The organism is Tatumella sp. UCD-D_suzukii (genome assembly GCF_000611875.2).
In the GTDB taxonomy this organism is placed as follows: domain Bacteria; phylum Pseudomonadota; class Gammaproteobacteria; order Enterobacterales; family Enterobacteriaceae; genus Tatumella; species Tatumella ptyseos.
This window is the reverse complement of the sequence record NZ_JFJX01000049.1, coordinates 1-230,686: the sequence shown is the minus strand read 5'-3', so window position 1 is coordinate 230,686 and position 230,686 is coordinate 1. Positions and strand designations below refer to the sequence as shown.

Sequence of the window (230,686 nt, the reverse complement as noted above, 5' to 3'; positions counted from 1 at the left end):
ACGTCTTTCCTTGCGCCAGCAGACTGATCATCGCCTTTTCGCCTCCGGTTTCATCCGGCTCACCGAATGCGACCCGTTGCGGATCCTGTGGGATCTGATGGTCATTCAGTGCCCGGTAGTAACCTTCCAGCCGGTCACCGGCATCTGAAATCGCATGGTCCGAGCAGATAAACGCAATATTTTGGTGCCCCTGTTGGATCAGATGGCGGGTTGCCAGCCAGCTACCGTAGTTATCATCCAGCGCGATACAGCGTGATTCAAAGCCGGGCAGGGTGCGGTTGATCAGAACAATGCCGGGGATTTGGCGCATTAACCCGGCCAGCTCATCATCCGGTATCTTTTTGACATGTAAGACCAGTGCTTCACACTGATGGCGGATCAGTTGCTGTATCGCGAGCCTTTCCTGCTGCTCATTATGATAACCGTTGCCGATCAGCAGAAAGTTGCCGGTCTGACTGGCGACCTCATCGACCGCTTTCACCATGGCACCAAAAAACGGATCAGCCACATCCGCGACGATCAGGCCAATCGTTGCGGTGGTCTGTTGTGCCAGAGCCCGTGCATTGGCATTGGGCTGATAATGCAGTTGCTGCATCGCCGCATGGACGGCCTGACGTGAGGCTTCACTGGCTTTCGGAGAATGGTTTAAAACACGGGAAACAGTCGCGACTGAAACACCGGCAAGTCTGGCAACATCCTTTATGGTAGCCATTCAGTTGTGTCCGGGGGGAGAGTGACATATCCGGGGAGTGTTACGGAAAACGTCGCGAACTGCAAGCCGCAGAGCGGTCTGCGGGCCGATATCGCCCAAATTGCTTCCGTCAGTGGCTTTTCAGGCCGTCGGGCGGGGGGGACGTTCAGAGCGCCGTGGCATTTCGGCAGGTTAAATTTTAAATAGCTGCTTACATTTTGCGGAGAATAGTTGCGTTTATAGGGTGGTGGCTTGAGGCGCTTACCTGGTAAATTAACTGTCCCAGAGGTATTGATGGGTGAACATCAAAGTTTTTGATTACACCAGCCTGCGCGGAAGCGCAGGTTTTTTTTTGCACGAATGCTTTTTTTTTACCGCACATCCCCATTTTTCCCGACCGCCTGATATGCTATCACTGTTCTGTGATAACGGACTATTACCAACTGATACACACTTTAGCTGTGATCCTGCGGGTAAATTCATTATAAAACATCGTCAGATCGACTTATTTTATTAATTCAGCGGATTGTTATGCCCCGGATAAAAAAGATGCTGGGTAAAGACCAGATCAACAAAACCTTTAACCCTTTCCGATTTCGCCTGGTGTGCCTTGGTGTCGTGAGTTGTCTGGCTTTTCTGCTGTTGCGGGTCGGTGATCTACAGCTGCTTGACCATCCTATGCTGGAGCGTGAAGCTGACCAGCGTTCATTACGTACCGTGATCCTGCCGACGAACCGCGGAACCCTGCTCGACCGCAATGGCGATGCGCTGGCGCTGAGTGTGCCGTCACGTGACATTATTGCCGATCCTCTGAAAGTCCTTGAAGCAAACCCTGATTTCTATGGTGCGAAGTGGAACTATCTGGCGTCTGCGCTGGACATGCGTCCGGAAGAACTGGCGGCCGAAATCACCGCCAACCCGAAAAAACGTTTTCTCTATCTGGGGCGTAAAGTTGAACTGGGCATCGCCAAGGATATTTCGCAGTTACATCTGGCGGGGATTTCCTCGGTGTACGATGACAGTCGCTTCTATCCGATGGGGGATGCCGCGGCACCGCTGATTGGTATTGTCGGGGCCGATAACAGCGGTCTTAACGGTATAGAAAGGAGCTTCGATAAGATCCTGCAAGGGGAGCCGGGTAAAGAGAAATACCGCCAGGATCGCCACGGTAATATCATTTCGATGATCAGTTACCAGCCCCCCTCTCAGCCACCGAACGTGCAGTTGAGTATTGATAAATTTATCCAGTACACCATGTACAGCAAGCTGCGCGAAGGGGTCTTACTGAATAAAGCCGACTCCGGCGCCGCCGTCATGGTCAGAGTCGATACCGGCGAAGTGCTGGGTATGGCCTCTTATCCGTCGTATAACCCGAACAACTACGATGATGCCACCCCGGTACAGATGCGTAACGTGGCGATTAACGATAGCTTTGAGCCCGGCTCCACGGTGAAACCGCTGGTGGTGATGGAAGGGTTACAACGCCATCTGGTACGTCCGGATTCGGTGATTGATACCACGCCCTATGTGGTTAACGGCCACCTGATCCGCGATGTCGGTCACTGGCCACGTCTGACCATGACCGGGATCCTGCAGAAGTCCAGTGATATCGGCGTGTCGCACATTGCCCTGGCGATGCCTGCTGACGTGTTGGTGAATACTTACCGCTCCTTCGGTCTGGGCCGGCCGACCGACCTGGGACTGACCGGCGAAAGTACCGGGTATTTTCCGCTGCATCGTCAGCGCTGGGCAGATATCGAACGTGCCACCTTTGCTTTCGGCTATGGTCTGCGTGTGACGCCGTTACAGATGGCGCGTGAATATGCGACCCTCGGCTCCTTCGGCATCTATCGTCCGTTATCTATCACCAAAGTCACCCCGCCGGTGGAAGGCACCCGGGTCGCGGATGACGATGTGGTACGCAGTGTCGTCCATATGATGGAAAGTGATGCGCTGCCCGGAGGGTCCGGTGTCCGTGCGGCCGTTCCCGGATACCGTCTGGCCATAAAAACCGGTACGGCGGAGAAAATGGGGTCCAACGGTAAATATGACGGCGGGTATATTAACTATACGGCCGGTGTCGCGCCGGCCAGTCATCCGGTTGTGGCACTGGTGATTATGGTTAACCATCCGACAGCGGGTGCTCACTTTGGCGGGTCGGTGGCAGCTCCGGTTTTCGGGAATATTATGGGGCCGGTGCTTAAATATCTGAACGTTCCGCCGGATGCATTGTACACCACCAATACCTCTCAAACGACACCCTGACTCTTCGCGCAGCCCCTCTGCACCGCCCCTGGTGCAGAGAGGGGCCGTCACCCGACACGTCGAAAATTTATCTTTTTTATCACCGTCACTCCCCGGTGACGGGCGGCTTCCGACACTTTTTAACACAAACCTTACGCTTTGACGGTAGAAATATATCGTCACTGTTGTCAATAATAGGGCAAGTAACATCAATGCCGCTGCACAAAGAGACCACTCTTTGCAGTGCCCCATTTCTCTGATAACCACAAAATCTGATGACAAATAACACTGAAAAAAACGTTCGAAATCACTGGCTGAGATGGCTTCTGGCAGGTGTTTTCTGTTTGATTATTGCCGGGGTTATCTGGCGGGTCTGGTTCTCCGGAAGCAGCGGCGGTATGCCCGGGCCGGGAGGTCATCGCATGGGAATGCATGGCGGGGGCAGTGCCACGCTGGTTCATGCCGGTACCGCGACGCAGGCGAATGTGCCTGTTTACCTGAGTTCACCGGGAACCGCGGTGCCGAATGCCAGTGTTACCGTCACCAGCCGTGTCGACGGCCAGCTGGATAAAGTCTATTTCACCGAAGGTCAGAAAGTGACGGCAGGGCAGTTACTGGCACAAATTGATGACCGTACTTATCAGGCGACTCTGCAGCAATATGAGGGGGCGCTGACCCAAAATAAAGCCCTGCTGACCAGCGCCAGGCTGACACTCGCTCGCTACCGTAAGCTATATGCTGAGGATTCCCTGTCACGGCAGGATCTGGAAAGCCAGATGGCGACGGTCGGGCAGTACACCGGGGCGATTCAGGAAGATGAAGCACAGATTAATAGTGCAAAAATTAATATCAGCTATTCACGTATTACTGCGCCGGTCAGTGGTCGTGTCGGCCTGCGTCTGGTCGACCCCGGCAATATGGTGACGGCATCCAGTACTGCACTGGTCACCATTACGCAGATGCAGCCTGCCGCCGTCACCTTCAGCGTACCGCAAAGTAATATTCCGCAACTGGTCAAAACGCTGCATCACGGCGAAGCGTTGCCTGCGACCGCCTTCGATCAGAACTACAGCACCGTACTTGCACAGGGTGAAGTACGGTTTATGAGTAACGAAATTGATACCAGTACGGGTAGCGTGGAGCTGAAAGCGATGTTCCCGAATACGGATGAAGCGCTGTTTGCTAACCAGTTTGTTAACCTGCGTCTGCAGACCGAAGTGCTGAACAATGCGACGGTGATCCCGGCCGAGGCCTTACAGATCAGCAGTGATGGCAGCTTTGTCTTTGTGATCAACGCCGACGATACGGTGACCCGCCGTAGTGTGACCCCCGGCCCGGCCTATGGCAGTGATCAGCAGGCCATCCTGAGCGGAGTGACACCCGGGGAGCGGCTGGTCACCGAAGGTATCGACAGACTGACCACCGGTGCCAAAGTCTCGGTCGTGGATAGCAGTGAAGCCCGGGCGGCTGCCGGGGCTCCTTCAGACAAAGAGCGTTCACAGGCGAAGAATTAATGAATCCCTCCCGGCTATTTATACAACGACCGGTCGCCACCATATTACTGATGGTTGGCATACTGCTTTCCGGTATTTTTGCTTACCGGTTTTTGTCAGTGTCTGCGTTGCCACAGGTCGATTATCCTACCATTCAGGTGACTACACTCTATCCGGGGGCAAGCCCGGATGTCATGTCCACGTCCATCACCGCGCCGCTGGAACGTAATTTAGGTGAGATGAGTGGCCTGAGTCAGATGACCTCCGAAAGCTCCGGAGGCTCTTCGGTGATCACTCTGCGTTTCGGGCTGGATATTTCACTGGATGTGGCGGAGCAGGAAGTGCAGGCCGCTATTAATACGGCAAACAGCCTGTTACCGGGGGATTTGCCTAATCCGCCGACCTATAAAAAAGTGAACCCGGCCGATACGGCGGTGATCACTCTGTCGGCAACCTCAGACACGATGCCACTGACCCGGGTTCAGGATCTGGTTAATACCCGTGTTGCTCTGAAACTGTCACAAATCAGCGGGGTAGGGCTGGTGACGCTGGCCGGAGGGAATCAGCCCGCCATCCGTATCCAGCTGAACCCGCAGGCCCTGGCGGCACATAATCTGACGTTTTCGGATGTGGATACCCTGATCAATAACAGCAACGTCAATGGCTCAAAAGGAGGCTTTGACGGCAAGTATCACTCGGTGACCATCGATGCCAATGATCAGCTGAAAACGCCGCAGGAATACGGCAATCTCATCCTGACCTGGCAAAACGGTGCGGCATTGCGCCTGAAAGATATCGCGACTATCACGCAGGGGGCAGAAAACCGCTTTCAGTCGGCCTGGGCGGATCGTCAGCCGGCAATTATCCTCAGCGTGCAGCGCCAGCCCGGCGCGAATGTGATTCAGGTGGTCGACAGTATTAAAGCCCAACTCCCGGCGCTGCAGGCAGCCCTGCCGGATGGCGTTAAACTGAACGTTATTTCTGACCGTACCCAGACTATCCGTGCTTCTATCAGTGATGTTCAGTTTGAGCTGATGTTGTCGATAGCCCTGGTGGTGATGGTGACCTTTCTGTTCCTGCGTAATCTGTCTGCGACGCTGATCCCGAGTGTGGCGGTGCCGTTGTCACTGGTCGGAACCTTCGGTGTGATGTACCTGCTGGACTTCAGCCTGAACAATCTGTCACTGATGGCACTCACCATTGCGACCGGTTTTGTGATTGATGATGCCATCGTGATGGTCGAGAATATTTCCAGGCGCCTGGAAGAGGGGGAATCACCGTTAGAAGCTGCCCTGAAAGGCGCTCAGCAGATCGGCTTTACCCTTATCTCGCTGACGTTTTCTCTGATTGCGGTATTGATCCCGCTGCTGTTTATGGGGGATGTGGTCGGGCGCTTATTCAGGGAGTTCGCCATTACCCTGGCGGTCTCTATTCTGGTGTCGCTGGTGGTTTCTCTGACCCTGACACCGATGTTATGTGCGTATTTACTTCGTCATGTCCCGGAAGAGAAACAGTCCCGCTTCTCCCGTAAAGTGGGGGCCGGTTTTGACCGTATTATCCGCGGTTATGACCGTCTGCTGAATGTGGTACTCAACCACCAGAAAATTACGTTATGGGTTGCGGTGGCGACATTCGCACTGACGGCCCTGCTCTATGTACTGGTGCCTAAAGGGTTTTTCCCGCCGCAGGACACCGGGCTGATTGAAGGTACCACTATTGCTTCGCAGGATGTCTCTTTCCAGGAAATGGCGCGGCGTCAGCAGGCACTGGCGGCGATAGTGCTGAAAAACCCGTCTGTGGAGTCGCTGAGCTCTACTATCGGTATTGACGGGACGAATACCAGCCTGAACAGTGGTCGTCTGCAAATTAACCTGAAACCTTTCTCAGAACGTAGCGACAGTGGCGATGAGATTGTCAAACAGTTGCAACAGGCAGCTCATCAGGTGCCCGGTATCAGTCTGTATATGCAACAGGCGCAGGATCTGACCGTCAATGATCAGGTCACACCCAGTCAGTATCAGTTTACGCTGGCCTCACTGGACAGCGAACAGTTGGTGAAATGGACACCGCAACTGATTGCCGCGATGGCAAAACGTCCGGAATTTAACAGTGTGGTCAGTAACCTGCAGGATCAGGGCCGTATTGCGTACGTTGACCTTGACCGGGATAAAGCGTCACGGCTGGGGATCACCGCTGCGGATGTCGACACTGCACTGTACAGCGCCTTTGGTCAGCGTCTGGTGTCGACCATCTTTACTCAGGCGAACCAGTACCGTGTTGTGCTGGAAGTCGCGCCGGATTATCAGGTCAGTCCGCAATCGCTGGACGATATTTATCTGAAGTCTTCGGTAACTGATACCAGTGATCCTGCCAGCAGTGCTGCTTCCGCCGGCAGCAGCTCAGACACCACCACCACCCGCAGCGGAATGGTGAAGCTGACATCTATTGCCACTATCCATCAGCGGCTCGGGTCCCTGATGAATATGCGTCTGAATCAGTACCCGGCCGTCATGGTCTCCTTTAACCTGAACCAGGGGTACTCGATAGAACAGGGGCAAGAGGCCATTAGTGACATTGTTCAGCAGTTAAACCTGCCGTCATCCATCAATCTGCAGTATCAGGGGGAGGCATCGGCGTTTAAGAGCGCGACGGCCAATACTCTGTGGTTGATCCTGGCCGCACTGCTGACCATGTACCTGGTGCTCGGCATTCTCTATGAGAGCTTTATCCACCCGGTCACTATCCTGTCGACGCTGCCTTCGGCCGCGATCGGTGCACTGCTGGCATTGCTGCTGACCGGAACGGAGTTCAGTCTGATAGCCCTTATCGGTGTCATCCTGCTGATTGGTATCGTGAAAAAGAATGCCATTATGATGATCGACTTTGCACTCGAAGCCGAAAATAAACAGCATTTGTCCCCGCGGGAGGCGATACATCAGGCCTGTCTGCTGCGTTTCCGCCCGATACTGATGACGACCATGGCCGCATTACTCGGGGCGTTACCTCTGATGCTGGCATCGGGCTCCGGAGCGGAATTACGTCAGCCGATGGGGCTTGTGATCGTGGGTGGTCTGATTGTCAGCCAGGTACTGACGCTGTTCTCCACCCCGGTGATTTATCTCTGGTTTGACGGATTATCACAGCGTGGCAAACGCTTTATCAAACGTCGCCGTGATGCCGCACGGAGGGAGTCATGAGTATTACCCGGCTGTTTATCTTCCGGCCGGTTGCAACCGTTTTGCTGACGCTGGCAATTCTGTTGCTGGGGGCGCTGGGGTACCGGCTTTTGCCGGTCGCTCCGCTACCCCAGGTCGACTTTCCGACCATTATGGTCAGTGCCAGCCTGCCTGGTGCCAGCCCTGAAACGATGGCGGCGACCGTCGCCACCCCGCTGGAACGTGCGCTGGGGGAAATCGCCGATATAACCGAAATGACGTCCAGGAGCTCTCAGGGCTCCACAACGATCATTCTGCAGTTTTCTCTGGACAGGAATATCAACGGTGCTGCGCGGGATGTGCAGGCGGCCATTAACGCGGCCCGTAGTTTACTGCCGAGCAGTATGCCCTCAATGCCGACTTACCGGAAAGCTAACCCGTCAGATGCGCCGATAGTGATGATGGCCCTGACCTCTTCCACGCGTCCGCCCGGAGAGTTATATGACCTCGCCGAAAGTAAGATAGAGCAGGTGGTATCGCAGGTGCAGGGAGTAGGTGAGGTTTCCCTGATGGGGAGTGCATTACCGGCGGTCCGTATTGATCTGCAACCGGAAAAGCTGACGCAGTACGGGATCTCGCTGGACACTGTCAGAACGGCGGTGGCCAACAGCACCACAAATCTGCCGAAAGGGATACTGGAAGGGAAAAACTTCTCCTGGTCTATCGACAGTAACGGTCAGCTGGAGAGTGCCGACCGCTACCGTAACCTGATCATTCTCTACCGGAATGGCAAAGCCGTACGCTTACATGATGTCGCCACCGTCTACGATGGTGTGCAGGATAAGTACAGCGCCGGTTTTCTGAACGGTAAACCGGCGGTAATGATTGGTGTGACCCGCCAGGCCGGTGCCAATATGCTGAAGACTATCGATGCCATTAAGGCACAGCTACCGGCAATGCGGGCCTCAATTCCGGCAGACACCAGTCTGCAGTTGGTGGTTGACCGGGCCCCGCTGGTGCGGGCTTCTCTGTACGATACCGAAGAGACTCTGTTGACGGCCGTATTGCTGGTGATTGCGGTGGTCTTTGTTTTCCTGCGTAACTGGCGGGCGGTCGTTATACCGGCACTGGCATTACCGGTCTCGTTGATCGGGACCTGCATGGTGATGTACCTGCTCGGATACAGCCTGGATAACCTTTCCCTGATGGCGCTGATTATCGCCACCGGGTTCGTGGTGGATGATGCGATAGTGGTGCTGGAAAACATTATGCGCCATATCGAATCGGGGCTGGGGCCGGTACGGGCTGCTGTCCGCGGGGCACAGGAGGTCAGCTTTACTGTTTTATCGATGACCATCTCGCTGATTGCGGTCTTTATTCCTATTCTGCTGATGGGCAGTATTGTCGGTCGTCTGTTCCGTGAATTTGCGGTAACCCTCAGTATCTCGCTGGTCATTTCGATGTTTGTCTCGCTCAGCCTGACGCCAATGCTGTGCGCCCGTTTGCTTAAGCGTCATCCTCCGGAGACACAGCCGCCACATCCGGTATTTCGCTGGATAGAAAAACAGCTTAACCGGCTGTCTGCCGCTTACGGCCGCGGGCTGACCTGGGTGATGGCACACCAGAAACTGACCATGATCAGTTTGTTGCTGACGGTACTGCTGAATCTGTTTCTTTATTCGGTGGTTCAGAAAGGCTTCTTCCCGAACCAGGACACCGGGTTACTGATGGGCATGGCGCGTGCTGACCAGAATATCTCTTTCCAGGCGATGAAACCGAAAGTTGCCGAGTTTACCCGGATTATCCGCTCAGACCCGGCGGTAGAAAGTGTGATGTCCTCAATGGGCGGCGGTATGTTCGGGTCACGTAATACAGCGAATTTCTTTGTCCGGCTGAAGGATTTCGACAAACGGAAAGGGAACGCCACCGAAATCGCCAACCGGCTGAGTATGAAAGCCAGTCATGTGGCCGGAGCTCAGTTATTCCTGATGGCGGCCCAGGACTTACATATTGGCGGACGCAGTGCAAATGCGACCTATCAATACAGTCTGCAGGCCGATAACCTGGACCTGTTACGCACCTGGACACCGAAAGTGGCGGCTGCATTACGGGCTATCCCGCAGTTAACCGACGTGGATTCGGACTCCCAAACCGGTGGCCAGGAAGTGATGATCGATATCGACCGTGATCGGGCCAGCCGCTTAGGCGTAAATGTAAATATGCTGGATACGTTGCTGAATAATGCGTTCGCCCAGCGCCAGATAGCGACCATTTACAAAACGCTGAACCAGTATCATGTGGTGATGATGCTGCAAAGTGATCAAACCAGTGACCCGGAGGAGCTGCAAAAACTGTTCGTCATTAACAACAGTGGTGACCGCGTCCCCCTGTCAGCCTTTGCCAGTTTCCGTGGCGGCAACGCGCCGCTAACGGTCAACCATCAGGGGCAGTCGGCCACCAGTACACTGGCCTTTAACCTGGCGGACGGGGCCTCACTGGAAGAAGCCCGGGCCGCGATTAATCAGGCGATGGCGAAAATCGGTCTGCCGGATACGATCCAGGCCGGTTTCCAGGGGACGGCTGCGGCATTTACCCAATTGACGGCCACCATGCCGTGGCTGATTGCTGCAGCGCTGGCTGCCGTGTATATCGTGCTGGGTATGCTCTATGAAAGTTATATTCATCCGCTGACTATTCTCTCGACCCTGCCCTCGGCGGGCGTAGGGGCCTTGCTGCTGCTGATCCTCACCAATACCCAGCTAACGGTGATTTCACTGATCGGTATTGTGCTGCTGATTGGTATCGTAAAGAAAAATGCCATTATGATGATCGACTTTGCGCTGGATGCAGAACGTAAACAGGGGCTTAGCCCGCAGGATGCCATCACGGAGGCCTGTGTTAAACGTTTCCGCCCTATCATGATGACCACGCTGGCGGCTTTCTTCGGTGCACTTCCTCTGGCGCTTGGCAGCGGCGGGGATGCGGATCTGCGCAGTCCGCTGGGCATGGCGATTGCCGGCGGTCTGGCGCTTAGCCAGTTGCTGACCCTTTTTACCACCCCGGTGGTCTATCTGTGGCTGGACCGGCTGAGCCGCGCCACAAAACGACAATGGCACCGCCTGCGGGCCTCAGGATCCTGATAGATGAAAACAGTAAAAAAACTTACCCCGATCTGCCTGGTATTGCTGCTCAGTGGCTGTATGGTCGGCCCGGACTATCATCGTCCGTCGGCAGATGTGCCGATACATTTTAAAGAAGCCAAAGGCTGGCAGCAGGCAACGCCACAGGATGCCGAACCGAAAGGGGAGTGGTGGCGGAGTTTTAACGACCCGGTGCTGAATCAGTTGATGCCGCAGGTGGCGATTTCCAACCAGAATATCGCCATGTATGCCGCACAGTATCGTGAAGCCCGCGCACTGTCCGCAGCATCGAAAGCGGCGCTGTTCCCATCGCTGAGTGTCGATGGCAGCTCGACGCGCGCGGCCAGTCATACGAATGGCAGTTCCCCGGTGCAGAGTATTGCTGACAGTCATTCCGCACGGCTGACCGCCAGCTGGGAAGTGGATCTCTGGGGCAGTCTGCGTCGCCAGCGGGAAGAAGACCGGGCCAATGCCTCGGCGAGTGCGGCGGAGCTTGCCAATGCCACGCTCAGCGCACAGTCTGAACTGGCACAGGATTATTTCCAGTTGCGGATTATGGATGAAAGGATTGCCCTCTATAAGCAGAGTATTGCCGCGTATGAAGGCTACCTGCGGGTGATTAATAATAAATACCTGGCGGGCACTGAGGATCGCGGTACGCTGGCACAGGCACAGATGCAGCTGGCCAGTACCCGTTCAACGGCGCTGGATTATCAGTGGCAGCGTGCGCAGCTGGAACATGCGATTGCCTTGCTGATCGGTAAAACACCGTCGCAGTTCTCGCTGCCGGCGGCCCCGTTTACCGCGACATTACCGGCCATCCCGGTCAGTCTGCCGGGGAGCCTGTTACAACGACGTCCGGATATCGCCTATGCTGAGCGTAATGTGGCCGCGGCTAACGCAGCGGTCGGAGTGGCGATTGCCGGTTATTATCCGGACCTGACGTTGTCTGCCAGCGGCGGCTTTACGTCCAGCGTATTGCATAATCTGTTCTCGCTGCCTGAACGGGTCTGGTCGCTGGGACCGGAACTGAGCGGGACGGTACTGGACTTCGGGGCGACCTCAGCGAAAGTTGAACAGGCCCGTGCCTCTTATGATGCCAGTGTGGCCACCTATCGCCAGACCGTACTGACGGCGATACAGGATGTGGAAAATAACCTGGTCGAGCTGAATACCCTGAACGACGAAATTGCGGCTCAGAAAGCTGCCAGTGATGCGGCGGCTGAGTCTGCCAGAGTGACCCGCAATCAGTATAATGCCGGGATGATTGACTACCTTGACGTGGCGACCACCGAAAACAGCAGCCTCAGTGCCCGCCAGAGTTTACTGGGGCTACAGAGCACCCAATGGGCGACCAGTGTGGCACTGATTGCTGCCCTCGGCGGGGGCTGGAGCACCTCTGAATTACCGGATGCCCCGGCCGGCAACAGCCAGTAATTTCCCTTCTTCACTCTTCTCTTTTTTGCTCCGGTCAGAAAACCATCGGACTGTGACCGGAGTAAAAAAAATAGCGACATTTTGTGCTGATTAATTGTGTCCTGCGACACAAACGTGTTTAATCCGGGTACGACTGTTTGAATATTAAGGAGAGTGGATGTTTAGTCTGTTGCGTGGACTCTGCCGTCTTTTCTGGCGGGTGCGGGTGCACGGCGATTTGTCACCCTTTCAGCATGACAAATTACTGATTACTCCTAACCATACCTCTTTTCTTGATGGCATATTACTGAGCCTGTTCTTACCGGTTAAACCGGTCTTTGCAGTCTGGTCGGGCCTTTCTGACTGCTGGTATATGAAAATTGTGCGGGCGCTGGTCGAGGTTGTCCCGCTGGACCCGTTAAAACCGGTCTCTGTGAAGCAGCTTATTCGTCTGATCAATCAGGGACGCCCGGTGGTGGTTTTCCCTGAAGGGCGCATCAGTATCACCGGTTCACTGATGAAAATTTACAGCGGAGCCGGCTTTCTGGCCGCCAAAACCGGTGCTACCGTTGTGCCGATACGTATCGAAGGGGCAGAATACAGCTGGTTTGCCCGTCAGAGCGGTGAAATTCCGCGTCGCCCCTTCCCGCAGATTGACCTGCATATTCTGCCCGGCACCCGTATACCGATGCCTGCAGCACCTGCCGCCCGTCAGCGTCGCGCTCAGGCCGGTGAACATCTGCATCACATTATGATGGAAGCCCGGATGGCGGCCCGCCCGCGGCAGACGCTGTTTGAGGCATTTCTTAGTGCCGCCCGGCGATACGGACCGGGACGTACCTGTATCTCGGATGTGTTATCCCCGCCTGACAGTTACCGGAAACTGCTGAAAAAGATGCTTGGCGTGGCCCGGCTACTCGATAAATACTGCCCGCCCGCGCAGACACCCGGACTGTTACTGCCCAATACGTCCATTACCCCGGCGGTGATTTTCGGGGCGATTTTGCGGGGACGTGTTCCTGCCATGCTTAACTACTCTGCCGGAGTGCGCGGATTGCAGGTGGCGGTCGATGCAGCAAAAATCACCACCATTTTTACCTCACGACAGTTCCTCGATAAAGGCAAACTCTGGCACCTGACCGAAGGGCTGGAGGGGGTGAACTGGGTTTATCTGGAAGACCTGAAAGGGGCACTGACGTTCCGCGATAAGTTGTGGATCCTCCGTCATCTGCTGCAACCGGAACGGGCGCAGGCCCCGCAGTCCCCCGAGGATGCGGCGGTGATCCTGTTTACTTCCGGGTCAGAGGGGGATCCGAAAGGTGTCGTGCACAGCCATAAGAGTTTGCTGGCTAACGTCGAACAAATCCGCACAGTGGCCGATTTCCGGCCGGGCGACCGTTTCATGTCTTCATTGCCGCTGTTCCATGCCTTTGGTCTGACAGTCGGCCTGTTTACACCACTTTTTACCGGTGCAGAGGCCTTACTTTACCCCAGCCCTTTGCATTACCGCATTATTCCCGAGCTGGTCTACGACCGGAACTGCAACGTGTTATTCGGTACCCCGGCTTTCCTGGCGCAGTATGCCCGTTTTGCTGACCCTTATGATTTTGCGCGTATTCGTTATGTGGTCGCCGGTGCTGACCGGCTACCGGCATCCACCCGCGATCTCTATCTGGAAAAGTTTGGTTTACGCATCCTGGAAGGTTACGGCGCGACAGAATGCGCGCCGGTATTGTCGATTAACGTGCCGATGGCGGCCCGCTTTAATACGGTCGGTCGTATTCTTCCGGCGATGGACTTTCGGCTGCTCGCGGTGCCCGGCATTGAAGACGGGGGACGGCTCCAGGTGCGGGGACCTAACCTGATGAAAGGCTACCTGCGGGCGACGGCCCCCGGGGTGATTGAACCGCCTTCCGCCGATAACGGTGAAGGCGTCATGGAACCCGGCTGGTATGACACCGGCGACCTGGTCAGTTTTGATAGCGACGGCTTCTGCCGTATTCAGGGCAGGGTGAAACGTTTTGCCAAACTGGCGGGAGAAATGGTCTCTCTGGAGATCCCGGAGACCCTGGCCCTGAAGGTGTCGGCGGAACATCAGCATGCCTCTGTCGCCAGACCCGATGCAACGCGCGGCGAGGCACTGGTGCTGTTTACTACGGATAACATGCTGACGCGTGACACGCTGTTACAGGCCAGCCGTGAGCTGGGCTATAGCGAACTGAGTGTGCCGCGTGATATTCGCTGGCTGTCACAGATGCCCCTGCTGGGCAGTGGCAAACCGGATTATCAGCAGCTTAAAACGATGGCGACAACAGAGTCCACAGTGGTAAGGGATCATGGGTAATATCATTATAGCGCCGCCGGCCGGCAGAGAGGGGCTGCGGCCTGTCCTGATTGCACAGTTTTTCTCGGCTTTCGGCGATAACGCGCTGTTATTTGCCACTCTGGCATTGATGAAAAAATATGCCTATCCGGACTGGACGCAACCTGTATTGCAGATGGTTTTCGTGGTGGCATACATTCTGCTGGCACCTTTTGTCGGACAGTTTGCGGATAGCTTTCCCAAAGGGCGGGTGATGATGGTCGCTAACGGCCTGAAATTTATCGGTGCTGTGCTGATTGGCATTAACTTTAACCCTTTTATCGGCTACGGGCTGGTGGGAATGGGGGCTGCGGCCTACTCCCCCGCGAAATATGGCATTCTGGGGGAGCTGGTGTCTGAGGACGACCTGATTCGGGGTAACGGATTAATGGAAAGTTCAACCATTGCCGCTATTCTGCTGGGGTCCCTGTCCGGAGGGATGCTTGCCGACTGGCATGTTTCCACGGCCCTGCTGATGTGTGCGGTGATCTACGCACTGGCGGTGCTGGCGAATACCATGATCCCGGGGCTGCCGGCAGCCCGACCGGCGCAATCCCTGAATCTGCGGGTCATGCTGCAGGAATTTATTGCAGCCTGTCGCATCCTCTGGCAGGACTACGAAACCCGGTTCTCGCTGATCGGTACCAGCCTGTTCTGGGGAGCCGGGGTAACTTTACGTTTCCTGCTGGTGCTGTGGGTGCCGGTGGCATTAGGGGTCACGGATAATACGATGCCGACTCTGCTGAATGCGCTGGTCGCGATAGGTATTGTCGGCGGAGCATTGCTGGCCGGCAAGCTGATTACCCTGAAGAATACCCGGCGTTGCTTCCCGGCCGGTATTTTGCTGGGCGGAGTGGTGATTATTTTTACGCTGATGCACCACCTCTATAGTGCCGGTTTCTGGCTGATCATTGCCGGTGTCTGTGGCGGGGTATTTGTCGTGCCGCTGAATGCGCTGTTGCAGGTACGTGGCAGGGCGTCTGTCGGGGCCGGATATGCGATTGCAGTGCAGAATCTGGGGGAAAATGTGGCCATGCTGGGGATGCTGACAGTCTATGCGCTGGCGGTCAAACTGGGCGCACCTCCGCTGGTACTGGGTTGTGCCTTTGGCAGCTTATTCGCGCTGGGGATCACTGTACTCTGGGGCTGGCAGTGGCTGAAACCGCGCCGTGCCTGAGGATTTCTGCACCGCCCGGCGGTGCAGAGAAGGCAAGTCAGGGAGCAGGGTAGGTAAAGCGCCGATGGATAGCCTCCAGCTCAGCGATGACTTCTGCACTCAGTGTGAGGTTAAAACTATCGATATTAGTTTTCAGCTGTTCGAGAGTCGTGGCTCCCAGCAGGGTGCTGGCGACAAAAGGTTGCTGACGGACAAACGCCAGTGCCATCTGTGAAGGGTCCAGCCCGTGCCGCTGTGCCAGAGTCACGTAAGCTTCAATCGCCAGCGCAGACTGCTCACCGGAATATCGGGTAAAACGACTGAACAGAGTATTTCTCGCCCCGGCAGGTTGCCGGCCGTTCAGGTATTTTCCGCTCAGCGTACCAAAAGCCAGCGACGAATATGCCAGTAACTCCACCCCTTCATATTGGCTGATTTCTGCCAGACCGACTTCAAAACTACGATTCAGCAGACTATACGGGTTCTGAATGGTGACGATACGTGGCAGGTCATGCTTTTCTGCCAGTTGCAGGTAGCGCATGACACCCCATGCCGTTTCGTTAGAAACACCGATATAACGGATCTTCCCGGCACGGACCTGCTCAGTTAAAGCCTCCAGGGTTTCCAGCAGGGTGACCGGCACGTTCTCGTCGGTATATTCATATCCCAGACGCCCGAAAAAGTTCGCCGGTCGCTGTGGCCAGTGTAACTGGTAGAGGTCGAGGTAATCGGTATTCAGTCGTTGCAGGCTGGCATCCAGGGCGGCCCGGATATTTTTGCGGTCCAGTGCCTGGCCAGGCCGGATAGACGCATCATTACCACGGATCGGGCCAGCCACTTTGCTTGCCAGGACAATTTTGTCGCGGTTACCGGTTTTTTTCAGCCAGCTGCCGATATATTTCTCCGTCAGGCCCTGAGTTTCCGGGCGTGGCGGAACGGGATACATCTCGGCAGTATCAATCAGGTTAATTCCCTGGCTCAGGGCAAAATCGAGCTGCGCGTGGGCATCGGCTTCACTGTTCTGTTCGCCAAAGGTCATGGTACCCAGTCCCAGCTGACTGACTTCCAGCGAACTATGGGGAATGCGGTGATAGTGCATTGCTGGCTTCCTTCTGTGGTTACGGGTAAAAAAGGCCTTCCCGGACTATAACCGGCGAAGGGATAGCGCGAAAGGAAAATGTACCCGCGACTACCGCCGGAACAGCAGCAGGCTGAAATCAGCGTTCGATAATGCCGGAAATTTCATCCCCGTTGATCTGCACCTGATCCCCGGACTCGTCGGTATACCGGACGAGCCCTGTATCTTTATCGATTTCCGGTTTTCCGTGGGTCATAATCATACGGCCATCTTTCGTGGCCATTACATAATGGCTGCTGCAGCCGCCAAGTAGTATTGCGCTAAGCATAATGCCGCCGGCTGCAATGATACGTAATCCGTTCATGGCTCTCCTCTGTGCTGTTGTCAGTTTATTAGATGATATAGTAATAAATGATTTATCTGCTGCAGACAAACAGGAGCGTTCTGAAACCGATGATAACACGCAAAAAAACGCGAAAAGAAAGGATAAGACGGGACTCCGGCGGAAAGCGTCCGGGAAAGGGAGACTTTCCGCCGGAAGAGGATTAATGTGATTTCTTCTTAGTGCGTAACAGGTTAAGCAACTCTACCCCCATCGAGAAAAACATGGCGAAATAGATGTAGCCTTTCGGCACGTGTATCGACACACTTTCCAGCAGCAGGGTAAAGCCCACCAGGATCAGAAACGCCAGCGCCAGCATCTTTATCGTCGGGTGCCGCTCGACAAATTCTCCGATAGCCTTTGCTGCAAACATCATCATGACCACGGCAACCACGACCGCAGCCATCATAATAAACAGATGATCAGACAATCCGACGGCGGTGATGACAGAATCCAGGCTAAAGATGATGTCGAGCAGCATGATCTGGATAATCGCTCCGGCAAAGGAATGCACACGACTTTCGTGCACTTCTTCGCCGCCCTCGATAGTTTCATGGATCTCTTTTGCCGATTTCCAGATAAGAAACAGCCCGCCCGCCATCAGGATAAGATCCCGCAGAGAGAGAGCATGACCAAAAGCGGTAAACAGCGGATGAGTCAGTCGCACTACCCAGGCGATAGACGCCAGCAGTGCCAGCCGCATCAGCATTGCCGCCATCAGCCCCAGCCTTCTGGCTTTATCCTGTTGTTTTTCCGGTAATTTAGCCACTACCAGCGACAGGAATATTATATTGTCGATACCCAGAACCACTTCCAGCACTATCAGTGTCCCGAGCGCCAGCCAGGCATTGGGATCAGCAATCCACTCAAACATATTCACATCAATCCTAAACGAAATCTAAACAGAGAGTATAACCGCTCAGGATCCATCGGGGACAGAAAAAATTCACAGCAGAAAATGACGGGCCAGTAGCGGGCCGGTAAATGTTTTCTTCAGATAAAAACCGCGGGGCAGGGTCATGACAGGCTGGCCCTGCGCGCCAATGCCTTCCGTGAGGGCTTTACGGTTAGCCGCTTTCGGACGGATTTGCAGATACTGACCGTGGCGGGCGGTAATTTTATCCACGTCACCCAGTACAATCATCTCCATCAGTTCTTCCCAGTCTGCGCGCAACTGTTCTTCCTCTTCCGGGGAAGGGCTCCACAATAAAGGGGACCCTATCCGTCGTTGTTTCAGAGGAAGGGCGCGTTCACCTTCCACAGGTACCCATAACACGCGTGATAGCTTATGACGCAGGTGGCAGTTCTGCCATCTGACGCCGGTATTACCGGTTAGCGGTGCAACACAGACAAAGGTCGTTTCCAGTGGCTGGCCCCGGCTATCCACAGGGATAGTTTTTAGTTCGATTCCCAGGTGGGCAAAGTCCTGTTCCGCTTTACTTCCCGCTGTCGCGCCGAGATGCCATTCGATCAATGTCCCTATCCAGCCCTTATCCCGGCGCAGATCGGCCGGCACCGGCAGAGAGAATGCGGCAGCCAGTTCCTCCAGGGTTTGTCCGGCGAGCGCATAGGCTCGCTGCAGTAATACCTGTTCATTTTCCGGGGCGGCCAGAGGTGCCGGGGAGTCAGACATAATCCCTCGCTTTTTGATTAAAAAATAACCTGCCAGGAGGGCGGGTTTATTCGCGCGCCTGAATGCAGTGAGTAAATCCAATAATAGCATGATTCTGCGTACTTTTTTATGGGGCAGACGGTACCTCAGAGCATGGAGGGCCGGGCTTATACCTGTTTTTCATCGATAATAAACAGGATTATACGCAGAGTTATCCACAGAAAAATGGGATAACTGTATCTGGTACGGACTACTGGTTCTATTTACAGCCTTGACTTTGGCGGTCCGTACAATTTTTTTTGCGATGGTGGGTAACATATCACCATAATCTGTGGATAAAAATAGCGATGGTTACTTTTTGTTCGGTTGGTTAAGTTATTTGTGGCACACCCCGTAAAACCCTGCTTTTTACCCCATGTTTCATGGTTTAATTTCATGAAATATAAGGTTTTATTTTTGTTTTCTTTGCAAGGGGATTTGTCGGAGGTAGTGTGATTATTCAGGGAAATCCCGTGTTCTGCACAAAGCTATCCACAGAAAAGGTGCATAAAATTGTACTCTTTGATGGTCCTCTGTTTATAACTCTAAGGTTTTTTGTGGGTTATCCCTGATTTATTCTGTTGAATCCCTGCCAGCCAATGGTTTACCGCCTGTGAGTAGTATGAAACAATCAGGCTATCTGAAGATAGCTTTGAGGTAGTCTGGTGATCGATGATGATGGCTACCGCCCGAATGTTGGGATTGTAATCTGTAACAGACAAGGACAGGTTCTGTGGGCCAGACGTTTCGGACAACACTCCTGGCAGTTTCCTCAGGGGGGCATCAATCCCGGAGAAACTCCGGAACAGGCGATGTATCGGGAATTGTTTGAAGAAGTCGGGTTACATCGTAAAGATGTACGGATTATCGCCTCAACCCGTAACTGGTTGCGTTACAAATTGCCAAAACGTTTGGTGCGTTGGGATACCCGGCCGGTATGTATCGGCCAGAAACAAAAATGGTTTCTGTTGCAACTGCAATGCCATGAGAATGCCATTAATGTCCAGGGAAGCAGTACCCCTGAATTTGATGGCTGGCGCTGGGTAAGTTTCTGGTACCCGGTGAGACAGGTCGTTTCTTTCAAACGTGATGTTTATCGTCGTGTAATGAAGGAGTTTGCGACAGTGGTGATGTCTGCAACAGAGAATTCACTGCCACGCAGTCAACAGCCCGGCCGAAGAAAAAGAGGATAGAGCATGGCGCTGATGCTCACCCGGTTACGCGATATTGTAGAAAAGGTAGCCAGTGCTTCCAGACTCAATGAAGCACTTGAAATACTGGTGAATGAGATCTGTCAGGCGATGGATACCGAAGTCTGTTCGGTTTACCTGGCGGATCAGGAGCGTCAGTGCTATTACCTGATGGCAACCCGCGGTCTGAAAAAACCGCGCGGTCGCACCATTACTCTGGCTCTGGATGAAGGAATTGTCGGACTGGTCGGTCGCCTGGCCGAACCCATTAACCTGGCCGATGCTCAGAGCCATCCCAGCTTCAAATTTATCCCCTCGGTAAAAGAAGAGCATTATCGCTCGTTCCTTGGCGCGCCTATCATTAACCGCCGTCAGGTGCTCGGTGTTCTGGTGGTGCAGCAGCGGGAACTGCGCTCGTTTGACGAGTCCGAAGAGTCTTTTCTGGTCACCCTGGCGACCCAGGTCGGAACACTGCTTTCTCAGTCGCAGATAGGGCAGTTATTCGGGGTATTCCGTCAGAGTCGTATCCGCGCCATTGCCGCCTCACCGGGTGTTGCGGTTGCCCCGGGCTGGGTTGACCATATTCAGCCTACCCTCGAACAGGTCACCCAGGCCTCGACGCTGGATACCGTGCAGGAACGGGAACGTCTGTTACGCGCGATGAATGAAGCCGGCGACGAATTCCGTCGCTACAGTAAGCGCTTCTCCAGCAGTGTTCAGAAAGAGAGTGCGGCCATTTTTGACCTTTACTCTCACCTGCTGAGTGAGCCCCGGCTGAAGAAAGATCTGCTCAGCGAGATAGATCAGGGAGCCGTGGCCGAATGGGCCGTTAAAATCGTTATTGAGCGATATGCCGGGCAGTTTGCTGAGCTGAAAGATGCGTATCTGCGGGAACGCAGCGGAGACATTCGTGAACTCGGGCAGCGTTTACTGTTCCACCTTGACGACAGCCTGCACGGCACCAATGCCTGGCCGGAACGTTTTGTGCTGGTGGCGGATGAACTGACTGCGACGGCGTTGGCCGAAGTCCCTCCGGAACGTTTGATCGGGGTGGTCGTCCGCGACGGTGCGGCGAATTCTCATGCCGCTATCCTGACCCGTGCCATGGGGATCCCGGCGGTGATGGGGGCGGATATCCGTCCCGAACAGTTGCATAAACATCTGCTGATTGTTGACGGTTATCGGGGGGAATTACTGATAGACCCGGAACCGATACTGATTAAAGAATATCAGCGTCTGATCCGCGAAGAGAATGCGCTCAGCGAAACCGCTGAAACTGTCGCCGGGCAGCCGGGCACAATGAAACACGGCGAAGCCGTCACTATCCTGCTGAATGCCGGGCTGAGTGCCGAACTTGAGCAGACGATGGGCGACCGCGTCGATGGTGTCGGCCTGTATCGTACGGAAGTGCCCTTTATGTTACAGAGCGGCTTTCCTTCTGAAGAAGAGCAGGTCGCGCAATATCAGGGCATGCTGCAGGTCTTTAATAATAAGCCAGTGACCCTGCGGACATTGGATATCGGTGCCGATAAACAACTGCCGTATATGCCCATCAGTGAAGAAAACCCCAGCCTGGGCTGGCGGGGAATACGTCTCACCCTGGACCAGCCGGAAATCTTTCTGGTACAGGTCAGGGCGATGCTGCGTGCTAATGCCGCCTCCGGTAACCTTAAAATCCTGTTACCGATGATCACCAGCATTGATGAGATCGATGAGGCCCGCAAACTGATTGAACGGGCAGGGCATGAAGTGGAGGAGATGCTGGGCTACGAGATCCCGCGTCCTCAGGTCGGTGTCATGATAGAAGTGCCGTCGATGATTTTTCTGATACCGCAGGTGGCCCGTACGGTTGATTTTATTTCGGTCGGAACCAACGACCTGACGCAGTATTTGCTGGCGGTCGACCGGAATAATACCCGGGTAGCAAACCTGTACGATCCTCTGCATCCGTCGGTTCTGAAGGCGATGTATCAGATTAACTTAGAGGCCCGACGCCACAACCTGCCGGTCAGTGTGTGTGGTGAAATGGCCGGTGACCCGATGAGTGTTCCGCTTCTGACCGGGATGGGTTACCGCCATTTAAGTATGAACGGTAAAAACGTACCGCGGGTAAAATACCTGCTGCGTCACCTGGATAGTAACGAGACTGAACAACTGGTCGCTCAGGTTTTACAAGCCAGTACCGCGAGTGAAGTCCGCTATCAGGTGGCCGTCTTTATGGAGCGGCGCGGGCTAGGAGGGTTGATCCGCGGCGGACGTTAGCGGCTCATTCCCGTTTACATTTAGCCGCCCCGGGCCACGGGTGCCTGTGCTATCATGCGCAACTCTTCGCGGTCTTCACCGGTAAAATGGCTTTTCCGGTGACAGGCTTTCAGATAGAAAGAATAATGGTGAAAGATGACTAACGGCTATCTTGCTTTTCCAAAATTTGACCCGGTGATTTTTTCTATCGGTCCGGTATCGCTGCACTGGTACGGATTGATGTATTTGATCGGCTTTATTTTCGCTATGTGGCTGGCCGGACGCCGTGCCGATAAACCCGGCAGTGGCTGGACCCGCAATGAAGTAGAGAATCTTCTCTATGCCGGGTTCCTCGGGGTCTTCCTGGGCGGAAGGATCGGTTATGTGCTGTTTTATAACCTGCCGCTGTTTTTACAAAATCCGTTGTATCTGTTCAAAGTCTGGGATGGCGGAATGTCATTCCACGGCGGCCTGATAGGTGTCATCGTGGTGATGCTGGTGTTTGCGCGTCGTACCGGCCGCAACTTTTTCCAGGTCTCTGACTTTATTGCACCGCTGATCCCGTTCGGGCTGGGTGCCGGACGTCTGGGTAACTTTATCAATGGGGAATTATGGGGCCGCGTCGACCCTAACTGCCCATGGGCGATGTTATTCCCGGGGTCCAGGGATGAGGATCTGGCGCTGGTGGCTACACATCCGCAGTGGCAGTCATTACTGAACACCTACGGTGTTCTGCCGCGTCATCCGTCACAGCTCTATGAACTGCTGCTGGAAGGGGTGATCCTGTTTATCATCCTGAATGTATTTATTCGCAAACCGCGCCCGCTGGGAAGTGTGTCAGGTCTGTTCCTGATTGGTTACGGCGCTTTCCGTATCATTGTTGAATTCTTCCGCCAACCGGATGCCCAGTTGGGTCTGTTTGACGGTGTGATCAGTATGGGACAAATCCTGTCGATTCCGATGATTCTGGCCGGTGTGATTATGATGATTTGGGCTTACCGTAGAGGCTCACTGAAACAACCGGGTGAAGTAAAATGAAACAGTATCTGGAACTGATGCAGAAAGTCTTAAACGAAGGTGCATCAAAAGATGACCGTACAGGTACCGGCACGTTGTCGATATTCGGTCACCAGATGCGCTTTGATCTGCAGCAGGGCTTTCCGCTGGTCACGACCAAAAAGTGCCATATCCGCTCCATTATTCATGAGTTGCTTTGGTTCCTGAAAGGGGAAACCAACATTGCTTATCTGAAGGAGAATAAGGTCACTATCTGGGATGAGTGGGCTGATGAACAGGGGGATCTGGGGCCGGTTTATGGTCGTCAGTGGCGTAGCTGGCCTTCGGCAGACGGTCGCCATATCGACCAGATCAGTGAGGTTATCCGTCAGCTGAAACAGGACCCGGATTCACGGCGTATTATTGTTTCTGCATGGAACGTCGGTGAACTGGATAAAATGGCGCTGGCACCTTGTCATGCGTTCTTCCAGTTCTATGTCGCTGACGGGCGTCTGAGCTGTCAGTTGTACCAGCGCTCGTGTGATGTGTTCCTCGGCCTGCCGTTTAATATCGCCAGCTATGCCTTACTGGTGCATATGGTTGCGCAGCAATGCGATTTGCAGGTCGGTGATTTTGTCTGGACCGGCGGGGATACTCACCTGTACAACAATCACCTTGAGCAGGCTCATCTGCAACTGACCCGGGATCCACGTCCCTTGCCGGTGCTGAAAATTAAGCGTAAGCCTGATTCTATTTTCGATTACACCTTCGATGACTTCGAAATTGAAGGTTATGACCCTCATCCGGCGATTAAGGCTCCGGTCGCCGTCTGAGTTCATCCGCGTAGTCAACGTATCACGGCGGTAGTGCATTGGCACTGCCGCCGTTTTTTTTGCCTCTCCTCGCAAACCTCGCTGAAATTCTGTGCCTGCTTGTCCTTTCCTGCGTACCTGTCCCGACGCTGTCACATTGCCGGGCGACCGGGGATGTTTTCTGCCACATAGTGCGGGAATGAAAAACGACACACACTTTTTACCCTGTGGATTCACGTTGCCGGAGCTGGCACTGGTCCTGTTAATTATCGCGTTGCTGGCGGGGGGCGGCAGCCTGGTTTGGCAGGGCTGGCGTGAGCAACAACAGCTTGCAGAAACGGCCACCGGATTGCAGTTGTTTCTTGCCGGTGTCCGCGAGTATGCGAACCGCACCAACCATAATCTGCCCCTGGCCATTTATCCTAGCGGCGATATCTGGTGCGTGGACACCCGCCCTCCGGCAGAGCGCAACGGGTGCCCTAAGACGGCCCGTTTTGTCTGGCGGGCCCCTTATCCGCAGGTACAGTTACTGAGGGTGGTCGGGGAGCCAGGCTTCTACGGGCGTCGTAATGTTGCCCGGGCGGGTAGCCTGGAGTTTGGTACGTCAGCCCGACGCGCGCGGGTGATTATTTCGTCGCGGGCGAGGATCAGGCTCTGTCTGCCGGAGGCAGGAGGATGTGAATGATGGAGAAAGAAAGGGTACCCCCCGGAAAACGTCACGGGTTTACCCTGGGTGAGATGTTGCTGGCCCTGCTGATCAGCAGTGGGATCTTTCTGGGGGCAGCGCGATTTTTTCCGCATCTGGTCCGCAATAACTGGCGACTGCAACAGCAAACCCTGCTGGCACAGGAAGTCCATGAACTGTTACTGATGCTGGAAAAAAACTTCCGCCGCGCGGGATACTGCGAAAGGCCGCCCTGCGCCCGTCCGCCGGTGATACTGAGTGCCGATGGTCACTGCCTGATAGTGCAGTTACAGTCGCGGCGCTATATTCCCGGAGACGTTTCCGGCAGCCTGAAAAACGACAGTTACGGTTTTCGCTGGCGGGATAAACGGCTGGAGACCCAACGGGGCGTCACAGGCTGTGACGGAGCCGGATGGGAAGGGCTGAATGATCCGTCATCGCTGCAGATTACGCGATTACGTTTTCTGCGTGAGACCTCACGGCTGGCTGTGGAGCTGACCGCCAGCGCCGGCCCCGGAGTGACCCTGGCGCAACAGCACTGGGTGCTGGCGGAAAACCTGTGAAACAGCGGGGCAGTTCACCGCTGCTGATCGTTGTTTTACTGTTGCTGACGGGGAGTCTGTTACTGCAGGCCAGTGAACGGATTTTACGGGCCGGGATGCCGGGAGGGATCGATGAATATCACTATTTACAGGATTTCTATCAGGCTTCTTCGTCTCTGGCCTGGGGGTTACAGCAGCGATGGGCAGACCGTGAAGGCTGGCAATGCCTTCAGTCTCCGGAAGAGGGCTGGCGTAGCTGCCTGTTATGGCAGACACGCGAACGCGGAGTATTACGCGGGCAATCGGCAAACGGCGAGACCCTGCTCTGGCGATGGGTTCAGCCACACGATGCGGAACGTTCGGCCCTCGTGGCCATTCCCGCGGGCTGGAGTGACCTTTGTCCGTTACCCGATGAACGGGAATGCCGGCAGGGGCTTTAGCCTGGCAGAATGCCTTATTGCCTTACTGATCCTCTCACTCAGTGTGTTATTGCTCAGCCAGTATCATCAGCAACTGGTTAACAGTTATCAGCGGCAGTGGGCACAACGCGAAGCCGTGCGGGCCGCGGCTCAGGTACTGGCCGGGAAAACCCCTGCGGGCTGGCGTAGTGATATCCGTCGCCAGCCTGCCGCGAATGGCTGTTTGCGGGTGACTGTACATACAGAGGGGCCGCTTCGCCGGGAGGCCACCCTGCAACAACTGTTTTGTCCGCCTTTTGGCGATCGCTTACCGTAATAAGTGTCCCGCGGGGCTTGCAACCGGAAGATGAGCAGGTAGAGTGACGTGGCAGAGACGGCAGGCGTCGCAGGAGGCAATATGTTCAGGGTCTATCATTCAAATCAGTTGGATATTTTAAAAGATCTGACGGCACACCTGATTAACAGGGAGCCATTAGCGGATCCTTTCAGTAAAGAGGTCATACTGGTTCAGAGCCCCGGTATGGCTCAGTGGCTGCAAATGGCACTGGCGGAAGAATTTTCGGTGGCCGCAAATATAGAGTTTCCGCTACCGGCCAGTTTTATCTGGCAGATGTTTGTCTGCGTCCTGCCTGGCATTCCGAAACAAAGTGCCTTTAATAAAAGCGCCATGAGCTGGAAGCTGATGAAGTTGCTGCCCGGGCTGCTGTCAGAGGACACCTTTCTGCCGCTCCGCCATTATCTGAACGATGATGAGGATAAACGTAAGCTTTTTCAGTTAAGCAGCCGGATTGCTGACCTGTTTGACCAGTATCTGGTCTATCGCCCGGACTGGCTGAATCTGTGGGAACAGCAGCAAATGGCCGACGGCCCGGGGGAGGCTCAGCAGTGGCAGGCGCCTTTGTGGCGGGCGCTGGTCGCGTACACCGCTGAGCTGGAACAGCCTGAATGGCACCGTGCCAATCTCTATTCCCGTTTTATCGAAGCCCTGGAAAATTGCGATACCTGCCCGGAAGGCCTCCCGCCACGGGTTTTTATCTGTGGTATCTCGGCACTGCCGCCAGTATACCTGCAGGCCCTGCAGGCGCTGGGCCGTCATATTGATATTCATCTGTTATTTACTAACCCGTGTCGCGATTACTGGGGGGATATCCGTGACCCCGCCTTCCTTGCGAAGCTGCAAAGTCGTCAGCGCAAGCTGCACCAGTCGCAACAGCAACGTCCGCTGTTCCGTGACCCGGCACAGGCCTCATCGCTGTTTGGTCCGGACGGTGAACAACAGTTGACGCAACCTCTGCTGGCATCCTGGGGGAAACTGGGGCGGGATAACCTCTATTTACTGGCGCAGATGGATGCACTGGATAATGAAATCGATGCCTTTGTTGAACCGGGGCACGACACGTTATTGCATTCTCTGCAGCAGGATATTCTGACGCTGGAAGACCACTCCGTCATCGGCATTACGACCGAAGAATTTAACAATAGCAGTGCCCGGCGGTTACTGGACCCGAAGGATGACTCTTTTACCCTCCGGGCGTGCCACAGCCCGCAGCGTGAAGTGGAAGTGGTACAGGATTACCTGCTGGGGCTGATGGATGCCGATCCGACATTAAAACCCCGCGATATTATCGTGATGGTATCAGACATCGACAGCTATTCGCCGTTCATTCAGTCTGTATTTACCGATGTCAGTCGTGAACGGTATCTGCCTTTTGCCATTTCTGACCGCAGAGCAAGCCAGGCGCATCCGGTGATCCAGGCCTTTCTGCAATTACTGTCCTTACCGGACAGCCGGTTTACCTCAGAAGATATTCTGGCTCTGCTGGAGGTCCCGGCACTTGCGGAACGTTTTGCGATTGATGAACAGGGGTTGCGGACGCTACGCCACTGGGTCGATGAGTCCGGGGTGCGCTGGGGGCTGGATGACAGCAGCGTCAGTGATCTTTCACTGCCCGTGACCGGGCAGCATACCTGGCAGTTTGGTCTGCAACGGATGCTGTTGGGGTATGCACTGGAAAGTGAACAGGGCGACTGGCAGGGGATCCTGCCCTATGATGAATCTGCCGGATTACAGGCCGAACTGGCCGGACAACTGGCGGAATTACTCAGTTGTCTGGCCGACTGGCGGCAGCGTCTGCGGCAGTCACTGATTCTGGAACAGTGGCAGCCGTGTTGCCGTGAATTAATCGATACCTTTTTCGCCGGTGACACGGATAGTGAAACCGCACTGGCGCTGATTGATGAACAGTGGCGGCAACTCCTCGAACAGGGGCTGGAATCCCGTTATCCGGGCGAGGTCCCGGTGACGGTGCTGCGCGATGAACTGCGTAGCCGCCTGGAGCAGGAGCGGATCAGCCAGCGGTTCCTGGCAGGCCAGGTAAACTTCTGTACCCTGATGCCGATGCGTTCTATCCCGTTTAAAGTCGTCTGTCTGCTGGGGATGAATGACGGCGTTTATCCGCGCACCCTGACCCCCTCCGGATTTGATTTAATGCAGCAGTCACCGAGGAAAGGAGACCGCAGCCGACGCGATGATGACCGTTATCTCTTTCTTGAAGCCTTGCTCTCGGCCAGAGATCGGCTCTACATCAGCTATATCGGGCGCAGTATCCGTGACAATGCTGAACGGCTACCGTCGGTACTGGTCAGTGAACTCTGTGAGTATGTCACCCGCAGTTTCCGTCTGCCTGGCAGTGAGTCACTGAATGTGGATGAGAGCGCACAGCAGGTAATGCAGCACCTGTTATATCAGCATAGCCGTACTCCGTTTGCTCCGGAGAACTTTATCGCTGAGCATGAACGACAAAGTTTTGCCAGTGAGTGGCTGCCGGCGGCCAGCGGCCAGGGGCTGCCGGTCCCGGCGTTTGTAACCCCGCTGGAACCGTTCAGCCCTGAGGAAGTCTCGCTCGATGAATTGCTACGCTTCTGGCGTCACCCGGTACGGGCCTGGTTTACCCGTCGTCTGGGGATCAGTTTCCTGGCCCAGGAAGATGAATTGCCGGATACAGAACCTTTTGAGCTGGATAATCTGCAGCGCTACCAGATCAACACCCAATTACTGAATACCCTGGTCACCCGGCATGACAGCGACCAGTTTTTCCGACGACAGCGGATGGCCGGTCATCTGCCTTACGGGGCCTTCGGTAATATTTTTCGGGACAAACAACTCAGTGAAATGCAGGACATCGCCGCCAGAGTCAGCGACCAGTTGACGGAAAGTCGTAGTGTGGAAGTTGACCTGGCTCTCTCATTACGTCTGACCGGCTGGCTGACGGGAGTGCAGGACGACGGCATATTGCGCTGGCGTCCGGGGGAACTGAATCTCAGCGATGGTTTGCTGCTATGGATAGAACATGTGGTCAGTTGTGCACTGGGCGTTCCGGGGATCAGCCGCATGTATGGCCGCCATGACAGCTGCTGGCGGTTTATGCCGCTGGGCCAGACAGAGGCGATACAACAACTGGAAAAACTGCTGGCAGGCTACCTGCAGGGGATGAATAGCCCGTTAATGTTGCTTAACCGGAGCGGAGGGAGCTGGTTGCTCAGCCGCCTGAATAAAGAACAGCAGCTTGCCGATGACGAAGAGACCGTACGCAAAGCCCTGCAGAAACTGACCGAGGGCTGGCAGGGAACCGTGCTTATCCCGGGGGAAGGGGAAGACCCTTATCTGCAGCGTCTGTGCCGTGAACTGAATGATGATACCGTGAATGCTATTTGTCAGGCGGCTGAAACGTGGTATCTGCCGGTGATCCGTGCCCATACGCCGGAATCACTGTGACATTAACGGTTATTATCCTGAACTGACTAACGAGTGAATACGAATGAATTCTCAGCAGGCTGAAGCGCTTGACCCGTTAATTCTGCCATTACAGGGAGAGAGGCTGATAGAAGCCTCCGCGGGCACCGGTAAAACATTTACCATCGGTATTCTCTACCTGCGCCTGTTACTGGGGCTGGGCGGGGAGAGAGCATTTCATCGGCCATTAAGCGTCGAAGAGATCCTGGTGGTGACGTTTACTGAGGCCGCAACCGCCGAATTACGCGGACGTATCCGTAACAATATCCATGAACTGCGTATTGCCTGTCTTCGCTATGCGGATGATCCGCAACAGGTGTCGGCACAGTGGCGACCACTGATTGAACAAATTGAGGATATCACTGCGGCAACGGAGCTTCTGCTGGCGGCAGAGCGTCAGATGGATGCCTCCTCCGTCTTTACCATTCATGGCTTTTGCCAGCGTATGCTGAATATGAATGCGTTTGAATCCGGGATGTTATTTGAACAGCAACTGGTGGAAAACGAACAGCAACTGCTCAGTCAGGCTGCCGCCGATTTCTGGCGTCGTTATTGTTACCCGCTGGAAGAAGAGGTGGCCCGTGAGGTCCTGAAAACCTTTACCGGTCCGGAGCATCTGCTGGCTTCGCTGCAACCCTGGCTGCAGGGAGAAATGCCGGTCATTTCCCCGGCACCGTCAAACGATGAAACCCTGACTGAACGGCACAGAAAAAATATTGCCCGCATTCAGGCGATTAAACAGGCCTGGCGCGAGGCGGCGGCGGATTTGCTGCCGCTGATCCAGGATTCCGGTGTTGATAAGCGTAGTTACAGTAGTAAACACTTACCTTCATGGATAGAGAAACTGACCGCCTGGGCCGCAGAAGAGACCTGTGATTATCTGATACCGAAGGAACTGGAACGTTTTCAGCAGTCGGTACTGGCGGAAAAAACGAAAAAGGGGGCCGTCCCGGAACACCCTCTGTTCACTCAGGCTGAACGTTTTCTGCAGAAAAAAGTGACCTTGTATGATTGTCTGGTGGGGCATGCGCTGCGTGAGATCCGTCAGTCGGTGTATCAGCAGAAACGTCAGCAGGCATTGCTCAGTTTCGATGACTTACTGAGTCGTTTCGACCATGCTCTGGGCCAGGCCGCCGGAGCCAGCCTGGCAGAATCTGTCCGTCAGCGGTATCCGGTCGCGATGATCGACGAATTCCAGGACACGGACCCGCTGCAGTACCGGATTTTCCAGGCTATCTATGGCGGACAGCCGGATAATGCGATGTTATTGATTGGCGATCCGAAACAGGCGATTTACGCATTTCGTGGCGCGGACATTTTTACTTATATCTCGGCAAGGAAAAAAGTTAGTGCTCACTATACGCTGGGAACTAACTGGCGCTCTTCTCCCGGGATGGTGAGCAGTGTTAACCGGTTATTTTCTCAGAGCGATAACCCCTTTGTTTTTAACGACATTCCGTTTTTACCGGTGGCGGCCGCCGAGAAAAATCATCCGCTCCGTCTGCACTATGACGGGGAATGTCAGCCGGCCATGCGTTTCTGGGTGCCGCCCGCAGAAGCGATGGGGGTAAGTGAGTACCAGCATTATATGGCGCAACTGGCTGCGGCGGACATTGCGCGCTGGCTGATTGCCGGTCAGCAGGGACGAGCCTGTTTCATTGATGCCGCGCAGCAAAAAATTCCGGTCAGTGCAGCGGATATTACCGTGCTGGTACGCAGTCGTCAGGAAGCCTCCCTGATGCGTAAGGCATTACAGAACAAAGGCATCAACTCCGTTTACCTGTCGGGGCGCGATAGCGTTTATCAGACGGCGGAAGCCCGTGAGTTGTTATGGCTGCTACAGGCGATACTGGCCCCTGAGCAGGAACGCATCCTGCGGACCGCTCTGGCAACTTCCCTGATGGGGCTGAGTGCGGTACAGATTGAGGAAATCAGTCAGGATAGCCGTCAGTGGGATCAGATGACTGATCGCTTTGCCGGCTGGCAGCAACTGTGGCGTAAATCGGGCATTTTGCCTATGCTGCGCCATCTGATGATACAGCAGCAGTTACCGGAAAATCTGCTGGCCAGTGACGGCGGTGAACGCAGACTGACCGATATCATGCACCTCGGGGAACTGTTGCAGGAGGCCGCGGTGCAGCTCGATAGCCCGCATGCGCTGGTGCGTTATCTGTCACGGCAGATCCTGCGTCCCGATATAAACGGCAGTAATCAGCAACTGCGCCTGGAGAGCGATCGGCACCTCGTGCAGATTGTGACCATCCATAAATCCAAAGGCCTAGAATATCCGCTGGTCTGGCTGCCGTTTATTGCGGCTTACCGGCCCGCAGCCTCCGCGCTTTACCATGACCGGCAGAGTTATAAAGCCGTGCTTGACCTGGAAAAAGAGGAGGCAAGTCTGGAACTGGCGGAGCAGGAACGACTGGCAGAAGACCTGCGTCTGCTGTATGTGGCGGTGACCCGCTCCGTATGGCATTGCAGCCTCGGGATAGCCCCGTTGTTCCGCGGCAACCGTAAACAGCAGGGGGAGACCGATTTGCATCACAGTGCAATCGGATACCTGATACAGCAGGGCCAGGCGCTCAGTGCTGAAGGCCTGCGCGAACGGTTAGCTGCACTGGCCAACGAACAGATGGTGGTGACAGAACCGTATTCCGAAGAGATCCCTGCGTTTACAGACCTCCCTGAGGCTGATCGGCAACTGGCCAGCCGTCGTCTGCACCGTTCGCTGAACGACCCCTGGCGAGTGACCAGTTACTCCGGTCTGCAACATCACCGCGGTAGCAGGTTACTGGATATTATGCCCGGCTTTGATATTGATGCGGCGGGAGAACAGCAGGAAGACAATGAACAACAGCTGACCGCACATCACTTTCCGCGTGGCGCCGGGCCTGGAACGTTCCTGCACAGCCTTTTTGAACAACTGGATTTCACTCAGCCGGCCCCCGAAGCCTGGCTGGGGGAACAGGTAGCTGCCCACGGCTATCCGCCGCACTGGGTGCCGGTGCTGCAGCAATGGCTGGATACTCTGTTGCAGACACCGTTGGCGGACGATGAATTGTCGCTTGCCTGTCTGCAGCCAAAAGATCTGCTGGTGGAAATGGAATTCTATCTTCCCATCAGGGCGCTGCTGCGTCCTGAGCGGCTGGATGCGCTGATGCGCCGTTATGATCCGCTTTCACAGCAGGCGGCGGCCGTCGATTTTCAGCAGGTAAAAGGTATGCTGAAAGGGTTTATCGACCTGGTGTTTCGCTGGAAGGGAAAATATTATCTGCTGGATTATAAATCTAACTGGCTGGGAGCAGACAGTTCTGCCTATACACCGCAGGCGATGGCGCAGGCGATGATCGACCATCGTTACGATATGCAGTATCAGCTTTATTCGCTGGCGCTGCATCGCTATCTGGGGCACCGGATAGCGGATTATGACTATCGCCAGCACTTCGGGGGCGTATTTTATCTCTTCCTTCGCGGAATGGGGGGCGAACAGCCGGAAAATGGTGTGTTTTTCACCCGTCCAGAGGAAGACTTTATTCATCAGCTGGATGCACTGTTTGCCGGGCAGGAGGACACCGATGTCTGAATTTGAGCAATTGCTGAAGCAGGCGCAGGAACTACAAATGTTCCGGCCTCTGGATCTGCGGTTCGCTGCCTTAACTGAGGGCAGCGGATCACCCGCCCGACGTCTGGCAGCGGCCTGCCTGAGTGCCGGCACCGGAGAAGGGCATGTCTGTTTGCCGCTATCCCTGCTTTCGCCAGCCTCTCTGTTTTCCGGGCGACAACTGGCAGTGGCTGAAGCACTCTGGCAGGCCGCCGTCGCCCCGGTGAATGAGGATGACTGGTTGCCAGTGCTGGAGGGCTGGGATGCGGTAAGTGATGGCTCACAATCAACGCCGCTGGTACTGGCTCACCGCAAGCTTTACCTGCACCGGATGTGGCTTTACGAAAAGCAGGTTGCCCGTTTTTTCTCTGCCGGGTTGACGAGTGCTCCGGTGGAGCCCGGGCAGGTCCGCCCGGTACTGGACGAGCTGTTCGGGGACGAAGGCAATAACTGGCAGAAGGTGGCGGCCGCTGTCGCGCTGACACGTCAGTATTCGGTGATCTCCGGCGGACCGGGGACCGGCAAAACGACGACAGTGGCCCGTCTGCTGGCCGCATTACTGACCCTGACGCCTGGCCGGTTACGTATTCGTATGGCTGCGCCAACGGGTAAAGCTGCGGCCAGGCTGACCGAATCACTGGGTAAAGCCTTACAGGCGCTGCCGGTCAGCGACACACTGAAAGCCCGCTTTCCGCAGGAGGCCACCACCCTGCACCGGCTGCTGGGGGCGCAGCCGGCCACACGACGCTTACGCTATCATGCCGGTAACCCTCTGCATCTGGATGTACTGGTGGTAGATGAAGCCTCAATGGTGGATCTTTCGATGATGGCATCCCTGATCAGTGCGCTACCACCTGAGGCCAGGGTGATTTTTCTGGGCGACCGTGACCAGCTGGCTTCGGTTGAGGCCGGTGCTGTACTGGGTGATCTTTGCCGTAGCGCGGAATTTGGCTACAGTCCGGCCCGTGCTGCAGAGCTGGGCGCGCTGACCGGTGCAGACATTGCCGGGACAGAGGTTGCTCAGGCACCGGCAGTGCGTGACAGCCTGTGCCTGTTACAACAGAGTTACCGGTTCTCGGCCAGTTCGGGTATAGGGCAACTGGCCGCTGCCGTCAATTGCGGTGATCTGTCGCGACTGGCGGCTATCCGGCGGCATCAGGATTTCCGTGATATCCGGTTATGCCCGCTGGATTCTACGGAACAATGGCAGTCGATGCTGAATGACATCAGTCAGGGATATGCCGAAGTGATTGAAAAGGTGAATAATCATGTTTCCCCGGCGGAGGTGTTACATACCTTCAGCCGCTACCAGTTGCTTTGCGCACTGCGGGAAGGACCGTTTGGCGTCAGCGGTCTGAACCAGCGTATCGAGCAGCGTCTGAGGCAACAGCAGCGTCTGCCGTCGGCTACCGGAAGCGGTAATCTTTATGCCGGACGTCCGGTCATGATCACCCGTAACGACAATGCACTGGGACTGTTTAACGGGGATATTGGCATCATGATGTACGATGAAACGCAACAGCTAAAGGTGCACTTCCTGCTACCGGATGGCAGTATAAAAGCGGTTCATCCCAGTCGTTTGCCACCGCATGATACGGCCTGGGCAATGACGGTTCATAAATCGCAAGGCTCGGAGTTTGATCACACGGCCCTGGTGCTGCCGGCACAGTACAGCCCGGTCCTGAGCCGGGAGCTGGTGTACACCGCCATTACCCGGGCGCGGACACAACTGACCATCTACAGTGATGAAGCCGTATTTACGCGGGCGATACAGTCCCGTACCCGAAGACGCAGTGGATTAAGTGACCAGCTGGTGAGTGAACCGTTGCGGCCTCACTGACGGTATAAGACGACGGCATCCTCCCGTCAGGGAAGATGCCGTGGCAGGATCAGTCCAGACTCAGCATTAAGACTTTGGAACGGCGCTGATAGTTATACATTTTCTTCTTAGTTTCAGGTAAGGATTCGATATCGACCGGCACAAATCCCCGTTCCTGAAACCAGTGGATGCTGCGGGTGGTCAGGACAAATATTTTATTCAGGCCCATTGTGCTGGCCTGATGACAGATATGCTGTAACAGCAACTCGCCGCGTGAAGAACTACGGTATTCGGGATGAACTGCCACGCAGGCCATTTCCCCGATCTGTTCTTCAGGGAAAGGATACAGGGCCGCACAGGCAATGGTCAGATTATCCCGCACCACGACGGTGAATTTATTGATTTCCATTTCCAGCTGTTCACGGGAGCGGCGAACCAGGATCCCCTGTTCCTCAAGCGGACGGATCAGTTCAAGGATCCCCCCGATATCATCGATGGTCGCTTTACGGATTTTTTCGGCCGATTCCATCACCACCTGTGTACCGATACCGTCGCGTGAGAAAAGCTCCTGTAACAAGGTACCGTCTTCCAGATAACTGATCAGGTGGCTGCGGGGAACGCCGCTGCGGCAAGCCTGCACTGCACCACGCAGAAAGCGTACGGTACCCGACAGGTAATTACCCTGTTGCTCAAGGCTGTCGATACGCTGCTGAGCCTGGTCAGGGAACATTTCAGAAATAACATTACCGTCGTCATCGCTGACACCCTGTTCGGAACAGAAACCAATCATCTTTTCAGCTTTCAGTTTGATGGCAACCTGAGTTGCAATCTCTTCTGAGGTAAGGTTAAAGCTTTCACCGGTAACTGATACCGCAACCGGCCCCAGCAGCACGATGGCACCGCTGTCCAGCTGGCGATGGATAGCGGCATGGTCAATACGGCGGATACGGCCGGAATGGCAGTAGTCTACGCCGTCATCCACACCCAGTGGCTGAGCGATAATAAAGTTGCCGCTCACCACGTTAATATGCGCGCCCTGCAAGGGAGTATTGTTAAGGCTCATTGACAGGCGGGCAGTAATATCCAGCTGCAAACGACCGGCAGCCTGTTTCACCAGCTCAAGAGAGGCGGCATCCGTGACACGGGTAAATTTGTGATAGTTAGGCGTCAGCTGGTGGTCGGCAAGATTAGCATCTATCTGAGGTCGCGCCCCATAGACCAGCACCAGGCGGATGCCCAGGCTATGCAGCAGACCGATATCATTGACAATCCCGGAGAAGTTAGCATGCTCGATCGCTTCACCGCCCAGCATGATGACAAACGTTTTGCCGCGATGGGCATTAATATAGGGGACGGTATGGCGAAACCCCTGAACTAATTCGGTACTACGTTCCTTCACGGCGATCTCCGGGTGAATGTTTATTCGTTTTTTCTGTATTTTTATTCCTTTATGGTCCTGAATGCAAGTATTGTGTTTCAGGGACATGTGCATTGATAGCGGGTTTTACCGGACTTATCCACATTACTATCAGTAAGTTACTTTTATCTGCGGCGGGGGAGAGGATTAAAATTTTTCGGAGAGCGAACGATGTTCGGGTGTTTTTTGTTCAGCTATCAGCTATCAGCCATCAGAGATAACGGACAACGAATAAAGGATTGCCGGAAACATCAACTGTCAGGATCAGTGCCTTCTCAGATCCGATCCGACAGATCAGTGCGGCAGGTCATCTCTTTCTGACAATCGGATAACGTTGGATCCGGTAAAAATACGCACCATTACTCTGCTCTCAGCTCACTCTTTCGCTCTGTAATTATTAAGGTGATCCTTTACCGGTATCAGGAATAAAAAATAAGCTCTCAGAAGGTTTTCAGAGAGTTTGTTTATTTATTTTTTATGGGATAAATGACATGACGAAAGTCAAAAAATAATGGGTTTGTGAATATTTGGCGGGATAAATATAACCGAAAGTGCTATTTCTGTAGTAGCCAGAAATATACCTGTTTTATTTTACAGGTACCAGGGAGGGAGCATGACTAATATGATTAAAAATATTAAATCTTTAGAACTCGATAAAGTCTTCCAGCAATTATTAAGGGACGAACGTTTTGGCTCTCAGGCTGAATTTGTCGATTATCTTACCCGTCACGGGTTCAGGCATATCAACCAGTCTAAAGTTTCTCGCATGCTTGCCCGCTATGGTGCGGTACGCACACGTAATGCCAGAATGGAAATGGTCTATTGCCTGCCGGTTGAGCGGGGGATCCCGACGGCCAGAACTATGCTAAAAAGTTCAGTGCTGAGTATTGAAACCAATGACTGGATGGTTGTTACCCATACGGTTCCCGGCGCGGCACCCTTAATTGCACGTCTGCTTGATTCTTGTGGAAAATCAGAAGGAATATTAGGAACAGTTGCAGGGGATGATACCATTTTTATTGTTCCGGTAAAGGGGGTTAATTCTTCTCAGCTACAGCAGTCCGTCGTCAGTATCCTTAATTCTGATAGTTAATTGATCAACAAGGATGCTTTATTCCGTGGCACAGAAGGGGGGATAATGATCTCGCGGGTAAGGGAAATTTATAGATATACACAATACGGGCTCATCAGATTCAGATGACGTTGACAGATATTCACCTTATCACGGAAAAATAGGTTACGGTTCTTTCTTCCGTACGTCCTGAATTTGTCGATGGACAGTCGCAGGCCCGTGCGGAGGTGGCTGGCACCGGGGAGGGGCATGCCGGAAATTATATCAGGGGGCGGAGAATATGCAGGCAGTCAGCAGGTTGCTGAATTCAGAGCAAAAAAAAACTTATCAAAATTAATTTGATAAGTTTTCTTCGGTTGGTTGCGGGGGCCGGATTTGAACCGACGACCTTCGGGTTATGAGCCCGACGAGCTACCAGGCTGCTCCACCCCGCGTCCGTGCTGTTGCTGTACTGCTTCATAGTATTGGTTGCGGGGGCCGGATTTGAACCGACGACCTTCGGGTTATGAGCCCGACGAGCTACCAGGCTGCTCCACCCCGCGTCCGTACTACTACTGTTACTGCTTCACATTGTATTGGTTGCGGGGGCCGGATTTGAACCGACGACCTTCGGGTTATGAGCCCGACGAGCTACCAGGCTGCTCCACCCCGCGTCCGCGATACTACTGGTTACTGCCACTACATAATGTGAATTGGTTGCGGGGGCCGGATTTGAACCGACGACCTTCGGGTTATGAGCCCGACGAGCTACCAGGCTGCTCCACCCCGCGTCCGTGGATGCGCACTATACTCTCCACAGCCTTTGATGCAACCCATTTATGATAAAAAACGTAAAAAAAACCGTCATCTGCTGAATTTTACGGCACTTTTCTTTTTTTATGTAAATCACAAGGGCTGTTAATGCGGAAGATTTTATTATCACCCTGCCTCTGCTATCTTCGCTTCAGATAATTCAGCGAAGGCAGCGTAATGAAAGGAAAATGGGTAAAGCTTGCACTGACCGGGGCATTTCTGGCGTTACTGGCCGGATGTTCTTCCCGGCCTACCGACCGCGGTCAGCAATATAAAGACGGAAAACTGGATCAGCCCTTTGCGCTGGTTAACCAGCCGAATGCGAAAGGGAGCCCGGTAAACGCACGAGACTTTGCCGAACAGGTCCGGCAGATCCAGGGGGCTTCCGGCGCACTCTTTAATCGTAACAGCAGTACCTATACTGCCATTGAAAGCTGGCTGGTCGCCGGGGGGAATACCCGCGAGCTGCGTCAGTTTGGCCTCAATGCCTGGCAGATGGAGGGGACCGATGATTATGGGAACGTCCAGTTCACCGGCTACTACACCCCGGTGATCCAGGCCCGCTATACCCGTCAGGGGGAGTTTCAGTACCCTATTTATCGTATGCCACCACACCGCCGCGGGCATAAATTGCCGAGCCGCGCAGAAATTTATAACGGTGCACTAAGCTCCCGGTATGTGATTGCCTGGAGTAACTCATTAATTGACAACTTTATGATGGATGTCCAGGGCAGCGGTTATGTGGATTACGGTGATGGCCGGCCGTTGACCTTCTTTGGTTACGGAGGCAAGAATGGCTGGGCGTACCACAGCATCGGTAAAGAGCTTATCGATCGCGGGGAAGTGAAGCGGGAAGATATGTCAATGCAGGCCATTCGTGAGTGGGCAAATAACCACTCTTATGCAGAGGTCCGGGCCTTGCTGGAAACAAACCCTTCCTTTGTCTTCTTCCATCCGGAATCCTACACTCCGGTCCGTGGGGCCAGTGCCGTGCCGCTGGTGGCTAAAGCCTCCGTTGCTGCCGACCGCTCGCTGATCCCGCCCGGAACCGTATTGCTGGCCGAAGTGCCACAACTGGATGAGAAAGGGAAGTTTAATGGCACGTACCGGATGAGGCTGATGGTCGCTTTGGATGTCGGCGGGGCAATTAAGGGACAACATTTCGATATTTATCAGGGGATTGGCCCTGAAGCGGCCCATCTGGCCGGTTTTTATAATCACTACGGACGCGTCTGGGTGTTAAAATCCGCGCCGGGAACAGGATTACTGACCCGCTAAGCATCCGGCGGAAGAGGGCAAACATAGCCACTCTTCCGCCTGCGGTAATAAAGAATGCGGTAATAAAGAATAATGAAAAGAAAGAGGATCTATGCCGGAAGTGACTGATACCTGGCGCCAGCGTTTTGGCGGTACAGGTCGTTTATATGGTCAGCAGGCTCTGCACTGGTTTGCAGATGCACGCTTTTGTGTGGTTGGCATTGGCGGCGTTGGCTCCTGGGCCGCAGAAGCATTGGCCAGAACCGGCATCGGCCATATCACGTTAATTGATATGGATGATGTCTGCATCACCAATACTAACCGGCAGATCCATGCACTTCGCGGTAACGTGGGGCAGGCAAAAACCGAAGTCATGGCTGAACGCCTGCGGCAGATTAACCCGGAATGTGATGTTGTCTGTATTGATGATTTTGTGACGCCGGATAATGTGGCTACCCTGCTGGATAACCGGTTTGATTACGTCATCGATGCCATCGACAGTGTCAGACCCAAAGCGGCCTTGCTGGCTTACTGTCGCCGTAACAAGATCCCGTTGATCACTACCGGCGGCGCGGGCGGGCAAATCGATCCGACGCAGATTGCGGTGACGGATCTGGCGAAAACGATTCAGGATCCACTGGCGGCAAAATTGCGTGAGCGACTGAAATCCGATTTTTCTATCGTTAAAAACAGTAAAGGCAAACTGGGCATCGACTGTGTGTTCTCTACCGAAGCCCTGGTCTATCCGCAACCGGACGGTACTGTCTGTGCTTCCCGCAGTACGGCTGAAGGCCCGAAGCGTATGGATTGTGCCGCAGGATTCGGTGCAGCCACGATGGTCACGGCCAGTTTCGGATTTATTGCCGTTTCTCACGCGCTGAAAAAGTTTATCGCCAGAAAAGAACGTCAGGCGGCTGATGCCACCTGATGCTCTGCGGTTCAGGCGCTGCGGGCAATACGATGAATGGCTGCGGCCAGAGCTTCCAGACCACTACTGCGACTGGCACTGAGCTGTTCTTTTAACCCCAGTCTGTCAAAAATGGCCAGCGGATCGACACCGGATAATTCGCTGGCTGTTTTCCCTTCACATACCGTCAGCATCACTGCCAGTAACCCTTTAACGATGCGTCCTTCGCTGTCACCGTAAAAATGGAAAGTGCCATCATCCAGCCGCTGACTTCCCAGCCAGACACGGTTTTCGCATCCGCTGATTTCATTCTCCGGTGTTTTCAGTGTTTCCGGCAGGGCCGGTAATTTCCGGCTCAGCAGGATCAACTGGCGGTAACGTTCCTCCCAGTGGCGGAACTGGCCGAACTGCTCAGTTAACCCGGCATCGGTGATGTCGTGACCAAACGGATGTGGTGCGATTAAAGACGTCATAACATTACTCACTTAACAGATCATGGGCCATCCGGACTGCCCGGACAAAAGCGTCAACATCCTGTTGATTATTATAAGGGGCAAATGACGCGCGCAGGCAGCCCTGAATGTCCAGCGCCTTCATCAGCGGCTGGGCACAATGTTGTCCCGCACGTATCGCTATATTTTGTTCTGCCAGCAGGGTCACCATATCGGACGGATGGATGCCCCCGATACTGAAAGATAACAGCGGGGCATTATGCTGCCGGAAACTGCGAAAACCGGGCAGTTCAGCCAGTTGCTGTTCTGCGTCAGTGGCCAGAGATTCACTCCACAGTGCTGCAGCCCGGTGGTCCACGGTGGCTAAAAAGTCCAGAGTGGCGCCAAAGGCACAGACGCCGGCAATATTCGGTGTACCGGCTTCCAGACCATGGGGGGGGGCCATTGCACTGAACCCATCGAAACTGACCTGGTCGACCATTTTTCCGCCTCCCATCCAGGGTTTCATCTCCGCCAGACATTCGGTACTGGCATAGAGTACCCCGACACCGGTCGGGCCGTAGAGTTTATGGCCGGAAAAAGCATAAAAGTCAGCCTGAAGGGCGGTGACATCGGCGGGCTGATGAACGATCCCCTGGGCACCGTCGACCAGTACTCTGACGCCTGCGGCATGCGCTGTAGCAATAATGTCGGACAATGCCGGGAGTGCCCCGGTCACGTTTGACATCTGGCTTATCGCCAGCAAACGGGTTTTACCGGTCAATAGCTGCGGCAGCAGATCGTTGCGCGGCAGCCCTTCAGCGGTCACCGGCCATTTCACCACGCGGGCCCCTTTTTCGGCAGCAATCATCAGCCAGGGGATCAGGTTAGCGTGATGCTCCATCTCACTGACCAGGATTTCATCACCCGCTTGTAACTGATGTGACAGCCAGCTGTGTGCGACCAGATTGATGGATTCGGTCGTGCCCCGGGTCCAGATTATCTGTGACGCGCTCTGCGCGTTGAGTAACTCAGCGACCTGCTGGCGGGTATGCTCATAAGCAGCGGTCAGTTTTCTCGCCTGCGAGTGCTGACTGCGGTGCACCGTTCCCGCCGCGCGGTAACATGCTGTGCTGGCATCAATCATCGCCTGAGGTTTCAGGGCGGTGGCCGCACTGTCCAGATAGATGTCATCCCCGCTAAGTGCAGGAAACTGCTGGCGAAAACGGGCGGCATCAAAACCATTCATAACGTACTCGTGTCCGGTAAATTTAAGATAAGACTGAAAAAACCTCACCCACTGGTAAAGTTGTAAATATGTCATATGATTTATTAGCAGACTGTAAGCATATTTATTGCTTAATGTTAGTTATCCGTCGCTACGGACGAAAACATGGACTGCATATTGACAGAATCGCTGACAGTTTAAGGTATTCTTATCTGTAAGGAGATAATAAATGAAAAAGCAACTCGCAGCAGTATTCGCGGTATCCGCGCTCGTCTTCACCCTGGCTGGTTGTTCGTCTAACTATGTCATGCATACCAACGATGGCCGTACCATCGTAGCACAAGGTAAACCCAGCGTTGATGACGATACCGGTATGATCGTCTATAAAGACAGCAGTGGTATTAAGCAGCAAATCAACCGTTCTGATGTGAAAGAAATGACTCAGCTCGGTCAGTAAGGGTATCGTATTGATTGCAGTCGCCGGTGGCGGCTGCTTTATCTTCTCTCCTTCCCCCCCCCCCCCCCCGGCCCCTGCCATTTTTTTACTGAAATGATTAATTATGCCGTTCTTCTGTCAGGTTTATGCATAATCCGGATTTATGCAAATATCTGCGCAAACGTTTAGCTTTTCGCATAAGCTGAGTTATTGCGGCTTGCAGCGTTTTTACGGGGGGAGATGGCATCATCGGCGGGATTGAATACGAAAGACAAAAAAAAACACCGCATAAAGCGGTGCTGTAAAAATATAAACTATGGACAGACAGGGTATATCACAGGAAATAAATCAGGTCTGAAAAACAGACCAAATGCAAACACAACATCACCACCTAAAGCCAAAAGAGTCTGAAATGACTGGTTCAGAAAACTTTTCGTTCCGGCTCAGGAAGTGCGTGAACTATAGGTATTTGCTGGTGCTTCCTCAAGGGACAATTTATAATGCTTCGGATAAAAAAAACTAATGCCTGAGTGCGTTCCGGCTCCGGCATCCTATTAGCCCTGAATCTGAAGACTGTTATGTCAAAACGACTGCCTCCTCTTAATGCCCTGAAAGTCTTCGATGCGGCCGCACGGCACCTGAGTTTTACCCGGGCGGCCGAAGAACTGTTTGTGACCCAGGCCGCTGTCAGCCACCAGATTAAATCGCTGGAAGACTTCCTCGGCCTGAAACTGTTCCGCCGTCGTAATCGCTCGCTGTTACTGACCGAAGAAGGTCAAAGCTATTCGCTGGATATTAAAGAAATATTTTCCGCACTGAATGATGCTACCCGTAAACTGCAGGCCCGGAGTGCGAAAGGTGCACTGACGGTCAGTCTGTTACCCAGTTTTGCGATCCAGTGGCTGGTCCCGAGGCTATCCAGCTTCAACCAGGACTGTCCGGGCATCGATGTCCGTATCCAGGCGGTTGACCGTGAAGAGGATAAACTCTCTGACGATGTGGACGTGGCTATCTTCTATGGCCGGGGGAACTGGCCGGGCTTGCGGGTGGAAAAACTGTATGCTGAATATCTGCTGCCGGTTTGTTCACCGGCGCTGCTGACCGGTGAGTTTTCACTGAAGAGCCCGGCCGACCTGGCTCATTTCACCTTATTGCATGACGCATCGCGCCGTGACTGGCAAAGCTATACCCGGCAACTGGGACTGAACCATGTCAATGTCCAGCAGGGGCCCATCTTCAGCCACACCGCAATGGTATTACAGGCCGCCATCCACGGGCAGGGGATTGCACTGGCGAATAACGTGATGGTGCAAAGTGAACTGGAAAGTGGCCGTCTGGTGTGTCCGTTTAACGATGTTTTGGCCAGTCAGAACGCTTTTTATCTGGTTTGTCATGACAGTCAGGCAGATCTGGGTAAAATAGCGGCTTTCCGGCAATGGATTCTGGCGCGTGCCGCCAGTGAACAGGAAAAGTTTCGTTTTCGCTATGATTAGCAAAACAGGACGCAGCCAACGTACCCGATGAGGAACAGGACATGTCCAGCCGCACGATGTTTATTTTTGCCGCCATCAGCGGTTTTTTACTGGTGGCTTTCGGTGCTTTCGGCGCCCATGTGTTAAGTAAAACCCTGAGCAGCAATGAGATGGCCTGGATCCATACCGGCCTTGAATATCAGGCGTACCATACGCTGGCTATTCTTGGCCTGGCATCGGCAATGCTGCGCAGGGCGAATATCTGGTTTTACTGGAGTGCAGCACTCCTTGCGTTAGGGACAGTTCTCTTCAGCGGCAGTCTTTACTGCCTGGCACTGTCTCATCTGATGTTTTTAGTTTTTGTGACGCCGGTCGGAGGCCTTTGCTTCCTGGCCGGATGGTTTTTGATGTTGATTGGCGCTCTGCGTCTGAAACGAAAGGCAGGCAGCCATGAATAAGGTTTTACTCTATTGTCGTTCCGGGTTTGAAAAAGAATGTGCGGCAGAAATCACCGCCCGTGCCACAGCACTGGAAGTGTTTGGTTTTGCGCGGGTGAAGGATAATTCGGGCTACGTGATTTTTGAATGTTATCAGTATGAAGATGCCGATAAATTGATCCGTCAGATCCCGTTTGCATCACTGATCTTTGCCCGACAGATGATAGTGGTCGGTGAATTATTACGGGATTTACCGCCGGACGATCGTATCACTCCGGTGTGTGGCATGCTGACGGGGGCCGTTGAAAAGGGGGGAGAACTGCGTGTTGAAGTCCCCGATACTAATGAAGCCAAAGAACTGCTTAAATTCTGCCGAAAATTCACGGTGCCACTACGGGCTGCATTACGTCAGAACGGTATTCTGCTGAATTATGAATCGGCAAAGCGTCCGGTCGTGCATGTTTTCTTTATTGCCTCCGGTACCTGCTATGTCGGTTACTCTTACCCGGAAAACAACTCTCCGTTGTTTATGGGGATCCCGCGGCTGAAGTTTCCGTCCGATGCCCCGAGCCGTTCAACGTTAAAACTGGAAGAAGCATTCCATGTTTTTGTGCCGGCAGATGAATGGGACGAGCGTCTGGGGAGCGGAATGTATGCGGTGGATCTGGGAGCCTGTCCGGGCGGCTGGACGTATCAGCTGGTGAAACGCAGTATGATGGTGTATGCGGTCGATAACGGACCAATGGCCCCTGCGCTGATGGATACCGGACAGGTGATCCATTGCCGCGAGGATGGCTTTAAATTCCGTCCGGCAAAATCGAATGTGACCTGGCTTGTCTGCGATATGGTGGAAAAACCGGTCAGAGTCGCGGCACTGATGACAGAATGGCTGATCAATGGCTGGTGCAGGGAAGCCATTTTTAACCTGAAACTGCCGATGAAAAAACGCTATGAAGAAGTCACTCAGAACCTGCAAATGATCGCGGAATCGCTGCAGGCCGGGGGGATCAATGCACAGATCCAGGCGCGTCACCTCTACCACGATCGCGAAGAGATCACCGTCCATGTTCGTCGTATCTGGGGAGCCGCGCCAGGACGTCGTGACGAACGCGAATAAACTGCGTTACCTGCCCGTCGCGGGCAGATAACGCAGGCTTTTCAGGTTTCCCTGTAAATCCAGACAGGTTGCCAGTCGGGCAACCTGTCTGGAGATCAGCGCAATTTCCTGCGCGCCCTGTAATTTCTTACGCCACTTTTCTTCTACCTGATCCAGTTGCTGAAAAAGCGTCTCCAGATTATCAAAACGGCGGATAAGCTCTGCCGCACTCTTTGGCCCTATCCCAGCCACACCGGGAATTTTGCTCCCTGCGATACCGCAAAGCCCCCAGTAATCCGGCAATTGTCCGGGGGAGACACCGTATTGCTGCCGGATAAAAGGCACATCCAGCCAGCGTTTCTGAAAGTAGTCACGTAAGCGAATTTCGGGCACCAGCAACTGGCAGTAACCTTTGTCTGTCGACACAATGGTGGTTTGCTGGCCAGCCTGCGCCATTTTACAGGCCAGGGTAGCGGCCAGGTCATCGGCCTCATCGTCGGTGGCATGCCAGCAATGAATACCGCTTTCAGCAAATACCTGATGCAGGGCAGGCATCAGCAGGCGCAACTCTTCCGGCATCTCCGGACGACCGGCTTTATATTCACTCAGTACCTGGTGTCGCCAGCCTTCACGCTGATGCGGGTTATCAAATACGCCGACCACATGGGTGGGCTGGGTGTGTTGCAGTAACTGGCGCAGGGCGGCACGGGTGCCGGTCAGACACTGATTACCCTGAACCGCATGGATTCGGCGAATGAGGTTCAGTGCATCGATGATCAGTAGATGATAAGTCATAATTGCCGGAGAATATAAACGCTGAAAACTGCGTAAAGTAAAAACAGAAGCTGCTTACCGGCGGCTGGCCGGTAAACAGAGAGGCTACCTGATGATTTCGTAGCAAGGGACATACGCACTGCCCGGAAGTTTCATCCGGTGTTGAGCGACGAACCCCTGTAACATTTCATCCATGCGGTGCATGATATCGGCATCACCATGAATTTTAAACGGTCCGTGGGCCCGGATTTCGCGGATCCCGATGTCTTTCACATTTCCTGCCACGATCCCTGAGAACATCCGGCGCAAATCTGCGGCCAGTTTCTCTTTCGGCTGATCCTGGTTCAGGTTAAGGGCTGACATATTGGCATGGGTCGGCTGGAACGGCAGTTGCAGTTCCGGTTCGATACGCAGTGACCAGTTAAAACTGTACGCATCGCCGGTCTGACGGCGGTACTCTTTCACGGCGGGCATCGCCTGCTTCATGGTTTTTGCCACCGCATGGGCATCATCAATAATAATCCGGTAATGACGGGTGGCCGCCTCGCCCAGGGTATTGATAATAAAATCATCCAGCACACGGAAATAGTCTTCACTTTCTTTCGGCCCGGTCAGTATCAGCGGCAGAACCTGCTGCTGGTTGTGCGGATGCATCATAATGCCCAGCAGATAGAGTAGTTCTTCGGCCGTCCCGACGCCTCCCGGGAAGATAATGATCCCGTGCGCGATACGGACGAAGGCTTCCAGCCGTTTTTCGATATCCGGCATGATAATCAGTTCATTAACCAGCGGGTTCGGTGGTTCAGCAGCGATAATCGACGGTTCGGTCATGCCGATAAAACGTCCTTCACGGTAGCGCTGCTGTGCGTGGCCGACAGCGGCTCCTTTCATCGGCGCTTCCATCACGCCCGGGCCACAGCCGGTACAAATATTAAGTTCACGCAGACCTAACTGCGTTCCGACATCCCGGCAATACTGGTATTCCACAGGGTTTACTGAATGCCCTCCCCAGCACACCACCGTATTCGGTAACTCACCCACATGCAGAGCACGGGCATTACGCAAAATTGAAAACACCATATTGGTGATGTAGGCCGAATCTTTCGGGTTAGGTTCACGAAAACGTGCCGAATGATTCAGCTGACCGGTGACGAACAGGATATCCCGTAACACGGCAAATAAGTTCGCCTGCAGGGAGCGGATGATCTGACCGTCGACAAAGGCATTTTCCGGCGGATTAATCAGCTCCAGCTTTACGCCGCGCTCGCGACGCAAGACGTTAATATCGAAGTCTGCAAACTGTGACAGCAGTTGCTGACTATTATCCGTCAGGCTGCCGGAATTGAGCACCGCCAGTGAGCAGTTGCGGAATAACTGATACAGGTCACTGCTGGCGGTTCTTTTCAGCATATCTACTTCCAGTTGTGAAAGCAGATCCATAGCCCCAAGAGGGCTGATATGTGTAATCAAGAGAACTCCTTACTCCCCGCGGGGAACTGCTGCATCACACAGCGGCTGTAAAATCATTTACCGTGACGCCGGCTCCCTGTCCGGCCCTGTTTTTATCTGGCCGGTGCTTCAGAGTATCGCTGGCGTACGGATTTTCACAAGTGATAAGTAGTTATTTCCTGTGATGATTACGGGGGGTTACGGAGTTTACTGACGGGCCAGCCGGGCGACAGGGGCTTCGAATGCCACGTTACTGCGCCACGGATTAATGTCCAGGCCACCTCTGCGTGTGTAACGGGCATAGACGGTCAGTTGTTCCGGCTGGCAAAACTGCATCAGGTCATTGAAAATGCGCTCAACACACTGTTCGTGGAATTCATTATGCTGGCGGAAAGAGAGCAGGTAACGTAGCAGTGCTTCACGCTCTATCCGTGGACCGCGATAGCGGATCATCACAGAGCCCCAGTCAGGCTGTTGAGTGATCAGACAGTTGGATTTCAGAAGATGGCTGACCAGCGTCTCTTCGACGATGTCGGACGTGGTGGCGTCTTGCAGCAGATTATTATCAAAGCTGTAATTATCGACAGTGATCGGCAGGTCGTCGATGCACTCTCCGGCGAAATGGCCGACCGGCTGTCCTTCCGCCTCACTGAGGCTGGAGAGTGTCACTGTGACTTTTCCGCCGGCACAAGCGCTGAGATCTTTTTCAAGCGTGGCTCTGACGGTTTCAGTATCTGCAAATTTTGTCTGATTGAAACTATTCAGATAGAGTTTAAAACTTTTCGATTCAATCAGATTACGGCTGGTGGCGCAGAGAGCCACGTAGCCGATAGCAACGCGCGGAACGCCCTGGTCATTCAGCCAGGAGAGTTCGTACAATGTCCAGAGGTCTTCGCCATGAAAGGGCAGGTTACCTTCCTGTAAACCCAACCCGTCACGGTTGAGGCTTCGCGGGACCGGTTGTAATAACTCCGGAGCATAGTGTTCAGTGTAGGAAGTTTTTTTCCCCAGGGTCAGACCTTCCAGGGCCTGATGTTGGTCATAATGAGTCATGAAAGTACCACGGATAAAGTAAACGTTGTGCTCAGTGTACCCGATCAGAAGTGAGAAAATGAATGATGCAGCAAACCTTAGATGCTTTACACGCCTTTACCCGCCGCTATTGTGAGAACTGGCAGCAGCAAACCGGCCATTTTCCGCTGAGTGAAGCACTCGCGGGAATCGATTCTCCCTGTGTTGAGTACAGTGACGAGCAGGGAGTGTTCTGGCAACCCCGGCCGTTTACGTTACCGGCGACGCTGGAAGCGGTAGAGCGTGCGCTGGATATTGTGATCCAGCCTGCCGTTGTCGCCTGGTATACCGCTCAGTTCGCGGCGGATATGCAGGCCGTTTGGCAGGGGCGTGTGATGACGTTATTACAGGTCTGGAATGAAGAGGATTTTAGTCGGGTGCAGGAGAATTTAATCGGACACCTGGTGATGAAACGTCGGCTGAAGCAGAGTCCGACGCTGTTTATTGCCGCTACCGATCACGACACCGAAATTATTTCGGTCTGTAACCTGAGCGGTGAAGTTATCCTGGAATCACTTGGAACCAAAAAACGTGAAACACTGGCACCGTCACTGGCTGATTTTATTAATAAATCCGAAGGTATTGTTACGAAATAACCGGTAATCCTGATATTTGTGTAATAGAAGGCAATTGTTAACTTGATTCAGATCAATAAATAGTGTTTTTAACCTGGTATGACTCTTTATATAAAGCCTTCCTATTTCATAAGGTTACTTTAAAGGATATTGAATTATAACGCTAATTAAGATTTTTACTGTAAAAATCTCGTTGCGGAAAATGGTGACTCTGACAGAATGGCACCTACTGGCAGGAGGCCGGGGAAGTTACTTGTTTTCAGGATGAAAGCAACCCAGGGATGGTGGTATCTGTTATGGATGTCAGATACCGTAAGGTTGTTTCAGGATGAAGTAACCTGCTCTGCCTGAGCTAAACCCCCCTCCGCAGGAGGGAAGTTACTGTCGGGGATAGACAGTGACGCATTGAGCCAGAAAGTCCGGTCAGGATGACCAGGCGGATACTGATAAAGCTCAATGAACGCAGGGAGCACGATTGTAGCCGGATTGCTGCGAACAGACTGGGAGTACTGTATTTTTACAGTACTCCCTTTTTTATGCTCATCACTTTTCCCCTGTGTAATGATATGCTGGCGCGGTTTTTATCAGGAATAGGAGAATACCGGTGGCTGAGCAATATATTGTCCTGCAGCGACTGTCGCAACTTGAACAGATCTTACGGGACCATGAGCTATGGCAGGAAACGGCGCCAGCAGAGAGCGCGTTGCAAAGCGACCAGCCCTTCAGCCTGGATACCCTGCATCCTCTGGAATGGTTACAGTGGATTTTCATTCCCCGTATGACGGCGATTATCGATGCCGGAGCCGGGTTACCTGAAAAACTGGCCATCGCCCCTTATTTTGAAATGGCGCTGGAGCCTCAGCTCAGCGTACGTCCGGTATTGTTACTGACCTTAAGGCAACTTGATGGTCTTTTTGAACAAGAAACACCTTAATGCTTGAAATTATTTATCAGGATCAGTGGCTGGTTGCCGTCAACAAGCCCGCAGGTATGCTTGTCCACCGCAGCTGGCTGGATCGGCATGAAACCACTTTCGTCATGCAGACATTGCGCGACCAGATAGGCCAGCATGTTTTTACTGTCCATCGTCTCGACCGCCCGACGTCCGGGGTGTTGATCTTCGCATTATCTTCCGAGGTTGCACGGCTGTTATCACAACAGTTCGAACAGCATCAGCTGGAAAAAACCTATCATGCCATCGTGCGTGGCTGGCTGACAGAGGCAGGGGTACTGGACTATCCGTTGATGGAAGAGCGGGATAAGATTGCAGATAAACATTCTGCCGCACCTACCGAACCTCAGTCTGCTCTGACTCGTTATCAGCCACTGGCACAGGTTGAAATGCCGGTGCCTATCGGGCGCTATTCCACCTGTCGTTACACTCTGGTGGAACTCACTCCGCAAACCGGTCGTAAGCACCAATTGCGTCGCCATATGTCGCACCTGCGGCATCCTATTATCGGTGATACTAATCACGGGGATTTACGTCAGAATCGCGGTGCCGCCGAACATTTCGGATGTCAGCGACTGATGTTACACGCCTCCCGGCTGATGCTAACGCACCCGGTGACCGGGGAGCCATTACGCCTGCATGCAAGTCTGGATACGGTCTGGCAAACGGCCTTTGAGCATTTTGACTGGCAGGCGCAGTTACCGGACTTACCCCGGTCCGCCCTGTTGACAGACCCGCCAGCGACGGAGGAGCAGTAATGGCCAGTATCGGAATTTTTATCGGCACCGTGTATGGCAATTCACAGCTTATAGCCGAAGAAGCTCTGCCATTGCTGGAAGCCGCCGGACACCAGGTTCACCTGTATGAAGAACCTGAACTCAGTCAGTGGCTGGATGAAAGCCTGCAAATCCGGTTAATTATTACCTCCACGACCGGGCAGGGCGATTTTCCGGACACTATCGCCAGGCTCTATAGCGATATGAAAGACCAGTGCGGTTACCAGCCAACAGTACGTTACGGGCTGATTGCATTGGGGGACAGCAGTTATCAGGAGTATTGCGGGGCCGGTCAGGCTTTTGAACAGTTGTTGCAGGAGCACCAGGCACAGCGTATTGGTGAGATCCTGCTGATTGATGCGCAGGAGCACCCGGTACCCGAAGAGGTGGCATTACCCTGGGTAGAACACTGGATAACCTTATTGTAGTCTGCATAAACGCGGGCAGGAGAGCCTTTCCTGCCCGCGTTTATGCGCCCGACCTCCCGCAAGGCAGAAAGAGCTCTTTTCTGCCACTCTTTCCGGTGACGACGCTGTTTCTGTCAGCCACCGATGCATTTCAGGCAATCTGCCATGCCGGCGGTTTCAGAGACCGGCAATACTCAGCTTTTCATGATTATCCCTGGTAATATGACCTTTTCCCGGCAGGCAGGGCTGACGACAAGTGGAAAGATTTGTTAATGTATTTGTCTTTTTTACGCTACATTTCGCCTGTTTTTCCGTATCATTATCTGCAGAATTTTACGGAACGGGTAAAATACATTCTGTTGCCGGGATCCCCGGCATGCCTCTGATAATCTGCCATATTAAGAGAACACATTACTGATGGTGCAATTTTATTCCGCTGCCAGGCGCGCGAAGCCCCGCAAAGAACTCACGGTAACGATTGATGAGCTTGACCCGTTTGGTCAGGGCGTGGCGCGTTATCAGGGAAAAGCCCTGTTTGTCAGCGGTGCACTGCCCGGAGAAAAAGTGCAGGTGATAGTGCAGGAAGATAAACGTCACTATTCCCGCGGTAAAGCAACCCGACTCCTCACGCAAAGTCCTGACCGGGTGGTTGCACGTTGTCCTCATTATGGTGAATGTGGGGGCTGCCAGCAGCAGCACGTCAGTGAGGCACTCCAGCAGCAAAGTAAAAAGAATGCACTGGAAAGAATGCTGAATCACAACAGTTCGCAACCGTTGAACGTGGAACAGGTGATCCGCGGAGACAGCTGGCATTACCGGCGACGTGCCCGGCTGAGCCTGCGCTGGGATAATAAACAGCAGCGGCTGGAGATGGGGTTTCGTAAAAGTGGCAGCAGCGAGATTGTGAATATCCGTCAATGCCCTGTTATGGTGCAACCCCTTGAGCGTTTGCTGCCCGAACTGAGACAGTGTTTAAGCGGATTACAGGGTGCGCGGGATCTCGGACATGCCGAGCTGGTACAGGCAGATAATGGTGTGGTGCTGGTTTTACGCCATCTGAAACCCTTTTCTGTGGCAGATAAAGAAAAACTGGAACGATTTTCGCAAAGCCATCAGTTAATGTTGTTCCTTGCACCGGACAACAACACACTGCAACACATTTGCGGAGAAATGCCTTATTATCAGTCGCATAACCTGAAGCTTTCTTTCAGTCCGCAGGATTTCATCCAGGTCAATGACAAGGTGAATCAGCAAATGGTGACTACGGCCATCGACTGGCTGGCATTGCAGCCCGGCGACCGGGTGCTGGACCTGTTTTGCGGAATGGGGAACTTCACCCTGCCTGTCGGGCAGTATGTTGAGAATGTTGTCGGTGTTGAAGGGGTAGCAACATTAGTTCAGCAGGCTGCGTATAATGCGCAGGATAATGATTTACATAATGTCACGTTCTACCGGCACGATCTGGAACAGGATGTGACAGGACAACCCTGGGCATCGCAGGGGTTCACCAAAGTTTTGCTCGATCCGGCAAGGGCCGGTGCCGCCGGAATAATGGCGCATATCATTGCGCTGGCACCACAACGTATAGTGTATGTGTCCTGTAATCCCGCCACTCTGGCTCGTGACAGTGAGCCGTTGATGGCAGCAGGCTATATTGCGGAACGGGTGACGATGCTGGATATGTTCCCTCATACCAGTCATCTGGAATCCATGGTGCTGTTCAGCAGAACCTAAACGGCCAGGCAGGCCGTCATGCAGGAGAAGTTATGGTTGCGGTAAGAAGTGCGCATATGAATACGGCAGGGGAATTTGCCCTCGAACAGTGGATTGCCAGTCTGGGGATCGCCAATGAGCAATCCTGTCAGCGACTGGCGGACTGCTGGCGTTATTGCGAAACCGGGACCCGTCACCATCCTCTTCAGCCGATGTTACTGTGGCGTGGTATCGAGATGGTCGAAATACTGACCGAACTCAGTATGGACAACGATACACTGCGCGCTGCGTTGCTGTTCCCGCTGGCTAACGAAGAGGTGGTCACCGAAGAGCAACTGGAAGAGCGGTTTGGCAGGGAAATTGTTTCGCTGGTGCATGGTGTCCGGGATATGGATGCCATCCGCCAGTTGAAAGCGACCCATAACGATTCAATGGCCTCTGAGCAGGTGGATAATGTCCGCCGCATGTTGCTGGCGATGGTTGAAGACTTCCGTTGTGTGGTGATCAAGCTGGCAGAGCGGGTCGCCCATCTGCGCGAAATGAAAGATGCGCCGGAAGATGAACGAGTTCTGGCGGCGAAAGAGAGCACCAATATCTATGCGCCGCTGGCAAACCGCCTGGGGATCGGTCAGTTAAAATGGGAACTGGAAGATTACTGTTTCCGCTATCTGCACCCGGAAGAATATAAGCGTATCGCTAAATTGCTGCATGAGCGGCGGGTCGATCGCGAACAATATATCGAAAATTTCGTCGATAATCTGCGTCAGGAAATGGCCCGGGAAGGCGTCAGGGCTGAAGTCTATGGGCGGCCGAAACATATCTATAGCATCTGGCGCAAGATGCAAAAGAAAGCCCTGTCTTTTGATGAGTTGTTTGATGTACGTGCCGTGCGGATAGTGGCTGACCGCCTGCAGGACTGTTATGGCGCATTGGGTATCGTGCATACTCTTTACCGGCACCTGCCCAGTGAGTTTGACGACTATGTCGCCAACCCTAAACCTAACGGCTACCAGTCTATCCACACCGTGGTCCTGGGGCCTCGCGGGCAAACGGTCGAAATACAAATCCGTACCCGGCAGATGCATGAAGATGCTGAACTGGGGGTCGCTGCGCATTGGAAATATAAAGAAGGTCCGGGCATCAGCAATACCCGTGGTGCGGCGGGTCACGAAGAGCGTATTGCCTGGTTGCGTAAACTGATCGCCTGGCAGGAAGAAATGGCTGACAGCGGTGAAATGCTCGAGGAAGTCCGCAGTCAGGTGTTTGACGACCGGGTGTATGTGTTTACGCCGAAAGGGGATGTCATCGACCTGCCTGCCGGCTCGACACCGCTGGACTTTGCCTACCATATCCACAGTGATATCGGACATCGCTGTATCGGTGCCAAAATCAGCGGACGGATTGTGCCTTTCACCTATCAGTTACAGATGGGTGATCAGGTTGAAGTGATTACCCAGAAACAGCCGAACCCAAGCAGGGACTGGCTGAATCCGAACCTCGGGTATATTACTACCAGCCGTGGTCGTGCCAAAGTGCATGCCTGGTTCCGTAAACAGGATCGCGATAAAAATATCCTGGCCGGACGGCAGATTCTGGACAGTGAACTGAGCCATCTGGATATCAGCCTGAAAGAGGCGGAAAAGTTGCTGTTGCCGCGTTACAACATGACCTCTATGGATGAAATCCTGGCGGCCATTGGTGGCGGTGACATCCGGCTTAACCAGATGGTGAACTATCTGCAGGGCAAGCTGAATAAACCGACAGCCGAGGAAGAAGACAGGGAAGCCCTACGTCAGTTGACTCAGAAATCACACAGTAATCACAATGCCGGAAAAGAGAGTGGCCGCGTGGTGGTCGAGGGCGTCGGTAATCTGATGCACCATATTGCCCGTTGCTGTCAGCCTATCCCGGGGGACGATATCGTCGGCTTCATTACCCAGGGGCGGGGGATCTCTATCCACCGGGCCGATTGTGATCAGCTGGCGGAGCTGACGAATCATGCGCCGGAACGTATTGTCGATGCCGTCTGGGGTGAGAGCTATTCCAGCGGATATTCACTGGTGGTGAGGGTCATTGCCAATGATCGCAGCGGTCTGCTGCGTGATATTACGACCATTCTGGCCAATGAAAAGGTGAATGTACTGGGGGTTTCCAGCCACAGCGATACGAAAAAACAGCTCGCCACCATCGACATGGATATCGAAATTTATAATCAGCAGGTATTGGGCCGTATTATTGCCCGTCTGAATCAGGTGCCTGACATTATCGATGCCAAACGCCGTCATTAACCGGCCTCCGATCCCCGGTCAGCCTCTGGCTGACCGGGGATGGTTTTGCCCTCCTTCGTTGAGAATGCCATGAACACATCAGAATCCTCATTACAGCATTTGCTGAGCCTTATGCAGCAATTACGTGACCCGCAACACGGTTGTCCGTGGGATAAACAGCAGACGTTTGCCTCCATTGCCCCGTATACCTTAGAAGAAACGTATGAAGTGATTGATGCGATTCAGCGTGGGGACTTCACTGAACTGCGGGAAGAACTGGGCGATTTGCTGTTCCAGGTCGTGTTCTATGCACAAATAGCTCAGGAACAGAATCTGTTTGATTTCAGCGATATCTGTCAGAGCATCAGCAGTAAACTGGAACGCAGGCACCCGCATATCTTTGCCTCACCGCAGGATAAACAGGTGAAAGATATCAATCAGCACTGGGAAGCGCTGAAACAGCAGGAGCGACAGGATAAGTCGCAGCATTCCGCGCTGGATGATATTCCCCGGGCAATGCCAGCCCTGATGCGGGCCTATAAAATCCAGAAACGTTGCAGCAATGTCGGTTTTGACTGGAATGAAACCGGGCCGGTACTGGACAAAGTGCATGAAGAAATTGCTGAGGTGATGGAAGAGGCCAGCCGCGATGAGATTAACCCGCAGCGGCTGGAGGAGGAAATAGGGGACCTGCTGTTCGCCACGGTTAACCTTTCCCGTCATCTTGGCAGTAAAGCCGAGACGGCGTTACAAAAAGCGAATGATAAATTCGAAAAACGGTTTCGTCAGGTCGAAAGCATTATTGCAGCACAAGGACTGACGATGCCGGGGGCAACCCTGGAGCAGATGGAAGCGGCCTGGCAGCAGGTAAAACAGCAGGAAAAATCCTGAGACTATTTAACAGGCAACCCTCTGCACAACGCCTCTGATTTTCCCGGCTGACTTTTCCGTGGCCAGAAGATGCGCTATCCGGTGAGCGGGCTTTCTGTGATCCCGGCGGCCGGCCCGGTTCCGCGTGGATAACCTTCCGGCAGAGCGGTTGCTTCAGCCTGCGGTGTTAAGTCGCGCAGTTTTTACTCCGTCCGTCATCAATCCGCCATCAGAAAGTGATAAATAACTTTTATTCAGCAGGCTAACTCGTTTCAGCTTTTTGCGAAAAACCCACAAAATTGTGATGAAAATCAAGTATAGCGGCGAGAGTTTGCCGTAAAGTGTCGGTTACGCAGAGTGAAGAGTCAATGAATCATCAATTGTGGCGGATGCGGCTTTCGGGTATACTGTTTTCCCGTCCTGGTGATTCCACCGTCTTTAAACCTTAACTCTCAGGTTCAGCATGACAACGAACTATATTTTTGTGACCGGCGGGGTCGTATCCTCTCTGGGTAAAGGCATTGCTGCAGCCTCCCTGGCAGCTATTCTTGAAGCTCGTGGTCTGAAAGTGACCATTATGAAGCTCGACCCTTATATTAACGTCGATCCAGGCACCATGAGCCCGACTCAGCATGGTGAAGTATTTGTCACTGATGATGGTGCAGAAACGGATCTTGACTTAGGGCATTACGAGCGTTTTATCCGTACCCGTATGTCACGCCGTAATAACTTTACTACCGGACGTATTTACTCTGAAGTTCTGCGTAAAGAACGTCGCGGTGACTACCTGGGGGCGACCATTCAGGTGATCCCGCACATCACTAATGCCATCAAAGAGCGCATTATTGAAGGCGGCGAAGGCCATGATGTGGTACTGGTTGAAATCGGCGGAACCGTCGGTGATATTGAATCACTGCCATTCCTGGAAGCCATTCGTCAGATGGCGGTCGATGTGGGTCGTGAACATACCCTGTACATGCACCTGACGCTGGTTCCTTATATGGCGGCGGCCGGTGAAGTGAAAACCAAACCGACTCAGCACTCCGTAAAAGAACTGCTGTCGATTGGTATTCAGCCGGACGTACTGATTTGTCGTTCAGATCGTGCCGTCCCAGCCAACGAACGCGCTAAGATTGCGCTGTTCTGTAACGTGGCAGAGAAAGCGGTTATCTCACTGAAAGATGTCGATTCTATTTATAAAATCCCGGGACTGCTGAAGTCTCAGGGCCTGGACGACTTTATCTGTAAGCGTTTTAATCTGAATGCACCGCAGGCTGACCTTTCCGAATGGGAACAGGTCATTTATGAAGAAGCCAATCCGGGTGGCGAAGTCACTATCGGTATGGTCGGTAAATATGTAGAACTGCCGGATGCTTACAAATCAGTGATTGAAGCATTGAAACACGCGGGTCTGAAAAACCGCGTCACAGTGAATATCAAACTGATTGATTCTCAGGATATCGAAACCCGTGGTGTTGAGTTACTCAACGGACTGGATGCTATCCTGATCCCTGGCGGTTTTGGTACCCGGGGTATCGAAGGCAAAATTCTTGCAGCTCAGTATGCCCGTGAGAATAAAATCCCTTATCTGGGGATTTGCCTCGGTATGCAGATTGCGTTAATTGAGTTTGCGCGTAATGTTGCCGGTATGACCGGGGCAAGCTCAACGGAATTTGACCCGAACTGTAAATCGCCGGTGGTTGCATTGATCACTGAATGGCGCGATGAAGAAGGTCGTGTTGAAGTGCGTGATGAAAAGAGCGATCTTGGCGGCACCATGCGTCTGGGAAGCCAGGCCTGCCAGTTGTCTGATGACAGTCTGGTGCGTCAGATGTATGGGACATCAACGATTGTTGAACGTCATCGTCATCGCTATGAAGTGAATAATCTGTTACTGAAGCCTATCGAGGCGGCAGGTTTGCGGATTGCGGGTCGTTCCGGAGATGACCAGCTGGTAGAAATTATTGAAAACCCTAACCATCCGTGGTTTGTGGCCTGCCAGTTCCATCCTGAATTTACCTCGACCCCGCGTGATGGTCACCCGTTGTTCTCAGGATTTGTCAAAGCATCGGTTGAGCATCAGAAAAGTCTGGCGAAGTAAGCTTATCACTGCAACGCGCGAACTTTTCGCGCGTTGCTTGTCTTAGGATTAAGAAGTTTTAGCTTAACTTGTACTGAGGAAAAACGAATGTCCAAAATCGTAAAAGTCATCGGTCGCGAAATTATCGACTCACGTGGTAACCCGACTGTTGAAGCAGAAGTACATCTGGAAGGTGGTTTCGTTGGACTGGCAGCTGCACCGTCAGGCGCTTCTACGGGGTCCCGTGAAGCACTGGAACTGCGTGATGGCGATAAATCTCGTTTCCTGGGCAAAGGTGTCACGAAAGCAGTTGCGGCTGTTAACGGACCCATTGCTGAAGCAGTCACAGGTAAAGATGCGAAAGACCAGGCCAATATCGATAAAATCATGATCGATCTGGACGGTACCGAAAATAAATCTAAATTCGGTGCTAACGCGATTCTGGCCGTTTCTCTGGCAGCGGCAAAAGCGGCTGCAGCGTCTAAAGGCCTGCCTCTTTACGCTCACATTGCTGAACTGAACGGTACTGCCGGCAAGTTTTCTATGCCACTGCCTATGATGAACATCATCAACGGTGGTGAGCACGCGGACAATAACGTCGATATTCAGGAATTCATGATCCAGCCGGTAGGCGCTTCCAGCATCAAAGAAGCTATCCGCATCGGTTCTGAAGTTTTCCATCACCTGGCGAAAGTACTCAAGGCGAAAGGCCTGAATACTGCAGTCGGTGACGAAGGCGGTTATGCCCCTAACCTGGCATCCAATGCTGAAGCGCTGGCGGTTATCGCTGAAGCGGTTAAAGCGGCAGGTTATGAGTTAGGTAAAGACGTCACTCTGGCGATGGACTGTGCGGCTTCTGAGTTTTATAACAAAGAAACCGGTAACTATGAACTGAAAGGCGAAGGTAAAACCTTTACCTCTCAGGAATTCACCCATTACCTGGAAGAACTGACTCAGCAGTATCCTATCGTTTCCATCGAAGATGGTCTGAACGAATCTGACTGGGATGGTTTTGCTTACCAGACTAAAGTTCTGGGCGATAAGCTGCAACTGGTGGGTGATGACCTGTTCGTGACCAACACCAAAATCCTGAAGGAAGGTATCGAAAAAGGTATCGCTAACTCCATCCTGATTAAATTCAACCAGATTGGTTCACTGACCGAAACGCTGGCTGCCATTAAGATGGCAAAAGATGCCGGCTACACCGCGGTCATTTCACACCGTTCCGGTGAAACTGAAGATGCGACTATTGCTGACCTGGCGGTAGGGACTGCGGCTGGTCAAATCAAAACCGGTTCAATGAGCCGTTCTGACCGTGTTGCGAAATACAACCAGCTGATCCGTATCGAAGAAGCTCTGGGCCATAAAGCGCAGTTTAACGGCCGTAAAGAGATCAAAGGTCAGGCATAAGCCTTTTCCTTATCTTCGTTGAATAGCCCCTCCGGCAGACCGGAGGGGCTTTTTTTATACCTGCAAACAGGGAATGCCTCGTTATCCGGCAGTGACTGAACGTTGCTGCGACAGGCGTAGCTGATAATTGATTTTTTCTATTTCATTACAGCTCAGTAAACCAAACGGATAAACCAGAGTGTTATTGCTGTACATACCTGCTCTTGACGGATGACGGAACAGATTCACCGGAAAAAAATAGCGATCGAGAAGTCCTTCAGGCAGTTCATTGATATCAGCGTGAAAGGTGTAGAAACTGGCATTTTCCTGTCCGTGACAGCAAGGTTCCGGCAGATACTGTAACCCGCCCAGAGCCAGCGCAGCCTTCTGGCGGCGGGACTGCATACTACTGGTCAGATATTTCATAAAACGGCTGGATTCCAGAAATGCGCTGAGTAACGACCGGGTCAGAGGATGGATATCACTGACCAGCAATGGAGCCAGCGTCCGGAGGGGCTGCATCAATGGCTGAGGGGCAACAATACAGCTGACATTCATTCCGCTGCCGGTCAGTTCCGAAAGCTGGGTAAGATAAATAATCCGCGGATTCGGATAACGATGACTGAGTGTCGGGATCACTGACTGACCGAACCCCAGCATGGCAAAACTGTCATTTTCGATGATCAGAGAGTCATGACGGGAGGCCCATTCATTGAGCATTTTACGTCGGGACTCACCCAAAGGGATAGCCATCGGAAACTGGTGTGCCGGTGAGGTAAAGATAAGATCAGCGCCGCTATCCGGAAAGTCTTCCACCCGAATGCCCTCACTATCGACGCCAATGGGAATGACGGTGAAATCTAAACACTCGAATAATTCACGAATATTTGGCGGGCAGGGGTCTTCAATCAGCAGTACCGGTTGCTGGCGAATTACCGCGATACTTTTCGCTATCAGTAACAAGGCTTCCTGTAGCCCCGGTAGCAGAAAAAGATGCTCCGGCTGCAGGGTGACTCCGCGGGAAATTCGTATAAACCGGCAGAGATTTTTTTTCAGCGACTGATCATTTTTATCTGACAATTCACCGTTCGTGGGGTGTGAAAGCGTCCCGCTCTCTTCAAACCAGCGACGGATAAAGTGTTTGGGTAACTGCACGCGGTTGCTGCATCCCAACCACTGAGAAAATTCCAGTGTCTTTTTTTTTTCTTCCGGATATTTTTCCGTAGCTACTGAGGGAGTTCTGACCGGCTTAGACTCTGAAGCCGCAGGCAGGAACCCGCCAGTCACCAGATAGCCGCTGCGTTCATGCCCCTGGATATAGCCCAGAGATTCCAGCGTCTTATAGACCAGTAATACAGTGCCTCGCGAAACTTTGTACCGGGTGCCCATGGTACGAATAGAAGGCAGGAAATCTCCTTTTTTTAATGTGCCAATAATTATCATCTGACTGATGTCATCAATCATCTGTTGTTTTATTGTCTGTTTAGTCAGCATCGATACATGTTCCCTATGAATGGTACTGAATTAAGAGATTAATTCTGACATTCATAGCATAACATTATAAATTGTCGCAACATAAATTAAACGTGATGAGATGCTTTCGGACTCTTTATTGTTGCTTTGTTAAATATATTGGTGAATATCTAAAGGAATAATTATCACTTCATGTAAAGATAACAGCTAAAACATTTACATTGGTATCGTTTCTGAACGGGGTAAATAAGAAAAATACACGACATGAAATGGGTGTTTTTGTCGGTCAGGCCTGAAAATCAGGCTGTGTGTCAGTTTGCAGATAATATCGGTACACTGTCATTTTTATTAATACTCCCTGTCGCTTGAATATTATTTTTGTCAACGTATTATCATCGTACAGTGCTGAAAACCGCATTGTCATATCGACAATAAATGTTAATTGTTTTTTATATTTCAAAGTTAAGGATGATGACTAATGACTGAACAACTGACTTCATTATCTCTGAAAGTCCAGATGGCCCTCAGTGAGGGCGGACGTCGTATCTGCCAGGCGATGCGTAAAGAGAACGGCGTAACAGCCATAGAATATGCTGTCATCGCCGTTGCAGTAAGTGCGATGTTATTGACTGTTTTCGGAAGTGACGATGGTTCTTTCGTCAAGGCGATAACCGATAAATTTAATACGCTATCCAATAATATTAATGGCACTATCAAGTAACGACTGAATTTTAATTATAAGGAGGGAAGGTCTGCCCTCCTTATCCTGTGAATAAAACAGATGATAAATACTCTGTGTCTGACCATGATACTGCTGTTACTGATCAGTGTCTGTTATACCGATATTATGTTCAGGGAAATAAAAAACAGGACAGTCATTATTATTGCACTGTTGTCTTTTATTTCGACATTAACGCATCCTGAACCGGTTAATCTGATCTGGACATTAATGATATTCGTCACAGGTGTATTACTGGTACTGGCAAATATTATCGGGGCCGGTGATATTAAACTGATTGCCGCACTGAGCCTGTCTTTACCCGGTGCAGACATCCCGGCATTCATTTTTCTCATCACACTGTCGGGTTTGCCGTTGATCCTGGTAACAGTATTGCTCCATAAGATGACAGGGAGTCGTCATAAAATAACATTACCCTATGGGGTTGCAATTAGTTGCGGATATTTATTTCACCTTTTGGGATAAACAGGATGAACAGTGAATCAAAGACTGTTAGTTATTATCGCGGTTCTGTTACTTGTGGTTGGCGTCAGTGGTTTGCTTATGAGCGGAGACAGCTCACCGTCGGCTGACACTGAGGAAACACAGAAACAGGTAACGTATTTCGTTACCACCCGGGCGCTGAGTGCCGGTAGTCGTCTGACAGACGATGATATTACCCGTCATAAAAGCCCGCCGGCAGAGGCTGGCATAACGGCAGAGGCAGGCCAGACAGAGATGCCGGACTCGCCAGTAGGATATTTTCTGCAGGTGGATAAAGCGGCAGGTGAACGTCTTTCTGCCGGGGAAATTACCCTGATCGACCCGATAAATCAGCAGCCCGGAAAACATATGATCCGCTACAGCGCGCTGATCTACGAGCGCTATACCGGCGCTATCCAGCATCTCCGGCCTGGAGACAGGGTGGATGTGTATCTCCGTTTTGATGCTCAGCGTCCGGGAAGTCAGCGTACTCACCGTCAGTCGCTGCTCAACGGTGAGTCCGGGCTGAATATGTTTCGTATTTTTAAAGCACGACGGGTGATCAGCCGGCCTGAAAAAGCCAGTGCTTCTTTGCTGGCCCGTCAGTCGCTGATTGAGGTTGATGATAAATCGACGGGGAAAGGCTCACTGAGTGTCGATCTCGAACTCAGCCAGGCTGATCTGAAACGGTTATTTCTGGTTACGAATAATTATGAGCTGGTGCTGTTCCCGGTTGTTAAGGAAGAGCAACCCAAGGTCACCCCCGGTAAAATGCAAGGAAAAGCACAATGAAACGCCCCGACAGCAGATTTTCCGCAGGTATTGCCGGAAAAGTGTGGTTGAAATGCTTACTGATGTTTTGCCTGTTATTTCCGCTCAGTGTCACTGCGGAAACTCTTTATCTTTCAAAAGGCGGAGCCAGGACGCTGAAAGTGAATACAGTGATAGACACGGTATTTACCACCGACCCGGAAGTCGTGGACTACAACCTGATAAGCGATCGTGAAGTCGTGATTTACGGTATCCAGAATGGTGTCGGTGAGATCCTGTTAGTCCAGAATGATGCCACCCGTAAGATCAAAGTGGTGGTTGATCCTTTAGTCGGTAAACTCGCCTCACAGATCCAGGATCAGTTCCCGGGATCCACGATAGAACTCCGTAAAGTCGGCGAAAGCTACGTATTGTCAGGCGTGGCTGTGGATGAAGAAAGCCGCGACGCTATTTATCAGATAGTCGGTGAGGCCCTGGGTATGGAAAGTGACACCGGCACCACACAGATGAGTACGGACAGCCTGGGGAGTGTCAATGTCGCACTACTTAATCGTGTCAGCTACAAGAAATTGCAGAACCGGATGCGTCTGCCTCAGGCCAATCAGGTGAATGTCAAAATATCCGTGGTCGAACTCAATAAAAGTTACAGTGATAGCCTCGGCATTGAGTGGGGGCAAGCCAGCAGTGTCGGAAATTTTGTACTCAATAAGCTGAAATTTAATGCCTCTGAACTGACGTCTATGATCCATGCACTGGGTAATGAATCGGTCGCCAGGGTACTGGCCGAACCTAATTTGTCGGTGCTGTCAGGAGAGACGGCAGATTTTCTGGTCGGCGGTGAAATTCCTGTGGTGACCAGTTCTTCAAATGGCAGCAGTGTCGAATATAAAGAAATTGGTGTTCGCATGACGCTGGGCGCGAAGGTGGAAAACAGTCAGAAAGTCCGGTTGATGATTTATCAGGAAGTCAGCAATGTTGACAGCCAGAATACTACAACCTCTGAATCCTACTATTTGCCCACACTGAAATCCCGTAAGGCCAGAACCACCATTGAACTGGCGGATGGTGAGAGTTTTGTACTGGCTGGCCTGCTGAGTGAATCCGAACAGGAAGTGCTGAAAAAGGTACCTTTTATCGGCGACATTCCGGTGCTGGGAGCATTTTTCCGTTCGACTTCGGCACATCGCGAAAAAACAGAATTAGTGGTGGTGGCCACGGTCAATCTGGTACGTCCGGTGTCTTCCTCTCAGGTGACCTTACCGGCATGGCAACGCAGTACCTTACTGGAGCGGTATTTCAATATTCATAGTTTTTCCGGTGACAATGGCGGCAAAAATGTTGTCAGTTTCCTTGAACAGGGTGGTTTTATTTACTAGTGAGGCAGTTATGCGGCAAGGGATCCTGCTGTTAATCGCGTTATGGAGTTGCGGGGTAATGGCGAGCGAGGGATATCGCTTTACGTTACAGGGCCGCAGTGATATTGACCAGGAAATACTGGTCTCAGAAGTCGTCTCATTTCATCGTTACGTGTCGGGTACGATTTCTCTGCAATGGTATCTGAACGATGCCGACGATATTGTCGGCCAGCTGAAACAACGTCTTATCACGGCCGGCGTGCCGGAAAACAGTATACGGTCAGAGAAAATACCTGCCCGTGAAAACAGAACCACTCCGGGGATAGTGACCGTACTTCTCCGCCCGGGGGAGCGTGATACGCTGTGTCAGTTGCAGGAAAGTAATTTTCGTTTCGACAGTGACTCCCGCATGGGCTGTGCGGTTGAAAATAATCGCCGTATCTCTGAAATAAATTCAGCAGGTAGTCACTGAGCGACAGGGAGGTCTGATGTTGTTATTTTCGGATACAGAAAAGCAGGCAGCTCAGTCTGCTGATCGGGTACTGGTGATAGCCGACCATGCGGAGGTGATGGATAGCGTCTGCGAGCAATTGGCTATCCGTAATACCGGAGAGGTACGACAGTTCACCGGGACGGTTTCACAACTTGAGAAATATACAGAATCCGGCAACGTGGATGTGGTGATTTTTGAAGTCAGTGAACAGGATGATGTCGAAGTGATCGCCGGTTTGCTGGAACTGCATATTTCCCGTAGTGCGATTCAGATTGCTATTGGTAAACAGGACTCCCTGACCCGGGCCGACAGCTTTATGCAGCATGGGATCAGTTATTGCCATTATCCGTCTCAACTTAATGCGATAGGTACATTACTGGCCTCCGGTAAACAGCCATTTCGCGATCAAAACAGCGCTATTCGTTTCTCCATCCTCGGCTGTAAAGGGGGGATTGGTACCTCGCGGCTGAGCTATCATATTGCAGAGAATATCGCGCGGATCAGACAATCACCGACCTTACTGGTACAGGGCTGCGGTGGCAGCCGCAATCTGGATTTGATCTCCCGGGTAGCCATCAGTAATGAGGTGACGCTGCTGCAGAATAATTTCTTCGCCATGTACGAAGAACCGAATCATGCCTGGTTTTTTAATAATCCGTTATACGACCGGCATCAGTGTGTGGTTTTTGATTTCAGTGCGTATAACGCCTCTGATGAAAATATCGAAAATATACTGACTCATTCTGACAGCGTCCTGCTGATCTGCGACCGGGATCTGTCCTCTATCCGCATCGCCAAAAAGATTATCGAAGCGAATGCGCACCTGCAGAACAGTAATAACGGTATTAAACGTCTTTACCTCTGTTTTAATCAGCATCATCCGAAGATTAACGGCGAAGTGATTGCCCGGGAAATGGGGGATCTTGTCGGTCAGCAAGCCGACATTATTATCCCTTATATGCTGAAAGCCGGTGATCCCTCTTTGAGTCTGGAGGTTAATGGCAAATTCCGTCCGATACTGGAAAGCATGACCTATCTGTTACTGGGCAAGAAAAAAGAAATCACTCAACCCTCTCTGTTATCCGTGCTGAAACAGCGTCTGACAAGGAAGTCTGATTAATCATGAACCCTAAATATGAAGCGCTGGCCCGCCGTCTGCGAAGCAGTGTGCTGCCCCGGCTGGATCTGGATCAGATAGATAAGCTGATGGACGATCGTACGGCACTGATCCGTGAGATCTCTCAGGCAGTCCATCGGATGAGTGTTGAGCTGAACCAGTATCTGCCGGCGGAAGAGACGCGTGAGCTGGCCTCCGCCGTGGCCGATGAAATTCTCGGGGTCGGACCCCTGCGCGAGTTGATGGAAGACGAATCGGTGAGCGACATTCTGGTTAACGGGCCGGATAAGATTTTTGTGGAGCGGGGCGGGAAGCTGGTCTTTACCGGTAAAAAGTTTGTTGATAACCAGCAGCTGACCGAGATTGCCAAGCGCCTGGTCAGTCGCGTCGGCCGCCGTGTTGATGAATCCCAGCCGCTGGTGGATGCCAGGATGAGTGATGGCAGCAGGCTGAATGTGGTGATCAATCCCATTGCGCTGGACGGGACGTCGATCTCCATACGTAAGTTCAGCCAGGTATCACGCACATTGAGGGATCTGGTGAGCTGGGGCGCGATGAATGAACAGATGGCTAACTTCCTCTCTATCGCGGTGCGTTGCCAGAGCAATATAGTCATCTCCGGGGGGACCGGCTCCGGTAAAACGACCTTACTCAATGCCCTGTCGCAGCATATTAATAGTGATGAACGCATTATTACCCTGGAAGATGCCGCGGAGCTACGGTTGCAGCAGCAGCATGTTGTCCGCCTGGAAACACGCATGGCGGGGGCGGAGAACAGCGGCCAAATCTCTATGCGGGATCTGATGATTAATACCCTGCGTATGCGTCCGGATCGGATCATCGTCGGGGAGTGTCGCGGGGGGGAAACCTTTGAAATGCTGCAGGCGATGAACACCGGCCATGACGGTTCGATGACAACACTGCATGCGAACTCTCCGCGTGATGCGGTGGCCCGTCTGGAAAACATGGTGATGATGGCCAACCTTAGCCTGCCTATTGAAGCCATTCGTCGCAATATTACTTCCGCAGTGAACCTGATAATCCAGGCCAACCGTCTGCATGACGGTTCCAGAAAGATCACTCAAATCAGCGAAATTATGGGGCTGGAAGGCGACACCATCGTGCTGCAGGACATTTTCAGTTTTGAAGTGGATGACAGCGTTCAGGGAAAAGTGATGGGCCATTTTACCACGCCGGGCCTGTCCGGACGCTCCAGTGTTGTGATCCGGGCACGGGAACACGGGCTGGATACTTTACTGAAAACAGTTTTTGGGTAAGCGATGAGTGTTCTGTTTTTAGCCTCACTGATTATCGCCGTACTGGTGTTATGGCTGGTGTTGCAGCGAAATCAGTCAACCCGAAAAGCGTTAACCCGTTCGGTACAGAGACGGCAGGTACTGCAATCCCTGATCAACCAGAAAGACAGCGAAAATACGCAGGCGTCCCTGCTGTCCCGACTACAGCACATTATGCTGACAAAGCTTGCCGGGATTTACCGGGTATTTTATGCGGGAAGTCCGGTGATGCTGATGAAGCATCTGGCATTTCCGACCGGGGCCGCGGCAGGGATCACCACACTGAACGGACTCTATATTGGTTTCCCTGGCAGTTGGGTCGCGGGTGTTGCCGGAGTGGGGTGTTTTGTCGTGTTCTACGGCATGCTGAAAAAGCGGCGCAGGAAACAGTTTTCTGCTGACTTTAGCGAAGCACTGACCACCATTAACGGGGCAATCTCCTCGGGGCGCACATTTCTGCAGGCGATGAGCGATTACAGCCAGAGTCGCGATAACGCTCTGGCAGGAGAGTTTCGCACACTTTCACGACGGCTCAATCTTGGGGAACCGGCGGAAACGGTATTTATGGAGTCCTGGCAGCACTATCCGTACCGGGAATATTATTTTTTCATTGTCGCTATTCTGCTGAATATCAACAGTGGCGGCCGTCTGAGAGAGGTTCTGGCAAAACTTCAGCGCTCAATTGGCAGCGGCATTGCTATGGAAAAGAAAATGCTGTCCATGACCTCAGAAATGCGGATGTCCGCGCGGATCACCGGGGCCATCCCCTTTATTTTTCTGATCCTGCTGAAATTTATCAGTCCGGAAAATTTTGAGTTTGTGCTGCACGATGAACGGGGAAAAGTACTGCTCTATTACCTGATTGGCAGTGAACTGTTCGGACTGATGGTCATTAAATTTCTGATGAGGAAGCTCTGATGATAAGCCCGTTATTACTTATTGCTGTTACTGGTATTGCTCTGGTAGCCGCTGTTTACGGTGAACGGAAGTATCGCTCGAATAAACTGCAGAAAGCCATGACGGTGGTGGATGCCGGGACGCACCGACTGAAAATACAGCAGCTTAAAGAGCATCATCATACGGAAGCCGTCCTTGAGCAGAATAACCCGCTACTCAATCTCTATCGCCGGCTGGATGGCAGTATCCTGAGCAAAGTTCTGCTGGCTGTGCTGGCCTTTGGCATCATCGTCGTGGTTTTCCGGGCCAGTGGCAGTGAACTGAGTCGTGAATCCTGGCTGATGGCTGGCGTTTTTAGTCTGGTTGCCACCATTATTCTGCCCGGTATGGCCCGCGCCATGTTTGTAAAACGGCGGCTGAAAACACTTAGCGCAGAATTACCGTGGATGATCGAGTTACTGGCCGTGAGTGTACAGTGCGGAATGACCATCGAACAGGCCTTCAGTTTTCTGGCGGATAAAATGGACGGGATTAACCCTGACTTTGTCCCGTTTCTGACAAGGCTGGTAAGGCGTACTGAGGTCAGCGGTCTGAGCGTGGCTCTGGACCATTTTTACCGCGAATTACCTTCCGCCGAAACGCGGATGTTTTGTGCCATGTTACAGCAAAGTATTCGTTACGGTTCGTCCATGTACGAGCAATTAATCGAACTGGCGCGCGAGATCAGGGAAGTTCAGCTGCTGGGGACCGAAGAAAAAATCGGTCAGCTCGGGGCCAAAATGAGTGTGCCGCTGATCCTGTTTTTTATGTTTCCTGTCGTGGTGATTGTCGCTGCGCCGGGTGTAATGAGGGTGATGTCCAATGGGTAAGTTAAGGATAACAACAGTATTTTTCGCCATTGCGGTGAGTTTTGTCAGTGGATGCAGTGAACCATCAGCCACCATCGGGGGGCAGCGTTTCTCACTGCCTGAAGGCTCGAGTGACGAACAATTGCTGCTGAAAGCCCGAAATTACTCGGGGCTTATCAGTCTGAAGCAACAAGCGCTGAAAACCAATGACTCGCCGGAGGTCCGCTATCAACTGGCAGAATATTATTATTTATCCGGGGATTATAAATCCTCGCTGTACCATCTGAATAAACTGATGGGCAAAAATACAGCGACAAAAGTCTATCTGCTGCAGAGTAAAAATCTCAGTTCCTTAAAAAAATATAAAGAAGCGCTGAATTTCGTTGGCATGGCGCTGAATAAAGATAATCACAGCGGGGAGGCGCTGAACCTGCGGGGAGTTATTCAGGCTGAAAACGGTGACCTTAAAAGTGCTCTGGTGAGCTTTGATGCTGCGCGAAACGCCTATTTTCAGGAAGAATCAGTCGTTAACAATATCGCGATGGTCTATATCGTCCAGAAACGTTACCACGAGGCCGTACAGATGCTGCTGCCGGTGTATCTGCGGGGCTACCATAACCCGCAACTGGAACATAATCTGGCCTTTGCTCTGGCGAAAACAGGGGATTTACGTTACGCCAAAGAGATTATCAAACGCGGCAACTATGCGAAGAACCCGGACATGCTGGTGGCGGATCTGTTCCGGGTCCAGAGTTTTTGATTCACTTTATTGTCAGACGCAGTCAAAGGATGGACGATGAAAAAAAGCATCAGGGCATTGTGGCGGCGGGTCAGACCGGAGCAGGGAGTGATCACCATTGAGTTCTCCTTTATCTTTATTATTTTTATCTTTTTTATCTTCCTCTTTTTTGAGGTCAACCGTTTTGTCTATGTTTCCGCGAGTATTGATCTCACCTTATCAGAGGCTGCCAGGATAACGTCCCGCACAGAAAGCAGTGACAGTAATTACACAGAGGTTTTTGCCAGCAATATCCGCCAGCAAAGCAGTTTCTGGGATATGTTTATTGATGCCAGTAATTTCACCCTGACGGTGCGTTATTGCAATTCTGTCAGCGCGGCGGTGAACGGTAACTGTAACAGTACGGACGGACGAAATTTTCCGCTGGCCCTTTATTCGGTCCGTTATCGTTATCGTCCGCTATTATTTACTTTCGCCGGAAATAGCGCTGTTAATAATCTGTTTAATTCACTGGATAATTACCTCTCCCGGCAATTGTTGTATGTCCAGGAATATGAATCAGGGAATGAATGATATGGATTACAGACAGCGCATAGGGGCATTTCTCCGTAACCCGCAGGGGTCAGTGGTCGTGGAGGCAGCATTTATTTTTGTCTTTCTGTCAGTACTCACCGTGGCCGCCATGGATTACGGATTCTGGCTGATGGCCCGCAGTAAAGCAGAACGGATTAATTACTCGCTGGCGGCTGTTATCCGTGAGCGCAGCACGTTATACAACGGGCAGGAGACACCCGGCAGCAATGAGGTCACGGAACTGGCGTCATTGGCAAAATTCCTGGCACAGGACAGTACGGTGTCCTCTCTGTGTGTACGGTTAGAAAGCGTCAGCTTCAAAGAGACCACGACCCGTCAGGTCGATAAATACCAGAAAACCAGCGCAGGTAAATCTAAATGTGAGGTCAATGCACCGGCACTGACGGAAAATCTGCAGCTCTCTCCGCTAAGCATTCGCGGACGCTGGGTACCACTCTATCAGGTCTCTCTCAGTGTTCCGGCACCACGGGGTAGCCTGTCTGCATTGTTACGTAGTAGCGGAGCCTTACCCGAGACCATCACGGTCAGTAATATCGTGCTGGCACGATAAGCAGGGAGCGACATGAAATTTATTACGCGATTACCGGTGATACCCGGTACGCTGTTACTGCTGGCGTGTGTCTTCCCGTCCGGCAGTGACGCCGCTCAGAGCAGCGGCGGACAGAAAAAACAGGCCATTATTTTCCTCAACACGCAGCAGGGGAAAGAGAACCAGTTGGCCCGGGAAATTAACCGGCAACTCTATTTCAGCCGTACGCTGTCACGTCAACTGGATGTCACGCTGATCGATATCTCTCCCGGCGGGCCGGCGTTGTCCGGTGCCGCCAGATACCTGAGAGATACTTCCGGTATCTGGGTCGCAAAATACCGGCCTCTTTCATTACCCGCCTTGTTTTGCCTTCAGGGGAAATCCCGTCATTTCTATCATCTGACTACTGCGGAAGACATACGGAAATGTTTATAGAAAAACTGAGAGCGTTGACCTCCCGTCTGGCCAGTGAACGGGGGGTACTGATAGTCCCTTTTGCCATCCTGTTACCGATACTGATTGTGTTAATGGCTTTGGGCATTAACAGTGCGGCGGGGCTGGCCAGTAAAGCCAGAATGGCCGATGCGGCGTCTGAAGCATCGCTGGCGGTATCGGCATCCTCCCTCGCGAATGACACTCAGACGGCCGCGGGGAAAGAAGAAATCGCGGCCGGAAAAGCGATGGTCGCCGCATGGATGAAATATTACTTCCCGGCGATGCAAGGCACACCGCAGGTAGATTTCACCGTTGTTCAGGATCAAAATCAGTCTTCCTCCGATATTCGCTATACCTATTACAATGTGGCGATTTCCCTGGACCTGCCTTACCTGTTCCGCCACCGGACGCTGACCGGCAATAGCCATAATTACACGCTCAATGCCAGTGAGGGGCATGTCAAAAAATACATTTCAAAACCGGCAGACTATGTCTTTATCGTTGATTTCTCGACTTCCCAGATTGGCTCGCGGATGAAGATGCTGAAAAGTGTCTTTGCTGAAATCACTGATTATGTGGTCGGCGCCAGCCCGGAATCCCGTATTGCTATCGTGCCGTTCAGCACCGGTGTGGTGGTGAAATTACCCGGTAAAAACCAGCGGGGGGGCGCTATGCTCGGGTGCAGTGTGCTTTTTGTACCCAAAGACGACTGGAATATTGATTATGCCTTCTGGGCCGATAAACGCACGGCAACGACTTCTGCCTATCAGGCCCTGAACAGGCAAACCTATCTGATGGATGAGGCTCGTTACAATTATTACCACAGGTATGTGGCGGCCTCTCCCCCGGCAATCAGTGAGGCCAATATGAAGGCTTCCTGGTGCCGGACGAACAGTACTTACGGTCAGAAAGCGGGAAGGTATCAGTACAGTTGCTCTGATCCGCGTGACCCGGATGATGATATTTTTTCAGCCAAATCTCAGGCGATTATTCAGCGCGAATTTCTCCGGGCTGCGAAGATACAGTCCAGGCAAGTGACAACGTTTACCATAGAGCATGATGACGCCATCGATTATCCGGCGACGCTGAATAAAATGTTCTCCGATGAAGCCATCATTACCCTGCCCATGCCACTGACCCCGCTGGACGGGACCTATGCCTGGGGATATAACGAGATGTGCCGCCAGGCAGGGTGGTGGAATAAAAGCACGAATAATCTGGTAAATCGTTCACCGAAAGCCTGGCTTATTCCTCTGACCGGAGATGCGGATCAGTTGCATGAGTTTCAGTCCATGGAGCCTTATGGCTGGACACATTTGTCATCAGCCCTCGTACGCTCGGTGCCGGTGATGATGGAAGGGCAAAACCGGCGTAAGGTCTTTATTATGATCTCGGACGGTAATGACAATACCCATCCGCATAAAGTGACCGACAAGTATCTGAAAACCTATGATCTGTGCCGTAAAATTGAAGAAGGTCTGCTTGCCCGTCCGCAGACGAATACCAGTAAAGTTGAATTTTACTATGTCTCTACCACGAATGCGGCCAGTCGGGTGAAATACTGGTCGGATTATTGTACCGGCAGTGGCCGGGCAAAAACCGCGACCCAGAGTGATGCCCTGATCAAACTGATTAAAGGGATCATCAGTGATGAAACCGGTCATCTGGCGGTGAATTAATCCGGTAAGAAACGATCACAGAATGCTTTCGCCGCCGGATCAGGCATGATCTGCGGCGGAAGATCTGTAATAATGGTCGATTATCTTTTGTAATGATTGAGCAAGTGATGCTGTACCCGATTAACGAAATGTTTCAAACCCTTCAGGGCGAAGGCTTTTATACCGGTGTACCGGCCATTTTTATCCGTTTACAGGGGTGTCCTGTCGGGTGCAGCTGGTGTGACACCAAACATACCTGGGAAAAATTCGCCGATAACGAGGTCCCTGTCGGGGATATTCTGATTAAAACGGTTGAAAGCGAGCAGTGGGGCAATGCTGAACCGTTAACGCTGCTGAAAATTATCAGTGAGCAGCAATGGACGGCACGCCACGTGGTGATCACCGGCGGCGAGCCGGCAATTTATGATCTGCGTCCGCTTACCACGGCACTGGAAGCTTTTGGCTACAGTTGTCAGATTGAAACCAGCGGCACGCACCCGATTCAGTGTTCAGATAACACCTGGGTCACGGTCTCACCGAAAGTGAATATGCGTGGCGGCTATGATGTACTGACTCCGGCGCTGATCCGTGCGGATGAAATCAAACATCCGGTGGCCCGTGAGCGGGACATTGAAGCTCTGGAGCAGTTACTGGCGCAGGTACAGGACGATAAGTCACGTATTATTGCTCTGCAGCCTATTAGCTGTAAGAAAGAAGCCACGGAGCTTTGTATCTCTGCGTGTATTGCCCGCAACTGGCGGCTATCAATGCAGACCCATAAGTATCTGAATATTGCCTGAACCGGTGCCGGCGGTCTGAGGATGGCCGGCAATCGGTAAGTCTGTTTTTTTCTGCGTTATGCCTGTCCGCGATAGACACAGCCAGCGGTACAGGTTTCTTTGATCATGACTGCGCTCAGTAACGGCAATTCAGGTTTCATTTTCTGCCAGATCCAGGCCGCCAGAACTTCGCTGGTCGGGTTTTCCAGTCCGTCAATCTCATTCAGGTAATGATGGTCCAGCTGTTCATAGAGAGGCTTAAAGCGTGCCTTCAGTTCAGCAAAGTCCATCACCCAGCCGGTGTGCGGGTCCACTTCACCTGTAATTTCCAGACGAACAAGGAAAGAATGCCCATGCAGGCGTCCGCATTTATGCCCGTCCGGGACATGGGGTAAATAGTGAGCCGCTTCGAACTGAAATTCTTTAAAGAGTGTAGTAACTGACATAATTCTTCCCGAGTGTAAAAGCCGCAGATTCTACCGCAAAACCTGGCATTTCTCACACTTTTCCCTGATATTCCCTTTGTAACCGATACCAGTCTCCGACAGATGGCAGAAGTTTATCGCTTACCACTTTTACTGGTTAATATTAGTGATAAAACCCGTTAGGCAATTTGGTTATGTGATATGCATAAGCTGTCTTTTACCGGCATACTCTCTCCGTTAACCTTACATTTACTGATTCTATTTTTCGCCGCTGATACTGGACTACGAAACGCAATGACCAATAAGGCCCCACAGCTTCCGCTTTCGGCAGAACAACTCGCCCAATTACAGGCTGCGACGCAGGATTTTTCTGTGACCCAGATGGCCTGGCTCTCCGGCTATTTCTGGGGACGGTTAAGCGGCGATACGCCGGTTGCCGCGACCACCGCTTCGTCCGCAGGCACAAGCCCGCAGGCCGCCCCGGCACCGACCGTCACTATTCTTTCCGCATCACAGACCGGCAACGCCAGACGGCTGGCTGAGCAGCTACGGGACGATTTACTGGCCACCGGAGTGGTGGTTTCTCTGGTGAATGCCGGCGATTACAAATTTAAGCAAATCGCTCAGGAAAAATGGTTGCTGGTGGTGACATCGACCCAGGGGGAAGGTGAACCGCCGGAAGAGGCTGTGGCCTTACATAAATACCTGATGTCGAAAAAAGCGCCGGAAATGAAGTCGACGGCATTTGCGGTCTTTGGCCTGGGCGACAGTTCCTATGAGTTTTTCTGTCAGGCCGGTAAAGACTTCGACCAGCGTCTGGCGGATCTCGGTGCAGAGCGACTGCTGACCCGCGGTGATGCAGATGTGGATTATCAGGCGACAGCCGATCAGTGGCGCCAGGAGATTGTGGCGTTACTGCAGCAGCGGTTACCGGCGGTCTCCGATGCGGCGGTATCACAGGCTGCCTCCGGTGCCAGTGACGAAATTGACAGTACTCCGTATACCAAAGAACAACCCCTGGTCGCGTCGCTGGCCGTAAATCAGAAAATTACCGGCAATGACTCGCAGAAAGATATCCGTCATCTGGAGATAGATCTGGGCAATTCCGGTCTGCGCTATCAGCCAGGGGATGCGCTGGGCGTCTGGTTTGACAATGACCCGCAACTGGTGGAAGAGCTGCTGGGATTATTGTGGCTGGACGGAAAGCAGGAGGTCAGTGTTGCCGGCCAGTCATTGCCTCTGGCAACCGCGTTACAACAGCATTTTGAACTGACGGTCAATACCCCGCAGATTGTGGAAAAGTATGCACACCTGTCCGGGCACAGTGAACTGTTGTCGATGGCCGGAGATAAGGCTGCGCTGCAGGCTTATGCGCAACGGTGGCCGATTGTCGATATGGTTCGCCATGCACCGGTCGAATTGCGGGCAGAGCAGTTAACAGACCTGTTACGGCCGCTGACGCCGCGTCTTTATTCGATTGCCTCCTCTCAGGCCGAAGCCGAAGATGAAGTGCATATTACGGTCGGTGTGGTCCGTTATGATATTGAAGGCCGCGAACGCAGCGGCGGAGCCTCCGGCTTCCTGGCTGACCGGCTGGAAGAAGACGGCGAGGTGCGGGTGTTTATCGAACATAACGATAATTTCCGTTTGCCGGAAAACCCGCAGACCCCGGTGATCATGATTGGCCCCGGCACCGGGATCGCCCCTTTCCGTGCGTTTATTCAGCAGAGAGACAATGACGGTGCTGAGGGTAAAAACTGGCTGTTCTTCGGTAACCCGCACTTCACCGAGGACTTTCTCTATCAGGTCGAATGGCAGAAATATGTGAAAGACGGCCTGCTGACCCGTATCGATCTGGCCTGGTCCCGTGACCAGCAGGAAAAAATTTATGTGCAGGACAAACTCCGTGAGCAAGGGGCGGAAGTCTGGCGCTGGATTGAGGAAGGTGCACATCTTTATGTCTGTGGCGATGCCAGCCGTATGGCAAAAGATGTTGAACAGGCCCTGATTGAGATCATTGCCGAACAGGGGCAGATGGATAGCGAAGCTGCCGACGAATATTTGAGTGAGCTGCGCGTGGCGCGCCGTTACCAGCGAGATGTGTACTAATGAGTGATAAAAATCCCGGCCCGTTAGTGGTCGAAGGCAAACTGACGGATGCCGAGCGCCTGAAAAAAGAGAGCCACTTTCTGCGCGGCACGATCACCGATGATTTGTCCGACGGCCTGACCGGCGGATTCCGCGGCGATAACTTTTTGCTGATCCGCTTTCACGGCATGTATCAGCAGGATGATCGTGATATCCGTGCCAGCCGCGCAGCGCAGAAACTGGAGCCGCGTCATGCCATGATGCTGCGTTGCCGTCTGCCTGGCGGGATTATTACGCCGCAGCAGTGGCTGGCGATTGACCGCTTTGCCACCGATAAAACCCTTTATGGCAGCATCCGTCTGACTAACCGTCAGACCTTCCAGTTCCACGGGATCCTGAAGAAAAACGTGAAACCGGCCCATCAGATGCTGCATGAAGCGGGGCTCGATGCCCTGGCGACGGCAAACGACGTGAACCGCAATGTGCTCTGTACGTCGAACCCGGTGGAATCTGAATTACATCAGGAAGCCTACGAATGGGCGAAACGCCTTTCTGAGCACCTGCTACCCCGGACCCGTGCGTACGCGGAAATCTGGTGGGACCAGGAAAAAGTGGCGACCACCGATGAAGAGCCGATCCTCGGCGAGACGTATCTGCCGCGTAAATTCAAGACCACGGTGGTCATTCCGCCGAACAATGATGTTGATTTGCATGCGAATGACATGAACTTTGTGGCAGTGGCTGAAAACGGCAAACTGGCGGGGTTCAACCTGTTGCTGGGGGGCGGATTATCCATTGACCACGGTAATAAAGCGACCTATGCCCGTACCGCGACCGAAATCGGCTTCCTGCCGCTGGATAAAACGCTCGATGTCGCCACCGCAGTGGTGACTACCCAGCGTGACTGGGGGAACCGGACCGATCGTAAAAATGCCAAGACCAAATACACCCTGGAACGGGTCGGGGTGGACGTCTTTAAAGCCGAAGTCGAAAAACGGGCCGGGATCACTTTTGAACCCGTCCGTCCGTATGAATTTACCACCCGCGGCGACCGTTTTGGCTGGATCAAAGGCATCGATAATCAATGGCACCTGACTCTGTTTATTGAAAACGGTCGTTTGCTGGACTATCCGGGCCGTTATCTGAAAACCGGGATTGCGGAAATTGCCAAAATCCATCAGGGCGACTTCCGTCTGACGGCTAACCAGAACCTGATCGTCGCCGGGGTAGCGGGATCGCAAAAGCAGATCATCGAAGACCTGGCCCGTGAACATGGCCTGATGGAATCCGTCAGTGTTCAGCGTGAAAATTCCATGGCTTGTGTGGCATTCCCGACCTGCCCGCTGGCGATGGCCGAAGCAGAACGCTTCCTGCCGGCGTTTGTGGATGAGGTAGAAACCATTTTGTCCCGTCACGGGGTGGGCGATGAACATATTGTCCTGCGGGTGACCGGGTGTCCGAACGGCTGTGGCCGTGCACTGCTGGCAGAGATTGGATTAGTGGGGAAAGCCCCCGGCCGCTATAATCTTCATCTCGGAGGCAACCGCATCGGTACGCGTATCCCGCGGATGTACCGTGAAAATATCAGTCAGCAGGAAATCCTGTCGGTACTGGATGAACTGATTGGCCGCTGGGCCTGTGAACGTCAGACGGACGAAGGTTTCGGCGATTATGTGATCCGGGCGGGCATTATCCGGCCGGTACTCGATCCTGCCCGTGATTTCTGGGAATAACGGAGGTAGCTATGTCTCTCAGGTTATCCGAACTGAATGCACTGGATAAAACAGAGCAACAGCAGGCGCTGAGTGAAGTGAATCAGCAACTGGAAGCACTGACCGCAGAACAGCGGGTGGCATGGGCACTGGAGAATCTGCCCGGTAACGTGGTACTCAGTTCCAGCTTCGGGATCCAGGCCGCAGTCTGTCTGCACCTGGTGACCCGCCAGCGACCGGATATCCCGGTGATCCTGACCGATACGGGGTATCTGTTTCCGGAAACCTATCAGTTTATTGACCGGCTGACGGATCAGTTACAACTGAACCTGCAGGTATTCCGTGCCAGCGAATCACCGGCATGGCAGGAAGCCCGCTACGGGAAACTCTGGGAGCAGGGGGTTGAGGGTATCGAAAAATATAATACCCTCAATAAAGTCGAGCCGATGAACCGTGCCCTGGAAACCCTGCAGGCATCGTCATGGTTTGCCGGACTTCGCCGGGAACAATCGCAGAGCCGTGCCGGACTGCCGGTACTTTCTGTTCAGCGCGGCATATTTAAGATCCTGCCGATCATTGACTGGGATAACCGCCAGGTGTACCAGTACCTGAAACAACACGGGCTGTCGTACCATCCGTTATGGGACCAGGGCTATCTGTCAGTGGGAGATACCCATACTACGCGGAAATGGGAACCCGGTATGGCCGAAGAAGAAACACGATTTTTTGGTCTGAAACGTGAGTGCGGCCTGCACGAAGGTTAATCTGTCGCTGCACGATGCTCCCGGTATCGTGCAGCGTTTTCGTACTGTCTCCCTTTCTGAATGCGTTCCTGAACGTCGCCATTAATTTACTGATTTATAGATGAAATATTTTCAGGTGCCCGGAAAATAGTTATTTTCCCTTTTCTCCTGCCCTGCCTGTGCTGAATACCGTGCTATCACGGGGGATAAGATGACTTATTCAGAATACGCATAAGCTTTGCATATTCCATTAAGTTACAGCTCATTCCAAATCGACATTTCAAACCGGCCCTGTCAGTCGTATAGTCATTATTATTCTAAGTTAATAACAACCAGGTGACCGTGGATTACCTTCCCCTATTTGCAGAGCTCCGGAACCGGCCCGTTTTAGTGGTGGGCGGCGGAGATATTGCTGCACGAAAAATTAGTTTACTGCATCGCGCCGGCGCGAAGGTCTATGTGGTCGCGCGGAAGCTTTGTGAAGAGCTGGCAACTCTGCACCAGCAGCAGCAATTGATCTGGCTGGCGACAGAATTTGAAGAGTCGCAGCTGGATGCGGTGTTTCTGGTGATTGCGGCAACAAATGATAATGCGCTGAATCAGCGGGTGTATAACGCGGCGGAACAACGGCAGAAGCTGGTCAACGTGGTAGATGATCAGGCGCGTTGCAGTTTTATCTTTCCCTCGATTGTGGACCGCTCACCGCTGGTGGTGGCGATCTCTTCCGGGGGAAAAGCACCGGTACTGGCCAGATTCTGGCGCGAAAAGCTGGAGTCTCTGCTGCCGGCCAGTCTCGGAGAGGTGGCCAGGATTGCCGGCGAATGGCGTGACCGGGTGAAGCAACATTTGCCGGATGTCACCCAGCGTCGCTATTACTGGGAACGCCTGTTCGGCGGCCGTTTTACGGCACTGGTCGCGGCTGGCCGTCAGCAGGAAGCCGAAAAAATAGCAGAGCAGGAACTGCATCAGCACAGCACCCCGAAAGGGGAAATTTATCTGGTGGGGGCCGGTCCGGGAGACCCGGGGCTGCTGACCCTGCGCGGATTACAGGTTCTGCAACTGGCCGATGTCGTGCTGTATGACTATCTGGTCAGTGACGAGATTCTGGACTTAACCCGACGGGATGCTGAGCGTATTTGTGTCGGTAAGCGGGCAGGTGCGCACCTGGTTATCCAGGAAGAGACCAACCGTTTACTGGTCCGCCTGGCGCAGGAAGGTAAGCGGGTGGTTCGTCTGAAAGGCGGTGACCCGTTTATTTTTGGTCGTGGTGGCGAAGAATTGCAGGTCGCAGCGGAGGCCGGTATCCCTTTCCAGGTGATCCCGGGGATCACGGCCGCCTCCGGAGCCACGGCGTATGCGGGGATCCCGCTGACACACCGTGACCACTCGCAGAGTGTGCTTTTTATTACCGGACATTGCCAGCCAGGCAGCGAGCTTGACTGGCCTTCTCTGGCCCGTGCGCGCCAGACGCTGGCTATCTATATGGGCGCGATGAATGCAGAAACCATCAGCCGCGAGCTTATTGCCCACGGGCGGGAACCACACACGCCGGTGGCGATTATCAGCCGCGGCACCCGTGCGGATCAGCAGGTGAGTAAAGGTACCCTGGCCGGACTGGGCGAACTTGCACAGCAGGCACCGTCTCCGGCGTTACTGGTTATTGGTGAGGTGGTTCTTTTACAGGATCAGCTTGCCTGGTTTCAAACTTCATCATCGCAGGTCGACGACGACCCGCGGCTGAACCCTTCTGTTTGAGGAAAAGTTGTATGGATCAGAAACGATTGACTCATCTGCGTCAGCTTGAGGCAGAGAGTATTCATATCATCCGTGAGGTGGCTGCTGAGTTCAGCAACCCGGTGATGATGTACTCCATTGGTAAAGATTCCTCAGTGATGTTGCATCTGGCCCGTAAGGCCTTCTATCCGGGGACATTGCCTTTCCCGTTGCTGCATGTGGATACCGGCTGGAAATTCCGGGAAATGTACGAGTTCCGTGACCGCACAGTTAAAGCGATCGGTGCTGAGTTACTGGTTCACCGTAACCCGGAAGGGGTAGCGATGGGGATTAACCCGTTCGTTCACGGCAGTGCTAAGCACACGGACATCATGAAGACCGAAGGCCTGAAACAGGCGCTGAATAAGTACGGTTTTGATGCAGCGTTCGGTGGCGCACGCCGTGACGAAGAGAAATCCCGTGCCAAAGAACGTATCTATTCTTTCCGTGACCGCTTTCACCGCTGGGACCCGAAAAACCAGCGTCCGGAGCTGTGGCATAACTACAACGGGCAGATTAACAAAGGTGAAAGTATCCGTGTGTTCCCGCTGTCTAACTGGACGGAACTGGATATCTGGCAATACATCTTCCTTGAAAATATCGAAATCGTACCGCTTTACCTGGCCGCTGAACGTCCGGTACTGGAGCGTGACGGTATGCTGATGATGATTGATGATGACCGTATCGATCTCAAACCCGGAGAGGAGATTAAAAACCGCATGGTGCGTTTCCGTACTCTCGGGTGCTGGCCACTGACCGGGGCCGTCGAATCGCAGGCGGAAACACTGCCGGAGATTATTGAGGAAATGCTGGTTTCCACGACCAGTGAACGCCAGGGCCGTGTGATTGACCGTGATCAGTCCGGGTCTATGGAGCTCAAAAAACGCCAGGGATATTTCTGAGGAAACTGCCATGAATGAAGTATTAGCACAGGAAATTGCGGCTCAGGGCGGAGTGGAAGCCTGGCTGACCGCACAACAACATAAAAGTCTGCTCCGGTTTCTGACCTGCGGCAGCGTCGATGACGGCAAGAGTACGCTGATCGGCCGGTTACTGCATGATACCCGCCAGATTTATGAAGATCAGCTCTCATCACTGCAAAATGACAGCAAACGTCACGGAACCCAGGGTGAAAAGCTGGATCTGGCATTGCTGGTGGACGGGCTGCAGGCAGAACGTGAGCAGGGCATTACCATTGATGTGGCTTACCGCTATTTTTCTACCGAAAAACGTAAGTTTATTATTGCGGATACCCCGGGCCATGAGCAATACACCCGGAATATGGCGACCGGAGCCTCGACCTGTGACCTCTCAATTTTGCTGATTGATGCCCGTAAAGGGGTACTGGATCAGACCCGCCGTCACAGCTATATCTCAACCCTGCTGGGGATCAAACACCTGGTGGTGGCGGTGAATAAGATGGACCTGGTGGATTTCAGTGAGCAGGTCTTTAATGATATCCGTCAGGATTACCTGGATTTTGCAAGCCAGCTGCCGGATGACCTGGATATCCGTTTTGTGCCCCTTTCCGCACTGACCGGAGATAATGTTGCCAGCAGCAGTGAGCATATGCCGTGGTACACCGGGCCTTCTCTGTTACAGATTCTGGAAACGGTAGAAATTGTTCCGCCGACCGTTGAGCAACCCATGCGTTTCCCGGTGCAGTATGTGAACCGCCCGAATCTGGATTTCCGCGGGTATGCCGGCACACTGGCCTCAGGCACCGTCCGTACCGGACAGGCCGTCAAGGTTCTGCCTTCCGGGGTCCGTTCCACCATCGCGCGGATTGTCACCTTTGATGGCGACCTGCAGGAAGCCTCCGTCGGGGAAGCCATTACGCTGGTACTGAGGGACGAAGTGGATATCAGCCGGGGTGATTTGCTGGTCGATGCAGAGGAAACCCTGAAGCCGGTCCAATCTGCCGAAGCGGATGTGGTCTGGATGGCGGAAGCCCCGCTGACGGCCGGAAAAACCTATGGTATCAAAGTCGCCGGTAAGCAGGCCCGGGCCACCGTTGACCATATTGTTCATCAGGTCAATATTAACACCCTGGAGACGGCGGCGGTTGACGAATTACCCCTGAACGGTATCGGTAAAGTTGTCCTGACCTTTGATGAGCCACTGGTGATTGACCCTTATACTGACAACCCGGTCACTGGCGGACTGATTTTTATCGATCGTCTCAGCAATGTGACTGTCGGTGCCGGGATGATCTCTGCCTTGCGTGATGAGGCTGAAGATACCACGGGCCATCAGTACAGCGAATTTGAACGTGAGCTGAATGCACTGGTTCGTAAGCATTTCCCTCACTGGGGTGCCCGTGATCTCTCCGGAGGCCGTTAATGGCTGAGCATGATGAAAATGTGGTCTGGCATCCGCACAGTATTACCCGGGAAGATCGCCGGCAGCGACAGGGGCATCGTGGTGCTGTTGTCTGGTTTACCGGGCTTTCAGGGTCGGGAAAGTCGACCCTGGCGGATGCGGTCGAACAGCGATTATTTCAGCAGGGGGTCAATACCTTCCTGCTGGATGGCGATAATGTCCGCCACGGATTATGTCGCGATCTGGGGTTCAGCGATGCCGACCGCAAAGAAAATATTCGCCGGGTCGGTGAGGTAGCAAAACTGATGGCAGATGCCGGTTTACTGGTGCTGACGGCCTTTATTTCCCCGCATCGTAGTGAGCGACAGATGGTCAGGGAATTGCTGCCGGCGGAACAGTTTATTGAGGTCTTTGTGGATACCCCGCTGCAGGTCTGTGAAGCGCGTGATCCGAAAGGGCTGTACCGTAAAGCCCGTGCCGGAGAACTGACCAATTTCACCGGTATTGATGCGGTTTATGAGGCTCCTGAGCAGCCAGAACTGCATCTTGATGGCGAACAATTCGTTACAAAACTGAGTGACGAAATCATCGATCTGTTACGCAGGAAAGATATTATCGATCTTTGAGATTACAGGGCGAATTTCTGCCCCTGTAACGTAATCACAGGATCGATATGCTGAACGTCACTTCATTGCTTGCCAGACAATCAATTCCGCCGGAAGAGGGCAGCGGTGCCTCTCTTTCCGGCGGGGTTATTGGTTTTTTTGCGTATTTATTTGCGCTGGCAACGCCATTTTTCTACTTTGGTGCCAGCGTATTGTTCTTCTTTATGTATACCTGGCCGTTCTTTCTGGCATTACTGCCGGTGTCCGTCATTGTGGGGATTGCGTTTTCTATCTGGCTTAACCGCCGTTTGTTCCTGACCCTGCTATTTACGCTTCTGATTGTGATTTCTTTTTTCTGGGTGTTATTTTCCTTCCTTGCCGGCTGGAATTAGGGCCTGTCCTGAGGATCTTTTCTGAAAAACAGCCATGTTATTACGGTCGGTACCGCATTTTTATTACAGAATTTTCATGAAAAATACGACATTTTGGTTGCCACAGTGGAGTCCTGCCGAAAGTTATGGGATGATTGAGCGGTTTTTCAGGGGGCGGGGATGGGAAAACTGACAATATTGTTACTGATTTTACTTGGCTGGCTGCAATACTCGCTGTGGCTGGGTAAAAACGGTATTCATGATTACACTACGGTTAATCAGGAAGTCGTGGCTCAGCAGGCAATCAATGCCAAACTTAAAACGCGAAATGATCAGTTGTTCGCGGAGATAGACGATCTGAACGAAGGTTCGGAAGCTATCGAAGAACGGGCACGTAATGAACTGGGTATGATTCGTCCCGGTGAAACTTTCTATCGTCTGGTAACAGAGCAAAATAAACGCACTACACAATCTGTGGTGTCAAACCAACAACGATAAAAACGACAACAATGACTAGCACCGTATCCTTTCCGGATGTGATTGCTGTAGTTCCGGCGGCCGGTATCGGCAGCCGGATGCAGTCCGATCGTCCGAAACAGTACATGACTCTCGGTCAGCGTACTCTGCTCGAATACAGTATCACTTCTTTATTTACTCACCCTGCTGTCAGTAACGTCGTGGTAGTTCTGCATCCCGACGATGACCAGTTTCATCGATTACCGCTGGCATCTGACCCGCGCATTATGACTGTCACCGGGGGAAGCTCGCGGGCAGATTCGGTCTATGCCGGACTGCAGGCGGCAGGCGGGGCAGAATGGGTACTGGTGCATGATGCTGCGCGTCCCTGCCTGCATCCGGATGACCTGCACCGTTTACTGGCGCTGAGGGCAGTCAGTGAGGTCGGGGGCATTCTGGCCTCACCGGTCTCTGACACGATGAAACGTGCCATCCCGGGGGGCTGCGATATTGAACATACGGTCGACCGCGAGGCGCTCTGGCATGCGCTGACCCCCCAGTTATTTCCGTTAGCACTCTTAAAGCAGTGCCTGCGTCAGGCGATGAATGACGGAGCCACCATCACAGATGAAGCTTCGGCACTGGAGTATTGCGGGTACCATCCCCGGCTTATCCAGGGGCGCAGTGATAATATCAAAGTGACCCGTCCTGAAGATTTGGCGCTGGCAGATTTCTTTTTAACCCGCAGGCAGAAAGAGGAGAACGCATGATGCGTATCGGCCATGGTTTTGATGTTCACGCCTTTGGCGGAGAAGGCCCGCTGGTCATTGGCGGTGTCAGAATTCCTTTTGAGCAAGGGTTTATTGCCCATTCCGACGGCGATGTTGCCTTACATGCCCTGACGGATGCTTTATTAGGTGCAGTCGCGATGGGAGACATCGGTAAATTGTTCCCGGACACGGACCCGGCGTTTAAAGGCGCCGACAGCCGCGGGCTGTTGCGTGAAGCCTGGTCCCGCATTCGCCAGAAAGGGTATGACATCGGGAATGTCGACATCACGTTGATTGCACAGGCACCTAAGATGCTGCCCCATATCGCTCAGATGCGTATTAACATTGCTGAAGACCTTGGCTGCCATATGGACCAGGTCAATGTGAAAGCCACGACGACAGAAAAGCTGGGCTTTACCGGCCGCGGTGAAGGCATTGCCTGTGAAGCGGTGGCACTTCTGACGGCGGCAGCCCGATGAAAATGAGTGAACTGCTGTATCTGCACGGTAAGCCTACGGTTTCCGGCGTCATGCGTGCCACGGCCGATGATTTCCGGGTGACAGAAGACCTTGGATATCAGCCGGATGGCGAAGGGGAACAGCTGCTGGTGCGTTTGCGTAAAACCGGATGCAACACGCGGTTTGTGGCCGATGCTCTGGCCCGTTATCTGAAAATACCGGCCCGTGAAGTCAGTTTTGCCGGCATGAAAGACCGCCATGCGGTGACCGAGCAGACATTCTGCTTACGGCTGCCGGGTAAAGAAATGCCCGATATGGGTGGCTTTGCTTTGGAAGGCTGTGAAATTTTACATGTTTCGCGGCATAAACGAAAAATCCGTACCGGGGCACTGGCCGGCAACGCTTTTAGCCTGATCCTGCGTAACATCAGTGATCGTGATGCGGCCGAACAGCGACTCGCCCTGATTGCTGAAGCCGGGGCGGTTAACTACTTCGGTGAGCAGCGATTCGGTCGTGATGGTCATAACCTGACCATGGTAACCCAGTGGGCCTGTGGTGAAATCACGGTCCGTGATCGGAATAAGCGCAGTTTACTGCTCTCGGTAGCGCGAAGTGCTATGTTTAATCAGGTGACCAGCGCACGGCTGGCGGCGCAGGGTGATCTGCAGACACTGATGCGGGGCGATTGTGTGCAGCTTACCGGTCGCGGTAGCTGGTTTGTCGTGAAAGACGATGAACTGGAGGACGTGCGGGGGCGTGTGCAGCGTCATGAACTTCGCCTGACCGCACCGCTGGCCGGTCGTGGTGAGGCCGGCCCGCAGGAAGAGGCAAAGTTGTTTGAACAGCAGATCCTGGACCAGAATCCGGAACTCTGTACTTTGTTGTGCAAAGAAAAAACCGATGCGGCCCGCAGAGCAATGCTGGTGGTCCCGAAAAATATGCACTGGCAGTGGCTGGATGATGCCACGCTGAAACTGGATTTCTGGCTTCCGGCCGGCAGTTTCGCGACCAGTGTTGTCCGTGAACTGTTATTCCAGGGAGGTGTGTTTGAGGATATTGCTGAGTAATGATGATGGTGTTTTCGCACCGGGCATCCAGGTACTGGCCAGTGCATTACGTTCAATGGCTGATGTACAAGTGGTCGCTCCGGATCGTAACCGGAGCGGGGCCTCAAATGCCCTGACGCTGGAATCACCGCTGCGCACGTTTACCCACAGTAACGGTGATATTGCCGTATTGATGGGCACACCGACCGATTGTGTTTTTCTGGGCGTTAACACCCTGATGCACCCGAAGCCGGATATTGTCGTTTCCGGCATCAACGCCGGCCCGAATCTGGGGGACGACGTGATTTACTCCGGAACGGTTGCCGCGGCGATGGAAGGTCGCCATCTGGGGCTGCCGGCGCTGGCTATCTCCTTACACGGGCAACGTCATTATGAAACGGCTGCCGCCGCCACCTGCGCTATCCTGCAGGCGTTGCAGCGTGTGCCATTACGGACCGGACGGGTACTGAATATCAATGTGCCGGATGTGCCGTTGTCAGAAATTAAAGGCTACCGGGTGACCCGTTGCGGACGCCGGCATCCTGCCGACCAGGTGATCACCCAACAGGATCCTCGTGGTGAGACAATTTACTGGATAGGTCCGCTGGGAGGCACGCTGGATGCCGGTCCCGGTACCGACTTTGCGGCGGTTGAACAGGGGTATATCTCAATTACCGCTCTGGACGCCGATCTGACCGCTCATCCTGCTCAGGAAACGCTGGCAGACTGGCTGGAGCATGCAGAGGTCGCGCTGCCATGCTGAACAAACGCATTGAAATGTTACTGGCGCAACTGCGCCGACAGGGGATCGGTGATGAACATATTTTACGTGCCATCGCCGATGTCCCTCGTGAGCATTTCATTGATGAAGCGTTTGAACACAAGGCATGGGATAATAATGCGTTACCGATTGGCTACGGGCAGACTATCTCCCAGCCTTACATGGTGGCCCGGATGACTGAGCTGCTCGGGGTGACACCGCATTCCAGGGTGCTGGAAATCGGTACCGGCTCCGGTTATCAGACCGCCATCCTGGCTCACCTTGTTGATCATGTTTATTCTGTAGAACGGATTAAGGGGCTACAGTGGCAGGCGAAACGGCGACTGAAGCTGCTGGATTTGCATAATATCTCTACCCGCCATGGCGATGGCTGGCTGGGCTGGCCTTCCCGGGGGCCATTTGATGCTATTATAGTCACCGCGGCACCCCCGGAAATCCCAGCGGCTTTATGCGGTCAGCTGAGTGAACAGGGAGTGATGGTATTGCCGGTAGGCGATGAACATCAGGTATTACGACGTATACAACGTTCAGGTGATGATTATATTGATGATGTGATCGAGCCTGTGCGTTTTGTCCCTCTTATCCAGGGGGACTTAGCCTGACAGGCTGGTGAATTAAACGAAAACAGGTCGCGCAGCGTGTCGCTGACAGGACAGTCAGCGTCACCCGCCTTTATAGTGACCCTTGCCGGGACGCACAGATCTTAACGGCTTGCAGCCGGCAGGGTGTCATATCTCTTCCTTTTGTTATCCGGGGGAACGATGAGCACGGGAAGCACAACTTTTCAATTATTTCCATTACGCCGACTGGCGTTTTTAACCTTTGCGGCAGTCGCACTGGCGGGATGTAGCTCTGATGATAATACTCAAGCTCCTATCTCTGCCATCAACGGCAGTGCCGGCGGTCACACCAGTGATGCACCGGCCTCTTACGGACGTGTTCCGACAGCGCCGGTCATTAACGGAACCGTTCCCTCCGGCCCGGGTAGCAGCATGACCTACCGTCCGGTACAGCGTACGGCTGAACCGGTTCAGGCACCGGTACGTACAGAAAACGGACATATTGTTTATGATCGTACGTATGGGAACATTCCGAAAGGCAGTTACAACGGACCGACCTATACCGTAAGACGCGGTGATACCTTGTTCTATATTGCCTGGATCACCGGTAACGATTTCCGTGATTTGGCGCAGCGTAATAATGTTGCCGCCCCTTACTCTCTCCATGTAGGACAGGTGCTGCAGGTAGGTAACAGTTCCGGGCAGCCAATCACCGGTGGTAATGCAATTTCAATCGCTGATTCCTCTCAACCTTCCACAAATCCATCGGCTATTCCTTCTGTAAGGCCGGTTGCGCAGCAACCAGTTATTACGTATTCTGATGATTCGGGTGACGAAACAAACAGCACCGTTAATAGTGGCAGTAAGCTATTACCGTCGAGATCACCGGTTGTGGGCAGTGCTTCAGCACCTATCTCGGCACCGGTCAATCCACCGACGGCAAGCAGTACTTCAGTCAGCTCCGCGCCTATCACTACCTGGCGCTGGCCGACAGAAGGAAAAATTATTGATAGCTTCTCAGCCTCCGAAGGCGGCAATAAAGGGATCGATATTGCCGGCTCCCGGGGACAACCAGTGGTTGCTACTGCTGCGGGTCGTGTGGTTTATGCCGGTAATGCGCTCAGGGGATATGGAAACCTGATCATCATTAAACACAATGACGATTACCTGAGTGCGTATGCGCATAACGACACGATGCTGGTCCGCGAACAACAGGAAGTCAGCGCAGGACAAAAAATTGCAACGATGGGGAGCACAGGAACAAGCTCAGTCAGACTGCATTTTGAAATTCGTTACAAGGGGAAATCCGTCAATCCGTTGCGCTATTTGCCGCAACGATAACAGGCAGGGCTGAGATGGCTCTGTCCGGGATAAGGGGAGGAGCCATTGATGAACCGAAATACACTTAAAGTTAGTGAGTTACAGGAAGATGCGTTTGATGACAATGGCAACGAAGCCTTTGATGAGAATGCATTAGTAGCAAATGACTCTAAAGATGATGACGTAACAGAAGATGATCCGCTGACTCAGGCGACGTCTCAGCGTGTTCTGGATGCCACTCAACTCTACCTTGGGGAAATTGGATTTTCTCCGTTACTGACCGCCGAAGAAGAAGTTTTCTTTGCCCGTCGGGCTTTACGCGGTGACGTGGCAGCACGTCGCCGTATGATCGAAAGTAACCTGCGTCTGGTAGTGAAAATATCGCGGCGTTACAACAATCGTGGTCTGGCACTGCTTGACCTGATTGAAGAAGGGAATCTCGGCCTGATCCGCGCGGTTGAGAAATTTGATCCTGAACGTGGATTCCGTTTCTCAACTTATGCGACCTGGTGGATCCGCCAGACGATTGAGCGTGCAATTATGAATCAGACACGGACTATCCGTCTGCCTATTCATATTGTGAAAGAGCTTAATGTCTATCTGCGGACCGCCAGAGAACTGGCTCATGTCCTTGACCATGAGCCAAGTGCAGAAGAAATTGCCGGAGAACTGGATAAACCGGTTGAAGATGTCAGCAGGATGCTGAAACTTAACGAACGTATAACGTCTGTTGATACCCCGTTAGGGGGAGAGTCGGATAAGGCGCTGCTTGATATTTTGTCTGACGATAATGACAGCGGTCCTGAAGATCGTACCCAGAACAATGATATGAAACAGAGCATTGTTAAATGGCTGTACGAGCTGAATCCAAAACAACGTGAAGTTCTGGCCCGCCGCTTTGGGCTGCTGGGCTATGAAGCCGCGACTCTGGAAGATGTCGGGCAGGAAATTTCTCTGACCCGTGAACGTGTCCGCCAGATTCAGGTGGAAGGTTTACGTCGGTTACGGGAAATCTTACAGGGACAGGGTCTTAGCATTGAAGCGTTGTTTCGCGAGTAACAGGACGTTTTCGCGTAACGGACCATTTTCAGGGATGAACTGAGAGCAGCCTGTCACGACAGGCTGCTTTCTTTATGCTTTTTTCCGGGGTCAGACCAGGTCTTTTAACCGGTACAACCATTCCAGTGCCTGACGCGGTGACATAGTGTCAGGATCCAACGCTTCCAGGGCTTCAACTGCCGGCGAAACCTCGGCTTCCAGCAGTGGCAACTGTGGCCCCCCGCTACGGGACGGTGTATCTTTTGCTGAAATCATCTCCAGTTCACGCAGCTTCTGGCGTGCACGTTTAATGACTTCTTTCGGGACACCTGCCAGTGCCGCGACGGCCAGCCCGTAACTTTTACTGGCCGGGCCTTCCTGAACACTGTGCATAAAGGCAATAGTCTCGCCATGCTCCATCGCATTCAGGTGAACATTGACCACCCCTTCCAATGTTTCCGGTAAGGCGGTAAGTTCAAAGTAATGGGTTGCGAACAAGGTCAGGGCCTTAATGCGGTTCGCCAGGTTCTCGGCACAGGCCCATGCCAGTGATAATCCGTCATAGGTTGAGGTACCGCGGCCAATCTCGTCCATCAGTACCAGGCTGTTTGCGGTGGCATTGTGCAGGATATTGGCCGTTTCGGTCATCTCTACCATAAAGGTGGAACGTCCGGAAGCCAGGTCATCGGCGGCACCGACCCGGGTAAAAATACGATCTATCGGGCCCAGAGTCACTGCTTCTGCCGGCACGTAACTGCCGGTCCAGGCTAACAGAGCAATCAGCGCCGTCTGGCGCATATAGGTACTTTTACCCCCCATATTTGGCCCGGTGACAATCAGCATCCGCCGCTGTGGCGAGAGCGCTAACGGGTTAGCGATAAAGGGGTCTTTCAGCACCTGTTCAACGACCGGATGACGTCCTTCCCGGATATTGATCCCGGCAGCGTCCTGTAAAACCGGACAGCAATAATTAAGTGTCATTGCGCGTTCTGACAGGTTTGTTAATACATCAAGTTCTGATAATGCACTGGCACTTTGCTGCAACGGTTCAAGGAAAGGCAATAACTGATCAAAGAGTGCGTCATACAGCGCTTTTTCCAGCGACAAGGCTTTGCCTTTCGAGGTCAGGACCTTATCTTCATACTCTTTCAGCTCAGGAATAATGTAACGCTCGGCATTTTTCAGCGTCTGGCGGCGCACGTAATGCATCGGTACCAGATGGCTCTGACCCCGGCTGACCTGAATATAGTAGCCGTGCACCGCGTTAAACCCGACTTTCAGGGTATCCAGCCCCAGTGACTCTCTCTCCCGGATTTCGAGTTTATCCAGATAATCGGTCGCACCGTCAGCCAGCGCCCGCCATTCGTCCAGTTCTTCATTGTATCCCGGTGCGATAACGCCGCCGTCTCTCACCAGCACCGGCGGGGTTTCGATAATGGCACGCTCAAGTAATTCCCGCAGATCGGTAAACAAACCGCTTTGTTGAGCCAGTGTTTTCAGACGCGGGCTGGAAGCTTCGGCTAAAACTTCCTGCAATTCCGGTAACTGACGGAATGCGTGGCGCATTCTGGCGAGGTCACGCGGTCTGGCGGTCCGCAGTGCCAGACGAGCCAGAATACGCTCCAGGTCGCCCACCTGGTGTAACAGCGGTTGCAACTGCTCATTCAGGTCCTGAAGCTCGGCAATGCAGCTCTGGCGCTCCCGGATCACCCCGGCATCACGCAGGGGCATATGCAGCCAGCGTTTCAGCATCCTGCTTCCCATCGGGGTGACCGTTTTATCGATCACTGCCGCCAGGGTATTATCGGTGCCCCCTGCCATATTCAGGGTAATTTCAAGATTACGCCGTGTCGCGGCATCCATAATAATGGTGTCCTGCTGGCGTATCATACTCAGCGAGCGGATGTGCGGCAGGGCGGAGCGCTGAGTGTCACGGGCATACTGTAACAAACAGCCTGCGGCAGGCAGGGCCAGCAGCGCCTGTTCAACACCGAACCCGCGCAGATCGCGGGTCCCGAATTGCATATTCAGCTGCTGGCGTGCGGTACTGAGTTCAAATTCCCAGATCGGGCGGCGGCGCAAACCGCGGCGGCCATCAATTAATGCCATCGCAGCAAAGTCTTCCGGATAGAGCAGCTCGGACGGATGGGTCCGCTGCAGCTCAGCCGCCAGCGCTTCCGCGTTTTCCGGCTCGCTCAGCAGAAAGCGTCCGGAGCTGATATCCAGCGTCGCATACCCGAACCCCGTACCTTTCGGGCTTTCATACACGGCAGCCAGCAGATTATCCTGACGCTCATTCAGCAGGGCTTCATCACTGATCGTCCCGGGAGTGACAATACGGACCACTTTACGTTCGACCGGGCCCTTACTCAGTGCAGGGTCGCCCACCTGTTCACAGAGAGCGACGGACTCCCCCATCTGAACCAGTTTTGCCAGATAACCTTCCACCGCATGATAAGGCACGCCCGCCATCGGGATAGGTTGCCCGGCGGAGGCCCCGCGTTTGGTCAGAGAGATATCCAGTAATTGCGAGGCTTTCCGTGCATCATCAAAGAACAGCTCGTAAAAATCGCCCATCCGGTAGAACAGCAGAATGTCCGGATGCTCCGCTTTCAGACGCAGGTACTGCTGCATCATCGGGGTATGAGAGTCTAAATTTTCGATTGTACTCATAGTGTTGAGATGTCCATTATCATAAAAATTAGAGAGTTAAGTGATTTTATGATTATCATTTTTACTCACGTTGTCTCATGGGATCTCATGAAATCCTGGCGTTAACGGCAGGCTGACGAGTAGCTTGCCAGACGGCAGAGGGAAAAAATGCAGCTTCAGGCGCCACAACCCACATTTTCTTTCACGAGTACGTGGTGAGTATGATAACGGAGTCTGTCAGGCAGGAAAACACGCGGGAAAGCGACTTTTTTCGGCGGCGTCCGAAAGAATGACATTTGGCGATAGCGATGCAGCGGATTCCGGAGAAAATCGGTGCATCAGCTCCCTGCGGCGGTTTAACCCGGAGTAAGGTTTTTCTGCCGCGACACGAGACGCCTGACGGAAAACCAGCCCGGGTTCAAAGGGGCACTTTCTGCGGACTTCTTTCGCCGCAGTACCTCCGGCAACCATCGGTTTCTTTCGCAAACGACTTAACCTTTTGTCATTTACGTGAAAAGGCTCACATACGTACTATATCTTATTGCACGCAGTACGATCTGTGTCGTACCGTATTGATACAGAGGATCTTCCCGCTTACCATGTCCGGGAATCAGATTATTTCTGGATATTATTGCTTTAAATATTATAGGAGCATTCGTCTGAAATATGAAACTGGTCGTCAGGCAGGTTTTAATGATTTTTAAGGTAATAATACTCTTTCGCTATATAACAACCTATTCCTGGCATCAATGTGATAAAAGTGCGATATGATGAAATTCATAATCCTGTTTATTTCTATTGTTTTTTTAACATCCTGCCACATAAATGATCCTCGCCCGGAAAATCATCGGGCTAAGGTCAGTGTAGCCGGTGGCAGGGTTTGTATTACTGCACCGGGGGCTCAGGGCGAAAGGATCACCTCATTAAGTATTAATGAGATCGGGAATAGTGGAAATATGATTGCCAGAACATTCACTATTGATAATGCACCCGTGTTATTTTCAGATAAATGCATTTCAGATGCCGGCTTTACTTTTGCCCCCGGTAAATCATATATATTCTCTGTTAATGCAATACGGATAAAAGAAAATCACACTATCGAAAATGGCAATAGTTATAGTGTGACTTTTTCCGTGTGGAAAGATAACGGAAAATTAAAAGTAAAAGATATTAACTAACCCGCCGGGAAATTATGCCTGATTTCCGGCGGTCAGGGGAGCGCGTCTGTCACCCGACCTATGGCGAAGCTTGATCAGGTCATCCCGTATCCGTAGAGGGAAACACATCTTTCCGAAATTACCTCATCGGGTGAAGAAGCCCGGGATGAATTCCGCAACAACCCGGGACCGGGGAACGGGCACCCCGGGAGGCGTTAACCGCGAAAAAACTGGCGCGGAGCCTGTCGCCAGTGAAATACTAACCAGGCTGACATAAAGCATAACGGGCCTCCGATACGGGGAGGCCCTCTGGCTTACTCCACCGTGCCGCTCATCGACAGCGGTGTTTCTGCGGCAGTAAAACTGTTCATGATCCTGACGTAGTGCTTACGCTGGCTGTCAGTAAACTCTCCCGTCGTGGCAAGGGTAAAAATAAGAAGATTATTCTGCGAAGGATTGAGTGAACCCTCATAAGGCAGGCGGATCACTGACAGGATCTGTTTCGTCCATTCACCATTATTCAGAAACCGGTTGGCGGCCTGTAATACAGGAAGCTTTGACGGCCCGAGCTCATGACTGAGGATCTCGCCTTCCGGCGTGTAGCCGGGCGTAAATTGCCGCATCCGTTGCTGCTGCATCTCATAGAAATCTTCCATGGTCTGGTCGGCTGCCAGCTGAGCGCGGTTGATGATCACTTCGTAGGCTCTGTTCTCTTCATCGGTATACTTCAGGATATTCACTGAGTAATCCGCGTCCGGGAGCAGTGTCAGAAATGTGCCTTCCGGCAACGGGTAAGTCACGGGTTTGTTAGTCATAGTCTTTATTTACCTGGAATAAATGAGGGTAGAGGGGAATGATTTCGATGCGCCGGTTACCGGCCCGTCCCTGCTGACTGTCATTGGTGGTTATCGGACGGGTTTCACCGGCACCATCAACAATAAAATGGCTGGACGGAAATTCACTGTTCGCTACCAGCCAGTCGCGGACGGACTCTGCCCGGCGTAAGGAGAGGTAACGGTTTCCCGCGGCTGTACCGGTATTATCGGTGTAACCCACGATCAGAACCGGATACTGTGACGTACGGCGCAGCGCCGGTAACAGCGCTGCCAGCGTCTGATAACGTGTGCCGGTGATCGTGCTGCTGCCGGGATCGAACCATCCGGTGCCGTCGTCAGGCAGCGACAGCGGTGCGATGACCGCCGAAGGCATTAATGGTGGCCCGGTGAGTGGTGGCCGGGAACCGGAAAGCAACAGGGCTGCACTCAGTGACAGACATAACAGCAGTCCCGGAACGACGAACCGCTGTCGTTTGCGAGGGCTGACCGATGCTGTGAATGGCTCACCCGGTGGTTCGGAGGCAACCGGTAAAAGAGGCGGCAGCGGCAGGCAAGGTGCCGACTGCGACAGGGCCGGATACAGTAAATAGCGTTCAGCCAGCCAGTGTGACCAGCCGCCGTGGCGGGGAAAGCCCTGACGGATATCAGCCAGCAGTAACTCCGTTAACTGCAGCGGAGTATCGGTGAATAACCCGCCCAGGGCAGAGTTCAGTTCACCCCCTGCCAGCCATTCTGACAACGGTTTTGCGGCGCAGGCACGCGCGGTGGCATAACTGTCGCCGCAGCGCGCCGCATTCTGCAGTTGCTGATGCAGCCGTGTCAGCCACTGAGAAAATGAATCTGAGCCGGTACCGGGAGGCGTCCGGACCCAGGCTGCATCCCGGGGGGCTCCGGGCGGATGCCGGTGGCTCAGCCGGGCATACACTATCAGCTGGCAGCGGACCCGCGGAAGTTTTACGGCGCTGAGCAGACTGTGCCGCCAGTGTACGAAGGCGGCAGCCAGCAGAGCGTCACTCGCGAAAGTGTCTCCCGTCAGAGGGATCAGGCACTGAATAGCGACCTGCGGGTGTTTTTCAGAAAAATAACGGATACGTTCCATTAATACCTGTGGATCGGTCACGACGACCCGGTGGCAGGACAGATCGCGACTGCCTGTTGTATCGTACTGGCTGAATCCCTGTGCGGCACAAGGGCCGGTGATCAGGCAGATCTGCGGCTTCCCGGCCTCCGGCGAGTCCCCGGGCGTACGGGCGACAGGCTGAGGTGTCATTCCCGGTAACGAAAAATAGCGTTTCCGGTATTCGGCAAGAAAAGCGTCAGTCACCGCTCTGTCGTCGTTTTCCGTGACTGACAGCAGACAGAGCAGGCGATAGCCGTAGCGAAACAGCGTGTTATCACCGCACACCAGCAAGGCCTGCAGGACCACAGAAATGTCTGCCCGCGAGTCTGTACCGGCAGGAGCCTGCGGTTCGCCTCCGGAGCGCGTCTTTCTGACCGAACAGTGTTGCTGGTGCTGCTGAAGCTGCAGGTCAAGGAAGTAACGCAGCAGGCAGCAAAGTGAGTGGCTTTGTTCTGCGTCGTGATGTTCTTCCGTCAGGCTCTGACTGAACGCCGTTATACGGCTTGCCAGTCGTTGCCGGAGGGCTGAAAGCGAGGGAATGACCGCCCCGGCACCGATCAATATGCCGTAAGCCGCCAGCTCATCAAAACAGGTTTCGTGAGTCACCAGGGGGTCTCCGTCAGTTCACCCCAGCCGACCCCGGACTGCCAGCCACAGGTCCGTATCCGGTGCGGGTAACAACAGGGGAGGGTGGAAAAGCGGATCGACAGTGAGACCGCGGATTGTTCGTCCTGAGATGTCAGGCTGGCAGGAGGCTGGCGGCAGGTGAACAGCAACCGGTTATCCCTGTCATAAACACTCAGCCGGATAAATTCATAGCCGGCCCCGGGACCGGCGATTTCGGCGGGGGAAAGCGTTATTGTTCTGTGATGCCACAGAGTAAATGCCTCCAGCCATTCGGTATCACTGGCGGGCGGGACAGCAAAAAAAGCCTGTTTTTCATCACCGCTAACGGCAGGCTGAACCGCCCTCAGGCGTAAATGCAAACCGGTCTGATATTCAAACTGTCTGAGCGTTCTCTGATCACCCTGGCCGTAAGGGGGGGCTATCTCCTGTGCGTCATTGTTTAGCCCGAGGAGGGTTGCGAGTCGTTGCTTTGATACCCGGTCCCGCTCCCACCATGCCCGGCTAACCGCTCCCTGTTTCCTGGCGTCATCGTTATGATCCTGCCAGATCTTCGAACATTCTGCGCGCTTGTAGTAATGCCACAGCAGGGGGATATGGGGATGATAGACATCATAGCCCTGAGTAAATGCCCTCACCGACATACCGATCTCTTCCCCGGCAAAGAAGATCTGCGGGTCATTCGGGACATCCCGCACAAAGCGGCCCGGGGCAAAAATAAAGCCCCCGGCCAGATAACTGCCCCGCACAGGACGGGAGGCAGTCAGGACATGGCTTCCCACCATCGGTATGCCTTCCCGGGTAAATTCCCTGAAAATCATCCGGCTCACCGATGTCTGTTTACTTTTTTGTTCATCATCACCCGGCTGATAGCCGGGCGGGTAGGCAGAAAGTACCGGTAACGCACTGATCTTCTTAAGCGACTCCAGTAAAGAGATCATCTGCTGATCCCATCCTTCAATAAACCGGCAATGGGAATCGATCTGCAGGAAGTAAGGTTCATCCTGATAGCAGGTTTCTGACAGATGACGAGCCCAGCAGGCACCTTCACTGGTCAGATAATGGCGGTAAATTACGGTGACAGAAGCGCCGTTATAGCAAAAAAAACGGGTATCCTGAGTCTCTGACTGACGGGATACCGTCAAACCGGCATCGCTGAATACCGAAAAATCTCCCTCGTCCTGCCAGCACACCGCAATGTGCAAGTGTTGCGGTGATGAAGCATTAGCTGTCATATCTTTCAGTGTCGGGATCAGTTCCGGGTCACGGTAGCTGGCGATACTGACAAAAATATCTGGCTGGGGTGGCATATGTTTCTCCCGGAGTATCATCAGTCAGGTGATATCAAAGATAATCTCAGCTTTGGCCGAAAATGCCCCGGCCGAAGGCTGAAGCCAGCCTGCGGCAGAAAGTTCTGCCGTCCAGTGAAATTCCGCACTGTTCTGACTGAGCGTACTGGTGATTTGTTCTCCGTCTTTACCGTTCACTTTCAGTGCCCGGTTCTGGCTGTCTTTGATAGTGATCCTCAGACGGCCACTGCTTCCTCCTGCATCCTTCACCATAATACTGGCGGCATCATAAGACGGGGTATCGGTGGTGATGTAAGCCGTGGCAGAGTAGTTGCCATAGTCCGTTTTACAGTTGATAGCAAAATCCAGTTTTTCTGACACGCCGGACTCAAGCATTTTGGCGGTGACCTTGCCGAAATTTACCGTTTTCGCACTGTCAGCCGTGCAGACCGGAGTGCTGATAATTTTAATTTCGCTGAGGGCCAGCTTACTCAGATAGTTATTCGGATCATTACTGACAATCAGATAAAAATAGCCAATCGGCCCGGGAGGCATAATGAGGTCACCGGCCGGGTTATTAAGTTGGAGGGTGTCAGCCACTTTATAAAACTCCACCTTATAGCCGGAAACATCGGGGAAACGGAAGTAAACATACCCGGACTCATCCACTTTTGGCATATAAACCGTGGTGGGAAATCCGCCCCATTCGGGCAGGCCATTGGTCCAGAGCGGCTTAATGACAATGCCGGGAATATTGGTTTTGAAGGTCTTGTTCTGTGCGTTGTAAGATTCCAGTCCGATCACTCTGCGACCGACTTCGGTGCCGACCGGACAGTAAGTATAGAAAATATTATGACCTAACCGCGGGGTCTCAAAGGAGGCTATCGGAGTGGTGCTGTCAGCCGGGGCATCGGCCGCAATCGTAATCACCTGGTCCGGCACAGTTAATATTGCCGGGTAGCCACTTTGCCAGTCACAAAGGGCCCGGGCGCTTCCTGCGCCTAAAAACAGGGGCATCAGTAGTAGGGTTCGCCATCTCATATCTCTCGTCCTTAATTATCTTTCAGTAATAAGAGGATTTCCGGTGGATACATCGCCACCAGTTCAGCAAAATTTCGGCCAATACTCCGTTCTGCATAGGCCAGTAAAGGGATGACCGGGCTGCCGGGCTCCGCGTCTCTGAGCCAGAGACGCACCTCCTCCAGTCTGGCGCAGGCGCTCTGCCGGTCACTGATAAACGGTAGCGCAGGCACCAGGAGGGGAGCGGAGGACGGCTCTGCATTACCGGGAAGGTTTGTTGCTGCAGGAACATCCGTCGGCGGGCATTCAGCCACCGGCTGAACGGATGCGCGCAGAGGGGGGGCGGGGCTGAACAGCTTCAGCAGAGAAAGCAACCCGGTAAGATCAGGAGCTTCCTCGCCCAGATCCTCCCGTATCAGTGAAATCAGCTGTTCTGCAGTCTGATAAGCCTTTGATAAGTCGATATATGTTGTATCTTCGCTGCAGGCCCATTGCTGGCGCAGAAGGGGGATCCGCTGCGCTAGCAGGGCTGCATCGGCAGGCTGATATCGGCAGGCTTTTTCGACGTCGCGAACACTTATCTGCCCCTCCGCCGTTTTCGGTAAGCGTAACTGCCGGATATCGGCCAGTATTCCGTGACTGTCATTCAGTTCGCCAAACGCATTGGCTCTGAGTTGCGGGGTGAACTCTTCTTCATCAAAAAGCTGCGGATGCAGGGGTTCCGGCCATTTTTTTAACAGGGTCAGTAACAGAGAAAGGCCGTTTTCCAGAGCCGCAGCCCCGGTCAGTCGGATCCTGCAGCGCATTAATATAATGAATAACCGGATATCTTTACTCCGGCACAATAGCCGGCGGGCCGAAGCCGCCGTTTCTGCCCAGTTAACTGACACTGCCGGCTCGTAAAAATCACCATACTGGGCATCGGCTTTGGGCTGCAGGCCTGCCAGTAACAGTAAAAATTGCGGGTCGTCATCAATACTTATTCCGCATGGGGCATCGGCACTGATTTCTGTCAGTAGTGACGCATCATCATTTTCAGGCGCAGTGTCCTGAACTATTGTCTGTTGCATGAATTTCCTGCCTCTGAGTATCCTGCGAAATTCTCCGGTTCGAAACACATCCCGGCCAGTGGTTGTGTTGTGTTTTCTCTTTCCAGCCAGACGGCATGCCCTAACTGATGACGGCCATTCAGCTGTGCCAGCGGGATCTGATCGGCCGCCAGTACGAGCTGCACATCCCAGCTGTATTCCACCCCGATAAAACATCTCACCCATTCACGTAATACAGGCATATCCTCCCCTCCGGGGATAAAAGAGAGATACTGTTGCAGGGTAAGCGGACCCACGATGAGTCTGAATTTATGCTGGCGGTCATGCACCGTATCACCGAGGATTGCGCCTTCCCCTAACCGGCTGGCCCCGTTTTTTACCCCGAGACGGCTTTGATCTTCCCGGGCTAACTCAATCCATTGCAGAACAAACTCCTGAAGACGGAAGGGCAAATCGAAATAATGTTGCAGGCTGCCTGTCAGGCCATCGGGGGAGCGGGCCTCCCTGGCCAGATGCGGGGCGGAAGCCAGTTGAGCATGGCGCGGTAACGGGGATGAATGGTCTGCCGTGGGTGCAAATCCCGTCAGGCAGCCCACATAAAAAGAAAAACGTTCATTGTGCGGGTCATCCAGGGTTGCCGTGTCCTGACACAAAAACCATGCACGGTAAAACAGTGACAAGGCCCGGTGGTGAAAGATATCCGCGAAATCACTCAGGCCGTAATCCTGGCGGGTCGTACAGAAATAGGCCTGTTCAGACAGGTGTAGCGGAAAGACGCTGTTCGGTCCCCAGATCCCCGGCCAGAACAGACGTATTTTCAGGATCCCGTCGTCGTCATTCAGGCTGGCAATTTCCCGCGGCGGAAAGATCATGCCAGGCTGCTGCCCGAGGCGGACCGGCTCCTGGCCCGGCAGCCGCGCGGTACCTGGTGCCGGAGAGTGAGGGTGGCGGGCGGCAACCGCCCTCATCAGACTGAAAAAACCACTTTCCCAGGGCGCTGAGCATTCGTACCACGGGGCTGTATTTCCTGTCGCAGGCGGAGAGTGCCGGGTCATAAGATCCCCCGCCGGCCCGGGCGTGCCGGCCAGTCGGCGACCCGTCCGCGCTGAACCGAATACAGTTCGGTTTCGGTGAAAATATTGATCGCCGCATGACGGGACAGATAATTTTCCATAATCAGTCCGAATAAATAAGGACTGAGGCCGGAAAAACCCGTCTCATCGACGGTCAGGCGACAACGGATCCCGCGGCCGTAAATCAGCAGGCCTTCCCCGCCCAGTCGTCGGATCACCGGTTCGGTCGTACATCCGACCAGGCTTTCTATCTGTGTGACGGTCTCCGGGTCTGAACGGGTAGTAAATAATTGCAAAATATCACGCAGAAAACCGGCACCGCCGGCCTCCGGCATTTCACCGACCGGCAGATAATTCAGGCTGAGCTGGGAAATCAGACGCCAGGCGGCCTCACCGACAGCAAAAGATCCTCTCGGGGCCGACGGGGTACTGACGAACTCAGCCTGGCTTACCGGCACATCTTCCGGCAGGGTCAGCCGGAAGCGTGCATGCTCTGCCAGTGTGCAGGGCAGATGACGGTTAGTCACCAGCGCATCTACCCGCAGGTAACGCAGAGTATCGCTGTAAGGGGCTTCATGTTGATCCACCAGCGAAATATAAGTCTCCGTCCCCGGATAAGCACGTTGTGTCAGATAGCTGCTATCGTCCGGTTGTACCTGGCGAACTTCCCGCTGCAGAGAGAAGTAGCGTCCGTAATTCCCCTGGTCCACATGGCGGGTGTGATACAAAGGGTTAAAGACAACCTCGTCACTGTTGTCTGCCTGTAGCCCGGTCACGTGACTGACAGAAAAAATTTCATAATCCAGGGGATGACAACGATCGACCACGGCATGAAACTGATTCAGCGAGCGGTTGAGGGTGATCCTGTCCAGACGCTTCGGAAACAGGTTGATCACCGGGGTACAAAATAATAAGAAACGGGCAGCATTGACATGGGCAATCAGCTCCTGCGGTAGCCGGTCCAGCAAAATAATAATTTCGGCTTCCCGGGTGTGATTGCTTTTCAGACCCGCGGCAAGCCGGGTCAGAGTAAAGAAATAGAAACGCTGGCGGCAGCAGACGTACTCCTGTAACAGGGTATGCCCATGAAACATGTTCCAGCTGGCCGGCAGCAGTCCCTGATGAGGTTCCAGGCCTTCCGGAACCAGTGGCGGCTCTGTAATGAGGGTGGCAGGGGTATCTGCATGCGGAGAAGGCATAATCACTGCCTGATGATGACAGTGCAGCAATTCAAACAGATGTGACACGATAGTTTCATCGCCGGAGATATAGACAGGTAGTCTGTCCAGTCCCTCCAGCTCCGAAAATGTGGCATCTCCGGTCAGCTTCAGCCGTAAACGTAGGGCACCTTTACACTGGCTAATATCACAATCTTCCTCTGCCACCCCGGGAAGATCCGGCGGTATCGAGGTCAGACTGGCGTCGGCTATTTCCAGCGGCCAGAGCGTCACCGGCTGGCTGTTACGAAACTCGCACCGGGTCTGACTTTCCGGCAGGCGCTGGCTGATAAACGCACTGTCGCGGTCGAGAGTATAGCCGCGGGTTAAATCACCGGTGTCGGGGTCCGGATACAGGCGAACGACCCCCATCGAAGGCGTCGGTGAAGTGTAATTCGGTGACAGTGTGTCCAGTAATCGTTGAGTGAACCGGGGAAATTCGGCATCCAGTTTGATACGGGTTCTGGCGGATAAAAAGCAAAACGCTTCTATCAGCCTTTCCACATAAGGATCGGCAACTTCTATCCCCTGCATCCCCAGTCTGGCAGCAATCGCCGGATGCTTTTGCGCAAACTCACAGGCCATTTCGCGGATAAATGTCAGCTCACGGTTATAATAATCCAGAAAATTATTTTCCACGTTTTTCTCTGATTAATGACGTTTATTTTTAATGAGGGTGGTGCGGAGCTAACCCGCAGGTGATGGCACTCAGTCGAAACGGATAAATACATTACATTTGCTGTTTCCTGTCTTTTTACTTTGGTCAGATTTACTTATCCGACAGTCAGAATAAATACCCGCCAGATAAATTACCGGTGAATTTATCTGTGTATTTAAACGGGCTGACTAATAAATTTAATCACAGTTTTTAAAATTGACGAGGGATACATAACCCGGGGGAAACTGTTTTCATCTTAATGATTAATTCTGCTGCCCGTATTGACCTCGCCAGGAGATATTATCGATTGCTGCCAGGAATAAAACAGCTAATCGCCGTTGTTTTTCTTTTTTAGGAATATGCATCAGGCTGTTTTCTTATTTTTATATAACTGTCAGGTGCAACGTTGTGAAAATATTATTTTTTTGGCTACTATCCGGGGCATGACTGCAGGGTGATATTCAGTGTTACACATCCTCTTAACTTTGAATGAGTTGTTTTCTCGGGTGCGCTAAAAATTATGATCGTCAGAAGAACGTTATTCGATAAACTTAACGACGTATTATCCCGAAGTATTGAAAGCGGGACAGAACTCTGTCGTCTCAAGGGGAATCCTTATGTGGAACTGGTCCACTGGCTGATGACCCTGCTTCAGGAAGAACGCTGTGATCTGCAGTTTATTCTTCGCCACTACCAGACAGACAGGGCGATACTGGAAGAAGACCTGATGACTCAGGCCGCGCATTTGCCGCGCGGGGCGGAAGAAGTGACCGATTTCTCTTACCTTATTGAGCTGGCGATCGAGAAAGCCTGGGTGATAGCAAGCCTGGGGGAAAAGCCGGTGACAAAAATACGCAGTCTTCATCTGGTGATTGCACTGCTGAGTCATCCTGAACTGCGTCGTGCATTATTCGCCTTATCATCGGAATTTCGCGTACTGTCTGCAGAAGAAATCAGCCGTATGTCGGCAATGCTGACCCGGGACTCGGCAGAGCAGGAAAGCCTTATCATGGCGGAAGGGATGGCGTCGGAGAACGGAAACATGTTTTCTGATCTCCGGCCAGCGGCAGGAAATGCGCTGGAGATGTATACCACCGACCTGACGGCACAAGCCCGGGCGGGGAAAATTGACCCGGTCACCGGCAGGGACAGTGAAATTACGACCATCATTGATATTCTGCTGCGCCGTCGCCAGAACAACCCGCTACTCACCGGGGATGCCGGGGTAGGGAAAACGGCGGTGGCTGAAGGCCTGGCGCTGGCGATTGCCGACGGTGCCGTACCGCCCTCGCTGGTGAATGTCCGTCTGCTGGCGCTGGATATCGTGGCCCTGACTGCCGGCGCGGGAATGAAAGGCGAATTTGAGTCCCGCCTGAAATCCGTTCTCGAATCTGCGGCCCGGGCCGTTCCTGCCGTCATCCTTTTTATCGATGAATTTCATACGCTGGTCGGTGCTGGCGGAGAAGCCGGGACCGGTGATGCGGCGAACCTGATGAAACCGATGCTGGCCAGAGGGGAGATCCGCACGATAGGCGCGACAACCTGGAGTGAATTTAAACGGCATATTGAAAAAGATCCTGCGCTGACCCGCCGGTTTCAGGTTGTACAAATCGACGAACCCTCCGAACCTTTATCGGTACAGATGTTACGTGGACTGCTGCCTTCTCTGGAACAGCATCATCAGGTCCTTATCCTTGATGAGGCTTTGCAGGCTGCGGTCCGGTTATCTCACCGCTATATTCCGGCAAGACAGTTACCCGACAAAGCGATCAGCTTGCTGGATACTGCCTGTGCCCGTGTTGCGATTGCCAGGTATACCCCTCCCGTTAAGCTACAGCAGCTTCGTGCCAGTGCAAGAGCCTCGGTCAGTGAACTGGCGTTACTGGATAAATCTCTGTGTTTTGGTAAAGCCAGTGTGCAGTCTAAAAGTGACATTGAGGACTCCCTCAAAGATGTGCTGCAGGAGTCAGATCTTCTGGAGAAACGCTGGCATCAGGAGTGCGAACTGCTGACGGAGATCTATGCGCTAAGAGAGCAGTTGCTGCAACCCGGCCTGCCGGATCCGGAAGTTCAGGAGCTTCAGCAGCAACTGCAACATGTGCAGTACACCCTGGAACAGCAGGGGGAACAGCCTCCGCTGGTCCGTGCCGAAGTCGATGCAACGGTCATTGCTGAAATTATCGCGCAATGGACGGGGATCCCGACCGGGCGGGTAATGAAAGATGATTTGAGTGCGGTACTGGAACTCCCGGCACAGCTGGCCGCCCGGGTCACCGGACAGCCACGCGCTATCGGGCAAATTTGCCAGTCTGTCCGGACGGCAAGGGCGGGATTATCCGATCCTGACAGACCGACAGGGGTTTTCTTCCTTACCGGGCCTTCCGGTACCGGTAAAACGGAAACGGCGCTGGCACTGGCTGAGTTACTTTACGGGGGGGAGTCGAATCTGATCACTATCAATATGAGCGAATTCCAGGAGGCTCATACCGTTTCGACGCTGAAGGGCTCACCGCCGGGCTATGTCGGATACGGTGAAGGTGGCATTCTCACGGAAGCGGTACGCCGTAAACCCTACAGTGTGGTGTTACTGGATGAAGCAGAAAAAGCACACCCGGATGTTCATGAATTATTCTTCCGTATTTTTGATAAAGGAACTCTGGAAGATGCCGAGGGGCGTCGTATTGATTTCAGGCACACCCTGATCCTGCTCACCAGTAATATCGGGAGTGAGTTACTGACGGTAAGTCATTCTGATGAGTATGCACTGCCGGAAAACGAGACTCTGTTAGCGCAGCTCCACTCTTTATTACTAAAAACATTTCCTGCTGCATTTCTGGGCCGCGTCAGTGTTGTTCCTTATTTCTCTTTGTGCAGAACGTCACTGGAGGCCATTGTCAGGATGCAGCTTTCTAAGATTATTACCCGTTTGTATGAACAGCAATCACTGGAACTGAAGTACAGCGATGACATCGTCAGTTTTATTATTAATCGCTGTCAGACAGTCACCTCCGGTGCCCGGGAGATCATCCATGTGCTCGGGAAAGAGATCCTTCCTGTGATAGCGACATATCTGTTATCCCGCACCAAAAACAACAGAGTTGAAAAAGAACACCTTTTTTTGAGCTATATCCCTGAACAGGGGGTAGCACTGGTGGTTGATGATCCGGAAAACAAGGAGGTTGAGCGATAAGCACGAAATTCAGTGAAAAACATAAAGAGGGAAGTTTCTACCTGAAGGGTAATTACGTGACAAAAATAGGGATTTTTATGCAAAAAAATAAAGTATCTATCAGTTTACTGGCGCTGTTTGCATCGTCTTTCGCATTATCTGCTTCAGCCGCAGATACCCTGAACCCCGGACAAGGCATGGTAACGTTCGACGGGGAGCTGGTGGGGGAGACCTGTACTATCGAAAATGACAACCTGATCGTCACTTTGCCGACAGTATCGACCCAGTCGATGCAGGGTGCCGGAGGCCAGAGCGGCATTAAAAACTTTGATATTAAAGTGAAGGATTGCCCCGGTTCCTTTAAGAAAGTGGCTGCCCATTTCGAGCCGATCGGTTCTTCCGGGATTAACTACAGTACCTGGAACCTGAAAAATGATTATCAGGCCACCACCGGAAGTAAAGAAGCCGCAGCGAATGTCGAGGTTCGTTTATTTAATTCGGATCATACACATCTTCGTCCCGGTGATTCCGGAAAAGAAGTGGATATCGTTGGCGGGCAGGCCAGTATGACCTATGCCGGCGGCTATTATGCCACCGGGGTAACGACGGCAGGGAAAGTCACGGCGCATGTGGTATATACGCTTTCTTATCCTTAATAGCGTTATTGGTCGTTAAATACCACGGGGGAGCGAAAGCTGCCCCTGTTAATCCACTATTATTAATGGTTTATTCTATGAGATGTTATAAGGGAATAATCTCGTGCCTTGTGGTTATTATCGCCGGGTTACTATTGCTGCCTGTTCCTGCCAGCGCAGGTGTGACAATAGCCGGTACCCGGGTTATTTTCCCTGCGGCTGAGCGGGAAAAAAGTATCCGTACTAATAATAAAGGAAGCTCTCCCGTACTGGTGCAGGTCTGGGTCGATGACGGCAGTAAGAATAATGATATTAATACTATGTTGGTACCGTTTACTGTAACGCCACCGGTTTACCGGATCGATCCCGGTAAAGGACAAAGTGTCAGGCTGATATATAACGGTATGGAATTACCGACGGATCGTGAATCCGTTTACTGGTTCAATTTACTGGAGATACCGACAGTTAATGATGACGATAAAAATAAAGATCGGCTGGAATTAGCTTTTCGCACCCGGATAAAAATATTTTATCGTCCTCCGGCATTAACAGGAAATAGTACCGATTATATTTCAGCATTACGCTGGCACACGGAACCTAATAAAAAATCCGTGAAAATAGAAAACCCAACGCCGTATTACTTTTCTTTCGAGTCCGTGACGGCAAAAGACGGGAAGCAAACGTATCCGCTTGTGCCGCAAATGCTGGCACCGTATTCCTCTGCGTCGTTAGCCACGGCAGGCTCGCAGGGATTACCCGCCCGGCTGAGTAGTATCGAATTTAATGTACTCAATGATTATGGCAGCACAGTGACTGAAAAAGTTGTTTATCAGCAAAGCAAAGGCTGGGTTCTGAGTCAGTCAGCCGGAGATGAGTCCTGATGGCGGAGCCCATAGCGTAATGCGCTCGGCAGGATGACAATAACTGAAGGGAGTCAGAGAGTTGAAAATGATCACTTTGAGCGCCGGACTGCGCGACAATAGCGGGTATTCCGTGAGATTCGGCATACTGGTTTTCAGCAGTAGTTTACTCATATTACCGGTTTCGGCGGCAGTCTCTGCAGAACTCTCTGACAGTCCTTTCGCGCCGGATCGCGCCTCACCGGTCGTCTTTAACAGTGCATTTATTCATGGCAGTACCGTGGATGTGAACCGGTTTTCGACAGGTAACCCGGTGCCCCCGGGCCAGGCGGTAGTTCGGGTACGGGTGAATGGTAAGATCCGCGGAAAATATGATGTCTTATTTGTCGCCGTGCCGGGCCGTGATATTGCCGAACCTTGTTTCAGTGCCGCTCAGCTTGAACAGTTTGGCATCCGGCCACCGGTTATGAAAAACCGGGCGGCTGACGGTGAGCAATGCAATGCGTTACCACGCTGGATTGACGGGGCCAGCACCCGCTATGACTCTGCTGATTTTGAACTTGAACTCTTTGTTCCCCAGTTATATCTGGTCAGCCAGCTACCCGGTTATACCGACCCGTCGACCTGGGACAGTGGTGTTCCGGCAATGTTTCTGGATTACACGGCGAATGTTTATACCCAGCAGTTTTCCAAAGGTTTTTCTAACGGTATCGGCCATGCAATCAGCGCAAACCTGGGGTTACTGACCGGCATTAACCTGTTTGGATGGCAGTTGCGTAACCGCAGCAGCAATTATTTCTCCGACACCGGGAGTCCCGGTTCCCGAAATCTGTATACCTACGTCCGGCATGATCTTCCGCTGCTTAAAAGCCAGGTGACGCTCGGTGAAACCGTCACCAGCGGAGATCTGTTCGATAGTCTGAACATTCGTGGCGTACAGCTCGCCTCTGATGACCGGATGCTGCCGGAAAGCTTACGTCAGTATAACCCGGTCATCCAGGGGATCGCGGAAAGTAATGCCCGGGTTCAGGTCACTCAGCATGGGCAGCTGATCTATGAAACCACGGTTCCCCCCGGTCCCTTTGAGATTAATAGCATCGGTGCGATGGGATATGGCGGTGATTTACTGATGACCATTATCGAGGCCGATGGCAAACAGCGTACCCAGGTGATCCCGTATTCTGCCCCTCCGATGTTATTGCATGCCGGTGTCTCCCGTTACTCGGTATCTGTGGGGGAGATGAATGAAATCAGTATGCAGAAAAAAACGCTGATGGCGACCGGCTTTTACCAGTACGGAATGAACAATTTTTATACGCTTTATGGCGGCGGGCAGTTTTCAGAAAATTATCTCTCTCTGGCGGTCGGGCAATCTTTTAACACGCGGGTTGGGGGGATCTCGGTCGATATCACCCGGGCCAGAAGCCGGTTGAAAGATAGTCGGGTATCAACAGGCAATAGTTTTAACGTCGGGTTCAGTAAGTACCTGGAGTATTCAGGCACAAATATCTCAATGGCGGCGTATCGCTACTCGTCAAAAGGGTTTTATTCCCTGCGTGATGCCGCCGCAGAACGTTATGGTATGAACCGTGACTACTACCTGGTTGACTACCGTACCCGCCAGCGACTTTCGGTGAATCTTGCTCAGACCTTACCCGGCGACAGTCGTCTGGTGCTGGCGGGTAACTTTTATCAGTACTGGAATAACCGAAATGCGTCTTCCCAGTATTCGCTCTATTTCAGTAAATCACAGCGACTGTTTTCCTGGTCCGCAGGGATCAGCAGAACCTATAACGCTATCGGCAAAAATATTAATAGCTATTCGCTGTCGTTAACTATTCCGTTAAGTCGTCGCTATAACATTACCGATAAGCCGTTATTCAGCTCCATGAGCATGATGATGAGTCGGGATAATGCCGGGAATACGTCTCTTATCACGAATGCGAACGGCAGTCGCGGTGAGCGCTCCTCGGTAAGTTATGGTCTGGGCACCAGCACCGGGCGTCTGCGCGGGGGCGGTACCAGTTATTCACTGAACGGCAATATGAACTATTACTCAGATATGGGGCAGTTTGGGTCAACACTGGCCATTGGCAACCAGTCACGTCAGTTCTCTGCAACGGCTACCGGAAGTCTGGTGGCACACCGTGGCGGCCTGACAATGGGACCTGCGCTGGGCGAGTCACCTTTCGCAATAGTGAATGTGCCCGGGGCGGAAGGGGCTAAGTTACTGAATGGATACGGGTCCAGAATCGACAGTCGGGGATATGCCATTGTGCCATCACTGACACCTTACCGAGAGAACACGGTGTCTGTTGACAGTAAAGGGCTGCCGGATACGGTGGATATTTTGCAGAATGAGCAGGTCATTATTCCCCGCATGGGGGCCGCAGTGTCTGTGACGATGAAAACCCAATCCGGCCAACCGGTGTTACTGATTATCCGGGATCCGCAAGGTAATTACCTGCCGATAGGCAGTGAGCTGACTAGCGCCTCCGGGGAAGTGACCGGCATTGTCGGGCAGGCAGGTATGGCATTTATTCGTGGCTGGAATATAGGGACTGAAGCGATGTCAGTTCGTACCGGAAGCTCACTCTGTACCATTTCTGCAGACAACGCTCTGGCGCAAGATATTTCCCGGTCAGGCAGCAGTTCGGTGATCCGTGCGGAGGTCATATGCAAGTCATAACACTGAATGCCGCAAATAAAAGAAACCGCGCGTTGATGTTGCTGATGTTGCTGCTATCGGCCACGGCGTCTGCCGGTGATTATCCGATCACGGTGAATTTCAGTGGAGAGTATGTGACTGAAACCTGTGAGGTCAGAATCAACGGAAGTGGTAGTAACGAAGCAGTGACGCTGCCGAGACTCACCACCACAGCTCTCAGTAACAGTGGCGGGGAAGGAGGAAAGACCGGCTTTACCGTGACCCTGGCAGAATGCCCGGGGTTCACGTCCGTGAATCTGCTTTTCAGTAGTGCTTATTCCCCGGCAGACAGTGCCACCGGTAATCTTCTTAATCAGACCGGTAATGGATATAGCCGCAATGTACAGCTCAGGATCCGTAAGGAAGATAATAGTCAGATAGTGATTGATGACCGTAATACGGCTCAGCAATACAGAATATGGTTTGCCAATACGCCGGTCACTCATCAGTTTTATGTCAGTTATTTTTCAGATAATTCAGGTCCGGTAACGGCGGGTAAAGTCCACGCCATTGCCGGTATTACCGTCGATTATCATTAACCGGACAGGCATTTGTGCCGTTAACCGGCATGGTTTTTCTGTCCATTAACGTTCAATAAAAGGTGAATATGCTTATGCCTAAGGATAATTCTCAGAAGTTTATTGCAAGGAACCGCGCCCCGCGGGTACAGATTGAATATGACGTTGAAATCTACGGGAATGAAAAAAAAATAGAGTTGCCGTTTGTCATGGGAGTGATGGCGGACTTATCCGGTAAAACGAAAGAGCCTTTACCTCCGGTCGCGGAGCGTAAGTTTCTGGATATTGATATCGATAATTTTGATGAGCGAATGCAGGCAATGCAGCCGGGGGTAGCCTTTGCAGTGCCGGACACACTAACCCGCGACGGACAATTGATGGTCAATATGACCTTTGAGTCTATGGATGATTTCTCGCCCGATGCCATCGCCCGCAAAGTCGGTGCACTGTCACAGTTGCTGGAAGCCAGGACGCAACTGGCGAATCTGCAAACGTATATGGATGGCAAGGCAGGTGCAGAGAGTCTGGTCATGAAAGTGCTTCAGGATAAAGCACTGCTGAATACGTTAGCGAAGGCCCCCCGGGAAGATTCTGTATGCACAGATACCGCGACCGGGGATGAATGAAAGTATCAGGGATGAGAGATTATAGTAATGGATATACGTAAGCAGAGCGCGCAGCCGGTAAAAACTGACCTCCGGCAAAGTGATTTTAATGCATTATTATCAAAAGAGTTTCGTCCGCGGTCAGACCAGACGCGGGTTGCGGTTGAAAATGCCGTAAAAACGCTGGCCGAACAGGCTTTGCAGAGTTCGGTGACCATCGCCGATGATGCTTATAAGAATATCTCAGCTCTGATTGCAGAGATTGATCGGAAACTGACAGAACAGATTAATTTAATCCTTCACCATCCTGAATTTCAGGCGCTGGAAAGTGCATGGCGAGGGTTACATTATCTGGTCACTCATACCGAAACGGACGAGAAGCTTAAACTGCGTTTTATGGACATCTCAAAACAGGAGTTGAGACGTAACATCAAACGCTATAAAGGTATCGCCTGGGATCAGAGCCCGCTGTTTAAGCAAATTTATGAAGAAGAATATGGGCAACTGGGAGGAGAACCTTACGGGTGTCTGGTGGCGGATTATTATTTTGACCACTCAGCGCCGGATGTTGATCTGTTATCTTCCATTGGCCGGATAGCCGCGTCCGCCCATGTGCCGTTTATTACCGGTGCTTCGCCTTCCGTATTACAAATGGAAAGCTGGCAGGAGCTGGCGAACCCGCGGGATCTGACCAAAATATTTACCCGTAATCTGGAATATGCCGCCTGGAATGCCCTGCGGTTATCTGAAGACTCGCGTTATATTGGTCTGGCCATGCCCCGGTTTCTGGCGCGCCTGCCTTATGGGATACGCACCAATCCTGTCGATGCGTTCAGCTTTGAAGAGGATACCGAGGGAGCGGATCATAGCCGCTATGTCTGGGCAAATGCCGCGTATTCGATGGCCGTAAACATCAATCGTTCTTTTAAAAATTACGGCTGGTGCACGATGATCCGCGGGGTAGAAAGTGGCGGCGTAGTGGAAAAACTGCCGTGTCATACTTTCCCCACAGATGATGGTGGTGTCGACATCAAATGCCCCACAGAAATCGCTATTTCTGACCGCCGGGAAGCTGAGCTGGCTAAAAACGGATTTATTCCGCTGATCCACCGTAAAAATACAGATTATGCCGCCTTTATCGGTGCCCAGTCACTGCAGAAGCCTGCCGAATATCACGATGCTGATGCGACAGCCAACGCTAACCTTTCTGCACGTTTACCTTACCTGTTTGCCTGTTCCCGCTTCGCTCATTACCTGAAATGTATTGTCCGCGACAAAATAGGGGCCTTTAAAGAGCGGGAAGATATGCAAAGGTGGCTCAATGACTGGATTATGAACTATGTGGATGGTGATCCGGCAAACTCCTCAGAAGAAACCAAAGCACGCCGTCCTCTGGCTGATGCGGAAGTGCTGGTGGAAGATGTTGAAGGGAATCCGGGCTACTACCAGGCGAAGTTTTTTTTAAGACCCCATTTTCAGCTTGAAGGACTGACAGTGTCTTTACGAATGGTGGCTAAATTACCGTCAGTAAAAGATGTTGCCTGAAAAAATATCATTACCGTTATCCGGTGAATGAGAGTGTGAATAGTTCCGTGGACGACAACATCCATCAGGACGTCGTCTGAAGACGTAATTACGTTACCTGTCAGGTAACGTGTATCAATAACAGCGATAAATAAGGATTATTATGGCTCAGGATATGTTTATTAAAATTGATGGCATCGAAGGTGAATCTCTGGATGCTTCTCATAAAAATGAAATAGAAGTGCTTAACTGGAACTGGGAAAGTTTTCAGCATTCCAATATGCACGCCGGTTCGGGTGGCGGAGCCGGGAAGGCGACCGTCAGTGATTTCAGGTTTGAACATTATCTGGATAAAGCAAGTACAAATTTATTAAGTTATTGCCTTTCCGGGAAACATATTAAAGAGATTAAATTTGTTGTCCGTAAAGCAGGGGGGGATCCCCTGGAATATCTGAGCATTAAATTCACCGATGTCATTATTACGCAGGTAAGTGCATCCGGCTGCAGCAGTGAGGATGTCCGCCCCCGTGAAACTGTCTCCTTTTCATTCTCCGGATTTACTCAGGATTATGTAATGCAGAGTGCGGAAGGAAATAAATCAGGCATTATTTCCACCAGTTACGACATCAAAGCGAACCAGCGTAGTTGATTTTTTCAGGCCAGCTGAGTATTCAGTCTGGCCTGAATTTATTTCACAGGGGTAAAATTATCACCGGAGTCAGAGGAGGTGAATATAAAGACGTTTATCTTACATTCTGTGTTAAAAAATATTTTACGATTAAATAAGAGAGAGCCTTTTTCCGAAAAGCTCAGGCTGTTGTCGTTATCTTGTGTCTTTTTATCTGTTGCCTGCAGTTATTCATCACCGGAAAAAGCACCTCATCTGCAGTTTATTGATATTCGGGTGGATAGAGATGTGAACCTGAACCGTTATGGTGAACCGGCTCCGGTAAATATTTCAATCTATCGTATGGATACGCCGGGGGAAATAAACAACGATATGACAGAATTACAGGACTTTCGGAATAATAAAAGGGCCGAAGTAATATTCAGCGCGGTATTTCAGCCGGGAGAAATACGCTGTCTGAAATTACCATTGCAGCCGGAGACTTTGGCGATCGCGGTTACCGGTGAATTTCGTGATATTGAACATGCACAATGGAAATCGGTACAGCCACTCCCGCACACCCGTACTCTTCCCTGGTGGAAAAGACTCTTTACCACCCGTGACAACACCCTGTATGCCAGAGTTCACCGGCAGGGGCTGACTCTGACCGGAACGGAATAAATCATGAAAACCAATAAAGTGGTCTGGAGTGAGGGATTATTTTTACGTCCCCAGATATTTCAGCAGCAGGAACGCTATCTGGAGTATTTTATCCATCAGCGGGCGTCTGCCCCGGGTCTCTATTTCTGGGGTTTTTCCCGCTATGAGATAGACAGTGAAGCACTGACTTACGGCAAGCTGGTATTACGCAGCGCCAGTGGTGTTTTTCCTGATGGCACACCCTTTGATTTGCCCGGTCATGCCGGGATCCCTGCGCCCCTGACGCTCCTGCCGGAACACAGTGGCAAGACTATCTTTCTTGCCGTGCCGCTCAGGCTGGATAACAGCGATGAAACTATCTTCAATACCGGAACGCCCGATTCCCTGGCGAGGTTTTGTGCCGTGGATACTGAGCTGACGGACAGTAATGCTATCCGGCAAGGGAGGAAACCGGTTCAGCTGGCCCGGTTACGGCTGCAGTTACTCCCCGAAAGCGGAATAACCGGCTCCTGGATTGGTTTGCCATGTGCAAAAGTCAAAGCGCTTCGCCCGGACGGCAGCGTATTACTGCACACAGATGATTACATTCCTCCGGTCAGCGGCTACGGGGCGAATGCGTTACTTAGCGAATGGCTCAATCACCTCAGTGGGTTAGTGAAGATGCGTGCCGGGTTACTTGCCGGGCGGCTGATTGCCAGTGATGGCAAACCTGAAGATAACGCCAGTGTTATGGATTATCTGCTATTGCAGATATTCAATAAATATCAGGTGATCCTGGAGCATCTGCGTCATACCCCGAAAACCCCGCCGGTCGATTTTTATCAGGTCCTCGCGCAACTGGCTGCGGAGGCATCGACATTTGTGAAAACGAAAGTCCGTCGTCCTCTGCCGGCCCCTGAATATGATCATGCCAGTCTTTACACTTCGATCCGTCCGCTGGTGGATCAGGTTCATGACCTGCTCAATCAAATTCTGGTCAGGGCGGGAGAAATTATTCCGTTACATGCCAAAGGTAACGGTATCTGGGTGGCATCCGTATTGCCGGCTGAACTGAACGCTTTTGAGGGGATAGTTCTGGCCGTACATGCCCGCCTGGCTCCGGATATCCTGCAGCATCAGTTTTTCTCCCGGGTCAAAATCAGTGCGCCACAGCACCTTCATGAACTGGTGCGATCACACCTGCCGGGGTTATCGATTCAGGCATTACCCGTGCCCCCGCGCCAGATCCCCTACCGGTCGGACTATGTTTATTTTGAACTGCAGAGAAAAGGTGATTTCTGGCGGGCGATAGCGGAATCCGGATCGATGGCTTTACATATTGCCGGTGATTTTCCTGCCCTGAATATGGAACTTTGGGGGATACGAACCTCATGAAAACAGAGAATGCACAGGAAGTGCCCCCACAGCAGCAAGCTTCCGGGGAAGAGGAGGGATGGGGCGATTTTTTGCTGGATAAAAGTGATCTCTGGGAGAGTGAGGATGAAATCCCTTCCGGTCATCCGGAATACCAGTATGTACCGCTTCAGCATGAACGGATCTCTGCTGTATTTGAAACTGACCCTGAGCATGTCCGTTCGCGCATACCGGCGGTAAAAGCTGCCAGCGATCCGTTGCTGGAAGCCGCCAAACCTCTGTTACGGGCTATCAGCGAAATGCCCCGAGAGATGAATGATCTCCGGCATGCGGTTTCCCTCAGAGAGATCCTGAAACGTGAAATTAATTATTTCACGATGCTTTGCGATGAAGTGAATATACCGTGGAAAAAAATGGCCATTGTTCGTTACTGCCTCTGCACGGCTCTGGATGAAGCTGCACACAGTACGCGCTGGGGAACGGAAACCGGCTGGTCGCAAAACAATCTGTTGAATTACTTTGAAAATGATAACGATGGCGGGACTAAATTTTTCCTGCTGATTGGCCGGATAGCGATGAGTCCTGCTGAGTATATTGATGTTATCGGGATTTTACTGCGCATACTCGGGCTGGGGTTTGAAGGACGTTACAGTATTCAGCACGACGGTGAGCGGCAACTGATAAAAATACGCCAGCGGCTGCTGACTCTGTTACAGAGTCATCGGCGGCAGCAGGCATTGCCAGCCATTATGGGGATCCTGCCGGAATACCCGCCAGTGTCTCGTCGCCGCTGGCATCTCCCGTTGCGTACTACGCTGATTATCTCGGGGGCTATTCTCGCGGTCAGCTGGCTGAATGATAGCTACCGGTTATTTGTGGCCAGACAACCTCTACTGGCGGCGATCCGGGCGCTTTATCCGGTGCCTGCCCCCGAATTATTTCCTTTCCCCCGTTTACGACTGAGCCTGTTACTGCAACCGGAAATCCGACAGCAGTTACTGACGGTGAGTGAAGATGATCAGCAGAGCCATGTGGTGTTAAGCAGCGATCATACGTTCGAGTCCGGCTCTGCCCGGTTATCTCCGGCGATGTCAGAGGTGATCAGCCGGGTTGCGACACAAATTAATCAGGTAAACGGTTCGGTACGGGTTATCGGGCATACCGATTCTATCCCTGTCCGTCAGGGGGCTATCAAAGATAACGCAATGCTTTCTTCCCTCCGTGCGCGTGCAGTTGCGGATGTCCTGATAGCTTCCGGAATTCCGGCAGACAGAGTGTCGGTACAGGGGATGGCGGCAGGGCAACCCATCGCCAGTAATGCGACCGCTGCCGGCAGATCCGCTAACCGGCGTGTTGAACTTTTTGTTACTTATTAATGAGATATAATATGTCTTTTCTCAGTCGTCTTGTATCGCGTAATAATCTTTTTCTGCTGCTGCGCCTTGTGATTGCCGGGGTGTTGATTGCGGTTATCTGGTTCACAGGACCAAAGGTAGGATTTGGTGAAGCCCGGCCGTTGGCCGACGTGTTGCCGCGGTTACTGGTGATCCTGTTCATTATTTTCCTCTTTATTACAACCCTTACCCACTGGCACTGGTCACTGACGGTGCTGGTGACCTGCATTCTGTTGCTTTGGGTGGCGGGACCGAACCTCTCTTTTGGCGAAGGATTTTTTCTCACCGGCGTTACGACGCGGCTATTACTCACCGGCCTGATGCTGGTGGCCTGGCTGGTTTATTACGCCGTTCTCTGGTTACGGCGCAGGGGGCGTTTTCGCCGTCCGGTCGCTGACGGGGAGACAGAGATATCTGCCGGAATGGACGCGATGTTCCGGCAGGTCACCCGGGAGTTGCAGCAGAGACCTAAAAAAGTATCCCGCCGGGAGGTACTGACCGGGCTGATACAGCAGCAGGAGGCTATTCCATGGTATCTGATACTGGGCAGCAAGGGGGCCGGTAAAACAACGGCTGTCCGTCAGTGTGGCCAGCATTTCCCGTTGACCGGCACCCTGGAGCCTTTGTCAGTCAGTGCCGGTCACCCGGAGCAGTGCCGTTGCTGGCTGGCGAATGATGCGGTTTATCTTGATACGGACGGTAAATATATCAGTGCCGCACAAAGCAGCCAGGCAGAATGGCTGGCGCTGCAGAACGCATTAAAATCCTGCCGGCCCGATGTCGCTATTAACGGCGTTTTACTGATGGTTTCCGCGCCGGAACTGATGGCCACGGACAGCGATGCCAGAGACGGGCTCGCTGCAACATTACGTCACCGGCTGAGTGAACTGCGCCGGATCCATGATCAGTTTTTCCCGGTCTATCTGGTGGTAACCCAACTGGATTACCTGTGCGGATTTTCTGAATATTTTCGCGGGCTTTCCCGGCAGGAGCAACAGGACATCTGGGGGATCAGCTTCCCTGCGGGCGCCGGAGAATCGCTGGTCAGTCAGCAGGCGGAACAGCAATTGAACTCACTGGTTCAGCGGATTGAGTCAGACATTAATATCCGTTTGCTGAAAGAGTATGACCCGCAGGATCGTAAAAGAATGTACGGCTTCCCGGGGGATCTGGCGGTTCTGGTGCAGAATTTACAGCAGTTCCTGCAGACACTTTTTTTCCCCTCCCGCTATGACGATACCGGTAACAGCTCTGCATTACGGGGAGTCTATTTTACCAGTTGTTATCCCGGGACCCCCCGCCGGTTTACTAACCCGAAAACCGTTATCCGCCAGTGGGCTGATTATGTGAACCCGCCGACTGCGCCGGTTACAGTGCCGGAGGCAGAGGTCATCCGCCAGCAGGAGCCCGGGCATCCCTTTTTTTTACACCAGCTCTTTTGTGAACTGATTATCAGGGATCAGTCTCTGGCTGCAAAAAGGTCATTGACGGTTTCCGGCCCTGTTATACAACACTGGCTAAAACACAGCATGCTGCTGTTGTTACTAGCCATGCTCTCTTATGGCTTATTTCGCAGCTATCACAATAATGCCGCTTATTTACAGACGATCACCGGTAAAACCGTAGCACTTCGGGAGGCTCAGGAACGTTTTATTCGCCTGGACCCGACGGCCCGGCCACCGGAACTGCCTCCGTTGCTGGCCGGTTTCCGGAACCTGCCGGTTTCCCCGGGGCTGGACCTGACAGATCCGGGGGTAAACTGGCGTTACGGACTCTTTACCGGTACCCGGATAGCCAGGGCTTCTGAGAGCCTTTACCGGTGGATGCTGCACGAAACCTTACTGCCGTTTATCCGTCAATATGCGACACGTCAGTTAACGCTGGCGCTGGCTGAGCGCTCCCCGGAAACCGTGTATGTCAGTCTCCGACGCTATCTGATGGTCTATGGCATTATCCCGGCCGATTTACCTTTCCTGACCCGTGATCTTTCCGGCCTGTGGCCCGCGGCAACGCAGCTTTCTGTGACCCCTGGTGATCTTTCCGTGACGCCTCACCTGACAACGCTCTTCAGCCAGCCACAGTCACAGCTTCGGGAGCCAGCGGATGAGGCATTGATCCGCCGCGCCCGGGCTTTACTGGCGCGCGAAGATACGCCGGCACGTATTTATTTACGGCTGAAAAACGGATTGTCTGTTGATGCTCCTCCGCCACTGGATCTCCGGCAAATGGCAGAAGACAGCAGTCGTCCGTTGTTTGAGCTACAGGCAGAGGCTCCGGTGTCTGCAATACCCGGCCTTTTTACGCAGGCAGGCTATCAGCAGGTCAAAAAAAAAATCCTGCTACAGCTCAACACGCTGGCCGGAGAGGACAAGGTAGTCATGGGTAATTTATCAGAAAAGAACAATCGGAACGCCTCACCGCAACGGATGCTGCCGGCCCCCGTCAGGCTGTATAACGCGGTGATGGAGCGCTACCTGTCGGAATATACACGCACCTGGCAGCACTATCTGGCTGAAATCCGGCTCCGTCGCTCAGCGCTGACAGGGCATCCGGCGCGGCCTGAATACCGGCAGGCTGCCGAACGGCTGGGGCAACTGGCGGCCATCGACTCACCGTTATTTACCCTGTTACAGCGAAGTGTGGCAGAAACAACACTGGCCGAATATCCGGTGGCAGACAGTGAAAAAAAACCGATAACCGCCGATGTGGCCGGGATCCGGCAGGGACTGGAAGCTTATCGTGCCGATCGTCAGTCTGTCCTCCGGCGGCAGGTGGATAATCATTTCAGGCCGTTGCGTTACTTTGTGCGGGGAGGCCGCGCAGGCCGCGGAGAATTGTCAGACGGACACCCCGCTTTGTCAGCTCAGAGCACAACTGGAAGAGTTACAGGTCTTGCTGAGTGCTCAGCGGACAGAGAGCGACAAAGCGTCTCCCGAAGCCATCGCTGAATTTATCGCGGAACTGCTGGCCCGTTCGTCTGGCTGGCCGTTACCGGTCAGAAATATGGTGCGGCCATTGCTGGAACAGATAGCCGCCGATAACCGTCAGGCGGCAACGGCCCGGACGACGGCGGGTATTGCGGCAGGCCCGGCCGCGTATTGCCGCACTGTTCTGGCAGGCAGGTATCCTTTTGTTCAGACAGCCCGGGAAGTCAGCAGGGAAGATTTTGTACGCTTCTTCACCGGAGAAGAGAGCGCCGGGGTGTATTTTGAACAAAATCTTGCCGGGAAAACGGTGATGACGGGATCCCCCTGGCATTTCAAAGATAGTGCTCCGGCAGACAGTGAGAACCGGAGCCTGCAAATGTTCAGCAGTGCACGACAGATCCGACAGGCATTTTTCCCGGGCGGGGCTACGCAGATGTCCCTTCCCCTAAAGGTCTCAGTGCCCTGGCTGTCTCCGGACTTCAGCCGCCTTGAATTACGTACCGCATCTCAACGGCTTTCCTATACCCACGGCCCGGTCAGGCAGACGGCAATCAACTGGCCAGCCGCGGGTGATGATCCGTCAATTACCCTGAGCCTGACCTCTGCCAAAACCGGTGAAGTCCGCACCCGCCGGTTTACCGGCCCCTGGGCGCTGTTTCGCTGGCTGGATAGCGCTCAGCAATTGCGGGTGACGCTGACGGGGGAGGTTGCTGCTGATTTCGGTACCGGTGACGGCAGCTCCGCAGCCACCTTGCAGATTGCCGGACTGGCCTTTCATGGGGAGCCTCTGGTGACCCTGTTAAGACGATTTACCTGTCCGTGATCTCCGGAAGTGCAGAGCGGAGGACCCCCGGTTTTTCTGTCTGCACCATTTTTAACGATAACTAACAGACCTGGCGGTTTTATGACCCGAACTATTACCTTAGAAAGTCCAGCCATGCCTCTCCTGCTTGGTGAACCTGCGTTGGTGGTCACTCGCCTGCAGGGAGAAGAATCACTGTCGGCACTCTATAATTATACGGTGACCGCAACCACGCCGGACAATAGCAATATCTCATGGCAGGCAGCCTCGGCTATCGACATCAAGTCATTGATCGGTAAACAGATGACTCTCCGGATAGCCCTTAATGACTGGCGGACGGATACCGGAACAGAGAAAGCTTATCGCGAGATCACCGGTATTGTTCAGCAGGTCAGGTATCTGGGTCGCAGGAATAATTGTGCTCTTTATCAGATGGTCCTGCGTCCCTGGTTGTATCTGGCCGAGCTGACGTCAGATTTTCGTATTTTCCAGAATAAAACGGTCACTGAGATTATCGGAGAAATACTTGCCGACTATGATTTCCCGCATGAAAAACGGATATCAGAGACCTATCCGCCACTGGAATATCAGGTCCAGTACGGAGAAACCGATTTCGCTTTTATACAGCGATTGATGGAAGCGTGGGGGTTGTACTGGTTTTTTGAGCATCAGGGACAACAGCACAAATTAGTGATTGTCGATAATATCGGGGCACATAAGCCCTTTTTTGCCGGTAGCCCGCATGTGGTGGGGTATGACCAGCAAACGCATGAAAACCGCAAAGAATATATTGCAGAATTTCATCACCTGCAAACCCTCACATCCGGCCGCTGGGTCACCAATGATTATGATTTTACCCGTTCCCGGGCCGACATTATGTCCCTCGACAGTCAACCCCGACAGACCAGTTTTAACCAGCAGGAGATATTTGACTGGCCGGGGAACTATGGCGATCCCGCGACGGGAGACCATCTTGCACGGGTCCGGATGGAAGAACAGGGCGCGGCAGGCTCACGCAGTCAGGGGAGCGCCCCGGTACCGACGATTGTGTGTGGCTGTGTTTTCACTCTGGATCATTATCCGCTGGCGAAAGCGAATTGCGAATACCTTGTCCTGGGGACAGAGCTGGATTTCCGGGAAATCACGGAGCGAACCGGGAAAGCCGATTTCTCATTGCAATGCCATTTCCATGTGCAGCCTGTCACCAAAATTTACCGGCATCCGCGATCGGTCCCCCGACGCAGAACTTACGGACCACAGACCGCCATTGTGGTCGGCCCGCCAGGAAAAGAAATCTGGACGGATGAATATGGCCGGATCAAAGTGCGTTTCCTGTGGGATCGTTATGGAAAAAACAGAGAGTCAGACTCCTGCTGGCTGCGTGTCAGTCAGCCCTGGGCGGGCAATAATTTTGGCGGTATCTGCATCCCGAGAGTGGGGCATGAAGTGATTATCGATTTCATTAACGGCGATCCTGACCGGCCGCTGGTGATGGGCAGTCTGTATAACAATGTCACTATGCCTCCGTGGGAACTCCCTGAAAATGCCACACAGAGTGGCTGGATCAGCAGAACCCCTGGTGGCGGTCGTGCAAATTTTAACGGCATCCGCTTTGAGGACAAACCCGGACTGGAAAATTACTGGGAGCAGGCCGAAAGAGATATGAGCCGGCTGACCAAACGGGATGAGGAACAGGTGATCGGCCGCTCCCGCGCCGTAACGGTAGGGGCTAACGATGCATTGTCGGTGGCAGGTGAAAGCAGTTTGCTGGTCGGGGGGGCGTTAGGTATCTCTGTGGGAGGAGAGCAGAACGATAATGTCGGAGGAGCGAAAGGGATTAATGTCGGAGGAGCCTTTATGACCGCGGTAGGAGGATATCACTCTGTCGTGGTCGGTGGTGCACATCAGATGGCTGCCGGAGGCGCCGCAACCATGACCGCGGGGGGGATTTTCTGTATTAACTCCGCCAATGAGCTGGTGATCAGCGCGCCGCTGGTGCGGATTATCGGCTCCGGGCAACTGGTATTACAGGGCGGGCAGGTGTTGATAAACCCCGGAGATTGCCAGAATTGTGGCGGAGGGGGAGGTGGTGGCGGGGGAGCCATTATCGGTAAACCCGGGATCCCGGGAATTCTTGGCGGTACAGGCATGGTGGGGCTTTCCGGCCTGCCGATACCGACAGAAAGTCCGACGGAATCTCCGACGGACACACCGCTGCCGACACCGACGGAAACCGAAACGCCACCCTGGAGTCCGCCGGTGGGATGAAAACAGGCGTTTTACCGGGAATGCAGATCTAAAGCGACGTGATGAAAATTCAGGGGGTAGAAAATGTTTAATGCAGCAAGGCTTGGCGATGCAACCACCCATGGCGGTGCCATCATTAGCGGGGCTTCGACGGTTTTCATTAACGGCCTTCCTGCCGCTGTTGCAGTGGTCAGTCTGGCCGGTTGCAGCCTCTCCCATGGTGCGGCCCCGGTGGTGACGGGGTCAGGAACCGTCTTTATTGAGGGGTTTGCGGCAGCCAGAATCAGTGATATTACCGGATGCGGTGCGACTATTTGTACGGGAGCCGGAAATGTTTTTATTGGCTAATCGTGGGAAGCCCGCGGGGGGCGGGAAAGCGCGTTCAGCATCTCACCGCCCGGAGCTTCCCGCGGATCAGCAGTCCCTGATCACCGGGGAATTCTTTGTGGTGGATAGCCAGTTCAGCGGCGGGACCTATGCGACGGATAAGCATAGCGGTTACAGTCTGCTGAGAGAGAATGCCCGTGATATTCTGAAAGTTCTGGGGGATGAGTATATCTGTTATCTCTGTGACCCGCAGGGGATGCAGCGCAAAGAGACGGCAGGCTCACCGGAGAAAATCATCCCGCCGGAAAGTTCAGGTCCGGATCCCGCAGCAGATCAGAAAACGCTGACTGAATACCTGCTGGGTGACGATCGGCTGATTGACCGGGTACTTGGCGAAACGTCTCAGGATGAATGGATTTCCCGGACACTGTTCGGGGAGGATGAACAGGATCTTTTCTCTGCACTGGCTCCGGAATATCTGGTGAGAGATTTACCTGATGTTAAATAACGAATGTATTACCTTGTACTTAATCCCGGATGAAAATGCCGGGGGAGGGGAATAATATGAAATCAGGATGGCGTTACCCGCCAGCGTTATCGGAAAGGCTTATTTATTCTGAAAGTCCGGAATGTAAAAACGGAGATTACCGGATAAGCGCTGAAAAAATGCGTCAGCTGGTGATCACTGAAATTATAGAATTATTAAATCATACCAATGCAGAAAATGAAATTGACGGTGATAAATATCCGAACATCCTTTCATCCTCAATGAATTTTGGCCTGCCACCCCGCCATTTTTTTTCAGATCAGGAAGACGGCAACCGGACTGAACATGATATCAGGACGGCGATATTACGTTTTGAGCCCCGGGTGATCCCGGAAACCTTAATTGTGCGTGTAGCACAATCCTCCCGAAGCAGACAGCAACAGGTGACGATAGTTGTTGAGGTCTCAGCGATGATTTACTGGCATCCCTCGCCGCTGGATCTCTATCTTAAAGGGCATTATGACAGAGATAGCCGAAAACTATTCATGAAGTAGGCAATGTCTTAAACTATGATGAGAAAACGGTGGTTTTTTATTTTTTATTGGGTGTGAGATAATTTATTTTTTATAAATCCGGGCGGGTGATATTCATCTTCTGTATTATTATAGTATGCTGTAATCTGTGCCGGTAAGATGCAGGGCGGTAATGATGAATAAATTTAAATATACTGCCTCACTTCTCTTGTTTAATTGAAAGAAAATTACATGTCAGGTGTAATCATCCTGTTTGTATCCTTGTTCGATAATATGCATATTAGCCTATGGAAAGGCGGCTTTTGTCTTCTTATAAAAACAAATAACAGGTGTAATGAATGACATTGGAAATACTTTTTTTTGAGCCGAATATCTATGAAGTGATAGGGATTAAAGCGATTGTCTGTCAGCAATACTCCGGGGACCCTGCTGACATCCGTTTTCCTTCTCCGGAAGCGTCCCCGTTACAAAATAGTGCCCGCATTATTTTCCGTCATGAAGCGATTACTATGAAGTTACCGGTTTTGCCTGTCTGCCGGGAACAGACGTCCGCTGCCTTCCCGGTGATGACGTTGCACATTCCGTTTCTCAGCCGGAAATGTCCGGTCGATGATTTTTCCTTAAAAATAAAAAAAATTCTGAGCATTGCGACGGCAAGCATGGGACTCCCCCTGACAGACAGCCTTTCAAAATTGAGCGGTTACAGGCAGTTATCTGATACTGAGTATCAGGTCATGATCCTGATAGGCCGCGGGATGACCTGTCAGGATATATCCCGGGCACTGAACCGTTCAGAAAAAACCATCAGTGCACATTACCGTAACGTCAGCCGGAAAATGGGGGCGGCCAATCGGGCGGAATTTTATCGCTATGCTTTTTTTATATCGCGCTCGGGGGGAGACAGAAAAAATACGCTATTTTTGTAAGCCGGATAGCCGGACCCGGTTTTATGACCTCATGGCCGGAATATCCTTCGGCTTAAATGCTTTTTATCAGCAATTTTCGGAATTTTTTTCCGGAGTCACTTTGGGTCTGCGGGCGAAAGCATTATGATGGAAATCTTTCTGTTTTCTGGTTGATGGGTCCCTGATGCGTTACAAAATTGCGTTGTTACCGTTATTTGCCTTACTTGCCGCTTGTAGCAGTAAACCGCAAGGGGCTTCCGGGTCTTCGCCACAGGAGGGTTTTTTACGTCCTCCCGGGGCCGGGCAGGGGATGTTGTCCGCCGATTTTCTGGGACAACCTCAGACCGAAGCGTTCATCACGATGATGGTGAAAAAACATGGTTTCGATCGCCGTCAGCTGGAGTCCTGGCTGGGACAGGCCCGTCGTCTGGATTATGTGCTACGTCTCATGGATCGCCAGGCGCCAAATGTGGCACCGGCCGTCGGCCCTAATGGTGCATGGTTACGCTACCGGAAAAATTTCATTACCCCGGGCAATGTCCAAAACGGAGTGGCTTTCTGGGATCAATATCAGACCGAACTTCAGCAAGCTCAGCAGAAATACGGTGTACCTCCCGAAATTATTGTCGGCATTATCGGGGTTGAAACCCGTTGGGGCCGGGTGATGGGGAAAACCCGGATTCTGGATGCGCTGGCAACGCTGGCGTTTGATTACCCGAGGCGTTCAGCCTATTTCAGCAGCGAACTTGAGACCTTTCTGCTGATGGCCCGTAATGAAAAAGAAAGTCCGCTCGGGCTGAGAGGATCGTTTGCCGGTGCGATGGGCTACGGGCAGTTTATGCCATCGGCGTATCAGAAATATGCGGTCGATTTCAACGGCGACGGGCATATTAATCTGTGGGATCCCGTCGATGCTATCGGTAGCGTGGCCCACTATTTCCAACAGCACGGCTGGCAAGCCGGTCAGGCAGTGGCTGTCACTGCGAACGGTTCAGCCCCCGGCCTCAAAGATGGCTTTACTACACGTTATAGCGTGAGTCAGCTGGCGGCCTACGGCCTGCAGCCGCAAATGGCGCTGTCAGGCTCTACAGAGGTGAGTCTGCTTCGCCTGGATATGGGGCAGTATTATCAGTACTGGTTCGGGTTACCTAACTTTTATGTCATCACCCGCTATAACCACAGCACACACTATGCAATGGCGGTCTGGCAGCTGGGCGAGGCGGTACGCAATGCCCGGCAAGGGCGCATTTTTTAATTCAACCCTTCCCTTATCAAATGTGTGGATATACTATGGCGCCCTTTGCGGGCGCCCTTTGTGCCTGCCGTTACATGAAGGAATTCCCATGCAAACATTACCTCCCTGCCCGCAATGCCATTCAGAGTATACCTGGCAGGATAATGATAACTACAATTGTCCTGAATGTGGTCACCTCTGGCCGGTGAATGAAAGCCAGCCTGCGGAAACTGAGCTTCAGGTACGCGATGCTAACGGGAATCTGTTGGCGGACGGCGATTCAGTGACAGTAATTAAAGATCTGAAAGTGAAAGGCAGCTCATCCGTCTTAAAAATCGGTACCCGCGTGAAAAGTATTCGTCTGGTCGAAGGAGACCATAATATCGATTGCCGTATCGATGGCTTTGGTCCGATGAAACTGAAATCTGAGTTCGTGAAAAAGAACTAACGTTCTTTCCGTTCTGCTCTTTCGTGGTGCCCGGTACAGTTGTGAGGCCGGGCACCGCGCGATTAACTTTCCCTCTTTTCTTACTGTTTTCCCTCAGCCTTATTCCCAAATCACCCGCAAGCCGGCGGAGATCACTTGAAAACCAGAGATTAACCCATAGTATCTTCTGAGGTGTGGCAGACATTTTTCATGCCGGAAAATGACAGGAGAGACGATGGATAGGGACTTACAGCAGTTGAGCATTAAAGCCGGTCAGTTTTTGTTGTCCCGCGGGGCGACGTTAACGGCGGCGGAATCCTGTACCGGGGGGTGGATAGCCAAGGTCATTACCGATATCAGCGGCAGTTCGGCCTGGTTTGAACAGGGGTTTGTGACCTACAGCAACGAAGCTAAAACAACGATGCTGGGCGTGAGCCCTGATACGCTTGAAACCCACGGAGCAGTCAGTGAGCCAACGGTCCGTGAAATGGCGAACGGTGCGCTGCAGCAGGCGGGCGCTGATTATGCTATTGCCGTCAGCGGCATTGCCGGCCCCGGTGGGGGCAGTGACGAGAAACCGGTAGGAACGGTCTGGTTTGGTTTTGCTTCTGTAGCCGGTGAAACGGTGGCCATTCATCGTTTGTTCCGGGGTGACCGTGATGAAGTTCGCAAGCAGGCGGTCATTTTTGCACTGCAAACATTGTGTGAAGGATTTGCGGAAAAATAAACTTGATACTGTATGACTATACAGTATAATTGGTGGTCACAGAGACAGAGAATATCATCAAATTTGCCTGGCTAATCCGGCATAATCAGGAGTGGAAATGGCGATCGACGAAAACAAACAGAAGGCTTTAGCCGCAGCGCTGGGGCAGATTGAAAAGCAATTCGGTAAAGGCTCCATTATGCGTCTGGGTGAAGACCGCACCATGGACGTTGAGACTATTTCGACCGGTTCTCTGTCTCTTGATATTGCGTTAGGTGCCGGCGGCCTGCCGATGGGGCGTATTGTTGAGATCTATGGCCCGGAATCGTCAGGTAAAACGACACTGACCTTACAGGTGATTGCTGCTGCCCAGCGTAAGGGTAAAACCTGCGCCTTTATTGATGCAGAGCATGCACTGGACCCGGTCTACGCCAAAAAGCTGGGTGTGGATATCGACAACCTGCTGTGTTCGCAGCCAGATACCGGTGAACAGGCGCTGGAAATCTGTGATGCGCTGGCACGTTCCGGGGCGGTAGACGTTATCATCGTCGACTCTGTCGCGGCACTGACACCAAAAGCTGAAATTGAAGGCGAAATCGGTGATTCACATATGGGACTGGCTGCCCGTATGATGAGCCAGGCGATGCGTAAACTGGCCGGTAACCTGAAACAGTCCAATACCTTACTGATTTTCATCAACCAGATCCGTATGAAAATTGGTGTGATGTTCGGTAACCCGGAAACGACCACCGGGGGTAATGCCCTGAAGTTTTATGCGTCTGTACGTCTGGATATTCGTCGTATCGGTGCCATTAAAGAAGGCGATAATGTCGTCGGCAGCGAGACGCGGGTGAAGGTTGTTAAGAATAAAATTGCGGCCCCGTTCAAACAGGCTGAATTCCAGATCATGTACGGTGAAGGTATTAACTTCTATGGTGAGCTGGTTGACCTTGGCGTGAAGCATAAGCTGATTGAAAAAGCCGGTGCATGGTATAGCTACAATGGCGATAAAATTGGTCAGGGTAAAGCGAATGCCAGCAATTACCTGCGTGATAATCCGCAGGCTGCCACAGAGATCGAAAAGAAACTGCGTGAGATGCTGCTGAATAATCCTAATGAGAAAACCGCGGAAGCAGAGAAGGACGAAAGTCACCTCGATGCAGCCAGCGACGATCATCAGGAATTCTAATGTAAAAAGTCTGACGGATATTAAAAAAACGGGAGATAGCCTCAGGGCTGCTCCCGTTTTTTTTTACCCGCCGCCACTGATAGAGTAGGGCGGTATTCACTGTTTTACCGGTCAGAGAAAGGAACACCATGCTTTTTACAGAAAACGAACGACGCCCGTCATTTACTGCACTCCTTGACCGTGCAATGAGGCTGCTTGCCCAGCGTGACCATCCGGAACAGGAGTTGCGGGAGAAAATTCATCTGTCACTGCGTCGAAGCGAGTTGCGACAGGGCAGTGCAGAGCCCCTGGATGAGGAAGCGCTGGAACAGGTCATCGCTTACTGCCATGAAAACGGCTGGCTGAATGATGACAGCTTTACCGAACGCTTTATTGTCAGCCGGAGCCGGAGTGGTTACGGCCCTCAACGTATACGTCAGGATTTAACGCAGAAAGGCGTGGACAGACACGTCATTGAGAGGGCAATGAGTGAGGCAGATGTTGACTGGCTGGCGTGTGCCAGTGACGTTGCACAGAAAAAATATGGAGATCAGGGACCGGCCTGTCTGAAAGAAAAAGCAAAAGCACAACGTTTTTTGTACTCCAGAGGCTTTCTTATGGCAGATATTCGTGCTGTTTTAGCAAATTTTGGTCACTGAGCCATAATGGGATTTTACTTCCCCGTGAAGAAAACTTATCTTATTCCCACTTTTTGTTCCTTCGTCACGGCCAGATGTTATTTCAGCAATCGCCCGGACTGAGAGGAACATCCGTTAGCGTGATACCAGGATAATTATGAGCAAGAGTACTGCTGAGATCCGTCAAGCGTTTCTCGATTTCTTTCATGGCAAGGGACATCAGGTTGTAGCCAGCAGCTCCCTCGTACCGAATAACGATCCGACGTTGCTGTTTACTAACGCCGGTATGAACCAGTTTAAAGACGTTTTCCTCGGTCAGGATAAACGTAGCTATCATCGTGCAACCACGTCACAGCGTTGCGTGCGTGCGGGCGGTAAACATAATGACCTGGAAAATGTCGGGTACACCGCGCGTCACCACACCTTTTTCGAAATGCTGGGTAACTTCAGTTTCGGCGACTATTTCAAATCTGATGCAATCGCTTACGCCTGGGAGTTACTGACCGGTGATGAATGGTTCAGTCTGCCTAAAGAGCGGTTATGGGTCACTGTCTATGAGACCGATGACGAAGCCTATAATATCTGGGCAAATGATATTGGTATTCCCCCGGAGCGTATTATCCGCATCGGCGACAATAAAGGGAGTGCCTACGCCTCTGATAACTTCTGGCAGATGGGTGATACCGGCCCTTGTGGCCCATGCAGTGAGATTTTCTATGATCACGGAGACCATATCTGGGGAGGTCCTCCGGGCAGCCCTGAAGAAGATGGCGATCGTTACATAGAGATCTGGAATATCGTCTTTATGCAGTTTAACCGTCAGCCTGACGGAGCCATGCTGCCGTTACCCAAACCTTCTGTAGATACCGGTATGGGTCTGGAACGTATCAGCGCGGTATTACAACACGTTAATTCTAACTATGAAATCGACCTGTTCCGTAACCTGATCCGTGCAGTAGCAGAGGTGACCGGTACTACCGATCTTAATAATAAATCGCTGCGTGTTATTGCTGACCATATCCGTTCCTGTGCATTCCTGATTGCTGATGGTGTGATCCCATCCAATGAAAACCGGGGTTATGTCCTGCGTCGTATTATTCGCCGTGCGGTTCGTCACGGGAATATGCTCGGTGCTAAAGAGAGCTTCTTCTACAAACTGGTACAGCCGTTGATTGACGTTATGGATATTGCCGGTGAAGAGCTTCGTAAACAGAAAGATCATGTTGAAGCAGTGCTGAAAACTGAAGAAGAGCAGTTTGCAAAAACGCTGGAACGTGGTCTGGCCCTGCTGGACGAAGAGCTGTCAGCACTGACCGGAGATACTCTGGACGGTGAAACGGTTTTCCGTCTGTATGATACGTTTGGCTTCCCTGCGGATTTAACGGCGGATGTCTGCCGTGAACGTAATCTGAAAATTGATGAAGCCGGGTTTGAAGAGGCAATGGAAGCGCAGCGTCAACGTGCGCGCGAAGCCAGCGGATTCAGCGCGGACTACACCAATCTTATTCGTGTCGAAAAAGACTCTGCCTTTACAGGGTACGATGCCCTGCAGGCGCAGTCCGAAATCACTGGGATTTTTGTAGAAGGACAAGCCACAGAAGAACTCAACGCCGGGCAAGAGGCCATTATTATTCTGGACCAGACACCGTTCTACGGGGAGTCGGGCGGACAGGTGGGTGATACCGGTACTCTGACGGCTAACGGGGTCACCTTCACGGTGTCTGATACCCGTAAGTATGGTCAGTCCAACGGCCATCTGGGGACGCTGACCGAAGGGACGTTGAAGGTTGGGGATAGCGTAGCCGCTAACGTTGACGAACAGCGCCGTGCCCGGATTCGTTTGAATCACTCAGCCACGCACTTACTGCATGCGGCATTGCGTGAAGTGTTAGGTGATCACGTGGCTCAGAAAGGGTCACTGGTGAATGACAAGTATCTGCGGTTCGATTTTTCTCATACCGAAGCGGTAAAACCGGAGCAGTTACGTCGTGTTAATGAGATTGTGAACGCGCAAATTCGCCGCAACCTGCCTGTCGAAACCAGTATTATGGATTTGGACGAGGCCAGGGAAAACGGCGCAATGGCGTTGTTTGGTGAAAAATACGATCAGAAAGTTCGTGTCCTGACGATGGGAGACTTCTCTGTCGAGCTGTGTGGGGGAACTCACGCCAGCCGGACCGGAGACATCGGTCTGTTCCGTATCACCTCAGAGTCAGGTACTGCGGCCGGTGTTCGTCGTATTGAAGCCGTGACCGGTCAGACGGCGCTGGAGAGTGTGTTCACTCAGGATGCTCAGTTGCATGAAATTGCACATCAGGTGAAAGCCAATAACAGTAACCTGAATGAAAAAGTACGATCTCTGGTGGAGCAGGTTCGTTCACTGGAGAAAGAGGTACAGCAGTTGCAGGATCAGCAGGCAGCTCAGGAGAGCAGTTCCCTGGCAGCGAAGGCCATTGATATTAAGGGCGTCCGTGTGCTGGTTAGCGAGCTGAAGAACGCCGAGCCTAAATTGCTACGGACGATGGTTGATGATTTGAAAAATCAGCTGGGTTCTGCTGTTATTGTGCTTGGCACTGCGAATGAAGGTAAAGTTTCTCTAATTGCTGGTGTCACGAAAGATTTAACGAATAAGGTAAAGGCAGGGGAACTGATTAGCGTCATCGCCGGTCAGGTTGGTGGTAAAGGTGGTGGTCGTCCGGACATGGCTCAGGCCGGCGGAACGGACCCTGCTGCATTACCGGCAGCTCTGGCAGGGGTTGAAGCGCTGGTCAGCGCTAAGTTGTAATGAATTAAAACGAGCTATCGGTAAAGGCGCTCAGGAGGTTTCTCCGGGCGCTTTTTACACGATGAACAGCCAGTAATGATAAAGTCAGGGCGTAATGGTGTATTTCGGCTAAACTAACTATTAGCGAAATGTATTGGCAAACTGATTGAATTTTCTGTATCAGTCATAGTCAATATATGTGTTGCGTTATACGATGGATTTGCCGGGAGCATGAACAGGCCCGACTCTTTTAATCTTTCAAGGAGCAAAGAATGCTTATTCTAACTCGTCGAGTTGGTGAAACCCTCATGATTGGCGATGAGGTGACGGTCACGGTATTAGGTGTGAAAGGGAATCAGGTACGTATAGGCGTTAATGCTCCCAAAGAGGTTTCTGTCCACCGGGAAGAGATCTACCAACGCATTCAGGCAGAAAAAACCCAGCAGCCTGACTACTAACATATTCAGCGCCTCGTTTTTTAACGAGGCGCGCCTCTTTTTAACGATCGGGTTTTCGTTGTTCTGTCTTTCTTACCCCGTGCTGTGCTGTTGAAAAACCACTCTTTTTGCTTTTTAAATACCCTGATTGATGAAGAAGCGCTCAAACAAACAATCTTCCGGAAAAAAAGTTTGACTTATAAGTCGGGGAAAGTAATATGTGCGCCAACGCAGCGACGAAGAGCGATGTAAAGCACTGAGTCGGGCGGGAAGTGAAGTAACAATGGTGAGGTGGCCGAGAGGCTGAAGGCGCTCCCCTGCTAAGGGAGTATGCGGTCAAAAGCTGCATCGAGGGTTCGAATCCCTCCCTCACCGCCATTTACGCTGCATCCGTAGCTCAGCTGGATAGAGTACTCGGCTACGAACCGAGCGGTCGGAGGTTCGAATCCTCCCGGATGCACCATGCGTAACCTGGAACGTTAATTTACAAAGATGTGATAGCAGCACTCTGCATTATACAAGAATTCTAAAATGCATCCGTAGCTCAGCTGGATAGAGTACTCGGCTACGAACCGAGCGGTCGGAGGTTCGAATCCTCCCGGATGCACCATTCTCGTGTAGTATCCCAGGTTGTACAGTCCATCAATAAAGTTTTTCCGATGCATCCGTAGCTCAGCTGGATAGAGTACTCGGCTACGAACCGAGCGGTCGGAGGTTCGAATCCTCCCGGATGCACCATTTTATGTATTACCCGTTGTCACCGTTATATAGCTTTTCCAATGCATCCGTAGCTCAGCTGGATAGAGTACCCGGCTACGAACCGGGCGGTCGGAGGTTCGAATCCTCCCGGATGCACCATTTCTGAATGTTCTGCTTTCCCCCCTGTTTTTTTCTGTATATTTACTGCTTACTGCTTACTGCTTACTGCTTACTGCTTACTGCTTACTGCTTACTGCTTACTGCTTACTGCTTACTGCTTACTGCTTACTGCTTACTGAAAGCCACCGACTGCCACCGCGGGATCAACGCGTCGCGAACGGCATCCCCATCCTTTATTCCGTGTAAACACGTTTCCTGCCGCCGTCTGCCAGTGGTGCTCTGAATCTGTCTGTCTTTAGTGTTTCTCTCTGCCGGAAGCCTGTGCCCGTCTGTGGCTATCTCTGCGCCGGCACTGACAGACGAAAAGCCGGTTTCGTCAGAGCGCGGCACGAACAGCAGCACGAACAATAGTGCAGTGATTTCCATTGGACATCAGTTCGTTAGCAGTTTTTTTGCATTAGCATTTACGGTTTACTCAGGACAGCGACAATTCATCTTCATTAATATAAAGTAACGACTTATCGGTTTAGTCTGGAGTCACTATGTACGATCATTATGACGGGCTTATTTTTGATATGGATGGCACGCTGGTAAACAGTGAGCCGGCACACCGACAGGCATGGACGCAAGTGTTAGAAAAGTACCGCCTGACGTTCTCTTTCGAACAAATGATCGCACTTAACGGTGCACCGTCCTGGAAAATAGCCCATCAGATTATCATTGCGAATAACGTTACATTCGATTCGTATCAGTTAGCAGCAGAAAAAGAGCAGTATCTGGATAAAATATTACTGACACACTCAGCGCTTTTACCATTAATCAGTGTGGCCAGACAGTATCACGGACGTCTGCCGCTGGCTGTCGGTACAGGAAGCAGCCATGCCATGGCCGACCGTTTACTGACTCACCACGGTGTCCGGCACCTTTTTGATGTGCTGGTCGGTGCTGATGATGTACAGCACCATAAACCGGACCCGCAGACCTTCCTGGAATGTGCCAGGCTTATGGGCGTGACACCTGAGAAATGTGTGGTGTTTGAAGACGCTGATTTTGGTCTCCGTGCGGCAAAGGCGGCAGGAATGGATGCCGTTGATGTGCGAACACACTGACGCATGATGTTATGCAGACCAGCGTCCTTTTTTCTGTGCAAACGAGAGTTTTACGCAGTTCTGTCAGGCGTTACCCGCAGACAGTCTGCAAGAGTGATCATCAGTGGCCCGATCCTGGCCGCAGTTCCGACTCTTTGGGTTTTTCGTATCTTTTGGTTCGTTGCTACACTGCGACTGTGAACAGAACTATAAGACATTATTATCACCGTGGGAGGTGACAGTGATACCTGACGTATCTGAAGCATTAAGCTGGCTGGAAAAGCATCCTGAAGCCTTAACCGGCATTGGTCGTGGTATTGAACGTGAATCCCTGAGGGTTCAGCCTGACGGGCATTTATCACAGCAGGGGCATCCTGGCACGTTGGGGTCCGCACTGACTCATGAGTGGATAATCACCGATTTTGCCGAATCGTTGCTGGAATTTGTCACTCCCGTGGATCGTGATGTTTCTCATTTACTGGCCTTTTTACGGGATATCCACCGTCATGTGAGCCGTGAACTGGGGAACGAGCGCCTGTGGCCGTTCAGTATGCCCTGTATCATCCGGGATCCTGAAAATATCACTCTGGCGCAGTACGGCACCTCGAATATCGGACGGATGAAAACGGTCTATCGCGAAGGGCTGAAACATCGTTATGGCTCACTGATGCAGGTGATTTCAGGACTGCATTACAATTTCTCTCTGCCTGAAGCCTTCTGGAAAGCAAAGTTCGCAGAAAAGGATGCCGCTCCGGATAAAGATGACGTCTCTGACGGTTATCTGCAGCTCATTCGTAACTATTACCGTTTTGGCTGGATCATTCCTTACCTGTTTGGCGCATCCCCGGCTATCTGTGAGAGTTTTCTTCCTCAGGGCGCAGGAGACCTGCCGCTGGAGGGTAACGGCAAAGGTACGCTGTGGCTGCCGTATGCAACGTCACTGCGTCTGAGTGACCTCGGATATACCAATAAATCACAGAGTGCATTGGGCATTACCTTCAATTCCCTTGAAGGGTATGTTGCGGCGCTGAAAAAGGCGATCAAAACCCCTTCAGAACAGTATGCTAAACTGGGAGTGACGGACAGTGAGGGTAAACGTATTCAGTTGAATACGAATGTGCTACAGATTGAGAATGAACTCTATGCGCCTATCCGTCCGAAACGGGTTATCCGTTCCGGAGAAGCGCCTTCAGAAGCACTGAAACGGGGCGGAATAGAATATATTGAAGTTCGTTCTCTTGATGTGAACCCGTTCACGCCGATCGGTATTAATGATGAGCAGGTGCGCTTCCTGGATATGTTCCTGATCTGGTGTGCGCTGGCTGAAGCTCCGGAAATGAGTGCAGACGAACTCCAATGCACCCGTGGTAACTGGAATCGGGTGGTGATGGAAGGGCGTAAGCCCGGGTTGACCTTACGTTCAGGTTGCGGAGAATTCGTTTATCCCCTTAAAGAAGCGGGGCTTGGTTTGTTTGAGGGACTGGAACGTATCGCGAAGGTTCTGGATTCGACTCAGGAAGGTGACCACTATCAGCAGGTTTGCCAAAACCTGTTACGCTCGGTGGAAGACCCGGAGCAGACGTATTCTGCGCGTATCCTGCGGGATATGCAGCAGCAAGGTCTGGCTGGCGCAGGGATCACACTGGCAGAACACTACCATCAGATGTTAGTGTCTGAACCGCTGGAGGTGCTTACGGATGAACAGTTCCGTCACCAGGCTGAAGCATCGGTTCTTGCACAGAAGAAAATTGAAGCGAATGATACACTGAGTTTCGAAGAGTATCTGGCGGGCAGGAAAGGCTGAAAAAAGAAAGGCCACATCACTGTGGCCAAATAAACATCTCTGTTGTCAGGGATGATGATAACAAATGCGCGTCTTTCATATACTCAGACGCACGCCCGGTGAAAAAGTTCATAAAAGATAAAAATTTTTTTTAAAAGAGGTAACGATATGCCATTGCTGGATAGTTTTACTGTTGATCATACCCGTATGGCAGCGCCTGCGGTTCGTGTTGCGAAAACCATGAACACTCCTCATGGCGACACTATTACTGTGTTCGATCTGCGTTTTTGCATCCCTAACAAAGAAGTGATGCCTGAACGCGGGATCCACACTCTTGAACACCTGTTTGCAGGTTTCATGCGTAATCACCTGAACGGTCAGGGCGTGGAAATTATCGATATTTCTCCGATGGGCTGTCGCACAGGGTTCTACATGAGCCTGATCGGTACGCCGGAAGAGCAGCGTGTGGCAGATGCCTGGAAAGCGGCGATGGAAGATGTCCTGAAAGTGACTGACCAGCGCAAAATTCCTGAACTGAATGAGTTCCAGTGCGGTACTTACGAGATGCACTCTCTGGAAGAAGCTCAGGATATCGCCCGTCACATTATCAGCCATGATGTTCGCGTGAACCACAATGATGAACTGGCGCTGCCGGCTGAAACACTGAAAGAGTTACATATTTAGTTTTAAGACAAATCGGGAGCAGCCATCAGGCTCCTGAGATAAAAAAGGCGACGGAACCGGAAGGTTCGTCGCCTTTTTTGATGCCGGAGTATTTATCCCAGAGATTCCTGGAGGGTGGTATGTGGCGTGATCCGCGTCTGCTTGATCATATTGTCCTGAACATCCAGGATCTCGACAGCGTAGTGCCCAATCTGTACTTTTCGCTGGACCTGAGGGATCTCTTCCAGTGCTTCCAGTAACATGCCATTAATGGTACGCGCACCATCTTCCGGCAGCGTCCAGTTAAAGGCTTTATTGATTTCCCGGACATTCGCACTGCCATCTATCAGTACAGAACCATCATTCTGCGGCATCACCTCTTCTGCCAGAGAAGGGGACATCGAGGTGGTGAAGTCGCCGACAATCTCTTCCAGAATATCTTCAATAGTCACCAGACCTTTGATGTCACCATATTCATCGACGATCAGACCCGCTTTCTTCTTATTCCTCTGGAACTTCACCAGTTGCATATTCAATGCCGTCCCCTGAGGCACGTAATAAATCTCATCGGCCGCCCGCAGCAGGTTTTCTTTGGTGAACTCTTTCTTTTCCGTCATCATGCGCCAGGCTTCCCGAACCCGCAGCATACCGACGGTGTCATCCAGTGTATCGCGGAATAAAACAATGCGGCCATGAGGGGAGTGGGTCAGCTGACGGATGATGGATTTCCAGTCATCATTGACATTGATCCCGACGATTTCATTGCGGGGCACCATAATGTCATCGACGGTGACTTTTTCCAGGTCCAGCACGGACAGCAGCATATCCTGATTCCGTCGTGACATCAGCGAGCGCGATTCGTGGACAATGGTGCGTAACTCCTCTTTACTCAGCGCAGAGTTGACGGCACCACTGGTACGAATACCGACCAGCCGCATCAGAACACGGGTGATGGAGTTCAGCAACCAGACGATGGGCATCATAATGATCTGCAAGGGGGCCAGTAAAAAACTGCTCGGATAGGCCACTTTTTCCGGGTAGAGCGCAGCAATCGTCTTCGGCAGAACCTCTGCAAAGACCAGCACGACGAAGGTCAGGATCCCGGTGGCAATGGCCACCCCGGTATTTCCGTACAGACGGATACCGACAATCGTTGCCAGCGAGGAGGCCAGAATATTTACCAGGTTGTTGCCGATCAGTACCAGACTGATCAGGCGGTCAGGTTTGGATAACAGTTTCTCGACCCGTTTTGCGGCACGGTCACCATTGCGTGCATTGTGACGCAGTTTATAACGATTCAGCGTCATCATCCCGGTTTCAGAGCCGGCAAACCAGGCGGAGACCAGGATCATGATGACCAGTATGATAATTAGCGTAGAGGTTGAAACCTGATCCAACGAGAAATTTCCTTTTGTTTTAATAAATTAGCGGGTTAACAGATATTCAAGCGTACGGCTGCCAAAATAGGCCATCGTCAGGAGCACGGCTCCGCCGCAGTTAAACCAGACCACCCGGCGACCACGCCAGCCTTCACGGTAATGTCCCCATAGCAATACGATATAGACAAACCAGGCGAGTATGGAAAGTACGGCTTTATCGATATTATCTTCCGAAAAGAGGTCATGCATATAGAACAGGCCGCTACACAGCACCAGCGTCAGAAGCACCACACCGACCTGAGTAATGTGGAACATTTTGCGTTCAATCACCATCAGTGGAGGCATATCATGGCTGAAAGCCAGCTTCTTGTTTTTCAGTTGGTAATCAATCCATGCCAGTTGCAGGGCATACAGAGCCGCGATAATCAGTGTTGCATAGGCGAAAAGCGCCAGGCCGATGTGAACCAGTATCCCGGGCGTAGCTTCCAGGTGCGTCAGGAAGGCATTAGGAACAAAGGTGGCAAAGGTCAGGTTGATCAGTGAGAAACTGTAGACAAATGGCAGTAGCAGCCAGCCCCGGTTACGTGACGCGACAATCGTCATCACCGCACAAATCATCAGGCTGACCAGTGAACCTGTGTTCAGTAAACTGAAGTTCTGTACTGAGCCTGGCAGGAAAATCCGCTGTTCAATAGCAACGCCATGAGAGATCAGCGCGATGACCGCCGAAAGCATAGCCATGCGCCGCCAGCCACTGCTCCGGGTCAGCAGGCTTGGTATGATCAATGCGAGACTCAGTGAATAGGCGAATAGCGCCAAAATCGCAAAAACTGACATAAAAGGTTTCGTGTTAGCCATCAGTGAGTGTTCAGAAGGGCAGTATAGCGTTAGCAGCGACTTGCGCCAAACGATCTGATGGTCAATTGCAGAGATCGCTGACGCTTCATGTTATACTGCACGGAAAATGTCGCACAGGCGGCTTCGCTATATATTCTGAGTGATAGATAATGTTTGATAATTTAACCGATCGTTTGTCGCAAACACTGCGCAATATCAGCGGCCGCGGAAGGCTGACAGAAGACAATATTAAAGACACTCTGCGTGAAGTGCGCATGGCATTACTGGAGGCAGATGTTGCCCTGCCGGTAGTCCGTGATTTTATCTCCAGGGTTAAAGAGAGTGCCGTCGGGCACGATGTTAATAAAAGCCTGACCCCGGGCCAGGAGTTCATCAAGATAGTTCGTGATGAACTGGTGGCTGCGATGGGGGCCGAGAACAACACTCTGAACCTTGCTGCACAGCCACCGGCCGTGGTTCTGATGGCAGGTTTGCAGGGGGCTGGTAAGACGACCAGCGTCGGGAAATTAGGTAAATTCCTGAAAGAGAAACACAAGAAGAAAGTCCTTGTGGTCTCTGCCGACGTCTATCGCCCTGCGGCGATCAAACAATTGGAAACCCTGGCGGAACAGGTGGGGGTGGATTTCTGTCCTTCTGATATTTCTCAGAAACCGGTAGAAATTGTCAGCCAGGCGTTAAATGAAGCCAGACTGAAGTTTTACGATGTGCTGCTGGTGGATACCGCCGGTCGTTTGCATGTCGATGAAGCGATGATGGATGAAATCAAACAGGTTCATGCTGCGATCAACCCGGTAGAAACCCTGTTTGTTGTCGATGCCATGACCGGTCAGGATGCGGCCAATACCGCGAAAGCCTTTAACGAAGCCCTGCCTCTGACCGGGGTTATCCTGACGAAAGTGGATGGTGATGCCCGCGGAGGGGCTGCGCTGTCTATTCGCCATATTACCGGTAAACCGATCAAGTTTATGGGTATGGGTGAAAAAACAGAAGCTCTGGAAGCTTTCTACCCGGAGCGTATTGCTTCACGTATTCTCGGCATGGGCGACATGTTGTCGCTTATCGAAGATATTGAGAGTAAAGTTGACCGCGATCAGGCTGAAAAGCTGGCGAAGAAGCTGAAAACCGGCGACGGTTTTGACCTGAATGACTTCCTGCAACAATTGAAGCAGATGCGTAATATGGGTGGCATGGCCAGCCTGATGGGTAAACTGCCGGGCATGGGGCAGTTACCGGACAACGTAAAATCACAGATGGATGATAAGGTGCTGGTCCGTATGGAAGCCATTATCAACTCTATGACACGTAAAGAGCGTGAGAAGCCGGAAATCATCAAAGGTTCGCGTAAGCGTCGTATTGCGACCGGTTGTGGTTTACAGGTTCAGGATGTCAACCGCCTGCTGAAACAATTTGATGATATGCAGCGGATGATGAAAAAGATGAAAAAAGGTGGCATGGCCAAGATGTTACGTGGCATGAAAGGGGCGATGCCGCCAGGATTTCCAGGCCGTTAAGCCGGAATAATGAAAAGCCCGGCGTCTTATTGACTTAACAGGTTGCTTTTTGCGCCAAAATGAGTAAAATTTTCGGGCTTTTTATATTGCACCCGGGCCCCGTTCCTCGATGGGGCCCGGTTGTTTTATTAACTAAAGAGGATGTTATGGTAACAATTCGTTTGGCACGTCACGGCGCTAAAAAGCGTCCATTCTATCAGGTTGTCGTTACTGACAGCCGTAATGCGCGTAATGGTCGTTTTATTGAGCGCGTTGGTTTCTTCAACCCGGTTGCATCTGGTCAGGCTGAAGGACTGCGTCTGGACCTGGATCGCATTGAGCACTGGGTTGGCTTAGGCGCAACTGTTTCTGACCGCGTTAACGCGCTGGTTAAAGAAGCGAAAAAAGCAGCTTAATCTGTCACGGTGGCGAACATGAGCATGACCAGAAAATCTACCGCACAACCTCCTGTTAATTCTCTTACGTTAGGAAAGATGGGAGCGGCCTACGGTATTCGTGGTTGGCTCAAAGTGTTTTCTTCCACTGAAGACGCTGAGCGTATCTTTGATTACCAACCCTGGTTTATTCAGCGTGCCGGTCAATGGCAGCAGGTTGAACTGGAAGGCTGGAAAAATCACAATCAGGACATGATTATCAAAGTCAAAGGCATTGATGATCGTGATGCGGCGGCTCAATTAACCAATTGCGAAATTGTGGTTGATTCGACGCAGTTGCCCGAACTGGAAGACGGTGACTACTACTGGAAAGACCTTATTGGTTGCCAGGTAGTTAACGTTGAAGGTTACGCGATGGGGAAAGTCATTGATATGATGGAAACCGGGTCGAACGACGTTATGGTTGTAAAGGCAAACCTGAAAGATGCTTTTGGCGCTAAAGAGCGGTTAATCCCGTTTCTTTATGAACAGGTTATCAGAAAAGTCGATCTCTCTGCTGGCACAATTGAAGTAGATTGGGATCCTGGTTTTTGATCTCCGGGCATAACGGTAAACCAACGGCGAACGCTATGTGGATTGGTGTGATTAGCCTCTTTCCAGAGATGTTTCGTTCGATTACCGATTACGGGGTAACTGGCCGGGCTGTAAAAAACGGTCTGCTCAGCATTCAGTGCTGGAGTCCAAGAGATTTCACACATGACAGGCATCGTACTGTCGACGACCGTCCTTATGGGGGCGGGCCGGGAATGCTGATGATGGTGCAACCTTTGCGGGATGCTATCCATGCAGCGAAAGCAGCGGCAGGTGAAGGTGCTAAGGTGATTTACCTTTCACCTCAGGGACGCAAACTGGACCAACAGGGCGTTTGCGAACTCGCCGCCGACCGGAAGCTGATTCTGGTTTGTGGCAGGTATGAAGGTATTGATGAGCGGGTAATCGACGCCGAAATTGATGAAGAATGGTCAATCGGTGATTATGTGCTCAGCGGCGGGGAACTGCCGGCAATGACGATGATTGACTCGGTCGCCCGGTTTATTCCGGGAGTTCTAGGGAAACAGGCATCGGCGGAAGAAGACTCGTTTTCTGACGGATTGCTGGATTGTCCGCATTATACCCGACCTGAAGTGTTAGAGGGTGTGGAGGTACCGCCGGTTCTGCTGTCGGGAAACCATGCTGAAATCCGCCGCTGGCGCCTGAAGCAGTCGTTAGGCCGTACCTGGCTAAGAAGACCTGAGCTTCTGGAAAACCTGGCTCTGACTGAAGAGCAAACTAAATTGTTGCGTGAGTTCCGTAAGGAACATCAGCAGCAACAACATGATGATATGGAAGAGTAATCTTCCCTGAATATCAGTTTACCCAGGATAAGAGATTTAATTATGAGCAACATTATTAAACAAATTGAACAAGAACAGATGAAACAGGATGTACCTTCATTCCGTCCGGGTGACTCCGTGGAAGTGAAAGTATGGGTCGTTGAAGGTTCTAAAAAACGTCTGCAGGCATTCGAGGGCGTGGTTATCGCTATTCGTAACCGCGGTCTGCACTCTGCATTCACTGTTCGTAAGATTTCTAACGGCGAAGGTGTTGAGCGTGTATTCCAGACTCACTCACCAGTAATTGACAGCATTGCTGTTAAACGTCGTGGTGCTGTACGTCAGGCCAAACTGTACTACCTGCGTGAGCGTACTGGTAAGGCTGCTCGTATCAAAGAGCGTCTTAACTAAGGTATCGCTAACGCGACATCTGAAAGTTAATAGCAGAAAGGGGTTGGCCAGTGGCCAGCCCCTTTTTTTTACCTGCCGGGCAACCACCCGGCGGCGGTCATAAGTCTGCGGGTAACCCGTGTAAAAGAACGATGTTGCAGACTTATTGGGGAGCGTAGTGCCGCTGAATTTTCGTGATAACGATACAGAAGAATTTTGTTTAACGGATCCGGCTCAGCGGGGTTTTTTGCCGGAGATCTCAAAATTTTGATAATTCTGAGGAGTTGCCATTCGCGTGAAGGTATTCGATGACTCTCATTTTAACGGCACTGAGCCATTCTGCTGCTGTCATATTCCATCTGTCGGGCGCAAAATCAACGCTGTATCGCACGGTAAAAACCTTCAGACCCATCGGCTCCTGCTCAAATTCCTGAATGTTAGCCAGCAGCATTCTTAGATGGAATGGGGAAGAAGTGGCCATGTATTCATTCAGTAAGTTATCGAAATTACACCCGGGATCGAAAATATCACAATCCTGGCCATAGTACGCCACAACGAGGTTATCCATCTCACAGGATTTAGTCATATCAGTATCCATATCACCCCTTATGGTGTTGGGAAGGCCGTAACCAGATAATATTGTCTGCCATTGAATGTTGCAGGCCTGATGACGAGCCGGACACCATAGGCCTTTTTAACCTCAGTCGCCCCCCGCTCTACGTAGGTTCCTATTGGGAAATTAAATCGGTGTACATAAACGAGTGTAGCGCGGGTATGTGTGTATTTCAGGGCATATTCAATCTGTCGGCTCTTAACAGAGAGTACTTCAGAAATAATCAGTTCAGCCTGTCTGATATTTTTAAAACTGGCTGAGATATGAGGGGCACGCGGCTCTGATAAACGGGCAATAAGTTGTTCTGGTGTTCTTCCAACATGACGGGCTATTGTATGCCCCAATCTTTCCCCCTCATGCTCTTTCAGCCTGATACGACCAGAATATACTGAGGCGATTCTTGCTACGCCTGCCGCTGAAGCGAAAATAAAGGGTACGGTAAGGTCAACGGTTATACCCACTCTGTAAGCGGTGGCAGAATCAGCCCCAAGTTGCTCCGCAGCCATTTCGGCTAATCGGGAAGTCGCTGTTTCTGATCGACGCCCGCTCCAAACCTGTCTCAAAGAAGCATTAAGAGCATCAAGACTATGAGCGCCAACAACAATACAACCTGCTTTGGTGATCATGGTAGGTTCAGGCACAATGCATAAAATGCCAGCACCGAAAATTTCCGCAACACTACCAACGACACTTAAACCTCCCCAAAGGCGATTACTGAGGACCTCACCTTCGCTTACTGTCTCGTAGCGAACGATAGCTGCCAATTGTACGGCGATAAAACAAAACTTAGCCCTTCATCCTTATTCATTATCAAATCCTTTTAATCGCAGAGGTAAGGCTATTACGGAGATTTAATTTTTGAAAGTACTTCCTGTAGGGAGATGCCAGTTTTGATAGCCTTCCTCACGGTTTTCCAAAAGTTTATCAGCCCGGGACTGGGTCTTTAACGGTCAGCGGCTGATGACTTTGCTAATCCGGGTGCTGGCCGGATTTGTCAGGACGATTTCCGGTCTTAGTCATATGAGTCTCTCTGAAATGACTGACAGGACTCCCTTCTATGACCGGTGATGTGGAATTGCTAACCTTATTCAATACCTGACTGAATATCTCCCGACCACAGCCTCTGGCTGCCAGGCATTTATGCGGGACTGACACAACTTTTCGTCCGGAAATGTTATCATGTGTTCATTCATCCGCGGTTGCAGGCCAGATAGTCTGACGCTGTAGACCCGGGCCCGTGAATACGGGGACTGACGACGACAGGAACATGTTATGAGTGACGGTAAAACCATTAAAACCCGCCAGGGAGAGCATCAGTTGCACCCGGAAACATTGATGACCAGCTATGGTTATGACCCGATGTTATCTGAAGGTGCGGTGAAGCCTCCGGTTTTCCTTACCTCAACCTTTATTTTTCGCACCGCAGAAGAAGGGAAAACCTTCTTTGATGTCGCCAGCGGGCGTCAGGCTGCCCCGGACGGAACCCGCGAAGGGCTGGTGTATTCCCGTTTTAACCATCCAAACAGTGAAATTGTGGAAGATCGTCTGGCTCTGTATGAAGGTGCCGAACGTTGTGCCCTGTTTTCATCCGGGATGTCTGCGATAAGCTCAGTATTACTGACGCTGTGCCAGCCAGGGGATGTGGTTCTGAAAACCCAGCCGCTTTACGGGGGGACAGAAACCCTGTTCAATAAAACCCTGGCCCGGTTAGGGATCAGCAGTCATCCGTTGAGTCATGCGCTGGAATATGCGCCGATGCTGGTGTCGGCCAAAGCTGCACTCAGCACCGGTCGTGTGGCGGCTATTTTTGTGGAAACACCGGCTAACCCGACGAACTCTCTGGCGGATATCCGTCTGCTTGCCAGACTTGCCGATGAAATCGAAACGTTACAGGGCTTCCGTCCGCCGGTAGTCTGCGATAATACATTGCTCGGGCCGGTCTTTCAGCGTCCGCTGGCGCTTGGTGCGGATATCAGTGTGTACTCCCTGACAAAATATGTCGGCGGGCATTCTGACCTGGTGGCCGGTGCAGCAATGGGCAGTCGTGCGCTGATGGCACCGGTCAGGCAGATGCGTAGTGCGATAGGTACACAGCTTGACCCGCACTCCTGCTGGATGCTGGGGCGTTCTCTGGAAACGTTGCAGTTACGCATGGAAAAAGCGAATAATAACGCACAGAAAGTGGCTGAATTTCTGCAACAACATCCCGGAATTTCGGCGGTCAATTATCTGCCGTTCAAAGGTGCAGAGACTCCGGAAGGTAAACTGTATCAGCAGCAATGCCAGGGGGCAGGTTCCACCTTTTCCTTTGATGTCGGACAGACACAGGCGGATGCCTTCCGTTTCCTGAACCACCTGAAAATTTTCAGGCTGGCTGTCAGTCTGGGGGGAACTGAATCGCTGGCAAGCCACCCGGCAACGACCACACACTCCGGTGTCGCAAAAGAAACCCGCGAAGCTTTTGCCATCTACGAGACTACGGTCCGCGTGTCTATCGGGATCGAGCACCCGGCAGATCTGATTGCCGACCTGCAACAGGCGCTGGAATCTCTGTCTGAGTAATGCTTTTTATGCCGGCCAACCGGCCGGCATAAGGCTTAACGCTTAGCGAGCAACGATAAAACGCTCGCTGTCAGGAATATAGGTTTTCTCTCCCGCCGGGGCTTCGATGGAACCGAAGTTCATCTGCGCCCGCAGTTTCCAGCTTGCCGGAATATTCCATGTCTGCTGTACATCCTCATCTACCAGCGGGTTATAGTGCTGCAGGTTCGCCCCGATACCTTTTTCTGCCAGTGCCAGCCAGACAGCATATTGGGCAATTCCTGTACTGTGTTCTGACCAGATCGGGAAATTATCCGCATAGGACGGGAACTGCTGCTGCAGTCCGCTCACCACCTGCTGGTCTTCAAAAAACAGGACGGAACCTGCTGCGGCTGCAAAGCCGGCCAGTTTTTTTTCGGTGTTAACGAAAGCATCGGCCGCAACACGTTTTTTCAGTTGATCACCGGTCAGTGCCCAGAATTTTTTATGTTCCTCGCCCAGCAGGATCAGCGCCCGCGAACTCTGCGAGTTGAAGGCCGAGGGGGCATTTCGGATAGCCGTCCGGATAAGAGCTATAACCTCATCTTCTGCCAGCGGCAGCGTGGGACCCAGGGCGTAGATAGTTCTGCGTTTTTCGGCCAGTGCATTAAAACTTTGCGACATATCGTCTCCTTCGTTATGGGTTCACGTCCCCGGGAGTTCCGCGAGGGGGCTGTGAGGTATTCGCCTGTCTGAGTGACAGGGGGATGCTTACCTCGTAAATAATACCTCCGGACACTAAGTAACAAACATGATTGATAGTATCAAAGAGTGTAGCGGTGTTTCTTTGCTGGTGAATAACTCTGCCCGCTATTTTTTCTACCGGAACCCTTAACCTGTACCGGGTCTGATTTTGGCGGTAATATCAACAACAGGGCGATCTCGTCAGTAAACTGAGCTAAAAATATCCCGGGATATTTAATTTTTCTGATGAATATCAACTCTTTTACCCTGATATATCGATACACTCTGGTGTAAGAGATATCTACTTTCACTGTTCCCGTCTTAAGGAGTTCTTCCATGAAAGCAGCAGTCGTAACTAAAGATCATAGTGTAGACATTGTTGATAAGAAACTGCGCCCTCTCGGGCACGGAGAGGCCCTGTTAAAGATGGAGTACTGTGGCGTATGCCATACGGATCTTCATGTAAAAAACGGTGATTTTGGTGATAAAACCGGCGTTATTCTGGGGCATGAAGGTATCGGGGTGGTCAAAGAAATCGGTCCGGGCGTAACCTCACTGAAGCCCGGCGATCGTGCCAGTGTGGCCTGGTTCTTCCAGGGATGCGGATACTGTGAGTATTGTAACAGCGGTAATGAAACCCTGTGTCGTAGCGTAAAAAATGCCGGTTATACCGTCGATGGCGGTATGGCTGAAGAATGTATTGTGGTCGCGGATTATGCGGTTAAAGTCCCGGAGGGTCTGGATTCTGCCGCCGCCAGCAGTATTACCTGTGCCGGGGTTACCACTTATAAAGCGGTCAAAGTTTCTCATATTCAGCCAGGACAGTGGATTGCCATTTATGGTCTGGGCGGTCTGGGGAACCTTGCGCTGCAGTATGCGAAGAATGTCTTTAATGCGAAAGTGGTCGCTGTTGATGTTAATGAAAGCCAGCTTGAATTTGCCAAAGAGATGGGCGCTGACCTGACCATTAACCCGTTGAATGAAGACGCAGCGAAGGTGATGCAGGAAAAATGTGGCGGAGCTCATGCCGCAGTCGTTACAGCGGTCGCAAAATCAGCCTTTAATTCAGCCGTCGATTGCGTACGTGCAGGCGGACGTGTGGTTGCGGTGGGGCTGCCTCCGGAGTCTATGAGTCTGGATATTCCTCGTCTGGTACTGGATGGTATTGAAGTCGTCGGTTCGCTGGTCGGTACCCGTAAAGATCTGAGTGAAGCTTTCCGCTTCGCGGCTGAAGGCAAAGTGGTGCCGAAAGTCGAGAAACGGAAGGTTGAAGATATTAATGATATTTTCCATGAGATGGAGCAGGGGAAAATCAAAGGTCGTATGGTGATTGATTTCTGTTCACACGATCACTAACCCCCCGAATGCAAAACAGGCCCTGACCCGAAAAGTCAGGGCTTTTTTTTTGTTGCAGAGAATGTTGCGTCGCAGAAAAAAGGACAAGCACCGGCCCGCATGGCAAAAAATCCCGCCGGAACGACAGGACGACTGAATGTATTCCGGGTTAAATTGGTCAGACCGGTTTTCGTTGTAAAGTAAGCTGAATCACATTTCTGAGACTAATTTTGTGATCGGTTTCGAATAAACTTAACAATGGTTTTACATTGTCGTTAGGATGTCTCCCGACAACACAGCGTTAACTTCAGGAGATCATTTGTTCGGGATAAACGTCTGAAACAGAGGCTCGCGCCGGAGGGAAAAATGGAAAAGTCGTCAGATAAACTCAGTGATTTGCTGGTCAGGCGCCTGCAAACACTGATCAGGGAGCAGTCACTGACGGCCGGAATGCGATTACCTTCAGAACGTAAACTTGCGGCGGAGCTGCAGGTTTCCCGGGCATCGGTCAGGGAAGCACTTCAGAAACTGAACAGTGCCGGGGTGGTGACCACGCACAGGGGGGGCGGGACCTATGTGTGTAAAGCACTCTCCCCATGGTCGGAAAGGGTGATCGTCGAGCCTTTGCAGGCACAGATGCCCGACAACCCCGGCTTTCGTTCCGATATTCTGGAGGCAAGACATACGCTGGAAGCGGGAACGGCATGGCATGCGGCGCTCAGGGCCACCGCGGAAGATAAGCAACGGTTACAGTACTGCTTTGATGCCATGAGTGAGTTACAGGAAGGCGGAGATGCCAGCCTCGTGGCTCAGGCCGATGCCCGTTTTCATCTGATGATTGCTGAAGCGTCACACAATACTGTGTTGTTACAGACTATGCGCGGACTGTTTGATTTATTGCACAGCTCGGTATTACAGAGTCGTCAGCAAATGTTTTCCAGTGAGGATATTGTCAGCCGGTTATCGGAACAACATGATCATCTGTTGCAGGCCATTCTCAGGGGTGATGCCGATGCTGCGCGTAACGCAGCCAATTGCCATCTCAGTTTCGTGCACAGGACAACACAACAACTTGATGAAGACTATGCCAGACAACTCAGAGTTATTCGTTTGCCTGACAGCCTTCTGCAACGCACAGAGAATTAATCATGATTATTTCTGCTTCATCTGACTATCGTGCCGCCGCGGAGCGACGTTTACCTCCTTTCCTGTTCCATTATATCGATGGCGGGGCTTATACCGAATACACCATGAAACGTAATACCGATGACCTGTCCGGTATCGCATTACGTCAGCGGGTATTAAAAAATATGTCCTCGCTGAGTCTGGAAACAAAACTGTTTAATGAGACATTATCGATGCCGGTGGCGCTGGGGCCGGTAGGTCTGACGGGAATGTATGCCCGCAGGGGAGAAGTTCAGGCTGCGAAAGCCGCAGCAAAAGCAGGGATCCCTTTCACATTATCCACGGTGTCCGTCTGTCCGATTGAAGAAGTCACTCCGGCAATTGACCGCCCCATGTGGTTTCAGTTGTATGTCTTACGTGACCGCGGTTTTATGCGCAATGTACTGGAACGAGCCAAAGCTGCGGGCTGTTCAACGCTGGTCTTTACGGTAGATATGCCGACGCCCGGAGCGCGTTATCGTGATGCCCATTCCGGGATGAGTGGTCCGTTTGCAGCGTCACGCCGTTATCTGCAGTCAGTGCAGCATCCTTCCTGGGCATGGGATGTGGGGGTTATGGGCCGTCCGCATGATCTGGGTAATGTTTCAGCGTATCTCGGCAAACCGACGGCATTGGAAGATTATATTGGCTGGCTGGCGAATAACTTTGATCAGTCTATCTCCTGGAAAGATCTGGAATGGATCCGTGATTTCTGGGACGGCCCGATGGTCATTAAAGGTATTCTCGACCCGGAAGATGCTAAAGATGCCGTACGTTTTGGTGCCGATGGTATCGTGGTGTCTAACCACGGCGGCCGGCAACTGGATGGCGTACTTTCTACGGCCAGGGCCATGCCTGCGATAGCCGATGCCGTTAAAGGCGACCTGACCTTACTGGCAGACAGCGGTATCCGTAACGGACTGGATGTTGTACGCATGCTGGCGCTGGGCGCTGACACCGTATTACTGGGACGTGCATTTATCTATGCTCTGGCGGCTCACGGGCAGAAGGGGGTTGAGAATCTGCTGACGCTGATCGCCAACGAAATGCGGGTTGCCATGACCCTGACCGGGGCAAAATCGGTGGCGGAGATAAACCGTGACTTGCTGGCTAATCTTCAGCTACCCGGATAATTCGCAAACATAGCCTGTAACACGGTAAAACAAGGCAATACTGACAGAGCGACTATACTGAATACTGAGTATCTTATTACGGAGGAGAGTATGACGATTCATAAGAAAGGTTCGGCTCACTGGGAAGGCGATATTAAAGGTAAAGGGACTGTCAGCACCGAAAGCGGCGCGCTCAGTCAGCAACCTTATGGCTTTAACACCCGTTTTGAAGATAAACCCGGGACTAACCCTGAAGAGCTGATTGGCGCAGCCCATGCGGCCTGTTTCTCCATGGCGCTTTCTCTGATGCTGGGTCAGGCAGGGCATACGCCGAAAAGCATCGATACCACCGCCGATGTTTCTCTGGATAAAAAGGGTGAAGGTTTTGCCATCACCAAAGTGGCACTGAAAAGTGTTATTGAACTTCCGGGGATTGATGAGAAAAAATTTGAAGAGATCATTAATAAAGCCAAATCCGGCTGCCCGGTCTCTCAGTTGCTGAATACTGAAATTACACTGGATTACGTCCTGGAAAACTAATTCAGGCGTGTCAGAGTCAGGGAGGTTACGGCCTCCCGTCCCTGTCAGTTCTTTGTCCCGGTCTTTCCGGGCGATTTTGACCCGCGCGGTACCCGGATCACCCGGGCCGGATCGGCGGCAATAAATTCTAATGTCGGGGCATAGTAGAAAGGCAGCCAGCCACCATAGCCCGCTTCCCATTCCCAGCGCACGGGACAGGGCCAGATAATATCCTGATACAGCAAATAATAAATCCAGCGTCCCCCGGGTTTACGTGGCCGCTTGTTTTTTTGTGACTTCATAACTATCCGCTATCCGCGCTAACCGTTGAGTCCTGCAGCTTATCCGGGAAAACAGCCCTTATTCGGACTCTGCTCCTGAACGCCGATGCACTTCACCGCAGAGCAACACCGCATGCGGACGCGCCTTACGAATACGATCTGCCATCACCTCACAGCTACCCTGCGTCGGAAAAATATGCTCCGAAACCGGCAAAGCATCGCAGGCATCGTTACCACAGGCACTGACTAATAGCACGAATCCGATTAACATGACTAGCTCCTTATACCCGGGCACAGGCCATGATTGCCGGGCGGATCAGTATAGCATTCTTACCGATAACGCGATGATGACCCGCACCGGCATGGCAGGTTTTTCTGCAAGACGGTGCGTAGCTGCGTTACAATTTAATTTTTATCCAGGATCGCTCTCAATGTTAACAGGTAACAAGATAATGAATGAACCCATCGCCCGCCCTTCTGAAAACCCAAAGCAGGCCGCCCTACAGGTGGTGATCGAGCTGGTCCGGGCCGGCAAACTGAGCCCGCTACAGGGAGATGCCTCAAATATGCTGTCGATTTACGAGCAGTTCAAAACGCACTTTGAGCAGGAGTCTGGCGCTGAGTCGTGAGAGTGATATCACTGCATACGGGCGATGGACTGCCCGTACTAAGCTGCAGAAAGATATAATGCCGGCACCAGGGCTATCAGGTTGTTCAGGGTATGCAAAAAAACCGGTAACGCGAGTCCTTTGCTTTTGATTCTGGCCCAGCACAATAAGAGTGAGAAGAGTGTCAGCGCTACGATGGACTGCCAGTGAATATACTGAGTATGCATGGCGGCAAAAAGCAATGACGTCAGTAAGGTACAGGCCAGCCGGCTTTCAGGAGCCCATAATAAAAATGCTTGCAGAAGAAACCCACGGAATAAAATTTCTTCAAATACCGGTGCCAGACAGACGGCAGTGATCAGCAGAATCAATTGAGAGTTCCGCGGCTGATTGGCTTGTTCGGACAGCCAGACTTCCGGGACTAAATATTGGGTCTCCGCAACCATCAGGATCAGTAACGCTGCCGTGAATAGTAATGTCGGTACCAGTAATAACTGACCGAAAGGAATGTCGTCCCGGCGCTGGCAGTAAAAACGATACAACGGATAAATCACTGCAAATTCAAGCAGGCAGATCACCGGCACCAGCAAGCCACTGGTCCGCAGTGCCAGAAAGTCAGGAAACAGCGTTATCATCAGGGTTATCACGTAGTAGATAACAAAACTTCCAAGATAAAACGCGGTGAGTGTGATTTTATCGGAATGTGTATTCATCGGCAGTCCGGAGTTAAGAATCTTCTGAATAATATCAATGGTAAAGATCACTGTCGAGTCATCAGCGATAATCGCAGAGGCCATTGACGTCACTTAGTGTGATCCATTTTCCCGCGGGAGGATGCAATCAGGGGCCGCCGGTCAGTCAGTATCAGAGATGGCCAGTGAGTAAGATAACCACGTCTCTTTGTAACAGAAAACCGCTACAGTGAAGAGTATGGCTGGCTGAAGATATCTTTCCCGTGTGATACCCGGCATTCCATGATGACATCAGTACAAGTGTGGCCCGGATCAGTATTTTATGTTGTACAAAGCCCGCGGAGAAGTGTCTCAGTGTGGCGTTTCAGGAGTTATGATGACATTTTACGGAAAACTCGCTCTGTTAAGCGGAATTGTACTACTGGCCTCCTGCCAGTCTGCCAGCCACCGTCAGCAGGCACCGGCTTATGTCCCGGATGATGATATGTGCGGAGCCTCTCAGTTCCAGAATTTTATTGGCAAGCCATTGACCTCTATAGAAAATATGCGGTTCGGGACCGAGTCCAGGGCGATTGCCTATAATTCGGTTGTTACGATGGACTTTAACCTGCGCCGTCTGAATTTTATGGCGGATGAGCAAGGGAAAATTACCCGGGTCTATTGTGGCTGAAACTGCTATGCCTGCCGCCGGGGTTAGCGAAAACGACAGGGTGCTGTAGGGGCAGTGTCAGAAAAGTGTTAAGGCTGGTTTCAGTGAATAAATACAGGGAGGATACGGATTTTTCTGAGCAATACTGCCTATATACTGAAGACCGGAAGCAGAAACAACCCGAATAGAGGTCAACTATGGTACGACTGTTAAAAATTGCTGCTGTTCTGGGCGTCGTAGTAATGCTGAATGGCTGTATTTTCCCGCCTCCTGGCGGCGGATGGGGCGGCGGCGGCGGCTGGGGTGGCGGTGGTCACGGCGGTGGCGGTGGTGGCTGGGGTGGCGGTGGCGGTGGTCCGCACTACTCCGGTAATTGATCCCGCTGAACTGCTGAAGGCACACCCGGTATCATCGCGGGTGTGTCTGAGCGACTTCCCGCCCGGGCGCTGCCCCGTGAACCGGGATGCTCTCCTCCTGAGGCTATGTCCCGGTATTTAAATTTCTATTCGTTTATGCAATTAACTGTTTCAGTTTTATAAAAAGCCTGTTTTTTTGGTATTCGCAATGTTAAGTTCAGGATCAGATGATTCTGAGGCTTATGTATGAAAAATATTATTGCTGAGCTTTTAATTAAACTGGCGGAAAGGGATGAAGAATATAAACTTCAGCAAGAGCGCCAGGCCACGATGGAGTTAGTTTTATCGGCACTGGTAGAAACCCTTTCACCCGAAGCCCGCTTGTTATTTCAGAAAAAAATCGAACACCTGGTGGATAATGCCAACGAGACTTCGTCAGAAAAAAGTCGCGCATTATCGAATATCCGCTATCTTGAAAAGATAACGGGCATCAGCCGATCATAGCCTGACGGATAAGAGTTACCACATTACCGATAATTAACTTCAGCGAAGTGTTGTCGGCTATCACCGGTTATTTACCGGTTTTTTATTGACAGGAGTAATCATGAATAAAATGATCGTAGCCGCGGTTCTGGGCGGATTATTAATGGCGGGACAGGCATCTGCGGCGGAAAAAACAGCGCAGCAGCAAAAAATGACTGACTGTAACCATCAGGCATCGACACAGTCCCTGAAAGGTGAAGCACGTAAAGGCTTTATGAGTACCTGCCTGAAAAAAGATCATAAAGCGCCAAAAGTGCTGACTGCACAGCAGCAGAAAATGAAAACCTGTAATGCGGATGCGAAAGGGAAAGCGCTGAAGGGTGCTGACCGTAAAAGCTTTATGAAAAGCTGCCTGAAAAAAGGCTAATTACTCCGGAAATACACCCCCCGGGTACCTCAGAACAGCCTCAGCCGGGGCTGTTTTTTTATCTGTCAGCATCTGGCTACGCTTAACGCAGGCGTCGGATTCAGGTGATCCTCCTGCCGCAGATAATCCCGGTCACTGAGCTTGTCCTCCCGGATAATTCACCCGTTACCGGAGTGAAAGTGCCGATGATCCCGGGCGACAGTGTCCGTGGATACGCGTTTAGCCGCCCCGGCTAAGCGTACCGGGGCTGCTAACTTATCAGGCTTTGCTGAGCTGTTCTGACTTTTCCATACATTTCTGCATGGCTTCCATGATAGCGGCACGGAACCCTTTACTTTCCAGGGTCTTCACGGCTTCGATGGTCGTACCGCCAGGAGAACAGACACTGTCTTTCAGCGCCGCCGGATGCTGCCCGGTTTCCAGCACCATCTGTGCAGCCCCTTTGACGGTCTGAGCTGCAAATTCGTAGGCCTGTTTCCGGGGCATTCCCCCCAGAACTGCCGCATCCGCCATGGCTTCAATCATAATAAACACATAGGCCGGGGCGGAGCCGCTGACACCCACGACCGAGTGGATAAGATATTCACTGACCAGTTCAGCATTCCCGAAGCTTCTGAATATTTTCAGGATAATATCGGTTTCTTCTTCATTCACCAGCACATTAGGAGTCACGGAGGTCATCCCGGTACCAACTAATGCCGGGGTGTTTGGCATGACACGAATAATCTTCCGGTCATGTCCCAGTACCGTGGCGAGGGCATCCAGCGTGATCCCTGCGGCGATAGAGACCACCAGTGTCTCTTTTTTAAGTAACCCGGCAATGCTCCCCAGCAGTTTCAGCATGACATTCGGCTTAATCGCACCGACCAGAATATCCACTTCACGGGCCATTGATTCCAGGCTTTCTGCCGCATGAAGTCCGTATTTTTCTGCCATCGCCTGGTTTGTTTCAGGTTTACGATCAAAGACCCACACATTTTCCGGGGCGATGATCCGGCTTTCAATCATCCCATTGATAATCGCTTTGGCCATATTACCGCAACCAATGAACCCCACTTTTTTGTTCAGCATTATCTGTCCTTTGTGTTAATCAGAAAATCAGCAGTGATACCTTTTACAGACCCGGCAATCTGCAGCCTGACTTTACCCCGTCGGGATAAAAAGTTGTTCTGCACAGCCATAATGATCCACAATTCCTGTTCAGTCTCTTTCAGGAAAAACTATGGCTATCTGGGTAGACGCAGACGCTTGTCCTGCTGTTATTAAAGAAATACTTTATCGTGCAGCTGACAGAACGCAAACACATATTACTTTTGTTGCTAATCAGGGATTACGGATCCCCGCTTCTCCCTGGCTCCATACGTTACAGGTGGCTGCAGGGTTTGATGTGGCTGACAATGAAATTGTCCGTCGTGTTGAAGCCGGGGATTTAGTGGTGACGGCAGATATTCCTCTGGCTGCAGAGGTGCTTGAAAAAGGCGGGGCAGCACTTAATCCGCGGGGAGAACGGTATTCACCGGCAACTATCCGCGAGCGGTTGACCATGCGGGATTTTATGGAGACATTGCGGGCCAGTGGTATGGCTTCCGGCGGACCGGCGGCACTGAATCAGAAAGACCGGCAGTTATTTGCCAATGAACTGAATAAATGGTTCAGGCAGCAATAATGCTGCCTGAACGGGAGGACGGCTTAGTGTTTACAGGAAGCTGTCGTCGTCATCGTTAAAGCTATCGTCGCCCAGGAAGCTGTCAAACCCTCCGGAACTGTTGTCATCCCAGCGGTTATCATCGGCCGGGAAGGCATTGTCACCCTGATTAAAGGTATCCAGTCCCTGATCGTAGTCCGGGGTTTCCAGCGGCGGTTCGTTAATAATATTCACGATCTCTTCCGGCTGTGAATGATGGAACATGCTGGTCAGCATATCCGCCAGCACGACACCCCCGGCGACACCTGCTGCTGTTTGTAATGCTCCTCCCAGGAATCCGGTTCCGCGTGGTGCAGCGGCAGGGGCGGAAGTATAGCCCGGTTGCTGTGCCGGCTGTTGTGGTTGCGAGCCCCAGGCGGGCTGAGCCGGTGCAGCCTGGCGAGGCTGGGAATTTCCGCCGCCAAACAGTCCGGACAGAAAACCGCCACTGCTTTGCTGAGGCTGTTGCTGCTGTTTTAACTGGTTTTCCAGGCTGCTGACCTGCTCATTCAGTTTTTTCAGTGCCGCTTCCTGAATCAGGATGGCCTGAGCCATGTAATACGCGGCTGCCGGCTGATTTTGCAGATGATTTTTGATCAACTGTTCAGCGCCCGCATCACGCGGACCGGACTGGCTTTCTGCCTGTTGTAACCGGCTGAACAAGCCATCAATTATTTTTTGCTCTTCGCTCTGCATGGTGAAACCTCTCATCATCTTTTAATGCATTATCGCCGTTGATCCGGAGATAATGTTTGTGACATTCCATAGCAACCAACACAGGCCGTGGTCACGACAGATGCCTGCGTCCTGAAATTATAGCGCCGGTGCTTCGGGTTCACACCCGCGACAGCCTTATTATATATGGGGATACCTCTGCGCAAAGTAAATGAGAGCGCAGTAAAAAATATTTCAGAGGGGCTGCCAGCCCTGTCCGCGGGAGCCCCCCGGCCTGAAACCGATGTGCGGGTGGCTGTCGGCGTGAATTCCGGTTATCATGCACGGGTTTTTAATTTCAGTCACTTTGCGAATATTCCGGCGGAGGATTAGCCTTTATGTCATTACCTATTTATCTGATAGGTGCCCGGGGGTGTGGAAAAACAACGGTCGGACATCTGTTATCAAAGACATTGGGCTATGCATTCCATGATACGGACCATCATTTGCAAACATCACTGCAGTGTACGATTGCACAGATTGTTGCGGAAGAGGGATGGGAAAGCTTCAGGATGAAGGAGCGTGATTCACTGATCGCGGTGACCGCGGACTCCTCGGTGGTCGCGACCGGCGGAGGGATCATTCTGCGTCCGGAAAACTGTCAGTTTATGCGGGATAATGGCCGGGTATTCTGGCTGAGTGTGGAGCCGGACGAACTGGCAAAACGGCTGGATGCTGAACCCGAAAATGAACAACGTCCCACATTGACAGGGCGTCCTATCACCGAAGAGATGAGCGATATCCTGAAAGTCCGTAGCCCGCTGTATTCTTCAACCGCTCATCATATTATCGATGCCACTCTGCCTCCTCAGGAAGTGGTCGACCATATCCTGCAGGTATTGTCGCAGCAGCGTGCGGGATAAACGGTTGTATGCTCCGCCGGGTCTTCTGTCACCGTATTACCCGTATTTCCCGGCCGGGACATGACAGGTAATACGTTGTGACCCTGCAATGAAGACCGTTAGCAGGTAAAAAAGACCAATATTTTACAGCACTCACCGGGCGTGCATAACGCCCCCGTAGTCCGCCAGAATCTCAACATTCTCAAAACGACTGACCTGAACCTCAAAAGAGCTTAGTACAGAGTCCCCCGGGTAGCCCCTTATGTCGGTAAGTTGTCCGGCGGCGGGGCAGGCGAGGAGAGGAAAACGCTAAGCTGATGATGTGGCTGATTATTCACGTGACAAGGTGATCTGACTGCTTTTACACTGTCGGTACACCCCCGCGAACTACAGAGGAAAAGAGATGCTGAAGTCGAATGAGTATTTTGAAGGTAAAGTGAAATCTATTGGTTTTGAAAATTCGCTGTCTGGTGAAGCGAGTGTCGGGGTGATGTCTGCCGGAGAATATACTTTTGGTACCGGTAAGCCTGAAGAAATGACCGTGGTCAGCGGTGCATTGAAAGTGCTGCTGCCGGGCGAAACAGAATGGCAGTGGTTTGAGGCCGGTCAGGTCTTCAATGTCCCGGGCAGCAGTGAGTTTTATTTGCAGGTTGCGGAAGAAAGCGCTTACCTTTGCCGCTACCTGTAATTCTGTCACGGTCATGCCCTGTATCACAGGGCATGACCGTCAGTCTCAGTGCTGTGCTTCGCCGCCCAGCGCTGAAATTAATGCTTCTGTAAAGGCAGCCAGTTCGCCGGTCATCAGCGAGAAATCGGCATCAAAACGCAGCGCGAAATCTTCCCGGTCAATATCATCATTCTGTTCACGCAGGGTGTCACTGAATTTCAGGCGTTTCAGTGAACCGTCATCACAAACGATACATTGCAAACGTTCCTGCCAGTCAATGGCCAGCTTAGTCACCCGCTTACCGGCTTCAATGTGATGCGCAATTTCATCACTAACCAGTTCCTGCTGTTTACAACGGATCACACCGCCTTCTTCCAACGTGGCTTTCAGCTCAGCTTCGTCCAGCAGCGCAAATCCTGTCGGCAGGGTGCCGGAGCGAACCCATTCTGTCAGAGTCAGTTCGATTGGGGTTTCCAGAGCCAGCGGGACCACAGGTAATGACCCCAGGCTTTTACGCAGCAGGGCCAGTAAATCTTCGGCTTTTTTCGCACTGGCACTGTCGACCATAATCAGCTGATGCTGAGGGTCGATCCATAACCATGTCTGGCTGTAACGGCTGAAGGCCCGCGGGAGCAGGCTATGGATCACCTCATCTTTCAGGGCATCTTTTTCGGTTTTTTTCAGCTTACGCTGTTGTTCTGTTTCCAGATGATGGATTTTTGCTTCCAGCGCTTGTTTGATCACCGGTGCCGGCAGGATCTTCTCTTCTTTACGTGCGCAGAGCAGGATCTGACCTTGACTCACATGCAGCAGAGAATCACTCTTATCATTCAGAGGGGAGACCCAGCCGGATTTTGACTGGTCCTGGCTTCCGCAGGGGGTGAAACTGCAGGCACTGAGTTGTCGTTCCATATCGTCAACAGACAGCGGGATTTCCCGGTTCAGACGATACACCATCATATTTTTAAACCACAGCATCTTAATTCCTTAAGCCAGCATTTCCGGACAGAGGGCAGATGATACCCAATCAGGGGCCGGGTTTCAGCAACCGGGATAAGAATTAACAACAGTACCGGGCAGAGAAGGCAAAAACAGGGGCGGGAGAACGGCAGTAAGAGGTCAGCGGACGGGAAGCCCTGGGACAGAAAAACAGCAACACAGGGTATTCCCTGTGCTGCTGCAGAGGTTACTCGCGATCCATCAGTAATTCATCATGCGGGGCCTGTGCTCGCTGAGTGGTTGTCAGGCGGAAATACCCGTAACCGGCCAGCATGATGACCACAAACAGCAGGGCGATCACCGGATTGAACCAGACCATAGAGACCAGGCAAAGTACGGCCAGTACCAGCGCAATGCCCGGTACCAGCGGATACCCCGGCGCCCGGAAGCTGCGTGGCATGTCCGGTGCAGTGCGGCGTAACCGGAACAGACTCAGCATGCTCATGATGTACATGACAATGGCACCAAAAACGGCCAGGGTGATCATGGCAGCGGTCAGAGACATCCCCTGCAGGTGGATCCAGTTATCGCTGAAGATAGCCAGGATACCGATTACACCGCCGGCAAGGGTGGCACGGTACGGGGTCTGATGACGGGATAACTTTGCCAGCGCCGGGGGTAAATAGCCGGCCCGGGACAGGGCAAAGAACTGACGTGAGAAACCAAGAATAATGCCATGGAAGCTGGCAATCAGACCAAATAATCCGATCCAGACCAGCATATGCATCCAGCGCGAATGTTCCCCGACAATCATTTTCATCGCCTGAGGTAACGGATCATTAATATCTGAAAGTTTACGCCAGTCACCGGCACCGCCTGCCAGCAGCATCACCCCGATAGCCAGCACGACCAGCGTCAGAATACCGGAGATATAGGCCCGCGGGATATTTTTGCGGGGGTCTTTCGCTTCTTCAGCGGCCATGGCCGCCCCTTCAATGGCCAGGAAAAACCAGATGGCAAAGGGGATCGCCGCAAAAACACCGCTCAGCGCCTGCAGGCCAAAACCGTGGTCACCCGCCCAGCCGTGGGCGGTAAAATTCGCCATGCTGAAGCCCGGAGAGACGACGCCCATAAACACCAGCAGCTCAATCACCGCAAGGATGGTGACAATCAGTTCAAACATCGCCGCCAGTTTCACGCCGAGGATATTCAGCCCCATAAAAATGATATAAGCCCCGACCGCGGCCACCTTAGGGTCAAGCGCCGGAAACTGGATATTCAGGTAGGCTCCGATGGCCAGAGCGATCGCCGGGGGCGCAAAAACAAATTCAATCAGCGTGGCAAGCCCGGCGATCAGGCCGCCGGTTTCACCAAATGCCCGGCGACTGTAAGCAAACGGTCCCCCCGCATGCGGGATAGCGGTGGTGAGCTCGGTAAAACTGAAAATAAAGCAGCCATACATTAATGCAATCAGCAGCGTCGTGATCAGGAACCCCAGCGTCCCGGCCACGCCCCAGCCATAGCTCCAGCCAAAATACTCGCCGGATATCACCAGACCAACAGCGATCCCCCACAGGGAGAATGTGCCAAGTGTGGGTTTTAGTTTTGTTGTCATCTTAGTATCCCCATCGTGAATTAACCCTCTGCCCGGCCAGTGGCCTGCAAAATGATCTGTCACGGGCATAATGCCGCGGGCTAGCGGGTAAATACCTGACCGTACCGGTCAGAGTTTGTCGTCTGAAGTCAACTCCGGCGGGGGAAGGACTGATATTGTCGTCTGAAGCCAGGTTTTGCTATTGCGGTGTCAGGAAATACGTCGTTCACCACGGGCATGCTGGATCACAGACTGACGGACGATATTGAGTAAAGAGGGCCACGCAATGGAAGTAAAACAGAATGATCCAATGACTGAAGCACAAATTTACCGGGTGGCGCATCAGGCGCTTAGTCGTTATCCGGCCCTCTGCCAGGGGGAGTTGTCACTGATCTGCCGTTCGGAAAACGCGACCTTTTTACTGAAAACAGCGGACAGCCGTTATGCGTTACGTCTGCATCGGGCAGATTACCACCAGAAAGCCGATATCCTGAGTGAATTGCTGTGGCTGGACGCGCTGAGAGAAAGCGGAATCGAAGTCCCGGAAGCCGTCAAAGACGGTGAAGGGGAAACGGTTCAGACCGTGGTCACCGGGGAGGGCAGCATCCGTCATGTGGTTATTTTTGAATGGATGGACGGTGAAATGCCGACCACCAATGTGGACCCGGTCGCATTTCAGGCACTGGGGGAAGTGACTGCCCGCCTGCATCAGCACAGCCGTCAGTGGCAGCGTCCGGCAAGCTTTCAGCGCATTATCTGGGATCACCAGACCATGGTGGGAGATGCCGGGCACTGGGGACGCTGGCAGGATGCTCCCCGGCTGAACCGGGAGGATCATGCGCTGATCACCGGGGCCATCGGAAACATTGGTCGTAAACTGGCGGTGTACGGACAATCGGCGGATCGTTACGGCCTGATCCATGCGGATCTGCGACTGACCAACTTATTACATCATCAGGGGCAAACCCGGATCATTGATTTCGATGACTGCGGTTTTGGCTGGTATATGCATGACCTGGCAGCCGCGGTCAGTTTTTTTGAACATCATCCGCGTGCCGGTGAATGGATCGAAAACTGGCTGACCGGGTATGAAAAAATTGCACATGTCAGTGATGAGGATCTGGCGGTGCTGCCTGATCTGCTGATGCAGCGTCGTCTGCAACTCAGTGCCTGGATGGGTTCACATGCCGGAACCGACATGGCAAAAAGCCTGGAGGATCAGTGGTCGGCAGACACGGTTCGCCTGTGCCGCCGCTATCTGGAAACCGATCGCTGGCCCGTCGGGGCGTGACCCTCTTTTGCACCGTGGCAGTGCCCGCTGTTGGTGCACTGTTGCTCCTGTCAGCTGACCCCGGGATTGTCACAGAACTGACATAGAGGGTGGTACGGATTTTGCATTACATTAGCCTATGTGTTTAATGCAGGTAAATTCCGGGACAGGTATGAACAGTACAATGACTCTCTTAACCACAGCATCTCAGTCTATGGCCGGTCTCTCGTCCGGTAACCGGGGTGTTCTGGCAGCGGCAGCGACCGGATTGAGTGATTTTATCAGCAGTCAGGGGGGCGACAGTGATCGCATCTTCGGGCTGAGTGGTGTCGACCCGGAACTGCTGGGCAGCCCGACCCTGAGTCTGGGGCTGGCAAATTACTGTCGTGTACTGGAGGAAGCAGCCAGGCACTCTTCCACCCGTAATTTCGGCCTGCATTATGGTCGTCAGTTTAAGCCGCAGTCACTGGGGTTGATTGGCTACATCGGCCTCTGTTCGCCAACGCTTGAATCGGCATTACAGAATGTGGTGCAATTTTTCCCCTGCCATCAGCACGATACCCTGACCCGGATGGTCGATAAAGGGGATTACTGGCGGCTCGATTATCAGGTGCGCCACGGGGCCATTTTATCGCGTCGTCAGGATGCAGAGCTGACGATGGGGATGTTCATGAACCTGATCCGTCACTCAGCCGGTCAGCACTGGGCTCCCCGTGAAGTCCATTTTGAACACTCCCGCCCGGAAAACTGGCACGAACACTGTAAAATTTTTGATGCCCCCGTCTACTTTGATCAACCCTACAATTCTCTGCTGATTAGCCGTCGCGAACTGCAGCGGGCGATGCCGGATAATGATCCTATGCTGCTGATGGTCGTGAAAGATGCCCTGCAGCGCCTGAATACCACCCGTGAAAGTCAGGGGCTGATCGGTAAGGTCAGAGCCTGTATTCATCTGTTGCTGAGCAATGGCGAACCGACCCTGGAACAGGTGGCAGAGAATATGGGGTTATCTGAATGGACCTTACAGCGTCGCTTACGTGAACAGGATGTCAGTTTCTCGCGTCTGCTGGATGCGGTACGCAGTGAACTGGCGGCTCATTATCTGAAACAGCAATCCTTGTCCGTTTCTGCGATGGCGATGCTGCTGGGGTACTCTGAAGTCAGTGCCTTCTCCCGGGCCTGCCGCCGCTGGTATGGCATCAGCCCCCGCCAGTGGCGTCAGCAGGAGAACCCGCAGGCCTGACCCCGGCCATGCGGTAACGCAGAATGGCCGGCGGCCTGGCCTCAGGGCTGCGGCAGTTCGAGTTTGCTGTAACCGAGGCCATTATTTTTGATGACCCGGATTTGTAACGGGATCCGTTCTTTCATGGCGTCAACATGGCTGATCACACCGATGGTTTTACCGCTGGCGTTCAGGCTATCCAGCGCATCGAGTGCCACGTCGAGTGTTTCCGCATCCAGCGTGCCAAAGCCTTCATCGAGGAAGAGTGACTCAATCCGGTTCTTCTCGCTCACCAGGTCGGATAACGCCAGCGCCAGCGCCAGGCTGACCAGGAAACTTTCCCCGCCGGATAATGTACGTGTATCCCGGCAATTGTCCGCCTGCCAGCGATCAATGACCGCCAGTTCCAGAGTGTCATCCGACTGACGCTGCAACAGATAGCGCCCGTGAAGACGCGCCAGTTGCTGGTTGGCCAGCCAGACCAGATGATCCAGCGTCAGACCCTGGGCAAACCGGCGGAACCGATCCCCGCTGGCCGATCCGATCAGATGGTTAAGATGATCCCAGTCAGCCAGCAGCCTCTGTTGCTGACTGATCTTTTCGATCAACTGCTGTTGTTGCTGACGGTAGCGATCATCGGCCTGAAGCTGTTCACGTAGTGCTCCCTGCTGGCCGATAGTTTCATTCAGGCGCTGTTTCAGGGTGACGGTTATTTCTGCCAGTACGTTGCTCTCGTCCGGAATGCCCTCCGGCCGCTGTTGCAGATGTTGCTGCAGGCTCTCATGCATCTGTTTTAACAGGATCCCGGTCTGGTCGCTGGCCTGTTCCAGTTCCTGCAATTGCCGGCGCAGGGAAGTGGCGGCCTCTTCGTCCAGCAGGGCAGCAGTAAAAGCATCGCTGTCGCTGAAGCCCTGTTTCTGCAGGGCATCGGTAAACTGCAATTCGTCGTTCTGCCGCTGTTCTGCCAGCTGGCGATATTGTTGCTCCTGCTGGCGATGCTGACCATCCTGCAGGCTGAGTTCACGCTGCAACGCATGGGATTTTTCCAGGAGATCCTGCTGCTGTTGCTGAAGTTGTGTCAACTCTCGCTGCATGGACTGCCGTGCCTCATTGACGTCTTTATCCGCAAATAAGCTGTGGCGTTTCTCCCGCAAGGCTGACAGCTGTCCGCGTTGTTGTGTGACAGTCTGTTCTGTTTGCGCGCTCACCGTCATCTGCCGCTGGAGATCCTGCTGCATTCTTTCCAGCGAAGTCGTCAGACGGATCTGTTCCGGTTCCGTATCGCGAAGCTGTTGTTCATTGTGTTGCCACTTTTTCCAGAGCTCCTGCTGCGTGTTCAGCCACGCGTCTGCCGCCTGAATTTCTTCCGGCAGCGACAGTGCGTAGCGGGAGATCTCTTCCCGTAATGAGGACAGCAATCGTTCAGCCTGTTCTGTTGTCTGCCGGTAATTTTTACTGCTCTCTTCAACGGCGGCCTGACGGGTATTTTGCTGTTCCGTCATCAATGCGGTTTGTTGCTGGTGGTGCTGTAATCGGTCACGGCTTTGGTAGTAGTGTTCCCGGGCCTGCTGACAGGCCAGGGCTGCCTGTTCCCGCAGCTGTAACTGGTGACGGACCTGCTGTTCCCTGGCTTCTGTCTCCTGCAGATAGTGTTGCAGCAGCGGCATTTCAGTGAGCTTCAGCGTCAGTCCTTCAGCCAGGCACAGCGATTGCCATTGTGCTTCTGACTCCGCAAGTGCAGCGGTCAGGGTGGTGATCTCCTCCGTCATTTGCCCGTACTGCTGGCGGGCCTGGGCGAGTTGCTCTTTACGCCGGACGCCTTGTTCCTGCAGTTCAGCCACCCGCTTTTCCTGCGCCAGTTTCAGTTGCTGATTTTCGGCGGGCTGTAGTTGTTTATATTCCGTGACCGACGGATGTTCACAGGAGCCGCACAGCGGGCAGGGATGTCCGGCCTCGAGGGTCTCCCGCAATGCGGCAAGATCGGTGATCCTCGCATCCAGTTCACACAGGGTGATCAGCGCCTGGAGTTGTTTGCGCTCAGTCTGGAACAGCTCGCGAAACTGTGTCAGCGACTGTTCATCGGCAGCTATCTTTTGTTGCAGCGCGGCGACCTGTGGTTGCAGCTTATTCAACTGGTGATGTAACGGCTCAGATTTTGTGGCCAGCAGCAGCAGTTGCTGCTGGCGGGCACGTCGGGACTGCGCATTCTCCAGCGTCTGACGCAGCGCATCGCGGGTATGCTCGTTTTCCAGAGACTGCTGCTGTTGCGTCAGACGTTCGAGATCGGTGGCGGCAGCGGATTCTGCCTGCTGCAGGGGCGGCAGAGTATTATGCAGGCCGGTCAGCACAAGGGCCTGCTGGCTGAGTTCCTGCTGTTGCTTCGTCATCTGCTCATGCAGCGTCCTGGCAGTCAGTGCATGCTGTTGCCATTGACTCAGCCGCTCGCGCCACAGGGGCAGGGCAGGGCCCCACTCTGCCAGGCCTGCATGTTGCTGGTGCCAGTTCAGCCAGTGTTCCCGCTGGCTGTTCAGTTGTTGCAGTTGCTGTTCTGTCTGAGTGATCTGCTGACGGGTCTCCGCCTGTTGCTGTTGTTGCTCTTTAAGCTGTTGCAGAGACCGGTTCAGTTGTTGTTCTTCGCTGGCAAGCGTGTGATCCAGCGGGATCACCTGTTCACTGAGCAGGGTTTCCAGTTGCTGTTGCTGCATCTGTTGCCGGCGATAGTCTTGATCAGCAGACTGCCATCGTTCGTGCGCTTGCCGGTGTGCGGTCTCCGTTTGTTTGAGACGTTCGGCCGCAAGAGTCTGTTGGGTGAACAGTTCCTGCTGCGACTGACGGCGGCCCTGTAATTGCTGCCACAGCGGTCTGATTTTTTCCGCCGGCTCACTGCATTGCAGACGCAGACGCCAGGGTTCTGCCTGTTCCAGACGCTCGCGGGTCTCCTGATGCGCCAGTTCACGTTGCCGGTGCTGGTCTTTCAGTTGCCGGGTCTGGTTCAGCCAGAGTAAGGCCTGTTCATGGCGGGTGAGTTCCTGCTGCAGTTGTTGTTCTGTGGTTTGCAGTTCCTGCTGTTGGTGCAGGATCTGCTGGCGGGCAGCGTCATCCAGCAAGACGACCCCTGACAACCCGGCCCGCAGTGTCTCCAGTTGCTGCCGTAAGGCTTTATGTTGTTCAAATACACTGCGGGAGATCTGCCCGTAGATTTCGGTGCCGGTCAGTTCTTCCAGCAGTTCAGCCCGCTCGCCCGGAGGCGCATTCAGGAAAGCCGCGAACTGCCCCTGCGAGAGCATCATCGACCGGGTAAATCGCTGAAAATTGAGTCCGGAGAGCTGTTCGGTGTAGCGCAGCTTATCCTGGAGTTTATCTGCAACAATCACATTATCCGCACAGCGGGCCAGTTCCGCCCGGGGCGGTTGCAGTTTTCCGTCCGGCTGGTTGCGGGCACGGTTCTGGCTCCAGAATGCCCGCCAGGCCTCACCGCGAATTTCAAATTCAACTTCGGCAAGACAATCACTGCAGCCACGGCTCATCAGTGCATTCTGCGATTGGCTGATGTTCGTCAGCCTGGGGGTCTGGTGATAAAGCGCCAGGCAGATAGCATCCAGCAGCGTGGTTTTACCTGCACCGGTATCCCCGGTAATGGCAAACAGCCCGTTACCGGCAAAGGGTTCACGCCGGAAATCAATAAACCATTCCCCGCGCAGTGCATTCAGGTTCTTAAACCGTAATGTCAGTATTTTCATTCATTCTCCGTGCCGGCATCCCGGACCAGTTCCAGGGTCTGAAGAAACAGGGTCAGGAGTCGCTGCTGCTCTTCTTCCGGTAACGCTTCTTCGCGGCTCAGACGACGCAGGAACACTTCTTCTGCGGTCAGTTCGTTCAGGGTTTCATTCGTTTCGCGGGCAATACCGGTTGTTGTGCTGTTTCGGCTGCGCCGTAACAGCAGCACTTCCGCCGGGCGGCCCTCAATCAGTGCCTCCACCCGTTGCTGCAGATCACTGAGGTACTCCTGCTGCGTGACTTCTATATCCAGCCAGACCGGTGGGGCCCCGGCAAGCGGTGTCAGTAAGTCCAGTTGTTGTTCAATTTCTGCCAGTGATCCTTTCAGGGTCTTCAGTGGCTGAACGCAGGGGATCGGTAACTGTGTGATCACCGGGGCGGATTGCGGGCTGAACTCCACCAGACACACGCTTTTTTCTGTGGAAGACTCATCAAAACTCAGTGCGATGGGCGAGCCGCTGTAACGGATATGAGGCTGCCCCCCCACCTGTTGCGGGCGGTGGATATGGCCTAAGGCGATATAATCTGCGGGCGGAAAGGCGGAGGCCGGAAAGGCGTCCAGGGTACCGATATAAATATCGCGTACGGAATCGCTTTTACTGACCCCCAGGGCAGTCAGATGACCGGTCGCTATGATCGGCAGTGACGGGTCACCCAGCGTCTCGCGAAGCCGCAGGGCGGCCTGATAACAGTGCCGGTAATGGTCTGCAATGGCCTGCAGCAGATTTTGCTGTTTTTGCTGACTGTCCAGCCCGGCCTGGCTGAGCTGGATATCCCGCGGACGTAAATACGGGATAGCACATAAAATGGCGGCAGGCAGATCCTGAGCATCTTTCAGCACCACCAACTGATCTTCGCCGTCAGGGCTGGCACTGGCGATCACCCGGGTATTCAGACAGGCCAGCAGTTCCCGTGATTCGTTCAGCATCGCGACAGAGTCATGGTTTCCCGCCAGGATCACCAGCCGGCAACCGGTTTTTTGCAGCTCAACCACAAAATGATTATACATTTCCCGGGCATAACTGGGCGGGGAACCGGTATCAAAAATATCTCCGGCAACAATCAGGGCATTGACCTGATGCAGAGTGATCTGCGCGAGAAGCCAGTCGAGGAAAGCCTGATGTTCCCGCGCCCGGCTACGGGAATAAAAAAACTGGCCCAGATGCCAGTCGGAGGTATGGATAATTTTCATGATGCTCCCGAAATTGCCTGCTGCCCGTAGTATACCTGCAGACGGTGCAGGGATAAAAAAGTATCTCTGCACCGGTACCCGCCGGGGAAGCCGGCAAAAATATCCCTGACATTCCTTCATAAATCTGTCATAAAACTGTCTCATAATGTGCCGCGTATACCGGAAGAATCCGGAAATATCCTCTGGAGAAACAATGGCTAAACGCATTCTTGTCGTGGAAGATGAAGCTCCAATCCGTGAAATGTTATGTTTTGTGCTGGAGCAGAATGGTTACCATCCCATCGAAGCCGAAGATTATGACAGCGCGGTGAAGCAACTGATTGAACCCTGGCCCGATCTGATCCTGCTTGACTGGATGCTCCCGGGGGGCAGTGGTATTCAATTGATTAAATATATTAAAAAAGAAGCCATGACCCGTGATATTCCGGTGGTGATGCTGACGGCCCGCGGAGAAGAGGAAGATCGTGTCCGTGGTCTGGATGCGGGGGCTGATGACTATATTACTAAGCCTTTTTCTCCCCGGGAGCTGATTGCCAGGATCAAAGCAGTGATCCGTCGTATTTCTCCGATGGCCGATGATGAACTTATCGATATTCAGGGGCTGACATTAGACCCGACCTCTCATCGGGTGATGGCCGGCGAAACCCCGCTGGATATGGGGCCGACAGAATATAAACTCCTGCACTTTTTTATGACCCATCCCGAACGTGTTTACAGTCGTGAGCAATTACTGAATCACGTCTGGGGAACGAATGTTTACGTGGAAGACAGGACCGTGGATGTGCATATCCGCCGGTTGCGTAAAGCGCTTGAAATCAGTGGTCATGAACGTATGGTTCAGACTGTCCGCGGCACCGGTTACCGGTTTTCAGCCCGTTTCTGACAGGAGTGTGACTTTTGCTGGATAAACTTTCGTGGCGTACCCTGTTGTCAGAATTCTTTCTTGTCTGCGTTGCAGGGGGCATTGTCGGCCTGGTGAGCGGGTATCCGGGCGGGTGTCTGTTTCTGGCCGTCGCCCTTTTACTGTTCTGGCATTTCTTTCAACTGATGCGCCTGTCCCATTGGTTGTGGGTGGATAAAAGTATGACCCCCCCGACCGGTAAGGGGAGCTGGGAACCGCTGTTTCACGGTCTGTATCTGATGCAGGCACGTAACCGCCACCGTCGCCGTGAACTGCGAAGCCTGATCAAACGCTTCCGAAGTGGCGCTGAGTCGCTGCCGGATGCGCTGGTGCTGACCACCGAAGAGGGGAATATCTTCTGGTGTAACGGGCTGGCTCAGGAATATCTGGGGCTGCGCTGGCCGGAAGACAGCGGACAAAATATTCTTAATCTGCTGCGCTACCCCGAATTCAGTCGTTATTTACAGACTGCCGATTTTGAAAAACCTCTGACGCAGTTACTGAATAATGGCCGTCATATGGAGTTCAGAATTGTGCCTTATACTGAAGGCCAATGGATGATCAGTGCAAGGGATATGACGCAGATGCGCCAGCTCGAAAATATGCGCCGGCACTTTTTTGCCAATGTCAGCCATGAATTACGTACTCCGCTCACTGTGCTTCAGGGCTATCTGGAAATGATGGAAGATGACCAGATGAATGCGCCGTTGCGGATGAAAGCGGTAGGTACCATGCAGGAGCAGTCGCGGCGTATGGAGGGGCTTATCAGGCAACTGATGACCCTGACCCGGATAGAAGCTGCCCCTGCGATGAATATCCGGGAGGTCGTTGATGTACCGGGAATGCTGTCGATGCTGCAACAGGAAGCCGACAGTCTGAAACATCCGGGGCAGGTGGTCAGTTTCTCGGTGGACAGCGACCTGCGGGTGTATGGTAATGATGAACAGTTGCGCAGCGCAATTTCTAACCTGGTTTACAATGCACTCAGTCATACTCCGGAAAATACCCGCATTGATATCGTCTGGCAGCGGGATGCGCAGGGCGCGCTTTTTTCGGTGACCGATAATGGCCCGGGGATCGCCGCTGAGCATATTCCTCATCTGACCGAGCGCTTTTACCGGGTGGATAAGGCCCGTTCCCGGCAGACCGGGGGCAGTGGCCTGGGCCTGGCGATTGTGAAGCATGCGCTGGGGCATCATGGCAGCCGGTTATCGGTTTCCAGTATTCCCGGAAAGGCGACCTGCTTTAGTTTTCAGCTTGCCTCCCGTCTGATTGTCGGCAAAGAAAGCCGTACTGATATATCGACGTCCTGATGACTTCCCCGGGGCGCGGTGTCTGCGTCCCGTCTCTTCTGTCATGTTCTCTCCGGGAAAATGAACTTTCCTGAAGTCACCAATGAAAAAAATTCATCTATACTGAAATTTCATCAATTGATGAGGAATTTTCCTCATGTCATGCTACAGAAAGACATTTAGCCGTCCGGATGGCTTTTTACTACCAGTGGCCGGAACGGTAGCGGACCCGGAGAATAACAATGCAAAGAGAACACGCCCCATTTCGTGCAGAGACTGTTGGTAGTTTTTTACGCCCTGAATCCATTAAACAGGCTCGTTCAGAATTTGCGAACGGTACACTGGGCGCAGAAGAACTCAGAGAAATTGAAAATGCCGCCATCCTTGATGTGGTGGAGAAACAACGGGCAGCCGGTTTACAGGTCGTCACCGATGGTGAGTTTCGTCGTGCCTGGTGGCATTTTGACTTTTTTGAAGGGCTGGAAGGGGTAGAACCCTTTGAAGCCGCCCACGGTATTCAGTTCAACGGAGTAGAAACCAAAGCCCGGGGCGTCCGTGTGACCGGGAAACTGGGGTTCAAAGACCATCCGATGCTGGAAGATTTCCGTTATCTGCAGAGTATTGCCGGTGATGCCGTGGCTAAAATGACCATCCCCAGCCCGAGCGTGCTGCATTTCCGTGGTGGCCGGGAATATATCGACGAAACGGTCTACCCGGATCTGAATGACTATTTTGATGATCTGGCTGCCACATGGCGCGAGGCGATCCATGCCTTTTACCAGGCCGGATGCCGTTATCTGCAACTCGATGATACGGTCTGGGCCTATTTATGTTCCGAAGACCAGAAAGCGCAGGTCCGTGCCCGTGGTGATGACCCGGAAGCGCTGGCGGAAACGTACGCCAGAGTCCTGAACCAGGCGCTGATTGGTAAACCCTCTGATCTCACCGTCGGATTGCATGTCTGTCGCGGAAATTTCCGTTCGACCTGGATTTCTGAAGGGGGTTATGAGCCGGTGGCCGAAGTTTTGTTTGGCCAGGTGAATGTCGATGCCTTCTTCCTGGAATATGACAATGAGCGTTCAGGAGGGTTTGAACCGCTGCGTTTTATCCGCCCCGGACACCAGCAGGCGGTGCTCGGTCTGATCACCACCAAAAACGGCACCCCGGAAGATCCTGCACAGGTGAAAGCCCGTATTGCAGAAGCTGCGCAATTTCTCAGTATTGAACAACTCTGCCTCAGTCCGCAGTGCGGTTTTGCTTCCACCGAAGAAGGGAATAGCATCACTGAAGACGAGCAATGGCAGAAAATCCGCAGTGTGGTGGCGATTGCCGGAGAAGTCTGGTAGCCCCGGAAAGTCTCTGCCGGAAAGGCGCGGGTTCCGCGCCTTTTCTTTGCCTGTCATATGAAAAATGTATATATCCTTATGCTCAGTTCAAATAATAAACACATCATCCCCGCCTGCTTGCTGTAAAAACCGTTATATTCACTGCCTTTCTGAGTAAATATGGCATTTCCTACTGGTTTGGCGATCCGTTATTGCCTTTCATCGCTATAAAAGTTTTACTTATGACCGTTATCATCAAATCCTCTGGTGAAAAATAATAAACTGAATATTTCGCTGCTTTCAGTCCGGCGCCCGGCAGGGCGTCAGTATCAGGTGAAAAATTATTCGTGGATGGATGATAACCAAACCCAACTTCCTGCTTCTGTCAGCACATGATGTGCAGAGTGATTTATGACTAAACAATTAACGACTAAAGATATCCTTGCGCTGGGCTTTATGACTTTTGCCCTGTTTGTTGGCGCCGGCAATATAATCTTCCCGCCGATGGTAGGTGTTCAGGCCGGAGAACATGTCTGGACGGCTGCCGGTGGTTTCCTTATTACTGCCGTCGGACTACCGGTGCTGACGGTCATTGCCCTGGCTCGTGTGGGGGGCGGTATTGATGCCCTCAGCTCGCCTATCGGGAAAGTGGCGGGCCTGGTGCTGGCGACAGTCTGTTACCTCGCTGTCGGTCCACTGTTTGCGACACCGCGTACCGCGACTGTCTCTTTTGAAATCGGAATTGCGCCGCTGGCCGGTGACGGGGCAATGCCTTTATTCATTTACAGCCTGATCTATTTTGCGCTGGTCATTCTGATTTCTCTCTATCCGGGGAAACTGCTGGATACCGTAGGGCACTTTCTGGCGCCGCTGAAAATTGTGGCACTGGCTATCCTGGGTGTGGCGGCGATGCTCTGGCCGGCGGGCGGTGAAATCCCGGCAGTCGATGTCTATCAGACGGCAGCATTTTCGAACGGTTTTGTTAACGGTTACCTGACCATGGATACGCTTGGCGCACTGGTCTTCGGTATTGTTATCGTCAATGCGGCACGTTCACGCGGCATTGAAGAAGCCGGTCTGCTGACCCGCTATACCATGCTGGCAGGAATTATTGCCGGTATCGGCCTGACGCTGGTCTATCTGGCGCTGTTCCGTCTCGGGTCCGGCAGTGGTCACCTGGTGCCGGCTGGCGCTAACGGTGCGACTATCCTGCATGCGTATGTGCAACATACCTTCGGCGGGGCAGGCAGCCTGTTCCTGGGCGCCTTAATCTTTGTTGCCTGTATGGTCACTGCGGTCGGACTGACCTGTGCCTGTGCTGAGTTTTTTGCACAGCTACTGCCGCTTTCCTATCGTGCGCTGGTCTTTATTCTGGGCGGCTTTTCAATGCTGGTCTCTAACCTGGGACTGAGCCATCTGATCCAGTTATCTATTCCGGTACTGACCGCCATTTACCCGCCGTGCATTGTGCTGGTGGTACTGAGCTTCACTCTGCGCTGGTGGAACCGCAGCTCGCGGATTATTGCACCGGCAATGCTGGTCAGCCTGATTTTTGGTGCCATCGATGCGATTAAAGGCAGCGAATTTAAAGACTTGTTACCGGGATTCTGTCAGAATCTGCCGCTGGCCGATCAGGGACTGTCATGGCTGCCACCGACACTCGTCATCCTGGTGGTTTGTGTGGTCATTGACCGGATTAAAGGGAGTTATCCGGCAAAAGTACATCAGTAAACCGGAATACTGAAGTATAAACCACGGGCCTGCCCGTGGTTTTCTTTTTTACAGGTACAGGTCGTTATGCAAAAAACAAATACACTGCGTCGGGGGCTCAGCACCAGACATATCAGGTTTATGGCATTGGGTTCCGCTATCGGAACCGGGTTATTTTATGGCTCGGCGGATGCTATCCGTATGGCGGGACCGAGTGTTCTGCTGGCCTATATTATCGGTGGTGCTGTCGCCTATATTATTATGCGCGCACTGGGGGAGATGTCGGTAAATAATCCGAATGCCGGTTCCTTTTCCCGTTATGCCAGGGATTACCTTGGCCCGATGGCGGGGTATATTACGGGCTGGACTTACTGCTTTGAAATTCTGATCGTCGCCATCGCCGATGTCACCGCCTTCGGAGTGTATATGGGCGTGTGGTTCCCGGAGGTGCCTCACTGGATATGGGTACTCAGTGTGGTGCTGATCATCGGTGCCATCAATATGATGAGCGTAAAGGTGTTCGGTGAGCTTGAGTTCTGGTTCTCCTTCTTCAAAGTCGCCACCATTGTTCTGATGATCCTGGCAGGCCTGGGTATCATTATTTGGGGAATAGGTAACGGCGGTCATCCGACCGGTATCAGTAACCTGTGGAGCCATGGCGGTTTCTTTGCACACGGACTCACCGGAATGCTGCTGTCTTTACAGATGGTGATGTTTGCTTACGGCGGGATTGAGATTATCGGGATCACCGCCGGTGAAGCGGACAAACCGGAAAACACGATCCCCAAAGCTATCAACTCCGTTCCCTGGCGTATTCTGGTATTTTACGTCGGTACGCTGTTTGTCATTATGTCCATCTATCCGTGGGATCAGGTAGGGACCAATGGCAGTCCGTTTGTCCTGACCTTCCAGCACCTGGGAGTCGCCGCCGCCGCCGCGGTACTGAACTTTGTGGTGATCACCGCCTCGCTATCGGCGATTAACAGCGATATCTTCGGGGTCGGTCGTATGCTGCATGGCATGGCTGAACAGGGGGATGCGCCTAAGATGTTTACCGCGGTCTCTAAACGCGGTACCCCATGGCTGACGGTGGTGGTGATGATGGTCGCTCTGCTGATTGCCGTATTGCTGAACTACCTGATGCCGGAAAAAGTCTTCCTGGTCATTGCCTCGCTGGCAACCTTTGCCACGGTCTGGGTCTGGATCATGATTTTGCTGGCGCAGATTGGTTTCCGTAAGAAACTGGGCGCGGAAGGTCGCAGCCAGATCAAGTTCCCGTTACCGGGGGGCTCAGTGATGTCTGTTATCGGGATCCTGTTCCTGGTGTTTATTATAGCGCTGATTGGTTACTTCCCGGATACCCGGCTGTCACTTTATGCCGGAGCGATTTGGGTGGTATTACTGCTGTTAAGTTATCGTCTGTTTAAGAAGAAAAATAACGTCTCTTCACAAGGCTAATCAGCCCGCCGGACCGGGGTTTCCCGGTCCGGCCGTCAGTTAATGCGCTGAGGTCTCCCCGGCAGGGGGACGTGCTGTGGCAACCGCACCGGCTAACCCTCCTCCCAAAGCCCGCATATCACTTCCCGTCGGATGCTGAAATACCTGCAGACTGAACGCCGGAAGTGCGGCATAAATATAATCGAAAATATCACTCTGAATATTCTCGTATTCACCCCAGACGGTTGTATTAGTAAAGGCATAAATCTGAATCGGTAGCCCGCTGTCTGTCGGTGCCAGTTGGCGGACCATCAGGGTCATATCCTGACGGATCCGCGGATGATTACGCAGCCAGGTTTCCAGCCAGATCCGGAAGGTTCCCACATTTGTCAGGGCCCGGTAATTGAGGGCAGAGTCACTGCCTTCGGCATTTTTCTTATTCCACTCGGTGACTTCCTGGCGCTTTTGGTTCATATAGGGCACCAGAAAATGCGCCTGACTGAGCTGTTCAGCTTCCTGCTCTGAAAGAAAATGGATACTGGTCGCATCGATATTCAGGCTGCGCATGATCCGGCGGCCGCCGGACTCTGACATGCCACGCCAGTTCTTAAAGGAATCTGAAATCAGCGCATAGGCGGGGATGGTCACGATAGTGTTATCAAAGTTCTGAACCTTCACGGTGGTCAGGTTGATATCTATAACGGAACCGTTAGCACCGTACTTTGGCATATCCAGCCAGTCATTCAGCTTCAGCATATCATTGGCGGCAAGCTGGATCCCTGCAACCAGGCCGAGGATAGGATCTTTGAAGACCAGCATCAGGACTGCGGTCATTGCGCCCAGTCCGGTCAGTAACACTCCCGGAGATTTCCCGAGCAGCACGGAAATCATCAGAATGCTGATAAGGATAGCGGCGACCAGCTTAACACTTTGCAGAATGCCCCTCAGCGGGAGTTGCCGGGCCAGCATGCTGCGGGCAGTGACCGACTGCACCACATCCAGCAGTGAAAACCCGATCAGCAAGGTGAACAGGATCATCCAAAGCTGAACCGCCGTCATTAATGTGCTGAACAGCGCCGAGTTGCTGTCCAGGCAGCCCTGGATCAGCAGTTGAAATAAAATTCCCTGTAACAGCCAGGCGACACGGTGAAACAGCTTATGGCGCAGTAACGCCTTTGGCCACTGGTACGGGCTTGCTTCCGCACGTCGCTTGAACATCGGCAACATCAATTTATGCAGCAGAAGATGTATGACCAGTGAAATAAACACGATGGCGACCAGTACCGCGACGACCGACAATGCATTGGTGTAATGTGTCAGGCCCAGTGACTGCAGCCATTCGATGATTTGCTGTTGCATAAAGCTCCCTGCGTTAATGATCTCAACTATATTAGCTTAAGGCTTTCAGCAGGGGAGTGCGAATGACAAACAAAAATTGGGGCCGCTAATACAAATCTTTACCTACAGGCGGCCCTGACCTGCGATGCGGCCCAGGAGATAACGTCAGGCCATCCCTATCGGGTGATAGCCCTGCCACTGAGGCGGGGTAAGTTTCCCCTGCGTATCACCACCGGATACAGATATCTGCCATTAACGGACTCAGGCGGTAGGCAGTGATCAGGGATACAGTTTCGCCGGGCCCGGGGCACAGGAGTTCCCCTCAGAACACCATAAGCGTCGGCGGTGACAAATAGATTGCGTCTGAATTGTGCCGATCGGCAGCAAAGCGATAATAAGCGGCGGGCAAAACGGAGGTTATTACCGGCAGAGGCTGGCAGAGGATAAGGCAGGGGAGAGCAAAAAAATAACCCGCCGCAGCGGGTTATTTCAGCAAGGTAACTTACAGCTTGCCGGCGTTTGCGGTCAGGTATTTCGCAACACCTTCCGGAGACGCGCCCATACCTTCCTGGCCTTTTTCCCACTGTGCAGGGCAGACTTCGCCGTGCTCTTCGTGGAACTGCAGCGCATCAACCATACGCAGCATTTCGTCAACGTTACGGCCCAGTGGCAGATCGTTAACCACCTGGTGACGAACCACACCGTCTTTGTCGATCAGGAAAGAGCCACGCAGAGCAACGCCTGCATCCGGATGTTCGATGCCATACGCCTGCTGAATTTCACGTTTAATGTCAGCAACCATCGCATATTTCACCGGACCAATACCGCCATCATTGATAGGGGTGTTACGCCATGCGTTATGGACGAACTCGGAGTCGAAAGAAACACCAACGACTTCCACACCGCGTTTTTCAAACTCAGCATAACGCTTATCAAAAGCGATTAATTCTGAAGGACATACAAAAGTGAAGTCCATTGGCCAGAAAAACAGGACGGCAGGTTTACCTGCAATGTGTTTTTTAAAGTTGAAATTCTCAACAATTTCACCATTGCCCAGTACGGCTGCTGCCGTGAAGTCAGGGGCCTGACGGGTAACCAGTACCATAATCACTCCAATCGGTTAAGGGATTAACAACAACACACCACAGAAGCATGTCATTTTCTGTAGATTATCATCGTTTCATTTGCTGACAAGAGTATGACAGCCGAAACGTGCTTTTACAGCCTTTTTTCTGTTGCAAGTTGCATAAGGCGCGGATAAAAAACAGAAAATAACGCATCCAGTGCTGAATAATTCTCCACAAAATCCTGATAAGAATGACGTAACTGGTCGAGTTTCGGGCGACGGTTCGCCATGCCGTTCAGCACCAGCTCCAGCCGTTCCGGCTGACCGTATTTTTCCAGCCAGCGTTCCGGCCACATCAGTTGGTTGAGTTTGCGAAAAGAGTCAGGCGTATCAGGCAGAAACGGGCGGATTTGCCGTTCGGCCTGCCGGCAAAAGGTACTTAGCGGGGTTGCCGGACAGTAATGATCCCAATGGCGGGCCAGAAAATGGTCCCAGATGACATCCAGGGTTATCGGGGCGACACGGCGGGTCTCCTCCCGGAAGAGCAGGCGGGCAGCACGGACTTCCGGTAACGCATCGGTCAGGCTATCCAGCCGGCGATGCAGACGGATACCTTCAGCGGTGGCGCTATCCCATTGGGTGTCCGGATCACCGCGGACAAAGTCGGCCATCAGGTTCCCGAGCAGCGAGCTTTCGGCCAGTGTGGCCAGGTGCAGATGTGCAAGAAAATTCATAGGGTATTATAGGCCGAACTCCGACCTGACAGCCAGAGGTTCAGTAATCCCGGCTTTTCCGTTACACTATGCCGCCTGATTTTTTGCCCGGAATATTCCGCCATGCGCGTTGCTGATTTTAATTTTGAACTGCCTGAGTCACTGATTGCCCATTACCCGCGGGCAGAACGAAGCAGCTGCCGCCTGCTGTCCCTCGACGGCCCGACAGGCGAGCTCACCCACGGGGTGTTTACCGATGTGCTGGAAAAACTGCATGCCGGTGATTTACTGGTGTTCAACAACACCCGGGTGATCCCGGCCAGAGTCTTCGGACGCAAAGCCAGTGGCGGTAAGATAGAGATGCTGGTCGAGCGGGTGCTGGATGAGCACCGGGTGCTGGCCCATGTTCGTGCTTCAAAAGCGCCGAAGCCTGGCAGCGACTTGCTGTTAGGCGATGACGAAAGTGTGAAAGCCACCATGGTGGCCCGGCATGACACTTTATTCGAGATTGCTTTTGACGATGAACGTACCGTCCTGGAGATCCTGAATCAGGTCGGGCATATGCCCTTGCCGCCTTATATTGACCGCCCGGATGAAGAGTCTGATCGTGAACTCTACCAGACGGTCTACAGTGCCCGTCCCGGCGCCGTGGCAGCACCGACCGCTGGTCTGCATTTTGATGATGGTCTGCTGGAGGCTCTGCGCGCGAAAGGCGTTGAAATGGCGTTTGTCACCCTGCATGTGGGTGCCGGTACGTTCCAGCCGGTACGGGTGGACAGTATTGAAGACCACATAATGCACTCGGAATATGCCGAAGTCCCTCAGGACGTGGTGGATGCTGTGCTGGCCTGTAAAGCCCGTGGCAATAAAGTGGTCGCCGTCGGAACGACCTCTGTGCGTTCTCTGGAGAGCGCCGCGCAGGCCGCCGGAGAGAGCCTGATCGCGCCGTTTTTTGATGATACGCAGATATTTATTTATCCGGGATATCAATATCAGGTGATTGATGCTTTGATCACCAACTTCCACCTGCCTGAATCCACGCTTATCATGCTGGTCTCCGCGTTTGCCGGTTACCGGAATACGATGCAGGCATATCAGCAGGCGGTCGCAGAGCAATACCGTTTCTTTAGTTACGGTGATGCGATGTTTATTACTAAAAATCCTCAGGCGGCTGAACAGCAGGTCGGGGAATAAAATGGCTGGCGTTTTCCGTCCGGAAACCGCCGCTGCTCAGATGTTTAACTCTTAACATCAGACTGTTTCTCTGGTGGAGGTTGTGTGAAGTTTGAATTAATTACTACCGAAGGTCGTGCCCGTCGCGGTCGTTTAGTATTCGATCGCGGTGTGGTCGAAACCCCGGCATTTATGCCGGTGGGCACCTATGGTACGGTCAAAGGAATGACGCCGGAAGAAGTCAAAGACACCGGAGCGCAGATTATCCTGGGGAATACCTTCCATTTATGGTTGCGTCCTGGTCAGGAAATCATGAAGTTACATGGTGACTTACACGACTTCATGCAGTGGCAGGGGCCTATCCTGACCGACTCCGGCGGTTTCCAGGTCTTCAGCCTGGGGGATATCCGTAAGATCACCGAGGCCGGGGTACATTTCCGTAACCCGATTAACGGAGATGCCATTTTCCTGGATCCCGAAAAGTCGATGGAAATTCAGTACGATCTCGGGTCCGATATCGTGATGATTTTCGATGAGTGTACGCCTTATCCTGCCGACCACGATTATGCGAAGCGCTCCATGGAAATGTCGCTGCGCTGGGCAAAACGTAGCCGGGACCGCTTTGATTCTCTCGGGAATAAAAATGCATTGTTCGGTATTATCCAGGGCAGTGTTTACGAAGATTTACGAGATGTCTCTGTTAAAGGACTGGTAGAGATAGGATTTGATGGGTACGCTGTGGGCGGTCTGGCTGTCGGTGAGCCGAAAGAAGATATGCATCGCATCCTTGAGCATGTGTGTCCGCAGATCCCTGAAGACAAGCCTCGTTACCTGATGGGCGTCGGAAAACCCGAAGACCTGGTTGAAGGCGTACGTCGTGGTGTCGATATGTTCGATTGCGTGATGCCAACACGCAACGCCCGTAATGGTCATCTGTTCGTGACCGACGGGGTGGTGAAAATCCGTAATGCTAAGCATAAAGATGATACCTCACCACTGGATGCAGAGTGTGATTGTTACACTTGTCGCCATTACACCCGTGCATATTTGCATCATCTGGACCGTTGTAATGAAATTTTAGGTGCAAGGCTGAACACTATTCACAATTTGCGTTACTATCAGCGTTTGATGGCCGGTTTACGTCAGGCGATTGAAGACGGTAATTTAGAGCAATTTGTCACTGATTTTTATCAAAGGAAGGGGAAAGACGTCCCTGCCTTAAACGTTTGACTATAAATCCAATGAGGGAAATTTAATGAGTTTTTTCATTTCTGACGCTGTTGCCGCTACGGGTGCCCCGTCCCAGGGAAGTCCGTATTCTATGGTGATCATGCTGGTCGTATTTGGATTGATCTTTTACTTCATGATTCTGCGCCCGCAGCAGAAGCGTTCTAAAGAACACAAGAAGCTGATGGACTCAATCACCAAAGGCGATGAAGTGTTAACCAACGGCGGGTTAGTGGGCCGCATCAGCAAAGTGTCAGAGACCGGTTATGTGGTTATTGCTCTGAATGATACGACTGAAGTCGTGATCAAACGTGATTTCGTGGCTGCCGTCCTGCCGAAAGGCACAATGAAGGCGCTGTAATTTTTTCTTCCCTAAGGGAATTGCCGTGTTAAACCGTTATCCTTTGTGGAAGTACATCATGCTGATCGTGGTTCTCCTTCTCGGTCTGCTGTATGCACTTCCCAACCTGTATGGTGAGGATCCGGCCGTGCAAGTCACTGGCGCGCGGGGTGCCGCCGCCAGTGAGCAAACGTTGGATCAGATCCAGAATATTCTCCGGCAGGACCATATCCAGAGTAAATCCATTGCCCTGGAAAATGGTGCCATTCTTGCCCGCTTTAATAATACCGATATCCAGCTCCGTGCCCGTGAAGCCCTGGTGAGCGGGTTGGGTGACAACTATGTTGTGGCTCTAAACCTGGCACCGGCAACCCCGGCCTGGATGGCAATGGTATCAGCAGAACCGATGAAACTGGGCCTTGACCTGCGTGGTGGTGTTCACTTCCTGATGGAAGTGGATATGGACACAGCACTGGGTAAGCTGCAGGAACAAAACTCCGACAGCCTGCGTAGTGATTTACGTGCTCAGAACATCCCGTACACCACTATCGGTAAAGCGGCCAACTATGGTGTCACCATCAGTTTCGCGAATGCCGCTGATCGTGATAAAGCCATCAGCTACCTCACCCCGCGTCACAGTGATTTAGTCATTAACTCTGCAGGAAATAACTCCCTGACCGCAGTCATGACCGATGCCCGGATGAGCGAAGCCCGTGAATACGCAGTTCAGCAGAACATTAATATTTTGCGTAACCGTGTGAATCAGCTGGGTGTGGCAGAGCCACTGGTACAGCGTCAGGGAACTGACCGTATCGTTGTCGAATTACCGGGTATCCAGGATACTGCGCGCGCTAAAGAGATCCTGGGCGCGACAGCAACGCTGGAGTTCCGTCCGGTCAACACCTCCGTTGATCCTGCGGCGGCAGCTCAGGGCCGTGTGCCGGGAGATTCTGAAGTTAAGATGACCCGTGATGGTCAGCCTGTGGTGCTGTACAAGCGTGTGATCCTGACCGGTGACCATATTACCGATTCCACGTCCAGTATGGATGAGTATAACCAGCCTCAGGTTAACATTTCCCTCGACAGTGCCGGCGGAAATATGATGTCTGATTATACCAAGGACAATATCGGTAAACCGATGGCAACCCTGTTTGTGCAGTACAAAGACAGCGGTAAGAAAGATGCCAAAGGTCGTGCGATTCTGGAAAAAGAAGAAGAAGTTATCAACGTGGCAAATATTCAGTCACGTCTGGGTAACAGCTTCCGTATTACCGGTATCAGCAATCCGAACGAAGCCCGTCAGTTATCGTTACTGCTACGTGCAGGGGCACTGATTGCGCCGATTCAGATTGTTGAAGAACGCACTATCGGTCCGACCATGGGTCAACAGAACATTAATCAGGGTCTGCATGCCTGCCTGTGGGGACTGATTGCCTCTATCCTGTTTATGGTCCTGTACTATAAAAAGTTTGGTGTAATTGCAACGACAGCGTTGATTGCCAACCTGGTCCTGATTGTCGGGATAATGTCGCTGCTGCCGGGGGCAACCTTAACCATGCCGGGTATTGCGGGGATTGTGTTAACCCTTGCGGTCGCCGTCGATGCGAATGTGTTGATTAATGAACGCATAAAAGAAGAACTTCGTAATGGTCGCAGTGTGCAGCAGGCCATCCACGAAGGCTATCGCGGTGCGTTCTCCAGTATTGTAGATGCCAACGTTACGACGCTGATTACTGCAATCATCCTGTACGCCGTCGGTACCGGGTCCATTAAAGGATTTGCTATCACAACGGCCATCGGTGTTGCGACCTCCATGTTCACAGCAATTGTCGGGACACGTGCAGTCGTGAACCTGCTGTATGGCGGCAAACGTATCAACAAGCTGTCAATTTGAGGAGCGCGTAGTGGCACAGCAATATAGTGTTGAACAGTTAAATTATGGCCGTAAAGTCTATGACTTCATGCGCTGGGACTATCTGGCTTTCGCTATCTCCGGGATCCTGCTGATAGCGTCTATCGTCGTCATGGGTGTCCGCGGATTTAACTGGGGTCTGGATTTCACCGGCGGTACGGTGATTGAAATTACTCTGGAGAAACCCGGTGAGCTGGATATCATGCGTCAGGCATTACAACATGCCGGATTCATGGAGCCGGAAGTCCAGAACTTTGGCAGCAGCCGTGATGTGGTAGTTCGCTTATCCCCGAATGCCGGAAATGTCGGGCAGGAGCTGGGGGAGAAAGTCGTTTCTGTCATTAATCAGGCGACCAGCCAGACGGCGATAGTGAAACGCATCGAGTTTGTCGGACCGAGTGTCGGTAGTGATCTCGCCCAGTCAGGGGCGATGGCACTGCTTGTTGCGTTGATCTGTATCCTGGTGTATGTCGGTTTCCGCTTTGAGTGGCGACTGGCTCTGGGGGCGGTACTGGCGCTGGCGCACGATGTAGTGATTACGATGGGGGTTCTGTCGTTATTCCATATCGAAATTGATCTGACCATTATCGCCTCTCTGATGTCGGTTATCGGTTACTCTCTGAACGATAGCATCGTGGTTTCTGACCGTATTCGTGAGAACTTCCGTAAGATCCGCCGCGGAACACCGTATGACATCGTTAACGTTTCACTGACGCAGACTCTGAGCCGAACCATTATGACCTCAGCAACCACCCTGGTGGTAGTACTGATGTTGTTCCTGTTCGGTGGTGAATTACTGCGTGGTTTCTCGCTGACCATGTTAATCGGTATCACTATCGGTACAGTGTCATCTATCTATGTGGCATCTGCACTGGCACTGAAGCTGGGCATGAAGCGTGAACATATGCTGGTTCAGAAAGTTGAAAAAGAGGGTGCGGATCAGAAATCGTTGTTACCGTAATACGATTTCCCGTCATTACTCTGAAAAAGGCAGCCCGTTGCGGGCTGCCTTTTTTATTTCCCGTGACCGGTCCTGAATAGCGTTGACACGTTCCTGATCTTCTTGCGGAGAGCGTGACAGAGGAACGGTATTACCCGCTTCATGACAGTTGCCGGTAACTGCTGGCAGACCAGGCACAAACGTGGGTCATGTCAGAAGAACCCGTGGCAATTTATCATCATGAGAGACTACATCAGTCCCTTAAATACAAAACGCCTGATAAGGTTCATCAGGCGTTTTACCGTCAGAAAACGGTCAACCGATATCAGGACTCGTCTCCCCGTTAGCGGGGGCGCGTCACTGCGGCTGAAATTTCCGGCATAAACTGATGAACATTGACCACCAGCACCTGGTCACCTTTAAGCCTGACTTCCGGCAGAATAAAGCGGGCCTGTTCAGACGGTGCCAGCGGGACAGCCCGCTGCAACACCTGGCGTTTCAGAATAACCGGCACAGTGTTCCGGTACGCCTGCTTCGCAGAGACCACCGCCAGTTCGGCTGTGATGGTAAAAGGGGGCAGCGACCAGGTCTGCTGATTTTTGACCAGCAATACCGGTAAGCCCCCGGGGCTTAACGGTGCCAGCCGGGTCAGCACCTTACCTTGCGCGGTAATGAGAGACACCGGGCTGTCCGCCAGAGGCAGCAGCCAGGCACCGCGGGTGGACGCCGCATTGAGCTGCCGCTGATAAGTGACGGCCTCTGACTGGGCGGACAACCGGCTCAGATCCCGGTTTAGCTGACCGACACTGTCGGTCAGCCGTGCCGGGGGCTGTGACGAACTGCATCCCGCAAGTAATAATGAAACGGCAATGATGCTGAGACGGGTACTCTTCATGCGGATATTATGCCTGTGGAATACGCAGTGCCTGGCCCGGATAAATTTTGTCCGGGCTTGTCAGCATAGGCTTGTTCGCTTCAAAGATTTTGTTGTACTGGTTAGCATCTCCGTAAACCTGCTTAGAGATAGCACTCAGTGTGTCTCCGGATTTTACGGTATAGATTGTCGGGGTAGTTTCCGGGCTGCTGGTGCTGACCTGGTCATCCACATGGGTGATCCCGGCCACGTTACCGACAGCAACCAGGATTTTTTCTTTCAGTTCCTGGCTCAGGCCATCACCGGTCACGGTTGCTGTCCCGTCATTAACACTGACATTCACTTTATCGCTGTCAGGAATGCCCAGCTTTTTTAAATGATCCTGGATTTTGCTGCCATCATCGGCAGAGACGGAATCCCACAGTTTTTCACCCGCTTCTTTAACAAAACTAAATAAACCCATACTCATTGACTCCTGATTTTTTTGTGGATATTTACGATAAACACATTAAGCATAGTCGTAAACAGAGATAAAGAATAACGTGGTTGCGGCAAAATGAAAGTCACCGCACGTGAATACATTTAGTTAACGATGTCTTCGCGTTACACTAGACTGAATCATTACTTAAGCTTGGGAATAATTCGATGCATTGTCCGTTTTGCGCAGCCGTAGATACCAAGGTCATAGACTCCCGGCTGGTCAGTGAGGGGTCGTCGGTACGCCGTCGTCGTCAGTGTCTGGTCTGCCATGAGCGGTTTACCACGTTTGAGGTCGCGGAACTGGTGATGCCAAGAGTGGTAAAAAGTGACGATGTGCGTGAACCCTTTGACGAAGATAAACTGATGCGCGGCATGATGAAAGCACTGGAAAAGCGTCCGGTGAGTTCGGACGCGCTGGACAGTGCAGTTCACCGGATTAAAGCACATCTGCGGGCCACCGGAGAGAGAGAAGTCCCCAGTAAAATGCTGGGTAATCTGGTGATGGATGAGCTGAAAATGCTGGATAAAGTGGCTTATATTCGCTTTGCCTCTGTGTATCGCAGTTTCGAGGATATCCGCGAGTTCGGCGAAGAAATTGCCCGGTTACAGGATAAACGTGAATGACTGATCAGGTATTTATGGCCAGGGCGCTGGAACTTGCCAGACGGGGCCGCTTTACCACCGCACCGAACCCGAATGTCGGGTGTGTGATTGTCCGTGACGGGCAGATTGTCGGGGAAGGGTGGCATCAGCGGGCCGGGGAGCCCCATGCGGAAGTCCATGCCTTGCGTGCCGCCGGAGAGGCAGCGCGCGGCGGCACGGCTTATGTCACGCTGGAGCCATGCAGCCATTTTGGCCGGACCCCTCCCTGTTGTGATGCCTTAATTGCGGCCGGAGTCTCCCGTGTGGTTGCGGCGATGCAGGATCCGAATCCGGAAGTGGCGGGCCGGGGGCTGTATCGGCTGCGCCAGGCCGGGATTGAGGTCAGTCATGGTCTGATGCAACAGGAAGCGGAAGCCCTGAACCGTGGTTTTCTGAAGCGTATGCGTACCGGATTTCCGTGGGTGCAGTTGAAACTGGGGGCTTCGCTGGATGGCAGAACGGCCATGGCGAGCGGCGAAAGCCAGTGGATCACCTCCGATGCCGCCCGCAGGGATGTGCAGCAGTTCCGCGCACAGAGTCATGCCATTCTCAGCACGGCGAAAACGGTTATTGCGGATAATGCCGCGCTCACCGTGCGTGCCGGTTCACTGGACAGTCAGACGCTGGCGGCCATCGGCGGAGAAGCCTGTCTTCGCCAGCCCATCCGCGTAATAGCCGACCGTCAGCAGCAATTACAGCCAGCACAGTCGGTGTTTTCCGGGCCAGGCGAAACCTGGCTGATACGTTCCCGCCCCGACGGGGAATGGCCTGACACGGTGAAGCAGATAGTGGTGCCGGAACACAACGGCGGGTTTGATCTCGTCGCGCTGATGATGCAGTTAGGCCGCCAGCAGATCAACAGTGTCTGGACCGAAGCCGGGGCGACCCTGGCCGGTGCTCTGATACGTGCCGGGGTGGTGGATGAATTAATTGTTTACCTGGCGCCGAAGCTTCTCGGTAATGAAGCCCGCGGGCTCTGTGCCTTACCGGGGCTTACCCGGCTGGCCGAGGCCCCGGCATTTTGTTTTGAGGATGTTCGCCGTATCGGTGATGACTTACGGGTTATTTTACGCCCGGAATGAGAGTTTGCGCAAAAGCGAGAGCAGAGCGCGAAAGAGTATGCTAAAATTCGCCCCCCTTGCCGGGCGACCCGACTTTTACCTGAAAGGAAGTGTATGAAAATTATCGAAGCTGCTGTAGCAACGCCTGAAGCTAACGTTGCCATTGTCATTGCCCGTTTTAATAATTTTATCAATGACAGTCTGCTGGACGGTGCTATCGATGCGCTGAAACGTATTGGTCAGGTGAAAGATGAAAATATTACCGTCGTCTGGGTACCCGGAGCTTACGAATTACCTCTGGCTGCGCGCGCGCTGTGCAACACCGGCAAATATAACGCGGTGATCGCGCTTGGCACGGTGATCCGTGGCGGAACAGCGCACTTTGAATTTGTGGCCGGGGAAGCCAGTTCAGGGATTGCCAGCGTGGCAATGAACAGTGACATTCCTGTCGCCTTCGGAGTGTTAACGACCGAAAATATCGAGCAGGCTATTGAGCGTGCCGGTACTAAAGCGGGTAATAAAGGTGCCGAAGCGGCACTGACCGCACTTGAAATGATTAATGTATTAGAAGCTATTAACGCCTGATCTTAAGGGGAATTTTGTGAAACCTGCTGCTCGCCGCCGTGCCCGGGAGTGTGCCCTCCAGGCACTCTATTCCTGGCAGATATCCAATAATGACATTTCCGATGTGGAATACCAGTTTCTGGCGGAACAGGACGTCAAAGATGTTGATGTTAACTATTTCCGCGAAATACTGGCTGGTGTCGCGAACAACAGTGCCTATCTTGATGGTCTGATGCAGCCTTACCTGACCCGTCGTCTGGATGAACTGGGCCAGGTTGAAAAAGCCGCCTTACGTATTGCGCTGTACGAACTGAGCAAACGTGACGACGTGCCTTATAAAGTCGCTATCAATGAAGGCATTGAGCTGGCGAAGGTCTTTGGTGCCGAAGACAGCCATAAGTTTGTGAATGGCGTTCTGGATAAAGCAGCACCACAAATTCGTCCGAATCGTAAGTAATGATACTCAGGCCGGTTCTCCGGCCTTTTTTATATCAATAACGTACCTGCTGAGTGATCCCGCTTATGTCCTGTGGCGAATTTGAGCTCATTGCTCGTTATTTTAATCGTGTTACCAGCTCTCGTCGTGATGTTGTTAAAGGCATCGGAGACGATTGCGCTCTTCTTAATGTCCCTGAAAAAAAGACCCTGGCGATCAGTACCGATACGCTGGTGGAAGGGATACATTTCCTGCGTGATATCCATCCTTCAGACCTTGGTTACAAAGCCTTAGCGGTCAATCTCAGTGACCTTGCTGCCATGGGCGCAGATCCTGCCTGGCTGACACTGGCACTGACATTACCCTCTGTCGATGAAGAGTGGTTGCAGGCATTCAGTGACAGCCTGTTTGAACTTCTGAATTATTACGACATGCAATTGATTGGCGGGGATACCACCCGGGGCCCGCTCAGTATGACGCTCGGTATTCACGGGCTGATCCCGGAAGGACGGGCGCTGAAACGTAATGGTGCGAAACCCGGAGACTGGATCTTTGTGACCGGAACCCTGGGTGACAGTGCCGCAGGGCTGGCGCTGTTGCAGCATCATGTCCGTACCGACGACCCGGCCATCTATGAGGCATTGATCAAGCGTCACCTTCGTCCGGTACCGCGTATTCTTCAGGGGCAGGCGTTAAGAGATCTCGCCACGTCAGCGATTGATATTTCGGACGGCCTGCTGGCAGACTTAGGCCATATTCTGAAGAACAGCCGTGTCGGTGCCAGAATTAATATTGATACCTTGCCACTTTCTACAGCACTGAAAGAAGGGTTTGGTAAAGAGCAGGCACAGCGCTGGGCACTCAGTGGCGGCGAAGATTATGAGCTATGCTTCACCGTACCGGAGATCAATCGGGGTGCGCTGGCGGTGTCCCTTGACCACCTGGGGGTTCCCTATCACTGTATCGGCCAGATTGCGCCGGAGAGTGAAGGGCTGGTTCTGCTGGATCAGGGTAAACCTGCCACGATACATGTGAAAGGATACGATCATTTTGGCCGGAAATAGACAGCAAGTCATCTCACGTCTGCGACTGACTAATCCGTGGCACCTGCTTGCCGTAGGTTTCGGTAGCGGGCTTAGCCCGGTGATGCCGGGGACGGCCGGGTCGCTGGCGGCGATACCGTTCTGGTATTTTCTGATCCAGTTACCGCAGGAACTCTATTATCTGATTGTGTTGCTGGGGATCTGTCTGGGCGTTTATCTCTGCCACAGAACCGCAAAAGATATGGGTGTTCATGATCACGGCAGTATTGTCTGGGATGAATTTATCGGTATGTGGATAACGCTGGTGGCGATCCCGAATCACCACTGGCAATGGATTGCGATAGGGTTCGTTGTTTTCCGCGTTTTCGATATCTGGAAGCCCTGGCCAATCCGCTGGTTTGACCGCAATGTCCGGGGAGGTATGGGGATCATGGTTGATGATATTGTCGCCGGGGTGATCTCTGCGGCGTTAATCTTTGCGGTAGCGCACTACTTTCCTGCATTCATTCCTTTCTGAGTCTTGTCCCAATCAGAAACGGGTCAGATTCGGCAAACCCGTTGCCGAATCTGACTTTCTGCTTACAGCGCCTGCCAGCGTTCGATAGCCGCCAGAATTCCCTCTGCATCCAGCCCCAGGTCATGACGAACTTCATCCTGAGTGCCCTGTGAAATAAAGCGGTCAGGCAGCCCCAGGTTCAGTACCGGTGTCATGCGACGTGCTGCCATCAGAATTTCATTCACTCCGCTACCGGCACCCCCGCTAATAGCACCTTCTTCCAGCGTCACCAGCATGTCGTGGCTTTCTGCCAGTTGCAGCACCAGAGCTTCATCCATAGGCTTCACAAAGCGCATATCAGCCAGGGTAGCATTCAGTGATTCGGCCACGCTTTCGGCTTCAGGCAACAGCGTCCCGAAGTTCAGAATAGCGATTTTTTCTCCCTGACGTTTCACGAGGCCTTTACCCAGCGGTAGCTGTTGCAGCGGCTCACTTTCCAGCCCGCGACCATTACCCCGCGGATAGCGCACCGCACTTGGCCCCTGCTGATGGTGATAACCGGTATACAGCATGTTCCGGCATTCATTTTCGTCACTCGGGGTCATGATCACCAGGTCCGGAATACAGCGCAGGAAGGCAATATCGAAGGCGCCCTGGTGGGTCTGTCCGTCGGCACCGACAATACCTCCGCGGTCAATAGCAAACAACACCGGCAGTTTCTGAATAGCGACATCATGGATCAATTGATCGTAGGCACGTTGCAGAAAGGTCGAGTAAATCGCCACCACCGGTTTATAGCCGCCAATGGCCATGCCTGCGGCAAAGGTCACCGCATGTTGTTCGGCAATCGCGACATCAAAATATTGCTGCGGATATTCGCGGGAAAAACGGACCATCCCGGAGCCTTCACGCATCGCAGGGGTGATCCCCATCAGCTTATCGTCCTGTGCAGCCATTTCACACAGCCAGTCGCCGAAGATTTTGGAATAGGTGGGAATGCCGTCTTTGCTCTTAGGCAGCGCTCCGCTGGCCGGGTCAAACTTCGGTACCGCATGCCAGGCAATAGGATCCTGTTCTGCCGGTGCGTAGCCTTTCCCTTTACGGGTGATGATATGCAGAAATTGCGGGCCGCTCAGGTTACGCATATTGGTTAATGTACTGACCAGTGTCAGCACATCATGACCGTCGACCGGACCGATATAATTAAAGCCAAGCTCTTCGAATAATGTACCCGGGGAAACCATTCCTTTCAGGTGTTCTTCGGTACGTTTTACCAGCTCTTTGATTGGCGGCAGCCCGGTCAGAACGCGTTTGCCGCTTTCCCGCAACCGTGAATAGGTTTTTCCGGAGAGGATTTGGGCCACCCGGTTATTCAGCGCCCCGACATTCTCTGAAATCGACATATCGTTATCGTTCAGGATCACCAGCATGTCCGGCTTAATATCGCCGGCATGGTTCATGGCTTCAAAGGCCATACCTGCGGTAATGGCACCGTCACCTATCACACAGACGGTGCGGCGTCCTGCGGCTTCTTTTTCTGCCGCTACCGCCATGCCCAGTCCGGCACTGATCGAGGTTGATGAATGACCGACACTCAGTACGTCGTGTTCACTTTCATCGCGCCACGGAAACGGGTGCAGCCCGTTTTTCTGACGGATAGTGCCGATACGGTCACGACGGCCGGTCAGGATCTTGTGCGGATATGCCTGATGACCGACATCCCAGACCAGATGATCGAACGGTGTATTGTAAACATAGTGCAGAGCGACCGTCAGTTCGACGACCCCCAGTCCGGAGGCAAAATGGCCGCTGGACTGGCTGACACTGTCGAGCAGGTATTGACGCAGCTCACCACACAGGGCAGGGAGCTTCTCTTTTGGCAATAGACGTAATTCCTGCACTGTGCTTGCCAGCGCCAGTGTCGGGTATTGGGTGGTATCAAAACTCATCAGTGACTCATTATGGATGTTATTTATCACGTTCAATTATATAACCCGCCAGCGCCTGTAATGAGGCGGTATCGAAAGATTTTTCGGCGAGCTTATCCAATGCATCCATGGCTTCCTGGCAGAGCAGGCGGGCCTTTTCGCGGGCCCCTTCAAGGCCAAGCAGGGCCGGGTAGGTGCTTTTCCCGAGGGCGATATCGGCCCCCTGGCGTTTACCGATAACCTCGGTGTCGCCGACAACATCGAGGATGTCATCCTGAACCTGAAAAGCCAGCCCGATAGCACTGGCATAACGATCAAGTTCCGGCAGCAACGGCAGGGCTTTTTCGCCGGCACAACAGGCACCTATTCTGACTGCCGCACGAATTAATGCGCCGGTTTTATGGCGATGGATAGTCTCCAGTGCCTCCAGACCGACGGATTTTCCTTCCGCGGCTAAATCCAGCGCCTGTCCGCCACACATACCTGCAGCGCCACTGGCGGTGGCGAGTTCGGAGATCATGGCCAGCCGGGTTTCTGCCGTGACGTCCTGCATCGGATGAGTACTCAGGGCAGTGAAAGCCAGAGTCTGTAAGGCGTCACCGGCCAGAATGGCGGTATCTTCACCAAAAGCGATATGACAGGTCGGTTGCCCCCGTCGTAATGCATCATCATCCATCGCAGGCAGATCATCATGGATCAATGAGTAGGCATGAATACATTCAATGGCCGCGGCAGGGATATCCAGCACCGGGAGCGGAACCCCCAGCATATGACCGGTAGCATAGACCAGAAACGGCCGCATACGCTTGCCGCCTAACAATACGCCGTGCTCCATGGCATTCACCAGTGGAGAACTCTGAAAGGGCAGGTCATTAAGTAATCGGGTTAATGTGTTATCCACCCGCTGACGATAGGTGGCCAGTAATATCGACAAATCCATTAGTGACTGTCCGGGGTGAAGGCATTCAGGCCGGCATTTTCATCCGGTTTCAGTAAGATCTGCACCCGTTGCTCGGCTTTCTGTAATGTTTGCTGGCCGGTTTTGGCAAGCTTTACGCCTTTTTCAAATTCGTTCAGGGCTTCTTCTAATGGCAATTCCCCCCCTTCCAGACGACGGACAATGCTTTCCAGCTCCTGCAGCGCTTGTTCAAAGCTGACAGAAGGTTCGGTTTTTTTAGGCATAGTAGACACCGGCTCAACGATTTATATATTCAATTGTAATCACTTATGGTAGCTGACCACAAACGATTAGCAAAATGATCAATGTGACAGAGGTTGCAGAAGCAGAGTCGCAACAAAGATGATATACTCGCGCATCCTGGATGCGGGACATCTCCGAAGCTGTCCGCCATTCTCTGATTTTAACAGTTAAGTGTGTAAGTTATTAACACTTATTTTCCCTGAATAAGCCTGTGCCGCCATGAAGTTTATCATAAAACTGTTTCCGGAAATCACGATTAAAAGCCAGTCTGTACGACTGCGTTTTATTAAAATCCTTAACGGAAATATTCGCAATATCCTGAAAACCGTCGACGAAGAGATCAAAGTTGTTCGTCACTGGGACCACATTGTCGTCCGTTCAAAAAATGAAGCGCTGAAACCGGTAATTGCCGAAGAGTTGACGCGTATTCCCGGGATCCATCATATCCTGGCGGTGGAAGAACATACTTACACCGATATGCACGACATCTTTGAGCAGACCCTGGCATTAAACCGTGAAAGACTGGAAGGTAAAACCTTCTGTGTCCGTGCTAAACGCCGCGGGAAACATGAGTTCAGCTCACAGGATGTTGAGCGTTATGTTGGCGGCGGACTGAACCAGCACATTCCTTCCGCCTCTGTCCGGTTAACCCGTCCGGAAGTGACGGTTAACCTGGAAATCGACGATGACCGTCTGTTGCTGGTGACCGAACGGCATGAAGGTATTGGCGGCTTCCCTATCGGGACGCAGGAAGATGTTTTATCGCTAATCTCCGGTGGGTTCGATTCCGGTGTGTCCAGCTATATGCTGATGCGTCGCGGATGCCGGGTGCACTATTGTTTCTTCAATCTCGGGGGAGCTGCCCATGAGATTGGTGTGCGGCAGGTGGCTCATTACCTCTGGACCCGTTACGGTCGTTCGCACCGTGTCCGGTTTGTCGCCATCGACTTTGAACCTGTTGTGGGTGCCATCCTCGAAAATATCGATGACGGCCAGATGGGGGTTGTGCTTAAGCGCATGATGGTTCGTGCTGCCTCCATGGTGGCAGAGCGCTATGGCGTGCAGGCGCTGGTGACCGGTGAAGCACTCGGCCAGGTCTCCAGCCAGACGCTGACCAATCTGCGCTTAATTGATAATGCCAGTGACACACTGATCCTGCGCCCGCTGATCTCTCATGATAAAGAACATATCATTGATGTGGCGCGTAAGATCGGGACGGAAGATTTTGCCCGTACCATGCCGGAATACTGTGGTGTGATCTCCAAAAGTCCGACAGTGAAAGCGCTGAAGAGTAAGATCCTGGCCGAAGAAGAAAACTTCGATTTCGGTATCCTGGAAAAAGTGGTTGAAGAAGCCAGCAATCTGGATATTCGTGAGATTGCGGAGCAAGCGGCCCGCGATGTGGTTGAGATTGAAACGGTGGATGCGTTCGGTGAAAACGACAGTATCCTGGATATCCGGTCGGTCGATGAATACGAAGAGAATCCGTTACAGGCGGGGAATGTCGAGATCAAATCGCTGCCGTTTTATAAGCTCGGCAGCCAGTTTGCTGATCTTGACCAGAGCCGTACCTGGCTTCTGTATTGTGATCGGGGAGTGATGAGTCGTCTGCAGGCACTTTACCTGCATGAGCAGGGCTATACGAATGTGAAAGTGTATCGTCCGTAACGGCAGATAACTTCTGAAAGCCCGTGATAACTCACCTTATCACGGGCTTTTTTGTATCAGATTTCCTGGTAGTTATAGATCCCCGGGGCCAGAACCAGAGGTTCAGCCACTTCCCGGGCGGTGTCAGGGCCTGCCAGCAGATCAATCAGTTTCAGCCCAAAATCAAACGCGGTCCCCGGTCCCTGACTGGTCAGCAGGTTCACTCGTGGATCCCAGACGACCCGGCGTTCGACCCACTGTTTTGCCGGAATACTTTCGCGCAGGCCAGGGAAGCCGGTCATATTTCCGTCCGGGAAAAGCTCATGGGCTGCCAGCACCAGCGCCGGTGCTGCGCAAATGGCAGCGACAATCCGGTCGGTTGTCCGGTACTGACGGAGGGTTTCCAGCAACAGGACGCTTTCGCTGAAGGTTTCAGCCCCTTTCTGTCCCCCTGGCAGAACCAGTGCATCAAAAGGCTGATCCGCAACGGAGACCAGCGCGGTATCGCATTGTAATCTGACGCCACGGGAGCAGGTGATCAGCAGTTCACCATCGCTTTCTGTACTGGCTGTAGTGACGTGAATGCCTGCCCTGACCAGCAGGTCGATAACGGTAACCGCTTCGGTTTCTTCACTGCCATGCGCCAGACAAACCAGCACTGATTTTTGGGTGCCCATTGGCCGACTCCTTTATTTTTACTCTCTGATATAATTCGCGATTTGCGGGGGCCGCAAGACCATACCCGGCAGCCTTACGCAGCAGGTAGCCGGTAATATAGTCTGTTTCTGTTGTGCGCCCCGCGCGGATATCCTGCAGCATAGATGAATAGTTAGCAGCGCTGTTCTGCATGACATGGGTCACATTCTGCTCCAGTTGCCTGGCATCGGCATGCAGGCCCTCACGGTTCATTACTGCGGCTATCTCCTCACAGAGCGTGGTAATTTCACCGCCGTACTGCAGGAGTTCACCGTTAGTACAGTCGTATTTAATGCTGAGCGGATTGATCACACAATTGATGGCCAGCTTATTCCAGCAGGCGGGCAGGATATCGTTATGCCAGGCCACTTCCGGTAATGCCTCATGCAGCAGGTCAGCCAGCGGACTGAGATGGTTTTCATTGCTGGCCACAGGCCCGATATGCGTGACCCCATGGGCAACATGGATGACCCGTCCCTGTTGACGCCAGGCGGAATGCGTCGTAATCGCCCGCAGTACAGTCTGGGGCAGGGGAGGTAACTCATCAACCACCCCCATCCCGTTATGCATCAGTACGATAATGCAGCGGGAGGGCAATAAGGGCTGAATTTGCAGAACGGCGGACGAAATTTGTGCTGCTTTAAGCGTTACCAGTAGTAACTCGCAGTCCGCAAGCAATGCCTGGCGATTGGCCGGAAACCAGTGACGATGCATTTCTCCGTCAGGAGCGGTGATATGAACGTGGGTGCCGGAATGAGCATTGCGTAGCCATCCCTGAACCTCATGTCCCTGACGGTGTAAGGCTGACAGCCATAGTTGTCCCAGGGCTCCGCACCCCAGTACCGTAATTTTCATAATAACTCCGGATAGCCGGCGACAAAAATACCGGTTTTCGCTGCCGGGTCTGATGTTTTCAGGCTCAGGCATTTTTTTACCGCGTCGATCTGCGTATTATGCATGGCAACACCGAATCAGGAGAAGAGAATATGCCATCTTTCGATATTGTTTCTGAAGTTGAACTTCAGGAAGTGCGCAATGCGGTAGAAAATGCCAGCCGCGAATTATCTACCCGTTTTGATTTTCGTAACGTGGTTGCTGCGGTTGAATTAAACGAAAAAAATGAAACCATTAAGATCAGTTCGGAATCGGATTTTCAGGTGAAACAACTGGTGGATATTCTGCGTGAGAAATTATTAAAGCGCGGAATTGAAGGGGCAGCGCTGGAAGTGCCTGAAGAGATCGAACACAGCGGTAAAAACTGGTCTGTGGACGCGAAACTGAAAAAGGGCATCGAAACGGATGTCGCCAAAAAAATCGTAAAACTGATCAAAGACAGCAAGCTGAAAGTCCAGACGCAGATCCAGGGGGAGTCATTACGGGTGACCGGAAAATCCCGCGATGATCTTCAGGGTGCGATGGCACTGGTTCGCGGCGGCAATCTGGGCCAGCCTTTCCAGTTCAAAAACTTCCGTGACTAACTGGTTCCGGTAAAAAAAACGCGGCTCTCTCCGGGCCGCGTTTTTGTATGACAGGGGCTGATATTACGCCTGCTGAGGCTGATACTCTGCAATCAGCGTTTCCAGCGCTTCGCGGCTGGTGACTTTACTGTCAATTTTTACATAGATACTGTTTTCGTCCGGTACCATCATGACCGAGGAAACACCCTCGACGGCGGATAATTTCTGCTCAAGGCCGGGAGTATGGTGCAGCTGATCTGACACCAGTCGCAGGCTGCTGACATACGGTGGCTCTTTCATGGTCAGACTGACCAGCAGCCAGACCACGGCCAGCAGGGTTCCGGCCAGGAAAACGGTTTGCGCATCCATATGACCGAAGATCCAGCCGCCCAGGCTACCGCCAATAGCGACACCGATAAACTGGCTGGTGGAATAGACGCCCATCGCCGTTCCTTTATAGCCTGCCGGTGATTCTTTACTGATCAGTGAAGGCAGAATCGCTTCCATCAGATTAAAACCGATAAAGAACACCTGTACGCCGACCACCAGGGTCCAGAAGTGTGTGCCTGCTCCCCAAAGAATAATTTCTGCAATGACCAGCAGGGCGACACAACTGATAAATACCGCTTTCATCCTGCGTTTTACTTCGGCAATGATGACGAAAGGCATGACGACCACAAATGCAATCAGCATGGTGACAAAATAGACTTTCCAGTGCTGTGATGGCGGGAAACCTGCATTTTCGAACTGACCTGGCAGAGCCACAAAGCTCGACATGAGCAGGATATGTAAGCAAAGGATCCCGAAATTCAGCTTCAGTAACCGCGGGCTGGCCAGCACCTTTTTAAAGCTGCCTTTTACCATGCCGGACTCACGGTTCAGTACATGATCTTTGGCGGAAGGGACAATGGCCAGCGTAATAATAATGCCGAGGGTAGCCAGTATCGCAATCATCCAGAACAGGGCATGCAGACCCAGGATATGGGTAACCACCGGGCCTATCACCATGGCAATGGCAAAAGTGACCCCAAAGCTGATACCGATAAATGCCATCGCTTTGGTACGGTTCTGTTCACGGGTCAGGTCAGAAAGCAGCGCCATCACTGCCGCGGCAATGGCCCCGGAACCCTGTAAAGCGCGCCCGAGAATAATTCCCCAGATAGACTGCGTACAGGCGGCGATGACGCTACCCAGTACAAATAACAACAGCCCTCCGACGATTAAGGGTTTGCGGCCAATACGGTCAGACAGTAACCCGAACGGGATCTGGAATACGGCCTGAGCTAAACCATAGATGCCAATGGCTAAACCAATCAGCGCTTCGGAGGCCCCCTGCAGGGCCATACCATAGGTCGTTAATACGGGCAGCACCATAAACATACCCAGCATCCGTAGCGAAAAGACGGTGCCGAGTCCCCATGTTGCTCTCCGTTCCAGCGACGTCATTTTATTATCGTTCATCAAAACCTCTTTTTATTGACTGACGCTATAGTAAGGTGCACAACAAGCCCGGTAAAATAATACTTTACAAACAGAAGTAACAAAAAAAGAAAAGGCGCGTATGTCGCGCCTTTGTTGATCTGACAGGGGAGGGGAGTTACCAGACGTAAGTCAGCAGATCTTTTGATGTCGGGGTCATAAAATCGACGGACATCATCACGCTGAGAGCGGTAATGGCAACAATAGAGAAGACAAATAACTTCCTGGCCCAGAGGCGATCATCATTGGTACGCTTATAGCCGGAAAGGGCCATACCGAGCCACCAGAGACTCACCACCGCAGCAACCACCAGATACTTGTAGCCTGCATACCCGCCCAGAGAGAGCATCAGTGTTGCTATCATAAACGCCAGAATATAAATGGTAATATGATGTTTAGCGACCGGGATCCCTTTCACCACCGGTAATACCGGAATATTAGCGGCCTGGTAATCTTTAAACCGGTAAATGGCAATGGCATAGGAATGCGGCATTTGCCAGAGGCTAAAGATAGCCAGCAGGATAATGGCTCCGGCATCAAATTCATTCGATACGGCACAGTAACCGATAACAGGGGGGGCTGCCCCTGAAAGACTCCCGATTAACGTGCCGTACACCGAATGACGCTTCATATAGAGGCTGTAGATGCCGACGTAGACGATGAAGCCAATCACTGATAACCACATTGCCAGTGGATTGGCGCCAAAATACAACATCATAAAGCCAGCAATACCCAGAAGGGTCGCATACACCAGGCTGGTTTTCGCGGAAATGAGTCCTTTCACGAGAACCCTGTTCTTCGTTCTCTCCATTTTCCGGTCGATATCACGGTCGATCACGTTGTTAAAGACACAACCCGATGCCACCACTAATGATACGCCGACCATAGATGTGAGGAATAAGGTGTAATTAATACTGCCCTTGGAGGCCAGTAAAAACCCACCCACCACAGAAATTAGATTTCCGAAAATAATTCCTGGTTTTGTCACTTGCAGGTATTGCTTAATCATGACGTATAACTCTTAGTGGGGCATCATGTTGTAGTTAAGATTCCACATGATCCAGAGTGAGCCAACGACAACAATCAGAATAATGATTGCTGAGAAGACGATGGCCACCAGGTTCCAGCCCCCCTCTGACTTACGGTCCAGATGCAGGAAGCAGACAAGGTGAACGATCACCTGAACCACCGCACAGAGAACGACCACCACAAGCGTTGTGCTTTTTTCTGCACTGCCCTCCATTACCATCCAGAACGGGATCCCCGTCAGGATGACAGAAAGAATAAAGCCCGTAATGTAAGACTTCAGACTCCCGTGAGATGCACCATGCTCATTTACAGTATGACTCATTACATGGCCCCCATCAGATAGACAATGGTAAATACACAGATCCAAACCACATCCAGGAAGTGCCAGAACAGGCTCAGACACATGATACGGGTACGGTTAGCCGCATTCAGCCCACGGGTCGCGACCTGATACATCAGAACCAGCATCCAGATCAGGCCACAGGTCACGTGCAGACCATGCGTGCCGACCAGCGTGAAGAAAGCGGACAGGAAACCACTGCGTTGCGGCCCCCAGCCTTCGGCAATCAGATGGTGGAACTCATTGATCTCCATACCGATAAAGCCAAGGCCGAGCAGGAAAGTCAGCACCAGCCAGCCGACTACGGCATTTTTGCTGTTTCTGTTCATGGCGATGACAGAGAAGCCGTAGGTTATTGAGCTGAACAACAATAGTGCTGTTTCACCCAGAACATAAGGCAGTTCGAAGAAATTCTTACCTGAAGGCCCCCCGGCGGTGTTATGCACCATCACCGCATAGGTAGCAAACAGTGTTGCAAAGATAATGCAGTCACTCATCAGGTAGATCCAGAAGCCAAAGACTTTATTGGCTCCTGCATCGTGATGCCCATGCGCTGCATGGGCGTCGTGCTGTTTAGACAGAGTTGGAGAAGACATTATTTCACACCTGCTTTGCTGAGTTCTTCAAAGTGTTTGCGTTCAGTCCGTTCGACCTCTTCGGCAGAGACATAGTAATCCACATCTTCATCGAAGCTTTTAGCAATCCACAGCGCGATAATGGCAACAAAGGAAATTCCCGCCAGCCACCAAATCCACCAGATCATGGCAAAACCGAAAATGGTGGCAAACAGCGCGATAATGGCCGGAACGCCGCTATTTTTCGGCATATGAATCGCTTCATAATGCGCGGGCTGCTGGTACGCCTCACCGCGTTCCTTCATTTCCCAGAAAGCATCACGTTCATGAATTTCAGGGATCACGGCAAAGTTATAAACCGGAGGAGGGGAGGAGATAGACCACTCCAGTGTACGGGCACCCCACGGGTCACCGGTCAGATCACGGTTTTGGTCGCGGTCACGGACAGACACCCAGAACATAATGAGCTGACACAGAATACCCAGCGCGATAATCCCGGCACCACAGGCGGCCACCACCAGCAGCGGATGGAATTGCGGGTCGATGTTCTGACTCAGACGACGGGTCATTCCCATGAAGCCTAACGCATACAGCGGCATAAAGGCGACGAAGAAACCGATGATCCAGCACCAGAAAGAACGTTTACCCCAGGTTTCATTCAGCGTGAAGCCGAACGCTTTCGGGAACCAGTAAGTGACACCCGCCATACAACCGAAGACCACACCACCGATAATCACGTTGTGGAAGTGAGCAATCAGGAACAGGCTGTTATGCAGGACAAAGTCAGCACCCGGCACGGCCAGAAGCACCCCGGTCATTCCGCCCACAGAGAAGGTGATAATAAAACCTACGGTCCAGAGCATCGGCGCGGTCATCTGAACGCGACCCTGATACATGGTGAACAGCCAGTTGAAGATTTTTACCCCGGTCGGGATAGCGATAATCATGGTCATAATACCGAAGAAGGCGTTGACGTTCGCTCCGGCACCCATGGTAAAGAAGTGGTGGAGCCAGACAACAAACGACAGTACGGTAATTGCCACGGTTGCCCACACCATTGAGGTGTAGCCGAACATCCGCTTTTTGGAGAAGGTCGCTGTGACTTCAGAGAAGACCCCGAAGACCGGCAGCACCAGAATATACACTTCCGGATGTCCCCAGACCCAGATCAGGTTGACGTACATCATCATGTTGCCGCCCATTTCATTAGTAAAGAAATGGAAGCCCAGATAACGGTCAAGCGTCAGCAGTGCCAGAGTCACCGTCAGTACCGGGAACGCAGCAATAATCAGTACGTTGGTACAGAGCGATGCCCAGGTAAAGATCGGCATTTTGAACATCGTCATGCCAGGTGCACGCATCTTCAGAATAGTCACGAAGAAGTTGATCCCTGTCAGCGTCGTCCCGATACCGGATAATTGCAGACTCCAGATCCAGTAGTCGACCCCGACCCCGGGACTGTATTCGCTCCCGGAAAGCGGCGGATAGGCCAGCCAGCCAGTCTGTGCAAATTCCCCGACCCCGAGAGACAGGTTCACCAGAATCACACCGATTGCGGTAAACCAGAAGCTGAGGTTATTGAGGAACGGAAAGGCGACATCACGCGCACCAATTTGCAGAGGCACGGCAATGTTCATCAGTCCGACGACAAAAGGCATCGCCACGAAGAAGATCATAATCACACCGTGAGCGGTGAAGATCTGATCGTAGTGATGAGGGGGCAGGAAGCCTGCCTCACCTGCTGAAGCCAGTACCTGCTGGCTACGCATCATGATAGCATCGGCGAAACCACGCAACAGCATGACGAACGCCAGGATAATGTACATGATACCGAGCTTTTTATGGTCGATGGAGGTGATCCATTCCGACCACAGATACTGCCACTTACCGAAGTAAGTGATAGCCGCCAGGATAGCGATACCCACAATAATAATAGCTGAACAGGTCACCATAACGATAGGTACGTCAAATGGGATCGCCGCTAAACTTAATTTTCCTAACATGGTTTATTCCCCTGCTCCGGCGGTAGCCTGATGGCTCATATCCATGCCTTCGTGCTGAGACATGGTCATATTCCCGTCATGTGCCATGAACTTATCGACAACTTCGTTGAACAGTTGCGGATTAGCGGTAGAGAAGTACTCCACGGGATTATTCTCACTCGGTGCTGCCAGTTGGTTGAATTGATCCATGGTGGTCAGTGTATTTGACGACGCCTTCACTTTATCTACCCACTGCAGGAAGTCTGCGTTATCTTTGGTCGCAATGGCTTTGAACTTCATACCAGAGAAACCGCGACCGCTGAAGTTCGACGAAATACCATCAAAAATTCCCGGCTGATTGGCAATCAGGTGCAGTTTGGTCTGCATTCCCGCCATCGCATAGATCTGGCTGCCAAGAGTAGGAATAAAGAAGGAGTTCATGACGGAGTTCGAGGTAATTCTGAAACTGACCGGCGTATTGACCGGGAAGGCAATCTGGTTGACGGTTGCTATCCCTTGTTCCGGATAGATAAACAACCATTTCCAGTCGAGGGCAATGACGTCAATCTGTACAGGTTTTACATCTGAAGCAATAGGTTTTGCGGGCTCAAGTGCGTGGGTTGATTTCCATGTCAACACACCCAGGAAGAGAATGATAAGGATAGGCACTATCCACACCACAGCTTCTACTTTATTTGAGTGTGACCAGTTAGGTGAATATTTAGCGTTCGTATTCGACGCCCGATATTTCCAGGCAAACACGATAGCCATAAAGATCACAGGGATCACCACCACTAACATCAAGCCGAAGGCTGTCATAATCAGTGAACGTTGCTCCATTGCAATCTGACCTTTGGGATTTAATAAGGCACTATCACAACCACTGAGTAACACTGCGCCGGTGATAAGTGACAAAATCCCCAAACTTTTACTGTATTTCCTGAGTCTCATTTAACGACCTCAATGACAAAGGGCTTATTGTCGTTTAAGTGTGGTGGCATTTTACGGTAAGGTTTCTTTACTGTAAACTAAATTGAGGTTTTGTCATGAAGATGTATCCTTTCCTTTAGATAAATTTAACAAAAGTGGGCTTTGGTTAAAAAACTAAGATACGTCAGTCAGTTAGTCAGTACTCTATCCGGCAGGTCTGCACTCCCCGCGACTATTCCTTAATCGCTATAATGCTCCCCGTTCTTTACAAAAAATCAGCATTTAACCTTTTGTTAACAATTTTACCGATAATAACCGCAACCGGCTGGCTGTCATTGGGGCAGTTGTTAACAGAGGTGAAGCGGGTGAAGTAAAATAACGTTTCACCCTGCTTCAGGTGACGCAGTTAACGTCACTTTTTGATCTGCCGGAAATCGAGTGTCACGCCGAACAATACGGCGAGGCAGAGAATGGCCATTCCTGTTTCAAAAACAGGCGCATCCTGAAATCCGGCGGGTAACCAATGTAACGCTGACAGAATAAGTGTAGACAGCCAGGCCAAAAGTACCAGACAACCGGCGAGAAACACCCGGAAAGCCAGACGATAGGCGGCAGGAAAGGCGGTTCGCCGAGGAAAAGAGGTTTGCTGAGTCAGTCCGTTGAGGCTGTGACGGCTAATCAGCAACAACAACAACCCGGGAACACCGGCGAAGACGGTGAAGGCATAGAACAGCGGCCATCCCCAAAGTTCGACCAGCCAGCCAGCGGCCGGCCCCACATAGACCCGGCCCACCGCTGAGAGTGCAGACAGTAATGCGAACTGTGTGGCTGAAAATGATGCGTTACACAAGGCCATCAGCAGAGCGACGAATGCAGCAGTGCCCATCCCCCCGCACAGATTTTCGATAAAGACGGCGCTGGCCATACTCCACAGGTGTGCCGGAGTGATACTCAGTAACCAGTAAGCCAGATTGGACACCGTCTGAAAGATACCAAACCACATCAGTGCGCGGAACAGGGTTAGCCGTTGCATCAGAACCCCGCCATACAGGGCACCGATGATGGTTGCCAGTAACCCGAACGTTTTATTCACCAGCCCGACATCGCCGGCATTGAAGCCCAGGCCACGGATCAGGAAGGTGGTACTCAGCGCGCCCGCAAAAGCATCACCGAGTTTATACAGGATAATCAGAGTGATCATCAGCCAGGCATTATTACGGCCGAAGAAGTCAAGCAGGGGGGCGACCACGGCTTCACGAAGGGTCAGCGGACGGACGGCGGTTATTTCCGGCTCTTTTGCTATCAGGGTTCCGAGGATCCCGGGCAGCATCAGCAGAGCCATCAGCCAGTAGGTGGCATGCCAGCCAAGGAAACGATCCGCCAGCCAGAGGGCCAGCCCCCCGGATACCAGCATGGCGAGCCGGTAACCGAGTACGGTAATTGCCGCACCGCTCCCGCGTTGCTCTGCCGGCAGCACATCCGTTTTCCAGGCATCAAACACGATATCCTGTGAGGCCGAACAAAAGGCGACCAGCACGGCCAGCAATGCCAGTAAGGTCAGATGACCGGACGGCTGAACAAAGCCCATGGCAGCGATGGTTATCAATAGGGCACATTGCGCGATTAATAACCATCCCCGGCGACGGCTCAGTACCGGCGGAGAATAACGGTCCAGGAAGGGGGACCAGAGAAACTTAAAGACGTAGGCCTGTCCGACCAGAGAGAAAATACCGATAGTTTTCAGGTCGATATTTTCAACGGTCATCCAGGCCTGAAGTGTACCGGACGTTAATGCCAGCGGTAAGCCTGACGAAAACCCCAGTAATAGCAGAACAGTAAAGTTACGCTGGCTGAAAATTTTTAAATAGTCTGAACGCATGACACCCTGCTGCATGATGAAAATTCATGCAGCAATCATATCATTCAGCGGGCGTTTTGTTTAATGAAGTCATTGATGCTGGTGTCCTGAGCCATATCAGAAATGACATCGCTCATCGCAGTATTCACGGCATTGGTAATCTTCTCGTTAGTCGCATTGAAGGCTCCTTCAACACTATAAGTCTGACGATAGGTTTTGACCTGACGGTTACCATTCTTCGCCGTTGCGATAATAGAAATATCCGCATTGGTGGTAATGCTGTAACGCAGATTCCCCTGGGTGACGTTGGCATAGAGTTTGTTGACAATAATCTGCAGGTCAACGGCACCGTTAGGGCCAATCATATAACCGCGCGCGGTCATCTGTTTTTCCAGCACTTCCTGCAACAGGTAACGCAAATCACGTGACGGCGTCAGGGTAACCAGCTGGTTATCACGATTGACCTGGGCCAGCGCCTGGCTGGTACGTTGGTCAGCACCGTTTACGCTAATCGTGACACCCATCAGGCTGGGATCCTGCTGAGGCAATGTCATTTTAGGGGTGACATCAAGTGTGTTACTGCTGGTAGCGCAGCCAGCGAGGGCAAACGCCGCCAGCAGAGGGAAGATTACGCGTTTTAACATACAAATTTTCTCATCACATGATAAAAACAATATAGCCCGCAACAAAGTGTGCCGGCAGAACCTGAGGCAGCATACCCGGGAATGCTGTCAGAAGAATCTGTAAAAGCCTCTGGATTTCAGCGAATAACTCATCCATAGTCCGCGGATGTCACCGCACTATCATGCTTAATCGTCTATTAAATAGCACGTAATTTTTTGCAGACAGGTGCCGTGTTCCTGAAAAACAAACTAATATTGATAATGAAGGGCAGCGTGCTCGCAAGCCAGGAGTAACAGAGATGATTCGGGGATTAATAGAAGAAAAGTTACGCAACGAATTTCAGCCTGTCCATCTTGATGTTCAGGATGAGAGCTATCGTCACAACGTGCCTGCCGGTTCAGAAAGCCACTTTAAAGTGGTGATAGTCACTGACCGCTTTGCGGGGCAGCGTTTTCTGGCCCGGCATCGCGCAATCTACAGTGTGTTATCTGAAGAGCTTGCGGGCCCGGTTCATGCCCTTGCGCTCCATACCTATACGACGACTGAATGGCAGGGCTTGCAGGATACGGTTCCCGCATCTCCTGACTGCCGCGGAGCCGGGTTACAGGCATAACCCGTCACGCGATCCACTCCCGGTAACGGCCATCCGGCCGTTTTTTTTATGAAAAATAACCAGCATGGATCAAAAATCAGCGTCAGTGCTCTGATCCACTGCATGTGGCACCTCGACTCATTCAGCCGATGCCGCTATAATGCTGCGTCTATTTTTCCGGAATGTCTTCGGGACGCTTCTGGTAACAGGGAACGGAGTATTCTTCACGGAAGCCGTCCCGGTTGTTGGATAGTGCGTATTCATTAATGCGTGATGTCTGAAGTTGACCGAGCACGTGATTTTTTGAGGTAACAAGATGCAAGTTTCAGTTGAAACCACACAGGGCCTGGGCCGTCGCATTACCATCACAGTTGCTGCTGACAGCATTGAGACTGCGGTGAAGAAAGAACTGATTGATGTAGCTAAGAAAGTCCGCATCGATGGTTTCCGTAAAGGCAAAGTGCCTGCCAACATCATCGAACAACGTTACGGTGCTTCCGTGCGTCAGGACGTGCTGGGCGAACTGATGTCCCGCAACTTTATTGATGCGATCATCAAAGAAAAAATTAACCCGGCGGGCGCTCCTAAGTATGTCCCTGGTGAGTACAAAGCCGGTGAAGATTTCACCTACGCGGTAGAGTTTGAAGTTTACCCGGAAATCGAACTGCAAGGTCTGGACGCTATCGAGGTTGAAAAACCACAGGTAGAAGTGAAAGACGAAGATGTCGATACCATGCTGGATACTCTGCGTAAACAGCAGGCTGACTGGAAAGAAACCAGCGAAGCCGCCACTGCTGAAGACCGTGTCACTATCGACTTCACAGGGTCTGTTGACGGTGAAGAGTTTGAAGGCGGAAAATCATCTGACTTCGTACTGGCAATGGGACAGGGTCGCATGATCCCTGGTTTCGAAGATGGCCTGGTGGGTCACAAAGCCGGTGAAGAATTCACCATCGACGTTCAGTTCCCGGAAGATTACCACGCCGAGAACCTGAAAGGTAAAGAAGCGAAGTTTGCGATTGTTCTGAAAAAAGTAGAACAGCGTGAACTGCCTGAATTCACCGAAGAGTTCGTGAAACGTTTCGGTGTGGCTGACGGATCGGTTGCCGGTCTGCGTACCGAAGTTCGTAAGAACATGGAACGTGAACTGAAAAATGCTGTACGTAACAACATCAAAACCCAGACTATCGATGGCCTGATCAAAGCCAATGATATCGATGTTCCGGCTGCGCTGATCGACAGCGAAATTGATGTTCTGCGTCGTCAGGCGGCACAGCGTTTTGGTGGTAACGAAGCTCAGGCGCTGGAATTACCACGTGAACTGTTCGAAGAGCAGGCTAAACGTCGCGTTGTTGTCGGTTTACTGCTGGGTGAAGTTATCCGCACCAGCGAACTGAAAGCTGACGAAGACCGCGTTAAAGGTCTGATCGAAGAAATGGCTTCTGCGTATGAAGATCCACAGGAAGTGATCGAATTCTACGGCAAAAACAAAGAGCTGATGGAAAACATGCGTAATGTCGCTCTGGAAGAGCAAGCGGTAGATGTTCTGCTTGAAAAAGCAAAAGTTACCGAAAAAGCGGCCAGCTTCCAGGACCTGATGAACCAGGCTCAGACAGCATAAGCGATGTCTGAAGTGTACTGAAATGAAGCCCGTGAACCTGATGGTCACGGGCTTTTTTACTTATACCGCGACCTTCCGGCGGGCAGGCATACTTTTTCTTTATATTTCCACAATTTACTGGCAGATTATCCGGCAAACTCATGCATAATCTTCGCGAATCCTCAAAAGATTGTTATGCTTGAATTACTGGCAGTTATCCCCACATATGAGGGAGTGTGAAAAGAAACTGGCTGATTAACCGTCCTGACGTTGTCGGAGGGAGGCAGGTTTCGTGGGAATCGTAGCTTTCCTAACGTAAAATCGGTACAGAGTGTTACCAACGAACTTTATTCAGGAGACGGTTATGTCATACAGTGGCGAACGTGAAATGACAGCATCACAGATGGCTCTGGTGCCAATGGTGGTTGAGCAGACCTCGCGCGGTGAGCGTTCATACGACATTTTTTCCCGCTTACTTAAAGAGCGAGTGATTTTCCTGACTGGTCAGGTTGAAGACCACATGGCTAACCTGATTGTGGCTCAGATGCTTTTTCTGGAAGCTGAAAACCCTGAGAAAGATATCTACCTGTACATTAACTCACCAGGTGGCGTAATTACCGCCGGGATGTCAATTTATGACACCATGCAGTTTATCAAGCCTGATGTGAGCACCATTTGTATGGGGCAGGCGTGTTCAATGGGGGCATTCCTGTTGACGGCGGGCGCAGAAGGTAAACGTTTCTGCCTGCCGAATTCACGTGTCATGATCCACCAGCCGTTGGGTGGATTCCAGGGACAGGCATCGGACATCGAAATCCATGCCCGTGAAATCCTGAAGGTGAAACAGCGCATGAATGAATTGATGGCCAAACATACCGGCAAACCGCTGGAACAGATCATTGAGGATACCGAGCGTGACCGTTTCCTCTCAGCATCAGAAGCGGTAGAGTATGGTCTGGTCGACTCAATTCTGACGCAACGTAAATAAAACTTTTTGCTACACTGCACTCAATGTCAGACGTGCAGTCTGAAGTAGCAGAGAGTGTATTGCCGGGTATCGCCCGCCAGACCCCGGGTCACAGGCGGGCAGCCGAAACTATAAAGAGGTTAACTGATGACAGAGAAGCGCAAAGACGGTTCAGGTAAGTTGCTGTACTGCTCTTTTTGCGGCAAGAGCCAGCATGAAGTGCGTAAACTGATTGCCGGACCGTCAGTGTATATCTGTGATGAATGCGTCGATTTATGCAACGACATTATCCGAGAGGAAATTAAAGAAGTTGCACCGCATCGTGAACGTAGCGCCCTGCCTACGCCACGTGAAATACGTGTTCATCTGGATGATTACGTGATTGGCCAGGAAAAAGCCAAGAAAGTTCTGTCAGTAGCGGTGTACAACCACTACAAGCGTCTGCGCAATGGGGATACCAGCAACGGCGTTGAACTGGGTAAAAGTAACATTTTGCTGATTGGCCCGACCGGTAGCGGTAAAACCTTACTGGCTGAAACCCTGGCGCGTTTACTGGATGTACCTTTCACGATGGCAGATGCCACCACCCTGACCGAAGCAGGTTATGTGGGTGAGGATGTGGAAAACATCATCCAGAAACTGCTGCAAAAATGTGATTATGATGTGCAGAAAGCACAGCGCGGTATCGTCTATATTGACGAAATTGACAAAATTTCCCGTAAATCGGATAACCCGTCAATCACCCGCGATGTTTCCGGTGAGGGCGTTCAGCAAGCCTTACTGAAACTGATTGAAGGTACGGTGGCTGCCGTTCCGCCTCAGGGTGGACGTAAACATCCGCAACAGGAATTTTTACAGGTCGATACCTCTAAAATTCTGTTTATCTGCGGTGGTGCTTTTGCCGGACTGGATAAAGTCATTGCTCAGCGTGTCGAAACCGGCTCAGGAATTGGTTTTGGTGCCACGGTGAAAGATAAGTCTCAGAAAGCGACTGAAGGTGAATTACTGTCTCAGGTTGAACCTGAAGACTTAATTAAATTTGGTCTGATCCCTGAGTTTATCGGTCGTCTGCCGGTGGTGGCTACGCTGAACGAACTGAGTGAAGAAGCGCTGATCCAGATCCTGCGTGAGCCTAAAAATGCCCTGACCAAGCAGTATCAGGCATTATTCGGCCTCGAAGGTGCAGAGCTTGAGTTCCGCGATGAAGCACTGACGGCGATTGCCAAAAAAGCGATGGCCCGTAAAACCGGTGCCCGTGGTCTGCGTTCAATCGTGGAAGCCGCTTTACTGGATACCATGTACGATTTACCGTCTATGGAAGGGATTGAAAAAGTCGTCATTGATGATTCTGTCATTGAAGGCAAATCCGAACCTATGCTGATCTACAGCACGCAGGAAGTACAGGCTTCCGGCGAATAATTCAGCAATTTCTGCACTCCGGTAACCAATGAAAGGGGAAAATTGCTTCCCCTTTCATTTTTCTCGCATTTATGACATTGAATGTCGTGTCAACATCCCCATATACTCAATTATCTTTGGGCCTTAAGCACCCTGGTCAGACAAATAGGGTGGCAGCCTGTTACCTGGCGGAAATTAACTAAGAGAGAGCTCTATGACTTCTGAGCGTTCCGAACGCATTGAAATCCCCGTATTGCCATTACGCGATGTGGTGGTTTATCCGCACATGGTTATTCCGTTGTTTGTTGGGCGCGAGAAATCGATACGCTGTCTGGAAGCAGCGATGGACAACGATAAAAAGATCCTGCTGGTGGCTCAGAAAGAAGCATCAACAGATGAACCCGCCGTCGGTGATCTTTTTTCAGTCGGTACTGTTGCTTCTGTCCTGCAAATGCTGAAACTTCCTGATGGTACGGTCAAAGTACTGGTTGAAGGGTTACAGCGTGCACATATCGAAACCCTCGCCGATGACGGTGACCATTTTGTAGCCCGTGCAGACTTTCTGGCGTCTGCAGAGATTGAAGAACGTGAACAGGAAGTTCTGGTCCGTACCGCAGTCAATCAGTTTGAAGGCTACATAAAACTGAACAAAAAAATCCCTCCGGAAGTGCTGACATCGCTTAATAATATCGATGATGCGGCGCGTCTGGCGGATACGATTGCTGCGCATATGCCGCTGAAGCTGGCGGATAAACAGTCTGTGCTTGAGATGACTGACATCACTGAGCGCCTCGAATACCTGATGGCGATGATGGAGTCTGAAATTGACCTGCTGCAGGTTGAAAAACGCATCCGTAACCGCGTCAAGAAGCAGATGGAAAAAAGCCAGCGCGAGTACTATCTGAATGAGCAAATGAAAGCGATTCAGAAAGAACTCGGCGAGATGGACGACGCACCCGACGAATTTGAAGCGCTGCAACGTAAAATTGATGCTGCCAGAATGCCGAAAGAGGCAAAAGAAAAAACGGAAGCTGAGCTGCAGAAACTGAAAATGATGTCACCGATGTCTGCAGAAGCGACAGTGGTGCGTGGTTATATTGACTGGATGGTTCAGGTTCCCTGGACGGGCCGAAGCAAGGTCAAAAAAGATCTGCGTAAGGCACAGGAGACATTGGATACCGACCATTACGGTCTGGAGCGTGTTAAGGATCGTATCCTTGAATATTTAGCGGTTCAGAGCCGTGTGAATAAAATCAAAGGGCCTATCCTTTGCCTGGTGGGGCCTCCGGGTGTTGGTAAAACCTCTCTGGGTCAGTCCATCGCTAAAGCGACCGGCCGTAAATATGTGCGTATGGCACTGGGCGGCGTTCGTGATGAGGCAGAAATCCGTGGGCACCGCAGGACGTACATTGGCTCAATGCCAGGCAAACTCATCCAGAAAATGGCGAAAGTCGGGGTGAAAAACCCGCTGTTCCTGCTGGATGAAATTGACAAAATGTCGTCTGATATGCGCGGCGACCCGGCCTCAGCATTGCTGGAAGTGCTGGACCCGGAACAGAATATCGCATTTAACGATCACTACCTGGAAGTGGATTATGACCTGTCCGACGTGATGTTTGTCGCGACCTCAAACTCCATGAACATTCCGGCACCGCTGCTGGACCGTATGGAAGTGATCCGTCTGTCCGGTTATACCGAAGACGAAAAGCTGAACATTGCTAAACGTCACCTGTTACCGAAACAGATTGAGCGTAATGCGCTGAAGCCGAAAGAGATTACGGTTGAAGACAGTGCGCTGATGGGGATTATCCGTTATTACACCCGGGAAGCCGGCGTGCGTAGCCTGGAACGTGAATTGTCCAAGCTGTGTCGTAAAGCAGTGAAGGCGTTGTTACTGGATAAAAACCAGAAACATATCACCATCAATAGCGACAACCTGAAGGAGTTCCTGGGCGTACAGCGTTTTGACTACGGACGAGCCGACGAGGAAAACCGTATCGGTCAGGTCACCGGTCTGGCATGGACTGAAGTCGGCGGGGATCTGCTGACCATCGAAACCGCCAGTGTACCGGGTAAAGGTAAGCTGACGTATACCGGCTCTCTGGGCGAGGTGATGCAGGAATCTATCCAGGCGGCACTGACCGTTGTCCGTGCCCGTGCCGATTCTCTGGGGATCAGCAGTGATTTCTATGAGAAACGGGATATCCACGTCCACGTTCCGGAAGGGGCAACACCGAAAGACGGCCCGAGTGCAGGTATCGCTATGTGTACCGCGCTGGTCTCCAGCCTGACAGGCAACCCTGTTCGTGCCGATGTGGCGATGACCGGGGAAATAACGCTCCGTGGCCAGGTGTTACCTATCGGTGGCCTGAAAGAAAAACTGCTGGCGGCACACCGCGGCGGGATTAAAACTGTATTGATCCCTGACGAAAACAAGCGTGACCTGGAAGAGATTCCGGATAATGTGATTGCTGACCTGAAAATTCACCCGGTTAAACGTATCGAAGAAGTCCTGCGTCTGGCGCTGGAACGTGCGCCGGAAGGGTTTGAGGTTGTCAGTAAATAGTTCGTCCGCGGGGCTCCGCTGAACGGTAAATATCGTCGTTACCCGGCGATATTTACCGGATTTCAGTCAGCGAATGCCGGAAATGAAGATTAAGATTGAATACCGTTGTATCGGGCTAAGATGCTTGCTATAACAAGGCGGTTCTTTACCCGGGCAAAAGCCTTGTGGTGAAGTGAAAAATTAAAAGGGGATGATAGAGTGAATAAATCACAACTGATCGACAAAATTGCTGCAAATGCGGATATCTCCAAGGCTGCGGCCGGACGTGTATTGGATGCCTTTATGGGCGCAGTGACTGATTCACTGAAAGAGGGTGATGAAGTCGCTCTGGTCGGTTTCGGGACTTTCTCAGTACGCGAAAGGGCTGAGCGCACCGGACGTAACCCTCAGACCGGTAAAGAAATTACTATCCCGGCCGGTAAAGTTCCGGGCTTCCGTGCAGGTAAAGCGCTGAAAGACTCTGTTAATTAATAAATTTTAGCAACATGAAAGGAATTTCTTTCATGCATTGAGGACTGTGCAGACGTTCTCATGTAACATACAGGCACATCATGGTGATGTGCCTTTTTTTTACCGGATACCGGTAAAAATCAGATCCGACGGCTGCATCACCAAAAACGATGAAAAACTACTGACATCGCAGTCAGCTGGTTTTTGAGTTGAACGGCGACGGTAAAGCGTCATATTTACACTACAGCGGAGTGTTGCCATACCATGATGGACAATTTACGCACGGCCTCTAGCCACATCGTGCTGAAGATTATACTGGGACTGATCATTGTTTCATTCGTGCTGACCGGCGTGGGTAACTATTTGATTGGTGGTAATAGCGATTACGCTGCAAAAGTTAATGGCACGACGATTAGCAGGGCAGAGCTTGAGAATGCGTTTAACAACGAACGCAACCGGGAACAGCAACAGCTGGGAGCGCAGTTCTCTCAACTGGCCGCTAACCCGCAATTTATGCAGCAGATGCGTCAGCAGGCCATGTCTGATCTGATTGACCAGACTCTGATGCAACAATATGTGAAGTCATTGAACCTTGATGTCAGTGATGCGCAAATCAAAGACGCTATTTTCGCCCAAAAAGCCTTCCAGACTAACGGCCAGTTTGATAATGCCCGTTTTAATAGCCTGATTAACAATATGGGTTACACGGCCGACCAGTATGCTGCGGCGCTGCGTAAAAGCCTGGTGACCAGTCAGATTGTCAATGCATTGACTAACACTGATTTTATGCTGAAGAACGAGACTCAGCAGTTAGTCAGTCTGGTGGCCCAGACCCGGGATATTCGTGAAGCAGCGTTCAATACAGATGCTCTTGCGGCGAAACAGACCGCATCTGATGACGAAATCAGCAGCTATTATCAGCAGCATAAAGACAGCTTTATGACTCCGGAACAATTCCGCGTCAGCTATATTGAACTGGATGCTTCGGCGCTGCAAAAAACGCCGACTCAGCAACAGGTTCAGGCATGGTATGACAGCCATAAGAGCGATTATACTCAGGAACAGCAGACCCGCTTCAGTGTTATCCAGGTAAAAACTGAGGCTGATGCTCAGGCTATTCTGGCACAACTGAAGCAGGGGGCGGATTTTGCTACCCTCGCAAAAGAAAAGTCTATTGATGCCATTTCTGCACGTAAAGGCGGAGATATGGGCTGGCTGGAGCAGGACACGCTGCCGGATGAGCTGAAAAATGCCGGACTGACGCAGAAAGGTCAGTTGTCGGGCGTGATCAAAAGTTCTGTCGGTTACCTGATTGCCCGTCTGGATGACATCCATCCTGAGCAGGTTCAGCCACTGTCCGCGGTTTATAACGCAGTGGCGCAGCAAGCCGCTCAGGATGCTGCGGTTAGCGAGTTCTATAAATTACAGCAGAAAGTGAGTGATGCCGCGAGCAATAACAATACCTCACTTGCCGGTGCAGAAAGTGCTGCCGGGGTGAAATCTGTTGAAACTGACTGGTTCAGCCGTGACTCTGTGCCTGCGGCGCTGAACTTTGATCCGGTTAAGCAGGTAGTGTTTGGCGGTACGTTGCTCGGGAGTAATGATGCTGCGGGCAGCAATTCTGACATTATCACTGTCGACGGCGACAGAGCCTTTGTGGTCCGCATTTCAGACCACAAACCTGAAGCAGTGAAACCGCTGGATCAGGTAAAAGCGCAGATTGCTGATCGTATTAAACATGATAAAGCGATGCAGCTGGCCCGCACTCAGGCAGCGTCTGTTATTGATGAACTGAAAGCCGGTAAAACAACCGCCTTTGACGCTGCGGGACTGAAGTTTGGTGCTTCTGAGACGCTGAGCCGTAACAGCCAGAATGCTGTGACAGCGGCGGCCTTTGAACTGCCACAGCCGGAAGCCGGTAAACCAGCTTATGGCGTCAGTGAAGACATACTGGGTAATGTTGTTATTCTGTCACTGGATAAGGTTACCCCGGGGACCTTACCGGCAGCCCAGGTGACTCAGCTGGTTAATGGCGTAACCCAGAATAACGCGCAACTGGTCTTTGCCGCGCTTTTACAGAACCTGCGTCATGATGCGAAAATCAAGTTCGGAGCTGCGGCACAATCCGAGTAACTGATCGCATAAAATAATGTCACTCTGTAATCCGAAAGGCTGCTTCTTGCAGCCTTTCGTTTTTTCAGGCCGAGCTCTTTGTCACGAGACAAGCCGCTCTGTCATTGTATGGCTGAACTTTCACCGATGGAGAGCCATTACTATGTTACAGGGACAATTACGCTTCTGGATTTTTTCACTCTGTTTAGCCATTGCAGCCTGCAGTTTTCAGAGCCTGGCCGCTCATACCGCAACAGTCAGTGGTCGTCCGGTCCCCCCGGCGGCGGAAGAACAGAGCGGTACCGGAAAAGTCAGCATTAATCAGGCCACGGCAGAAATGCTGGCAGAGGCGATGAACGGGGTTGGATTAAAGAAAGCCCGGTCGATTGTGGAATATCGTGAGCAGTACGGGCCTTTTACCTCGGTGGAGCAGTTGGCAGAAGTTCCGGGAATGGGCACCAGCCTGGTCGAACGTAATCTCAGCCGGCTGACACTCTGACACCGGTCCGCTTTGGGGGGTTACCGTTCAGCGAAGGGACAAAGCATATTACACCGTTGACGACCGACCGCGGGAAGCCGCAGAGGGGATGCAGGCGGGGAGAATGAAAAGGATAAAAACAGCGAGGGAATCACATTAACCCGGGAGCTGTGCGTCTGAAAGCACAGGGTAACGCTTGATACGTTTCCCTGTGCTTCAGAGCGATTATGCCAGACCGGTTTTTTGCTTCATCGCATCCATCACGGCATGCGCGTTTTGCTGGTAATCCTCCAGGCCCCGGGCCCTGAGATGGCAGGCCGCACATTCGCCACAGCCATCGCCCTGAATACCGTTATAACAGGTCAGTGTTGCAGTGCGTACCAGAGGCAGTTGTTTCCAGTAATCGGCCAGTGCCCAGGTCTCTGCTTTATTCAGCCACATCAGGGGCGTTTCGAAACGAACATTACGGGCCATACCCAGTTCGACGGCATGGTTCAGTGCCTTGACGAAATCGTTTCTGCAGTCTGGATAGCCGGAAAAATCAGTTTCACATACACCGGTAATGACGGCCTCTGCATCCACCTGATAGGCATAAATGGAAGCGAGGGTCAGAAACAGAATATTCCGGCCCGGGACGAAGGTACTCGGCAGTCCATTACTGTCCGGGCTATAAGCAGGTACCGGAATATTGTCTCTGGTCAGGCTGCTAATCGCCAGTTCGTTGAGTAACGTTACATCCAGTACCTTATGGGCGCAGGCACCGAGTTGCTGGCTGAGCTGGCGGGCAACGTCAATTTCCTGACGATGACGTTGACCGTAATCAAAAGTGACGCAATGTACTTCATCATACTGATTCAGGGCCTGAATCAGGCAGGTAGTGGAATCCTGCCCGCCACTAAAAACTACAACAGCGCTTTTCATTATCACTATTCCCGTCAAAAATACCTGCCTATGTTACCGCCTGACGGACAAAAGAACAAAACCGACGGCACAGAACGTTTTTTTAGCAGGAAAGTTGTGACTGAAATTTGCTGATGTCACCGATATTTTCTGCGACCCATTCCGGGTTGTAATAGGTATCCGGGTAACGTTCGCCACTGTCACAGATTAATGTTACCAGTGAGCCTCGCTCACCGCGGGCTTTCATTTTCTCAGCAACATGCAGCATACCGATGAAATTAGTCCCGGTAGAAGGCCCGACACGTCGACCGAGGATTTTCTCCAGTGCGTACATCCCGGCCAGTGAGGCTCCGTCGGGGACTTTCAGCATTTCATCGATAACATCCGGAAGAAACGACGGCTCTACCCGCGGACGACCAATACCCTCAATCCTGCTACCGGAAGGATGCGTCAGTCCGGGATCCCGGTGTTTCCAGTAGTCATAAAAAACGGAGTTTTCAGGATCGGTCACCAGAAGGCGGGTAGGGGCACCGCGATAGCGGATGTAACGACCGAGCGTGGCAGAGGTACCCCCGGTACCTGCACTCATTACCAGAGTATGGGGCACCGGGTAGGGTTCATCCTGCATCTGACGAAAAATACTTTCTGCAATATTATTATTGCTGCGCCAGTCAGTGGCCCGTTCCGCGTAGGTGAACTGATCCATATAATGTCCCTGCTGTTCGCGGGCCAGCTGTGCAGACTGATGATAGATCTCAGATGAGGTTGCCACGAAATGACACTGCCCGCCATAGAAGTTGATTTGTTCTGTTTTTCGCCGGGCTGTGCTGGCTGGCATTACGGCGATAAACGGTAACCCCAGCAGACGGGCAAAATAGGCTTCAGAAACGGCTGTGCTACCGGAAGAGGCTTCGATGACCGGTGTATGCTGATTAATCCATCCATTGCTCAGGCCATAAAGGAAGAGTGAACGTGCCAGCCGGTGTTTCAGACTGCCACTGGGATGTGTACTCTCATCTTTCAGATAGAAATGAATTCCAGGAAACTCTTTCAGGCTAAAGCGTATCAGGTGTGTATCGGCAGAGCGCCGGAAGTCAGCATTAATTTCGTTAACAGCATCGCGTACCCAGGTGTCAGCCATGGTTTTATCTCCGGAAATAAAAAAATAGCATAAAGCACCCTGCGGAAAAAAAGGTCACCAAATACGGTTTAAAATGCCAGGATAAGAGAAAATTATTCTCCCCGAGGACAAAATGATAGATAAAACTGACCGAAAGCTGCTTTCTCTGTTGCAGGAGGACAGCACATTGTCCCTTCAGGAACTGGCCGGGGCGGTAAACCTGACGTCCACGCCTTGCTGGAAGCGGCTGAAAAAACTGGAAGATAATGGCATTATACGCCGCCGCGTCACCCTGCTGGATGGTGAAAAGCTGGGGCTGGGGCTGACCGCCTTTATGTTTGTAAAAACGCGGCAACACAGCAAAGCGTGGTATCAGATCTTTTCTGACCTGATCAACGGCTTACCGGAAGTGATGGGGTGTTACCGGATGGCAGGGGAATATGATTATTTGCTGCGTATTCAGGTCGCTGATATGAAAAGTTATGATGCCCTGTATAAAAAGCTGGCCGAAAGCCTTGATGGTCTGACTGAAGTCACCTCCAGTTTCGCGATGGAAGAAATTAAATATACCACGGCCATTCCGCTCAGCGTCTGATACGCGACATCATGAGATCTCTTTGTGCAGTTATTTAGCTATTTACGTGAGTATTTCTCTTCAGAATGGCGGCGCTACTCCGGCGCGGTCAGTCTGCTGATTATTATTTCTCTGATGCAGTTAGTCCCGCCCCGGCTGGTCGGTATTATTGTGGATGGGGTGACTCACCATACCCTGGGGACGCGACAGCTGACGGGCTGGATTGCGCTTATCTTAATCACAGCACTGCTGACCTACCTGTTGCGATATGTCTGGCGGATCCTTCTGTTCGGCGCATCTTACCGGCTGGCGCTGGTACTGCGTGAAAAATACTATCGTCAGCTCAGCCAGCAAAGTCAGGTGTTTTACAGTCAGTACCGGACCGGGGATCTGCTCGCCCGGGCCACCAACGATGTGGACCGGGTCGTCTTTGCTGCCGGAGAAGGGGTTCTGACGCTGATTGATTCGCTGGTGATGGGGCTGGCGGTGCTGGTGGTGATGAGCACACAAATCAGCTGGCAGCTCACACTGGCGGCACTGCTACCCATGCCTTTAATGGCATGGGTCATTAATCGTTGTGGTAAAAAATTACATCAGCGTTTCCGTTCCGCACAGGCCGCTTTCTCGTCACTGAACGATCAGGCCCAGGAAAGTCTGACCAGTATCCGAATGATCAAAGCCTTCGGGCTCGAACATCATCGTTCGGCTCAGTTTGCTGAGACTACGGAACAGACCAGCAGGGATAACCTTCGTGTCTCGCGGGTAGATGCTCTGTTTGAGCCGACGATCTATCTGGCCATCGCCTGTTCAAACTTTCTGGCCATTGCCGGAGGGGGCTGGATGGTCTGGCACCAGCAACTGACTCTGGGACAGCTCACCAGTTTTGTCATGTATCTGGGCTTAATGATTTGGCCGATGCTGGCACTGGCCTGGATGTTCAATATCGTCGAACGGGGGAGTGCGGCGTGGACGCGTATTTCTGCACTGCTGTCGCTTCCTTCTTTGTTACCCGACGGGGATCAGTCGCTGCCGGAAACCCGCGGGGAGCTGGAGGCTGAGATTACCCGTTTCAGCTATCCCGGTACGGATACTGATATCCTCTGCGGGATCCATTTTCGTTTACCGCCAGGGGGGATGCTGGGGATCTGCGGGCCGACAGGCAGTGGTAAAACGACCTTACTTTCACTGATTCAGCGCCATTATGATCTTAGTGAAGGACATATTGACTATCACGGCTATCCATTGCCTGCATTATTGCTGGATGGCTGGCGTCAGCGCCTGGCGGTGGTTAATCAGACACCGTTCCTGTTTTCAGACACTATTTCGAATAATATTGCGCTGGGGGCCCCGCAGGCCAGCCGGGATCAGATAGAGCAGGCGGCCATGCTCGCCTCTGTCCATGAAGATATTCTGCACTTACCGGACGGATATGATACGCAGGTGGGAGAGCGGGGTGTCATGCTTTCCGGCGGACAAAAACAACGGATCTCACTGGCCCGGGCGCTGTTGATGAATGCGGAAATTCTGATCCTGGATGATGCGCTCTCGGCGGTTGACGGTGAAACAGAACATCGCATCCTGTCTCGTCTGCAGGAGTGGCGTGCAGGTAAAACCGTGATCATCACAGCTCACCGTCTTTCTGCGTTAAGGGGAGCCGATGAGATTCTGGTGCTGCAGCAGGGCCGTATCACCCAGCGCGGAACAGCGGCAGTGCTGGCGGAAGAGGCAGGATGGTACCGGGAGATGTCGCAATATCAGAAAATGGCTGAATCCCTTTCTCAGCATATCGAACACCCGCAGCCAAAGGAGCACTAAGTGTCGCAGCCGGTCTCTTTCCTGAAAACATTAATGCGTTTGCTGTCCTACGGACGGGGCTGGAAAAAGCAGCTGATCGTAGCGGTACTTTTACTGGTGATGGCATCAGCGGCACAGGTGACCGGCCCCGCGCTGGTGAGTTATTTTATTGATCATATTATCAGTACACGACAATGGCAGTGGGTGCCGGTGTTGGCTCTGGGGGGCGGTTTTTTACTGTTACAAATTCTGGCGGCGGTTTTTAATTACCGTCAGTCATTATTGTTTAACCAGGTGGCCATCGGTGTGGTCAGAAAAATTCGTTGCGAAGTGATGGATGCAGCATTACGGCAGCCTTTATCGGCCTTCGATACCCGGCCGGTGGGGCAGCTTGTCTCCCGGGTGACCAATGACAGTGAAGTGGTCAGGGATTTATACATCTCGGTAGTAGGCAGTGCATTACGCAGCGGGATCCTGATTATTTCGATGCTGGTGGCCATGTTTATTCTGGACTGGAAAATGGCGCTGATTGCCGCCTGTATTTTTCCTCTGGTTATCGCCGTGATGATTATCTACCAGCGTTACAGTACCGGTATCGCCCGTCAGGTACGAACCTTTCTTGCCGATATTAATAACAGCCTCAATGAGGTGATCAGCGGAATGACGGTGATCCAGCAGTTCCGGCGGCAGAAGCATTTTGCGGAGCAGCTCCGCCAACACAACGAAAACCACTATCAGACGCGTATGAAAATACTGCGGCTGGACGCTTTCTTACTGCGTCCGTTATTAAATCTGTTTTCGGCGATTATCTTGTCTCTGCTGGTACTGTTATTCAGCCTGTCGACTCCCGGACATTTTGAAGTGGGGGTACTGTATGCGTTTATCGCCTATCTGGGACGTATCGAGGAACCGCTAATTGAACTCACCACACGGCAGTCATTGTTACAGCAGGCGGTAGTCTCGGCCGAACGGATTTTTGAACTGATGGATGCGCCGGCCCAGCAATATGGCACGGATAGCCGGGCACTGAAAACCGGAACCCTGACCATTAATAATTTATCCTTTGCCTATAAGCCGGGTCAGCCTGTACTGAAAAATATTCACTGCCATTTATCCTCCGGCGGCTTTCTGGCGCTGGCAGGACATACGGGAAGCGGAAAAAGTACCCTGGCAAGTTTGCTGATGGGCTATTACCCCGTTGCGGAGGGGGAAATAACGCTGGATGGACGGAAAATTTCTCAGCTAAGCCATGATGTGCTTCGTCAGGGAATTGGCATGGTTCAACAGGATCCGGTGATCCTGGCCGATTCGTTACTGGAGAATATTTGTCTGGGCAGAGAGATTTCAGAAGCAAAGGTTATCGATGCGCTGAAACAGGTGAAACTTATGGACTGGTTCCAGTCTCTGCCCGGGGGGCTTCATACCCTGATGGGAGAGCAGGGGAAAAGTTTATCCGCAGGGCAAAAGCAATTGCTGGCACTGGCCAGGATCCTGGTCGATATCCCGATGTTACTTATTCTGGACGAAGCAACGGCCAGTATCGATTCCGGTACCGAACAAGCGATCCAGCAGGTACTCCAACAGGTACGCAAAAATACCACCCTGGTGGTGATCGCTCACCGGTTATCTACCATCACTTCTGCGGATAAGATCCTGGTCCTGGACCGGGGGGAAATTATTGAACAGGGGACACATCAGCAATTACTGGAACACCGCGGACGCTATCTGCAGATGTATCAGCTACAGCAGGCCGGTAATGAACTATCACATCGCACCCCTGAGTTAACTTCAACCGGCAATGCACTGAATTAGGACATTTTAATCAGACTGTTCTGACGAATGCACCACAATAGTGCCTCCGGCCTTATTGTGGTGCATCGGATCTGCTTTTTTTTATCCCCGCCACTCTCTGTCGTCTGAAAATACCGCGCTGGTCGCACACCGGAAAAATAATTCATGAAATTAAACAGATGGCATGCCATTTGCTTAAGATAGTTCAGGTTCAATGTAACTGATAATTTCAATACCCGGAGGGAGTGATATGAAGCTGGTAACCGTGGTGATTAAGCCATTTAAGTTAGAAGACGTGCGTGAAGCATTATCTTCCGTGGGTATCCAGGGCCTGACCGTCACTGAAGTGAAAGGCTTCGGTCGCCAGAAAGGGCACGCTGAGCTGTATCGCGGTGCGGAGTATAGTGTGAATTTTTTACCTAAAGTAAAAATTGATATTGCTATCGCCGAAGATCAGCTGGATGAAGTTATTGATATTATTAGTAAAGCTGCTTACACCGGTAAGATTGGTGATGGGAAAATTTTCGTGTCTGAACTGCAGCGGGTCATTCGTATCCGTACCGGTGAAACAGACGAAGCTGCGCTTTAATTTAGCCGTTGATTGTTGAGGTAAGGAAAAAATGAATAAACTTCTGACAAAACTGGCCTTAGCCGGAGCGGCCCTTTCGCCTTCACTGGCGTTTGCTGCGCCTGCAGTTGCAGACCAGGCAGATAATGCATTTATGATGATTTGTACCGCACTGGTATTATTTATGTCAGTGCCGGGTATCGCGCTTTTTTATGGTGGTCTGATCCGCGGTAAAAACGTTCTTTCTATGATGACTCAGGTCGCGGTAACGTTCTCTCTGGTGTGTGTCATTTGGGTTATCTACGGTTATTCTCTGACATTTGCTGACGGTAACAACTACTTTGGCGGTTTCCAGTGGGTGATGCTGAAAGGGATTGAGCTGAAAGCTGTCATGGGCACCATCTATCAGTATATCCATGTTGCCTTCCAGGCCTCTTTCGCCTGTATTACCGTGGGCCTGGTACTGGGTGGTTTAGCTGAACGTGTACGTTTCTCTGCAGTGCTGATCTTCACTTTGATCTGGGCAACGTTCTCTTATTTCCCGATTGCTCACATGGTCTGGGGCGGTGGTCTGCTGGCTCTGGATGGTGCGCTGGATTTTGCCGGCGGTACCGTTGTCCATATTAATGCGGCAGTTGCTGCGCTGGTGGGTGCCTACATGCTGGGCAAACGTGCCGGTTTCGGTAAAGAGGCGTTTAAACCTCATAACCTGCCGATGGTCTTTATCGGTACTGCTATCCTGTATGTTGGCTGGTTTGGTTTCAACGCCGGTTCGGCGGCTTCTGCTAACGAAATCGCTGCCCTGGCATTCCTGAATACGGTGGTTGCAACGGCAGGTGCGGTTCTGACCTGGGTGTTCGGTGAGTGGGTTCTGCGTGGTAAACCTTCACTGCTGGGTGCAAGCTCTGGTTTCATTGCTGGTCTGGTCGCTATCACACCGGCTTGTGGTTATGTCGGTGTTGGCGGCGCGCTGATCATTGGTCTGGTAGCGGGTCTGGCTGGTCTGTGGGGTGTTACCTCGCTGAAACGTTTCCTGCGTGTTGATGACCCTTGTGACGTGTTTGGTGTTCACGGTGTGTGCGGGATCATAGGTTGTATCCTGACCGGTGTCTTCGCCTCTTCTTCACTGGGTGGCGTAGGCTATGCTGCCGGTGTCACGATGGGCCATCAGATTTGGGTTCAGCTGCTGAGCTGCCTGGTCACGCTGGTCTGGTCAGGTGTGGTTGCCTTTATCGCCTTTAAAGTGGCTGACCTGCTTGTCGGACTGCGTGTTCCTGAAGATCAGGAGCGTGAAGGTCTGGATGTTAACAGTCATGGCGAGAATGCTTACAACCAGTAAGTGAGTCTTTATACCGGGCGATGACCCGGAATGTAAAAAGGGCGATAGATTATCGCCCTTTTTTTATGTGGGAGTGTGCAGGCGAGCCGCCTGTAGCTCCCATTAACCCGTCTGCGACCCTCCTTGTGTCACTGTCCGCCCTGTCTCTGTATCCTGCAGAGTATTCCCCGAAGCAGTACCGGTCAGCCGGGCCAGAGAAAGATGCATCCCTGAAGCCGGAGAACGGGGGAGGTTACGCGAACGCTATAAAGTCAGGGCTTCCAGCCGGCCGCCGTATGCGACAAGGGGAGGGCAGGTGAGCATCGGTAATACAGTATTATCTGTAATAACTCAAAATTCCCGTAAGTTTTTCCGTCTGTCTTCATGAGGTATCATCAGAAGGTATCTGTAAGTAGCTGAAATTAGCTGTTCCTGTATCGGCCCATCCTTCGGGGAAGACTAACCAGGATAATTCCTAATGTCCGGTTGTTGCCGGATTATGGCATCTGCCTGCAGGAAAAAATCATATTTTCTGCCAGAATTATTATCAATGGTAGCGAATATGAATAATTGGCTTACTATAAAATTCCGTTGTTCATTTTGTTCATAAGGAGACGACATCAATGAAATCAATGCATATTATTACAGGTCTGGCAGTGGCGTTATCTGTGACAGCTTGTGCTGACAGGACGGATTTACCAGCACCTGTGCCGGTTATCAGTGCCACCAGTAACCAGCCAGTGATCTCTGGTGCGGTGTATGTGCGTCAACGTATTGCGTTACCGCCCGGAGCAGTCCTGACCGTCACCCTGTCTGATGCTTCCGGAGGAACCGGGCCTACAAAAGTGATCGCACAGAAAGTGACACGGCTTTCCGGCCAGCAGGCGCCTTTCAATTACCGTCTGCCGTTTAACGCCTCTGATGTCAGCTCTCAAGGACAGGTATTGCTGAGTGCCGCTATTACTCTGAACGGTCGGGTAATTTTCGCTGCACAATCCCTGAAACCAGTCACTTCACCAACCACACAGCGTCAGGATTTAACGCTGGAGGCTCTGCCTGAAGTTGCGGTACCCGTTTCTGTCGCGCCTTCTGTCACACCCTAGTCGCTGAACCGTGGGTCGGGGCTACAAATGCCCTGACCAACGGTATTTATCTAAATTAATGGTCTGCTGTTGCGTAAATTCAATATTCTCAGCTTCCAGCGCTTGCTGCTGACGCCTGAAATCCTCTCCCTGTAAGGATATCCTGCCTTCCCGGTTGACCACTCTATGCCAGGGCAGTGATGAGCCTTCCGGTAATTTTTTGAGCACACCACCGACCTGCCTTGCTGCCCGGGGGCTTCCAGCCAGACGTGCAATCTCGCCATAGGTCGTCACCCGGCCATAAGGAATGGCAGCAATGATAAGCCATACTCTCTCACGAAATGATAGTTCTTCAGACATGGTCGTTTCCGGATATTCAACAGGGAGAGTTATCATAACGGGAGTGTTCAATAAAACAACGGTCAGGTGCTACGGACTTGCAATTGAGATTGGCATCCCTGATAATGCCCCCGCTTTGAGAGATCAGAGCTTATCAATGGGGACCCTGTTGGTTCTCCCGCAATGCTAATCTGTGAACCCGGTCAGATCCGGAAGGAAGCAGCCGTAACAGATGACGCATGTGCCGGGATGTCGCTGGCAGGGGCCCCACCCAATATTTTATCTGTAGCCTCCCCTATAAAAAATCCCAAACCTGACACAGAATGACTGTACAGTTTAATGAATTATTCATTGTACATTCGTGGATCCGGCAGAACAGCAATACTCTTCGCTATGAAAACCCCAAAGAACATCACCAGACACAAAGTATTCGGAATGGCGGGTCAATTGTCCGGAGTTTTTCCGGCTATCATTGCCCCGCGTAATAAGTAAACGAGTATTCAACAGTATCGTGCCAGGGGAACCGGAACGTTAAGAGAGATTATGATTATTTATTCTGATTAAACTCTAAGACGTTAACGGACATATTTCCAGACGGTGGCAGGCACTTTATCGTACAATTTGTTCATAGTTAGTTCAGCAAGACGGTGGTCGGCGGCCGAATAAAACACCACCAGATCTTCATCAGAGAGTTCATATTTGTTTTTTTCGATGACGCGCTCAAGAGTATCGATCGATCGGCAGCGCCTCAGACGCATCAGATAATCTGTCTTGGTTAATGGGGTTTGACTCATGATAAAACGACTCCTGGTTAATGTGTGAGACTTTGTCCGCTTTCCTGACAGAGGCTCGCTTCAAAAAATAATCTAAATAATTTGTTTGACGAGGCTTTCCAGTAGTCTAAATCCTGTTCATTTACCGTGTAGCCACTGAATAATGTAAATGTATCGTCAAGATATTTGTCTACCTGTGAAATCAGTAATTCATCTTCACTATGTTTTAATTTATAAATAATACTGACGGCTGCAATATGCTCAATTAAATCGTGCAACTGTAGGTTTTCTATCGATGTCGGATCATTGATCCAGCACAACTCCTGGAGATTAAGGGTAGCCAGACTTTCATCAAATAAATTTTCACACAAAAATTTAAGCTGTGCTACATCATATCTTTTAGGTGAGTATTCATCCATCGTTTCCACCCCTTATCTGACTCTGCCTGGAGCCATTCCGCGTAAAGAAGACTCGTCGTAATTCATTCTGTTCAGAGATAATAAAGAGAGAACAGTCACCGGGATATTCCTGCGACTAAATCCTGTGCAATATCACCAGGGTTTTCATCTGCTGAGCCAGCCTGACAATATTAGTTTACTTTGCCGAGGTTTGTCTTATTTTACCTGAGTGTTCAGGATTGTTATTTATTTTGATGAAAATTACGGCACAGCTCGCAGGGAATTCAGCAGAAGCATACTTAAAGGATTAACGGTCTGCTTTTAGTATGAACCAGATTTGAACATATCAGCAAACTAACATCTATAGATTGAATCTATCAATAAAGACTTTTCTTAAAATAGTGGTTCATACGAAACCGCGTAACAGGGCTTTCATTCGATATTCTCAGGGGAAGCCCGCAGACCGGAAGATGTCATAACACTGGCTTATATTCTGCAGCGAACCGGCAGGATTAGCAATCCTTTCAAAGAGGATTGTTGAATGATGTTTAGAAACATTTTATCTCTTTATTTTAGCCTCTTTTTTTTATAAAGTGTAATGTTATAACGTTTTTAACTTTCGGTGTCTTATGTATAGCAGTCCGCTCCTTCTTTCAGTGTTCAGCCGTCTTATTGTGGCAGGGCTGGTTATCCTGTTTCTTGTGGCTGGCGTCAGTTGGGGAGTGTCAGGATGATCCGCTTTTCAGAGTGCCGTGCAGGCTATGCTAAGCAGGCGGTAACCCCTGCCGTCAACGGCGAAATTTCAGCGGGAACGCTGACTGCCCTGGTCGGTGTGAATGGTTGTGGAAAATCGACTCTCCTGAAAACGGTGGCGGGGTTGTTGCCCGTGGTGAGCGGCCATTGCGACGTATCATTACCGCGTAATAAAATAGGCTGGCTACCGCAACGCAGTGAGCTGGAACGTCAGTTCCCGTTAACGGTATATGAACTGGTGGCGATGGGATGCTGGCCCCGGACCGGCTGGTTTCGCAGTATCAACCGTGAGCTGAAACAAGAGATCCATCAGGCGCTTGAGGCCACCGGCATGGCAGCATTTGCGGAGGCCAGGCCTGCGATGTTATCCGGCGGGCAGTTGCAGCGTGTACTTTTCTCCCGCTTGTTATTACAACAGAGTGATTTATGGTTGCTGGATGAGCCCTTTAGCGGCGTCGATCAGCAAACTATCGCATCATTAATGAAATTAATTCATCAGCAGCAGAAAACCGGGAAAACGATCGTCGTCGTACTTCATGATCAGCGGCTGGTTATGCAAAATTTTCGCCATGTCTTATCACTGGAAGGTGAGCATGCGCAGTGGTACCACACGACCGAAACGCAGGAAAAGGCATTAAACCTATGTTGTTAGTTCAGCCATTTATAGAATTTGCCTTTATGCGTAAGGCATTAGTTGCCTGTGTCGCAATTGCTATCAGCGCAACCCCTCTTGGTGTATTTCTTTCATTACGCCGTATGAGTCTGGTGGGGGATGCACTTTCCCATGCCGTATTGCCGGGGGCTGCTATGGGCTATCTGCTTTCCGGATTATCACTGGTCGCGATGGGGATAGGCGGCTTAATTGCCGGTTTATCCGTGGCATTGCTTTCCGGAGTTGTCAGTCGTTTCACTCCGCTGAAAGAAGATGCCAGTTTTTCAGGATTCTATCTGGGTGCACTTGCACTCGGAGTCACTCTTATTTCCTTACGCCGATCCGGGGTCGATCTGCTGAATGTATTATTTGGGTCGTTGCTTGCGGTGAATAGTCAGGCGTTAATTATGGTGGCCTCAATTTCCGCGGTGAGTCTGGTGGTACTGGCGTTTATTTACCGGCCTTTGGTGATTGATGCATTTGATCCTCATTTTTTACAGATGCAGGGGCGCTGGCATGCACCCATCGTCCACGGGATTTTCCTGATTCTGGTCGTACTGAACCTGGTGGCCGGTTTTCAGATCCTGGGGACATTAATGTCCGTGGGATTGATGATGTTACCTGCGGCCAGTGCCAGGTTCTGGAGCCGCAGGCTCGAAAAAATATTACTGGTGGCCATTGTGCTGGCTATTTTCTCCGCCTGGTGCGGACTTTCGGCCTCATGGTATTGGTCGTTACCGGCAGGCCCTGCGGTTATTCTGTGCGCCACTCTTCTGTTTTTTATCTCCGTGTGCGCCGGTCCTTGTGGCGGAATTTTCCGTTCTTCTGCCAGCTGATTTTAAAAGGTTATATTGATGAAAAAATATCTGACGGCCATCGTACTCAGCGGAGCGCTGTTCGCACCTGTCGTGATGGCGAAAACCCTGCATGTGGTTGCCAGTTTTACTATCCCCGGTGATATGGCCAGACAAATCGGCGGTCAATATGTGGATGTGAAAAGCCTGGTCGGACCGGATGGTGACCCGCATACGTTTGAACCGGCACCACGTGATAGTATGGCTCTGGCACAGGCTGATGTGGTTATCATTAACGGTTTGGGTCTGGAAGGCTGGATGGAAAGGCTTATACAGGCCTCCGGATATCAGGGGAAGGTAGTGGTGGCCTCAGCCGGTGTCACGCCACTGACCATGACCAGTAACGGAGACAAAATTACCGACCCGCATGCCTGGAATAGTCTGGCGAACGGCGTCATTTATGCGCGGAATATCAGTGAAAGTCTGCAGAAAGCGGATCCCGAAGATGCGGCGGCTATCCGTAAGCAGGGGGAGGCGTATATTCAGCAACTGGAGAGTCTGGATAAACAGACTCTGGCTGCGTTTGCGAAAATACCGGTCAGTAAACGTCAGGTACTGACCAGTCACGATGCGTTTGGTTATTTCGGCCATGAGTACGGTGTGAAATTTATGTCACCGATTGGTTTGAATACCGATGAAGAGGCCAGCGCGTCCACGGTGGCGGGATTAATTAATCAGCTGAAAGCGAATCATATCCATCGTTATTTTATAGAGAATCAGACCGATCCACGTCTGGTCCGGCAAATTGCTACTGCAGCTGACGCTGCGCCGGGAGGGGAGTTATACCCGGAAGCGTTGTCGACAGCGAACGGGCCGGCAGCTACCTATCAGCAGGCATTTGAGCATAATGTCAAAGAATTACTGAAGAGTATGCAATAACCTCTCCGGACGGATAATCCCTGATGGAAAGCAGAAAAAACGGCCCGGAATGGCCGTTTTTTTGCTATTCACGGATGACAGCGTTTGCCGCGGAATGCCTGACCGGGGCGTTAGCGTTTTTTCCTGCCTCCCTGTACGGCTTTGAAACGCGGATTACTTTTACAAATGACATAGACTCGCCCGTGCCTGCGTACCAGCTTACAGTCGGGATGCCTTTTCTTTGCTGACTTCAGGGAACTGAGTACCTGCATGATTTATTCCTCCGCCTGGCTGACAGGCAAATGTTTATAACGCTGAGCAAATCGCGCTGCACGGCTGTCTTTGGCGACTGTTTTCTGCTTGCCGGTATAGAAGCTGTGTGATTTTGATGAAACATCCAGTCTCACATAAGGAAGCGTCTCTCCCTGGTATTCGAGTGTACGCTCAGTCCTGATGGTTGAGCCTGTCCTGAAGTACTCGTCAGACGTCGTATCATGGAACAGTACAGGGCGATAGTAAGGATGGATATCAGGCTTCATAATATCTCCTCTTAATTGTTATGTTATAACATAACTTAATTATGGCATTAACGGGGTTATCAGGCAAGCCTGTTGCAGAGAGCAGAGAGCAGAGAGCAGAGAGCAGAGAGCAGAGAGCAGAGAGCAGGCAGACTCCGCCCGGCAGCGACCGGTGAAAAACGTCGTGTTGACGACTTATGCCCCGGAAGGCAGGCGAATAAATATCCTCCGGCATAGCCGGAGGTTTTTCAAATGCGCCTGTAAGGCTCTCTTACCAGCAGCGCCCTAACAGGCGCATCGCAATCTGACATTTGCATTTTGGATTACTTACGGCCCGTAAACGGGCTTCCCGGATAAGGGATCGACAACTGCTCTCCCATTTTATCCGCTTCGAGCTGGTGCTTTATATATTCCTGTATCTTTTTCGTGTTCTTGCCTGCCGTGTCTACATAGTATCCACGGCACCAGAACTCCCTGTTTCTATACTTAAATTTCAAATCCCCGAACTGTTCATNAATAAATATCCTCCGGCATAGCCGGAGGTTTTTCAAATGCGCCTGTAAGGCTCTCTTACCAGCAGCGCCCTAACAGGCGCATCGCAATCTGACATTTGCATTTTGGATTACTTACGGCCCGTAAACGGGCTTCCCGGATAAGGGATCGACAACTGCTCTCCCATTTTATCCGCTTCGAGCTGGTGCTTTATATATTCCTGTATCTTTTTCGTGTTCTTGCCTGCCGTGTCTACATAGTATCCACGGCACCAGAACTCCCTGTTTCTATACTTAAATTTCAAATCCCCGAACTGTTCATACAGCATCAGACTGCTTTTGCCCTTCAGATACCCCATAAAGCCCGATACACTCATCTTCGGCGGGATCTCCAAAAGCATATGAATATGATCAGCACAACATTCCGCTTCCAGGATATTCACATTTTTCCATTCACACAGCTTTCTTAAAATGCTCCCTATTGCCCTTCGCCGCTCTCCATAAAAGACCTGCCTTCGGTACTTAGGTGCGAAAACTATGTGATATTTACAGTTCCATCGGGTATGCGCTAAGCTCTTTTCGTCCCTCATTGGGACCCCCTTTTGATTTCCTGTTGAACCTTTGCAGTTGCCAGACCGCAAGGTGTTTTAACAAATCAAAAGGGGTT

Annotated in this window: 210 protein-coding genes, 9 tRNA genes, 1 other RNA gene and 1 pseudogene (1 of these 221 cut by a window edge); 155 read left to right on the top strand and 66 right to left on the bottom strand. The window is 52.2% G+C overall.

The genetic code is table 11. The annotated features are described in order from the left end of the window. Positions 1 to 712, bottom strand: partial view of an HTH-type transcriptional regulator GalR gene (galR, locus tag CG67_RS09255; protein WP_025902666.1) — the 5' portion only. It extends 299 nt beyond the left edge of the window; the window shows 712 of its 1,011 coding nt (coding positions 1-712); the start codon lies at positions 710 to 712; its stop codon lies off the left edge, out of view. Between the two features lie 510 nt (positions 713 to 1,222). Between galR and CG67_RS09245 the strand changes: the two genes are divergently transcribed. The 7 genes from CG67_RS09245 to lplT all read left to right on the top strand — a co-directional run bounded on the left by CG67_RS09245 (position 1,223) and on the right by lplT (position 15,678). Continuing rightward, positions 1,223 to 2,956: a penicillin-binding transpeptidase domain-containing protein gene (locus CG67_RS09245; RefSeq protein WP_025902664.1), complete on the top strand. Its 1,734-nt coding sequence runs from the start codon at positions 1,223 to 1,225 to the stop codon at positions 2,954 to 2,956. A 254-nt stretch (positions 2,957 to 3,210) separates the two neighbouring features. Continuing rightward, positions 3,211 to 4,449, top strand: coding sequence for an efflux RND transporter periplasmic adaptor subunit (locus CG67_RS09240; protein WP_025902663.1), 1,239 nt, complete (start codon positions 3,211 to 3,213; stop codon positions 4,447 to 4,449). Then, positions 4,449 to 7,625: a multidrug efflux RND transporter permease subunit gene (locus CG67_RS09235; RefSeq protein WP_025902662.1), complete on the top strand. Its 3,177-nt coding sequence runs from the start codon at positions 4,449 to 4,451 to the stop codon at positions 7,623 to 7,625. The genes CG67_RS09240 and CG67_RS09235 overlap by 1 nt, the downstream gene beginning before the upstream one ends. Further along, the gene (locus CG67_RS09230; RefSeq protein WP_025902661.1) at positions 7,622 to 10,723 is read left to right on the top strand and encodes an efflux RND transporter permease subunit; all 3,102 of its coding nucleotides are present in this window, start codon (positions 7,622 to 7,624) and stop codon (positions 10,721 to 10,723) included. The genes CG67_RS09235 and CG67_RS09230 overlap by 4 nt, the downstream gene beginning before the upstream one ends. 3 nt (positions 10,724 to 10,726) lie before the next feature. Then, positions 10,727 to 12,160 carry an efflux transporter outer membrane subunit gene (locus tag CG67_RS09225; protein WP_025902660.1) on the top strand — a complete coding sequence of 478 codons (1,434 nt, stop codon included), beginning with the start codon at positions 10,727 to 10,729 and terminating at the stop codon, positions 12,158 to 12,160. 157 nt (positions 12,161 to 12,317) lie between these two features. Then, the gene (gene aas / locus CG67_RS09220; RefSeq protein ID WP_025902659.1) at positions 12,318 to 14,483 is read left to right on the top strand and encodes a bifunctional acyl-ACP--phospholipid O-acyltransferase/long-chain-fatty-acid--ACP ligase; all 2,166 of its coding nucleotides are present in this window, start codon (positions 12,318 to 12,320) and stop codon (positions 14,481 to 14,483) included. Then, a complete protein-coding gene (lplT, locus tag CG67_RS09215) occupies positions 14,476 to 15,678 on the top strand; it encodes a lysophospholipid transporter LplT (RefSeq protein WP_025902658.1) in 1,203 nt (400 codons plus the stop codon). Before aas ends, lplT begins: the two co-directional genes overlap by 8 nt. Positions 15,679 to 15,715: 37 nt before the next feature. Here the strand turns inward: lplT and CG67_RS09210 are convergent, their stop codons facing one another. From CG67_RS09210 to mutH, 4 genes are all read right to left on the bottom strand, one after another. Then, positions 15,716 to 16,756 (bottom strand): NADP(H)-dependent aldo-keto reductase, encoded by a 1,041-nt coding sequence (locus CG67_RS09210; RefSeq protein WP_025902657.1) that lies wholly within the window; start codon positions 16,754 to 16,756, stop codon positions 15,716 to 15,718. Between the two features lie 118 nt (positions 16,757 to 16,874). Further along, positions 16,875 to 17,099, bottom strand: a complete 225-nt coding sequence (locus CG67_RS09205) for a YgdI/YgdR family lipoprotein (protein WP_025902656.1) — start codon at positions 17,097 to 17,099, stop codon at positions 16,875 to 16,877. 181 nt (positions 17,100 to 17,280) lie between these two features. Beyond that, complete coding sequence (locus CG67_RS09195; protein WP_025902654.1) at positions 17,281 to 17,991, bottom strand: TerC family protein; 711 nt, start codon at positions 17,989 to 17,991, stop codon at positions 17,281 to 17,283. Between the two features lie 72 nt (positions 17,992 to 18,063). After that, the gene (gene mutH, locus CG67_RS09190; protein ID WP_025902653.1) at positions 18,064 to 18,750 is read right to left on the bottom strand and encodes a DNA mismatch repair endonuclease MutH; all 687 of its coding nucleotides are present in this window, start codon (positions 18,748 to 18,750) and stop codon (positions 18,064 to 18,066) included. A gap of 683 nt (positions 18,751 to 19,433) precedes the next feature. Here mutH and rppH point away from each other — a divergent pair. The 11 genes from rppH to recD all read left to right on the top strand — a co-directional run bounded on the left by rppH (position 19,434) and on the right by recD (position 34,887). After that, entirely contained in the window at positions 19,434 to 19,961 is a 528-nt protein-coding gene (gene rppH, locus CG67_RS09185) for an RNA pyrophosphohydrolase (RefSeq protein ID WP_025902652.1), read from the top strand. A gap of 12 nt (positions 19,962 to 19,973) precedes the next feature. Next, positions 19,974 to 22,220, top strand: a complete 2,247-nt coding sequence (ptsP, locus tag CG67_RS09180) for a phosphoenolpyruvate--protein phosphotransferase (protein ID WP_025902651.1) — start codon at positions 19,974 to 19,976, stop codon at positions 22,218 to 22,220. 135 nt (positions 22,221 to 22,355) lie between these two features. Continuing rightward, positions 22,356 to 23,237: a prolipoprotein diacylglyceryl transferase gene (gene lgt / locus CG67_RS09175; RefSeq protein WP_025902650.1), complete on the top strand. Its 882-nt coding sequence runs from the start codon at positions 22,356 to 22,358 to the stop codon at positions 23,235 to 23,237. Then, positions 23,234 to 24,028 carry a thymidylate synthase gene (gene thyA, locus CG67_RS09170; protein WP_025902649.1) on the top strand — a complete coding sequence of 265 codons (795 nt, stop codon included), beginning with the start codon at positions 23,234 to 23,236 and terminating at the stop codon, positions 24,026 to 24,028. The genes lgt and thyA overlap by 4 nt, the downstream gene beginning before the upstream one ends. A 178-nt stretch (positions 24,029 to 24,206) precedes the next feature. Next, on the top strand, positions 24,207 to 24,692 hold the full coding sequence (locus CG67_RS09165) for a prepilin-type N-terminal cleavage/methylation domain-containing protein (protein WP_025902648.1): 486 nt from the start codon (positions 24,207 to 24,209) through the stop codon (positions 24,690 to 24,692). Beyond that, positions 24,689 to 25,255 (top strand): prepilin peptidase-dependent protein, encoded by a 567-nt coding sequence (locus CG67_RS09160; protein ID WP_025902647.1) that lies wholly within the window; start codon positions 24,689 to 24,691, stop codon positions 25,253 to 25,255. The genes CG67_RS09165 and CG67_RS09160 overlap by 4 nt, the downstream gene beginning before the upstream one ends. Continuing rightward, positions 25,252 to 25,674: a DUF2509 family protein gene (locus tag CG67_RS09155; protein WP_025902646.1), complete on the top strand. Its 423-nt coding sequence runs from the start codon at positions 25,252 to 25,254 to the stop codon at positions 25,672 to 25,674. The genes CG67_RS09160 and CG67_RS09155 overlap by 4 nt, the downstream gene beginning before the upstream one ends. Continuing rightward, complete coding sequence (locus tag CG67_RS09150) at positions 25,625 to 25,969, top strand: prepilin-type N-terminal cleavage/methylation domain-containing protein (RefSeq protein ID WP_025902645.1); 345 nt, start codon at positions 25,625 to 25,627, stop codon at positions 25,967 to 25,969. The genes CG67_RS09155 and CG67_RS09150 overlap by 50 nt, the downstream gene beginning before the upstream one ends. 81 nt (positions 25,970 to 26,050) lie before the next feature. After that, positions 26,051 to 29,428, top strand: coding sequence for an exodeoxyribonuclease V subunit gamma (gene recC, locus CG67_RS09145; protein WP_025902644.1), 3,378 nt, complete (start codon positions 26,051 to 26,053; stop codon positions 29,426 to 29,428). Between the two features lie 43 nt (positions 29,429 to 29,471). Next, positions 29,472 to 33,029 (top strand): exodeoxyribonuclease V subunit beta, encoded by a 3,558-nt coding sequence (recB, locus tag CG67_RS09140; protein WP_025902643.1) that lies wholly within the window; start codon positions 29,472 to 29,474, stop codon positions 33,027 to 33,029. Next, a complete protein-coding gene (gene recD / locus CG67_RS09135) occupies positions 33,022 to 34,887 on the top strand; it encodes an exodeoxyribonuclease V subunit alpha (protein WP_025902642.1) in 1,866 nt (621 codons plus the stop codon). Before recB ends, recD begins: the two co-directional genes overlap by 8 nt. 49 nt (positions 34,888 to 34,936) lie before the next feature. Here recD and argA read toward each other — a convergent pair whose 3' ends face one another. Next, positions 34,937 to 36,265 carry an amino-acid N-acetyltransferase gene (argA, locus tag CG67_RS09130; protein WP_025902641.1) on the bottom strand — a complete coding sequence of 443 codons (1,329 nt, stop codon included), beginning with the start codon at positions 36,263 to 36,265 and terminating at the stop codon, positions 34,937 to 34,939. Between the two features lie 640 nt (positions 36,266 to 36,905). Here argA and argR point away from each other — a divergent pair. Beyond that, positions 36,906 to 37,376, top strand: a complete 471-nt coding sequence (argR, locus tag CG67_RS09125) for a transcriptional regulator ArgR (protein ID WP_025902640.1) — start codon at positions 36,906 to 36,908, stop codon at positions 37,374 to 37,376. A 336-nt stretch (positions 37,377 to 37,712) separates the two neighbouring features. Here argR and CG67_RS09120 read toward each other — a convergent pair. From CG67_RS09120 to CG67_RS09105, 4 genes are all read right to left on the bottom strand, one after another. Beyond that, positions 37,713 to 37,789, bottom strand: a tRNA-Met gene (locus CG67_RS09120). Positions 37,790 to 37,820: 31 nt separating this feature from the next. Beyond that, positions 37,821 to 37,897 (bottom strand) — tRNA-Met (locus CG67_RS09115). A gap of 34 nt (positions 37,898 to 37,931) precedes the next feature. Continuing rightward, positions 37,932 to 38,008: transfer RNA gene (locus tag CG67_RS09110), tRNA-Met, on the bottom strand. A gap of 40 nt (positions 38,009 to 38,048) precedes the next feature. Further along, a tRNA-Met gene (locus tag CG67_RS09105) sits at positions 38,049 to 38,125 on the bottom strand. Between the two features lie 199 nt (positions 38,126 to 38,324). Here CG67_RS09105 and mltA point away from each other — a divergent pair. Both mltA and tcdA read left to right on the top strand, forming a co-directional pair. Next, the gene (gene mltA, locus CG67_RS09100) at positions 38,325 to 39,425 is read left to right on the top strand and encodes a murein transglycosylase A (protein ID WP_029989869.1); all 1,101 of its coding nucleotides are present in this window, start codon (positions 38,325 to 38,327) and stop codon (positions 39,423 to 39,425) included. Between the two features lie 91 nt (positions 39,426 to 39,516). Continuing rightward, entirely contained in the window at positions 39,517 to 40,332 is an 816-nt protein-coding gene (gene tcdA / locus CG67_RS09095; protein WP_025902639.1) for a tRNA cyclic N6-threonylcarbamoyladenosine(37) synthase TcdA, read from the top strand. 11 nt (positions 40,333 to 40,343) lie between these two features. Here tcdA and csdE read toward each other — a convergent pair whose 3' ends face one another. Next, positions 40,344 to 40,784, bottom strand: coding sequence for a cysteine desulfurase sulfur acceptor subunit CsdE (gene csdE, locus CG67_RS09090; protein ID WP_025902638.1), 441 nt, complete (start codon positions 40,782 to 40,784; stop codon positions 40,344 to 40,346). A 4-nt stretch (positions 40,785 to 40,788) separates the two neighbouring features. After that, the gene (gene csdA / locus CG67_RS09085) at positions 40,789 to 41,991 is read right to left on the bottom strand and encodes a cysteine desulfurase CsdA (RefSeq protein ID WP_025902637.1); all 1,203 of its coding nucleotides are present in this window, start codon (positions 41,989 to 41,991) and stop codon (positions 40,789 to 40,791) included. A gap of 208 nt (positions 41,992 to 42,199) precedes the next feature. On the opposite strand from csdA, the gene CG67_RS09080 reads away from it, so the two are divergent. From CG67_RS09080 to rlmM, 4 genes are all read left to right on the top strand, one after another. Then, positions 42,200 to 42,427 (top strand): YgdI/YgdR family lipoprotein, encoded by a 228-nt coding sequence (locus tag CG67_RS09080; RefSeq protein WP_025902636.1) that lies wholly within the window; start codon positions 42,200 to 42,202, stop codon positions 42,425 to 42,427. Between the two features lie 557 nt (positions 42,428 to 42,984). After that, positions 42,985 to 43,899 carry a transcriptional regulator GcvA gene (locus CG67_RS09075; protein ID WP_025902635.1) on the top strand — a complete coding sequence of 305 codons (915 nt, stop codon included), beginning with the start codon at positions 42,985 to 42,987 and terminating at the stop codon, positions 43,897 to 43,899. A 41-nt stretch (positions 43,900 to 43,940) separates the two neighbouring features. Next, complete coding sequence (locus CG67_RS09070) at positions 43,941 to 44,336, top strand: DUF423 domain-containing protein (RefSeq protein WP_025902634.1); 396 nt, start codon at positions 43,941 to 43,943, stop codon at positions 44,334 to 44,336. After that, the gene (gene rlmM / locus CG67_RS09065) at positions 44,329 to 45,432 is read left to right on the top strand and encodes a 23S rRNA (cytidine(2498)-2'-O)-methyltransferase RlmM (RefSeq protein WP_025902633.1); all 1,104 of its coding nucleotides are present in this window, start codon (positions 44,329 to 44,331) and stop codon (positions 45,430 to 45,432) included. The genes CG67_RS09070 and rlmM overlap by 8 nt, the downstream gene beginning before the upstream one ends. A 6-nt stretch (positions 45,433 to 45,438) precedes the next feature. Here the strand turns inward: rlmM and xni are convergent, their stop codons facing one another. The 3 genes from xni to queF all read right to left on the bottom strand — a co-directional run bounded on the left by xni (position 45,439) and on the right by queF (position 48,687). Next, on the bottom strand, positions 45,439 to 46,206 hold the full coding sequence (xni, locus tag CG67_RS09060) for a flap endonuclease Xni (protein ID WP_025902632.1): 768 nt from the start codon (positions 46,204 to 46,206) through the stop codon (positions 45,439 to 45,441). An 84-nt stretch (positions 46,207 to 46,290) separates the two neighbouring features. Next, positions 46,291 to 47,655 (bottom strand): nucleotide 5'-monophosphate nucleosidase PpnN, encoded by a 1,365-nt coding sequence (ppnN, locus tag CG67_RS09055; RefSeq protein ID WP_025902631.1) that lies wholly within the window; start codon positions 47,653 to 47,655, stop codon positions 46,291 to 46,293. Positions 47,656 to 47,841: 186 nt separating this feature from the next. Further along, positions 47,842 to 48,687 carry an NADPH-dependent 7-cyano-7-deazaguanine reductase QueF gene (queF, locus tag CG67_RS09050; RefSeq protein ID WP_025902630.1) on the bottom strand — a complete coding sequence of 282 codons (846 nt, stop codon included), beginning with the start codon at positions 48,685 to 48,687 and terminating at the stop codon, positions 47,842 to 47,844. A gap of 62 nt (positions 48,688 to 48,749) precedes the next feature. On the opposite strand from queF, the gene syd reads away from it, so the two are divergent. From syd to eno, 9 genes are all read left to right on the top strand, one after another. Next, the gene (gene syd / locus CG67_RS09045) at positions 48,750 to 49,301 is read left to right on the top strand and encodes a SecY-interacting protein (protein ID WP_025902629.1); all 552 of its coding nucleotides are present in this window, start codon (positions 48,750 to 48,752) and stop codon (positions 49,299 to 49,301) included. 583 nt (positions 49,302 to 49,884) lie between these two features. Beyond that, positions 49,885 to 50,214 (top strand): YqcC family protein, encoded by a 330-nt coding sequence (locus CG67_RS09040; RefSeq protein WP_025902628.1) that lies wholly within the window; start codon positions 49,885 to 49,887, stop codon positions 50,212 to 50,214. Then, the gene (truC, locus tag CG67_RS09035) at positions 50,214 to 50,990 is read left to right on the top strand and encodes a tRNA pseudouridine(65) synthase TruC (RefSeq protein WP_025902627.1); all 777 of its coding nucleotides are present in this window, start codon (positions 50,214 to 50,216) and stop codon (positions 50,988 to 50,990) included. The genes CG67_RS09040 and truC overlap by 1 nt, the downstream gene beginning before the upstream one ends. Then, positions 50,990 to 51,436, top strand: coding sequence for a flavodoxin (locus tag CG67_RS09030; protein ID WP_025902626.1), 447 nt, complete (start codon positions 50,990 to 50,992; stop codon positions 51,434 to 51,436). Before truC ends, CG67_RS09030 begins: the two co-directional genes overlap by 1 nt. Positions 51,437 to 51,832: 396 nt before the next feature. Next, positions 51,833 to 53,149, top strand: coding sequence for a 23S rRNA (uracil(1939)-C(5))-methyltransferase RlmD (rlmD, locus tag CG67_RS09025; RefSeq protein WP_025902625.1), 1,317 nt, complete (start codon positions 51,833 to 51,835; stop codon positions 53,147 to 53,149). A 32-nt stretch (positions 53,150 to 53,181) separates the two neighbouring features. Continuing rightward, positions 53,182 to 55,416, top strand: a complete 2,235-nt coding sequence (relA, locus tag CG67_RS09020) for a GTP diphosphokinase (protein ID WP_025902624.1) — start codon at positions 53,182 to 53,184, stop codon at positions 55,414 to 55,416. 69 nt (positions 55,417 to 55,485) lie between these two features. After that, positions 55,486 to 56,286 (top strand): nucleoside triphosphate pyrophosphohydrolase, encoded by an 801-nt coding sequence (mazG, locus tag CG67_RS09015; RefSeq protein WP_038024753.1) that lies wholly within the window; start codon positions 55,486 to 55,488, stop codon positions 56,284 to 56,286. Positions 56,287 to 56,728: 442 nt separating this feature from the next. Then, positions 56,729 to 58,366 (top strand): glutamine hydrolyzing CTP synthase, encoded by a 1,638-nt coding sequence (gene pyrG / locus CG67_RS09010; protein WP_025902622.1) that lies wholly within the window; start codon positions 56,729 to 56,731, stop codon positions 58,364 to 58,366. Positions 58,367 to 58,453: 87 nt separating this feature from the next. Beyond that, the gene (gene eno, locus CG67_RS09005; RefSeq protein WP_025902621.1) at positions 58,454 to 59,755 is read left to right on the top strand and encodes a phosphopyruvate hydratase; all 1,302 of its coding nucleotides are present in this window, start codon (positions 58,454 to 58,456) and stop codon (positions 59,753 to 59,755) included. Positions 59,756 to 59,836: 81 nt separating this feature from the next. Here eno and CG67_RS09000 read toward each other — a convergent pair whose 3' ends face one another. Continuing rightward, entirely contained in the window at positions 59,837 to 61,228 is a 1,392-nt protein-coding gene (locus tag CG67_RS09000) for a PLP-dependent aminotransferase family protein (protein WP_025902620.1), read from the bottom strand. Positions 61,229 to 61,685: 457 nt separating this feature from the next. Here CG67_RS09000 and CG67_RS08995 point away from each other — a divergent pair, with 457 nt between their 5' ends. From CG67_RS08995 to queE, 15 genes are all read left to right on the top strand, one after another. Beyond that, on the top strand, positions 61,686 to 61,928 hold the full coding sequence (locus CG67_RS08995) for a Flp family type IVb pilin (protein WP_025902619.1): 243 nt from the start codon (positions 61,686 to 61,688) through the stop codon (positions 61,926 to 61,928). A gap of 60 nt (positions 61,929 to 61,988) precedes the next feature. After that, complete coding sequence (locus tag CG67_RS08990; protein WP_051170717.1) at positions 61,989 to 62,411, top strand: prepilin peptidase; 423 nt, start codon at positions 61,989 to 61,991, stop codon at positions 62,409 to 62,411. Between the two features lie 12 nt (positions 62,412 to 62,423). Further along, positions 62,424 to 63,200: an SAF domain-containing protein gene (locus CG67_RS08985; RefSeq protein ID WP_025902617.1), complete on the top strand. Its 777-nt coding sequence runs from the start codon at positions 62,424 to 62,426 to the stop codon at positions 63,198 to 63,200. Next, positions 63,197 to 64,555, top strand: coding sequence for a type II and III secretion system protein family protein (locus CG67_RS08980; RefSeq protein ID WP_025902616.1), 1,359 nt, complete (start codon positions 63,197 to 63,199; stop codon positions 64,553 to 64,555). Before CG67_RS08985 ends, CG67_RS08980 begins: the two co-directional genes overlap by 4 nt. A gap of 10 nt (positions 64,556 to 64,565) precedes the next feature. Further along, on the top strand, positions 64,566 to 65,006 hold the full coding sequence (locus CG67_RS08975; RefSeq protein WP_025902615.1) for a hypothetical protein: 441 nt from the start codon (positions 64,566 to 64,568) through the stop codon (positions 65,004 to 65,006). Between the two features lie 16 nt (positions 65,007 to 65,022). Continuing rightward, entirely contained in the window at positions 65,023 to 66,147 is a 1,125-nt protein-coding gene (locus CG67_RS08970; protein WP_025902614.1) for a hypothetical protein, read from the top strand. Between the two features lie 2 nt (positions 66,148 to 66,149). Then, positions 66,150 to 67,421 carry a CpaF family protein gene (locus tag CG67_RS08965; RefSeq protein ID WP_025902613.1) on the top strand — a complete coding sequence of 424 codons (1,272 nt, stop codon included), beginning with the start codon at positions 66,150 to 66,152 and terminating at the stop codon, positions 67,419 to 67,421. 3 nt (positions 67,422 to 67,424) lie between these two features. Then, the gene (locus tag CG67_RS08960; RefSeq protein ID WP_025902612.1) at positions 67,425 to 68,357 is read left to right on the top strand and encodes a type II secretion system F family protein; all 933 of its coding nucleotides are present in this window, start codon (positions 67,425 to 67,427) and stop codon (positions 68,355 to 68,357) included. Next, the gene (locus tag CG67_RS08955; RefSeq protein ID WP_025902611.1) at positions 68,357 to 69,205 is read left to right on the top strand and encodes a type II secretion system F family protein; all 849 of its coding nucleotides are present in this window, start codon (positions 68,357 to 68,359) and stop codon (positions 69,203 to 69,205) included. Before CG67_RS08960 ends, CG67_RS08955 begins: the two co-directional genes overlap by 1 nt. Next, positions 69,198 to 69,944 carry a lipopolysaccharide assembly protein LapB gene (locus CG67_RS08950; RefSeq protein ID WP_025902610.1) on the top strand — a complete coding sequence of 249 codons (747 nt, stop codon included), beginning with the start codon at positions 69,198 to 69,200 and terminating at the stop codon, positions 69,942 to 69,944. Before CG67_RS08955 ends, CG67_RS08950 begins: the two co-directional genes overlap by 8 nt. A 36-nt stretch (positions 69,945 to 69,980) precedes the next feature. Continuing rightward, complete coding sequence (locus CG67_RS08945; RefSeq protein ID WP_025902609.1) at positions 69,981 to 70,496, top strand: TadE/TadG family type IV pilus assembly protein; 516 nt, start codon at positions 69,981 to 69,983, stop codon at positions 70,494 to 70,496. Position 70,497: 1 nt separating this feature from the next. Continuing rightward, a complete protein-coding gene (gene tadF / locus CG67_RS08940; protein ID WP_160318971.1) occupies positions 70,498 to 71,067 on the top strand; it encodes a tight adherence pilus pseudopilin TadF in 570 nt (189 codons plus the stop codon). A 12-nt stretch (positions 71,068 to 71,079) separates the two neighbouring features. Continuing rightward, positions 71,080 to 71,481: a hypothetical protein gene (locus CG67_RS08935; protein ID WP_025902607.1), complete on the top strand. Its 402-nt coding sequence runs from the start codon at positions 71,080 to 71,082 to the stop codon at positions 71,479 to 71,481. Then, positions 71,472 to 73,160, top strand: coding sequence for a pilus assembly protein (locus CG67_RS08930; protein ID WP_025902606.1), 1,689 nt, complete (start codon positions 71,472 to 71,474; stop codon positions 73,158 to 73,160). Before CG67_RS08935 ends, CG67_RS08930 begins: the two co-directional genes overlap by 10 nt. Positions 73,161 to 73,267: 107 nt before the next feature. Continuing rightward, entirely contained in the window at positions 73,268 to 73,939 is a 672-nt protein-coding gene (queE, locus tag CG67_RS08925; protein WP_025902605.1) for a 7-carboxy-7-deazaguanine synthase QueE, read from the top strand. A gap of 56 nt (positions 73,940 to 73,995) precedes the next feature. Here queE and queD read toward each other — a convergent pair whose 3' ends face one another. Beyond that, the gene (gene queD / locus CG67_RS08920) at positions 73,996 to 74,364 is read right to left on the bottom strand and encodes a 6-carboxytetrahydropterin synthase QueD (protein WP_025902604.1); all 369 of its coding nucleotides are present in this window, start codon (positions 74,362 to 74,364) and stop codon (positions 73,996 to 73,998) included. A gap of 273 nt (positions 74,365 to 74,637) precedes the next feature. Between queD and cysJ the strand changes: the two genes are divergently transcribed. From cysJ to rpoS, 16 genes are all read left to right on the top strand, one after another. Further along, a complete protein-coding gene (gene cysJ, locus CG67_RS08915) occupies positions 74,638 to 76,452 on the top strand; it encodes an NADPH-dependent assimilatory sulfite reductase flavoprotein subunit (RefSeq protein WP_025902603.1) in 1,815 nt (604 codons plus the stop codon). Further along, positions 76,452 to 78,164 carry an assimilatory sulfite reductase (NADPH) hemoprotein subunit gene (gene cysI / locus CG67_RS08910; protein WP_025902602.1) on the top strand — a complete coding sequence of 571 codons (1,713 nt, stop codon included), beginning with the start codon at positions 76,452 to 76,454 and terminating at the stop codon, positions 78,162 to 78,164. The genes cysJ and cysI overlap by 1 nt, the downstream gene beginning before the upstream one ends. An 11-nt stretch (positions 78,165 to 78,175) precedes the next feature. Continuing rightward, complete coding sequence (locus tag CG67_RS08905) at positions 78,176 to 78,907, top strand: phosphoadenylyl-sulfate reductase (protein WP_025902601.1); 732 nt, start codon at positions 78,176 to 78,178, stop codon at positions 78,905 to 78,907. A 321-nt stretch (positions 78,908 to 79,228) separates the two neighbouring features. Then, positions 79,229 to 80,641: a siroheme synthase CysG gene (cysG, locus tag CG67_RS08900; protein WP_025902600.1), complete on the top strand. Its 1,413-nt coding sequence runs from the start codon at positions 79,229 to 79,231 to the stop codon at positions 80,639 to 80,641. A gap of 11 nt (positions 80,642 to 80,652) precedes the next feature. Next, entirely contained in the window at positions 80,653 to 81,561 is a 909-nt protein-coding gene (gene cysD / locus CG67_RS08895; RefSeq protein ID WP_025902599.1) for a sulfate adenylyltransferase subunit CysD, read from the top strand. Positions 81,562 to 81,571: 10 nt separating this feature from the next. After that, positions 81,572 to 83,002, top strand: a complete 1,431-nt coding sequence (cysN, locus tag CG67_RS08890; protein ID WP_025902598.1) for a sulfate adenylyltransferase subunit CysN — start codon at positions 81,572 to 81,574, stop codon at positions 83,000 to 83,002. Beyond that, positions 83,002 to 83,607: an adenylyl-sulfate kinase gene (gene cysC / locus CG67_RS08885; RefSeq protein WP_025902597.1), complete on the top strand. Its 606-nt coding sequence runs from the start codon at positions 83,002 to 83,004 to the stop codon at positions 83,605 to 83,607. Before cysN ends, cysC begins: the two co-directional genes overlap by 1 nt. 47 nt (positions 83,608 to 83,654) lie before the next feature. After that, the gene (locus CG67_RS08880; RefSeq protein ID WP_025902596.1) at positions 83,655 to 83,978 is read left to right on the top strand and encodes a DUF3561 family protein; all 324 of its coding nucleotides are present in this window, start codon (positions 83,655 to 83,657) and stop codon (positions 83,976 to 83,978) included. A gap of 159 nt (positions 83,979 to 84,137) precedes the next feature. After that, the gene (gene ftsB, locus CG67_RS08875) at positions 84,138 to 84,455 is read left to right on the top strand and encodes a cell division protein FtsB (RefSeq protein ID WP_025902595.1); all 318 of its coding nucleotides are present in this window, start codon (positions 84,138 to 84,140) and stop codon (positions 84,453 to 84,455) included. A gap of 11 nt (positions 84,456 to 84,466) precedes the next feature. Continuing rightward, positions 84,467 to 85,183: a 2-C-methyl-D-erythritol 4-phosphate cytidylyltransferase gene (gene ispD / locus CG67_RS08870; RefSeq protein WP_025902594.1), complete on the top strand. Its 717-nt coding sequence runs from the start codon at positions 84,467 to 84,469 to the stop codon at positions 85,181 to 85,183. Beyond that, positions 85,183 to 85,662, top strand: coding sequence for a 2-C-methyl-D-erythritol 2,4-cyclodiphosphate synthase (gene ispF, locus CG67_RS08865; RefSeq protein WP_025902593.1), 480 nt, complete (start codon positions 85,183 to 85,185; stop codon positions 85,660 to 85,662). The genes ispD and ispF overlap by 1 nt, the downstream gene beginning before the upstream one ends. After that, a complete protein-coding gene (truD, locus tag CG67_RS08860; protein WP_025902592.1) occupies positions 85,659 to 86,708 on the top strand; it encodes a tRNA pseudouridine(13) synthase TruD in 1,050 nt (349 codons plus the stop codon). Before ispF ends, truD begins: the two co-directional genes overlap by 4 nt. Next, on the top strand, positions 86,689 to 87,450 hold the full coding sequence (gene surE / locus CG67_RS08855) for a 5'/3'-nucleotidase SurE (RefSeq protein WP_025902591.1): 762 nt from the start codon (positions 86,689 to 86,691) through the stop codon (positions 87,448 to 87,450). Before truD ends, surE begins: the two co-directional genes overlap by 20 nt. After that, a complete protein-coding gene (locus CG67_RS08850; RefSeq protein ID WP_025902590.1) occupies positions 87,444 to 88,070 on the top strand; it encodes a protein-L-isoaspartate(D-aspartate) O-methyltransferase in 627 nt (208 codons plus the stop codon). Before surE ends, CG67_RS08850 begins: the two co-directional genes overlap by 7 nt. A 159-nt stretch (positions 88,071 to 88,229) precedes the next feature. Beyond that, positions 88,230 to 89,369: a murein hydrolase activator NlpD gene (gene nlpD / locus CG67_RS08845; protein ID WP_025902589.1), complete on the top strand. Its 1,140-nt coding sequence runs from the start codon at positions 88,230 to 88,232 to the stop codon at positions 89,367 to 89,369. Between the two features lie 48 nt (positions 89,370 to 89,417). Further along, positions 89,418 to 90,407 (top strand): RNA polymerase sigma factor RpoS, encoded by a 990-nt coding sequence (rpoS, locus tag CG67_RS08840; RefSeq protein WP_025902588.1) that lies wholly within the window; start codon positions 89,418 to 89,420, stop codon positions 90,405 to 90,407. A 90-nt stretch (positions 90,408 to 90,497) separates the two neighbouring features. Here rpoS and mutS read toward each other — a convergent pair whose 3' ends face one another. Beyond that, on the bottom strand, positions 90,498 to 93,059 hold the full coding sequence (mutS, locus tag CG67_RS08835) for a DNA mismatch repair protein MutS (protein ID WP_025902587.1): 2,562 nt from the start codon (positions 93,057 to 93,059) through the stop codon (positions 90,498 to 90,500). Between the two features lie 746 nt (positions 93,060 to 93,805). On the opposite strand from mutS, the gene CG67_RS08825 reads away from it, so the two are divergent. After that, positions 93,806 to 94,216, top strand: coding sequence for a putative T6SS immunity periplasmic lipoprotein (locus CG67_RS08825; protein WP_025902585.1), 411 nt, complete (start codon positions 93,806 to 93,808; stop codon positions 94,214 to 94,216). Positions 94,217 to 94,509: 293 nt separating this feature from the next. Here CG67_RS08825 and CG67_RS08820 read toward each other — a convergent pair whose 3' ends face one another. From CG67_RS08820 to tssF, 7 genes are read right to left on the bottom strand one after another with little or no spacing between them, the layout of a single operon-like run. Beyond that, positions 94,510 to 95,010: a DcrB-related protein gene (locus CG67_RS08820; RefSeq protein ID WP_025902584.1), complete on the bottom strand. Its 501-nt coding sequence runs from the start codon at positions 95,008 to 95,010 to the stop codon at positions 94,510 to 94,512. After that, positions 95,003 to 96,757, bottom strand: a complete 1,755-nt coding sequence (locus tag CG67_RS08815) for an OmpA family protein (RefSeq protein ID WP_025902583.1) — start codon at positions 96,755 to 96,757, stop codon at positions 95,003 to 95,005. Before CG67_RS08815 ends, CG67_RS08820 begins: the two co-directional genes overlap by 8 nt. Beyond that, positions 96,754 to 98,085, bottom strand: a complete 1,332-nt coding sequence (locus CG67_RS08810; RefSeq protein WP_025902582.1) for a GlcNAc-transferase family protein — start codon at positions 98,083 to 98,085, stop codon at positions 96,754 to 96,756. Before CG67_RS08810 ends, CG67_RS08815 begins: the two co-directional genes overlap by 4 nt. A 24-nt stretch (positions 98,086 to 98,109) precedes the next feature. Then, entirely contained in the window at positions 98,110 to 99,105 is a 996-nt protein-coding gene (locus CG67_RS08805) for a fimbrial protein (protein ID WP_025902581.1), read from the bottom strand. An 11-nt stretch (positions 99,106 to 99,116) separates the two neighbouring features. Beyond that, positions 99,117 to 100,154 (bottom strand): ImpA family type VI secretion system protein, encoded by a 1,038-nt coding sequence (locus CG67_RS08800; RefSeq protein WP_025902580.1) that lies wholly within the window; start codon positions 100,152 to 100,154, stop codon positions 99,117 to 99,119. Next, positions 100,139 to 101,188, bottom strand: a complete 1,050-nt coding sequence (gene tssG / locus CG67_RS08795) for a type VI secretion system baseplate subunit TssG (protein ID WP_025902579.1) — start codon at positions 101,186 to 101,188, stop codon at positions 100,139 to 100,141. Before tssG ends, CG67_RS08800 begins: the two co-directional genes overlap by 16 nt. Next, positions 101,185 to 103,062, bottom strand: coding sequence for a type VI secretion system baseplate subunit TssF (gene tssF, locus CG67_RS08790; RefSeq protein ID WP_025902578.1), 1,878 nt, complete (start codon positions 103,060 to 103,062; stop codon positions 101,185 to 101,187). Before tssF ends, tssG begins: the two co-directional genes overlap by 4 nt. Positions 103,063 to 103,601: 539 nt before the next feature. On the opposite strand from tssF, the gene tssH reads away from it, so the two are divergent. The 33 genes from tssH to luxS all read left to right on the top strand — a co-directional run bounded on the left by tssH (position 103,602) and on the right by luxS (position 137,089). Then, on the top strand, positions 103,602 to 106,271 hold the full coding sequence (gene tssH, locus CG67_RS08785) for a type VI secretion system ATPase TssH (RefSeq protein WP_235501122.1): 2,670 nt from the start codon (positions 103,602 to 103,604) through the stop codon (positions 106,269 to 106,271). Between the two features lie 77 nt (positions 106,272 to 106,348). After that, the gene (locus tag CG67_RS08780) at positions 106,349 to 106,906 is read left to right on the top strand and encodes a fimbrial protein (protein WP_025902576.1); all 558 of its coding nucleotides are present in this window, start codon (positions 106,349 to 106,351) and stop codon (positions 106,904 to 106,906) included. Between the two features lie 110 nt (positions 106,907 to 107,016). Beyond that, the gene (locus CG67_RS08775; RefSeq protein WP_235501121.1) at positions 107,017 to 107,766 is read left to right on the top strand and encodes a molecular chaperone; all 750 of its coding nucleotides are present in this window, start codon (positions 107,017 to 107,019) and stop codon (positions 107,764 to 107,766) included. 67 nt (positions 107,767 to 107,833) lie between these two features. Continuing rightward, a complete protein-coding gene (locus tag CG67_RS08770) occupies positions 107,834 to 110,434 on the top strand; it encodes a fimbria/pilus outer membrane usher protein (protein WP_025902574.1) in 2,601 nt (866 codons plus the stop codon). Continuing rightward, positions 110,422 to 110,991 carry a fimbrial protein gene (locus CG67_RS08765; RefSeq protein ID WP_025902573.1) on the top strand — a complete coding sequence of 190 codons (570 nt, stop codon included), beginning with the start codon at positions 110,422 to 110,424 and terminating at the stop codon, positions 110,989 to 110,991. The genes CG67_RS08770 and CG67_RS08765 overlap by 13 nt, the downstream gene beginning before the upstream one ends. Before the next feature lie 68 nt (positions 110,992 to 111,059). After that, positions 111,060 to 111,596: a type VI secretion system contractile sheath small subunit gene (tssB, locus tag CG67_RS08760; RefSeq protein ID WP_038024752.1), complete on the top strand. Its 537-nt coding sequence runs from the start codon at positions 111,060 to 111,062 to the stop codon at positions 111,594 to 111,596. Positions 111,597 to 111,623: 27 nt separating this feature from the next. After that, positions 111,624 to 113,120 carry a type VI secretion system contractile sheath large subunit gene (gene tssC / locus CG67_RS08755; protein ID WP_025902571.1) on the top strand — a complete coding sequence of 499 codons (1,497 nt, stop codon included), beginning with the start codon at positions 111,624 to 111,626 and terminating at the stop codon, positions 113,118 to 113,120. A 142-nt stretch (positions 113,121 to 113,262) separates the two neighbouring features. Further along, positions 113,263 to 113,748: an Hcp family type VI secretion system effector gene (locus tag CG67_RS08750; protein ID WP_025902570.1), complete on the top strand. Its 486-nt coding sequence runs from the start codon at positions 113,263 to 113,265 to the stop codon at positions 113,746 to 113,748. 78 nt (positions 113,749 to 113,826) lie between these two features. After that, positions 113,827 to 114,387 (top strand): type VI secretion system lipoprotein TssJ, encoded by a 561-nt coding sequence (gene tssJ, locus CG67_RS08745; protein ID WP_025902569.1) that lies wholly within the window; start codon positions 113,827 to 113,829, stop codon positions 114,385 to 114,387. 3 nt (positions 114,388 to 114,390) lie between these two features. Then, a complete protein-coding gene (gene tssK, locus CG67_RS08740; protein ID WP_025902568.1) occupies positions 114,391 to 115,740 on the top strand; it encodes a type VI secretion system baseplate subunit TssK in 1,350 nt (449 codons plus the stop codon). Continuing rightward, positions 115,737 to 117,095, top strand: coding sequence for a type VI secretion system protein TssL, long form (tssL, locus tag CG67_RS08735; protein ID WP_025902567.1), 1,359 nt, complete (start codon positions 115,737 to 115,739; stop codon positions 117,093 to 117,095). Before tssK ends, tssL begins: the two co-directional genes overlap by 4 nt. Before the next feature lie 11 nt (positions 117,096 to 117,106). Further along, positions 117,107 to 120,061, top strand: coding sequence for a type VI secretion system membrane subunit TssM (tssM, locus tag CG67_RS08730; RefSeq protein ID WP_160318969.1), 2,955 nt, complete (start codon positions 117,107 to 117,109; stop codon positions 120,059 to 120,061). Then, complete coding sequence (locus CG67_RS08725) at positions 120,006 to 120,863, top strand: type VI secretion IcmF C-terminal domain-containing protein (protein WP_025902565.1); 858 nt, start codon at positions 120,006 to 120,008, stop codon at positions 120,861 to 120,863. Before tssM ends, CG67_RS08725 begins: the two co-directional genes overlap by 56 nt. Positions 120,864 to 120,944: 81 nt before the next feature. Beyond that, the gene (locus CG67_RS08720; RefSeq protein WP_235501120.1) at positions 120,945 to 123,110 is read left to right on the top strand and encodes a type VI secretion system Vgr family protein; all 2,166 of its coding nucleotides are present in this window, start codon (positions 120,945 to 120,947) and stop codon (positions 123,108 to 123,110) included. A gap of 63 nt (positions 123,111 to 123,173) precedes the next feature. Then, positions 123,174 to 123,437 (top strand): PAAR domain-containing protein, encoded by a 264-nt coding sequence (locus CG67_RS08715; protein WP_025902563.1) that lies wholly within the window; start codon positions 123,174 to 123,176, stop codon positions 123,435 to 123,437. Further along, positions 123,421 to 123,924 (top strand): hypothetical protein, encoded by a 504-nt coding sequence (locus CG67_RS08710; protein ID WP_025902562.1) that lies wholly within the window; start codon positions 123,421 to 123,423, stop codon positions 123,922 to 123,924. The genes CG67_RS08715 and CG67_RS08710 overlap by 17 nt, the downstream gene beginning before the upstream one ends. Positions 123,925 to 123,980: 56 nt before the next feature. Then, positions 123,981 to 124,457: a GPW/gp25 family protein gene (locus CG67_RS08705; protein WP_160318968.1), complete on the top strand. Its 477-nt coding sequence runs from the start codon at positions 123,981 to 123,983 to the stop codon at positions 124,455 to 124,457. Positions 124,458 to 124,774: 317 nt separating this feature from the next. Further along, entirely contained in the window at positions 124,775 to 125,362 is a 588-nt protein-coding gene (locus CG67_RS08700) for a helix-turn-helix transcriptional regulator (protein WP_025902560.1), read from the top strand. 163 nt (positions 125,363 to 125,525) lie between these two features. After that, complete coding sequence (mltB, locus tag CG67_RS08695; RefSeq protein ID WP_025902559.1) at positions 125,526 to 126,596, top strand: lytic murein transglycosylase B; 1,071 nt, start codon at positions 125,526 to 125,528, stop codon at positions 126,594 to 126,596. Between the two features lie 88 nt (positions 126,597 to 126,684). After that, complete coding sequence (locus CG67_RS08690) at positions 126,685 to 127,023, top strand: zinc ribbon domain-containing protein YjdM (protein WP_025902558.1); 339 nt, start codon at positions 126,685 to 126,687, stop codon at positions 127,021 to 127,023. 214 nt (positions 127,024 to 127,237) lie between these two features. Continuing rightward, positions 127,238 to 127,729 carry a nicotinamide-nucleotide amidase gene (gene pncC, locus CG67_RS08685; protein ID WP_025902557.1) on the top strand — a complete coding sequence of 164 codons (492 nt, stop codon included), beginning with the start codon at positions 127,238 to 127,240 and terminating at the stop codon, positions 127,727 to 127,729. 97 nt (positions 127,730 to 127,826) lie between these two features. Next, a complete protein-coding gene (gene recA / locus CG67_RS08680) occupies positions 127,827 to 128,897 on the top strand; it encodes a recombinase RecA (protein WP_025902556.1) in 1,071 nt (356 codons plus the stop codon). A gap of 128 nt (positions 128,898 to 129,025) precedes the next feature. Next, on the top strand, positions 129,026 to 129,535 hold the full coding sequence (locus tag CG67_RS08675) for a regulatory protein RecX (RefSeq protein WP_025902555.1): 510 nt from the start codon (positions 129,026 to 129,028) through the stop codon (positions 129,533 to 129,535). Between the two features lie 136 nt (positions 129,536 to 129,671). Beyond that, the gene (alaS, locus tag CG67_RS08670) at positions 129,672 to 132,299 is read left to right on the top strand and encodes an alanine--tRNA ligase (protein ID WP_025902554.1); all 2,628 of its coding nucleotides are present in this window, start codon (positions 129,672 to 129,674) and stop codon (positions 132,297 to 132,299) included. A gap of 251 nt (positions 132,300 to 132,550) precedes the next feature. Next, complete coding sequence (csrA, locus tag CG67_RS08665; RefSeq protein ID WP_025902553.1) at positions 132,551 to 132,736, top strand: carbon storage regulator CsrA; 186 nt, start codon at positions 132,551 to 132,553, stop codon at positions 132,734 to 132,736. A gap of 264 nt (positions 132,737 to 133,000) precedes the next feature. After that, positions 133,001 to 133,093 (top strand) — tRNA-Ser (locus tag CG67_RS08660). Between the two features lie 8 nt (positions 133,094 to 133,101). Continuing rightward, positions 133,102 to 133,178: transfer RNA gene (locus CG67_RS08655), tRNA-Arg, on the top strand. A 70-nt stretch (positions 133,179 to 133,248) separates the two neighbouring features. Beyond that, positions 133,249 to 133,325 (top strand) — tRNA-Arg (locus CG67_RS08650). 51 nt (positions 133,326 to 133,376) lie between these two features. Beyond that, a tRNA-Arg gene (locus tag CG67_RS08645) sits at positions 133,377 to 133,453 on the top strand. Positions 133,454 to 133,496: 43 nt separating this feature from the next. After that, positions 133,497 to 133,573: transfer RNA gene (locus CG67_RS08640), tRNA-Arg, on the top strand. A 503-nt stretch (positions 133,574 to 134,076) separates the two neighbouring features. Continuing rightward, entirely contained in the window at positions 134,077 to 134,643 is a 567-nt protein-coding gene (gene yqaB / locus CG67_RS08630) for a fructose-1-phosphate/6-phosphogluconate phosphatase (protein WP_025902551.1), read from the top strand. Between the two features lie 220 nt (positions 134,644 to 134,863). After that, positions 134,864 to 136,426 carry a glutamate--cysteine ligase gene (gene gshA / locus CG67_RS08625; protein WP_025902550.1) on the top strand — a complete coding sequence of 521 codons (1,563 nt, stop codon included), beginning with the start codon at positions 134,864 to 134,866 and terminating at the stop codon, positions 136,424 to 136,426. Between the two features lie 147 nt (positions 136,427 to 136,573). Next, positions 136,574 to 137,089 carry an S-ribosylhomocysteine lyase gene (luxS, locus tag CG67_RS08620; RefSeq protein WP_025902549.1) on the top strand — a complete coding sequence of 172 codons (516 nt, stop codon included), beginning with the start codon at positions 136,574 to 136,576 and terminating at the stop codon, positions 137,087 to 137,089. Positions 137,090 to 137,181: 92 nt separating this feature from the next. Here luxS and CG67_RS08615 read toward each other — a convergent pair whose 3' ends face one another. Together CG67_RS08615 and CG67_RS08610 are read right to left on the bottom strand one after the other, a co-directional pair. Next, complete coding sequence (locus CG67_RS08615) at positions 137,182 to 138,465, bottom strand: HlyC/CorC family transporter (RefSeq protein WP_025902548.1); 1,284 nt, start codon at positions 138,463 to 138,465, stop codon at positions 137,182 to 137,184. A gap of 27 nt (positions 138,466 to 138,492) precedes the next feature. Then, positions 138,493 to 139,284, bottom strand: a complete 792-nt coding sequence (locus CG67_RS08610) for an inner membrane protein YpjD (protein WP_025902547.1) — start codon at positions 139,282 to 139,284, stop codon at positions 138,493 to 138,495. Positions 139,285 to 139,454: 170 nt separating this feature from the next. On the opposite strand from CG67_RS08610, the gene ffh reads away from it, so the two are divergent. The 5 genes from ffh (at position 139,455) to rplS (ending at position 142,974) form a co-directional block, all read left to right on the top strand. Continuing rightward, complete coding sequence (gene ffh / locus CG67_RS08605; protein WP_025902546.1) at positions 139,455 to 140,816, top strand: signal recognition particle protein; 1,362 nt, start codon at positions 139,455 to 139,457, stop codon at positions 140,814 to 140,816. A 146-nt stretch (positions 140,817 to 140,962) separates the two neighbouring features. After that, positions 140,963 to 141,211 carry a 30S ribosomal protein S16 gene (gene rpsP, locus CG67_RS08600; protein ID WP_025902545.1) on the top strand — a complete coding sequence of 83 codons (249 nt, stop codon included), beginning with the start codon at positions 140,963 to 140,965 and terminating at the stop codon, positions 141,209 to 141,211. Positions 141,212 to 141,235: 24 nt separating this feature from the next. Next, positions 141,236 to 141,784: a ribosome maturation factor RimM gene (gene rimM, locus CG67_RS08595; protein WP_025902544.1), complete on the top strand. Its 549-nt coding sequence runs from the start codon at positions 141,236 to 141,238 to the stop codon at positions 141,782 to 141,784. 35 nt (positions 141,785 to 141,819) lie between these two features. Continuing rightward, on the top strand, positions 141,820 to 142,584 hold the full coding sequence (gene trmD, locus CG67_RS08590; protein ID WP_025902543.1) for a tRNA (guanosine(37)-N1)-methyltransferase TrmD: 765 nt from the start codon (positions 141,820 to 141,822) through the stop codon (positions 142,582 to 142,584). Positions 142,585 to 142,626: 42 nt separating this feature from the next. Beyond that, the gene (gene rplS, locus CG67_RS08585) at positions 142,627 to 142,974 is read left to right on the top strand and encodes a 50S ribosomal protein L19 (RefSeq protein ID WP_025902542.1); all 348 of its coding nucleotides are present in this window, start codon (positions 142,627 to 142,629) and stop codon (positions 142,972 to 142,974) included. Positions 142,975 to 143,212: 238 nt separating this feature from the next. Here rplS and CG67_RS08580 read toward each other — a convergent pair whose 3' ends face one another. Next, a complete protein-coding gene (locus CG67_RS08580) occupies positions 143,213 to 143,539 on the bottom strand; it encodes a contact-dependent growth inhibition system immunity protein (protein ID WP_235501119.1) in 327 nt (108 codons plus the stop codon). Between the two features lie 20 nt (positions 143,540 to 143,559). Beyond that, the gene (locus CG67_RS08575) at positions 143,560 to 144,192 is read right to left on the bottom strand and encodes an RNase A-like domain-containing protein (RefSeq protein ID WP_235501118.1); all 633 of its coding nucleotides are present in this window, start codon (positions 144,190 to 144,192) and stop codon (positions 143,560 to 143,562) included. A 646-nt stretch (positions 144,193 to 144,838) separates the two neighbouring features. On the opposite strand from CG67_RS08575, the gene CG67_RS08570 reads away from it, so the two are divergent. After that, positions 144,839 to 146,128: a cystathionine gamma-synthase family protein gene (locus CG67_RS08570; RefSeq protein WP_025902539.1), complete on the top strand. Its 1,290-nt coding sequence runs from the start codon at positions 144,839 to 144,841 to the stop codon at positions 146,126 to 146,128. A 42-nt stretch (positions 146,129 to 146,170) separates the two neighbouring features. Here the strand turns inward: CG67_RS08570 and CG67_RS08565 are convergent, their stop codons facing one another. Then, positions 146,171 to 146,770: a nitroreductase family protein gene (locus CG67_RS08565; protein ID WP_025902538.1), complete on the bottom strand. Its 600-nt coding sequence runs from the start codon at positions 146,768 to 146,770 to the stop codon at positions 146,171 to 146,173. A 396-nt stretch (positions 146,771 to 147,166) separates the two neighbouring features. Here CG67_RS08565 and adhP point away from each other — a divergent pair, with 396 nt between their 5' ends. The 4 genes from adhP to CG67_RS08540 all read left to right on the top strand — a co-directional run bounded on the left by adhP (position 147,167) and on the right by CG67_RS08540 (position 150,981). Then, the gene (gene adhP / locus CG67_RS08555; RefSeq protein WP_025902536.1) at positions 147,167 to 148,186 is read left to right on the top strand and encodes an alcohol dehydrogenase AdhP; all 1,020 of its coding nucleotides are present in this window, start codon (positions 147,167 to 147,169) and stop codon (positions 148,184 to 148,186) included. A gap of 345 nt (positions 148,187 to 148,531) precedes the next feature. Next, the gene (lldR, locus tag CG67_RS08550) at positions 148,532 to 149,311 is read left to right on the top strand and encodes a transcriptional regulator LldR (RefSeq protein ID WP_025902535.1); all 780 of its coding nucleotides are present in this window, start codon (positions 148,532 to 148,534) and stop codon (positions 149,309 to 149,311) included. 2 nt (positions 149,312 to 149,313) lie between these two features. Further along, positions 149,314 to 150,462 (top strand): FMN-dependent L-lactate dehydrogenase LldD, encoded by a 1,149-nt coding sequence (lldD, locus tag CG67_RS08545; RefSeq protein WP_025902534.1) that lies wholly within the window; start codon positions 149,314 to 149,316, stop codon positions 150,460 to 150,462. A 90-nt stretch (positions 150,463 to 150,552) separates the two neighbouring features. Further along, the gene (locus CG67_RS08540; protein WP_025902533.1) at positions 150,553 to 150,981 is read left to right on the top strand and encodes an OsmC family protein; all 429 of its coding nucleotides are present in this window, start codon (positions 150,553 to 150,555) and stop codon (positions 150,979 to 150,981) included. 44 nt (positions 150,982 to 151,025) lie between these two features. On the opposite strand, the gene CG67_RS08535 is transcribed toward CG67_RS08540, so the two are convergent. Continuing rightward, positions 151,026 to 151,262 carry a hypothetical protein gene (locus CG67_RS08535; protein WP_025902532.1) on the bottom strand — a complete coding sequence of 79 codons (237 nt, stop codon included), beginning with the start codon at positions 151,260 to 151,262 and terminating at the stop codon, positions 151,026 to 151,028. A 58-nt stretch (positions 151,263 to 151,320) separates the two neighbouring features. Next, positions 151,321 to 151,512, bottom strand: coding sequence for a hypothetical protein (locus CG67_RS08530; RefSeq protein ID WP_025902531.1), 192 nt, complete (start codon positions 151,510 to 151,512; stop codon positions 151,321 to 151,323). Positions 151,513 to 151,672: 160 nt separating this feature from the next. Between CG67_RS08530 and CG67_RS18090 the strand changes: the two genes are divergently transcribed. Then, on the top strand, positions 151,673 to 151,870 hold the full coding sequence (locus CG67_RS18090; protein WP_145959570.1) for a hypothetical protein: 198 nt from the start codon (positions 151,673 to 151,675) through the stop codon (positions 151,868 to 151,870). 38 nt (positions 151,871 to 151,908) lie between these two features. Here CG67_RS18090 and CG67_RS08525 read toward each other — a convergent pair whose 3' ends face one another. Then, the gene (locus tag CG67_RS08525) at positions 151,909 to 152,562 is read right to left on the bottom strand and encodes a CPBP family intramembrane glutamic endopeptidase (RefSeq protein WP_025902530.1); all 654 of its coding nucleotides are present in this window, start codon (positions 152,560 to 152,562) and stop codon (positions 151,909 to 151,911) included. A 355-nt stretch (positions 152,563 to 152,917) separates the two neighbouring features. On the opposite strand from CG67_RS08525, the gene CG67_RS08520 reads away from it, so the two are divergent. From CG67_RS08520 to CG67_RS08505, 4 genes are all read left to right on the top strand, one after another. Then, positions 152,918 to 153,211 (top strand): I78 family peptidase inhibitor, encoded by a 294-nt coding sequence (locus CG67_RS08520; protein ID WP_025902529.1) that lies wholly within the window; start codon positions 152,918 to 152,920, stop codon positions 153,209 to 153,211. Positions 153,212 to 153,387: 176 nt separating this feature from the next. Beyond that, positions 153,388 to 153,567 carry a hypothetical protein gene (locus tag CG67_RS18660; protein ID WP_025902528.1) on the top strand — a complete coding sequence of 60 codons (180 nt, stop codon included), beginning with the start codon at positions 153,388 to 153,390 and terminating at the stop codon, positions 153,565 to 153,567. A 225-nt stretch (positions 153,568 to 153,792) separates the two neighbouring features. Beyond that, entirely contained in the window at positions 153,793 to 154,050 is a 258-nt protein-coding gene (locus CG67_RS08510; protein ID WP_025902527.1) for a sigma-S stabilization anti-adapter protein IraP, read from the top strand. Between the two features lie 100 nt (positions 154,051 to 154,150). After that, entirely contained in the window at positions 154,151 to 154,456 is a 306-nt protein-coding gene (locus CG67_RS08505; RefSeq protein ID WP_025902526.1) for a PsiF family protein, read from the top strand. Between the two features lie 258 nt (positions 154,457 to 154,714). Here the strand turns inward: CG67_RS08505 and proC are convergent, their stop codons facing one another. Beyond that, positions 154,715 to 155,527, bottom strand: a complete 813-nt coding sequence (gene proC, locus CG67_RS08500; RefSeq protein ID WP_025902525.1) for a pyrroline-5-carboxylate reductase — start codon at positions 155,525 to 155,527, stop codon at positions 154,715 to 154,717. A gap of 151 nt (positions 155,528 to 155,678) precedes the next feature. Between proC and CG67_RS08495 the strand changes: the two genes are divergently transcribed. Next, on the top strand, positions 155,679 to 156,122 hold the full coding sequence (locus CG67_RS08495) for a YaiI/YqxD family protein (protein ID WP_025902524.1): 444 nt from the start codon (positions 155,679 to 155,681) through the stop codon (positions 156,120 to 156,122). Positions 156,123 to 156,152: 30 nt separating this feature from the next. On the opposite strand, the gene CG67_RS08490 is transcribed toward CG67_RS08495, so the two are convergent. Next, positions 156,153 to 156,836: a DUF2076 domain-containing protein gene (locus CG67_RS08490; protein ID WP_025902523.1), complete on the bottom strand. Its 684-nt coding sequence runs from the start codon at positions 156,834 to 156,836 to the stop codon at positions 156,153 to 156,155. 356 nt (positions 156,837 to 157,192) lie between these two features. On the opposite strand from CG67_RS08490, the gene aroL reads away from it, so the two are divergent. Beyond that, positions 157,193 to 157,717 (top strand): shikimate kinase AroL, encoded by a 525-nt coding sequence (gene aroL / locus CG67_RS08480; protein ID WP_025902521.1) that lies wholly within the window; start codon positions 157,193 to 157,195, stop codon positions 157,715 to 157,717. A 382-nt stretch (positions 157,718 to 158,099) separates the two neighbouring features. Then, the gene (ppnP, locus tag CG67_RS08475) at positions 158,100 to 158,384 is read left to right on the top strand and encodes a pyrimidine/purine nucleoside phosphorylase (RefSeq protein ID WP_025902520.1); all 285 of its coding nucleotides are present in this window, start codon (positions 158,100 to 158,102) and stop codon (positions 158,382 to 158,384) included. Between the two features lie 45 nt (positions 158,385 to 158,429). Here ppnP and rdgC read toward each other — a convergent pair whose 3' ends face one another. Beyond that, positions 158,430 to 159,341, bottom strand: a complete 912-nt coding sequence (rdgC, locus tag CG67_RS08470; RefSeq protein WP_025902519.1) for a recombination-associated protein RdgC — start codon at positions 159,339 to 159,341, stop codon at positions 158,430 to 158,432. Between the two features lie 208 nt (positions 159,342 to 159,549). Continuing rightward, on the bottom strand, positions 159,550 to 160,917 hold the full coding sequence (gene eat / locus CG67_RS08465) for an ethanolamine permease (RefSeq protein WP_025902518.1): 1,368 nt from the start codon (positions 160,915 to 160,917) through the stop codon (positions 159,550 to 159,552). A 265-nt stretch (positions 160,918 to 161,182) separates the two neighbouring features. Between eat and CG67_RS08460 the strand changes: the two genes are divergently transcribed. Together CG67_RS08460 and CG67_RS08455 are read left to right on the top strand one after the other, a co-directional pair. Continuing rightward, positions 161,183 to 162,187 (top strand): phosphotransferase enzyme family protein, encoded by a 1,005-nt coding sequence (locus CG67_RS08460; RefSeq protein WP_025902517.1) that lies wholly within the window; start codon positions 161,183 to 161,185, stop codon positions 162,185 to 162,187. Between the two features lie 151 nt (positions 162,188 to 162,338). Continuing rightward, complete coding sequence (locus CG67_RS08455) at positions 162,339 to 163,409, top strand: AraC family transcriptional regulator (protein WP_025902516.1); 1,071 nt, start codon at positions 162,339 to 162,341, stop codon at positions 163,407 to 163,409. Between the two features lie 41 nt (positions 163,410 to 163,450). Here CG67_RS08455 and CG67_RS08450 read toward each other — a convergent pair whose 3' ends face one another. Both CG67_RS08450 and sbcD read right to left on the bottom strand, forming a co-directional pair. Beyond that, a complete protein-coding gene (locus CG67_RS08450) occupies positions 163,451 to 167,128 on the bottom strand; it encodes an SbcC/MukB-like Walker B domain-containing protein (protein WP_025902515.1) in 3,678 nt (1,225 codons plus the stop codon). Next, complete coding sequence (gene sbcD / locus CG67_RS08445) at positions 167,125 to 168,357, bottom strand: exonuclease subunit SbcD (RefSeq protein WP_025902514.1); 1,233 nt, start codon at positions 168,355 to 168,357, stop codon at positions 167,125 to 167,127. The genes CG67_RS08450 and sbcD overlap by 4 nt, the downstream gene beginning before the upstream one ends. A 193-nt stretch (positions 168,358 to 168,550) precedes the next feature. Here sbcD and phoB point away from each other — a divergent pair, with 193 nt between their 5' ends. The 5 genes from phoB to proY all read left to right on the top strand — a co-directional run bounded on the left by phoB (position 168,551) and on the right by proY (position 175,043). After that, entirely contained in the window at positions 168,551 to 169,240 is a 690-nt protein-coding gene (gene phoB, locus CG67_RS08440; RefSeq protein WP_025902513.1) for a phosphate response regulator transcription factor PhoB, read from the top strand. 14 nt (positions 169,241 to 169,254) lie between these two features. Beyond that, complete coding sequence (gene phoR / locus CG67_RS08435; protein ID WP_025902512.1) at positions 169,255 to 170,571, top strand: phosphate regulon sensor histidine kinase PhoR; 1,317 nt, start codon at positions 169,255 to 169,257, stop codon at positions 170,569 to 170,571. A gap of 221 nt (positions 170,572 to 170,792) precedes the next feature. After that, positions 170,793 to 171,896, top strand: a complete 1,104-nt coding sequence (locus CG67_RS08430) for a cobalamin-independent methionine synthase II family protein (RefSeq protein WP_025902511.1) — start codon at positions 170,793 to 170,795, stop codon at positions 171,894 to 171,896. A 390-nt stretch (positions 171,897 to 172,286) separates the two neighbouring features. Further along, complete coding sequence (gene brnQ, locus CG67_RS08425; protein ID WP_025902510.1) at positions 172,287 to 173,606, top strand: branched-chain amino acid transport system II carrier protein; 1,320 nt, start codon at positions 172,287 to 172,289, stop codon at positions 173,604 to 173,606. A 66-nt stretch (positions 173,607 to 173,672) separates the two neighbouring features. Next, positions 173,673 to 175,043 carry a proline-specific permease ProY gene (gene proY / locus CG67_RS08420; protein ID WP_025902509.1) on the top strand — a complete coding sequence of 457 codons (1,371 nt, stop codon included), beginning with the start codon at positions 173,673 to 173,675 and terminating at the stop codon, positions 175,041 to 175,043. A 39-nt stretch (positions 175,044 to 175,082) separates the two neighbouring features. On the opposite strand, the gene CG67_RS08415 is transcribed toward proY, so the two are convergent. The 3 genes from CG67_RS08415 to CG67_RS08405 form a co-directional block, all read right to left on the bottom strand. Next, positions 175,083 to 176,381: a mechanosensitive ion channel family protein gene (locus CG67_RS08415; RefSeq protein ID WP_025902508.1), complete on the bottom strand. Its 1,299-nt coding sequence runs from the start codon at positions 176,379 to 176,381 to the stop codon at positions 175,083 to 175,085. Positions 176,382 to 176,862: 481 nt separating this feature from the next. After that, positions 176,863 to 177,465 carry a peroxiredoxin C gene (locus CG67_RS08410; protein ID WP_025902507.1) on the bottom strand — a complete coding sequence of 201 codons (603 nt, stop codon included), beginning with the start codon at positions 177,463 to 177,465 and terminating at the stop codon, positions 176,863 to 176,865. Between the two features lie 113 nt (positions 177,466 to 177,578). Further along, entirely contained in the window at positions 177,579 to 178,160 is a 582-nt protein-coding gene (locus tag CG67_RS08405; RefSeq protein WP_025902506.1) for an ACP phosphodiesterase, read from the bottom strand. 102 nt (positions 178,161 to 178,262) lie between these two features. Here CG67_RS08405 and queA point away from each other — a divergent pair, with 102 nt between their 5' ends. From queA to secF, 5 genes are all read left to right on the top strand, one after another. After that, entirely contained in the window at positions 178,263 to 179,333 is a 1,071-nt protein-coding gene (gene queA / locus CG67_RS08400) for a tRNA preQ1(34) S-adenosylmethionine ribosyltransferase-isomerase QueA (protein WP_025902505.1), read from the top strand. 84 nt (positions 179,334 to 179,417) lie between these two features. Further along, on the top strand, positions 179,418 to 180,542 hold the full coding sequence (tgt, locus tag CG67_RS08395; protein WP_025902504.1) for a tRNA guanosine(34) transglycosylase Tgt: 1,125 nt from the start codon (positions 179,418 to 179,420) through the stop codon (positions 180,540 to 180,542). A 25-nt stretch (positions 180,543 to 180,567) separates the two neighbouring features. Next, a complete protein-coding gene (gene yajC / locus CG67_RS08390; protein ID WP_025902503.1) occupies positions 180,568 to 180,900 on the top strand; it encodes a preprotein translocase subunit YajC in 333 nt (110 codons plus the stop codon). A gap of 25 nt (positions 180,901 to 180,925) precedes the next feature. Next, a complete protein-coding gene (secD, locus tag CG67_RS08385; protein ID WP_071780097.1) occupies positions 180,926 to 182,773 on the top strand; it encodes a protein translocase subunit SecD in 1,848 nt (615 codons plus the stop codon). A 10-nt stretch (positions 182,774 to 182,783) separates the two neighbouring features. Next, positions 182,784 to 183,752, top strand: coding sequence for a protein translocase subunit SecF (gene secF / locus CG67_RS08380; protein WP_025902501.1), 969 nt, complete (start codon positions 182,784 to 182,786; stop codon positions 183,750 to 183,752). Between the two features lie 322 nt (positions 183,753 to 184,074). Here secF and CG67_RS08375 read toward each other — a convergent pair whose 3' ends face one another. Further along, a complete protein-coding gene (locus CG67_RS08375) occupies positions 184,075 to 184,626 on the bottom strand; it encodes a DUF3251 domain-containing protein (RefSeq protein WP_025902500.1) in 552 nt (183 codons plus the stop codon). Between the two features lie 7 nt (positions 184,627 to 184,633). After that, positions 184,634 to 185,068, bottom strand: a complete 435-nt coding sequence (lysM, locus tag CG67_RS08370) for a peptidoglycan-binding protein LysM (RefSeq protein WP_025902499.1) — start codon at positions 185,066 to 185,068, stop codon at positions 184,634 to 184,636. Positions 185,069 to 185,250: 182 nt separating this feature from the next. On the opposite strand from lysM, the gene nrdR reads away from it, so the two are divergent. From nrdR to pgpA, 6 genes are all read left to right on the top strand, one after another. Next, positions 185,251 to 185,709, top strand: a complete 459-nt coding sequence (nrdR, locus tag CG67_RS08365) for a transcriptional regulator NrdR (RefSeq protein WP_025902498.1) — start codon at positions 185,251 to 185,253, stop codon at positions 185,707 to 185,709. Further along, positions 185,706 to 186,809 carry a bifunctional diaminohydroxyphosphoribosylaminopyrimidine deaminase/5-amino-6-(5-phosphoribosylamino)uracil reductase RibD gene (gene ribD, locus CG67_RS08360; protein WP_025902497.1) on the top strand — a complete coding sequence of 368 codons (1,104 nt, stop codon included), beginning with the start codon at positions 185,706 to 185,708 and terminating at the stop codon, positions 186,807 to 186,809. Before nrdR ends, ribD begins: the two co-directional genes overlap by 4 nt. Before the next feature lie 93 nt (positions 186,810 to 186,902). After that, positions 186,903 to 187,373, top strand: coding sequence for a 6,7-dimethyl-8-ribityllumazine synthase (gene ribE, locus CG67_RS08355; protein ID WP_025902496.1), 471 nt, complete (start codon positions 186,903 to 186,905; stop codon positions 187,371 to 187,373). A 16-nt stretch (positions 187,374 to 187,389) separates the two neighbouring features. Next, positions 187,390 to 187,809 (top strand): transcription antitermination factor NusB, encoded by a 420-nt coding sequence (gene nusB / locus CG67_RS08350; protein WP_025902495.1) that lies wholly within the window; start codon positions 187,390 to 187,392, stop codon positions 187,807 to 187,809. 65 nt (positions 187,810 to 187,874) lie between these two features. Next, entirely contained in the window at positions 187,875 to 188,852 is a 978-nt protein-coding gene (thiL, locus tag CG67_RS08345) for a thiamine-phosphate kinase (RefSeq protein ID WP_025902494.1), read from the top strand. Next, positions 188,839 to 189,348, top strand: a complete 510-nt coding sequence (gene pgpA / locus CG67_RS08340) for a phosphatidylglycerophosphatase A (RefSeq protein WP_025902493.1) — start codon at positions 188,839 to 188,841, stop codon at positions 189,346 to 189,348. The genes thiL and pgpA overlap by 14 nt, the downstream gene beginning before the upstream one ends. A gap of 62 nt (positions 189,349 to 189,410) precedes the next feature. Here the strand turns inward: pgpA and dxs are convergent, their stop codons facing one another. Genes dxs through xseB form a run of 3 tightly spaced genes read right to left on the bottom strand, consistent with a single transcriptional unit; the run spans position 189,411 to position 192,437 of the window. Further along, the gene (gene dxs, locus CG67_RS08335) at positions 189,411 to 191,276 is read right to left on the bottom strand and encodes a 1-deoxy-D-xylulose-5-phosphate synthase (protein ID WP_025902492.1); all 1,866 of its coding nucleotides are present in this window, start codon (positions 191,274 to 191,276) and stop codon (positions 189,411 to 189,413) included. Positions 191,277 to 191,295: 19 nt separating this feature from the next. Next, entirely contained in the window at positions 191,296 to 192,195 is a 900-nt protein-coding gene (gene ispA / locus CG67_RS08330; protein ID WP_025902491.1) for a (2E,6E)-farnesyl diphosphate synthase, read from the bottom strand. Continuing rightward, positions 192,195 to 192,437, bottom strand: a complete 243-nt coding sequence (gene xseB, locus CG67_RS08325; RefSeq protein ID WP_025902490.1) for an exodeoxyribonuclease VII small subunit — start codon at positions 192,435 to 192,437, stop codon at positions 192,195 to 192,197. The genes ispA and xseB overlap by 1 nt, the downstream gene beginning before the upstream one ends. A 238-nt stretch (positions 192,438 to 192,675) precedes the next feature. Here xseB and thiI point away from each other — a divergent pair, with 238 nt between their 5' ends. After that, the gene (gene thiI, locus CG67_RS08320) at positions 192,676 to 194,124 is read left to right on the top strand and encodes a tRNA uracil 4-sulfurtransferase ThiI (RefSeq protein WP_025902489.1); all 1,449 of its coding nucleotides are present in this window, start codon (positions 192,676 to 192,678) and stop codon (positions 194,122 to 194,124) included. 56 nt (positions 194,125 to 194,180) lie between these two features. Here thiI and yajL read toward each other — a convergent pair whose 3' ends face one another. Together yajL and panE are read right to left on the bottom strand one after the other, a co-directional pair. Next, the gene (gene yajL / locus CG67_RS08315; RefSeq protein WP_025902488.1) at positions 194,181 to 194,780 is read right to left on the bottom strand and encodes a protein deglycase YajL; all 600 of its coding nucleotides are present in this window, start codon (positions 194,778 to 194,780) and stop codon (positions 194,181 to 194,183) included. Then, the gene (gene panE, locus CG67_RS08310; RefSeq protein WP_025902487.1) at positions 194,734 to 195,654 is read right to left on the bottom strand and encodes a 2-dehydropantoate 2-reductase; all 921 of its coding nucleotides are present in this window, start codon (positions 195,652 to 195,654) and stop codon (positions 194,734 to 194,736) included. The genes yajL and panE overlap by 47 nt, the downstream gene beginning before the upstream one ends. Before the next feature lie 131 nt (positions 195,655 to 195,785). On the opposite strand from panE, the gene CG67_RS08305 reads away from it, so the two are divergent. After that, positions 195,786 to 196,277, top strand: coding sequence for a YajQ family cyclic di-GMP-binding protein (locus tag CG67_RS08305; RefSeq protein ID WP_025902486.1), 492 nt, complete (start codon positions 195,786 to 195,788; stop codon positions 196,275 to 196,277). Between the two features lie 63 nt (positions 196,278 to 196,340). Here CG67_RS08305 and CG67_RS08300 read toward each other — a convergent pair whose 3' ends face one another. From CG67_RS08300 to CG67_RS08265, 8 genes are all read right to left on the bottom strand, one after another. Continuing rightward, positions 196,341 to 197,717, bottom strand: a complete 1,377-nt coding sequence (locus tag CG67_RS08300; protein WP_025902485.1) for an MFS transporter — start codon at positions 197,715 to 197,717, stop codon at positions 196,341 to 196,343. Between the two features lie 136 nt (positions 197,718 to 197,853). Then, a complete protein-coding gene (gene cyoE / locus CG67_RS08295; protein WP_025902484.1) occupies positions 197,854 to 198,744 on the bottom strand; it encodes a heme o synthase in 891 nt (296 codons plus the stop codon). Between the two features lie 12 nt (positions 198,745 to 198,756). After that, positions 198,757 to 199,086, bottom strand: a complete 330-nt coding sequence (locus tag CG67_RS08290; RefSeq protein WP_025902483.1) for a cytochrome o ubiquinol oxidase subunit IV — start codon at positions 199,084 to 199,086, stop codon at positions 198,757 to 198,759. Next, the gene (locus CG67_RS08285) at positions 199,086 to 199,700 is read right to left on the bottom strand and encodes a cytochrome o ubiquinol oxidase subunit III (RefSeq protein WP_025902482.1); all 615 of its coding nucleotides are present in this window, start codon (positions 199,698 to 199,700) and stop codon (positions 199,086 to 199,088) included. The genes CG67_RS08290 and CG67_RS08285 overlap by 1 nt, the downstream gene beginning before the upstream one ends. Then, positions 199,700 to 201,682 (bottom strand): cytochrome o ubiquinol oxidase subunit I, encoded by a 1,983-nt coding sequence (gene cyoB / locus CG67_RS08280; RefSeq protein ID WP_025902481.1) that lies wholly within the window; start codon positions 201,680 to 201,682, stop codon positions 199,700 to 199,702. The genes CG67_RS08285 and cyoB overlap by 1 nt, the downstream gene beginning before the upstream one ends. 3 nt (positions 201,683 to 201,685) lie before the next feature. Further along, complete coding sequence (cyoA, locus tag CG67_RS08275) at positions 201,686 to 202,612, bottom strand: cytochrome o ubiquinol oxidase subunit II (protein ID WP_025902480.1); 927 nt, start codon at positions 202,610 to 202,612, stop codon at positions 201,686 to 201,688. A 391-nt stretch (positions 202,613 to 203,003) separates the two neighbouring features. Beyond that, entirely contained in the window at positions 203,004 to 204,470 is a 1,467-nt protein-coding gene (gene ampG / locus CG67_RS08270; protein WP_025902479.1) for a muropeptide MFS transporter AmpG, read from the bottom strand. A gap of 44 nt (positions 204,471 to 204,514) precedes the next feature. Further along, a complete protein-coding gene (locus CG67_RS08265) occupies positions 204,515 to 205,093 on the bottom strand; it encodes a lipoprotein (protein ID WP_025902478.1) in 579 nt (192 codons plus the stop codon). 278 nt (positions 205,094 to 205,371) lie between these two features. On the opposite strand from CG67_RS08265, the gene bolA reads away from it, so the two are divergent. From bolA to CG67_RS08225, 8 genes are all read left to right on the top strand, one after another. Beyond that, positions 205,372 to 205,686: a transcriptional regulator BolA gene (bolA, locus tag CG67_RS08260; RefSeq protein ID WP_025902477.1), complete on the top strand. Its 315-nt coding sequence runs from the start codon at positions 205,372 to 205,374 to the stop codon at positions 205,684 to 205,686. Between the two features lie 295 nt (positions 205,687 to 205,981). Next, positions 205,982 to 207,286, top strand: coding sequence for a trigger factor (gene tig / locus CG67_RS08255; RefSeq protein WP_025902476.1), 1,305 nt, complete (start codon positions 205,982 to 205,984; stop codon positions 207,284 to 207,286). A gap of 343 nt (positions 207,287 to 207,629) precedes the next feature. Then, entirely contained in the window at positions 207,630 to 208,253 is a 624-nt protein-coding gene (gene clpP, locus CG67_RS08250) for an ATP-dependent Clp endopeptidase proteolytic subunit ClpP (RefSeq protein WP_025902475.1), read from the top strand. Between the two features lie 126 nt (positions 208,254 to 208,379). Beyond that, complete coding sequence (gene clpX / locus CG67_RS08245) at positions 208,380 to 209,651, top strand: ATP-dependent protease ATP-binding subunit ClpX (RefSeq protein WP_025902474.1); 1,272 nt, start codon at positions 208,380 to 208,382, stop codon at positions 209,649 to 209,651. Between the two features lie 193 nt (positions 209,652 to 209,844). After that, positions 209,845 to 212,196 carry an endopeptidase La gene (lon, locus tag CG67_RS08240; protein ID WP_025902473.1) on the top strand — a complete coding sequence of 784 codons (2,352 nt, stop codon included), beginning with the start codon at positions 209,845 to 209,847 and terminating at the stop codon, positions 212,194 to 212,196. Between the two features lie 198 nt (positions 212,197 to 212,394). Further along, a complete protein-coding gene (gene hupB / locus CG67_RS08235; protein ID WP_025902472.1) occupies positions 212,395 to 212,667 on the top strand; it encodes a nucleoid-associated protein HU-beta in 273 nt (90 codons plus the stop codon). Positions 212,668 to 212,910: 243 nt separating this feature from the next. After that, positions 212,911 to 214,779 (top strand): peptidylprolyl isomerase, encoded by a 1,869-nt coding sequence (ppiD, locus tag CG67_RS08230; protein WP_025902471.1) that lies wholly within the window; start codon positions 212,911 to 212,913, stop codon positions 214,777 to 214,779. Between the two features lie 142 nt (positions 214,780 to 214,921). Beyond that, complete coding sequence (locus CG67_RS08225) at positions 214,922 to 215,257, top strand: helix-hairpin-helix domain-containing protein (RefSeq protein WP_025902470.1); 336 nt, start codon at positions 214,922 to 214,924, stop codon at positions 215,255 to 215,257. A gap of 204 nt (positions 215,258 to 215,461) precedes the next feature. On the opposite strand, the gene queC is transcribed toward CG67_RS08225, so the two are convergent. Continuing rightward, a complete protein-coding gene (gene queC / locus CG67_RS08220) occupies positions 215,462 to 216,157 on the bottom strand; it encodes a 7-cyano-7-deazaguanine synthase QueC (RefSeq protein ID WP_025902469.1) in 696 nt (231 codons plus the stop codon). A gap of 82 nt (positions 216,158 to 216,239) precedes the next feature. Beyond that, a complete protein-coding gene (locus CG67_RS08215) occupies positions 216,240 to 217,277 on the bottom strand; it encodes a PLP-dependent cysteine synthase family protein (protein ID WP_025902468.1) in 1,038 nt (345 codons plus the stop codon). A gap of 112 nt (positions 217,278 to 217,389) precedes the next feature. On the opposite strand from CG67_RS08215, the gene CG67_RS08210 reads away from it, so the two are divergent. The 6 genes from CG67_RS08210 (at position 217,390) to CG67_RS08180 (ending at position 224,404) form a co-directional block, all read left to right on the top strand. Continuing rightward, the gene (locus CG67_RS08210) at positions 217,390 to 217,851 is read left to right on the top strand and encodes an Lrp/AsnC family transcriptional regulator (RefSeq protein ID WP_025902467.1); all 462 of its coding nucleotides are present in this window, start codon (positions 217,390 to 217,392) and stop codon (positions 217,849 to 217,851) included. A gap of 24 nt (positions 217,852 to 217,875) precedes the next feature. Beyond that, a complete protein-coding gene (locus tag CG67_RS08205) occupies positions 217,876 to 219,645 on the top strand; it encodes a SmdA family multidrug ABC transporter permease/ATP-binding protein (RefSeq protein ID WP_025902466.1) in 1,770 nt (589 codons plus the stop codon). Continuing rightward, complete coding sequence (locus CG67_RS08200; protein ID WP_025902465.1) at positions 219,646 to 221,436, top strand: SmdB family multidrug efflux ABC transporter permease/ATP-binding protein; 1,791 nt, start codon at positions 219,646 to 219,648, stop codon at positions 221,434 to 221,436. A gap of 229 nt (positions 221,437 to 221,665) precedes the next feature. After that, entirely contained in the window at positions 221,666 to 222,004 is a 339-nt protein-coding gene (gene glnK / locus CG67_RS08195) for a P-II family nitrogen regulator (protein WP_025902464.1), read from the top strand. Between the two features lie 31 nt (positions 222,005 to 222,035). Continuing rightward, positions 222,036 to 223,322 (top strand): ammonium transporter AmtB, encoded by a 1,287-nt coding sequence (gene amtB / locus CG67_RS08190; protein ID WP_025902463.1) that lies wholly within the window; start codon positions 222,036 to 222,038, stop codon positions 223,320 to 223,322. 602 nt (positions 223,323 to 223,924) lie between these two features. Beyond that, entirely contained in the window at positions 223,925 to 224,404 is a 480-nt protein-coding gene (locus CG67_RS08180; RefSeq protein ID WP_025902461.1) for a YbaY family lipoprotein, read from the top strand. A 21-nt stretch (positions 224,405 to 224,425) separates the two neighbouring features. Here CG67_RS08180 and CG67_RS08175 read toward each other — a convergent pair whose 3' ends face one another. Further along, positions 224,426 to 224,743 (bottom strand): MGMT family protein, encoded by a 318-nt coding sequence (locus tag CG67_RS08175; RefSeq protein WP_025902460.1) that lies wholly within the window; start codon positions 224,741 to 224,743, stop codon positions 224,426 to 224,428. A 146-nt stretch (positions 224,744 to 224,889) separates the two neighbouring features. On the opposite strand from CG67_RS08175, the gene ffs reads away from it, so the two are divergent. Then, positions 224,890 to 224,986: signal recognition particle sRNA small type (gene ffs / locus CG67_RS17460), an RNA gene on the top strand. Between the two features lie 311 nt (positions 224,987 to 225,297). On the opposite strand, the gene CG67_RS08170 is transcribed toward ffs, so the two are convergent. Together CG67_RS08170 and tomB are read right to left on the bottom strand one after the other, a co-directional pair. Further along, on the bottom strand, positions 225,298 to 225,516 hold the full coding sequence (locus CG67_RS08170) for an HHA domain-containing protein (RefSeq protein WP_025902459.1): 219 nt from the start codon (positions 225,514 to 225,516) through the stop codon (positions 225,298 to 225,300). Positions 225,517 to 225,533: 17 nt separating this feature from the next. Continuing rightward, the gene (tomB, locus tag CG67_RS08165; protein ID WP_025902458.1) at positions 225,534 to 225,914 is read right to left on the bottom strand and encodes an Hha toxicity modulator TomB; all 381 of its coding nucleotides are present in this window, start codon (positions 225,912 to 225,914) and stop codon (positions 225,534 to 225,536) included. A gap of 709 nt (positions 225,915 to 226,623) precedes the next feature. Between tomB and CG67_RS08160 the strand changes: the two genes are divergently transcribed. Genes CG67_RS08160 through CG67_RS08150 form a run of 3 tightly spaced genes read left to right on the top strand, consistent with a single transcriptional unit; the run spans position 226,624 to position 229,031 of the window. Continuing rightward, on the top strand, positions 226,624 to 227,298 hold the full coding sequence (locus CG67_RS08160; RefSeq protein ID WP_025902457.1) for a metal ABC transporter ATP-binding protein: 675 nt from the start codon (positions 226,624 to 226,626) through the stop codon (positions 227,296 to 227,298). Beyond that, positions 227,289 to 228,134 carry a metal ABC transporter permease gene (locus CG67_RS08155; protein ID WP_025902456.1) on the top strand — a complete coding sequence of 282 codons (846 nt, stop codon included), beginning with the start codon at positions 227,289 to 227,291 and terminating at the stop codon, positions 228,132 to 228,134. Before CG67_RS08160 ends, CG67_RS08155 begins: the two co-directional genes overlap by 10 nt. Before the next feature lie 18 nt (positions 228,135 to 228,152). Continuing rightward, on the top strand, positions 228,153 to 229,031 hold the full coding sequence (locus CG67_RS08150) for a metal ABC transporter solute-binding protein, Zn/Mn family (protein ID WP_025902455.1): 879 nt from the start codon (positions 228,153 to 228,155) through the stop codon (positions 229,029 to 229,031). A gap of 110 nt (positions 229,032 to 229,141) precedes the next feature. Here CG67_RS08150 and ykgO read toward each other — a convergent pair whose 3' ends face one another. The 4 genes and pseudogenes from ykgO to tnpA all read right to left on the bottom strand — a co-directional run bounded on the left by ykgO (position 229,142) and on the right by tnpA (position 230,609). Further along, on the bottom strand, positions 229,142 to 229,282 hold the full coding sequence (gene ykgO / locus CG67_RS17455) for a type B 50S ribosomal protein L36 (protein WP_071780135.1): 141 nt from the start codon (positions 229,280 to 229,282) through the stop codon (positions 229,142 to 229,144). Positions 229,283 to 229,285: 3 nt separating this feature from the next. Then, positions 229,286 to 229,549: a type B 50S ribosomal protein L31 gene (locus CG67_RS08140; protein ID WP_025902453.1), complete on the bottom strand. Its 264-nt coding sequence runs from the start codon at positions 229,547 to 229,549 to the stop codon at positions 229,286 to 229,288. Between the two features lie 302 nt (positions 229,550 to 229,851). Next, a pseudogene (locus CG67_RS08135) lies at positions 229,852 to 230,040 on the bottom strand (IS200/IS605 family transposase); the annotation flags it as partial. Positions 230,041 to 230,150: 110 nt separating this feature from the next. Beyond that, complete coding sequence (gene tnpA / locus CG67_RS08130; RefSeq protein ID WP_025902451.1) at positions 230,151 to 230,609, bottom strand: IS200/IS605 family transposase; 459 nt, start codon at positions 230,607 to 230,609, stop codon at positions 230,151 to 230,153. Positions 230,610 to 230,686: the final 77 nt, after the last annotated feature.

Bases quoted from the DNA above. Each gene is read 5' to 3' on its own strand.
- CG67_RS08430 (WP_025902511.1), top strand. From the start codon at position 170,793: ATGCAAAGAGAACACGCCCCATTTCGTGCAGAGACTGTTGGTAGTTTT.
- CG67_RS09160 (WP_025902647.1), top strand. From the start codon at position 24,689: ATGATGGAGAAAGAAAGGGTACCCCCCGGAAAACGTCACGGGTTTACC.
- CG67_RS08520 (WP_025902529.1), top strand. From the start codon at position 152,918: ATGACATTTTACGGAAAACTCGCTCTGTTAAGCGGAATTGTACTACTG.
- CG67_RS08700 (WP_025902560.1), top strand. From the start codon at position 124,775: ATGACATTGGAAATACTTTTTTTTGAGCCGAATATCTATGAAGTGATA.
- relA (WP_025902624.1), top strand. From the start codon at position 53,182: ATGGTTGCGGTAAGAAGTGCGCATATGAATACGGCAGGGGAATTTGCC.
- ykgO (WP_071780135.1), bottom strand. From the start codon at position 229,282: ATGCAGGTACTCAGTTCCCTGAAGTCAGCAAAGAAAAGGCATCCCGAC.
- phoB (WP_025902513.1), top strand. From the start codon at position 168,551: ATGGCTAAACGCATTCTTGTCGTGGAAGATGAAGCTCCAATCCGTGAA.
- ampG (WP_025902479.1), bottom strand. From the start codon at position 204,470: ATGCGTTCAGACTATTTAAAAATTTTCAGCCAGCGTAACTTTACTGTT.
- eat (WP_025902518.1), bottom strand. From the start codon at position 160,917: ATGACAACAAAACTAAAACCCACACTTGGCACATTCTCCCTGTGGGGG.
- ftsB (WP_025902595.1), top strand. From the start codon at position 84,138: ATGGGAAAACTGACAATATTGTTACTGATTTTACTTGGCTGGCTGCAA.
- CG67_RS09195 (WP_025902654.1), bottom strand. From the start codon at position 17,991: ATGTTTGAGTGGATTGCTGATCCCAATGCCTGGCTGGCGCTCGGGACA.
- CG67_RS08780 (WP_025902576.1), top strand. From the start codon at position 106,349: ATGCAAAAAAATAAAGTATCTATCAGTTTACTGGCGCTGTTTGCATCG.
- tadF (WP_160318971.1), top strand. From the start codon at position 70,498: ATGGATTACAGACAGCGCATAGGGGCATTTCTCCGTAACCCGCAGGGG.
- CG67_RS08180 (WP_025902461.1), top strand. From the start codon at position 223,925: ATGAAATCAATGCATATTATTACAGGTCTGGCAGTGGCGTTATCTGTG.
- csdE (WP_025902638.1), bottom strand. From the start codon at position 40,784: ATGACGTCTTTAATCGCACCACATCCGTTTGGTCACGACATCACCGAT.
- CG67_RS08905 (WP_025902601.1), top strand. From the start codon at position 78,176: ATGTCTCTCAGGTTATCCGAACTGAATGCACTGGATAAAACAGAGCAA.
- CG67_RS08570 (WP_025902539.1), top strand. From the start codon at position 144,839: ATGAGTGACGGTAAAACCATTAAAACCCGCCAGGGAGAGCATCAGTTG.
- lgt (WP_025902650.1), top strand. From the start codon at position 22,356: ATGACTAACGGCTATCTTGCTTTTCCAAAATTTGACCCGGTGATTTTT.
- CG67_RS09235 (WP_025902662.1), top strand. From the start codon at position 4,449: ATGAATCCCTCCCGGCTATTTATACAACGACCGGTCGCCACCATATTA.
- xseB (WP_025902490.1), bottom strand. From the start codon at position 192,437: ATGCCTAAAAAAACCGAACCTTCTGTCAGCTTTGAACAAGCGCTGCAG.
- dxs (WP_025902492.1), bottom strand. From the start codon at position 191,276: ATGAGTTTTGATACCACCCAATACCCGACACTGGCGCTGGCAAGCACA.
- CG67_RS08750 (WP_025902570.1), top strand. From the start codon at position 113,263: ATGGCTCAGGATATGTTTATTAAAATTGATGGCATCGAAGGTGAATCT.
- proY (WP_025902509.1), top strand. From the start codon at position 173,673: ATGCAAAAAACAAATACACTGCGTCGGGGGCTCAGCACCAGACATATC.
- CG67_RS18090 (WP_145959570.1), top strand. From the start codon at position 151,673: ATGTTAACAGGTAACAAGATAATGAATGAACCCATCGCCCGCCCTTCT.
- nlpD (WP_025902589.1), top strand. From the start codon at position 88,230: ATGAGCACGGGAAGCACAACTTTTCAATTATTTCCATTACGCCGACTG.
- lplT (WP_025902658.1), top strand. From the start codon at position 14,476: ATGGGTAATATCATTATAGCGCCGCCGGCCGGCAGAGAGGGGCTGCGG.
- argR (WP_025902640.1), top strand. From the start codon at position 36,906: ATGATTAAAAATATTAAATCTTTAGAACTCGATAAAGTCTTCCAGCAA.
- CG67_RS09225 (WP_025902660.1), top strand. From the start codon at position 10,727: ATGAAAACAGTAAAAAAACTTACCCCGATCTGCCTGGTATTGCTGCTC.
- CG67_RS08530 (WP_025902531.1), bottom strand. From the start codon at position 151,512: ATGTTAATCGGATTCGTGCTATTAGTCAGTGCCTGTGGTAACGATGCC.
- mltA (WP_029989869.1), top strand. From the start codon at position 38,325: ATGAAAGGAAAATGGGTAAAGCTTGCACTGACCGGGGCATTTCTGGCG.
- CG67_RS08300 (WP_025902485.1), bottom strand. From the start codon at position 197,717: ATGAACGATAATAAAATGACGTCGCTGGAACGGAGAGCAACATGGGGA.
- amtB (WP_025902463.1), top strand. From the start codon at position 222,036: ATGAATAAACTTCTGACAAAACTGGCCTTAGCCGGAGCGGCCCTTTCG.
- CG67_RS09245 (WP_025902664.1), top strand. From the start codon at position 1,223: ATGCCCCGGATAAAAAAGATGCTGGGTAAAGACCAGATCAACAAAACC.
- rlmM (WP_025902633.1), top strand. From the start codon at position 44,329: ATGAATAAGGTTTTACTCTATTGTCGTTCCGGGTTTGAAAAAGAATGT.
- CG67_RS08770 (WP_025902574.1), top strand. From the start codon at position 107,834: ATGATCACTTTGAGCGCCGGACTGCGCGACAATAGCGGGTATTCCGTG.
- tssM (WP_160318969.1), top strand. From the start codon at position 117,107: ATGTCTTTTCTCAGTCGTCTTGTATCGCGTAATAATCTTTTTCTGCTG.
- CG67_RS09070 (WP_025902634.1), top strand. From the start codon at position 43,941: ATGTCCAGCCGCACGATGTTTATTTTTGCCGCCATCAGCGGTTTTTTA.
- eno (WP_025902621.1), top strand. From the start codon at position 58,454: ATGTCCAAAATCGTAAAAGTCATCGGTCGCGAAATTATCGACTCACGT.
- CG67_RS08930 (WP_025902606.1), top strand. From the start codon at position 71,472: ATGTTTATAGAAAAACTGAGAGCGTTGACCTCCCGTCTGGCCAGTGAA.
- tssL (WP_025902567.1), top strand. From the start codon at position 115,737: ATGAAAACAGAGAATGCACAGGAAGTGCCCCCACAGCAGCAAGCTTCC.
- recC (WP_025902644.1), top strand. From the start codon at position 26,051: ATGTTCAGGGTCTATCATTCAAATCAGTTGGATATTTTAAAAGATCTG.
- CG67_RS08935 (WP_025902607.1), top strand. From the start codon at position 71,080: ATGAAATTTATTACGCGATTACCGGTGATACCCGGTACGCTGTTACTG.
- CG67_RS08825 (WP_025902585.1), top strand. From the start codon at position 93,806: ATGATGAAATTCATAATCCTGTTTATTTCTATTGTTTTTTTAACATCC.
- panE (WP_025902487.1), bottom strand. From the start codon at position 195,654: ATGAAAATTACGGTACTGGGGTGCGGAGCCCTGGGACAACTATGGCTG.
- tssK (WP_025902568.1), top strand. From the start codon at position 114,391: ATGAAAACCAATAAAGTGGTCTGGAGTGAGGGATTATTTTTACGTCCC.
- CG67_RS08970 (WP_025902614.1), top strand. From the start codon at position 65,023: ATGTTGTTATTTTCGGATACAGAAAAGCAGGCAGCTCAGTCTGCTGAT.
- ispD (WP_025902594.1), top strand. From the start codon at position 84,467: ATGACTAGCACCGTATCCTTTCCGGATGTGATTGCTGTAGTTCCGGCG.
- cysC (WP_025902597.1), top strand. From the start codon at position 83,002: ATGGCTGAGCATGATGAAAATGTGGTCTGGCATCCGCACAGTATTACC.
- CG67_RS09230 (WP_025902661.1), top strand. From the start codon at position 7,622: ATGAGTATTACCCGGCTGTTTATCTTCCGGCCGGTTGCAACCGTTTTG.
- CG67_RS08375 (WP_025902500.1), bottom strand. From the start codon at position 184,626: ATGAAGAGTACCCGTCTCAGCATCATTGCCGTTTCATTATTACTTGCG.
- brnQ (WP_025902510.1), top strand. From the start codon at position 172,287: ATGACTAAACAATTAACGACTAAAGATATCCTTGCGCTGGGCTTTATG.
- CG67_RS08995 (WP_025902619.1), top strand. From the start codon at position 61,686: ATGACTGAACAACTGACTTCATTATCTCTGAAAGTCCAGATGGCCCTC.
- tssB (WP_038024752.1), top strand. From the start codon at position 111,060: ATGCTTATGCCTAAGGATAATTCTCAGAAGTTTATTGCAAGGAACCGC.
- rpsP (WP_025902545.1), top strand. From the start codon at position 140,963: ATGGTAACAATTCGTTTGGCACGTCACGGCGCTAAAAAGCGTCCATTC.
- CG67_RS08820 (WP_025902584.1), bottom strand. From the start codon at position 95,010: ATGACTAACAAACCCGTGACTTACCCGTTGCCGGAAGGCACATTTCTG.
- CG67_RS08535 (WP_025902532.1), bottom strand. From the start codon at position 151,262: ATGAAGTCACAAAAAAACAAGCGGCCACGTAAACCCGGGGGACGCTGG.
- recB (WP_025902643.1), top strand. From the start codon at position 29,472: ATGAATTCTCAGCAGGCTGAAGCGCTTGACCCGTTAATTCTGCCATTA.
- CG67_RS08175 (WP_025902460.1), bottom strand. From the start codon at position 224,743: ATGTCTGAAGAACTATCATTTCGTGAGAGAGTATGGCTTATCATTGCT.
- yajL (WP_025902488.1), bottom strand. From the start codon at position 194,780: ATGGGCACCCAAAAATCAGTGCTGGTTTGTCTGGCGCATGGCAGTGAA.
- CG67_RS08690 (WP_025902558.1), top strand. From the start codon at position 126,685: ATGCAAACATTACCTCCCTGCCCGCAATGCCATTCAGAGTATACCTGG.
- CG67_RS08225 (WP_025902470.1), top strand. From the start codon at position 214,922: ATGTTACAGGGACAATTACGCTTCTGGATTTTTTCACTCTGTTTAGCC.
- cysN (WP_025902598.1), top strand. From the start codon at position 81,572: ATGAATGAAGTATTAGCACAGGAAATTGCGGCTCAGGGCGGAGTGGAA.
- CG67_RS08975 (WP_025902615.1), top strand. From the start codon at position 64,566: ATGCGGCAAGGGATCCTGCTGTTAATCGCGTTATGGAGTTGCGGGGTA.
- CG67_RS18660 (WP_025902528.1), top strand. From the start codon at position 153,388: ATGGTACGACTGTTAAAAATTGCTGCTGTTCTGGGCGTCGTAGTAATG.
- tssG (WP_025902579.1), bottom strand. From the start codon at position 101,188: ATGACCCGGCACTCTCCGCCTGCGACAGGAAATACAGCCCCGTGGTAC.
- CG67_RS08455 (WP_025902516.1), top strand. From the start codon at position 162,339: ATGAACAGTACAATGACTCTCTTAACCACAGCATCTCAGTCTATGGCC.
- ribE (WP_025902496.1), top strand. From the start codon at position 186,903: ATGAAAATTATCGAAGCTGCTGTAGCAACGCCTGAAGCTAACGTTGCC.
- CG67_RS08525 (WP_025902530.1), bottom strand. From the start codon at position 152,562: ATGAATACACATTCCGATAAAATCACACTCACCGCGTTTTATCTTGGA.
- recA (WP_025902556.1), top strand. From the start codon at position 127,827: ATGGCGATCGACGAAAACAAACAGAAGGCTTTAGCCGCAGCGCTGGGG.
- CG67_RS09205 (WP_025902656.1), bottom strand. From the start codon at position 17,099: ATGAACGGATTACGTATCATTGCAGCCGGCGGCATTATGCTTAGCGCA.
- CG67_RS08405 (WP_025902506.1), bottom strand. From the start codon at position 178,160: ATGAATTTTCTTGCACATCTGCACCTGGCCACACTGGCCGAAAGCTCG.
- sbcD (WP_025902514.1), bottom strand. From the start codon at position 168,357: ATGAAAATTATCCATACCTCCGACTGGCATCTGGGCCAGTTTTTTTAT.
- CG67_RS08580 (WP_235501119.1), bottom strand. From the start codon at position 143,539: ATGACTAAATCCTGTGAGATGGATAACCTCGTTGTGGCGTACTATGGC.
- ppiD (WP_025902471.1), top strand. From the start codon at position 212,911: ATGATGGACAATTTACGCACGGCCTCTAGCCACATCGTGCTGAAGATT.
- cyoB (WP_025902481.1), bottom strand. From the start codon at position 201,682: ATGTTAGGAAAATTAAGTTTAGCGGCGATCCCATTTGACGTACCTATC.
- aas (WP_025902659.1), top strand. From the start codon at position 12,318: ATGTTTAGTCTGTTGCGTGGACTCTGCCGTCTTTTCTGGCGGGTGCGG.
- csrA (WP_025902553.1), top strand. From the start codon at position 132,551: ATGCTTATTCTAACTCGTCGAGTTGGTGAAACCCTCATGATTGGCGAT.
- CG67_RS09210 (WP_025902657.1), bottom strand. From the start codon at position 16,756: ATGCACTATCACCGCATTCCCCATAGTTCGCTGGAAGTCAGTCAGCTG.
- CG67_RS09075 (WP_025902635.1), top strand. From the start codon at position 42,985: ATGTCAAAACGACTGCCTCCTCTTAATGCCCTGAAAGTCTTCGATGCG.
- mutH (WP_025902653.1), bottom strand. From the start codon at position 18,750: ATGTCTGACTCCCCGGCACCTCTGGCCGCCCCGGAAAATGAACAGGTA.
- alaS (WP_025902554.1), top strand. From the start codon at position 129,672: ATGAGCAAGAGTACTGCTGAGATCCGTCAAGCGTTTCTCGATTTCTTT.
- luxS (WP_025902549.1), top strand. From the start codon at position 136,574: ATGCCATTGCTGGATAGTTTTACTGTTGATCATACCCGTATGGCAGCG.
- CG67_RS08805 (WP_025902581.1), bottom strand. From the start codon at position 99,105: ATGAGATGGCGAACCCTACTACTGATGCCCCTGTTTTTAGGCGCAGGA.
- CG67_RS09080 (WP_025902636.1), top strand. From the start codon at position 42,200: ATGAAAAAGCAACTCGCAGCAGTATTCGCGGTATCCGCGCTCGTCTTC.
- CG67_RS08565 (WP_025902538.1), bottom strand. From the start codon at position 146,770: ATGTCGCAAAGTTTTAATGCACTGGCCGAAAAACGCAGAACTATCTAC.
- clpX (WP_025902474.1), top strand. From the start codon at position 208,380: ATGACAGAGAAGCGCAAAGACGGTTCAGGTAAGTTGCTGTACTGCTCT.
- queD (WP_025902604.1), bottom strand. From the start codon at position 74,364: ATGTCAGTTACTACACTCTTTAAAGAATTTCAGTTCGAAGCGGCTCAC.
- CG67_RS08210 (WP_025902467.1), top strand. From the start codon at position 217,390: ATGATAGATAAAACTGACCGAAAGCTGCTTTCTCTGTTGCAGGAGGAC.
- CG67_RS08810 (WP_025902582.1), bottom strand. From the start codon at position 98,085: ATGCCACCCCAGCCAGATATTTTTGTCAGTATCGCCAGCTACCGTGAC.
- CG67_RS09030 (WP_025902626.1), top strand. From the start codon at position 50,990: ATGGCCAGTATCGGAATTTTTATCGGCACCGTGTATGGCAATTCACAG.
- CG67_RS08710 (WP_025902562.1), top strand. From the start codon at position 123,421: ATGTTTTTATTGGCTAATCGTGGGAAGCCCGCGGGGGGCGGGAAAGCG.
- CG67_RS08960 (WP_025902612.1), top strand. From the start codon at position 67,425: ATGAGTGTTCTGTTTTTAGCCTCACTGATTATCGCCGTACTGGTGTTA.
- yqaB (WP_025902551.1), top strand. From the start codon at position 134,077: ATGTACGATCATTATGACGGGCTTATTTTTGATATGGATGGCACGCTG.
- tssC (WP_025902571.1), top strand. From the start codon at position 111,624: ATGGATATACGTAAGCAGAGCGCGCAGCCGGTAAAAACTGACCTCCGG.
- yajC (WP_025902503.1), top strand. From the start codon at position 180,568: ATGAGTTTTTTCATTTCTGACGCTGTTGCCGCTACGGGTGCCCCGTCC.
- lon (WP_025902473.1), top strand. From the start codon at position 209,845: ATGACTTCTGAGCGTTCCGAACGCATTGAAATCCCCGTATTGCCATTA.
- CG67_RS08980 (WP_025902616.1), top strand. From the start codon at position 63,197: ATGAAACGCCCCGACAGCAGATTTTCCGCAGGTATTGCCGGAAAAGTG.
- CG67_RS08990 (WP_051170717.1), top strand. From the start codon at position 61,989: ATGATAAATACTCTGTGTCTGACCATGATACTGCTGTTACTGATCAGT.
- lysM (WP_025902499.1), bottom strand. From the start codon at position 185,068: ATGGGTTTATTTAGTTTTGTTAAAGAAGCGGGTGAAAAACTGTGGGAT.
- aroL (WP_025902521.1), top strand. From the start codon at position 157,193: ATGTCATTACCTATTTATCTGATAGGTGCCCGGGGGTGTGGAAAAACA.
- CG67_RS08720 (WP_235501120.1), top strand. From the start codon at position 120,945: ATGACCCGAACTATTACCTTAGAAAGTCCAGCCATGCCTCTCCTGCTT.
- xni (WP_025902632.1), bottom strand. From the start codon at position 46,206: ATGACTTATCATCTACTGATCATCGATGCACTGAACCTCATTCGCCGA.
- glnK (WP_025902464.1), top strand. From the start codon at position 221,666: ATGAAGCTGGTAACCGTGGTGATTAAGCCATTTAAGTTAGAAGACGTG.
- CG67_RS08415 (WP_025902508.1), bottom strand. From the start codon at position 176,381: ATGCAACAGCAAATCATCGAATGGCTGCAGTCACTGGGCCTGACACAT.
- CG67_RS08265 (WP_025902478.1), bottom strand. From the start codon at position 205,093: ATGTTAAAACGCGTAATCTTCCCTCTGCTGGCGGCGTTTGCCCTCGCT.
- lldR (WP_025902535.1), top strand. From the start codon at position 148,532: ATGGAAAAGTCGTCAGATAAACTCAGTGATTTGCTGGTCAGGCGCCTG.
- CG67_RS08140 (WP_025902453.1), bottom strand. From the start codon at position 229,549: ATGAAGCCTGATATCCATCCTTACTATCGCCCTGTACTGTTCCATGAT.
- CG67_RS08950 (WP_025902610.1), top strand. From the start codon at position 69,198: ATGGGTAAGTTAAGGATAACAACAGTATTTTTCGCCATTGCGGTGAGT.
- CG67_RS08880 (WP_025902596.1), top strand. From the start codon at position 83,655: ATGCTGAACGTCACTTCATTGCTTGCCAGACAATCAATTCCGCCGGAA.
- thiI (WP_025902489.1), top strand. From the start codon at position 192,676: ATGAAGTTTATCATAAAACTGTTTCCGGAAATCACGATTAAAAGCCAG.
- rpoS (WP_025902588.1), top strand. From the start codon at position 89,418: ATGAACCGAAATACACTTAAAGTTAGTGAGTTACAGGAAGATGCGTTT.
- CG67_RS08610 (WP_025902547.1), bottom strand. From the start codon at position 139,284: ATGTCAGTTTTTGCGATTTTGGCGCTATTCGCCTATTCACTGAGTCTC.
- thiL (WP_025902494.1), top strand. From the start codon at position 187,875: ATGTCCTGTGGCGAATTTGAGCTCATTGCTCGTTATTTTAATCGTGTT.
- ppnP (WP_025902520.1), top strand. From the start codon at position 158,100: ATGCTGAAGTCGAATGAGTATTTTGAAGGTAAAGTGAAATCTATTGGT.
- CG67_RS08945 (WP_025902609.1), top strand. From the start codon at position 69,981: ATGAAAAAAAGCATCAGGGCATTGTGGCGGCGGGTCAGACCGGAGCAG.
- CG67_RS08155 (WP_025902456.1), top strand. From the start codon at position 227,289: ATGTTGTTAGTTCAGCCATTTATAGAATTTGCCTTTATGCGTAAGGCA.
- CG67_RS08510 (WP_025902527.1), top strand. From the start codon at position 153,793: ATGAAAAATATTATTGCTGAGCTTTTAATTAAACTGGCGGAAAGGGAT.
- CG67_RS08450 (WP_025902515.1), bottom strand. From the start codon at position 167,128: ATGAAAATACTGACATTACGGTTTAAGAACCTGAATGCACTGCGCGGG.
- cysJ (WP_025902603.1), top strand. From the start codon at position 74,638: ATGACCAATAAGGCCCCACAGCTTCCGCTTTCGGCAGAACAACTCGCC.
- CG67_RS08955 (WP_025902611.1), top strand. From the start codon at position 68,357: ATGATAAGCCCGTTATTACTTATTGCTGTTACTGGTATTGCTCTGGTA.
- cysI (WP_025902602.1), top strand. From the start codon at position 76,452: ATGAGTGATAAAAATCCCGGCCCGTTAGTGGTCGAAGGCAAACTGACG.
- tig (WP_025902476.1), top strand. From the start codon at position 205,982: ATGCAAGTTTCAGTTGAAACCACACAGGGCCTGGGCCGTCGCATTACC.
- truC (WP_025902627.1), top strand. From the start codon at position 50,214: ATGCTTGAAATTATTTATCAGGATCAGTGGCTGGTTGCCGTCAACAAG.
- tcdA (WP_025902639.1), top strand. From the start codon at position 39,517: ATGCCGGAAGTGACTGATACCTGGCGCCAGCGTTTTGGCGGTACAGGT.
- CG67_RS09000 (WP_025902620.1), bottom strand. From the start codon at position 61,228: ATGCTGACTAAACAGACAATAAAACAACAGATGATTGATGACATCAGT.
- bolA (WP_025902477.1), top strand. From the start codon at position 205,372: ATGATTCGGGGATTAATAGAAGAAAAGTTACGCAACGAATTTCAGCCT.
- nrdR (WP_025902498.1), top strand. From the start codon at position 185,251: ATGCATTGTCCGTTTTGCGCAGCCGTAGATACCAAGGTCATAGACTCC.
- ispF (WP_025902593.1), top strand. From the start codon at position 85,183: ATGCGTATCGGCCATGGTTTTGATGTTCACGCCTTTGGCGGAGAAGGC.
- CG67_RS08285 (WP_025902482.1), bottom strand. From the start codon at position 199,700: ATGTCTTCTCCAACTCTGTCTAAACAGCACGACGCCCATGCAGCGCAT.
- ffh (WP_025902546.1), top strand. From the start codon at position 139,455: ATGTTTGATAATTTAACCGATCGTTTGTCGCAAACACTGCGCAATATC.
- tssH (WP_235501122.1), top strand. From the start codon at position 103,602: ATGATCGTCAGAAGAACGTTATTCGATAAACTTAACGACGTATTATCC.
- CG67_RS08705 (WP_160318968.1), top strand. From the start codon at position 123,981: ATGAAATCAGGATGGCGTTACCCGCCAGCGTTATCGGAAAGGCTTATT.
- CG67_RS08490 (WP_025902523.1), bottom strand. From the start codon at position 156,836: ATGCAGAGCGAAGAGCAAAAAATAATTGATGGCTTGTTCAGCCGGTTA.
- lldD (WP_025902534.1), top strand. From the start codon at position 149,314: ATGATTATTTCTGCTTCATCTGACTATCGTGCCGCCGCGGAGCGACGT.
- pyrG (WP_025902622.1), top strand. From the start codon at position 56,729: ATGACAACGAACTATATTTTTGTGACCGGCGGGGTCGTATCCTCTCTG.
- adhP (WP_025902536.1), top strand. From the start codon at position 147,167: ATGAAAGCAGCAGTCGTAACTAAAGATCATAGTGTAGACATTGTTGAT.
- CG67_RS08800 (WP_025902580.1), bottom strand. From the start codon at position 100,154: ATGCAACAGACAATAGTTCAGGACACTGCGCCTGAAAATGATGATGCG.
- mltB (WP_025902559.1), top strand. From the start codon at position 125,526: ATGCGTTACAAAATTGCGTTGTTACCGTTATTTGCCTTACTTGCCGCT.
- CG67_RS08965 (WP_025902613.1), top strand. From the start codon at position 66,150: ATGAACCCTAAATATGAAGCGCTGGCCCGCCGTCTGCGAAGCAGTGTG.
- cysD (WP_025902599.1), top strand. From the start codon at position 80,653: ATGGATCAGAAACGATTGACTCATCTGCGTCAGCTTGAGGCAGAGAGT.
- rdgC (WP_025902519.1), bottom strand. From the start codon at position 159,341: ATGCTGTGGTTTAAAAATATGATGGTGTATCGTCTGAACCGGGAAATC.
- truD (WP_025902592.1), top strand. From the start codon at position 85,659: ATGAAAATGAGTGAACTGCTGTATCTGCACGGTAAGCCTACGGTTTCC.
- proC (WP_025902525.1), bottom strand. From the start codon at position 155,527: ATGCTGAACAAAAAAGTGGGGTTCATTGGTTGCGGTAATATGGCCAAA.
- trmD (WP_025902543.1), top strand. From the start codon at position 141,820: ATGTGGATTGGTGTGATTAGCCTCTTTCCAGAGATGTTTCGTTCGATT.
- CG67_RS08305 (WP_025902486.1), top strand. From the start codon at position 195,786: ATGCCATCTTTCGATATTGTTTCTGAAGTTGAACTTCAGGAAGTGCGC.
- CG67_RS09165 (WP_025902648.1), top strand. From the start codon at position 24,207: ATGAAAAACGACACACACTTTTTACCCTGTGGATTCACGTTGCCGGAG.
- CG67_RS08290 (WP_025902483.1), bottom strand. From the start codon at position 199,086: ATGAGTCATACTGTAAATGAGCATGGTGCATCTCACGGGAGTCTGAAG.
- recD (WP_025902642.1), top strand. From the start codon at position 33,022: ATGTCTGAATTTGAGCAATTGCTGAAGCAGGCGCAGGAACTACAAATG.
- CG67_RS08575 (WP_235501118.1), bottom strand. From the start codon at position 144,192: ATGATCACCAAAGCAGGTTGTATTGTTGTTGGCGCTCATAGTCTTGAT.
- queF (WP_025902630.1), bottom strand. From the start codon at position 48,687: ATGACTCATTATGACCAACATCAGGCCCTGGAAGGTCTGACCCTGGGG.
- CG67_RS08410 (WP_025902507.1), bottom strand. From the start codon at position 177,465: ATGGTACTGGTTACCCGTCAGGCCCCTGACTTCACGGCAGCAGCCGTA.
- rplS (WP_025902542.1), top strand. From the start codon at position 142,627: ATGAGCAACATTATTAAACAAATTGAACAAGAACAGATGAAACAGGAT.
- CG67_RS08495 (WP_025902524.1), top strand. From the start codon at position 155,679: ATGGCTATCTGGGTAGACGCAGACGCTTGTCCTGCTGTTATTAAAGAA.
- rlmD (WP_025902625.1), top strand. From the start codon at position 51,833: ATGGTGCAATTTTATTCCGCTGCCAGGCGCGCGAAGCCCCGCAAAGAA.
- syd (WP_025902629.1), top strand. From the start codon at position 48,750: ATGATGCAGCAAACCTTAGATGCTTTACACGCCTTTACCCGCCGCTAT.
- CG67_RS08160 (WP_025902457.1), top strand. From the start codon at position 226,624: ATGATCCGCTTTTCAGAGTGCCGTGCAGGCTATGCTAAGCAGGCGGTA.
- CG67_RS08150 (WP_025902455.1), top strand. From the start codon at position 228,153: ATGAAAAAATATCTGACGGCCATCGTACTCAGCGGAGCGCTGTTCGCA.
- clpP (WP_025902475.1), top strand. From the start codon at position 207,630: ATGTCATACAGTGGCGAACGTGAAATGACAGCATCACAGATGGCTCTG.
- ispA (WP_025902491.1), bottom strand. From the start codon at position 192,195: ATGGATTTGTCGATATTACTGGCCACCTATCGTCAGCGGGTGGATAAC.
- mutS (WP_025902587.1), bottom strand. From the start codon at position 93,059: ATGAGTACAATCGAAAATTTAGACTCTCATACCCCGATGATGCAGCAG.
- pncC (WP_025902557.1), top strand. From the start codon at position 127,238: ATGGATAGGGACTTACAGCAGTTGAGCATTAAAGCCGGTCAGTTTTTG.
- thyA (WP_025902649.1), top strand. From the start codon at position 23,234: ATGAAACAGTATCTGGAACTGATGCAGAAAGTCTTAAACGAAGGTGCA.
- CG67_RS08215 (WP_025902468.1), bottom strand. From the start codon at position 217,277: ATGGCTGACACCTGGGTACGCGATGCTGTTAACGAAATTAATGCTGAC.
- mazG (WP_038024753.1), top strand. From the start codon at position 55,486: ATGAACACATCAGAATCCTCATTACAGCATTTGCTGAGCCTTATGCAG.
- CG67_RS08170 (WP_025902459.1), bottom strand. From the start codon at position 225,516: ATGAGTCAAACCCCATTAACCAAGACAGATTATCTGATGCGTCTGAGG.
- cyoE (WP_025902484.1), bottom strand. From the start codon at position 198,744: ATGATTAAGCAATACCTGCAAGTGACAAAACCAGGAATTATTTTCGGA.
- CG67_RS08850 (WP_025902590.1), top strand. From the start codon at position 87,444: ATGCTGAACAAACGCATTGAAATGTTACTGGCGCAACTGCGCCGACAG.
- tomB (WP_025902458.1), bottom strand. From the start codon at position 225,914: ATGGATGAATACTCACCTAAAAGATATGATGTAGCACAGCTTAAATTT.
- CG67_RS08460 (WP_025902517.1), top strand. From the start codon at position 161,183: ATGGAAGTAAAACAGAATGATCCAATGACTGAAGCACAAATTTACCGG.
- rimM (WP_025902544.1), top strand. From the start codon at position 141,236: ATGACCAGAAAATCTACCGCACAACCTCCTGTTAATTCTCTTACGTTA.
- queA (WP_025902505.1), top strand. From the start codon at position 178,263: ATGCGCGTTGCTGATTTTAATTTTGAACTGCCTGAGTCACTGATTGCC.
- queE (WP_025902605.1), top strand. From the start codon at position 73,268: ATGCTGTACCCGATTAACGAAATGTTTCAAACCCTTCAGGGCGAAGGC.
- CG67_RS08765 (WP_025902573.1), top strand. From the start codon at position 110,422: ATGCAAGTCATAACACTGAATGCCGCAAATAAAAGAAACCGCGCGTTG.
- CG67_RS09240 (WP_025902663.1), top strand. From the start codon at position 3,211: ATGACAAATAACACTGAAAAAAACGTTCGAAATCACTGGCTGAGATGG.
- CG67_RS08715 (WP_025902563.1), top strand. From the start codon at position 123,174: ATGTTTAATGCAGCAAGGCTTGGCGATGCAACCACCCATGGCGGTGCC.
- csdA (WP_025902637.1), bottom strand. From the start codon at position 41,991: ATGAATGGTTTTGATGCCGCCCGTTTTCGCCAGCAGTTTCCTGCACTT.
- ptsP (WP_025902651.1), top strand. From the start codon at position 19,974: ATGCTCACCCGGTTACGCGATATTGTAGAAAAGGTAGCCAGTGCTTCC.
- CG67_RS08505 (WP_025902526.1), top strand. From the start codon at position 154,151: ATGAATAAAATGATCGTAGCCGCGGTTCTGGGCGGATTATTAATGGCG.
- queC (WP_025902469.1), bottom strand. From the start codon at position 216,157: ATGAAAAGCGCTGTTGTAGTTTTTAGTGGCGGGCAGGATTCCACTACC.
- ribD (WP_025902497.1), top strand. From the start codon at position 185,706: ATGACTGATCAGGTATTTATGGCCAGGGCGCTGGAACTTGCCAGACGG.
- cyoA (WP_025902480.1), bottom strand. From the start codon at position 202,612: ATGAGACTCAGGAAATACAGTAAAAGTTTGGGGATTTTGTCACTTATC.
- CG67_RS08540 (WP_025902533.1), top strand. From the start codon at position 150,553: ATGACGATTCATAAGAAAGGTTCGGCTCACTGGGAAGGCGATATTAAA.
- tnpA (WP_025902451.1), bottom strand. From the start codon at position 230,609: ATGAGGGACGAAAAGAGCTTAGCGCATACCCGATGGAACTGTAAATAT.
- CG67_RS08675 (WP_025902555.1), top strand. From the start codon at position 129,026: ATGCTTTTTACAGAAAACGAACGACGCCCGTCATTTACTGCACTCCTT.